The sequence below is a fragment of the Stenotrophomonas sp. 1L-E-5-B-C3 genome, from assembly GCF_057292075.1.
Window position 1 is genome coordinate 330,994 of sequence record NZ_JBXAWS010000002.1, and the last position, 165,702, is coordinate 496,695.

Here is a 165,702-nt window from a genome sequence, read left to right on the forward strand (position 1 = left end):
CGAGTCGCTGGCGGCCACGCTGGCCATCGGTCACATGACCTTCTTCAGCCGCAGCAAGCAGCGGCTGTGGACCAAGGGTGAGCAGTCCGGCAACGTGCTGGTGGTGCAGTCGATCAGTGTCGACTGTGATGCCGACACGCTGCTGGTGATGGCACGCCCGGCCGGGCCAACCTGCCACACCGGCGCCGAGAGCTGTTTCGACCAGGCGCCGAAGGACTTCCTGGGTGGGTTGGGCCAGCTGGTGGCGATGCGAGAGGCGCAGCGGCCGCCGGGCAGCTACACCACCAGTCTGTTCGAGGGCGGCATCCGCCGCATCGCGCAGAAGGTGGGCGAGGAGGGCGTGGAGACCGCCTTGGCGGCGGTGGCGCAGGATGACGAGGCGCTGCTGGGTGAGGCTTCGGACCTGCTGTACCACCTGCTGGTGCTGCTGCGCGCGCGCGGTTTGTCGCTGGATGATGCGCGGGCGGTGCTGGAAAAGCGCCATCGTTGAGGAAGGCGTGCGGACCAACGGTCCGCACCCACCTCGGCAATGCAGCCGAGCATGGCTCGGCTCTACAATAGGCGGTCTTCTTTTTCCCCGGACCGCCCATGAAACTGCCTGCCACCTGGCTGTGCTGCCTGTTGCTGACCTCGCCGGCCTGGGCCGCGGACACCGTGGTCAGCGGCAAGGTCTACCTGGAGCGCGACGGCAAACCCGGGCGCGGTGCGACCGATCCGGGCCTGGCCGGGGTGCAGGTCTCCAACGGCGAAGCCATCGTCAAGACCGCCGCCGATGGCAGCTACAGCCTGCCACTGCGCGACGGCCAGACCGTATTTGTGATCAAGCCCGATGCCTACACCTTCCCGAAGGCCACCGACGGCCTACCGTCGTTCTGGCGCCACTACCGCCCGAACGGTTCGCCGGCGCTGAAGTACGGCGGCATCGCCGCCACCAGTGACGTCACCCGCAACTGGGATTTCGCCCTGCAGTCGGATCGCCATGACAGCCGCCGTGGTTTCCAGATGCTGGTGTTCACCGATTCGCAGACCGCCAGCCTGAAGGACATCGGCTACTACCAGCAGTCGATCGTGGCACCGCTGGTCGGCCAGACCAGGGCGCGCATGGGCACCACCCTGGGTGACATCGTCAACGACGACCTGACCCTGTACCCGGCGATCAACAAGGTCACCACCGAGCTCGGCGTGCCGTGGTTCCACGTGCCGGGCAACCACGATCTCGATTTCGATGCGGCCAGCGATGAGCATTCGCTGGACAGCTGGCGCAACATCTACGGCCCGGACACCTACGCGGTGGAAGAGGGTGGCGCCAGCTTCGTGTTCCTGGACGACGTGGTCTACGACCCCAAGGCCAAGCCGAAGTACATCGGCGGCCTGCGCGAGGACCAGTTCGCCTTCCTTGCCAGTTACCTGAAGGGCCTGCACAAGGACCGCCTGCTGGTGCTGGGCATGCACATCCCGTTGTTCGATGCCGCGCCGGGGCGCGAGACCTTCCGCCACGCCGACCGCCAGCGCCTGTTCGACCTGCTGAAGGATTTCCGCAACGTGCTGGTGCTCAGCGGCCACAGCCACACCCAGCAGCACGTCTACCACGGCAAGGCCGAGGGCTGGAACGGCGACAAGCCGCTGCACGAGTACAACGTCGGTGCCAACTGCGGTGCGTTCTGGTCGGGCGTGAAGAATGCCGCCGGCGTGCCGGACAGCACCATGAGCGATGGCACGCCGAAGGGTTATGCGCTGCTCGACGTGGCTGGCAATGGCAGCTACAAGCTGCAGTACCGCGTGGCCGGCCAACCGGCCAGCGAGCAGATCGGCCTGCATGCCCCCAAGGTGCTGCGCCAGGGCGCCTACCCGGCGTGGGGTGTCTACGCCAATGTCTACATGGGTGAGGATGCCAGCGTGGTCGAGTACCGCGTGGATGGCGGCGCCTGGCAGCCGATGAAGCAGGTCAGCCAGCCCGATCCGCGCCTGATGGTGGAGAACGTGGCCGACGATCTTGCAAACAACCTGCGTGGCTACGATCGCTCGCCGGAGGCTACCGCATCGCCGCACCTGTGGCGCGGCGCGTTGCCGACCGATCTGTCGGTGGGCAGCCACAAGGTTGAAGTGCGTTCGACCCAGCCCGACGGCGCGGTGTTCACCGCCACCACCAGCTACAGCCTGCAGACTGCCCAGCCCTGATCCAGGGCGTCGCTGCCCAACGCGAAAGGACCCCGCATGGATATCCGCTTCATGGCCGGCACCACGCCGGTGACGCTGAGCCGCCACTGGTTCACCGGTGCGATGCTGCTGCAGAGCGCCACCGAGAAGGTCTGGGTGCAGCACCCGCTGCATCCGGGCACCCACTTCTCGTTCTCGCTGGTACAGTCGTGGCTGCGTCACATCGCCGGCCACGAAGTGCTGGTCGAGCGCACCCGGCCGCTGCTGTTTGCCGGCTTCCGCCCGCAGCGGCTGCGCGTGCTGGTGGATGGTGTGCAGGTGGCCGAACAGGAAGGCATGTAGGCCAACCTGAACCATCGGCGTGCTAGGCAAAGCCGCCCCGATGCCTGAGAATCGGGGCGATTCAATCGATCCAAGCAGGCCAGCGTGACCATCGCAGCAGCGTCCCCGGTTTCCACCGACTCCGCCCGCGGCGGTCTTCCGCGCAGTCTCGTTGTCGCCGATGTCGGCGGCACCTTCGCCCGTCTGGCCTTGGCTGAGACCCAACCCGGCCAGGCGCCGCTGCTGGGCAGCCATCGCACCTATGCCTGCGCCGAGCACCCCAGCCTGGCCGCGATCCTGGCCGATTTCACCGCTGGTCTCGGCCAGCCGGTGCAGACCGCAGTGGTGGCCATCGCCGGTCTGCTCGATGGCGATGTGCTGATCAATGCCAACCTGCCGTGGACGGTCTCGCTGTCGACCACGCGCGAACAGTCTGGGCTGCGCGAACTGCAGCTGATCAATGATTTCGAGGCGGTGGCGCTGGCGATCCCGTACCTGCAGCCCGAAACCCTGGTGCCGCTGAACGGCGACGCTGATCCGGCGCAGGCGTTCCCGGCACTGGTGCTGGGCGCCGGTACCGGCCTGGGCGCCGCACTGCGCTTCGCCGATGGCGAGCGGCCGGTGCTGGCCAGCGAGATCGGCCATGCCGCGCTCGGTGCCGGCAACACACTGGAACTGCAGGTGCTGGGCAAGCTGCTGCAGCGGTGGCCGCACGTGGACAACGAGCGCGTGCTGTCCGGTAGTGGCCTGATGAACCTGTACCCGTGCCTGTGCGAACTGCGCGGTGTCACCCCGGTGTGGACCAGCACCGAGGCGCTGATCGGCGCCGCGCGTAGCGGCGAGGATGCACTGGCGGTGGAAACGCTGCAGGTGTTCTGTGCCTGGCTGGGCAGTCTGGCCGGCGACGCAGCGATCGCCGTCGGAGCTCGCTCGGTGTACCTGGCCGGGGGCATTTCCGCGCATGTGCAGGATTTCCTGGCCGATGGCCGCTTCCGTGAGCGCTTCCTCAACAAGGGCGTGCTGACCGAGGTGCTGCGCCAGGTACCGGTGTGGCGGGTGGAGCACGGCCAGCTGGGTGTGCTCGGTGCAGCGGTCTGGCACGCCGCACGACAGCCCGCGCACGACTGATCGGCAGGGCCGGCATCGGGCCGGCCGTGCATTGCAGACTGGGAGAGGACGATGGTGGATCGCAGGCAGTTCCTGCAGGCCGGTGCACTGGCCGCAGGCATGGCGGCCTTGCCGGGCGTGCAGGCGCGCACGCAGGGTGGGGCCAAGGTGGTTTCCACATGGGACTTCGGCGTACCGGCCAACCAGGCCGCATGGAAGGTGCTGGCACAGGGCGGCAGTGCGCTGGATGCCGTGGAAACGGGCGCACGCTGGGCCGAGAGCGAGTTGTGCAACCCCACCGTCGGCCATTGCGGCAATCCGGATCGCGACGGCGTGCTGAGCCTGGACGCGAGCATCATGGACGGCGATGGCCGCTGTGGTGCGGTGGCGGCGCTGGTCGACATCCTGCATCCGGTGTCGGTCGCCCGCAAAGTGATGGAAAACAGCCCACATGTGTTGCTGGTGGGCGAGGGCGCGCAGCAGTTCGCGGTGCAGCAGGGCTTCGAACGCAAGCACCTGCTGACGCCGCAGGCCGAAGCCGCCTGGCGCGAGTGGCTGAAGACCGAGAAGTACCAGCCGCAGATCAATGCCGAGCGCCGCGGTATTCCCGGCAACAGCGACAACCACGACACCATCGGCATGCTGGCACTGGATGCCAAGGGCCACCTGGCCGGTGCCTGCACCACCAGCGGCATGGCCTGGAAACTGCATGGCCGCGTCGGCGACAGCCCGATCATCGGTGCCGGCCTGTACGTAGACAACGACGTGGGTGCAGCCACTGCCTCGGGCGTGGGCGAGGAGATGATCCGCAATGCCGCCTCGTTCCTGGTGGTCGAGCTGATGCGCCAGGGACGTTCTCCCGCGCAGGCCTGCCGCGAAGCGATCGACCGTGTGGTGCGCAAGCGCCCGGAAGCGAGCAAGACACTGCAGGTGTGCTTCCTGGCGATGAACAAGCAGGGTGAGGTGGGCGGTTACGCGTTGCATCGTGGTTTCGTCTATGCCGTGTGCGATGCGCAGCGCCAGGATGACCTGCGCGATTCGCCGTCGATCTATACGAGCACCCAGGCGTGAGCACGCGGCTGACCCTGGAAATCGCCAGCAACTCGCTGGCCTCGGCGCTGGCCGCCCAGGCCGGCGGCGCCGACCGCATCGAGCTGTTCGACAACCTGGCCGAGGGCGGCACCACACCGTCGTTCGCCAGCATTGCGATTGCCCGCGAACGCCTGTCGATCCCGCTGTTCGTGCTGGTGCGGCCACGCCCGGGCGACTTCCACTACGACGCGCTGGAAACCGAGCTGATGCTGCGTGACATCGCGCAGTGCCGCGCGCTCGGCTGCGATGGCGTGGTGATCGGTGCGCTGGACGTGCAGGGCGACATCGACGTGCCGCTGTGCCGCGAACTGGTGCAGGCTGCCGGGCCGTTGCAGCTGACCTTCCATCGCGCCTTCGATGCTGCCCGCGATCTGCCCGCCGCGCTGGAGCAGGTGATCGGGCTGGGTTGCCAGCGCGTGCTGACCTCGGGCGGCCAGGTCAGCGCCGAGGCCGGTGCCGATGTGCTGGCGGGTCTGGTCACACAAGCGGCGGGGCGCATCAGTGTGATGGCCGGCGCGGGGCTGGGCCCGGCCAATATTGCCGCCGTGGCACGACGGAGCGGCTGTACTGAACTGCACGCCTCGGCCAAGGGCCTGCGCCGCTCGGCAATGCAGTTCCAGAACCCGGCCTTGCGAGGGCTGGACCCGGACTGGAGCCAGACCGCCACCGCCACCGTAGCCGCGCTGCGGCAGGCGATGGACAGCTGAGGGCTGCCCGGGGTCGGATCCCTCCGTAGGAGGGCTCTGACCCCACCCGAGGCAATCGGGTCAGAGCCCCTCTGCGAGGGGATCCGACCCCGTACGCCGGCCCGCCACGGACAAAATAGTTCCGCGCACGATTGTCGCGATCGTGTCATTGACGTGTGCGCCGTCGTCTCAGCGATGTTTCGCAACCATTTGATTTTTCTGGATACCGGCAGCCGATAACGGCACTCCGCCGCACGTTGCTGCGTCGCCGCATGCCGGGCGCGGTTCAGCTGTGCTTTAGTTTGGATCGATCCACAGGGGAGGGTGTCGGGACGGTCTTGAACCGATCCAGGTGCCCGGATCAGCCGTAGTGCCGCGCCACCACCCGTCCGTGCGTCCACACTTTCGAAGAGCAACCACCCATGGCTCAGTCCGTTCGCAAGCGTCGTCACCTGCTGTCCCAGGCGTTGATCCTGGCCCTGTTGCCCTTGGCTGCCAGTGCGCAGGAGGCCACCAGTTCGTCCACCAAGGATCTTGATGCGGTCACCGTCACCGGTTCGCGCATCAAGCGCGCCAGCGTTGAAGGCCCGGCGCCGGTCAACGTGATCACCGCCGCGCAGATCCAGAAGGAAGGCTTCGTCAGCGTGTACGACGCGCTGAAGACGCTCACTGAAGCCACCGGCACCGTTGAAGCGGCCTCGCAGTGGGGATCGCATACGCCCAATGCCAGCGGCCTGAACCTGCGCGGGATGGGCCCGAACCGCTCGCTGCTGCTGGTCAACGGTCGCCGCGTGGCGGACTACCCGTTGCCCTACGGTGGCGAAACCAACTTCTCCAACTACGGGAACATTCCCGCTGCCGCGGTGGAGCGCATCGAAGTGCTGACCGGTGGTGCCTCGGCCATCTATGGTTCCGATGCGATCGCCGGTGTGGTCAACGTCATCCTGAAGACCAACTACGACGGCGACGAAGTACGCGTGCGCGGTGGCACCTCCACCGAAGGCGGCCGCGATACGTGGGATCTGTCCTGGGCCGGCGGCAGGACCGGCGACAACTGGAGCGTGACCTACGCGCTGCAGTACACCAAGCGCGATCCGCTGTTCGGGCGTGATCGCCCGCAGATGGACGATGCCGACGACGCACCGTACGCGTCCTGGAACATGGAACAACGCAAGGTCGGCTTCCGTCCCACCGCCGGTCTGGCGTTGATTGATCCGACCACCGGCCAGCGCCTGGCGCCGCCCACCGGCACCTGCGAGAAGTTCGACGGGGAGTACTACACCGCCGATCGCCTGGTCTACAACTACGCCGCCAACACCATCACCAACACCGGCCGCCTGTGCGGCATGAGCGCCGACTACGCCAACTGGCTGCTCACCGGCGGTGCCGAGAACGTGTCCGGCAACCTGTATGCCACCTTCGATTTCAGCAACGACCTGCAGGCCTGGACCAACCTGGCGGTATATCGCTCCGAAGCGATCTGGGGCACCAATCCGCCCAGCGTGTCGCTGATCGACGATGACAATGGCTACTACTGGGATGCCAACCGCAACCGCCCGATCCTCGGCGTGCGCCAGTTCACTCCAAACGAGGTGGGCGGCCTGGATACGCTGCGTAACACCAACCGCGAACTGTCCTGGGACTGGAGTGCGGGCCTGCGCGGCCGCGTCGCCGGCCGCTTCGACTGGAGCGCGACGGTGGGGCGTTCCTACTACCGCGTGGAAGAGCGGCAGAACGTGGTCGACAAGCAGAAGTCGTACGACTATTTCCTCGGCCCGAAGCTGGGTACCACCGCCGACGGCGAGGCGATCTACGCACTGAACGAATCGCGCTGGTGGAATCCGTTGACGCCGGAGCAGTACTGGCAGATGGGCACGGTGGCGAAGAACCGTGCATCCTCATGGGTCAACCAGGCTTCGGCGGACATCACCGGCGAACTGTTCCAGGGTTGGGCCGGCCCGATCTCGTTCGCGGCGGTGGCTGAAGTCGCACAGCAGGGCTATCACCTCAGTCCCGATCCACGCGCCGGCATCGACTTCGACCTGCAGAACGTCGATCGCGGTGGCGGCGAGCGCACGCGCTATTCGGCCGGCGTCGAGTTCAAGATCCCGCTGCTGGAAAGCGTGACCGCCACTGCGGCCGCGCGCTATGACCGCTATGGCAGCTACAAGGCTGACAGCAGCAGTGAAGCGCTGAACATTGGCAGCCAGAAGGAGACCACCTGGAACGTCGGCCTGGAATGGCGCCCGGTGGAGTCGCTGCTGGTGCGTGGCTCCTATGCCACCAGCTTCCATGCGCCGGACATGCACTACCTGCTCGGTCAACCGAGCAGCTCCGAAGTGCAGACCTATGACCGCCTGCGCTGCATCCAGAGCGGCGCTTACCTGGTCAACAACTGTGGCGTGGGCAATACCGATGTCTGGTACACCTTTGACGTGAACCGGCGCGGCACGCCTCTGCTGCGCTCGGAAACCGGCGATTCGTGGACGGTCGGTTTCGTCTGGGACGTGATGCCGAACCTGTCGGTCAGTGCAGATTACTGGGCAATCAAGCTGGAAGACATGATCGTCGACGTTGGCGCCGACGAGGTGCTGGCCAGCGAAGCAGGCTGCCTGACCGGCAAGAACATGGACGGTACGCCGTGGGCCAATCCGGCCGGTGGCGAATACTGTGCGGGCATCCTGGCCCGCGTGAACCGTGACAGCAACGGCCGCCTGGTATCGATCGAGCGCGGCCCGTTCAATCTGGCCAGCCGCGAAGTGCGCGGCATCGATCTGACCGCACGCTATCGCCTGGAAACCGCGCAGTGGGGCAGCTTCCAGCTCGGCCTGAACTACACCAACCAGATCTCGACCAAGGAACAGCGCTACGCCAACGATCCGAACCCGGAACGCCGCGACCGCGACCTGCGCAGCAAGCTGCGCGCGAGCCTGGCCTGGCAGCGCGGCAACTGGAATGCCAATGTCTATGCCGATCGCATCGGTTCGGTGCCGGGCGTGCGCTACCACTGGGGCACCGATCGCCTGAACAATCCTGGCGGCTGCCTGCCGTTCGCCGATGGTTATGTGCCCAGCGACAGCCCGTCGCTCAACTGCCTGGAGCCGGCCACGCGTCCGGACGGCTCGCCGAATCCGAATCCCAACGCCGGCCAGCAGACGGCGCGCTACTACGGGCGGGTCGGGCCGTTCATCACCTGGAACTTCAACGTGGGCTACCAGGTGACCGAACGCGCCAAGGTCAATGTCTACGTCAACAACGTGTTCAATTCGGCCAGTTGGAACCACAAGGATCCGTACAAGCTGGACTACGATTTCGCCCCGACCCGCCTGCTCGGCGCGGTCGGCCGCGAGTTCGCGCTGGAATACGTGTTCACCTTCTGAGGTGGACGGCGGGGGCGTCGGGCCTTGTGCTGCCGGGCATGGCCCGGCGCTACCGGGCGTTGGTAGATCCACGCCATGCGTGGATGTGAAGACCGGGATGCCCCTTCAGGCACGCGGACAGGCTGGATTTGACCTTCCCACGATGGCAAGGTTTAGCCTGTCCGCATCCAGAAGGAACCCCGGGAATCCGATCATGAGCACGCCCCGCGCCATTGCAGCCCCCGCAAGCCCGTCCACCATCAGCCTGCCCATCGAGGGCATGACCTGCGCCAGCTGCGTCGGCCGTGTCGAAGCGGCGCTGTCCAAGGTCGAGGGCGTCGGCAGCGTCTCGGTCAACCTGGCCACCGAACGTGCGGATATCCGCGCGTCCGGCCCGGTCGATCGTGCCGCGCTGATCCAGGCGGTGGAGCGGGTGGGCTACGACGTGCCGGCCGCCACCGTCGAGCTGGCGGTAGAGGGCATGACCTGTGCCTCCTGCGTCGGTCGCGTCGAGCGCGCGCTGCTGGCGGTACCGGGCGTCAACCAGGCCAGCGTCAACCTGGCCACCGAACGCGCCACGGTGCGCGGCGTGGCCGCTGTGGATGCGCTGGTGGCGGCCATCGACAAGGTCGGTTATGCCGCCCGTGCCATCGAAGCAGGCGTTCAGTCTGATGACGAAGCGGCGGAAAAGAAGGACGCCGAGCGCGCCGAACTGAAGCGCGACCTGATCGTGGCGACCGCGCTGGCGCTGCCGGTGTTCGTGCTGGAGATGGGCTCGCACCTGATTCCCGGCATGCACGAATGGGTGATGGCCAACATCGGCATGCAGACCAGCTGGTACCTGCAGTTCGTACTGACCCTGCTGGTGCTGGCCATTCCCGGCCGCCGCTTCTACCAGAAGGGTTTCCCGGCACTGCTGCGGCTTGCGCCGGACATGAATTCGCTGGTGGCGGTGGGTACCGCCGCAGCGTTCGGTTACTCGGTGGTGGCGACCTTTGCACCGCGGTTGTTGCCGCCGGGCACGGTGAACGTCTACTACGAAGCAGCGGCGGTGATCGTCGCGCTGATCCTGCTCGGCCGCTTCCTCGAGGCGCGCGCCAAGGGCCGTACCTCCGAGGCGATCAAGCGCCTGGTCAACCTGCAGGCCAAGGTCGCGCATGTGATCCGTGACGGCCGCATGATCGAGATCCCGGTCAACGAGGTGCTGAGCGGCGATGTGGTGGAAGTGCGCCCGGGCGAGCGCGTGCCGGTCGATGGCGAGGTGATCGAGGGCCGCAGCTACATCGACGAGTCGATGATCAGTGGCGAGCCGATTCCGGTCGAGAAGCAGCCGGGCAGCAGCGTGGTCGGCGGCACGGTCAATCAGAAAGGTGCACTGACCGTGCGTGCCACGGCGGTGGGCGCGCAGACCATGCTGGCGCAGATCATCCGCATGGTCGAACAGGCACAGGGCTCGAAGCTGCCGATCCAGGCGGTGGTCGACAAGGTCACGCTGTGGTTCGTGCCGGCGGTGATGCTGGCCGCACTGGCCACGTTCCTGGTCTGGTTGATCTTCGGCCCATCGCCGGCGCTGAGCTTCGCGCTGGTCAATGCGGTGGCGGTGCTGATCATTGCCTGCCCGTGCGCGATGGGCCTGGCGACGCCGACGTCGATCATGGTCGGTACCGGCCGTGGCGCCGAAATGGGCGTGCTGTTCCGCAAGGGTGAAGCGCTGCAGTTGCTGAAGGACGCGCAGGTGGTGGCGGTGGACAAGACCGGCACGCTGACCGAAGGCCGCCCGCGCCTGACCGACCTGGAGATCGCCGACGGCTTTGATCGCGCCACAGTGCTGGCCGCCGTCGCCACCGTGGAATCACGTTCGGAGCATCCGATCGCCCGCGCGATTGTCGATGCAGCCACCGAGCAGGGCCTCGCGCTGCCGTCGATGATTGATTTCGAGTCGGTCACCGGCATGGGCGTGCGCGCCAGCGTAGAGGGCGCACGGGTAGAGGTCGGCGCCGATCGCTTCATGCGCGACCTTGGCGTGGATATCACCGCGTTTGCGGCATTGGCGGCCGAACTCGGCGCGCAGGGCAAGTCGCCGTTGTACGCGGCCGTCGATGGACGCCTGGCAGCGATCATCGCAGTATCCGATCCGATCAAGCCGAGCACGCCGGCCGCGATCGCGGCGCTGCATCAGCTTGGCCTGAAGGTGGCGATGATCACCGGTGACAATGCCGGCACCGCTCAGGCGATCGCGCGCCAGTTGGGTATCGATGAAGTGGTGGCCGAGGTGCTGCCGGAAGGCAAGGTAGAAGCGGTGCGCCGCCTGAAGGCCACGCATGGCCACGTCGCCTTTGTTGGTGACGGCATCAACGATGCGCCGGCGCTGGCCGAGGCCGATGTCGGCCTGGCGATCGGGACCGGCACCGATATCGCGGTGGAGTCGGCCGATGTGGTGCTGATGTCGGGCAACCTGCAGGGCGTGCCGAATGCCATCGCGCTTTCGAAGGCAACGCTGGGCAACATCCGGCAGAACCTGTTCTGGGCCTTCGCCTACAACACCGCGTTGATTCCGGTAGCGGCCGGCGTGCTGTACCCGGTCTGGGGCGTGCTGCTGTCGCCGGTGTTCGCCGCCGGTGCGATGGCGCTGTCCAGCGTGTTCGTGCTGGGCAACGCACTGCGCCTGCGCCGCTTCCAGGCGCCGATGGCGGATGTACCTGCCGCCAGTCATTGAAGGAGAACCGCATGAACATCGGTGAAGCCGCCAAGGCGTCCAGCGTTTCGGCGAAGATGATCCGCTACTACGAACAGATCGGCCTGATTCCCGCGGCCGATCGCACCGAGTCCGGCTACCGGGCGTACTCGCAGGCGGACATTCACCGCCTGCGTTTCATTCGCCGCGCGCGCGATCTCGGCTTCCGGGTCGCCGAGATCACCGACCTGCTGGGTCTGTGGAACGACACCTCGCGGCACAGTGCCGACGTCAAGCATCTTGCCGAACAGCACATCGCCGACCTGGAACAGCGTATCGAAAGCATGCGGCAGATGGCCGACACGCTGAAGTCGTTGATCAGCTGCTGTGCGGGCGATGAGCGCCCGGAATGCCCGATTCTGCAGCGGCTGGGCGAAGACGAAGAAACCCTGGCACCGCCGGAGACCGCGAAGACCGGTGCGGTACGGCGCCGCGCGCACAAGCACTGACCCGGCGTCGCATGCATGAAGAAAACCCGCCCGGTGCAGATGCACCGGGCGGGTTTTTCGTTGCAGGCGCAGGGTAGGGGATCAGGCCGTGCGCGGCGGGAAGCCGGCATCGGTCAGTGCCGCCACGATCTGTGATTCGCTGGCCGAGGTCTGCACCTGCACGCGACGGCTGGCCGGATCTGCCTGCACGCTGGCCTGCGGATCGACCAGCTCGATCGCCTTGGTCACGCTGCGTGCGCAACCGCCGCAGGTCATGCCTTCAACGTGGAATTCCATCTGTAGCTCCTTCGGTGCTCTTGGGGGTGGAGCCAGTGTGCACCTTCCAACATTGGCAGGGTCAAGCGCAGGGCTGAACCGAAGAAAAAGCACCAATGAAAACGGCAGCCACCTGTACCAGCGCGGCTGCCGTGGAGGAACGTCCCCGCCAGGGCGGGGCGTGGGTTGCACCGGGGGGGGGCCGGGCAACCCGGTGTTGCGTTAGAACTTCCAGGTCAGGCCGACGTAGTACTGGCGGCCGGAGTAGGTGTTGGACAGCAGGCGCGCCCTGGTGTCGTTGCCCAGGTGCACGCGCTGCTCGGACTTGGTGACGTTGAGCACCGAGGCCGTCAGCGCCAGGTCTTCGCGGATGTTGTAGGCCGCGTTCAAGTCCAGCTGGTCGTACGGCTCGGAATACGAGCTGAAACCGTTGTTGAGTCCACCGACCACCACGCCACGACGGTTGTACGAGGCGCGCGCCAGGAACTTCTCGTTCTCGTAGAACATGGTGAAGTTGGCCTGGTTCTTGGCACTCCCCACCAGCGGCGAAGAACCGATCTGCTCGCCGTTGATCTCCACCGACGCCATGTTGGTGTCGTTGTAGGTGTAGTTGGCCTGGAAGCCGAGGCCAAAGTCGAGGGTGTACTGGCCGTAGATTTCCACGCCCTGTGACACGCCATCGCGGCCGTTGGCCTGGGTCTCGTACTTCTGCACGGTCACGTTCTGGCCGCCGACGTTCATCTGCTGGTCGCGGACCACCGGCACGGTGAAGTTCTTCACGTCCTTGCGGAACAGGCCGACACCGGCCACTGCGCCCGGCTTGAAGTACCACTCCAGGCTCAGGTCGTACTGGGTGGCCTTGAACGGCTCCAGTTCCTTGTTGCTGCCCGAACCGTACCAGCCCGGGTTGGTGGCGCCGCCGGCGACGCGGCGGTCGTTGCTGTACTCGTCGGAGTAGTAGCTCAGGCCGCCCGGGTAGGCGATGTTGGTGTAGCTGGGGCGGGCGATGACCTTCGACGCGGCACCACGCAGCACCAGCGAATCGGTGATGTCCCAGGCGATGTTGAAGCTCGGCAGGATGTCGGTGTAGGTCTTGTCCAGCGAGGACTGCTCGTAGGTCTTGGCGCGTGCCAGATCGTCCGGCAGGCGCACGAAGCCGCTCTCGCAGCCATAGCCGCTGTTGGAGCCGAGCAGCGCGGCCGCCGACGGATCGGTGCAGGCCAACGGCGAACCGGCGGCGTTGTCGGCGAAGTAGTCATTGAAGCGCTCGACCGAATCGCTCGAGGATGCATGCTGCTTGGTCCGTGCCACGCGCACGCCGACATTGCCGCGCAGTCGCTCGGTGCGGAAGTTGGCCTGCAGGTAACCCGAGTACACCTTCTCCTGCACGTCGTAGACGAAGTCTTCCTCGGTGCGGTTCTGCACGCCGCCGTAGCGGTTGTTCAGATAGTCGATGTACGCGGGGTAGTTGATGCCCGGGAACACATTGGCGTTGAACCCACCGGCAATGTTGTCCATCGGCTGCGACAGGAAGAAGCCCGGCTGCGCGATACCGGCGGTCGAATCACAGCCTGCCTGGTAACGCTTGCTGTAGTCGCCAGGGTCGGCACCCTGGCAGACCCAGTAGGTATTGCCGGTGTTGCGGTGGACCTTGCCGTCGCTGTACTTGGCGCCGAACTGGATCGAGTCCAGCCAGCCGGCCTCGAACATCTTGGTCACGTCGGCCTGGAAGTGGTTCTGCTTGACCTCGGTACGCTTCCACGACGAGTCGGTCGAACCGGTATCCACCTCGGCTATGCCGGCCATCAGCTGCTGCTGCAGGTCCGGCGAGAAGTTCACCGACGGGGTGCCGGTCAGGTCCCAGGACGTGGCCGTATTGCCGGCCTGCCACTGGCCATCGACCTGGCGACGCGGCTTGGCCGACATGCGGAAATTCATCGACGGGCCGCCCTCCGACCAGGTCCTGCCACCAGCGAAGCTGGCTTTCCACAGCGGGCTGATGTCCCAGTCGATGGTCAGGTCGGCCGTCTGCGACAGCGCTTTTTCCTTGCTGTAGGTGCCGGTCAGCTGCGGGGTGGGGATGGTGCAGTCATCCGGACCCCAGCCGCCCGGACGCAGGCCGGCTGCGGCCGCCTGATCCTCGCTGCAGATGTAGTTGCGGCCTGGCTGCATCTGGTACTGCGCGCCGGTCACGATGGTGCCGCTGGGGTCCATGGTGAAGCCGTTGAGCATGCGGCCGCCTTCCCAGTTGCCGTCGCCGGCCACGCGCGCCAGGTTCCATTCCGGAACCTTCAGCATGTTCTGGGTGTAGTTGCCCTGCAGCTCGAAGCGGAAGTAATTCGCCGTCATCGTGACGTTGTCGAGCGGCTTGAACTGGAACGTCAGCTGGCCACCGGTGCGCTCGCGGCGCTCGTCACGCACGGCGAAGTTGACCGAGGTCGGCATGAAGAAGCCGGAGTAATGGCCGCCATTCTGGTTGTAGATGCCCGAGCGGCCCCAGAACTGCGATGCATCCGGCAACGCGTTGCCGTACACGTCGACGGCCGGATTGCGGGTGCGGCCGGCAGCATTCCAGACATAGTCATGGATGACGCCGCCATTGGCGTCCACACGGTCGCTGTACCACTGCCAGTCTTCGGTGCTGACTTCCATGCTGCGGTTGGTACGGACCTGCCGGGTCGCACCGATCAGCAGGCCGAAGCGCTCGTCCTTGCTGTGCCAGGAGTACATCGCCGACGCCTGCGGGTCGACGCCGCTGCTGGTGTCGGAAGAGGTACCTTCGATCGAGGCGAAGCCGGAGTTGGCTTTCATGTCCAGCGGACGGCGGGTGCGCAGGATCACGGTGCCGCCGATGCCGCCTTCGTCGATGCGTGCTTCCGGCGTCTTGTACAGCTCCGCCGCCGACAGCATGTTCGAGGGCAGCAGGGTGTAGTTGAACGAACGCGATGCTTCGTCGTTGGTTTCCGAGGTGGCGACGTAGTTGCCGTTCAACTGGGTCAGGGTCAGGTCCGAGGCCAGGCCACGCACGCTGACGTTCTTACCTTCGCCACCACTGCGGGTGATGATCACGCCGGGCACGCGCTGCAGTGCGTCGGCGACGTTCTTGTCGGGGAACTTGCCGACATCTTCAGCGGTGATCACTTCGACCACGGCGTTGGCGTCGCGCTTCTGTTCGAGGCTCTTCTCGATGGCGTAGCGATAGCCGGTGACCTGGACGCTGTCCAGGGTGGTGGCGTCCTGCGCGCCGGCGGAGGCAGCCTGCTGTGCGGCGGCGCCTGCCGGCACGATGGCGGCGGCCAGGGCCAGCGCGATGGCCAGCGACAGTGCGTCGTGACCATGCGTGCGTGTTGAATGCTTCATTCCCATCTCTCCCTCTCTCCTGGATTGATCCGGTGACGTGGCACGGACAACTTGAATCGATCTAATTTGAAGTGACATTGTCGCTATTGCCATGCAGTGGCAGTAGCACCGTGCGCGTGGCCTGGTACGTCCTGTTGCTGCTCCCCCAACTCCCGGCCATCGCAATGTCGTTCTTGGATCGATCTAAGCGATGGGCGGGCGTTTTTTAGCATGGGTCGCCCGTGGGCGCATGCTGCTCCGCAATATGGTACTGGCGTGGCGAAGGGATGACGGTTTGCTGAAATCAGTGAAATCGTTTTCGTGCGCAGGGGAGGGTGGGGCGGCAGGGCTGCGCCCTGCACCTGCTGTAGTGCCGGCCGCTGGCCGGCAACAGCCAAAGCCAAAGCCAAAGCCAAAGCGGCTCTGGGTTTCTGCTGGTTTGGCGGGGCGGTGTGGGCTGGCAGGACACGCCGTAAACCCGTCCATGGGGGCTCGATGGCGCCATCCATGGCGCCAACGGTCCTGCCAGCCCACACCGCCCCACCATTGACAGTTTCCCGGTGACGGTTGGATAGGTCCTGGAATCACCGGGGTCATGGGGTCAGATCCGTTTTCCATTGGAAAACGGATCTGACTCCCGATTGATTTCGTTATCTGACAGAGATTCATCCACGCATGGCGTGGATCCACAGATCGCGGGAATCTGTCGAAGGCGGGGTGGGTCCGATTGCGGGGGCGTGAGCCGCATGGATGCGGCGACCGAGCTTACATGGACGTACTTGCAGCGGCCCCCGCAACCGGACCCACCCCGCCTACCCACGGATAGTCAGCTGTTGCTGTTGCTCCGGCTGTTGCCTTGGCTTGGAGCAGGTGCAGGGCGCAGCCCTGCCGAACACCCCCTCTCATGCTGCGCCGCAGAATGCATTCGGCTGAACCAGCATGCTCTACTTGAATCGATCTAAATCCACGGTCTGGTGGGTCGGGCGTCATTCCAGGGGGAGCTTTCAGCCAGTCATGGCGGGGCTCAGCGGAACGGTGCCGGACGGCCCCGGCCGTCTGCCTCCGCGTCATCGACTACAGGAACCCGACATGCGTCCAGTGCCGTCCGCTCCCGCCGTCCCATTGTCTTTGCGCCCGCTGGCGCGCCTGGCCTGCCTGCTCGCACTTTCGGCGTCGCCGATGCTGCTGCAGGCCGCGCCGGCCGCGCTGGAGCGCGAGGTCAATACCTTCATAGGCAGCAAGGACGACGGCAACACGTTCCCGGGCGCGTCGGCACCGTTCGGCCTGATCCAGGTCAGCCCGATCGGCAGCCACTATTCGGGTTGGCGCTACGACGACGAGAAGATCCGCGGCTTCGGTCATTCGTTCATCTCCGGAGCCGGTTGCTGGGAGCAGGGTGGGCAGGTGTCGGTGCTGCCGGTCACCGGGTCGATCGGTCCGGGTGGCGATTTCGATACCGGCAACGCGAAGGAGTTCGATCACAAGGCCTATGCCGCGTCCTACACCCACGACGGCGAGGTCGGCCAGGCCGGCTACTACAAGGTGCGGCTGACCAGCTACGGCGGCATCGATGCCGAGACCACCGCGCGTACGCGTGCCGCCGCCGAGCGCTACACCTTCAGCCAGCGCCAGGGCGATGGCCACGTGCTGGTCAATGTCGGCCAGGCCAACGAGCGCCACTCGGTGATCGGCAGCGTGGTCGATGTGGTCGGCGACCGCGTGGTGGAAGGCAAGCTGGTCACCAAGAGTTTCTGCGGCGGCCATCAGTACACCACCTGGTTCCGCATCGAGTTCGACCGCCCTTTCAAGGCGCATGGCACCTGGGGTGAGGGCGGTGGCCTGCCGGGTGCGCGCCACAGCATGGAAGGCGAGCAGAAGCCGAACGGTGCCTGGCTCAGCTTCGACCTGGCCAAGGGCCAGTCGGTGACGGCGGTCAGCGCGATCTCGCATGTGGATGCCGAAGGCGCGCGCATCAATCTGCGCGCGGACGGCATGCAGGGTGGGGCGCTGCTCGGCTTCGACCGCATGCGCGCACTGTCCCAGCAGTCCTGGCGCGAGCAGCTGGGTCGGGTGCGTGTGCAGGGCGGTACGTCTGATGACCGCACTGTGTTCTACAGTGCGGCCTACCACGCGCTGCTGCAGCCGATGACCGGCAACGATGCCGACGGCCGCTATCGCGGCTATGACGATGGTATCCACCGCGCCGATGGCTGGACCTACTACGAGTACTTCTCGTTGTGGGATACCTACCGCGCGCAGAACCAGTGGCTGGCGCTGACCCGCCCGGACGTGGCGCGTGACATCGGCCGCACCCTGCTGGCGATCGACGAGCAGGGGGGCTGGCTGCCGCGCTGGGGCTATGCCAACTTCGAGACCAACATCATGACCGGCGATCCGGTCACGCCGTTCATGGTCGACCTGTGGCGCTTCGGTGCGCTCAAGGGCCGCGAATCACAGGCCTGGGACGCGCTGCGTCGCAATGCGTTCGGCACGCCGCCGCTGAACTCGCGGATGGCCGGCCGTTCCGGCAATCCGACCTACCTGGACAAGGGCTACGTGGTCTACGACCGTGCGTTCCCATCCAAGGGCATGGACGTTGATCCGCACCACGGTGGTTCGGCCACGCTGGAGTATGCGCTGGCCGACTGTGCGCTCTCGCAGATGGCCGATGGCCTGGGCCACGCACAGGACGCGGCGACGCTGCGTGAGCGCGGCCGCAACTGGCGCAAGGTGTGGGACCCGCAGGTGCGCGATGCCGAGACCGGCTTCACCGGTTTCCCGCGCCCGCGTACTGAGGACGGCCAGTGGTACACCCCGGCCGATGGCCATTACAGCCCGCGTTCGCACCATGGTTTCCATGAAGGCACGGCTTGGCAGTACCAGTGGCTGGCGCAGCAGGACGTGCCGGGCCTGGTCGAAGCCATGGATGGCCGCGAACAGGCCGGCCGCCGCCTCGATGCGTTCTTCGCGATGGACGCGCTGCAGGCCGATCCACTCAATGCCGCCCGCAAGGAGTGGGTGGTCGGGCCGTACAGCTACTACAACCAGTTCCGCTACAACCCGAACAACGAGCCGGACCTGCACTCGCCGTGGCTGTACACGCTGATCGGCCAGCCGTGGAAGACCGCAGCGGTGGTGCGTGCCGCGCAGCAGTTGTTCACCAATGCGCCCAACGGCGTGACCGGCAATGATGACCTCGGCACGATGTCGGCCTGGTACCTGTTCAGCGCCATCGGCGTGTACCCGGCGGTGCCGGGCAGCGGCCAGTTCCTGCTGCATACGCCACGCTTCAGCAAGGTGGAAGTGGACCTGGGCAATGGCCGCACGCTGCGCATCGATGCGCCGGGCGCCGATGGCCGTCGCCTGCAGTACGTGCAGGGCGTGCAGGTCGATGGCCAGGTGCATGCACCGGTATGGCTGGACTGGAACCGCCTGCAGCAGGGACCGCGCCTGCAGTTCGCACTCGATGCGAAGGCGCCGGAGCAGGGCTGGGGCACTGCGGTGAAGGACCTGCCGGTATCCTGGTGCGCTGCACCGGGCAGCCAGCTGCGCTGAGACGGACTGTGCCGTTCGCGGTGACCCAGCGAACGGCACGGCACGACACGGCCCTGATCCATTAGGCTTGAGCCTCCAGCGGAGTCCGGGAAGACGATGAACGACAACGGCAGCAATCCCAGCAAGCGCGCCGGCAAGGCGGTGACGGTGACCGACATCGCGCGTGCCATCGGCGTGTCACGGGCAACCGTGTCGCTGGTGCTGCGCGGCAGCCCGCTGGTCAACGTCGACACCCGGGCCAAGGTCGAGGCAGAACTGCGCCGCCAGCGCTATGTCTACAACCGCGCCGCGGCCAACCTGCGCCGTCGCACCTCGTCGAGCATCGCGCTGGTAATCAACGATCTGTCCAACCCGTTCTTCGCCGAATTCGCTTCGGGCGTGGACGAGGCGCTCGGCGGGCGTGGCTACGTAACCCTGCTGGGCAGCACGGGTGAATCGCCGGAGCGCCAGCAGGCGGTGCTTTCGACACTGATGGAACACACCCCGGCCGGCCTGATCCTGTCGCCGGCCGAAGGCAGTGACACTGCGCAGCTGCGCCAGGCGCTGGGCGCCAATGCCAACGTGCTGCTGTTCAACCGCGAACTGGAAGGGGCCGACTGGGACTTCCTGACCCTGGACAACCAGCACGGCGCCTACCTGGCCACGCGCCACTTGATCGAGCGCGGCCATCGCCAGATCGCCTTCTTCGGTGGCCACGCCGCGTCCAGTTCGTGCCACCAGCGCCGTGCCGGTTTCCAGCAGGCGCTGGCCGAGGCTGGGCTGTCGTTGCCGCCGGGTTGGATGATCGAGTCGGCGCCGAACCGCCTGGAAGCTGCGGCGCGCACCGATGAGCTGTTTGCCGACGGACATCGCCCGAGTGCAGCGGTCTGCTACAACGACACCGTCGCGCTGGGCCTGATGCTGGGCTTGAATTCTCGTGGCATCCGTCCGGGCGGTGACTTTGCCGTTACCGGATTCGATGATATTTCCGAGGCATCTGTCGCGGTGCCGCCGTTGACCACGCTCACCGCCGACCCGCGCGAGCGTGGCCGGCAAGCTGCCGCGTTGCTGCTGCAACGACTGGACGAGCCGGACGCGCCGCCACGGCGCACGGTCGCACCGGTGCAGCTGCGCATCCGCGAAAGCAGTGCCGCACGACCGAACTGATTTCCTTCCTACACCCCTTCCACGCAACAACGACCTTCCGCGCATCGAGGCGCGTACCGCATGCCGATCTCCGCAACGCCCCGTCCATCGGGTTCCTCGGGCAACGCACCTGCCGTCACCAACGGCAAGGCGCTGGCTGTCGTCACCACGATCTTCTTCATGTGGGGCTTCCTGACCTGCCTCAATGACATCCTGATCCCGCACCTGAAGGCGGTGTTCGAGCTGAACTATGCCAAGGCGATGCTGGTGCAGTTCACCTTCTTCGGCACCTATTTCCTGATGTCGCTGCCAGCGGGTCGGCTGGTGGCGGCGCTGGGTTACAAGAAGGGCATCGTTGCCGGTCTGGTGATCGCTGGTATCGGCGCGCTGGGCTTCTGGCCGGCGGCCGAGCTGCGCGTGTACGGCGCCTTCCTCGGCGCGCTGTTCGTGCTGGCCACTGGCATTACCGTGCTGCAGGTCGCTGCCAACCCCTACGTTGCGCTGCTGGGTCCGGAGCAGACCAGCTCCAGCCGCCTGACCCTGGCGCAGGCGCTGAACTCGCTGGGCACGGCCATTGCGCCGATTTTCGGCGGCATGCTGATCCTGTCCAACACGGTCAAGAGCGCCGATGAACTGAACGCGCTGCCGGCCGCCGAACAGCTGGCCTACCGCGCCGCCGAGGCGCAGGCCGTGCAGGGCCCGTACGTGGGCCTGGCAGTGGCGCTGGTGCTGCTGGCGCTGTTCGTGTTCCTGTTCCGCCTGCCGGCGCTGAGCGACGCCACCGAGCAGGCCGACCAGGGCCACCACCACAGCTATCTGGATGCGCTGCGCAAGCGCCACCTGTTGCTGGGTGTGCTGGGCATCTTCTTCTACGTCGGCGCCGAAGTGTCGATCGGCAGCTTCCTGGTCAACTATCTGTCGATGCCGAGCATCGGCGGCTTCAGCGAACAGGAAGCCACGCACTACGTGTCGGCCTACTGGACGATGGCGATGATCGGCCGCTTTGCGGGCTCGGCGCTGCTGGCGCGCTTCTCGCCCAGCCGTCTGCTGGCGATCTTCGCGCTGGTCAACGTGGGCCTGCTGGCCACGACCATGCTGACCTCCGGCAACGTCGCGCTGTACTCGGTGGTGGCGATCGGCCTGTTCAATTCGATCATGTTCCCGACCATCTTCGCGCTGAGCATCGAGCGCCTGGGCCCGCTGACCAACAAGGGTTCCAGCCTGCTGATCATGGCCATCGTCGGCGGTGCCGTGGTGCCGTACCTGCAGGGCGTGCTGGCCGACCACATCGGCGTGCAGGCCAGCTTCATCCTGCCGCTGCTGTGCTACGGCTACATCATTTTCTACGGACTGGTCGGCGCGCGTACGCCGGCTTCCGCAACGCAGGGAGGCTGAGTCCGGAATGGGTGCCATTGTCTGCTTCGGCGAAATTTTGATCGATCTACTAGCGCAACCGCCGGCCTCGGCCGACACCCCGCGCGCGTTCCTGCAGTACGCCGGTGGTGCACCGGCCAACGTCGCGGTGGCGGCTGCACGGCTGGGTGCCAAGACCCAGTTCGTTGGCATGCTCGGCCGTGACATGTTCGGCGACTTCCTCGCCGACAGCCTGGTCGAGCACGGCGTGGGCACGGATTACATCGTGCGCACCGACGCCGCCAAGACCGCGCTGGCCTTCGTCGCGCTGGATGCCAGTGGTGAGCGCAGCTTCAGCTTCTACCGCCCGCCGGCGGCTGACCTGCTGTTCCGTGACAGCGACTTCCAGACAGCGTGCTTCGACGGCGCACAGTGCTTCCACGTGTGCTCCAACAGCCTGACCGAGCCGGCCATCGCCGAAGCGACCTTCGCCGGCATGGATCGTGCGCGTGCGGCCGGCGCGGTGGTCAGCCTCGATCTGAACCTGCGTCCGGCCCTGTGGCCGGCGAACGAGGATCCGACGCCACGCCTGTGGCAGGCGCTGGAACGGGCCGACCTGGTCAAGCTGTCGCGCGAGGAACTGGACTACCTGGCAGCACCGCTCGGCGACGACGGCAAGGCGCTGGTGCTGCGTCGGCTGCTGGCCGCGCAGGCGCGCTGGGTGATCGTCACCGATGGCGCGGCCACGCTGCACTGGTACACCCGTGACAACCACGGCACGGTCACCAGCTTCCGCGTAGCTACGGTCGACACCACCGCTGCCGGTGATGCCTTCGTCGGTGGCGTGCTGGTCGGCCTGCTGGAGCGCGGTGGGACGGGCGCGGGTTTCGCCGCGTTCTGCCAGGACCCGGAGGCGATCGCCGCCACGCTGCGCTTCGGCGCTGCGGTCGGCGCGCTGGCGGTTACCCGCAAGGGCGCGTTCGCCGCGATGCCCTCGCTCGATGAAGTGCAGCAGCTGCTGCAGGCACAGGACATTACCGCATGAGCACCTCGCCCGATTTCCGTTCGCCCGCGTTCCTGCGCGCGCATATCGCCGACACGATGGCGTTCTACCATCCGCGCTGCATCGATCCGAACGGTGGCTTCTTCCACTACTTCCGTGATGACGGCAGCATCTACGATGCCAGCCACCGCCACCTGGTGAGCAGCACCCGTTTCGTCTTCAACTACGCGATGGCCTACCGCGAGTTCGGCAATGCCGAGTACCGGGAGGCCGTCGAGCACGGCGTGCGCTACCTGCGCGAGGTGCACCGCAACCCGGTCACCGGCGGCTATGCCTGGACCCTGCGCGACGGCAAGGTCGAGGACGACATGAACCACTGCTACGGCGTGGCCTTCGTGCTGCTGGCCTACAGCTGCGCACTGAAGGCCGGTGTCGAGCAGGCCCGCGAGTGGATGGACGAGACCTGGCAGCTGCTGGAAGCGCGCTTCTGGGAGCCGCAGCACGGCCTGTACAAGGACGAAGCCGACGGCCAGTGGAACTTCACCGGCTACCGTGGCCAGAATGCCAACATGCACATGTGCGAGGCGATGCTGGCCGCGTTCGAGGCCAGTGGCGAGCAGCGCTATGTCGAGCGCGCGCTGCAGCTGGCCGACAACATGACACGCCGCCAGGCCGCCAAGGCCGGTGGCCTGGTCTGGGAACACTACGATGTGAACTGGGAAATCGACTGGGACTACAACCTGGACGACCCCAAGCACCTGTTCCGCCCATGGGGCTTCCAGCCTGGCCACCAGACCGAGTGGGCCAAGCTGCTGCTGATCCTCGATCGCCATGTGCAGGCCGATTGGCTGGTGCCGACCGCGCAGCACCTGTTTGACGTCGCCGTGGCGCGCAGCTGGGACGATGCCCGGGGCGGCCTGTACTACGGTTTCGCACCGGAATCGCGCCGGCAGCCGGGCATGGACGGCGCACCGATCGGTGGCGACAGCTTCGTCTGCGACGACGACAAGTACTTCTGGGTGCAGGCCGAAACGCTGGCGACCGCCGCACTGATGGCCAAGCGTACCGGCGACGACCGCTACTGGCAGTGGTATGACCGCTTCTGGGCGTACTCCTGGGAGCATTTCGTCGATCACCAGTACGGTGCCTGGTTCCGCATCCTCGATGCCGACAACCGCAAGTACAGCGACGAGAAGAGCCCGGCCGGCAAGGTGGATTACCACACCATGGGTGCGTGCTACGAAGTGTTGAACGTCGTGCGTTGAAGCGCGTAGCGCCGTACGCATGATGAATCGGAACCGGTAGCGCCGGGCCGCGCCGCGCCGCGTCTCGGTCCGGGCGCCGGGATGATGAACGCATCGCCATGCGCGCGGAGCCAGCCGCAGGCAATGGACACTCGCTTTGGCCTTCAGCAGAGAAACAGGAGCATTACGTGCATCGCATTTCCCTCGTTGTTCGTCTGCTCCTGCTGCTGATTGCAGCCATCTCCTTCCCGGTAGCCGCAGCCCCGCTGCAGGCGCAGTGGGAATTCCGCATGCTGCCCGGCGACGCCCAGGGCGCCGCGCATCCGGGCCTGCAGCAATGGCGTGCGGCGAAGGTGCCGGGCAGCGTGCACACCGACCTGCTGGCGCATGCACTGATCCGCGACCCGTATGTCGGTGCGCCTGAGGCCGAGCTGCAATGGATCGGCCTGGCTGATTGGGAGTACCGCGCCCGCTTCGACGTGGATGCGGCGACGCTGGCCAAGCCCAATGCCGAGCTGCGCTTCGATGGGCTGGACACCTACGCCGAAGTCAGTCTCAACGGCAAGCCGCTGCTGCGTGCAGACAATGCGCACCGTACCTGGACCGCGCGCGTGGAAGGGCGTCTGCGGGCGAAAGGCAATGAACTGCAGATCGTGTTCCGCTCGCCGATTCGGACCCTGCTGCCGGGCGTGCAGGCGATGCCGCACAAGATCGCCGGCAATTACCCGTCGCCGTATGGCGATGAACCGAAGGGCGCGATGGTCGGCAACTTCGCGCGCAAGCCGGCCTACCACTTCGGTTGGGACTGGGGCCCGCGCTATGTCACTGCCGGGGTCTGGCGCGGCGTCGATCTGCAGGCCTGGGATGCGCACCGGCTGACAGATCTGGCGGTGCGCACCGATGCATTGAACGCGGAGCAGGCGAAGCTGGCAGTGCTGCTGCAGGTGGAGCAGGGTGCTGCGGCGGGTTCGGCCGTGGTCAATGTGTATGTACATGATCCGGAAGGCCGCAGCGTGGCCCAGAAGCAGCGCACGGTTCTGCTGAAGCCCGGCCAGAACAGTGTTGAACTACCGATTGAACTGGCGGAACCGAAGCGTTGGTGGCCGGTCGGCCACGGTGCACAGGACCGCTACACCGTGCAGGCTCGCCTGGACGGTGGCGCAGATACAACACTGGCCCGCGAGCAGCGCATCGGCCTGCGCACGGTCGAACTGCGTCGCGAGGAAGACGGTAAGGGCGGGCAGGGCTTTGCTTTCGTCATCAACGGCGTGGAGATCTTCGCCAAGGGCGCCAACGTCATTCCGTTCGATGCCTTCCCCGCACGGGTCGATGCCGCACGCCTGCGCCAGGTGCTGACGGCCGCGCGCGATGCCAACATGAACATGCTGCGCAACTGGGGCGGTGGCTACTACGAGGATGATGCGTTCTTCGACATCGCCGATGAGCTGGGCCTGCTGGTCTGGCAGGACTTCATGTTCGGTGGTGGCATGCAGCCGGGCTACGATCCAGCGTTCCGCGCCAGCGTGGCGGCTGAGGCGCGCGACAACGTGCGCCGGCTGCGCCATCACCCCAGCATCGTGCTGTGGTGTGGCAACAACGAGGAAGAGACCGCCTGGAAGGACTGGGGCCACGGCCGCGACCTGAAGGCGGCCGACCCGGCGTTTGCAGCGAAGGTCTGGCAGGGCTACGTCGACCTGTTCGGCAATGACCTGCGCCAGGTAGTGGGCGAGGAGGGGTTGGGCGTGCCGTACTGGTCCAGCTCGCCCAGCAATGATCTGGATGAGAAGGCCAACGACTCGACCCGCGGCGACAAGCACTACTGGCAGGTCTGGGGCAATCCAGCGCTGCCGGTGCAGGCCTACCTGCGTGAGACGCCGCGCTTCATGTCCGAATACGGACTGCAGGCGTGGCCGTCGGTGACAACGGTGGACCAGATCGCCACCCGCGCCGAGCAGCGCATCGACAGCCCGGTAATCCGCGCGCACCAGAAGTTCATGGCCGGCGAGGGCAACAGCCGCCTGCTGCATTACATCGAACTGGGCTACGGCACGCCGAAGGACTTCGAGGACTTCGTCTACCTGAGCCAGGTGATGCAGGCCGATGGCATCGCACTGGCGGCACTGCATCATCGCGCCTCGCGGCCGTACACGATGGGCTCACTGTACTGGCAGCTCAACGACGTCTGGCCGGGTGCTTCATGGTCCAGCGTGGACTACTTCGGCCGCTGGAAGGCGCTGCACTTCGCCGCGCGGCGCTTCTTTGCGCCGGTGACGGTGGCGGCGTTGCGCGACGAGGGCAGTACGCGGGTGCGCCTGCTCAATGACGGTGCCGCGCTGGATGCACGCTGGCGGTTGCGGGTGATGGATGTAGACGGCAAGGTGCTGCGTCGTCGCGAGGACGCGGTGACCCTGGCCGCTGCCGGTGTCACCTCGATCGGTGACTTCAGCGATGCCGAGCTGCTGGCCGGTGCCGACCCGAAGCGCACGCTGGCGGTGTTCGAGCTGCTGCAGGGTGGGAAGGTCAGCGCGCGCCAGGTGGTCGGCTTCGTTGAGGCCAAGGACCAGGTATTGCCGCGACAGAAGCTCAAGGCCAGCCTGTCCATTGAAGGCGACCACTATCGTCTGCGATTGGAAAGCGCGGCCTACGTGCGTTCGGCGTGGATCGACTTCGGTGCATTGGACGTGCAGGTGGAAGACAACCTGCTCGACCTGCTGCCCGGCGAAACCCGCGACATTGCGGTTCGCGGCCCGGTGGACCTGGCTGCCCTGCGCGAAGCGCTGAAGGTGAAGACCCTCAACGACCGTTGAGGGGTATCCCGCTTTGGTAGGTGCCAACCTTGGTTGGCACACCCGGAACATGCCAACCAAGGTTGGCATCTACCAGAAGCGCGGCCCGGCCGCCCGGTGGGTGCGGACCGTTGGTCCGCGCACCTGTTTACAGCTGGATCTGCTGGAAATTCTCGACGCGCTCGTGGCCATTGGCGGCCTGGCCGGTGCGCGGCAGCGGGTAGTCATCCAGGCGATCGATCAGGCGGGTCTGCAACCCGGCTTCGCGGGCGGCATCCAGTTCTTCCACCACATCCGACAGGAACAGGATCTCGCCGGCCGGCACGTCGATGGCCTGCACGATGCGGCGGTAGCTGTCGGCCTCGCGCTTGCCGCCGATCTCGGTATCGAACCAGCCCGACACCAGCGGGCTGAGGTCACCGGCATCGCTGAAGCCGAAGAACAGCTTCTGCGCCGGCACCGAGCCGGAGGAATACACATACAGCGGCAGGCCGGAGGCGTGCCAGCCCTTCAGCACCGGCGCCACTTCCGGGTAGAAGTGCGCGGTGTAGTCGCCGCGGCGGTAACCTTCGTCCCAGATCAGGCCCTGCAGCGCCTTCAGTGCAGTGTGCTTGCGGTCCTGGTCGATCCAGCCCTGCAGCGTCTCGGCCACCAGGCTGTCCTGGCAGGCGCCGCCAATCTCGGTGGCCACCGCATCCAGCCAACGGCGGACTTCCGGCTGCTGGCCGTGCTCGGCGACGAACGCGGGCAGCGCCTTGCGGGCATAGGGGAACAGCACGTTCTTGACGAACGAGATGCTGCTGGTGGTGCCTTCGATGTCGGTCAGGATGACGCGGGGCTGCATGGATCAGGACGCCTGGGTAGGTACGTAACGGGGGAACTTCTGCGCGATGTCGGTGCCGGTGAAGTGGCCGACCCAGCCGTCCGGCTCGGTGAAGAAGCGGATCGCCACGAAGCTGGGCTCATCGCCCATGTCGAACCAGTGGGTGGTGCCGTCGGGCACGGCGATCAGGTCGTCCTTCACGCACTCGATCTCATAGACCTTGTCACCCACGTGCAGCGTGAACAGGCCGGAGCCTGCGACGAAGAAGCGCACCTCGTCTTCCTTGTGGAAGTGTTCGTCGAGGAACTTCCTGCGCAGCTCGGCGCGGTTCGGGTTGTCCGGGGCGATCGAGGCCACGTCCACGCTCTTGAAGCCGCGCTCGGCCACCAGGCGGTCGATGTCGGCGCGGTAAGCGGCGAACACTTCCTCCTGGCTGGCGCCCGGCGCGACCGGCGCGGTGGCCTGCCAGCGCTCGAAGGTGACGCCGATCTTCTGCAGCTCGGCAGCGATGATCGCGCCGTCCTGGGTGTCCAGCAGCGGCGATTCGGGGCGGGTGTCGTCGTAGATGCGCAGTCGGCTCATGGCGGCAGCTTGAACGTCTCGGGGGGAAGACAGGGTAGCAGGGTGGGGGCAGGGTGCAGATTCCAGATGGGAATCTGCACCCCTCGATCAGCCGCGCAGCTTGCGCAGTTCCAGCTCGCAGTGGAGCAGGAACTCGAAGGCTTCCAGGTGGCGGCGCGCGTCGGCCATGTCGCGGCCCCAGGCATACAGGCCGTGGCCATCGATCAGGTAGCCCCACAGGTTCTGACGGTCGAGCAGGTCATCGACCTGCTTCGAAAGCACGTTCATGTCCTGGGTGTTGGCGAACACCGGAATGTCGATGGCCATTTCATGGGTGCTGTTGCCGGCGAAGGCCTTCAGCAGCTCGTAGCCTTCGACCCGGATGTGGCCCTGCGGCGCGTACAGGCGCGAGGCAATGGTCTGCACCGGCGAGTGGGTGTGCAGCACGCAGCCGATCTCGGGGAAGCGACGGTACAACTGGGTGTGCAGCAGGGTCTCGGCAGACGGGCGCAGCGGGCGGCCGACGGCCTGGCCGTCGAAGTCCACCACCATGATGTCGTCCTCGATCAGCCGCCCCTTGTCCTTGCCGGACACGGTGATCGCGGCATGGCGGTCGTCCAGGCGGTGGGAGAAGTTGCTGCTGGTGGCCGGGGTCCAACCGGCCTGGGCCAGCTCGCGGACATTGTCGATCAGCAGCTGGGCCAGTTCGCTCAGGCGCGCGGTGTCGTACGGGAAGGTGGGGGCGTTCATGCGGGCGATTTTACTGGATTCGGCCAACGGCTGAGCCCCTCGTGGCTGGCGTCAGAAGCAGATTCCGTGGGTTGGCCGGTTGGGTGGGCTGCGCAGGGGACGCCGTGAACCCGTCCATGGGGGCTTGGCCGCGGCATCCATGCCGCGGACACCCCTGCGCAGCCCACCCAGCCGGCCACGGACAGGTTCCGTGCGCGCCAGCCACGGAGTGAAGAAGGAAAAGCGAAAAGCGGGTCGCGGCGCTGCGCTTGCTCGGAGCCGAGCATGGCTCGGCTCTACAGGGAATTCATCTCCCAGACGCAATTCATCCACGCATGGCGTGGATTTACCGGACGCGCAGGGAGAGTGTCAGGGGGGGGGAGGCATGGGTTCGCGGGGGTGTCCGCGGCATGGATGCCGCGGCCAAGCCTCCAGGGATGGATTCACGGCGTCCCCCGCGAACCCATGCCTCCCCGCCAAACCCTCAACCCAGCTGTTGCCGTTGCTCCGGCTCCAGCGGGTGCAGGGCCGCAGGCCCTGCAATACAAAAAAACCTACTGACCCCGCAGGCGGCTGTGTCTGAAGCCGTAGCAGAAATAGATCACGAAGCCGACGAATGTCCACACGCCCATCAGCATCCAGTTGTGCATCGTCATCGCCGACAGCAGGGCAAGGCAACTCAGCACGCCCAGGCTGCAGATCAGCCATGCCATCGGCATGCGGAACGGACGCGGCAGGTCCGGCTGGGTGCGGCGCAGGATCAGCACGCCCGCGCACACCGCCGCGAACGCGATCAGCGTGCCCATCGAGGTCAGTTCACCGAGGATGTCCAGCGGGAACAGCGCCGCCAGCAGGGCGATGCCGATGCCGGTGATCACGGTGTTGATGTGCGGGGTGCGGTACTTCGGGTGGATCTTGGTGAACACCGGCGGCAGCAGGCCGTCGCGGCCCATGATCATGAAGATGCGCGGCTGGCCGATGATCATCACCAGCACCACCGAGGACAGGCCCACCAGGGCGCCTACCTCGACCACCCAGCGCAACCAGCCCAGCTGCGGATGCGCGGCCACCGCGGTCACCACCGGTTCGTCGGTGCCGAGCAGCTGGTAAGGCACCAGGCCGGTCATCACCGCCGCCATCGCGATGTACAGCACGGTGCAGATCACCAGCGACAGCATCATGCCGAACGGCATGTCGCGCTGCGGGTTCTTCGATTCCTGCGCCGCCACCGACACCGCCTCGAAACCGATGTAGGCGAAGAACACCATCGCCGCGCCGCGCAGCACGCCTTCCATGCCGTACTTGCCGGGGCCTTCGTTGGCCGGAATGAACGGGGTCCAGTTGCTGGTGTCCACGTACTTCCAGCCCACCACGATGACCAGCACGATCAGGCCGGTCTTGAGCACGACCATTGCCATGTTCATCGCCGAGGACTTGCTGATGCCGACGTAGCACAGCCAGGTCAGCAGCAGCACCAGTGCGGCGGCGGGCAGGTTGGCGATCGCACCGGTCGGGCGCAGCTGCGCGTCGAGTGGCGCGCTGACCAGCGCCGCCGGTAGATGGATGTCGAACTGGCTGAGCAGGCTGAGGAAATAGCCGGTCCAGCTGACAGCTACCGCCGAGGCCGAGACACCATATTCGAGCACCAGCATCCAGCCGATGAACCAGGCCGAGAGCTCGCCGAAGGTGGCGTAGGTATAGGTGTAGGCGCTGCCGGAGACCGGCACCATCGAGGCAAACTCGGCATAGGCCAGCGCGCAGAAGGCGCAGCAGATCGCGGCCAGCACGAAGGACAGCATGATGGCCGGGCCGGCGTGGTTGGCGGCGGCCTGGCCGGTGATGACGAAGATGCCGCCGCCGATCACCGCGCCGATGCCGAGGGCGGTCAGGCCCCAGGGGCCGAGGTGGCGGCGCAGGCTCAGGCCGTTGGCGTCTTCATGGGCGGCATGCGGGTGCTTGGTGGCCCACAGTTGCTTGAACATGTGTGGTGGTCTTGTCGAAGCGCGCCGCAATGGGCGCGCGGGGAAAACGGACGGGCCGGCGCAAGGCCGGCCCGTAGGCGGATCAGGAGGACTTGGCCAGCTTGCTGTTGCGGATGCCGTAGCCCAGGTAGATCAGCAGGCCGAGCAGGGTCCAGCCAACGAACAGGTGCCAATGCACCACGAACGCCTGCCAGAACAGGAACAGGCAGGTGGCCGCGCCGAGCGGGCAGATGATCCACACCGCCGGCACGCGGAACGGGCGGTGCAGGTCCGGCTTGGAATAGCGCAGTACCAGCACGCCGATGCAGACCGTGGCGAAGGCCAGCAGGGTACCCATCGACACCAGTTCGCCCAGCACGTTCAGCGGCACCAGGCCGGCCAGTGCGGCGGCGATCACGCCGACCACGATGGTGGCGACGTACGGGGTGCGGAAGCGGGCATGGACCTTGCCGAAGAACTTCGGCAGCAGGCCGTCGCGGGAGATGGTGTAGGCGATGCGAGTCTGGCCCATCATCATCACCAGGACCACCGAGGACAGGCCGGCGATGGCGCCGATCTCGACCAGCGTCTTCAGCCAGGCCAGGGTCGGGTAGGGCTCCAGCGCGGTGGCTACCGGCTTGTCGGTGCCCAGCAGGTGGTACGGCATCATGCCGGTCAGCACCGCGCAGACGATGATGTAGACAATGGTGCACACCGCCAGCGAGCCGAGCAGGCCGATCGGCATGTTGCGCTGCGGGTCCTTGGTTTCGCCGGCGGCGGTGGAGACCGCGTCGAAGCCGATGTAGGCGAAGAACACGATGGTGGCCGCACGGAACACGCCGCTCCAGCCGAACTCACCCGCCACGCCGGTGTTTTCCGGGATGAACGGTTGCCAGTTGGCCGGATCGATGTGGGCCGCGCCGATGCCGATGAACAGGCAGATGACGGTGACCTTGATCGCCACGATGATCGCGTTGACGAAGGCCGACTGGGTCACGCCCACGTACAGCAGGCCGGACACCGCCGCGACGATCAGCACCGCCGGCAGGTTGAACAGCTTGCCCGAGGCGATGAACTCGCTGCCGGTCCAGGCAATGGGAGCTGCGCTGAGCGCATCCGGGAACGGCATGTGCAGGGTGGTGGTGATGAAGCTGATCAGGTACGCCGACCAGCCCACCGCGACCGAGGCCGAGGCGAACAGGTACTCCAGCACCAGGCACCAGCCGATGAACCAGGCCATGCCTTCGCCGAGGGTGGCGTAGGAATAGGAGTAGGCACTGCCGGAGACCGGCATCATCGCTGCGAACTCGGCGTAGCACAGGCCCGCCAGGGCGCACGCGAAACCGGCGATGACGAACGACAGCATCACTGCCGGGCCAGCGTGGTTGGCTGCGGCCTGGCCGGTCAGCACGAAGATGCCTGCGCCGATCACCGCACCCACGCCAAGCAGGATGAGGTGTTTAGCCGTGAGGGTCCGTTTCAACGTGGCTTCGCCGTCCAGGCTGCCTTCGATGGGTTCGCCAGCATCGACGTGCCCGGCCGGTTCAACCGGCTTGACCCTCAACAGAGCTTTCAGCATGCAGTACTTCCTAGTGATCGGATTGGGTGGGCCGCCGATACGTTGCCGGCAACCCTGGAATGGTGAAGGCCGCGCGAACGGCCCGCTGTACCTTAGCCAAAGCTGAAGCCAACGCACAAGCGCAATCGCAACAATGAACGGCGATAATGAGCAGTATTTTTCCAAACGCCGCCCATTCATGAGCCAGACCGCCGAAACCCTTGCCGTGCTTGACGATCGCCTGCGTGGCCTGCTGCAGGACTATGCCCGGCGCGAGCCCGCCCACGACGCACTGGCTGCCGAATTCGGCACATTGTTGGACGATCCAGAAGATCCGTTCCGCCGTGAGCGCCTGGCCGGCCACTTCACCGCCAGCTGCTGGCTGGTCAGTGCCGATGGCCAGCGCCTGCTGCTGACCCACCACCGCAAGCTGCAGCGCTGGCTGCAGCTGGGCGGGCACGCCGACGGCGACCGCGACCTGGCCCAGGTGGCGCTGAAGGAAGCCGAGGAGGAGTCGGGCCTGAGCGGCCTGGTGCTGGAAGACCCGGCCATCTTCGATCTGGACAAGCATTGGATTCCGGAGCGCAAAGACGTGCCGGGGCACTGGCACTACGACGTACGTTTCGTGATCCGTGCGCTGGGTGGCGAGGCCTTCGTGCTCAGCGAGGAGTCGCTGGATCTGGCCTGGCGGCCGGTGACCGAAGTCGCGGCCGATCCGGAATCGGACGAATCCATGCAGCGCATGGCGCGCCGGTGGTTGACGCGTTGAAGAAAAAGGGGACGGAGGGGATTAAGTCGTTTGCGGCACATGCGGCATAAACGACTTAATCCCCTCCGTCCCCTTTTTTTCAGTACAGAATGCGCGTGCGCAGCGTGCCCGGAATCGCGGCCAGCTCGTCGCGCACCGCAGCAGCCTGTTCCTCGCTGGCGGTGATGTCGATCACCACGTAGCCCACCTTCGGGTCGGTGCGCAGGAACTGGCCGTCGATGTTGACGTTGTGGCGCGAGAAGATCTCGTTGACCTTGGACAGCACGCCCGGCACGTTCTGGTGGATGTGCAGCAGGCGCAGGCTGTCGGCGTGCTCGGGCAGGGTCACTTCCGGGAAGTTGACCGCCGACAGGGTGCTGCCGTTGTCGCTATAGCGCACCAGCTTGGCCGCTACTTCAATGCCGATGTTGTCCTGCGCTTCCAGCGTGCTGCCGCCCACGTGCGGGGTCAGGATCACGTTGTCGTGGCGGGTCAGGGGCGATTCGAAGATATCGCCGTTGCCCTTCGGCTCGACCGGGAACACGTCCAGCGCGGCGCCGCCGAGGTGGCCGCTGGCCAGCGCTGCATCCAGTGCATCAATGTCGACCACGGTGCCGCGCGCGGCATTGATCAGGTGCGCGCCCTTGCGCATCTTCGCCAGCTCGGTGCTGCCGATCATCCACTGCGTGGACGGGGTCTCCGGCACGTGCAGGGTGACGATGTCGGCGCGCGCCAGCAGGTCGTCCAGGCTGGCCGCTGCACGGGCATTGCCCAGTGCCAGCTTGGTTTCCACATCGTGGAAGATCACCTGCATGCCCAGCGATTCGGCCAGCACGCCGACCTGGGTGCCGATGTGGCCGTAACCGATGATGCCCAGCGTCTTGCCGCGCACCTCATGGCTGCCGCTGGCCGACTTCGACCAGCCGCCGCGATGGCATTCGGCGTTCTTCTGCGGGATGCCGCGGGTCAGCATGATCGCCTCGGCGATCACCAGCTCGGCCACGCTGCGGGTATTGGAGTAGGGCGCGTTGAACACCGGGATGCCGGCCAGCTCGGCCGCGTCCAGGTCGACCTGGTTGGTGCCGATGCAGAAGCAGCCCACCGCGATCAGGCGCTTGGCCTCGGCCAGCACTTCGGCACTGAGCTGGGTGCGCGAACGGATGCCGACGATATGCGCCTCGGCGATACGCGCCTTCAGTTCATCCTCGGGCAGCGCCTTGGTGTGCGCTTCGATCTGGCTGTAGCCGGCGGCGCTGAACACCTCCACGGCGGTCTGGCTGACCCCCTCCAGCAACAGCACGCGGATATCCTGCTTCGGGAACGAGGTCTTCTTCGGCGACATGGGGCAACACGGCCAGTGGGACAGGGGCTGACCACTATGCCAGATCGTGCCGCCCATGGTGCAGTGCGCAATTGGTTGCATCCGTAGCTATCTGCGCGGCTGCGGGGCTGGACGCTGGCGCGCGCCGCTGGCACGCTTGCCCGTTCTTCACGCACCGCGCTGGACCGTCATGACCGATTCCCGCATTGCCTCGCTGCAGCAGGCCTGTCCCGGCCTGAAGCTGAAGACCGACCCGGCCGACCTGGAGCATTACGGGCGCGACTGGACCCGGCGCTGGACGCCGGCGCCGCTGGCGATCGCGCTGCCGGCCACGGTCGAGGAAGTACAGGCGGTGATGCGCTGGAGCGCAGGCGAGGGCGTGGCGGTGGTGCCGTCGGGCGGCCGCACCGGCCTCTCGGGTGGCGCGGTGGCCGCCAACGGCGAGCTGGTGCTCAGCCTGGAACGGATGAACAAGGCGCTGGCCTACGACGCGGTCGATCGCACCCTGGTGGTGCAGGCCGGCATGCCGCTGGAAGCCGTGCACAACGCCGCGCTGGACCACGGCCTGATCTACCCGGTGGATTTCGCCGCGCGCGGCTCGTGCACGATCGGGGGCAACATCGCCACCAATGCCGGTGGCATCCGCGTGATCCGCTACGGCAACACCCGCGAGTGGATCGCCGGGCTGAAAGTGGTTACTGCCATCGGCGAGCTGCTTGAACTCAACAAGGGCCTGATCAAGAACTCCAGCGGCTACGACTTCCGCCAGCTGCTGATCGGCTCGGAAGGTACGCTGGGCGTGATCGTCGAGGCGACGGTGAAACTGACCGACCCGCCGCCGGCCAGCAACGTGATGCTGTTGGCACTGCCCAGCTTCGACGTGCTGATGCAGGTATTTGCCGCGTTCCGCGCGCGCCTGCAGCTGCAGGCCTTCGAGTTCTTCACCGACCGGGCACTGGAGCACGTGCTGGCACATGGCGCACAGGCGCCGTTCGACGAAGTGCACCCGTATTACGTGGTGACCGAGTTCGCGGCCGGCGACGAGGCTCAGGAAGCGGCGGCGATGGCGGCCTTCGAGGACTGCATGGGTAATGGCTGGGTCAGCGACGGCGTGATCAGTGCCAGCGACGCCCAGGCCGCGCAGCTGTGGCGCCTGCGCGAGGGCATCACCGAATCGCTGGCGCGCTACAAACCCTACAAGAACGACGTTTCAGTGCGGATCTCGGCGATGCCGGCGTTCCTGGCCGAGACCCAGGCGCTGATCGGGCAGGCCTATCCGCATTTCGACGTGGTCTGGTTCGGCCATATCGGTGACGGCAATCTGCACATCAATGTGCTCAAACCCGACGACACCAGTGACGCTGATTTCGTGGCGCAATGCGAGCACGTAACCAAGCTGCTGGCACAGGTGCTGGCCCGCTTCGATGGCAGCATCTCGGCCGAGCACGGTATCGGTCTGGTCAAGAAGGGCTACCTGGACAGCACCCGCGGCCCGGCTGAGATCGCGCTGATGAAGGCGGTCAAACGCGCGTTCGATCCCCAAGCGCGGCTGAATCCCGGCAAGCTGTTCGACCTCTGAGTCGGGCAAATCCTTCACGTACCCGTTACGCTCCACGCATTCTCACAACCGGCTTCGAACCGATGACCCGTCCGCTTCTGCTGCTTGCCCTGCTGTCCCTGCCGCTGGCCGGCTTCGCTTCCAGCTTCGCTGGCACTTCGGCCGGCTCGGCCACCGGTGCGTCCTCCGGTTCGTCGGGCAGCAGCTCGGGCGATGACAAGGTGGTACTGGCTGCGCGCGACGATGCGGCTGCGTTCGTCGCCAGCGACGGCCAGATCCGTGGCGCCCGCCTGCAGGCGGCGCTGGTCCACCTGCGCGAGCAGAGCACCGCCGCACAGCAGCAGAGCGACCTGGAACTGGCCCGCACCCTGCTGGCGCGTTGATCCGGGCCGCATGACACCCGTGCTGAATGCCGCCGGGCATCGCCCGGCGCCACCGAAACGCGGGTGGCTTGTCGCATTGGCGTGGCTGGGCATTCCCGCGGCATATGCCGCTGACCGCCTGCAGCTGGACCCTGCCGGTCTCGACCCGGCGCAGCAGCAGCTCGCCCTCCAGACCCTGGCCGACGTGCAGTCGCTGTTGCCGCAAGGCCTGCTGCACGCCTTGCCTGCGCAGGTACGGGTGGCCTGGCGCGATGACCTGCCGGATGACGTGCACGGCCGAACCTTCGCCGGTCACATCGCGCTGCGTCGCGAGTTGCTGGATGACGGCATGCCCGGCGCCCGCCGTGCGCGCCGCAGTGCGCTGGTACACGAACTGACCCATATTGCCGACCGTAGTGGCGCGAACTGGTCGCGCACTGCGCGTTGGCGGGATCTGGCGGGGTGGCAGCGCAAGCCGTGGCACCTCGGCCGTGGCGACAACGACTTCCGTGACCGTAGTCCGGATGCCTATGAACTGAAGAGTCCGGCCGAGTATCTGGCGGTGAACGCCGAGCATTTCGTGCTCGACAGTGAGTTTGCCTGCCGGCGATCGGCACTGGCGCAGTGGTACCAGATGCATTTTGGAACGCCGCCTTCGCTGCCTCAGCCGCACTGCGCGACGAGTCTGCCGTTGCTGCAGGCAGAATCGGAAGAGGGCGCTGCATCGCTGCTGCAACTTGACCCGGCGCGCGTCTACGCGGTGGATTACCTGTTTGCCGAAGGCAGTGCCCAGCCGATGAGCCGCTGGGGCCACAGCATGCTGCGGTTGGTGATCTGCCGGCCTGGCCGTGCGCCGGGGCCAGACTGTCGACTGGACCTGGAGTACCACCGGGTGCTGTCGTTCCGTGCGTTCGTCGGTGACGTGCAGATTTCCAACTGGCGTGGGCTGACCGGTGGCTATCCGTCGCGCTTGTTCGTGCTGCCGCTGCAGCAGGTGGTGGACGAATACACCAAGGTTGAGCTGCGCGGCTTGCAGTCGTTGCCGTTGCGGCTGCAACGCGACGAGATCGCCAGCCTGCTCGAGCGCACCGCTCAGGTGCACTGGAGCTACGACGGGCGCTACTACTTCGTCAGCAACAACTGCGCGGTGGAAACCGCAAAGCTGCTGCAGGCCGGCGTGCCGAGGTTGGGCGAGGCCGGCCTGGCCCAGCTCAGCCCGCGTGGGTTGAAGCGGCGGCTGTCGCGGCTGCAGATACTGGATGGGCAGGTGCTGGCTGATCGCGATTCAGCAAAGGCGCAGGGTTACTACTTCGCCTCGGCGCGTGATCACTACCAGCAGTTGTTCGGCGTGGCGGCAGCCCAGCTGGCATTGCCCGCACGCGATGTACGCGGCTGGTTGAAGCTGCCTGCACAGCAACGGGCACCGTGGTTGCTGAAGGGCGACCTGCGCGCCAGCGCCGGCCTGCTGCTGCTGGAACAGGCCGCACAGCGGCGTGCCGAGCTGCGCGCACGTGACGTGCTCAAGCGCCGGTTGCTGGCCGCGCCCGACAGCGCAGAAACCCGCAGCCTGCGTGGGCTGCTTGAGCAGAGCGGGCAATGGCTGCGCCCGGGCACCCTGCTGCGGGACGCTGGCTACGGGCTGCCGTTGGCCGACGAACAGGCGGTGCTGACCGAGGCCGTGTCCACCGCCAGCGCACAGGCAGTACCGGCGTGGCAGGCGCTGCGCGTGCAGCTGCGTCAGCGGCTGCCGGTGAAGCAACGCGATGAGATGGATGCGATCGATGCCAATCTGGCCGCACTGGGTTCACACCTGCGCACGCAGGCAGCCAGTCCGGCTATTGACGCGGCAGTTCGATGACGAAACGGCTGCCGCCGGCACTGCCCGGCGAGCAGTAGACGCGGCCGCCGTGCGCGTCTGCGATGGCCTTGACCACCGCCAGACCCAGTCCGCTGCCGCCGCCCTGGCGTGAGCGCGAGCCATCGGCGCGCATGAACGGGGTGAAGATATCGGCGTGCAAGGCCGGGTCGATGCCCGGGCCCTCGTCCTCGATCGCCACCTGCACATGGCCGGGCGTGTCGTGCACGGCAATCCGCACCTTGCCCGGGCTGGCGTAGCGGCGGGCATTCTCCAGCAATGCCAGCAATGCCTGGCGCAACCGGGTCGGATCGCAATGGGCGGTGTGCTCTTCGCGGCTGGTTTCCAGTTCCAGCACGAAGCCGGCGGCGCGGAACTGGGGGTCGACCAGGGTCATCACCGAATGCACCTCGGCCACCACATCGGTGCGCGCACGGCGTACATCCAGCCGTGCGTTGTCGGACAGGCTCAGCACGCGCAGATCTTCGATCAAGCGCGACAGGCCTTCGACCTGGGCAAGCAGGCTGCGGAACTGGGATTCGTCCGGCTGGAAGACTCCTTCGGCCAACCCTTGCAGGCGGCCGCGAAGGATCGTCACCGGTGTGCGCAGTTCATGGGCGATGGCCGCATGCCACATCGCACGCTCGCTCTCCACGTGCTGCAGCCGCCGCGCCATGGCGTTGAAGTCCTCGACCAGGGTCGCCACTTCGCCCGGTGAGTTCTCTTCGACGCTGGCGCGCGCACCCAGATCGCCGCCGGCCAGCGCGCGCACGCTGTCCACCAGCGAATTCAACGGTGACAGGATGCGGTGGGCGAGGCGGAACGAGGCGGCGATGGCCAGTGCCAGGCCGGTCAGGATCACGCCGACCATCCATGCCAGTTCAGGGCCGGTCGGCAGCCAGCTTTCCGGCTCCTCGGTAGTGCCGGGGAAAAATTCGACCAGCACTGCATACAGCAGCCACGACGACAGGATCATCATCACGATGACGCCGATCACCATCAGCGACATCGAGACGATGATGTGGCGGCTGAGCCCGGAGCGGCGCAGGCGGGCCATCAGCGGTCGGCCATCAACCGGTAGCCGACGCCACGCACGCTGGCCGGCACATTGACCATGCCCACTTCATCCAGCTTGCGGCGCAGCTTGCTGACATGGCTGTCGACCGTGCGCTCCAGTGCCTCGCTTTCCGGCAGGCATTCATGCATCAGTTCGCTGCGGCTGAAGATGCGGGTCGGCGCCAGCGCCATGCAGTGCAGCAGCTTGAACTCGGTGAGCGTGAGCAGCACTTCGTGGCTGTAGCCTTCGCCCTCCACGTGCACGGCATGGGTGGCCGAGTCGATCAGCAGCGGGCCCGCCCGCAGCGCGGTCGGGGCGTCCACGCGCGAGGCGCGCAACGTACGCCGCAGCACGGCGCGCACGCGCGCCGCCACTTCGGCCGGATTGAATGGTTTGACCACGTAGTCATCAGCGCCCATGCGCAGTGCGGTCAGCTTGTCCAGGTCCTGGTCCAGTGCGGTCAGCATGATCACCGGCGTCTCGCCGCGCTGGCGCAGCTGGGTCAGCACGCTCCAGCCATCCAGCCGCGGCAGCTGCACGTCGAGCAGGACCAGGTCGGGGCGGGCGCTGCGATGCAGGTCCAGTGCGCTGTGGCCGTCGGCGGCGCGCAGCGTACGCAGCCCTTCGCGTTCCAGATAGGCGGTAAGAATGTCGGCGATCTCGGCCTCATCCTCGACGATCAGGACGAGGGCGGCGAGGGCAGGGGCGGCATGCATGCAGGGGCGGGGCCTTAAGGTGCTTGCCTCCATCGTATCTCCACAGTTCCTCCATCGAAACCCCATCATCGCCACGCACACTGGGTTCTTCAGAACCTATCAGCCGCCCGCGCGGCATTGTGCACAGCAATGAGAACCTTCAGGACTCCGGTCGCGTTGATCGCGGCCCTCGCCTTGGCCATGACGGCCTGCTCCACCCCCGAAGCTGCGCCCGAAGCCGCACCCCGCGTGAGCGTGGTTACCGTCGGCCCGCAGGTGGTGCAGCGTGACGACGAACTGCCTGGCCGCGTGGCCGCCGTTCGCACCGCGCAGATCCGAGCGCAGGTGGGTGGCATCGTGCAGCGCCGCCTGTTTGACCAGGGCGCGGAAGTAGACGCCGGGCAGGCCCTGTTCCAGATCGATCCGGCGGCCTTTCGTGCCGATGTCGATTCGGCACTGGCCGCGCTGCAGCGCAGTGAGGCTGCCCTGGGCCGCAGTCGCGTGCAATCGCAGCGCCTGCATGCACTGGCCGCGGCACAGGCCGTCAGCCAGCAGCACCGCGACGATGCCAGTGCCGAGTACGAACAAGCCCGTGCCGCGGTGAATGAAGCGCGCGCGATCCTGGCGCGTCGCCAGCTCGACCTGCGCTATGCCACGGTCAGCGCGCCGATTGCCGGCCGCATCGATCAGGCGCTGGTGACAGAAGGCGCGCTGGTCGGCGTGGCCGATACCGAGCCGATGGCGGTGGTACAGCAGATCGACCAGGTCTACGTCGATGTGCGCCAGCCGGCGGCCCAGCTGGAATCGCTGCAGCGCAGTGCTGCCGGTGGTGGCGAGCTGCCGGTGACGATCATCGGTGCCGCCGGCAAGCCGCTGTCCGAGCGTGGCCAGATGCTGTTCTCCGGCATCAACGTCGATGCGCGTACCGGTGATGTGATCCTCCGCATCCTGGTCGACAACCCGCAGCGCCAGCTGCTACCCGGCATGTATGTGCGCGCGAAAGTGCCGCGGGGTGCGCCGGCCAGTGCGCTGACCGTGCCGCAGCAGGCCGTGCTGCGCAGCGCCGGTGGCCAGGCCTATGCCTGGGTGATCGGTGGCGATGGCAAGGCGGTGATCCGCACGCTGGAGGTCGACGGCAGCGTTGATCGCCAGTGGCTGGTGCGCACCGGTCTGAAGGCGGGCGAAAAGGTGGTGGTCGAGGGCCAGGAACGCCTGCAGGAAGGCGTGGTGGTCGATGCGCGCGATTGGCAGATGCCGGTCGCCAGCGCCGGCGCGGTGCAGGCCGGCAGCAAGGGCTGAGCCTTTCCCGGGCCAGCCCCTCCAGGAAAATCCAACATGGCACGTTTCTTCATCGATCGCCCGGTGTTCGCCTGGGTGCTGGCGATCTTCATCATCCTGGCCGGTGTGCTGGCGATCCCGCGGCTGGCGGTGGAACGCTATCCGGCGGTTGCACCGCCCAGCGTCAGCATCTACGCCAGCTACCCGGGTGCTAGCCCGCAGACGCTGAATGACGCAGTGGTCGGCCTGATCGAGCGCGAGCTGTCCAGCGTCAAGCACCTGCTGTACTTCGAGTCATCGGTGGACACCTCCGGCGAAGCCTCGATCACTGCGACCTTCAAGCCGGGCACCAACCCGGAGCTGGCGCAGGTGGACGTGCAGAACCGGATCAAGGCGATCGAGCCGCGCCTGCCGCGCAGCGTGCGCCAGAACGGCTTGTTCGTGGAGGCTGCCGATTCCGGTTTCCTGATGCTGGTCGGCCTGCGTTCGCCGGATGCCAGCGTGAGCGAGGCGGCGCTGGGTGACTTCATGGCGCGCAACATCATCGAGGAGCTGCGCCGCATCGATGGCGTCGGCCGCGTGCAGCTGTTCGGTGCCGAGCAGGCGATGCGGGTGTGGCTGGACCCGACCCGGTTGACCGGCTACGGGCTGACCATGGGTGATGTGGCCAGTGCCATCGAGCAGCAGAACCTGGAGATCTCGCCAGGGCGCATCGGCGATTCGCCGGGCGTGCCAGGCCAGCGCATCACCGTGCCGCTGAGTGCCGATGGCCAGCTGTCCACACCGGAACAGTTCGCTGCGATCGTGCTGCGCGCCGGCGCCGATGGTTCGCGCGTGCTGCTGGGTGACGTCGCCCGCATCGAGCTGGGTGCGCAGAGCTATGCCTGGGGCACCCGCGAGGACGGCCATCCGGCGACGGCGGCTGGCGTGCAGTTGCGTCCTGGTGCGAACGCAGTGCGCACCGCGTCGGCGGTACGCGAGCGCATGGCCGAGCTGGCGCCGCTGCTGCCGCGTGGTGTGCAGTCGAGCATTCCGTTCGACACCGCACCGTTCGTCAAGATCTCGATCCAGAAGGTGGTGCAGACGCTGCTGGAAGCGATGCTGCTGGTGTTCGCGGTGATGTACCTGTTCCTGCAGAACTGGCGCTACACGCTGATTCCGGCGCTGGTCGCACCGATCGCGCTGCTCGGCACCTTCGCGGTGATGCTGGCGCTGGGCTTCTCGATCAACGTGCTGACCATGTTCGGCATGGTGCTGGCGATCGGCATCATCGTCGACGACGCGATCGTGGTGGTCGAGGGCGTGGAGCGGATCATGGCCGAGGAGGGCCTGCCGCCGCGCGAAGCGACCATCAAGGCGATGCGCGAGCTTACCGGTGCGGTGATCGGCATCACGCTGGTGCTGACCGCCGTGTTCATCCCGATGGCCTTGGCCAGTGGCTCGGTCGGCGCGATCTACCGCCAGTTCACCGTGGCAATGGCGGTGTCGATCCTGTTCTCGGCACTGCTGGCGCTGAGCCTGACCCCGGCGCTGTGCGCGACCCTGCTGCGCCCGAATACCCATGGCCACCATGGTCGGGGTGGGCTGTTCGGTGCTTTCAATCGTGGCTTCGAGAAGATGACCGGGCGCTACCAGCGTGGCGTGGCCTCGGTGCTGCAGCGTAGTGGGCGGGTGATGGGCGTGTTCGCCGCACTGGTGGTGGCACTGCTGCTGGGCCTGCACTGGTTGCCCGGTGCGTTCCTGCCGGAAGAAGACCAGGGCTATTTCATGACCTCGATCCAGCTGCCGGCCGAAGCCACCGCCGAGCGCACGCTGGCCGTGGTCGAAGCCTACGAGCAGCACGTGGCCTCGCGTCCGGGCATCGGCTCCAACCAGTCGATCCTCGGCTACAGCTTCTCCGGCTCCGGTCCGAGTGCGGCGCTGACCTACACCATGCTGAAGGACTGGGGCGAGCGCGCCGGTGCCACCGCGGCCGGAGAGGTGGAGGCCGCGCAGAAGGCCATGTCCACGCTGGCCGAGGGCGAGGTGATGAGCGTGATGCCGCCGGCGATCGACAGCCTGGGACGCTCCTCCGGTTTCTCGCTGGCCCTGCAGGCGCGTACCGGGGAGAGCCAGGCCGAGTTGCGAGCGGCACTGCAGCGGCTGCTGAAGCTTGCCGAGGCAAGCCCGCTGCTGTCGGAGGTGCATGCCGATGGCCTGCCTGCAGGCACCAGTGTGCGGCTGGACATCGACCGCGCCAAGGCCGAGGCGATGGGCGTGGGCTTCGCCGATATCAGCAGCACGCTGTCGGCAGCGATGGGTTCGCAGTACGTCAACGACTTCCCCAACAAGGGACGGCTGCAGCAGGTGATCCTGCAGGCCGACGCGCCGCACCGGATGGAACTGGAGGACGTGCTGAAGCTGTACGTTCGCAACAGCGAAGGCGGCATGGTGGCGTTGTCCGAGCTGGTGACCCCGCACTGGACCGAGGCGCCCCTGCAGCTGCAGCGCTATCTCGGTTTCCCGGCGCTGAACCTGTCCGGCGCACCGGCATCCGGTGTTTCGACCGGCCAGGCGATGGCGGAGATGGAGCGGTTGGCGGAGAAGCTGCCGTCCGGCTTCGCCCTGCAGTGGACCAGCCAGTCGCTGCAGGAGCGCGAATCCGGTGCGCAGGCGCCGTGGCTGTTGCTGCTCTCGATGCTGGTGGTGTTCCTGGTGCTGGCGGCGCTGTACGAGAGCTGGTCGATTCCGCTGGCGGTGATGCTGGTGGTGCCCTTGGGCCTGCTCGGTGCCGTCGCGGCCGTGTTGTTGCGCGGCATGCCCAACGACGTGTTCTTCAAGGTCGGCATGATCACCGTGATCGGGCTGTCGGCGAAGAACGCGATCCTCATCGTCGAGTTCGCACGCCAGCTGCAGCAGCAGGGCCGTGGCCTGGTGGAAGCGGCGCTGGAGGCGGCACGGCTGCGCCTGCGGCCGATCGTGATGACCTCGCTGGCGTTCGCGCTGGGCGTGGTGCCGCTGATGCTGGCGCAGGGCGCATCGAAGGAAACCCAGCAGGCGATCGGCACCGGCGTGTTCGGCGGCATGGTCAGCGCGACCCTGCTGGCGGTGTTCTTCGTGCCGGTCTTCTATGTAGTGGTGCAGGGCGCGCGGCAGTGGATCGCGCAGCGCCTGCGCAGACGCCGGCCGACGCCGGAAGGATCCGTGGATGGAACGGAACATCGTTGAAGATCTGCATGAACTGCAATTGAGGGCGCTGGAGCAGCGCCTGTGCGAAGCGCTGCTGGGTGATGATCACGATGCGCTGACCGCGCTGGTATCGCCGGCCTTGTTCATGATGGACGGGCAGGGTGGGCGCATGCTCGACCTGCCGTGGTTGCGCGAGTGGCTGGGCGGCCGCCTGCAGGTGCTTGGCCTGCAGTCCTGCGCGACGGAAACGCTGCTGTGTGGCCGCTTGGCGCTGCTGTCCAGCGATGTGCGCTTGTCGGTGCGCGAGCAGGGCCAGGAGCGCGAACTGAAACTGCGCCTGCTGCGGGTCTGGACCTGCAGTTCCGGCGACAGTGGTGCGCAGTTGCTGTCGATGGCGGTGCTGGCCGCATGACCGCGGTCAGGCCGCTTTCAGGCCCCGCTCACCGCCAGATGGTAGGGTCGAGCATCTCTGTAGTGTCGACAAGGAGTCGAGCCATGCGTGTAGTTCCCAGTCTGTTGGCAGCCTCCCTGGGGTTGGTCCTGGCCGCGTGCCAGCCAGCCCAACCGCCCGTCGCGGGCAGCAGCAACCCCGAACCGGCCGCCCCTCAGCCAAGCCCCAGTACCGGTGCTGGCAGCGAGACCACCTATCGCTGTGGCGATCTGGACGTGCGCGCGACCTTCAATGGTGAGGATGCGGCCACGGTGGTGATCGGCGACCGTACCTTCGCCATGACCTCCGAGCGTGCGGCTTCCGGCGCCAAGTACGGTGATGGCCAGGGCAATACCTTCTGGACCAAGGGCAGCGATGACGGCCTGCTGAGCCTGAAGGGTGAGGCCGACCGCGAGTGCCATGCGGTGGAAGCCACCGAAGGCGATGGCAGTGCCGGCAATGCAGCGTTCCGTGCCACCGGCAACGAGCCCGGCTGGCTTGCCATCGTTGACGGCGACACGCCCGGCCTGCAGGTGGAAGTCGACTACGGCGAGCGCCGCTTCGATGTGGCCAAGCCCACCGAAGGCGCTGACGGCTGGAGCGGCAAGGCGTCCGATGGCACCGACGTCAAGCTCAGCTTCCAGCGCACTACCTGCCAGGACGACATGAGTGGCGAGGCCTTCGATGCCAAGGTGAATCTGACCATCGGAACCCGCCAGTATCACGGCTGCGGCAACTTCGGCGCGAAGTAACGCGTGATTGCGCGGATCGGTGGCGCCGGGCGATGCCCGGCGTCGCTTTCTGCGGCCGCTGCGCTCGCCGGGCATGGCCCGGCGCTACCGCATGATGCATGTGATGCACGGGATTGGGCGCGGTCCCGTCCCGGTGGCGCCGGGCGATGCCCGGCGTTGATCGATCAGCCTTCGCAGGGCTTCAGGTCGAGATCGAAGTCCAGGTCATAGCGGCTGTTGATCCCGATCAGCGCTTCGCGGATCGCACAGTCACCGCGATGACGCGCGACCAGGCCGGTGAAGATCTTCTTGCGGCCCTCGCAGTACTTCGCGCTGGCCTCTTCCAGTTCGCGGCGACGCTCGTCGTCGTAGGGTTCCTCACCCGCAAAGTGCTGGCAGGTGTTTTCGCGCGCGAGGAAGGCCCGCACGTCGGTCGGCATCGCGCAGTAGATGCGCACGTCGTCGACGTCATACACATCCTCCGGAACCGGGCAGCCAGCGGCTGCACGTGCCGTGTCCAGCGCCTCATCGCCCGAGGACAGCTCGGCAGTGGGCTCCGCTTCGGCGGTAGCCTCCACGGCGGCCGGTGCCTCCACCACCGGTGCTGCCGTCACGGCCGGTTCGACAGACGCTGCGTTCGGCGCAGCATCGGCCGTGCTGTCCGTTGCCTGCGGCGAACACGCCGCAAGCAGGGACAGGCAACCGATCAGCGCAAGGCGCTTAGTCGGCACGGCCAGCGAATTCGCCGGTGGCGGTGTTCACCAGCACGCGCTCGCCGTTGACGATGTACTCCGGCACCATGATTTCGATGCCGGTGTTGAGCTTGGCCGGCTTCGGGCGCTTGGTGGCGGTGCCGCCCTTCAGTTCCGGCGGCGTCTCGATCACTTCCAGCACCACCGAGGCCGGCAGCTGGATGGCCACCGGCTGCTCGTCGATCACCTGCACGTAGATGCCGGTCAGGCCGTCGGTGATGTAGCCGGCGTCGTCGCCGATCACGTCCGCATCCAGGGTGTACGGGGTGTAGTCCTCGTCATCGAGGAACACGAAGGCGTCGCCGTCCTTGTACGAATAGGTGGACTGGCGGCGCAGCAGTTCGACTTCGACCAGGTTGTCGTCGGCATCGAAGCTGGCGTCGAGCTTGTTGCCGCCCGGCACGCTGTACATGATGAAGCGGAAGCGGACGTTGCCGCCGCGACCCTGCGGCGAGCTGCGCTCGATGTCGCGGATCTGGTACACGCCGTTGTTGAACTCGACGACGTTGCCCTTCTTGATGTCGTTGGCTTTCATGGTGATCTAGGTCGTTGGGGGAGGGCGCCGTCCCGGCGCCCGGGGGGGAATCACTTCGGAGCGAGCCGGGTGGCGCCGTCCAGGCGGATGGTCTCGCCGTTGATGTAGGTATTGCCGAGGATATGGCCGACCAGGCTGGCGAAGTCTTCCGGCTTGCCCAGGCGCGACGGGAACGGGATCGAGGCGGCCAGCGATTCCTGCACGGCTTCAGGCATGCCATCGACCATCGGGGTCCAGAACACGCCCGGCGCGATGGTGTTGACGCGGATGCCGAAGCGCGAAAGCTCGCGTGCCATCGGCAGGGTCATCGCCACCACGCCGCCCTTGGAGGCAGAGTAGGCCGCCTGGCCGATCTGGCCTTCATAGGCGGCCACGCTGGCGGTGTTGATGATTACGCCGCGCTCGCCGTCCACGCCGGCTTCGTTGTGCTGCATGCGGTTGGCCGCGGCCTTTGCAACGTTGAAGCTGCCGACCAGGTTGACCATCACCGTGCCCTGGAAGCCGGCCAGCGGCATCGGGCCCTCTTTGCCCAGCACGCGACCGGCGCCGAGGATGCCGGCGCAGTTCATCGCCACGTTCAGGCCACCCAGGAAATCGTGGGCCTGGTCGATGGCAGCCGAGACGGCCGCTTCATCGCTGACGTTGACGTTGAAATAGCGGGCCTTGTCGGCACCCAGCCCGGCAACGGCGGCAGCACCCTTGTCGTCGTTGAGGTCGAACAGGGCCACCTTGCCGCCCTGGGCGACGAGGTGCTGGGCCACGGCCAGGCCGAGGCCGGAGACGCCGCCAGTGATCACGGCACGTACGGAAGACAGCTGCATTGAACGGTCCTGCAGGTTCGAGAACCGCCGATTCTAACGGAAGCCGCGACCGTCGCCGTTGTGCACTGCGCCGCCTTTGCGGGGCGGCGCATTGCGGTGGTCAACCGGCCGCGGCCAACGCCTGCCCGGTGCGGCTGGCAGTGGCGCGGCCGAGCAGGCCGGCCAGCCAGCGACCGGTCTCGGCCAGCGCCGGCAGGTCCACGCCGCTGTCCAGGCCCAGGCCCTGCAGCAGGTAGGCCACGTCCTCGCTGGCGACGTTGCCGCTGGCCCCCTTGGCATACGGGCAGCCACCGGCGCCGGAGACGGCGCTGTCGACCACGCGCACGCCTTCTTCCAGGCAGGTGGCGATGTTGGCGATGGCCTGGCCATAGGTGTCGTGGAAGTGCACGGCCAGTGCATCCATCGGGATCTCGGCGGCAACCGCCTGCAGCATCGCCCGTGCCTTGCGCGGGGTACCGACGCCGATGGTGTCGCCCAGCGAGATTTCGTAACAGCCCATCTGGTGCAGGGCGCGTGCCACGCGCACCACGTCGGCCAGCGGTACCTCGCCCTGATAAGGGCAGCCGAGCACGGTGGAGACGTAGCCACGCACGCGCACGCCATCGGCGGCGGCGCGGCGCAGGATCGGCTCGAAGCGGGCCAGCGACTCGTCGATGCCGGCATTGGTGTTGGTGCGGTTGAACGCCTCGGAGGCGGCGGTGAACACCGCCACTTCTTCCACGCCCACCGCACGGGCGCGGTCGTAACCCTGTTCGTTCGGCACCAGCACCGGGTAGTGGATGCCGGGCCGACGCTGGATGCCGGCGTAGACCTCGGCGGCATCGGCCAGCTGCGGGATCCACTTCGGGCTGACGAAGCTGGTCGCCTCGATGCTGCGCAGGCCAGTGGCCGACAGGCGATTGATCAGTTCGATCTTGTCGGCGGTGGAGACCGACTGCTTTTCGTTCTGCAGGCCGTCACGCGGGCCGACCTCGACGATGCGGACGTAATCGCTCATGCGCTCACCCCAGCGGCAGGGCGATGGCAGACCGCCTCGATGTTGTTGCCGTCCGGGTCGAGCACGAAGGCGCCGTAGTAGTCGGGGTGGTACCACGGGCGCAGGCCCGGCGCGCCGTTGTCACGGCCACCGGCGGCGAGGGCAGCGGCATGGAAGGCGTCCACCTGGGTGCGGCTGGCGCAGGCGAAGGCCACGTGCACGCCGTGGCTGGCGGTGCCGCCATTGCCAAGCCAGAAGAACGGCTTGCCGTCGCTGCCGAAGCCGATGTGGTCGTGGGCGCCGGTCTGTTCGGCGGTGACTTCCATCACCACGCCGATCTGCAGCGGTGCCAGTGCCTGCAGGAAGAAGGTCTTGCTGCGCGCCAGATCGGCGCTGGTCAAACCAAGATGATCGAGCATGTTCAGGCTTCCGTGACCCAATGGGGGGCGCGCTTGTCGAGGAAGGCGCCCAGACCCTCCTGGCCCTCGGCGGACACCCGCAGGCGCGCGATCAGAGCGGCATTATCGCGATCCAGCGTGTCGCGGTCATGGCTGTCGCGGACCTGCCGCACCAGCTGTTTCGCTGACGACGAGGCGATCGGGCCGGCCTTGTCGAGCAGGGCCAGCTGGCGCTGCACAGCCTCGTCCAGGCGTTCCGGCTCGACCAGCTGGTGGACCAGGCCGATGCGCAGCGCGGTCTCGGCGTCGAAATGCTCGCCGGTGGCGAACCAGCGACGGGCCTGGCGCGGGCCGATGGCCTCGATCACATAGGGCGAGATCACCGCCGGCAACAGGCCGAGGCGGCTTTCAGTCAGGCCGAAGCGGGCCGAGGTGCTGGCGATGGCGATGTCGCAGCAGGCGACCAGGCCGACGCCACCGCCAAAGGCCGCGCCATGGACCCGGGCCAGGGTCGGCTTGGGCAGCTCATCCAGGGTGCGCATCAGTCGTGCCAGCGCCAGCGAGTCCTCGCGGTTGTCGGCCTCGCTGGCGGCAGCCATGCCGCGCATCCACTGCATGTCGGCACCGGCCGAGAAGGAGGCACCGTGGCCGGCCACCACCAGCGCGCGTACCGAATCATCGCGCCCGGCCGCCTCCAGGGCGGCGGTCAGCCGGGCGATCAGGCCGGCGTCAAAGGCGTTGTGCAGCTCTGGCCGGTTCAGCCAGAGGGTGAGGACGGCGCCGCTGCGCTCGATCTGCAAAGCATCGTTCATGGGATTCCAGGGTCACTCCATACCTGTATGGATCATAGCGGGCCATTGGTCATGGGCCATGACGCGACGCGGGAATGTTAGAATCGAGAACCATTTACATCCAGCAGAGAACACGCTAGATGACGCTGTCCGAACTGCCGCTGCACACCTCGGCCGTGGTCGAGTCCGTGCAGGACCTGCATGCCAACGATGCCATCGCCCGTCGCCTGCGCGAGCTGGGTTTCGTGAAGGGCGAGGAAGTGCGCCTGGTGGCCAAGGGTCCGGTGGGGGGAGAGCCGCTGCTGGTGCAGGTCGGGTTCACCCGTTTCGCGCTGCGGATCAGTGAAGCCAAGCGGGTCGTGGTCGACGCCGCCAGCCAGGAACGACGCGCATGACTGCTACTGCTACTACCGCCCCCCTGCGCGTTGCGCTGGTTGGTAACCCCAACAGCGGCAAGACCGCACTGTTCAACCAGCTGACCGGCAGCCGGCAGAAGGTTGCCAACTACACCGGCGTCACCGTCGAGCGCAAGGAAGGCCGCCTGCGCGCGCCGTCCGGCCGCGAATTCGCCGTGCTCGACCTGCCCGGTGCCTACAGCCTGCATCCAGCCAGCCTGGACGAAGCGATCACCCGTGACCTGTGCCGGGGCTTCTACCCGGGCGAGGCTGCGCCGGACGTGTTGCTGTGCGTGATCGACGCCACCAACCTGCGCCTGCACCTGCGCTTCGCGCTGGAGTTGCGCGAGCTGGGCAAGCCGATGGTGGTCGCCCTGAACATGGTCGATGCGGCCCAGCGCCGCGGCATCCAGGTGGACGTGGCTGCGCTGGAACGCGAACTGGGCGTGCCGGTGGTGGAGACCGTGGCGGTGCGCAAGCAGGGTGCCAAGGCCCTGGTCGAGCGCCTGGACACCATGGTGCCGCACCTGGATGCACCGGTGCCGGGCCCGGAAGGCGGCATCGACTACCACGCCAAGGTGCGCGAGATCCTGTCGGTGGCCGTGCGCATGCCGGCGCGTACTGCAAAGGTCGACGACGCGCTGGACCGCTGGCTGTTGCACCCGGTGTTTGGGCTGATCAGCCTGGCGGTGGTGATGTTCCTGATCTTCCAGGCGGTGTACGCCTGGGCGACACCGCTGATGGACGGCATCGAGGCCGGTTTCGCCTGGCTCGCGACCTTCGTCGGCAGTGTGTTGCCGGAAGGCCCGCTGGCCAGCCTGCTGACCGACGGCATCATCGCCGGCGTCGGTGGCGTGGTGGTGTTCCTGCCGCAGATCCTGATCCTGTTCTTCTTCATCCTGGTGCTGGAGGAATCCGGCTACCTGCCGCGTGCGGCGTTCCTGCTCGACCGCATGATGGCTGCCGCCGGCCTGTCTGGCCGCTCGTTCATCCCGCTGCTGTCCAGCTTCGCCTGTGCGGTGCCGGGCATCATGTCCACCCGCAGCATCCAGGACCCGCGTGACCGCCTGGCCACGATCCTGGTCGCGCCGCTGATGACCTGCTCGGCGCGCCTGCCGGTGTATGCGTTGCTGATCGGCGCGTTCATCCCTCAGAAGACGGTGTGGGGCGTGTTCAACCAGCAGGGCCTGGTGCTGTTCGGCCTGTATGCGGCCGGCATTCTCAGTGCACTGGCGATGTCGTGGATCATGAAGAAGTGGCGCCGCGACAAGAGCGAGCACCCGCTGATGCTGGAGCTGCCGTCGTACCGCCTGCCGCATGTGCGCGACCTGGCGGTGGGCCTGTACGAGCGCGGCATGATCTTCCTCAAGCGCGTCGGCGGCATCATCCTGGCGCTGACCATCCTGCTGTGGGTGCTGCTGTCGTTCCCGGCGGCCCCGGTCGGCGCCACCATGCCGGCCATCGATTACAGCTACGCCGGCCAGATCGGCCATGCAATGGCGGTGTTCTTTGCGCCGCTGGGCTTCAACTGGCAGATCTGCATCGCGCTGATTCCGGGCCTGGCCGCGCGCGAAGTGGCGGTGTCCTCGCTGGCCACCGTGTACGCGCTGTCGGCGGCCGATGACGATGCCGCCAGCCAGGCACTGACCCCGCTGATCAGCGACGGCTGGTCGCTGGCCACTGCGCTGTCGCTGCTGGTCTGGTACATCTACGCCCCGATGTGCATCTCGACGCTGGCCACCATCAAGCGCGAGACCAATTCGTGGAAGACGATGGCCTTCTCGGCGTTCTACCTGTTTGCTGCGGCCTACGTGGCGGCGCTGATCACCTACCAGGTGACCAAGGCGCTGGGGGGCGGCTGATGGACGGTGGACTGCTGCTGCAGTACCTGATCATTGCGGTGGCCGTGCTGGTCAGTGCCTGGGTGGTGTTGAAGAAGCAGTTCCCCGGCACCGTGCGCAAGCTGCGGGGGGCGCTGGCGCTGGCCCTGCTGAAGCCGCGCCGCGCCGCCTGGCTGCAGGCGCTGGGTAGGAAAATCGCGCCGCCGGCCACGGGCGGCGGTGGTGCCTGTGGCGGTTGCGACAGCTGCGGACCGACGCCGCCCAAACAGCACTGACTCTGCCTTGGTAGGTGCGAATCTTGGTTCGCACGCTCCCGGGGTTCAGACCTCTCTGCGGATGATCGCCCGGAAGTTCCCGTCCTGATTCAATCGCCGCACCGATTCCCGGTTTCCATGGGTTGCCGCGAAGCCCGCCACGTCGGCAAGGGCGTCGAGCAGCAGGCATTTCATCCCATCGCGATTGCCGGCCTCCAGCAGATCATCCAGATCCTGCTGGATGAAAGCCCGGCGCAGGCCGGGCGTCTCTTCGATCCGCCAGTCGACATGGGGCGTGGGAATGCTGGAGCGGTACCGGAAAGCCGTCTCAAGATCGTCAGGCGCGAGGGGATACTCGAGCAGCTCCGGAAAGTAGAGTCCAGCATTCACATAGAAGCCCCGGCATTCGCTGGCGCGCTGGTGATTCACGACAAGTAGGGCGGCATCCAGCAAGCGGTAGCGGGTCGTCGACGTGCCGGAAAAGCCGGTCTTCCTCGCGCACTTGCTGAAGACGGTCGAGGATTTCATGAGCGCTGCCTGGGCCGGAAGAAGGGCCCACAGCCTTGAGGCGCAGCGCTTTGGGGTCAATTGGCAAACGCGACACGCGCAACGAATGCCCCGGGTGGGTGCAAACGTTCCAGGTGGGTGCGAACCTTGGTTCGCACGCTTTACCCATGGCGGCGGATCTACCCGGCCCGTGAACCCAGCTCCGCTGCCAGCGCAAGCCATCGCTCCCGCTGCGCCGGGCTGCTGCTGCGCACCGCCCCCAGCCGGCTGACCCGCACCGGGCGGATGCCGCAGAATTCCAGGATGGTGGCGCGGATCTGGGTGATGCCCGGGTCGCGGTAGATCCAGCGGTAGTACCAGGGCGGCGTGTCCAGCGTGCTGATCACCCGCGCGCTGCGGCCGGCCAGCAGCCGGTCCCACCACACCGAATCACGCCGGTAGCGGAAAGCGAAGCCCGGCAGCAGCACGCGATCGAAGAAGCCCTTCAGCAGCGCCGGCATCGCGCCCCACCAGGTGGGATAGACCAGCACCAGGTGATCGCAGGCCTCGATCGCATCGGCGGCGTTCTGCAGATCGGCTTCCAGCGGCTGGATCTGGCGATAGCCGTGACGCAGCACGGGATCGAACTCAAGGTCACCCAGTGCGATCAGTCGCACCCGATGACCGGCGTTCTCGGCGGCGGTGGCGTAGCACTGGGCGAGGGCGCCGCACAGGCTGTCGCGGTCGGGATGGCCCAGCAGGATCAGGATGGAGCGGGACACGGCAACCTCGGGCAATGGAAAGTGCGCGAGGGTGCGGTCTGCCCCAGGGGCAGGGTCAAACGCCGGCGGGGCAGCCGCTGGGTTGCAGGACGCAATCAGTGCCGCCGGAGTGCAGCCATTGCTGCAGTTCATCGCGGACCTGCCGCAGGGCGAGGTCGACCTGTTCCAGCCGCGCCCGCTCACTGGCAATGCGGGTGCGCTGTTGTTCCAGCAAGGCCAGTACCGCAGGCCAGTCGAGCCGTCCATCGCGACCCTGCAGGCGGGATATCGCGGCCAGGGTGATGCCCAGCCCCAATGCCTGGCGGATCAGCTGTATCCAGGCCACGTCCTGTTCGCTGTAGTCGCGATAGCGGTTCAGTCGTGGCACGGGCGGCAGCAGGCCGCGTGCTTCATACAGGCGGATGGCCTTGGCGCTGGCACCGGTCAGGCGGCTGACTTCGGAGATGCGCATCTGTTCAGTCCCGCACCAGTCCGCCATCCACCACCAGGTTCTGCCCGGTCACCGCGCGTGACCACGGGCTGGCGAAGAACAGCGCGGCATCGGCGAATTCGGTCGGGGTGGTGACGCTGCGCAGCGGGGTGTTGGCGGCGATGTAGTCGAATACCGCTTCGGGCGTGGCGGCGCTGGCATCGGTGGTGCGCAGCAGGCCGCCGGACAGCATGTTCACGGTGATGCCGTGCGGGCCGAGGTCGCCTGCCAGGGTGCGGGTCAGCGACAGCAGCGCGGCCTTGGCGGCAGTGTAGTCGTGATAGGGCACCACCGGATTCTGGAACAGGTTGGTGCCGATGTTGATGACGCGACCGAAACGGCGCGCCTGCATCCCGGGCAGGGCGGCCTGCACGGTGTTCAGCGCACCGCGCACACTGCCTTCGAACTGTGCCTGGAAGGCCGGCCAGCCGATGTCGGCAGCGCTGTCGCGGGCGTCGCCATTGAACGAGAAGGCGGCCAGCGCGTTGTTGACCACGGTGGTGACGCCCTGGCCGAAGTGCGCCAGCGCGTGCTGCAGCATTGCATCGACCTGGGCGCGGTCGGTGACATCGGCCGGCAGCGCGATCGCCTGGCCACCCAGCTCGCTGGCCAGCGCACGTGCGGCGGCCTCGCTGCGGTGGTAGTTGATGATGACGCGGGCGCCCTGTGCGGCGAAGGCGCGGGCGATGTGCTTGCCAAGGCCGCGGCCGGCGCCGGTGACCAGCACCAGCTGTTCGCTGATCTGCATGGTGGAACTGCCATCCATTGCATGAAAGGGCATGCAGCGTAGCAGCGATGGCGCTTGCCGGAGCAGGCTTGCTGCCGCTAGCCTGCAGGCATGAACCAGACTCCCCTGCGATTGCTCATTCACGGCGCTTCCGGGCGCATGGGCCAGGCCCTGCTGCGGCTGGCCGCCGAACATCCCGAATCCCTGCAGATCGTGGCCGCGGTGACCGGCCGTGCGCCGGCCCAGCGCGTGGTCGACGGCGTCCCGTTCTTTGCTGCCAGCGAGCTGCCCGGTGCGCCGGCGTTCGACGTAGCGATCGACTTCAGCCTGCCGGAGGGCTTCGACCCGCTGCTGGCGCTGTGCGTGGAGCGGGGTGCGGGCCTGGTTTCAGGCACCACCGGCATCTCCAGCAGCCAGCGGCAGGCGCTGGAGGCCGCGGCGGCGTCCATCCCGCTGGTCTGGGCCTCGAACTTCAGCTTGGGCGTGGCGGTGCTGGACGAGCTGGTCGAGCGCGCCGCGCAGGCGCTGGCCGGCTGGGACTGCGACATCGTCGAGTCGCACCATACGCAGAAGAAGGACGCGCCGTCGGGTACTGCGCTGACCCTGGGTGCGGCCGCGCAGCGGGGCGGGGCGGAGCCGCATTACGCCAGCCTGCGCGCCGGTGACATCGTGGGCGAGCATCTGGTGCAGTTCACCGGGCTGGGCGAGCGCATCGAGCTGGTGCACCGGGCCACCAATCGCGACATCTTCGCCCGCGGCGCCCTGTTTGCCGCCCGCCAGCTGCAGGGGCGCGCCCCGGGCAGCTATCGGGTGCGGGACCTGCTGCAGTAAGGCGGTAGTGCCGGCCGCTGGCCGGCAGCTTCCGGGCGTCCGAAGGCGTGGGGATTGCCGGCCAGCGGCCGGCACTACCAGGCGCCCGATGGCATGCAGATTGCCGGCCAGCGGCCGGCACGATCTGGCGGCGGACCCCGCATACGCCGCCGGATTGAAATGAATACGCAATCGCCTGTTCATGAAGCGCGATAACCGCTGGCGCGAGCGCCCCGGCAGCGCTACAATTCGCACTCGCCGAATCACGAAAGCCGGACCGGTCCCAGACCGTACGTCCGCGCTTTTTTGCAACCGGATTTCCGTGAAGCGCAGGCGTGACTTCGGCAGCCCCCTCGGTAGCCAAAGTGAGATTCCCGTGACCCAAGCCGCAATCCTCGTCCTCGAAGACGGCACCGTATTCGAGGGCGAATCCGTAGGCGCGCCCGGCCTGTCCGTCGGTGAGGTGGTGTTCAACACCGCCATGACCGGCTACCAGGAAGTGCTGACCGACCCGTCCTACGCCCGGCAGATGGTCACGCTGACCTATCCGCACATCGGTAACACCGGCATGACCGACCAGGACGATGAAGCGTCCAAGGTGTGGTCGGCCGGCCTGATCGTGCGCGATGTTCCCCGCCGTCCCAGCAACTGGCGCAGCCAGGTGTCGCTTCAGGACTGGCTGATCCAGCGTGGCGTGGTCGCCATCGCCGGCATCGACACCCGCAAGCTGACCCGCATCCTGCGCGAGAAGGGCGCGCAGAACGGTGCGCTGATGGCCGGTGACATCGACGTGGAAAAGGCACTGGAAGCCGCCCGCAAGTTCCCGGGGCTGAAGGGCATGGATCTGGCCAAGGTCGTCACTACCGAGAAGACCTACGTCTGGACCGAGGGCCAGCTGGACCTGGATGCCAACGCCTTCGTCAGCGTGCCGGCCAAGCACAAGGTGGTGGCCTACGACTTTGGCGTGAAGACCAACATCCTGCGCATGCTGGCCGAGCGCGGCTGCGAGGTCACGGTGGTGCCGGCGCAGACCCCGGCCGCCGAAGTACTGGCGCTGAAGCCGGACGGCGTGTTCCTGTCCAACGGCCCGGGTGACCCGGAACCGTGCGACTACGCCATCGAAGCGATCAAGACCTTCATCGAACAGAAGATCCCGACCTTCGGCATCTGCCTGGGCCATCAGCTGCTGGGCCTGGCCTCGGGCGCGAAGACCATGAAGATGGGCCACGGCCACCACGGTGCCAACCACCCGGTGCAGGACCTGGACAGCGGCCGGGTGATGATCACCTCGCAGAACCACGGCTTCGCGATTGATGAAGCGACCCTGCCGCCGACCCTGCGCGTGACCCACCGCTCGCTGTTCGATGGCACCAACCAGGGTGTCGCCCGCACCGATGTGCCGGCGTTCTCGTTCCAGGGCCACCCGGAAGCCTCGCCGGGCCCGCACGATGTCGGTCCGCTGTTCGACCGTTTCGTGGTGCTGATGGAAGAAGCCAAGGCGTGATCAGTACGCCGCCGCCCCCCCGGCGGCGTCGCGATGGACCGTAAGCCCCCGCATCGCTGCTGCCCCTGGCGCGGCGCTGCGGATCAAGATTCCTGATCGACAGCGTGCGATCACCCCCCTTGTCACGCTGTACTGACTTAGAGAAGAAAATGCCCAAGCGCACTGACCTCAAGACCATCCTCATCATCGGTGCTGGCCCGATCGTCATCGGCCAGGCCTGCGAGTTCGACTACTCCGGCGCTCAGGCCTGCAAGGCCCTGCGTGACGAGGGTTACCGCGTGGTGCTGGTCAACAGCAACCCGGCCACGATCATGACCGACCCGGAGATGGCCGACGCCGTCTACATCGAGCCGATCAACTGGCAGACGGTCGAGAAGATCATCGCCAAGGAAAAGCCCGATGCGCTGCTGCCGACCATGGGTGGCCAGACCGCGCTGAACTGCGCGCTGGACCTGGCCGACAACGGCGTACTGGAGAAGTACAACGTTGAACTGATCGGCGCCAAGCGCGAAGCGATCCGGATGGCCGAAGACCGCGAGCTGTTCCGCGTCGCCATGGGTGAGATCGGCCTGGAATGCCCGACCGCCGCCGTCGCCCACACGCTGGACGAAGCGCTGGAGATCCAGACCCGCGTCGGCTACCCGACCATCATCCGCCCCAGCTTCACCCTGGGCGGCAGCGGTGGCGGCATCGCCTACAACCGCGAAGAACTGGTCGACATCGTCAGCCGTGGCCTGGAGCTGTCGCCGACCACCGAAGTGCTGGTGGAAGAGTCGGTGCTGGGCTGGAAGGAATTCGAAATGGAAGTGGTCCGCGATACGGCGGACAACTGCATCATCGTCTGCTCGATCGAGAACCTGGACCCGATGGGCGTGCACACCGGTGACTCGATCACCGTGGCCCCGGCGCAGACCTTGACCGACAAGGAATACCAGCGCCTGCGCGATGCCTCCATCGCCGTGCTGCGCAAGATCGGCGTGGATACCGGTGGCTCGAACGTGCAGTTCGGCATCAACCCGGACACCGGCCGCGTGGTGGTGATCGAGATGAACCCGCGCGTGTCGCGTTCCTCGGCGCTGGCTTCCAAGGCCACCGGCTTCCCGATCGCCAAGGTCGCTGCCAAGCTGGCCGTCGGCTACACCCTGGACGAACTGAAGAACGAGATCACCGGCGGCCTGACCCCGGCCTCTTTCGAACCGTCCATCGATTACGTCGTCACCAAGATCCCGCGCTTCGCCTTCGAGAAGTTCCCGGCCGCCGATGCGCGCTTGACCACCCAGATGAAGTCGGTGGGTGAGGTGATGGCGATGGGCCGCACCTTCCAGGAATCGATGCAGAAGGCACTGCGCGGCCTGGAGACCGGCAAGGTCGGCTTCGACCCGACCGGCCTGGACCTGACCAATGAAGACGATCTGCAGACCCTGCGCCGCGAGCTGAAGGCACCGGGCCCGGAGCGCCTGTTCTTCGTCGCCGACGCATTCCGTGCCGGCATGAGCGTGGAGGACATCTTCAAGCTGTCCTACATCGATCCGTGGTTCCTGGACCAGATCGAAGAGATCATCGCCGCTGAAGCTGCTGTCGCCGCCGACGGCATTGATGCGCTGGACGCTGCACGCCTGCGCAAGCTGAAGCGTTCCGGTTTCTCCGATGCGCGCCTGGCGCAGCTGACCGGCACCAACGAAGCGGCCATCCGCGCGCTGCGCCGTGCGCACAAGGTGCGCCCGGTCTACAAGCGCGTTGACTCCTGCGCCGGTGAATTCTCCACCGGTACCGCCTACCTGTACTCGACCTACGAGGACGAGTGCGAGGCCGCGCCGAGCAACCGCGACAAGATCATGATCCTGGGCGGTGGCCCGAACCGCATCGGCCAGGGCATCGAGTTCGACTACTGCTGCGTGCACGCGGCACTGGCGCTGCGCGAGGATGGTTATGAAACCATCATGGTCAACTGCAACCCGGAAACCGTGTCGACCGACTACGACACCTCCGACCGCCTGTACTTCGAACCGCTGACCCTGGAAGACGTGCTGGAAATCGTCGAACTGGAACAGCCCAAGGGCGTGATCGTGCAGTACGGTGGCCAGACCCCGCTGAAGCTGGCGCGGGCGCTGGAAGCCAACGGCGTGCCGGTGATCGGTACCAGCCCTGATTCCATCGACCTGGCCGAAGACCGCGAGCGCTTCCAGCAGCTGGTCGACAACCTGGGCCTGAAGCAGCCGCCGAACCGCATCGCACGCAACGACCAGGAAGCCCTGCTGCTGGCGCGCGAGATCGGCTACCCGCTGGTGGTGCGCCCGAGCTACGTGCTGGGCGGCCGCGCCATGGAAATCGTCTACGGCGAATCCGACCTGGCCCGCTACGTGCGCGACGCGGTGAAGGTGTCCAACGATTCGCCGGTGCTGCTGGACCGCTTCCTCGACAACGCCGTGGAAGTGGATGTGGACATCATTGCCGATGCACAGGGCAACGTGCTGATCGGCGGCGTGATGGAGCACATCGAAGAAGCCGGCGTGCATTCGGGCGATTCCTCCTGCTCGCTGCCGCCGTACTCGCTGTCCGCCGCCACCCAGGCCGAGCTGCGCCGCCAGGTGGTGGAGCTGGCCAAGGCCCTGAACGTGGTCGGCCTGATGAACACCCAGTTCGCGATCCAGACCAGCGACGAGGGTGATGACACCATCTACCTGCTGGAAGTGAACCCGCGTGCCTCGCGCACCGTGCCGTTCGTGTCCAAGGCCACCGGCATGCCGCTGGCCAAGATCGCTGCCCGCTGCATGGCCGGAAAGACCCTGGCCGAGCAGGGCGCGACCAAGGAAATCGTGCCGGATTACTACTCGGTGAAGGAAGCGATCTTCCCGTTCGCCAAGTTCCAGGGCGTCGATCCGATCCTCGGGCCGGAAATGCGCTCCACCGGTGAGGTGATGGGCGTAGGCCGTACCTTCAACGCCGCCTTCGCGCGTGCGCAGGAGGCGGGCGGCATCAAGGCACCGCCGGTCGGCAAGGCCTTCGTGTCGGTGCGTGATCCGGACAAGAAGCGCGTACTGCCGGTGGCCAAGGCACTGCTGGCACGTGGCTACAGCCTGGTTGCCACCCGTGGCACCGCCGCGTGGCTGCAGCAGCACGGCATGGACTGCGAGATCATCAACAAGGTGGTCGAAGGCCGTCCGCACATCGTCGACTCGATCAAGAACGGCGAGATCGTCTACATCGTCAACACGACCGAAGGTCGTTCGGCGATCAACGACTCGTTCTCGATCCGTCGCGAGGCGCTGCAGCACCGCGTCACCTACTCGACCACCATTGCCGGCGCCAAGGCGCTGGTGGATTCACTGGAATTCCGCGGCACCGGCCCTGTCTGGTCGCTGCAGGAGCTGCACAAGGAGTTGAATGCATGAGAGCCCCCATCACCATGAAGGGCGCGCAGAAGCTGCGCGACGAACTGGATCACCTGAAGTCGGTCAAGCGCCCGAAGGTGATCGCCGCGATCGCCGAAGCGCGTGAACATGGCGACCTGAAGGAGAACGCCGAGTACCACGCCGCGCGCGAGGAACAGGGCTTCATCGAAGGCCGCATCAAGCAGCTGGAAGGAGAGCTGTCGCATGCCGAGATCATCGACGTGAGCAAGCTCAATGCCGGCTCCAAGGTGGTGTTCGGTGCCAGCGTGACCCTGGCCGACGTGGAAACCGACGAAGAACGGAAGTACCAGATCGTTGGCGACCTCGAGGCGGACATCAAGCAGGGCCTGATCGCGATTTCCTCGCCGGTGGCGCGCGCGATGATCGGCAAGCTGGAAGGCGATTCGATCGTGATCGACGCCCCGGCAGGCCAGCGCGAGTACGAGATCGTCAGCGTCAGCTACCTGGACTGACCGCGTGGCGACGGCGACCCTGCTGTTGCCCGCGCGCAGCCGCTTTGCCGCGGCTGCGCTGCCCGATGATGTGGCCCGTGCCCTGGGCCGCGCCAACGCCTCGCAGCATGAGGCGGGCGAGCGTGCGCAGCTGACGCGCCATTTCACGGTCGCCGCGCCGCACTGGCCGGTGGCCGCGTTGACCCGCCAGCGTGACGTCGGCGATGCCGCCGGCGCGAGCTGGCTGCGGGCCGATCCGGCCTGCATGGTGCCGGACATGCACGGTGCGCGGATGATGGCCTATGGCGAAACGCTGCGGCCGACGCTGGCTGACTGCCTGGCACTGCTGCCGGTACTGCAGCCGTTGTTCGCCGACGCCGGGTTCGCGCTGGATGCACCGGACCCTTCGCGCTGGTACCTGCGGCTTCCGATCGACAGCGAACTGCCGGACTTCGACAGTCCGGACGAGGTGCTCGGCGATGACCTGTTCGCGCACCTGCCCGAAGGCGAGGTCGGCCGCCGCTGGCGTGCCTTGATGACCGAGGCACAGGTGCTGCTGCACAACCATTCCTGGAACCAGCAGCGCGCCGCGCAGGGACAACAGCCGATCAATTCGCTGTGGTTCTGGGGCGGCGGCGTGATGCCGGTGTCGGTCAACACACCGCACGCGCAGGTGCGCAGCCGCGATGCATTGCTGCAGGGTCTTGCGCTGGCAGCGGGTGTAGCGGCGGATGGCGATCAGTCCGTGGATGCGCTGGTCGATCTGCGCCAGCTGCGTTCTTTGCAGCAGCTCGGCAATGATGCGATCCGGCCGCTGCTGGCCGCGTTGAAGCGCGGCGAGCTGCAGCGGCTGGTACTGGATTTCGAGGATGGTCGGCAGTTCCAGCTGGATCGTGGCCAGCGCTGGCAGTTCTGGAAGAAGCCGCGCCAGCTTCACGATTGATCGGGGTCGGATCCGTTTTCCATGGGAAAACGGCTCTGACCCCCGATGTTTGCCGGGGTTGCCGGCCAGCGGCCGGCACTACCGCAGGTAACGGGCGAAGGCGGATGCCCTACCGGAATTCAGTGATATAGGTCGGCAGTCGCCAAGTGGAAGCTCCTGTGCCAGTGCAGGTGCCACCAACGTACTCCATGCTCAGCTGCATCCGCTGGCCATCCCATGCCCAGTAGCGCCCCGTTCCGCAGCGATCCCGGTCGGCCTCCACGGTCTCTTCAACGAACATCAGCTCCTCCGAGTACGGGAACAGTGCGCCCTGGGTAATGAAAACGGGATTGAACGGCGCCTGGTCGTTGATCGCCCATGTACCCCCCGGCACATTGAACCCCGGAATGTGGCAGACAACGGAGGCCAGTACGTGATGGTCGTCCAGGCGCTGGATGGCGACGTAGGGTGCGCTGGTCTGTGGTACATCCGCAGCGCACGCCCAGTCCGCCTTGTTGCCGGGCCGAAGCAGCCGGCGCAGGTCCTCGCGTTCGCCCAGGCGCGCATCCTCCTCACGCGGAGGCACCCGCTTGGATGGCATGGCCAGCACCGGCTTCGGCAGAGCGGGCGGCACGCTCGACTCCGGTCGGCTTCCGCGTTGCACCAGTGCACCGGGCGTATCCAGACGCTGCTGGATCTGATCCATCTTCAGCATCAGTGCGGCTGCGCCGGATGCAGACAGCGACCATGTCTGCCCCCTGCCATCGGTGATGCTGATGCGGGATTGCCTGATGAGGGCGGTGTTGAACGCCTGCACTTGAGCCAGGGTGAGCTTTGCATGCTCCGTGGCTGACTCAAGTGCCCCGATGCTGCCCACGCGTTTTCCGTCCAGCTGCAGGTGCAGTGCGCCAACAGGAGACTGCGCTTGTGCCTCGGGGTCGTCAGCGTCGTCGCGGGCGAGTACCAGCCGAATCTCCACCGCTTCCCCGGGTCCGCCATTGCGCTCGATCAGTGCGGCCAGTCTCAGCGGTGCGGAGGCGCCGACACCGGCGATACGGCAGGCACGCGTGTTGTCGCACACCATGAACCAGTCGCCCTCGGCGAACGATGCACCAACCGGAGCCGTGGCCCAGGCGGACGAAGACATCGCCAGCAATCCCAGCAGGAACAGCGGCAGTTGCGGCAGAGCAGGGGAGTGCATTCAACGAACCTCGCTGACCAGGGTCGGCAGCATCCAGTGACCGCCCGGCATGCCACGGCACAGCCCGGTGCTGAAAGCACTGCTTGGCTGGAATCGGCGGCCATCCCATGTCCAGTCCGAGCCGGAGACGCAGTCGCCGATGCCTCTGCCTTTGGAGCGTGCGTACAGCGTGCGCTCGAAGTGCGAAAAACCCTCCGCTTCGAGCGTAACCGTCTGCGGGGCGAACGGAGGGCGATCACGCGCGATCCAGAAACCATTGCTGTAGTTGTATGCACCCATCTGGCACAGCGCCTGCACCAGTACATGGCTGTCGTCCAGCCGCTCGATCACCATTTCCGGGGTGCCCTTGTACTCGATCAGACGCGGACAGTCGTCACCGTCGTCGAGCGTGGCAATCAGCGCGTCGCGCAGCGCTTCGCTGCTACCCAGTGTGTTGTCTCCGGGGCGAGTAGCCGCCAGCGTGGCACGCATGATCACGGGTCTGGTCTGCGCAGCCGGCACACTCGCTTCAGCACGCGTGCCACGCCGTACCAGGGCGCCGGGCGTGCCAAGGCGCCCTTGTGCTTCGTCCATCTTCAACAGCACGGCGGCGGCACCACGATCGGAGATCGGCCAGCGCGTGGCCCTGCTGTCGATCACCTCGATGCGCGCCTGGCCGGGCAGAGCGGCGAGCAGCGCACCAACCTGCGCCGGCCGCAGCGTCACGGATTCGTCGGCACCGGTGTCCTGCACGGGCCCCAGATCACGGCCGTTCACCTGCAGGCGCATCGCGCCTTCGGGCATTGCACTTTCGCCATCCTCGCCCACCCGCAGTCGCGCCTTCACGGTTGTGCCGGGGCCGCCGGCTCGTTCCAGCATCAGGCCCAGCGAGCTGTCTGCGCTCTCCGGACCATAACCGGCGGCGCGGCAGGTGCCGGTGTTGTCGCAGGCCAGGAACCAGTCGTGATGCACGAACTCGATGCCGGGTTCCAGTGGCGTGTTTCCGGCATGGCCGGCGAGCGGAAGCAACAGGCCGACAATCAGTGCGGACAGCAGGCGGTACATGGCGAATTCCGTTTCAGAAGTGGACAAGCATGGGCGATCACCACGCCTGCGCCAAGCCCGGGGGAGAGCCTGGCAAGCCGAGCGGGGTATCATGCGCGGGTCTTCCGTAACCCGGCGATGCCGATGTCCCTTGCCGCCGATGCCGTGCAGCCCTCCTCTGATACGCCGACGATCCGCCGCCGCGATGCGGTCGCGCCCGCTAACTGGCCGGAGGGCACGCTGCCACTGCTGGCGCGGCTCTACGCCAGTCGCGGTGCCGATACCCCGGAGCTGGCGCTGCCGAAGCTGGGCAGCCTGCATGCGCCTGAACTGCTGACCGGCATCGACGATGCGGTGGGCCTGTTGGTCGAGGCCATCGCCAACGACAAGCGCATCCTGGTGGTCGGCGATTTCGACTGCGATGGCGCTACCGCCTGTGCGGTCGGCGTGCGTGGCCTGCGCATGCTCGGCGCACAGCACGTCTTGCACGCGGTACCGAACCGCATGGTGCACGGCTACGGCCTGTCGCCGTCACTGGTGGAGGAGCTGGCCGAGCTGCAGCCGGACCTGCTGGTCACGGTCGACCACGGCATTGCCTGCCACGCGGGTGTGACTGCGGCCAAGGCCCGTGGTTGGCAGGTGCTGGTCACCGACCACCATCTGCCCGGCCCGCAGCTGCCACCGGCAGACGTGATCGTTGATCCGAATCTGGATGGCGATGCGTTCCCCAGCAAATCGCTGGCCGGCGTCGGCGTGATCTTCTATGTGCTGATGGCGTTGCGTCGGCAGATGCGCGAGGCCGGCGTCTTCGCCGATGGCAAGGGCCCGGACCTGACCACACTGCTTGACCTGGTGGCGGTCGGTACCGTCGCCGACCTGGTAGCGCTGGATCCGAACAACCGTGCGCTGGTCAGCGCGGGCCTGCGCCGTCTGCGCGCGGGGCAGGGCTGTGTCGGCCTGCGTGCGCTGATCGAAGCCAGCGGCCGTGATGCCGCGCGACTGACCGCCACTGACATCGGCTTCGCGCTCGGCCCGCGCCTGAACGCTGCGGGTCGGCTGGAGGACATGGCGCTGGGCATCGCGCTGCTGCTGACCGAGGACCCGCGCCAGGCGCGCGAGATCGCGCAGACGCTGGAGCAGATCAATTCGGAACGGCGCGCCGTGCAGCAGTCGATGACTGACGACGCCGAGCAGGCGTTGACCCGCGTGGTGCTGGACATGGCCGGCCAGCGACCGGTGGCGGCCTGCCTGTTTGACGCCGATTGGCACCCGGGCGTGGTCGGTCTGGTCGCGTCGAAGATGAAGGATCGCCTGCATCGCCCGGTGATCGCCTTCGCGCCTGCAGAACCCGGTGCCGACACGCTGCGCGGTTCGGCGCGCTCGATTCCCGGCCTGCACATCCGTGACGCACTGGCGCTGGTCGATGCGCGACATCCGGGTCTGATCGAACGCTTCGGTGGGCATGCCATGGCGGCTGGATTGAGCATGCGGCTGGATCACGTCGATGACTTCAAGGCCGCCTTCGTCGCCGTGGTGCTGGAAATGCTCGACCCGGCGGCACTGCAGCAGCAGGTGCTGAGCGATGGCGAACTGGCCGCAGATGAGCTGGATCATCGCCACGCCGATGCGCTGCGCCTTGCCGGACCGTGGGGCCAGGGCTTCCCCGAGCCGCTGTTCGACGGCCACTTCGAAGTGGCCAACTGGCGTGTGCTGAAGGAACGCCACCTCAAGCTGGAACTGCGCCTGCCAGGCGTACCCGGCACGATCAACGCGATCCATTTCGGCGGCTGGCACGGTAACGCACCCGGCCGTCATGTGCATCTGGCCTATCGACTGGCCTGCGATGACTATCGTGGCGGCAGCGCCATCCAGTTGATCGTCGAGCACTGCCTGCCTGCATGAAAAAAGGGGACGGAGGGGATTAAGTCGCTTGTGCCTTGTTTGCCACTTGCGACTTAATCCCCTCCGTCCCCTTTTCTGTGGCGTCAGCGGACCTCGCTGACCAGCGTCGGCAATTCCCAGGTGCCACCGGGCACGCCCCGGCATAGCCCAGGTGCCACCTCGGACGTCGCGATGAAGTTCGTCCCGTCCCACGTCCAGGCTGCGTGCGACATGCAGTCAGCGAGGCCGCGGCCCTTCTGCGCGGCAATGATCTGGCCGTCGGCGTAGTCGATCGCATCGCTGGTCACCCATTGCGCCTGGAACGGCGCCTGCGGGCGGGCGATCCAGTAGCCATCGCCGATGTTGTAGGCCCCGCGCCAACACGGGACAGTGACCAGCACATGCTGCGCGTCCAGGCGCTGGACCTGCAGCGGGGAGTTGCTGAGCGGAACGTCGGCGTCGGTTTCCTGCAGGCCTTCGCATCTATCGTCCTCCAGCGTGGCACGCAGTGCCGCGCGCAGGGCGGGTGAGGCGGCCAGCCGAGCAAACGCAGGATCATCCGGAGTCGAGTCCAGGGTAGCGGCCTTGCGTACAACCGGCACCGGAAGTGCGGTGGGAACGCCGGACTCAGGCGTGCTGCCCCTGCGCATCACGGCGCCGGGCGTGCCGAGGCGGCCCTGGTATTCATCGATCTTCAGCAGCACCGCTGCGGCACCCTTGTCCGACAGCGGCCAGCGATGGCCAGCGCCATCGGTCACGCTGATTCCACCGTCGCGCACCAATGCGGACAGCACCGCGCTGGTCTGTGCGGCATTCAAGCTGTGCGTGCCTTCGCCCTTCACGGGAACCAGTACGCCCAGGTCCTGGCGCTGGATGCGCAGATGCAGCGCGCCCTTGGGCTGGGTTTGGCCTTCTTCCGGCTGCAGCGACAGGCGGCCCTGGATGGCCTGGCCCGGGCCGCCCTTGCGGGTGAGCAGCACACTCAGGGTGCTGTCATCATCGGCGGCGTAGCCGGCGGCGCGGCAGGTCAAGGTGTTGTCACAGGCCACGACCCAGTCGTGGTGCTGGAAATACAGGCTCTTGGCCGGAGCCGCAGCAAGGGCGGTCAGGGGGCAGGCCAGTGCCAACAGAGTGGCCAGCAGGGGCAATCGCATCGGCATCCTTGCGCGTGTGGGAGCGTGGGGAATGGTGCCTGTGGGTGGGGGCAAAGAAAAGCCGCGCACGGTCCAACCCCATTCCGGCTGTCCGTGCGTTCAAATGTCCACGATCCCACTGGAGCCCTGTCATGGTCTTCGTCCGTTGCTGCGCTGTGTTGTTGCTGGCCCTCGCGGCTGGGCCTGTCGGCGCTCAGTCGCCACGTATTGCCAGGCCGCAAGCCACCACCCCGCTGTTGATTGCGCCCGCCGCCGAACAGCCGGTGCAGCTGCAGCGTGCCCGTATCGAAGGCGAGGTCCAGGCCGGCATCGCCCAGACCAGGATCACCCTCGAATTCCACAACCCGAACCGGCGCGTGCTGGAGGGTGAGCTGCAGTTCCCGCTGGCCGATGGTCAGCAGATCAGCGGCTTTGCACTGGACATCAACGGCGAGTTGCGTGACGCGGTGCCGGTGCCCAAGGACCGCGGCCGCCAGGTATTCGAGGAAATCGCCCGCCGCGGTGTCGACCCGGGCCTGCTGGAACAGACTGCCGGCAACCAGTTCCGCCTGCGTATCTATCCGCTGCCGGCCGGTGGCAGCCGACGCGTGCAGCTGGTGATTCGCGAACCGCTGGCCTTCGCCGGCCAGGGCTGGCAGTGGACGCTGCCGCTGCAGTTCGCCGCTGGCGCTGCATCGGTTGAGCTGAAGCTGCAGGCGCCGGAAGCGGCCACCGCAGGTACGGCTCCGTTCCGCATCAACGCGGGCCAGCTGCACTGGCAGGGCAGGGGCGCGCAGTTGCCGACGCAGCTGCAGTGGAGCCTGCCGGCGGCACGCCAGGCACAGGTGCAGGTGGCGCCCTGGCAGGACGGGCACTACCTGTTGGCGCAGCTGCCGGTGTCGCCCAGCAGCACGCCCCGCACGTTGCCCAGCGAAATCGGCCTGCTGTGGGACGGCTCCGGTTCGGCGGGCCAGCGCGATCGCACACGTGAGTTCGCGCTGCTGGATCGCTACTTCGCAGCGATGGGTGACGGCACCGTGGCGTTGACCGTGCTGCGTGACCGTGCCGAACCGATGCGTCGCTTCCGTGTCCGTGCAGGCAACTGGAGCGAGCTGCGCGCAGCGCTGCAGGCCGTACGCCCGGACGGTGCCAGCGCGCTGGCGCAATGGCAGCCACAGCCAAGCGTGAAGGAGTACCTGCTGGTCAGCGATGGCCTGCTGACCTATGGACCGGAAGCATTGCCAGCACTCGCACCGCAGCAGCGCCTGTTCGCGGTCAGCAGTGCTGGTGCGCGAACCGATGCAGTGCGCCTGCGCGGCTGGAGCGAAGCCCATGGCGGACGCTTCGTCGCGCTGGGCAAGGATGTTGACGCGGCTGCGCGGGAGCTGCTGTCGTCGCCGTTGGACGTACAGGTGGATGCGGGCCGTGGCGTACAGGATGTTGTGATCGATCGTCGCAGCGAGGCCGAAGGCTGGCTATGGCTGCATGCCCGCCTTGCGGCGGACGGCGTGCCGATGCGGGTGCGCGTGGGCGGCGGTGAATGGCAGGCGCTGCCGGCAACGCAGAAGAGTGACGACGGTGAGCTGCTGGCCGGCTTGTGGGCGCAGGCCCGTCTGCAGCAACTCGGCGCCGACCGCCGAGGCAATCGCGAGGCAATGCAACTGCTGTCGCAGCAGTTCGGCCTGGTCGGACCGGACACCTCGCTGATCGTGCTGGAGACCCTGGAGGACTACCTGCGCTACGCGATCCGCCCGTCCGGCAAGCTGCGTGCCGAGTACGATGCCCGCTTCGCACGGCAGGTGAGCGATCGCGCCGCTGCCGATCGCCAGCGCCTGGACCAGGTTGCCGCACGTTGGAAGGAACGCCAGCAGTGGTGGAACCGAAGCTGGCCGAAGGGAGCGCCTCCGCAGTTGAAGGGCGGGGCGCTGGAAGTTGCATCCGCGGACTACGCGATGGACTCGGCGCCGGTGGCGATGCTCGCTGCGCCGGCCCCCGCGGCACCGCTCGCGCCGGCACCGATGGCCGCCGCCGAGCAACGCATGGAAGCCAGCAGCGCGCGTGCACGTCGCTCAGCCTCCGCATCGAACAAAGCGCTGGATGTGGTCGCGCTCACCGGCAGCGTTGTCGCTGCATCCGCCGCCAACAATGGGGAGCTCGGCATCCAGCTGGCGGCGTGGCAGCCGGACTCGGCCATCGCCCGGCGACTGCGCCAGGGCCCGGCGTCGCAACTGTATGACCGCTACCTGGCCGAGCGTGACGCACATGCCGACAGCAGCGCGTTCTTCCTCGATGTGGCCGATCTGTTGCTGGAGCAGGGCCAGCGCGAACTGGCACTGCGTGTGCTGTCCAACCTGGCCGAGATGGACCTGGACAACCGCCACCTGCTGCGTGTGCTCGGCTACCGGCTGATGCAGGCCGATGCGCCGGCACTGGCGGTTCCGGTGTTCGAGCAGGTGCTGGCGATGGGCCAGGAAGAACCGCAGAGCTTCCGCGATCTTGGCCTGGCACTGGCGGCTGCGGGCAAGCCGCAGCAGGCGTTGGCGCCGCTGTATCAGGTGGTGGTGCGGCCGTGGGACAACCGCTTCGACGGCATCGCCCTGATCGCATTGGACGAGTTGACCAACCTGGTGGCAGGCAGCACGACACGGCTGGATACCCGCAGCATCGACCCGCGCCTGTTGCAGGCGATGCCGCTGGACCTGCGCGTGGTGCTGTCGTGGGATGCCGACAACAGCGACATGGACCTGTGGGTGACCGACCCGAACGGCGAGCGCGCGTACTACGGCAACCGCCTGACCTATCAGGGTGGGCAGATGTCGCAGGACTTCACTGGTGGCTATGGTCCCGAGCAGTTCTCGCTGCGCAACGCCAAGCCGGGCAAGTACAAGGTGGAGGCCAACTACTTCGGCAGCCGCCAGCAGCTGGTGACCGGTGCGACGACGCTGATGCTGCGGCTGACCACCCATTGGGGCACGCCGAAGCAGAAGGACCAGATGGTGACGATGCGGCTGAAGGATCGTGCCGAGACCGTGCTGGTAGGCGAGTTCGAGGTGAAATGATCGATTCCGGGCTTTTGTAGAGTCGAGCTTGCTCGACTGCCTCAAGGTAGAGCCGAGCCTATGCTCGGTTCACGGCAGAAGCAGCCGAGTGTGGGCTCGGCTCTACAACGGCACCGAACTCAGCGCGCCGTTGCGGCGCGTGCAATCGGCGACGCTGGCGGATCGGCACGGAGGCCGAACAGCGGGCGCAGCCAGCGCACACGTCGGATCAGCAGCTCGTGGATCAGCAGACAGGCGCTTATTGTGCCAGCCACCAGTAGTGCAGGTTCCAGCCACGGGCCCAGCTGCAGCGGGCGCAGCGCGTACAGCAGAACGATCAGCACAGTCTGATGCAGGATGTACCAACTGAACACAGCTTCGCGGCAGTAGTTCAGACCGTGCCAGGGACGGTCCAGCAGCACGCGCGCCCAGCCGAACAGGGTCAGCAGCATGCACCACGTATACAACGCGCGGCCGACGCGTTCGGTCTGGGCCCACGGCAGTGCCAGCACCCACGCATCCAGATCGCCCACATGCGGCAGGCGGGCCAGTGCGCGGATGCCCAGCTCCAGGCAGAGCCCCAACGCCGCCAGGGTCAGGGTCACGCGACGCCCGCGCACCAGCAGATCCCAGCCGCGCTGCCAGCGTGCCGCCAGGAAGCCGGCCAAGAACAGCGGCAGCGATTCGGCGTGCACGTACATGTCGTCCAGTAAGGCGTGGGTGGGTGGCCAGCGAGGCATCAGCACCAGCAGTGCCCAGGTCAGCCACGCTACCGGCAGCACCAGCAGCAGGGTCCCGAGCAGGCGATCACCGGGTTGCCAGCGCGGCAGCGCCCTGCGCAATGGTCGGAGCAGGCTGGCCAGCACGACTGCCAGTACGGTGTAGGGCAGAAGGTAGGCCAGGTACCAGAGATGATTCCAGGTGAAGCCGTAGGCGGCACCACTGAAGTGCGCGCCCGGCCACGGCCGGAACTGCCAGTAGCGCCACAGGAAATGGCCCAGCCCCGGTGCCACGTCACCCTTGTCCAAGGCCTCGCAGTAGGCCTGCAGGGACACCGCCGCGACGATACCGAAGACCAGGGGCAGCAGCAGGCGCCAGCTACGGCGGAGCGTGTGCTGCAGTCGCCCGTGGTCTGGCAGGGAAAGGCCCAAGGCGATACCACTGATGGCAAACAGCAGCGGCATACGCCAGCGGTTCAGCGCGATCATCGGCCACTGCAGCCATTCGGCGGTGTAGGCGCTCTTGAGGTGGAAGTCCCAGCCGGCCACATAGGCCATGGCGGCGTGGTAGAGGATCAGCAACGCGAAGGCGGCGATGCGCAGGGTGTCCAGATCGTGGCGACGGTGCATGGCGATGGGCGTCAGGAGGATGCTTCACCTTCCGCCGCAAGGCTCAGTGTCGCCAGCGGATAGGGTGCAATGGCAGCCTTGCAGGGTCCAATGGAGGGGTTATTGGGACCAATGGCCGATGCGGAAAGGGTCGGATGGGCAACAATGGCGGCATGGAAAATGGAGATCCGGCGGTCGATCCCGCCCTTGTTGCAGATCGTCCCAACCGCGCGGGCATGGCTGCAGTGTTCTGGTCGCTGCTGTTCCTGTGTACCGCTGCGGGCAATGTGCTGGCGCAGTGGATGCGGGCATTGCGGGACGCCCAGCCATTCCCGGGCCTTGCGGCTTCGATCGAGGAGTTCAGCAGTGCGCTTGCCAGCCTGGGCCTGCTGGCACTTCTGCATGCCGCCGCTCACCGGTGGCCGTTGCATGCAGACACCTGGCGGCGCCGGATCGGCTTCTACGTGCTGGGTGGCGTTGCCTGGTGGCTGTTGCATGTCAGTGCCATGGTGCTGATGCGCAAGCTGGCCTTCGCCCTGATTGGCCAGCACTACACCTATGGCGCCTGGCCGGCGCAGTGGTTCTACGAGTTCTTCAAGGACGTGCAGACCTACAGCCTGCTGGTGATTGCCGTGCACGCCGTGGCCTGGTTCGGCCGCCAGCGGCAGGGTGAAGCGCACCTGCTGACCGAGCCCGACGTCGGCCCGCCGGTGGAGCCGGTCGAGCGCCCCCAGCATTTCCTGGTTCGCAAGCTGGGCAAGGAATTCCTGGTGGCCACCGCGGACGTGGAGTACGCCCAGGCGGCGGGGAACTACGTGAACCTGCGGGTACGCGGCCACGACTACCCGCTGCGGATCACCATGGCGGTACTGGAACAGCGGCTGGACCCGGGCGAGTTCCTGCGTCCGCACCGCAGCTGGCTGATCCACCGTAGCCAGTTGCGCTCGATTGAGCCGCTGGACGGCGGCGAGGCCCTGCTGCATATGGCCGATGGGGCCAAAGTGCCCTGCAGCCGGCGCCAGCTGCCAGTGCTGCGGCAGGCGCTGGGCGGGGGGTAGAGTCGACTGTCAGTCGACCTGCGCGCGCAGCGCGGGCTTCACCACAACCTGAACGGAGAGCAGTCGACTGGCAGTCGACTCTACCGGCCGGCCCCCCCTCATGCCGGTTTCGCCGGCCTGCGGTATCATTACCAGTCATCTTTTGAATGCATAACCGCCGACATGATCGAACTGAATCCTGTCCGCCAGCGCATCACCGATCTGACCGATCGCGTGCTGTCGCTTCGGGGGTATCTTTGACTACGACGCCAAGAAAGAGCGTCTTGAAGAAGTAACGCGGGAGCTGGAAAGCCCCGACGTCTGGAACAACGCCGAATACGCCCAGAACCTGGGCCGCGAGCGCTCCAGCCTGGAAAAGACCGTGGGCGGCATCGCCTCGGTGCTGGACGGCCTGGCTGATGCCACCGAACTGCTTGAGCTGGCCGAGTCCGAGCAGGACGAGGACACCGCACTGGCCGTGGTGGCCGACCTGGACAAGCATCAGGCGCATGTGGAGAAGCTGGAGTTCCAGCGCATGTTCTCCGGCGAGATGGACAACGCTGCTGCCTTTGTCGACATCCAGGCCGGTGCCGGTGGCACCGAAGCCCAGGACTGGGCCGAGATCCTGCTGCGCATGTACCTGCGCTGGTGTGAATCGCGCGGCTGGAAGACCGAGCTGATGGAAGTCTCCGGTGGCGACGTCGCCGGCATCAAGTCGGCCACGCTGCGCGTGGAAGGCGACTATGCCTATGGCTGGCTGAAGACCGAGACCGGCGTGCACCGCCTGGTGCGCAAGTCGCCGTTCGACTCGGACAACCGCCGCCACACCAGCTTCACCTCGGTGTTCGTGTCGCCGGAAATCGACGACAACATCGACATCACCATCAACCCGGCCGACCTGCGTACCGACGTGTACCGTTCGTCCGGTGCCGGTGGCCAGCACGTGAACAAGACCGAGTCGGCGGTGCGTATCACCCACATCCCGACCAACATCGTCGTGGCCTGCCAGACCGGCCGCAGCCAGCACCAGAACCGCGACAACGCGATGAAGATGCTGGCCGCCAAGCTGTACGAGCTGGAGATCCAGAAGCGCAACGCCGAAAAGGACGCCGTGGAAGCCACCAAGTCCGACATCGGCTGGGGCAGCCAGATCCGCAATTACGTGCTCGACCAGAGCCGTATCAAGGACCTGCGCACGGGCATCGAGCGTTCGGATACGCAGAAGGTGCTCGACGGCGACCTGGACGAGTTCGTCGAAGCCAGCCTGAAGGCCGGCCTGGCCGTGGGCTCCAAGCGCGTCGATGCCTGATCGACGTGCCTGCGCGGATATCATCGCCCTCCGTGATGGAGGGCGATGATGCGCAGCGAAAGTGAACGCAAGGAACTTGGCGGCTTCCTCAAGGCCTGCCGTGCCCGTGTCGACCCCGCCACGCTCGGCCTCCCGGCCGGGCGCCGGCGCACCCCGGGCCTGAAGCGGGAGGAAGTCGCGCTGGCGATCGGGGTCAGCGTCAGCTGGTACACCTGGATCGAGCAGGGGCGCGAAGTGCGCGCTTCGCCGGAGGTGCTGGAGCGCTTGGCGCAGGTACTGCGCATGAGTGATGACGAACGCGCCTATGCGTTCGCGCTGTCCGGCTACGGCGTGCCACTGGAGTCTCCCGACGAGACGGTCACCGATGGCCTGCGCCAGCTGGTCGAAGCGATGCAGCCGATCCCGGCTTACGTGCGCAATACCCGTTACGACATCCTGGCCTGGAACCCGGCCATCGCCGACCTGTTCGTGGACTACAGCCAGCTGGCGCCACATGAGCGCAACACGCTGCGGCTGATGTTCCTGTACCCGCCGTACCGCACGTTGATCCTCAACTGGGAAGAAATGACCCGCGGCCTGCTGGCAGGCTTCCGCGCGGCGATGGCGCAGGCGCCGGACAAGGCCCCGTTCCTCGCGCTGGCCGAGGACATCGCCGCGCATAGCGAGGAGTTCCGCCAGTGGTGGCCGGAGCACGATGTGCGCCGGTTCGACGAAGGTGCGAAGAAGCTGAACCATCCCACGCGCGGGTTGCTGGACCTGCAGTACGTGGCGCTGGTGCCGGAGAGCCGGCACGATCTGTCCTTGGTGACCTACCTGCCGCGAAGGTAGGGGGTTGTTCGGCAGGGCTTGCAGCCCTGCACCTGCTTCAAGCCGAAGCAACGGCAACAGCAACAGCGAGCTATCCGTAGGTTGGCGGGGCGGTGTCGGAGTGCGGGGACGCCGCAAGTACGTCCGTGTAGGCTTGGCAGCCGCATCCATGCGGCTGACACCCCGCACTCCGACACCGCCCCGCCTCTGACAGATTCCGGCGGCTGTTGGTAGGTGTCGACCTTGGTCGACACATCTGTCAGATATCGAAATTCATCTGAAGTTGGATCCGTTCCGACAGATCGCGGGAAATTGTCGAAGGCGGGGTGGGTCCGGTTGCGGGGGCGTGAGCCGCATGGATGCGGCGACCGAGCTTACATGGACGTACTTGCAGCGGCCCCCGCAACCGGACCCACCCCGCCATCCCGCAGGAAACCAGCTTGTGCTGTTGCTTCGGCTGTTGTTGTTGCTTCGGCGGGTGCAGGGCGCAGCCCTGCCAAGAGCTCCCCATTCAGGCAGGTAAGTGCAGGTCACAGGATAAGTAGACGCCTTGTTGTGCCCGTCCATCGGGTCCACATTCCTGTGCAGGAGACGGGCCACCGCCCGTTGTCGAGACACCAGGAGACCTGCATGTCCGCTGCCCCCACCACCGCCATTTCCCGCGATCCCGCCACCGGCCAACAGATCGCCAGTCATCCCTTCGCCACCGACGCCGAACTGGAAGCGATCCTTGACCGCGGCCAGGCCGGCTTCGCGGCCTGGAGCGCCAGGAGCCTCGAACAGCGGGCGGAGGTGCTGCGCGCGATGGCTGCCGTACTGCGCCGTGACCGCGAGAAGCTGGCTGCGCTGGCCACCGCCGAAATGGGCAAGGTCCAGGCCGAGTCGCTGGCCGAGATCGAGAAGTGCGCCGTGCTGTGCGACTGGTACGCCGACAACGGTGCGCAGTTCCTGCGCGACGAACCGACCCAGGTGCCCGACGACAAGGCTTACGTGTCCTACCTGCCGCTGGGCGTGGTGCTGGGCATCATGCCGTGGAACTTCCCATACTGGCAGGTGATGCGCGCGGCGGTGCCGATCCTGATGGGCGGCAACGGCTTCCTGCTGAAGCCGGCCGAGAACATCGTCGGTACCGCGCAGCTGCTCGACGCGGCGTGGCGTGATGCCGGTCTGCCGGACGGTACCTTCATTGCCGCCAACATCAGCCGCGAAGGCACCAGTCGTGCCATTGCCGATGACCGCATCGCGGCGGTGACCCTGACTGGCAGCGTGGCCGCCGGCCGCAGCATCGCCGCCCAGGCCGGGCAGGCGCTGAAAAAGGTGGTGCTGGAACTGGGCGGCTCGGACCCGTTCATCGTGCTGGCCGACGCCGATCTGGACGCTGCCGTCGAAGCGGCGGTGGCCTCACGCTTCCAGAACACCGGGCAGGTCTGCATCGCCGGCAAGCGCATCATCGTCGAAGACGCGGTGTACGACCGTTTCGTGGCGCAGTTCTGCCAGAAGGTGCAGGCGCTGGCCATCGGTGATGGCCGTGAAGCGGGTAATCGCATTGGTCCGATGGCACGCCAGGATCTGCTGGAGCAGCTGGACGCGCAGGTGCGGGCCTCGGTGGACGCCGGCGCGAAGCTGCTGGTCGGTGGCCATCAACTGGATCGCCCGGGCGCGTTCTACGCCCCCACCGTGCTGGCCGACGTGGAGCCGGGCATGCAGGCTTTCGATACCGAAACCTTCGGGCCGGTGGCCTCGATCAGCCGCGCCCGCGATGCCGACCATGCGGTGGAACTGGCCAACCAGAGCGAGTTCGGCCTCAGTGGCAACCTGTGGAGCGGCGACCGCGCGCGGGCCATGCAGCTGGCACGCCGGCTGCAGACCGGCGGCGTGTTCGTCAACGGCTTCTCCGCTTCGGACCCGCGCGTGCCGATCGGCGGCGTGAAGAAGAGCGGCTTCGGCCGCGAGCTCTCGCACTTCGGCATCCGCGAATTCGTCAACGCGCAGACGGTGTGGTTCGACAAGCGTTGACGCGCAGCTTTCATCCTTCCTGCAACGATCCATCATCAGTCCAGCGAAAAGGACGGCATTCCAATGTCCAAGGGTTCAGATCTGCTTGTCGCCGCGCTTGAGAACGAAGGCGTCGAGCGTATTTTCGGCATCCCCGGCGAGGAGAACCTCGACGTGGTCGAATCACTCCGCCATTCCAGCATCGAGCTGGTCATCACCCGCCACGAACAGGCGGCGGTGTTCATGGCAGCCACCTACGGCCGCCTGACCGGGAAGCCGGGTGTGTGCCTGGCCACGCTCGGCCCGGGCGCGCTCAACTTCACCACCGGCGCCGCGTACGCGCTGCTGGGTGCGTGGCCGGTGATCATGATCACTGGCCAGAAGGGCATCGTCGCCAGCAAGCAGGCGCGTTTCCAGATTGTCGATATCGTCAGCACGATGAAGCCGCTGACCAAGCAGGCGCGGCAGATCGTCTCGGCGCGCACCATTCCGACCATCGTCCGCGAGGCATTCCGTACCGCGCTGGAAGAGCGCCCGGGCCCGGTGCTGCTGGAGCTGCCCGAAGACATCGCGGCCGATGAGGTCGGGGACGTAGCGCTGATTCCGCCGCACGCGGTGGATCGTCCCATTGCCAGTCCGGAAGCACTGGACCGCGCAGCGGAGATCATCCGCAATGCCAAGCGCCCGCTGCTGATGATCGCCTCGGCGGCGTCGCGGCCGCAGTCCAGCGAAGCGTTGTCGGCCTTCGTGTTGCGCGCGGGTATTCCGTTCTTCACCACGCAGATGGGCAAGGGGGCGGTGGCCGGTGGCTCGGGCCTGTACATGGGCACCGCCGCGTTGACCGAGCGTGACTACGTGCATATGGCCATCGACCAGGCCGACGTGATCGTGACCATCGGCCATGAGGTCACCGAGAAACCGCCGTTCGTGATGCGCCCGGGTGGGCCGACCGTGATCCATATCGGCTATTCGCAGGCGGCGGTGGAGCAGGTGTACTTCCCGCAGGTGGAAGTGATCGGTGACATCGGCCGTTCGCTGACCCAGCTGGCCGACCGTATCGAAGGTGCAGTGCCGAACGCCGACGCGCTGCTGCCACTGCGCGCGACCATTCTAGAACACCTGGCTGACCGTGCCGAGGAAGCTGGATTCACCCCGCAGCGGCTGGTGCACGACGTGCGCCAGGTGATGCCGCCGGACGGCATCGTGGCGCTGGACAACGGCATGTACAAGATCTGGTTTGCGCGCAACTACCGCACCCAGGTGGCCAATACGCTGCTGCTGGACAACGCGCTGGCGACGATGGGCGCGGGCCTGCCGTCGGCGATCATGGCCTCGATCCTGTACCCGCAGCGGCGGGTGCTGGCGGTGTGCGGCGATGGCGGTTTCATGATGAACAGCCAGGAGCTGGAGACCGCGCGGCGGCTGGGCCTGAACCTGGTGGTGCTGATTCTCAACGACGGCGCATACGGGATGATCCGCTGGAAGCAGGCGGTGGATGGCTTCACCGACTACGGCATGACGTTCAGTAACCCGGATTTCGTGAAGTATGCGGAAGCCTATGGCTGCAAGGGGCATGAGGTGACGGCCATCGAGCAGTTCATCCCGACGCTGGAGGCGGCGTTCAACGAGGGTGGGGTGCACCTGGTATCGGTGCCGATCGACTACTCGGAGAACCAGCGGGTGCTGGTGGACGAGCTGCGTCAGGCGTTCCCGGGGAACGGGTAGAAACAGGTGGTTGGTAGCGTCGGGCCATGCCCGGCGGATTTCTGCGACCTGTCCGCCGGGCATGGCCCGGCGCTACCGCGTTGGCGGACGGTAGATCCACGCCATGCGTGGATGGCGGACCGCATACATAGGCCACGGAAAAGCGCCAACCAAGGTTGGCGACCACCAGGGCAGGGCGCCGGCCCAGGGCCGGGGCTGGGCGGTTTTGGTATGCTGGGCAACCGGCTGTGCCGGGCGCAACATCCCCCCTCACTACACGATTCCCGCAGATCCATGAGCGAAGCTACCGATACCCCCCCCGTTGACGAAAACAAGTTGATCGCCGAGCGCCGCGAGAAACTCAAAACGCTGCGTGGGCAGGGCATCGCGTACCCGAACGACTTCCGTCGCGAGGACTTCGCCGGCCGCCTGCAGGAAGAATTCGCCGACGCCGATACTTGGACCGCCGAGGCCCTGGAAGGCAACGGCCGCCAGGTGAAGATGGCGGGCCGCCTGATGGCCAAGCGCATCATGGGCAAGGCCAGTTTCGCGCAGATCCAGGACGAGTCCGGCCGCATCCAGCTGTTCCTGCAGGGCACGGTGCTGGGCGATGCCTACACCGCCTTCAAGGGCTGGGACGTGGGCGACATCATCGCCGTCGAAGGCGGCCTGACCCGTACCAAGACCGGCGAGCTGTCGGTCAAGGCCGAATCGATCCGGCTGCTGACCAAGTCGCTGCGCCCGCTGCCGGACAAGTGGCATGGCCTGGCCGACGTCGAGCAGCGCTATCGCCAGCGCTATGTGGACCTGATCGTGACCCCGGAGTCGCGCGCGGTGTTCATCAAGCGCTCGAAGATCATCCGCGCCATGCGCGCGTGGCTGGACAACCGCGACTTCCTGGAAGTCGAAACGCCGATGATGCATTACATCCCCGGCGGCGCGGCGGCCAAGCCGTTCACCACCCACCACAACGCGTTGGACCTGGACCTGTACCTGCGCGTGGCGCCGGAGCTGTACCTCAAGCGCCTGACCGTGGGTGGCCTGGAGCGCGTCTACGAGATCAACCGCAACTTCCGCAACGAAGGCGTCAGCACCCGCCACAACCCGGAATTCACCATGATGGAGCTGTACGAGGCCTACGCCACGTACAACGAGATCATGGACCTGACCGAAGGCGTGATCCGTGACGTGGCCACGACCGTCAACGGTGGCACCGAAGTCGAGTGGGATGGCGCGAAGATCGACCTGGGTCCGGCCTTCCGCCGCTGGCGCATGGACGAGGCGGTGCGCCACCACAACCCGGAAATCTCCGCTGCCGACTGCACCGACCGCGAGGCGCTCCTGCGCCATTGCGAGCGCTTGAAGATCCGCGTCAAGCCGTCTTACGGCTGGGGCAAGCTGCTGCTGGAGATCTTCGAAGCCACCGTCGAGCACACCCTGATCCAGCCGACCTTCATCACCGACCATCCGGTGGAGGTCTCGCCGCTGGCCCGTGCCAACGACAACGATCCGGGCTACACCGACCGCTTCGAGCTGTTCGTCAACGGCAAGGAGCTGGCCAATGGCTTCTCCGAGCTGAACGACCCGGAAGACCAGGCCCAGCGTTTCCAGGCCCAGGTGGCCGCGAAGGAAGGCGGCGACGACGAGGCGATGCACTACGACGCCGACTACATCCGTGCGCTGGAGTACGGGATGGCCCCGACCGGCGGCCTCGGCATCGGCGTCGATCGCCTGGTGATGCTGCTGACCGGCAGCAGCTCGATCCGCGACGTGCTGCTGTTCCCGTACATGCGTCCGGAGCAGTAAGTCGTCTTTTTGACTCCTGTTTGTGCGCGCCGTCGCGAAATGAGACGGCGCGATTGACGCCTCCCGCACTCGGCGTATCGTTAATGCACTACCTTGACGTCTGTTGTGGCTTGATCGGCGCCAGGGGGAGTGCGCACTGTGGAGAGTCCGCTTCACAATGTGATGACGATCATGAACCGGGACGCATGACACGGGAGTCAGGCCGATGCAGGGTGCGAGCGTTCGCAGCGGCAGGGTATCCTCGCCTGCTGATGATCCAGCATGGTCGAGAAACCAGGCAGAGTACGCGTTGAACATCGTCATTGTTGACGACCAGACGTCCGCGCGGACGATGCTGCGTCACGTCATCGAAGATATCGCGCCGGAACTGAGCGTGTATGACTTCGGTGATCCGTTGACCGCATTGGCCTGGTGCGAGGCGCATCCGGTCGACCTGCTGCTGCTCGATTACCGCATGCCGGAGATGGACGGGCTGGAATTCGCCCGCCGTTTCCGTCGCCTGCCCAAGCACCGCGACATTCCCGTGATCCTGATCACCGTCGTCGGCGACGAGCCGATCCGGCAGGCCGCGCTGGAAGCGGGCGTCATCGACTTCCTGGTCAAGCCGATCCGCCCGCGCGAACTGCGTGCGCGCTGCTACAACCTGCTGCAGCTGCGCCAGCAGACCGAGAACGTGAAGCAACGCGCCTTGTCGCTGGAGCAGCGGTTGCTGGCCAGCATGCACGAGGTCGAAGAGCGTGAGCGCGAGACCCTGTCGCGATTGGCTCGGGCGATCGAGTTCCGTGATGCCGGCACCAGTGCCTACCTGGAGCGCATGGCGCGCGTGGCCGGGCTGATTGCCGAGCAGCTGGGCCTGCCCGAAGACGACGTGCGCCTGATCGAGATGGCCGCGCCCCTGCATGACATGGGCAAGATCGCTATTCCCGATGCGGTACTGCTCAAGCAGGGCAAGCTCAACGACGAAGAACTGGCGATCATGCGGCGGCACCCGCGCATCGGCCATGAGCTGCTCAGCGGTAGCCAGAATCGCTTCATCCAGGTTGGTGCGCTGATCGCGCTGCGTCACCACGAGCGGTATGACGGCAGCGGCTATCCTGATGGCCTGGTCGGCGAGGCGATTCCGCTGGAAGCGCGCATCGTCGCCGTTGCCGACGTTTTTGATGCCCTGATTTCGCCCCGTCCGTACAAGGAAGCATGGACCATGGAAGCCACACTGGCCTATCTGTACGCCCAGCGTGGCCGACTGTTCGACCCGCGCTGCGTGGATGCGCTGATGCGCGGTCACCAGCAGTTGATGGACATCTGCGCCCAGCACTCGACGGCATCGACGCGACCGGGTGGGTGACATGCAGGACCTGTTCGCACGCGTGAAGCGCCGGTTGGCGCAGCGTCCGGATTCGGAGCATGGCCAGGCGATCGTGCGGGTGGTACTGATCTCGCTGATCCTGGTCTATGTGCTGCTGTCCGGAGCACGCCTCCACCGTCTGGAGCAGTACCAGGGCGTGCTGGCGACGGTGCTGACCGGACTGGGGCTTTCGCTGCTGCTGTTCGGTTGGCTGCTGTGGAAGCCGGAGCGCTCCGATCCGCGCCGGGTCGCCGGGATGCTGGCCGACTACGGCTTGATCGCCATCGGCATGATCCAGATGGGCGAGCCGCTGGCCTGGGTGTATGCGGTGGTGATGTGGGTGACGGTCGGCAATGGCTTGCGGTTCGGCTCGCGCTACCTGGCTGCGGCCATCGTGCTGGCGATGGCCAGTTTCGGTACGACCGTATTGATGACCCCTTACTGGCAGGCCAACCTGGGCCTGGCCTTTTCCCTGTGGCTGGGACTGCTGGCGGTGCCGTTGTGCTGCTCGTCCCTGCTGCGCCGAAGGATGCGACATCCGACCATGGATACGACCCCCGCCGCTGCCTCCCCCAACCGCTCGTTGCTGGCCCGCTTCAAGCAGCGCCTGTCCGGGCGCGAGGACAGCGAGCACGCGCAGAACCTGATCCGCATCGTCATCACCGCGCTGTTCATCAGCTACCTGGGCTGGCGTTCGCTGAGCGGCGGTGGCGAAGCGCTGACCACGACCTGGTTGATCCTGGCCTTCGAGCTGACCATTTCCGCCGGCCTGCTGGCGGCGATCCTGGTCAATCCCGGCGCGTCGCATGTGCGCCGGGTGATCGGCATGCTGACCGATTACACCTGCATGGCCTGGATCATGACCATCCAGGGTGAGCCGGCGGCACCGCTGTATGCGGTGATGCTGTGGGTCACGATCGGCAACGGCATGCGCTACGGCAGCACCTACCTGCGCGTGGCCACGGCCATGGGCTGCCTGGCCTTCCTGTGCACGGTGATGCTGTCGCCGTACTGGCGCGGCCACGACTATCTGGGCTGGGGCCTGCTGCTGGGCCTGGGCGCGATTCCGCTGTACTTCGATTCGCTGCTGCATGCCTTGACCCGGGCGGTGGCAGAGGCGCGCCAGGCCAACGAAGCCAAGAGCCGTTTCCTGGCCAACATGAGCCATGAGTTCCGCACGCCGTTGAACGGGCTGGCCGGCATGACCGAAGTGCTGGCCACCACCCGCCTGGACGACGAGCAGCGCGAGTGCCTGAACACCATCCAGGCCTCGACCCGCAGCCTGCTGGCGCTGGTGGAGGAGGTGCTGGATATCTCCGCGATCGAGGCGGGCAAGGTGCGCGTGGAGTGGCACGAGTTCGCGCTGGCCGACGTGCTGCAGGCGATCAACCTGATCCTGACCCCGCAGACCCGCTCCAAATCGCTGGACTATCGCGTGCAGGTGGATGACAACGTGCCGCCGCGCCTGCTGGGTGATGCCGGTCATCTGCAGCAGATCCTGCTCAATCTGATGGGTAACGCGGTCAAGTTCACCGACAGCGGCTACGTGCATCTGCGCGTGTCCAGCCCCGATGTGCTGGGTAGCGAGCGGATGCGCCTGCGATTCGAGATCGTCGACAGCGGCATCGGCGTACCGGTGGCGCTGCGCGGCCGGCTGTTCAATGCCTTCGAGCAGGGCGATGTCGGCCTGGCCCGCCGCCATGAAGGCACCGGTCTGGGCACCGCAATTGCCAAGGGCCTGGTCGAGTCGATGGGCGGGCAGGTCGGTTATGCGCCGAACAGCCCGCGCGGCAGCGTGTTCTGGGTCGAGATCACGCTGGACGTGGCAGAGACCTCATCAGCCCCGGCGGTTCCGTCCGAGGTGGCTGAAGCCGGCAATGTCATCGCATTTTCCAATCCCTTCCTGCGTCATCGTGCCCGGGTGCGCAGCCTGCGCGTGCTGGTGGCCGACGACCACGAAGCCAACCGCATGGTGCTGCAGCGGTTGCTGGAGAAGGCCGGCCACAAGGTCACCTGCGTCAATGGCGGCGCCGAAGTGCTCGATGCGTTGGAGCAGGCCGGTTACGACGCAGCGATCGTCGATCTGCACATGCCCGGCATGAGCGGACTGGACCTGCTCAAGCAGTTGCGGGTGATGCAGGCCAGTGGCATGCCTTACGTTCCGGTCATGGTGCTGAGCGCGGACGTCACCCCCGAGTCCATCCTGCGTTGCGAGCAGGCCGGTGCCCGCGCCTTCCTTGCCAAGCCCGTGGTGGCCACCCGTCTGCTGGAAGTGCTGGCCGATGTCGCCGCCAACACCCGCGCCGAGTCCGGCATCCAGTCGGTGCCGGCATTGCCGGTTGGCGATGGCGTGCTCGATACCGCGGTGCTGGACGAGCTGGCGTCGCTGGGTATGGGCGATGGCTTCGAACGCAAGTTCATCGACCAGTGCCTGGTGGATGTCGACGCGAGCATGGGCCAGCTGCAGGCCTGCGGTGAAGGCCAGGCCTGGGAGGACTTCCGCGAGCACGCCCACGCCCTGCGCGGGGTGGCGAGCAACCTGGGGCTGGTCCAGGTTGCCGCCTCCAGTGGCGAGATCATGCGCATGGCGGACTGGCAGTTGAAGGGCGAGTGGGTGACCCGCCTCGGCAGTCTTGCCACCGCCCTGCGCCTCGGCAGGAATGCACTGGCCGCCCGCAGCGCGGACATCGCGCGCCGTGACGACAGCGAGCGCAGCCCGTCCTGAACCGCCGCGCTGTCAGGCCGGGTCGCCATTGCGCCGGGCCTGTGCCCGCACCAGCCGGTCCATGGTACGCAGGGACTTCTCGCCGAGCTGCATGGCGGTATCCACCCAGATCTCGGTGATCCGCATCATTTCGTGCAACGGCACCATGCTGGCGATCTCGTTGACCTCGCGCATCGCGGCCCAGGCATGCGGGATCCGCCGGCTGTCCTTGATCACCTGTTCGACCGCGGCAACGCCTTGGCCGACCGGCACCACGATGTCGACCAGCCCCATCTCCTTGAGCTGGCTGGCGGTGTAGAGGTTGCCTTCCAGCATGATCTTCTCGGCCAGGCGCGGGCTGATGCGCTGGCACAGGAAGGAGTAGGCGCCCATGCCGGGGAACAGGTCGAACAGCACCTCCGGCAGGCCCATCAGCACGCCTTCCTCGGCGACGATGGTGTGGCAGCTCAGCGCAGCTTCGAAGCCGCCGCCCAGTGCATTGCCCTGGACCAGGGCGATGCTGTGCGCACGTGCACCGAGCCCGGCATGGAAGGCGTGCACGCCGCGTACGCAGCGCTGGGCATAGTCGAGCAGGCGGGCGCGGTCGCCTTCGCGGATCAGCCGGCAGAACAGCTCGAGGTCACCACCCAGGTTGAACACGTCACTGTCCGAGGCCAAGACGACATGGGGTGACAGGACGTGCGAGGCGCTGAGGCGTTCGCCCAGTTCGCGCTGGTAGTCGACGATGTCATCGACCAGGCGCGAGGCGAAGCAGGGCCGGCCCGGCTGGTTGACCAGGTTGGCATGCATGTGGATCCAGTAGACATCCCGCTCGGGCTCTTCGGTAATGCGCAGGGTAGGGTGCAGCGAGGGGCGGGTGATGATGGGGCGTACTGCAGACATGGGAGTTCTCCGTGTGACCGTCCGGCCAACCGCAGAGCGGACGGAGAGGAGTGAGGGGAGGCGAGCTGAACGTGCGGCGGCGACTGATTCTATGCACCCGTCGTGAACCGCCCGCAAGCGCTGTGCCGGCCATGTTCCGGTAATAAAAAGACCCCGCCGTTGCCGGCGGGGTCCCTGTTCTGCTCGCTTGCCCGGAAACCCTTACGGGGCGGGCGTATCACGCAGCTCGCGACGGAGAATCTTGCCGACGTTGGTCTTCGGCAGCTCTTTTCGGAATTCTACGATTCTGGGGTGCTTGTAACCGGTCAGGTTTGCCCGCGCATGTTCCTTGACCATTTCCGCGGTCAGGTTCGGGTCCTTCTTCACGATCACGACCTTCACCACCTCGCCGGATTTTTCATCCGGGACGCCGACCGCGGCCACTTCCAGCACGCCCGGCATCATCGCGATGACGTCCTCGACCTCGTTCGGGTACACGTTGAAGCCGGACACCAGGATCATGTCCTTCTTGCGGTCGACGATGTAGAAGAAGCCCTGCTCATCCATCCTGGCCATGTCGCCGGTGTGCAGCCAGCCGTCGGCATCGATGGCGGTGGCGGTTTCTTCCGGGCGCTGCCAGTAACCCTTCATCACCTGCGGGCCCTTGATGCACAGTTCGCCCACTTCACCCAGCGGCAGGATGTTGCCGTTGTCGTCCTTGATGCAGGCATCGGTTGACGGGATCGGCAGGCCGATCGAGCCATTGTATTCGGGCAGGGTGAGCGGGTTGATGCAGGCCGCCGGCGAGGTTTCGGTCAGGCCATAGGCCTCGACCAGGGTCACCCCGGTGGTCTTCTTCCAGCGTTCGGCCACGGCGCGCTGCACCGCCATGCCGCCACCCAGGGTGAACTTGACCGAGGAGAAGTCGATCTCGTCGAAGCCCGGGGTGTTGAGCAGGCCGTTGAACAGCGTGTTGACGCCGGTGATGGCGGTGAAGCGGGTGCCCTTGAGCTCCTTGACGAAGCCCTTCATGTCGCGCGGGTTGGTGATCAGGTGGTTGCAGCCACCGAACTTCATGAAGACCAGGCCGTTCGCGGTCAACGCGAAGATGTGGTACAGCGGCAGAGCGGTGATGATCACTTCCTTGCCCGGCTCGATGCCCGAGGTGGACAGCCACGCAGACGCCTGCTGCATGTTGGCGATCAGGTTGCGGTTGGTCAGCATCGCGCCCTTGGCCACGCCGGTGGTGCCACCGGTGTACTGCAGGAAGGCGATGTCGTCATGGTCGATCTCGACCGCCGGAAGCGTGTGCCGGCTGCCCAGCTTGAGCGCCTGCTTGAAGCGGATCGCGCCCTTGATGTGGTAGTTGGGCACCATCTTCTTGACGTACTTCAGCACGAAGTTGACGATCGCGCCCTTGGCGCCGAGCAGGTCGCCCAGGCCGGTGGTAATGACGTGCTTGACCGGCGTATCGGCGATGACCTGCTCGACGGTGTCGCCGAAGTTGTCGACCACCACCAGGGCACTGACGCCGGCATCAACCAGCTGGTGCTTGAGTTCGCGCGCGGTGTACAGCGGGTTGACGTTGACCACGGTCAGGCCGGCGCGCAGCACGCCGAAGGTGGCCACCGGGTACTGCAGGCAGTTGGGCATCATCAGGGCGACGCGGTCACCCTTCTTGAGCTTGAGCTCACCCAGCAGGTAGGCCGCGAACTGGTTGACCAGCGTATCGGTCTCGCCGTAGGTGATGACCTTGCCGAAGCTGGAGTAGGCGGGACGGTCGCGGAATTTCGCGACGGAGGCGTCGAAGACCGAAGCTACCGAATGGAATTCGTTGACGTCGATTTCGGCGGGAACGCCTTTCGGATAGCTCTGCAGCCAGGGACGATCCAGACTCATATTCCCCCTCCAGGAATCGTGATGATTTAGGTTACGGCCCTGAGCGTATCGACAATGGCCGTTCATTGCAGCATACCCCGCCGTAGGGAAAACGCGAAGAGGCCCCGAGGGGCCTCTTTGCTTGGTAGTGCCGGCCGCTGGCCGGCATCTGCGCTCGATCTGGATTCCGGTGGATGCCGGCCAGCAGCCGGCACTACCGTGGCCCCAAGCGGGGCGCTTGCGTCAGCCCTGCTTACGTACCGGTGCGCCGTTGGCCTTGTAGTACGGCGCGGTGCTGCGGGCCAGCGGGGTACGGCCGCGGATCACGTCGGCCAGCTTCTCGGCGATCATGATGGTCGGCGCGTTGAGATTGCCGGTCACCACCTGCGGCATGATCGAGGCATCGACAATGCGCAGGCCTTCCAGGCCGTGCACGCGGCCCTGGCCGTCAACCACCGCCATCGGATCATCGGCGTGGCCCATCTTGTTCGAGCACGACGGGTGGTAGGCGGTCTCGGCATGCTCGCGCACGAATGCATCGATCTGCGCATCGGTCTGCAGTGCGCTGCCCGGCGAGATCTCGCGGCCGCTGTACGGCGCCAGCGCCGGCTGCGCGAAGATCTCGCGGGTGATCCGGATCGCGGCACGGAACTCGCGCCAGTCCTGGTCGTGCGACATGTAGTTGAACAGGATGCTCGGGTGTTCGCGCGGGTCCTTCGAACGCACGTGGATGCGGCCGCGGCTGGGCGAGCGCATCGAGCCGACGTGCATCTGGAAGCTGTGCGCCTTGATCGGGTTCGAGCCGTTGTAATTGATCGCCACCGGCAGGAAGTGGTACTGCAGGTTCGGCCAGTCGAATTCGGCATCGCTGCGGATGAAGCCGCCGGCCTCGAACTGGTTGCTGGCGCCGATGCCGGTGCCCAGGAACAGCCACTCGGCGCCGATCGCCGGCTGGTTGTACAGCTTCAGCGCAGGGGCCAGCGACACCGGCTTCTTGCACTCGTACTGCAGGTACATCTCCAGGTGATCCTGCAGGTTGGCGCCGACGCCCGGCAGGTGGTGCACCAGGTCGATGTCGAGGCTGCGCAGCAGATCGGCCGGGCCGACGCCCGAGCGCTGCAGGATCTGCGGCGAGGCGATGGCGCCGCCACACAGCAGCACTTCGCGGCGCGCGGTGGCACGCTGCGGCTGGTCGTTGTGCAGCCACTGCACGCCCACCGCACGCTTGCCCGAGAACAGGATGCGGTCGGTCAGCGCGTGGGTGACGATGGTCAGGTTCGGGCGCGGCTTGGCCAGGTCCAGGTAGCCGCGGGCAGTGCTGGAACGACGACCCTTCGGGGTCACCGTGCGGTCCATCGGGCCGAAGCCTTCCTGCTGGTAGCCGTTGAGGTCGTCGGTGCGCGGGTAGCCGGCCTGCACGCCGGCCTCGACCATCGCAGCGAACAGCTCGTTGTTGCCGGCCTTGGGCGTGGTCACCCGCAGCGGGCCTTCGCCACCGTGGTAGTCATTGGCGCCGATGTCGCGGGTTTCGGCCTTGCGGAAGTACGGCAGGCAGTCCAGGTAGGTCCAGTCGTCCAGGCCCGGCATGCCGGCCCAGTTGTCGTAGTCCATCGCGTTGCCGCGGATGTAGCACATGCCGTTGATCAGCGACGAACCGCCCAGGCCCTTGCCGCGGCCGCAGTCCATGCGGCGGTTGTTCATGAAGGGCTCGGGATCGGTCTTGTACGCCCAGTTGTAGCGCTTGCCCTGCAGCGGGAAGGCCAGTGCGGCCGGCATCTGGGTACGGAAGTCGAGCCGGTAGTCCGGGCCACCGGCTTCCAGCAGCAGCACGCTGACATCGGCATCTTCGGTGAGGCGGGTGGCCAGCACGTTGCCGGCCGAACCGGCGCCGATGATGATGTAGTCGTACTCGTTATGGGTGCTCATGGTTGCTCTCCTGCAGGCCGGGGCGCGCTGCATGCAGGCGTCCCGGCGGAATGTCGGATCGGCACGATGGCCGGACGTGGGGCGCGCCCGGAGGCGCGCCGGTCAGAACACGCTGGCGTAGTCGCCCAGTTCCACCTGCACCGACTTGATGCGGGTGTAGTGGCCGAGGGTGGAGAGGCCGTTCTCACGGCCGACGCCGGATTCCTTGTAACCGCCAACCGGCATTTCGGCCGGCGATTCGCCCCAGGTGTTGATCCAGCAGATGCCGGCTTCCAGGCGGTGGATGATGCGGTGGGCGCGGCTGACGTCCTTGCTGACCACGCCGGCGGCGAGGCCGAAGGTGGTGTCGTTGGCACGACGCACCACTTCGTCTTCGTCGTCGTAGGCAAGGATGCTCATCACCGGCCCGAAGATCTCTTCCTTGACGATGGTCATGTCATCGCGGCAGTCGGAGAACACGGTCGGCAGCACGTAGGCGCCATTGGCCAGCGCGCCTTCGGTAGCACGGCCGCCGCCGGTCAGCAGGCGGGCGCCTTCGGCCTTGCCGCTCTCGATGTAGCGCAGCACGTTTTCCATGTGCGGGAAGCTGGTGAGCGGGCCGAAGTTGGTCTCGGCGGCCATCGGGTCGCCGATGCGGATGCGCTTGACGCGCTCGACCACGGCGGCTTCGAACGCGGCCAGCATGCTGCGCGGCACGAATACACGGGTGCCGTTGGTGCAGACCTGGCCGGAGCTGAAGAAGTTGGCCATCACCGCGATGTCGGCGGCGCGGTCCAGATCGGCGTCATCGCAGATCACCAGCGGCGACTTGCCGCCCAGCTCCATGGTCACTTCCTTCAGCGACGAGGAGGCAGCGCTGGCCATCACCTTCTTGCCGGTGGCGACGCCGCCGGTGAAGGAGATCTTCTCGATCAACGGGTGCTCGGTCAGCCACTGGCCGATCTCGCGGCCCGGACCCTGCACGACGTTGAACACGCCGGCCGGCACACCGGCTTCGGTGTAGATCTCGGCCAGGCGGATCGCGGTCAGTGGGGTCACTTCGGACGGCTTGAACACCATCGCGTTGCCGGCGGCCAGCGCCGGGGCCGACTTCCACATGGCGATCTGGATCGGGTAGTTCCAGGCGCCGATGCCGGCGACCACGCCCAGCGGCTCGCGGCGGGTGTAGAAGAAGCTCGATTCGCGCAGCGGCAGCTGGATGCCTTCGATGGCGGTGGCCAGGCCGGCGTAGTACTCGACCACGTCGGCGCCGGTGACGATGTCCACGGTGGTGGTTTCGGCCAGCGCCTTGCCGGTGTCCAGGGTTTCCAGGTGGGCCAGTTCGTCGTTGCGCTGGCGCAGGATCTCGACGGCGCGGCGCAGGATGCGCGAACGCTCCATGGCAGTCATCGCCGCCCACACCTTCTGGCCTTCAGCCGCGCTCTGCACGGCGCGCTCGACGTCGGCCTGGCTGGCAACCTGCACTTCAGCGATCACGTCACCGGTGGCCGGGTTCACGGTCTTGAAGGTCTTGCCGCTGGTGGCATCGACGCGCTGGCCGTGGATGTAGAGCTGTTGGACGGGCAGGGTGGTCATGGGGCGTACTCCTTGGAAGGGGGCGGGTGCTGCAACGCTTATAGCGCGACAGCCTGCAACTGGAAGTCGATGTAGCCGTAAGCGATGCGCCGGGACTTCTCGGCATTGAACTGGCCGCCGACCAGGCTGCCGCGCAGCCACAGGCCGTCGATCATCGCGGCCAGGCCACGGGCGGCCAGGCGGGCCTGCGGGTGGGGCAGCAGGCGGTTGAACTGGTGGCACAGGTTGGAGAACAGGCGCTGGTCGTTGGCGCGCTGCAGCCGGGCCAGTTCCGGCTGGTGCATGCTGGCGGCCCAGAAGGTCAGCCAGACGCGCATCGCGGTGCCGTTGATCTGGCTGTCGTCGAAGTTGCCGTCGACGATGGCGCGCAGCTGGTCGCGCGGGTCGTCGCCGACGTCGGCGCGGTAGCGGGCGACCGCCTCCTTCAGTTCGCGCAGGATCTGCCGCATTGCAGCATTGAGCAGGCCGTCCTTGTCGCCGAAGTAATGGGCGACGATGCCGCTGGACAGCCCGGCCTTCTTCGCGATGGTGGCGACGGTCGCATCGGCCATGCCGATCTCGTCGATGGTCTGGAAAGTGGCCCGGATCAGCTGCTCGCGCCGTACCGGTTCCACGCCTTTCTTCGGCATTGTCTCTCCACGGATTGCGACCCGAAGGATCGGGCTGCCGACCATTATGAGGGTCGGCAGGGATTCGTGTAAAAACGGGCCGAAAGTGAGCTAACTGCCTGTCGCAGCTGGCTTTATTGGCCGCTCCAGAAAATCGAGGGTTGGGCAGCACTCTCCCGCCGGCACTTGGGCGCACCGCGCTATTTTCTGTTCGAGATCCCTCTCCAGCTGTCGCAGCTCGCGGATTCGTAGACGGACATCGACGAGCTTTCGCTCGGTCAGCTGACGGGTCTGCTCGCAAGAACCTTCGCCTGTGATCTCTAGCAGGCCAGCGATCTCGTCGAGGCTGAATCCCATCATCTGAGCGCGCCGGATGAACTGAAGCCGATTGACATCGTTTTCGTCGTAACGACGCACGCCTCCTATGGGTCGCTCGGGTTGACGCAGCAGCCTACGCCGCTGGTAGTAGCGCACGGTTTCGACGTGCACATCGGCCGCCGCCGCCAGCCGGCTGATCGTAAACGTGTTCGGACGCACGGCTTGACTCCGTACCTAGGTACAGAGGCTAGTATGCTCTGATGCAAACAACCCCGGCCAAATCGTCTGTTCCAGCCATCGTTGGCGCGAGCATCGCCGCCATTGGCGCATCGGTCTGCTGCGTCGTGCCGCTGGTGCTGGTCCTGCTGGGCATCAGTGGCGCCTGGATCGGCACCCTGACAGCTCTCGATCCCTTGAGGCCCTGGTTCAGCGCCGCCGCCGTACTGTCCTTGGCCGTGGCGTTTTGGATGCTGTATCGACCGGCGGCACGGTGCGGTGTGGATGGCAGTTGCATCGCCCCGGACGCTCTGCGACGCAGGCGACGTTGGCTCTGGTTGGCGACAGCCCTCATCGTCCTGTTGCTGCTGTTTCCCTATTACATCGTCTGGATTCTGTAGGAGGCGCGATGCACAAGTGGATACTGGCCCTGGTGGCTGCTCTGTCGGTCGGTGCCGCTCTTGCGACGCCCGCAACCGTAGTGATGCTCGATGCTGAGAACATGACCTGTCCCGCCTGCGGCATCACCATCAGGAAGGCGCTGGAGAAGGTGCCGGGCGTGGCCGATGTGAAGGTGGACACCCGGGCTGAAACAGTCACGGTGACGTTCGAATCGAGCCAGACGGATGCAGCCGGAATCGCGCGTGCAGTCACGGAAGCAGGCTTCCCGGCCAAGGTGCGGACTGGCGGTGAGTGACGTCAAGCTGGAAAGCATCTTGACCTGCCCGGAGTGCGGCCATCGGGCGACCGAGACAATGCCCATCACAGCGTGTCAATTCTTCTATGAGTGCACGGGCTGTGGAGCGGTTTTGCGTCCGCATCAAGGCGACTGCTGTGTGTTCTGCTCGTTCGGAACAGTGCCATGTCCACCGATCCAACAGAACAATCCCTGTTGTGGTTGAACCGCGGACTCCGATAATAGTTGGACAGACAGGCTGCGAGATCGACTGTGCCACCCTGGAAAGCGCGCCGCTCAACCAGCGGTGTGCATGCGAAGTGGTCGACATCCTCCGTCTGCACGAGTCGATCCGGGGTGCCTTTCCGGAGTTCACGACTGATCCCGCCGTACACGCGCACTTATTTTCACCCTATGCCTTGTTCGTTGATCGGCCCGCGTTGGAGGCCATGGGACGAGTCGCGGCGGCGGTCTTCGACGTCGCAGGAAACCCGGGATATAGCCAACGGGTCCTGCAATGGGCCCCTGACATTGCAACCCATGATCCGGGTTCGGCGGGGGGCGTCCTGGGTCTGGACTTTCACCTGACGGTCGATGGCCCGCGGCTGATCGAGGTCAACACCAATCCAGGCGGTCTGCTCCTCAATGCCTTGTTGCTCGATGCCGTGCGGTCTTGCGCGCCGCCAGCATGGGCCACCTGGACCAACGCGGCCCAAGCGCGTGATGCGGCCGTCACGGCCTGGATGGAGGATGCTCGGCAGCAATCCGGGCGCACGCCGTCGCGCCTGGCCATCGTGGACAGCACTCCGCGAGCGCAGTTCCTTTACCCCGAGTTTGTGCTGTACGCGAACGCGTTTCGGGACCATGGCGTGGACTGCGTGATCAGCGCTCCCGAGGATTTGTCGTTTGGTTCGGACGGGCTTGAGGATGCCCACGGTCGAATCGACACTGTCTACAACCGGTTGACCGATTTCGCGCTCGAGGATGCCTCGCATGCAGACATTCGTGAGGCTTACCTGGCAGGGGACGTCGCGCTGATGCCGCATCCCCGAGCACACGCGCTGTTTGCCGACAAGCGCAACCTTGCGGTGCTCGGGGACCCGGCTCTGCTCGGCGGGTTCGGGGTCGATGCGGGTTCGACGGCACTGCTGGGCCAGGTGATCCCGCCCACGGTCGAACTCGTGCCCGCGAACCGGGATGCGTTGTGGGCAGTGCGCAACGGATATTTCTTCAAGCCTGCAGCAGGGTTTGGCAGCCGTGGGAGTTATCGGGGCGACAAGTTGACCCGGCGGACTTGGGCGTCTATGGCGTCGGCGACCTACATCGCACAGGCCTTCGCGCCACCGAGCATGCGGATCGTGCATGGGGGCCAGTCCCTCAAGGCGGATGTGCGCTGCTTCGCGTCCGAGGCGGGTGTCCTGTTGTTCGCGGCCAGGCTGTACCAGGGCCAGACCACGAACATGCGCACCCCCGGTGGTGGATTCGCAGCGGTGCTCACGTCGTCACGGATCGAGGAGTGATTCCCCACCGGAGCCGACCCTTGGGGCGTGTCGTGGCTACAGCCAGGCGAGTGCCGATTCAGCCAGTTCGCGCTCCTCATCGATCGCGACGTTCCATATGCTCGGCCCGCCCCCGCGGTCGATCCGCGTGGCTCCAGCATCGTTGACGTCAGGTGCCAGCGCCAGGCCGAGCCAGGCCAGTCGCGCGACGATGCGAGCCCGCAAAACCGGCGCGCGATGGCCGATGCCGCCGGAAAAGACGACATGGTCGAGACCGCCAATTGCCGTGGCCATGGCCGCGATGGACTGCGCAATCCGGACTGCAAAGAGCTCCACGGCAAGCTGGGCCTGCGGGCCGGGATCCGTCAGCAACACGCGCATGTCGCCATGGCCGGCGATTCCGGCAAGGCCTGCACTGCGGTACAGGCCGTTTTCAAGCGCCTGCGCATCCAGGCGTTCATGCCTCAGCAGATACAGCAACGCGCCGGGATCGAGATCTCCGGAGCGGGTAGGGCTCGGGATTCCACCCAGCGGAGTGAGCGCCATGGTGGTGTCGCGGCTGCGGCCGCCCTCGACGGCGCAGACGCTGCAGCCACCCCCCAGATGCGCGAAGACAGCGCGGCCCTTCAGGATTCCAGCGTCGTGGCTGGCCACTATGCGGAGCGCGGAGGCAAAGGCGAGTCCATGGAAACCGTAGCGGCGGATGCCCAGCGCATCCCATGCTTCAGGGACAGGCAAGCGCCGGCTCCAGGGCGCGAGCGACGCGTGGAAGTCGGTGTCGAAGGCCACGCCTTGGCGCGCGTGCGGCCAACGCATGCGCGCGGCACGCGCGAAAGCGAGGGCTACCGGCTGGTGCAAGGGTGCGAACGGCACCAATGCATCCAGTTTCGCGAGCACGGTTTCGTCGAGCTCGCGGGCGTCGTGAAGGTCACCGCCATGTACGATTCGGTGCACCACCACGTCGGGGCTGGGCCACGGCTCCGACAATGCCTCGAGCAGGGTGGCAAGGCGCTCCTGCGCATCCACGCCGACTGGAATTTCGGCCCGGGAGCGCTCGAGCAGACGAGACTGCGCGCCGTGTCCCTCAGTGTTGAACAGATAGGACGCGCCCTTGAGGGTGGACGAGCCAACGTTGAGTGCAAGAAGCCGGCGCGTGGTCACAGGTGTCCCCGAATCATGTTCATGGGGACCGCACCGCCCGGCGCAACAACTGCGCATTGATTGCCACAACGACGGTGCTCAGCGACATGAGCACTGCCCCAAGCGCAGGTTGCAGCAGGATCCCCCATGCGGCGAGAACGCCAGCGGCGAGAGGGATGGCGACGATGTTGTAGCCGGCGGCCCACCACAGGTTCTGGATCATCTTGCGATAGGTGGCCTTGCTCAATTCGATGATCGCTGGCACGTCGCGCGGGTCGCTGCGCACGAGTACGACGTCGCCGGCCTCGACCGCGACGTCCGTCCCTGTGCCGATGGCGATGCCGACGTCGGACGTGAGCAGCGCCGGAGCGTCATTGACACCGTCACCCACCATCGCGACGCGCTTGCCCTGGGCCTGCAGCTCCTCGATCTTTGCCACCTTGTCCTCGGGCAATACCTCGGCGAAGACGGTGTCGATGTTGAGTTCCTTCGCGACCGCGTTTGCGACCGCCGTGGAATCACCCGTCAGCAGGACAACCTCCAGTCCTTCGTCGTGCAGCCGCTTGACCGCGTCGAACGATTCGGGACGGATGGCATCCGCGATCGCAAATACGGCGAGCACCCGGTCGCCTTCCACCAGGTAGGTTGCAGATTGACCATCGGCTGCCGCTGATTCGGCAGCCCGCCGAAGCGTCTCCGGCGGTTCGACCGCGAGCATTCTCAACAGACCCGGCCCGCCAACGTGAAGCGAGCGCTCCTCGACGACTGCGCGCACGCCGCGTCCCGGCATGGACTCGAAGTCCTGCGACATCGGAACGTCGATGCCATGTTCCTTGGCGCTGGTCATCAGCGCCTGCGCGATCGGATGTTCAGCGTCGCGCTGGACCGACGCGGCCACGCGAAGCACCTCGTCGTCGGTGAGTCCATCGGCGGCAGTGGTCTTCACGACGCGGTGCGAACCGAGCGTGAGCGTGCCTGTCTTGTCGAACACGACCGTGTTCAGCAAACGGGCCTCTTCCAGGCCGCGTCGATCGCGCACGAGCAGGCCGTTCCGTGCGCCAATCGTGGTCGAGATGGCGGTCACCAGCGGGATGGCCAAACCCAGCGCATGGGGACAGGCGATCACGAGCACGGTCACTACGCGCTCGATCGTGAAGCTCCACGGTCGACCGAGGAGTGGCCAGACAATGGCGGTAACCGCGGCGGAGACGATGGCGATGATCGTGAGGTAGAACGCCGCCCGGTCCGCCAGGGCCTGGGCGCGCGAGCGCGACGTCTGGGCCTGCTCGACGAGCCGCATGATACCCGCGAGCGCGGTCTCGTCGCCGGTTCCCGTCACCTCGACACGCAACGAGCCCTGTCCGTTGACGGTGCCGGCGATCACCCGGTCGCCCGTCGACTTGTCCATCGGCTTGGACTCGCCGGTGATCATCGCTTCGTTGACGGCGCTGGTCCCTTCCTTCACGACGCCGTCGGCGGGAATGCTCGCGCCGGGCCTGATGAGCAGCAGGTCGCCGCGCTTCAGTTCCGCGACAGGGACTTCCTTCGCGGTACCGGCCTCATCCAACCGCACCGCCATATCAGGCAGCAGCTTCGCGAGTTCCTTGAGAGCGCCCTGTGCCTGGTTGATCGAACGCATCTCGATCCAGTGGCCGAGCAACATGATCGCCACCAGCGTCGCCAGCTCCCACCACAGGTCCAAGCCCTCGACAACGCCGAGCGTGACCAACGCGCTGTAAAGGAAGGCGACGGTGATCGCAAGCGAGATCAGCGTCATCATGCCCGGCAGGCGATTTCTCAGCTCGTGGTATCCGCCGCGGAGGAACGGCGAGCCGCCGTAGAAGTACACGATCGTGCCGAACACCGCCGGGATGTACGCCGACCCCGGGAACTGTGGTGCGGTGTAGTCGAACCAATGCTGGATCATCCCGCTCCAGATCAGAGTGGGGATGGTCAGCAGCAGCGTGAGCCAGAACTTGTCGCGGAAGCTCGCCACGCTGTGGCCGGCATGCTTGTCGTGCCCGGCATGGACGTCACCTTCAGCACCCGTGCGGGGATGCGGCGGTTGCTCGCCGTGCGCCTGATGATCTTGATGATGATGATTGTGTTGCGTCATGGGTCTGCCTTCCTGGATGCACTGATGCGCCGGGCACCAGCGGGGAGATAGATCAGTGTTCTGTTACAAGTGTCCCGATCTGGCGATGGCCATCACCAGCCGCAGTGAGAGCAATCCCGCAGCAGCGAAAGCCACCATAGCCAGGAAAGGCATGTGACCGAACACTTGCGGGCCGTCGGAATGCAGGCTCAACAGCGCACCGCTTACGTACAGGCCCAAGGTGACCAGGGCCAACGCCAGCCGGTTGCCCGTGCGCGCGATTGCCTCCTGCGTGGAACTCAGGCCATGGTGGTGTACGGAGAAGGCGGGTCGTCCGTCGCTCAGTTGCGCCTGCCGCAACAGGTCGGTGGCGATCTGTGGCAGTTGGCGCGCAGTGCGGGCCAGCCGCATGGCAAGCGGCCTGTTGCCGCTGGGGCGGCTGGCTTCGGCAATGTCGGCGATCGCGGCCGCCTGCGCGGACAGCGTCCCCAGCAGGTCCAGATTCGGATCCAGCGCCCGCAGCGTGTTCTCGACCAGGAACAGCGTCCGGATCAGGGACAGCAGGTGGGCCGGAAGCCGGAAGCCAGCGCCCTGCCCAATGCGTGCCACGCGCCAGATTGCCTCGGCAATGGACCACTGCGCCAGCGGACGGCTGGCCATCTCGGCCAGGATCAGGTGGATCTCGCGCACATGCGAGCGGCGGTCGACCTGCGACGGGAAGAAGCCCATGGCGATCGCTGCATCCAGCACGCCCTCGGCGTCGTCGGCCGCAATGGCCTCGACCATGCCGCCGAGCGCGAGCCGGGATGCAGGGTCGAGCACGCCGATCGATCCAAAGTCATGCAGGCACAGGCGACCGTCGTCAAAGAAGAACAGATTCCCCGGGTGCGGGTCGGCATGGAAGACGCCGGCGCCGAAGAGCTGATGCACGTAGGCACCGAGCAGCGCCCTTGCCAGTGCGGGAGCGGCCGCTGTGCCGTACGCGGCCTCCAGACGGGTCCCGTGGCTTCGATCCTGCACAAGCACGTTGCGGGTGGCATACGGCTCGACGACGTGCGGCTGGGTGATGCCGGGCAGGGCATCCAGCACCTTGGCCATGCGCCGCATGTTCTGCGCCTCGTGACGCATGTCGATCTCGTCACGCAGGAATGCGCCTAGTTCGTCCACCAGTTCGAGCGGCCGGTGGCGTTTCAGTGGCGGCCAGATCCACTGGGCGACGCGCATCGTGCGCCGCAGGAGCAGCAGATCCGCCTGCACCTGGGCATGGATCCCGGGGCGGGTGATCTTGACGACCACATCGCGACCATCATGCATGCGCGCTGGATGGATCTGGGCCACTGAAGCCGCGGCCAGGGGCTTGTCATCGAAGCTGGCGAAAAGTTCGCCGACCGGCGCGCCAAACGCCTGTTCGACGATACGCATGGCCTCCTCCGCCGGGAAGGGGGGCACATCGCTGTGCAATCGCGACAGCGCCTCGCGATAGGGCGCCGGCAGCAGGTCCCAGCGCAGGCTCAAGCCCTGGCCCAGCTTGACGAAGGTGGTGCCCAACCCCACCAGTGTGGTGCTGACGTATGCCGGAAGCAGGTCGGGTGCACGTCGGCGCAGGCGCAGCACGGCGACGCCGAGCTTGAGTCCCGCCCAGGCAATCTGGCCTCCGCGCCGCACCGTGCCCGCCATCAACGCGCGCTCCCGGTTGGACAACTCATGGCGTCGACCCACTTGCAGGACGCAGGATCGTGGCCGGATCGCCCCGACCATCCACTGCCGCCAGCTCCGCTTCCGACAACAGGCCGCCCCGGGACTGGCCGAGGACGCCCGCGGCCGCATCGACCACGTGCGCCCAGGTGCTGCGGTTGGCGAACAGCAGTCCCGGCACGTCCAGCGTGCCGCCGCGGTTGACGAAGCCGAGCGCCGCGGTCGTGGCCGGGCCAGTGTCGAGCCGGCGCAGCGCGCCCAGGAAGGGCTCGGGCCGCGTATGCGTGACGAATATGCGCGGCCGTTCCGCCGGGAACAGTGCATGGACCTCGCTGTCGGAGTGCACGTACCGCGCCTCGTCCGGATCGCGCGGCGTGCGGAACCGGCCGGGCTCGCCGAGATAGACGATCGCGGCCGACACGCCACGTTCAACGAGGCGCACCTGCGCGTGGCGCACTTCCTGCAATTGGTAAGCACCGGTGGCGACCAGCAGGATCGCCGCTGTCGCCGGGTTGCCGGCCAGGCACAGCGCACCTTGGGTGGCCAGCGCCTGCGCCTGCGTCGGTGTCAGCTCGTGCGGCACCGGTCGCTTGGGGACGACCAGGGTGGTGACCGTGCCGCGTTGCGCGTAGGCGTGGGCGAGGGCCGCGGCGGCGCCGTTGGCGTCCGGGGGAAACACCACGCGCGATATGTCGGCCATTTCGCCCAGGAGCGCCTCGGCCATGGTCGGATCCTGATGGGACTGCTCGTTCTTCGCGTTCTCCCACGTGTGCGAGGTCAGCACGAGAGGCACGCCCAGCCAGCCGGGCGGTCGCCCCGCCTGTGCCTGGTGACGCGCGAAGATCAATTCCTGGCGCACGGCGCCAAGCATCTTCGGTGCGAACGCCTCGTAGGTGACCACCAGGTTCAGCCCGCCCTTGTTGCCGAGCGCGGCGCATACCACGGCTTCCTCATTAAGCGCGGTGATGACCGCGCCAGTGGTCGATTCCGCGACACCGGGCTCGGGCTCGTGCACCCGGTGCTTCATTGCGTCCAGGGTGCGATCGAGCTTGTTGCTGCGCAGCTCGTCAGGATTGCCCACGCGCACGCGCAGCCCCGGGTTCGCTTCGGCGATGGCGACGAACTGCTCGTCGAGCGCGGTCATCGGCGAGCTCTCGCCGCCGGCGCCGCGGTCGGCGATCGCCGGGACGCGGGGCGGTTCCACCTGGCGATCGGCCAGCGCATGGTCGCGCTCGCGCACGCGCTGCTGGAGGTCGTGGCTGTTGAGTGCGGCAACAGCCTCCTCGAGCTCGGACGCGGCCACGAACAGCGCCGCGGCGCCTTGATTGAAGAGCGCGCGTGCCTCGGCCTCCTTCGACGGATTCCCGGGCAGGGGCAGGTTGTGCGAGGCGTTGGTCCCGGCGCCGGGGAATCCGAAGCCCTTCACGGTTTCGGCAATGCCATAGGGCAGCCGCACGTCGGCATCGGGAACGGCGGCGCCCGCTTGCAGGCGCGACTCCATCACATGGATACCCCACGCGATGCTGGCCGGATCGCGCCCGTCCAGCGCGATCGGATCAAAGCCGTTCAATCGCAGGTGCCGGTCCAGCCACCGCTCGCCGCCCTGCTGGGCGATCTGGCTGCGCTGTTCGATGCGCCGCCCGTTGAGGATGATGATCGGGCTGACCAGCCCGCTGTCCTCGGCACGCCACCAGCGCGGCGCCCAGTCGCTGCCGCGCTGTTCCTCGAACGCACCGTCGCTGAGGAACGCCACCAGGCGTTCGTCCTTGAGCGGTGCATGCACGTACTGCAGTTCGGCAAAGCCGAGATAGCCGCCTTCCATCACGCCCCCGGCGGTGTGCGCATTGACGTGGGAGCCCAGGGGCGACGCCGGTGTTCCGTCCGGATTGAGGGTGTAGGCATAGAAGTCGCCGACGAACCGGCTCAGCCCCGCGTCGGAGCGGTCGTAACGTTCGGCGTGCCGGGCGGTCATGTTGCCAACCAGCACGTTCAGCGCGTCGATGGCGGCCACGCAGTGCCCCTGGCCCATCATCCATGCGCGGGTGACGCCATCCAGGGCGTCCATCAGCAGGTAGCCGGCGTAGGCCGGCACCATGTTGAGGGACCCGCCAGTGTGGCCTTCGGGCGTGGCCTTGAAGTCATCGGCCTCGAGGGCCGCGCCGTCGGTGCGGACCCGCTGGCTGTAGGTCATGTGGGCCACCAGCCACATGCCGGCGCTGGTGACGCGATCGGCCGCGGCGAGCCGCTGCCAGGCGGTGCCGGCATCGGGCGTGCGGCCCAGGGCCACCAGCTCGTGCACCATCTGGCGGACCCGGAGCTGGGTGAGCGGGTCATGTCGGATCACGCCGTAGCCGGCCGCCCAATGGTCAAACGCGGGATCGGCCCGCCGGTGGGCGTCGGCGAGTTCAAGGGTCCGCTGGCGCTCGGCGGCCGACAGCTGGTCGGCGGTGCAGCAGTTGAGATGCAGGTTCATGGGTCCTCCGGGGAGTCGGCCGAAGCGGACATCAGGGTCGATGCCGCGTCAGCGAGGTCCGCGCCGAGCGCGATCGCGTTCGACGGGTGGGCAATGGTGTCGGTACTGACGATGCGGGCCAGACCTGCTTCCTGCAGGCGGGCATAGGCATCGCCGGCGAACACCGGATGGATGGCGACCAGCAGTGGCGGCGGCAACGACAACCGGCGCAGGTGTGCGAGGGTCTCCAGGATGGTGTGGCCGGACGACACGATGTCGTCGATCAGGACCGGGGTCCGGCCCGCCACGGCCTGCGGGTCGGGCAGGCTGACGCGCACGTCGTAGTCGCCGTGCCGCTCCTTGGCCAGCACCTGGTAGGGCATGCCGGACAGGGCGGCGATGTCCGCTACCCACTGCTCGCTCTCGCTGTCAGGGCCGATCAGCACAGCGTCGGGGACGGTCTCAGCGATCCAGCGGGCCACGGCCGGCGTCGCCGATACGTGGACCGTCGGAATGCGGTAGAGCGACTGCAGGCGCTCGACGCGGTGCAGGTGCGGGTCCACGGTCACCAGCCAGTCGAAAGCCTCTTCGAGGAATTGCGCAAACAGCGGTGTACTGACCGCCTCGCCGCGATGGAAGCGGGTGTCCTGGCGCATATACCCCAGGTAGGGTGCGATGAGGCCGACCGAACGAGCCCCGAACTCGCGCGCGGTCCGGGCGGCGAAGCGCAGCGGGAGGGCCAGGGCATCGGCGTTGCGCAGGCTGGCCAGGATCGCCACATCGGCGCCGTCCAGTGCGTCGTCCAGGGTGACCAGCGACTCGCCATCGGGGAAGTGCCGCCAGGCCACGGGTGCAATGCGCGCCTGCAGGGGCTGGTTGATGGTGCCGGCCAACACTGCATCGGCCGGGAAGGGCATCAGCACACGGGTCATGGAACCTCTCCAAGCACAAAGGGTTGCAGCGTCGCGGCGTGCTCCAGGGCGTAGGCCAGTTCTCCCGGCGACTCCGCATGCAGGGTCATCATGGGCTGTCCGCGCTCGACCGTATCGCCGATCCGCAGACCGGTTTCGAGGCCGGCGGTGGGGGATGTCGGGGCGCCGGCCAGCTTGGCCAGTTTGGCCAGCCTGCGGTTGTCGATCGCCGCGATGCGGCCCGATGCAGGCGCCGGGACGTCGGCGGTGAACGCCGCCCGTGGCGGTTCGCGGAAGCCTCCCTGGGCCTCGCAGATCGCCAGGAACTTGGCCAGCGCCGCCCCGGAATCCAGCACGCCGCGCGCGCGCTCCAGTCCGGTGCCGGCGTTGCTGCCCGCTGCCATGTCCAGCAGCGCCGCGGACAGCGCAAGTGCGCGTTCGCGAAGGTCGGCGGGTGCATCGGCCGCGTTGCGCAGCACCTTGAGCACGTCGTGCGCCTCGAGCGCCGGGCCGATTCCCCGACCCACCGGCTGGGTGCCGTCGGAGCGATGGATGCCCAACTGCAATCCCAGCGCGCCCGCGGTGTGGGCAAGCCGCGTGCCGAGGCTGTGGGCCGCGGCCTCACCTCGCACCTTGGCCGTCGGACCCACCGGCATGTCGATCAGGACGTGGGTGGAGCCCGCGGCTATCTTCTTCGACAGCACGCTGGCGACCAGTTGGCCGTCGCTGTCGAAATCCAGCGGGCGCTGGACCCGGATCAGGATGTCGTCGGCCGGGCTCAGGCGCACGTTGCCACCCCACACGATGCAGCCGCCCTCGCGCTCCACCACCCGGCGCATCGCCGCCAGGTCGAGCGCCACCGGCGCCATCACTTCCATGGTGTCGGCGGTGCCCGCGGGCGACGTGATCGCGCGCGACGAGGTCTTCGGGATGCGGTAGCCCAGCGCAGCCACGATGGCCACCACGATCGGGGTGGTGCGATTGCCCGGCAGGCCACCTACGCAGTGTTTGTCCAGCACCGGCCCTTCGCCCCAGTCCAGGCGCTGGCCCACGGAGATCATGGCTCGCGTCAGCGCGGTCGTCTCCGCATGGTCCAGGCGGTCACCCGCGCTGGCAGTGACGAAAGCTGCAAGCTCCAGGTCCGACAACCTGCTTTCCATCACGTCCTGCACCAGGGCGAAGTACTGCGCGTCGTCCAACCGGGCGCCGAACACCTTGGCACGGAGCGCGCCCGCCGACGCCGCGGGTTCCGCGTGCCTGACGCCGGCGAGGGCGTCGGGCGCGGGATCGAGGAGCGTCCACGCGGCCTCCGACAACGCCACCTCGTCCAGGCCGAGCCGATCGTCGATGACCACGTTCAGCGTCGCCACCAGCGTGCGGGCGTCCACGTCCAGCCTGACGCGCGTCATCGCGGCAAAGCCTTCCGAGCGACAGACCTCGCAGTCGCGGTGCATATAGACCACCGGCTGCTGGTAGGTGTCGATGCCGGCACGGGTGACGCGCAGGCGGGTGTGGCCCGGGGCCTGCGTGGTCATCTCGCATCCTCCAATCCGACTTGCTCCAGGTGCCCCGGCACGCGCGCACGCCAGCCCAGTTCACGCTGCACGCGCCCGCGCAGCGTGTCTGCAGCGTCGGGCTCGCCGTGGGTGAGGTAGACCATGCGCGGCGCGGACGGCGCGGTGCGCATCCAGTCCAGCAGCTCCCCGGCGTCGGCGTGGCCGGAGAAGCCCTCCAGCTGCACCACCTCGGCGCGGATGGGGACCTCGCGGCCGAACATGCGCAACGTGCGCTTGCCTGCCGCCAGCGCGGCACCGCGTGTTCCTCCGGCCTGGTAGCCCGCGAGCAGGATCGCGTTGCGGTCATCGGGGCCGAACGCCTCGATGTGGTGCAGCACGCGCCCGCCGGTGATCATGCCGCTGGCCGAGATGATGATCATCGGCCCGCGCTGGCGGTTGAGTGCCTTCGACTCTTCTACAGTGTTGACGAAGGTGGCCACGTCGAACATCCGCTGGCAGTCCTCGTCGGACACGTGGTGCTCGGAGTGGTGGTCGTGGTAGTGCCGGGTCGCGTTGATCGCCATCGGGCTGTTGAGGTAGACCGGCACGCGAGGGATGTCCTTGCGCTCACGCAGCCGGGCGATATGCAGCATGAGCGCCTGGGCGCGGCCGATGGCAAAGGCGGGAATGACGATCACGCCCCCGCGGGCGGCAACGCGGCGGATGATCGGTGCCAGCTCGGCTTCTTGGTCGATCGGAATGTGTTCCCGATTGCCATATGTGGATTCGCAGACCAGGACGTCACAGGCGGGCAGGGGCGTCGGCGGATTCATCAGCGACTCCTGCTGCCGTCCCAGGTCGCCACTGAAGTGCAGGCGCTGGCCCTGGACGTCAAGGCTGACATGGGCAGCGCCCAGGATGTGGCCGGCAGGATGGAAGCGGATCGTGACGCCTGATGCGACCTCGATGTCGCGACCATAGTCATGCCCCTTGAGCTGCTTCAGGCTGCGGCGGGCGTCATCCTCGGTATAAAGCGGCCGTGGTTCCTTGTGCTTGGAGTACCCCTTGCGGGCCGCGTACTTGGCCTCCTCTTCGAGCAGGTGTCCGCTGTCGGGAAGCAGCAGGCCGCACAGGGCCACGCTGCCATGGGTGCAGTGGATCCGGCCGCGGAACCCTTGTTTGACCAGTGCGGGCAAGTAGCCCGAATGGTCCAGGTGGGCGTGGGTCAGGACCACCGCGTCGATTGATGACGCCTCGACGGGAAACGGAGCCCAGTTGCGCTCGCGCAATTGCTTGTAGCCCTGGAACAGGCCGCAGTCCACGAGCACGCGCTGACCGTTGGCCTCGACCAGGTAGCGCGAGCCGGTCACGGTGCCCGCGGCACCGAGGAATTGCAGGGTGGGGTTGGAAGACGCTGTCATGGTGTGGCTCCTGTCCTGGAAGGGAAGTGATTGCGGAGGGCATGGCGAGGGCCGAGGCGCATCTGCATCGCCCGCGCGCCTGTCAGGGGCGGATCAGCTCCACTGTGTCGTTGACCTTGGGGCTCCCGGAGATCACTTCAGCCTCCGCGTAGTGGCTGTCGAACAGTTCGACGATGCGCACTTGGCCAACGTTCTCGCGGCGGTAGCGTGGACCGCCGGCCCGCGAATGCCGGATACGGCGCTTGTGCCGGATCACGTCCAGCACCTGCCCGACCTGGGCACCGTCGGCCTGCCCGACACAGACCACAAGCGTTCCGTCCTGCTTTTCCAGCACCTGGCCGCGCATCAACACGTTGTGGCGGAACCCACCCTCGTTCGCGGAGACGACCCCCGGCAATGCGAACGCGAGCGCGAGGGCCAGTGCGGCGACCCAATGGCTGCGATTGGTACCTCGGGGTCTGGAATGGGCGACGTGTGTGACCGTATTCATGGTGTGGACTCCTTAGATGGGCTGCGAGGGGTGGCGGCATCCGCCAGTGGAAGGCGTTTGAGCAGCAACGCGTTGAGGGCGACGATCACCGAACTGCCCGACATCGACAGCGCGGCGATTTCTGGCGACAGCACGAACGGATAGAGCACACCGGCCGCCAGCGGAAAGGCCAGCACGTTGTAGCCCACGGCCCAGCCCAGATTCTGATGCATCTTGCGCAGAGTGGCGTGGGCGATGGTGGTCGCGCGAACGACGTCATAAGGGTCGCTGTGCATGAGCACGATGTCGGCACTCTCGATGGCGACGTCGGTGCCGGCGCCGATCGCGAACCCAACGTCGGCTTGGGTGAGCGCCGGTGCGTCGTTGATGCCGTCGCCCACCATGCCGACCTTGAGGCCCTGCGACTGCAGCTTGATGACCTCATCGGCCTTGCCGCCCGGCAGCACGTCGGCCAGCACGATGTCGATTCCCAGGTCCTGTGCCACGCGCTCGGCCGTGGGGCGGTTGTCGCCGGTGATCATCGCCACCTTGATGTTGCGCCGGTGCAATTCGTCGATGGCCGCGCGCGAGGTCTCCCGGATCGCGTCGGCAATCGCGAAGAAGCCTGCGAGCCGGTCACCCACCCCGGCATAGATCACCGTGCGACCGGCACCGGTGAGGCGCGCAGCCTCCGCTTCCAATACCGAGAGGTCGATGCCGTGCTCGACCATCAGGATCCGGTTGCCCAGCACCACCTGCACCCCGTCAACCACGCCGGTAGCGCCCTGGCCATCGATGTTGGTGAACGCGGTAGCGCGCTCGGCTACCGGACCGGCACGCTTCAGGATGGCCTGCGCCAGCGGGTGCTCGGAGTGCGCCTCGACCGCGGCGGCCGCGGCCAGCAACCGCTCCTGCGTCCAGCCCGGCGCGACCGCCATGTCGACCACCTCGGGGGCGCCGACCGTCAGGGTGCCGGTCTTGTCGAAGATCACCACGTCCAGGCGTGCGCTCTTCTCAATCGATTCGGCATGCTTGAAGAGGATGCCGTGTCGTGCCCCCAGGCCAGTGCCGATCATGATCGCCATCGGCGTGGCCAAACCGAGTGCATCGGGGCAGGCGATGACGAAGACGGTGATCGTCAGCGTGAGCGCGAACAGCAGCGGCTGTCCCAGCCACCAGAACCAGACCGCGAAGGTCAGCAGCCCGATCACGATCGCAGCCAGCACCAGCCATTGCGAGGCGCGGTCGGCGAGCAGCTGCGCGGGCGCCTTGGAGTTCTGCGCGGTCTGGACCAGCTTGATGATCTGCGCCAGTGCCGTGTCGCTGCCGATCTTGGTGGCGGTGTAGGCGAATGCGCCGCTCTTGTTGATCGATCCGCCGACGACGGACTCTCCGGGATCCTTGCGCACCGGCATCGACTCGCCGGTCAGCATGGATTCGTCGACCTGAGAGCTGCCTTCCGTCACGATGCCATCGACCGGGATCTTCGCCCCGGGCCGCACGATCACGGTCTCGCCGACCAGCACTTCAGCGGTGGGAATGTCGAGCTCCTGCCCCTCGCGCCGGACGACCGCGCGGGGTGGGGACAGCTTCAGCAGCGCTTTCATGGCGTCCGAGGCGCCGGCGCGAGCCCGCATCTCGAGCCAGTGGCCAAGCAGGACGAAGGTCAGCAGGACGGCCGAGGCCTCGTAGAAGTTCGGCCCGTCGAAGAAGAACGTCGACGCGATGCTGAAACCGTAACCTGTGCCCACGCTCAGGAGCACCAGGACCGCCATGTCCAGCACACCCCGTCGCAGGGACCGGATCGCGGCGCTGAAGAATGGCCAGCCCGGATACAGCACGGCGCCGGTCGCCAGCAGGAACAACCAGACGTTCTCGCGCAGTCCGAACGGCACCGGCGGCGGCTCTATCAGCCCGCCCATGGGCGACCACACGAATACCGGGATCGCGAAGGCGAGGGCGACCAGGAAGCGGCGGCCCATGTCGCGCGCCGCGGCGTGCAGATCGCTGCCGTGGTTCATGCCCGCATGGGCGTCGTGGCCCCCGGCATCCGTGGCGTCATCGCCGTGGCCGGCGTGGGCGTCAGCGGGGCGCTCTGCGGCCAATTCCTGTCCGTGCCCGGCATGCGCAGCATGGGCGTGCGCGCCTGCGGCGGGGTCGGCATCGGGCATCGGCGCGTTGCATTGGAAGCCGCAGTCGCGGATCGCGGTGGCGACCGCGCCCGCCGACAGGCGGGCCGGGTCGTAGGACACCTGCAGGGTCGCGGTAGCGAAATTCGCGCTGGTGGCGTTGACTCCAGGCAGCGCGGCCACGGCCTTCTCCAGCGTGCGCGCGCAGCCGGCACTCACCATGTCGCCGATGGGCCAGGTGCGCGTGCGCACAGTGGGTTTGTGGACGTGCGTCATCGGGTTTCTCCTTGGGATGGAGCGGGGCCGCGCCGGCGTCGCGGGATGAAGGCCGGCACTTCCTGCATGTAGCGGACGTAGTCGTCGCCGAAGCGGCTCAAGCAGTCTTTTTCCTCACGACGCGCCAGGCGGGCATAGGCCCACACGAGCACTGGATAGCTGGCGAGCGTGAGCAGCGTGGGCCACTGCAGCAGGAAACCGGTCAGCACGAGCAGGAAGGCGACGTACTGCGGGTGACGCATGCGCGCATACACGCCCTCGCGGGCGAGCCGGCCTTCACGCTGTGCCCGATACAGCACCGGCCAGGCGGCCGACAGCAGCCAGAAGCCGCCGCCGATCAGGACGAAGCTTGCGATGTGGAATGGGCCGAAATGCGGGTTGGCGCGCCAGCCGAACCACATCTCGAGCAGATGGCCCGCGTCATGGCTCAGCCAGTCCACCTGCGGATAGTTGGCGCTGAGCCAGCCGCCCAGGACGTACAGCGTCAGCGGGAAGCCATACATTTCCGCGAACAGGGCCACGACGAAGGCGGAGAACATACCGAACCCACGCCAGTCCCAACGGGTCAGCGGTTTGTAGAAGCTCCAGGCGAAGAAGATGAAGAACGCGGCGTTGATGGCGGCGAGGAGCCAAAGACCGTAGCCGGAGTCGGGTGCCTGCATGTCAGTGCCCTCCGTTCGAGGTGTCGGACGTTTCGTCGTTCAGTGCCCGCTTGCTACGGCTCTCATGCTGGCCATGGGGTGTGTCGTCGGCATTGCCGTCGCGCCCATGACTTCCGGAACCTCCATGACCGCCATGCCCCTTGTGCATGAACACATGCATCAAGGGACATAGCAGCAGGATGGCCAGGGGCAACCAGCGAAGCGTCCCCCCAAGGTGGGCGCGGTGCTCGACGGCGAGATAGAACACGGCCAGCGCCAGGAAGATCCAGAAGACCCAGCGTCGGGAGCCTGAGGGGGCAGGACTGGAGGCTGTCATGGCAAATTCTCCTCTGTGGGGCGGCGTCCAAGAAGTCGCCGGGGGGTGGACTTGACGAACCCGCCGCCTTCAGCAGCGGCAACAGATTCGATCAATGCGCAGACGTCATCGCCAGTCGGAATGGAGTCCGGAAGCTCCGCCCAGGCGTGGATGGCACGCTCCATTCGTCCGTGCATGGCGAGCAGCCTGTCCAGTTGTTGGCGGGTGTCGTCGAGCCTGCGCCGAATGATGTCCCGCACAAGCGGACAGGGACTATGTCGCAGCAGGCTGTGGTGGATGATTTCCTCGATTTCCCCCAGCGTGAAGCCAAGGTGTTGCGCCGTGCGAATGAAGTGCAGGCGAAGGAGCTCCGAGGTGGAGAACAACTGGTAGCCGCCCTCGGTATGCGTGGCCGCTTGCAACAGACCGCGCCGCAGGTAGTTGCGCACCATATGCACCGTGACATCGCCCTGCCGTGCCAGCTGGCGGACCGTCATCAGCGGCAGCGTCACTTCTTCCTTGGTCGTCATCGGCTTGCTCCCGGCGAGGTGTTGATCAGGCTAGACCTGTGTCTCGCACACAGGTCAACCGGCCTTGCGGTGGGCGAAGCCAGTAACGCGCGAATTGGCCGTGGACGGACGGATGTTCGCGGCCACAGTTGCATGAGCCGTCGGTCCCTGCCTGCGTTGAACGGCCCCATCACTACTTCTCCTTGGGTAGTGCGGAGGAGGGGTGCGGCTTCCTGGCCAGCTGCCGCTGCTTGATCAGCGAGTACAGCGCCGGGATCACGACCAGGGTGAGGATGGTCGAAGACACCATGCCACCTACCATCGGCGCAGCGATTCGGCGCATGACTTCCGAGCCAGTACCGCTGCTCCACATGATGGGCAGCAGGCCCGCCATGATCGCGACCACGGTCATCATCTTCGGGCGCACGCGGTCGACCGCGCCTTCGATGATGGCCTCGCGCAGGTCCCGTGAATCCAGTGCCCGGCCTTCGGCCTGCCTCTGCGCGGCACGCGCTTCAAGTGCGTGGTCGAGGTAGATCAGCATCACCACGCCGGTTTCCGCGGCGACGCCGGCCAGCGCGATGAAGCCCACGATCACCGCGACGCTGGTGTTGTAGTCGAGCATCCACATCAGCCAGATGCCACCGACCAGTGCGAAGGGCACCGACAGCATCACGATCAGCGACTCGGTGACACGGCGGAAGTTGAGGTACAGCAGCAGGAAAATCAGCGCCAGCGTCACCGGAACGACGACACGCATCTTCTCCGCGGCACGTTGCATGTATTCGTACTGTCCACTCCAGGTCACGTAGTAGCCAGGCGGGAACTGCACCTGCTCGGTGACCGCTTCCTGCGCAGCCTTCACGTAGCGGCCGAGATCGCTCTCTCGGGTGTCGACGTAGATGTACGCCGCCAGCATCGCGTTCTCGGTGCGGATGCTCGGCGCACCCTTCCTGACCTCAATCCGCGCCAGTTCGCCCAGCGGCACCTGGGCGCCGCCGGGCACCGGCACAAGGACTTGGCTGCCTATCCGGTGCGGATCGTCGCGGAGTTCGCGGGGATAGCGCACGATCGCGCTGAAGCGTTCGCGGCCCTGGAGGATGGTGGTGACGATCTCGCCGCCCAGCGCGGCGGCCACCACGTTCTGCACCTCGCCCAGGGTGACGCCGTACTGGGCCAGGCTGCCAAGGTCGGGGGTGATGTCGAGGTAGTAGGCGCCGGTCAGGCGTTCGGCGAACGCGCTGGTCGTGCCCGGCACTTCGCGCACCACGGCTTCGATCTCGGTGGCCAGCGCGTCGAGTTGCTCAAGGTCCGTGCCGAAGAGTTTGATGCCCACGGGCGTGCGGATGCCGGTGGCCAGCATGTCGGTGCGCGCCTTGATCGGCATCGTCCAGGAGTTGGCGACGCCCGGGAACTTCAGCGCCGCGTCCATCTCGGCGATGAGCTTGTCGGTGGTCATGCCGTCCCGCCATTCGTCCTCGGGCTTGAGGTTGATGACGGTCTCGAACATCTCCAGCGGTGCGGGATCGGTGGCCGTCAGGGCACGGCCCGCCTTGCCGAACACCGACTCCACTTCCGGGAAGCCCTTGATGATCCGGTCCTGCTGCTGCAGCAGCTCCGAGGCCTTGGTCACCGACATGCCCGGAAGCGACGCGGGCATGTACAGCAGCGTGCCTTCGTTGAGGGTTGGCATGAACTCGCTGCCCAGCCGCGATGCAGGCCACAGGCTTGCAAACAGGGCGGCCAACGCAAACATGATTGTGGCCATGCGATGCCGCAGAACGACGTTGATCACCGGCCGATAGGCCGCAACCAGGAACCGGTTCACCGGATTCTTGTGCTCGGGCACGATCTTGCCGCGCACGAACAGCAGCATGAGTACCGGTACCAGCGTGATCGACAACAGCGCGCCACCGGCCATCGCGAAGGTCTTGGTGAAGGCCAGCGGCTTGAACAGGCGACCTTCCTGAGCCTCCAGGGCGAACACGGGCAGGAACGAGACGGTGATGATCATCAGGCTGAAGAACAGCGCCGGCCCGACCTCGCGACAGGCATCGATGATCAGCTGGGTCCGGCTGCGGGAGCCGTCGGAGCGCTCGATGTGCTTGTGCGCGTTCTCGATCATCACGATCGCCGCGTCGACCATCACGCCAATCGAGATCGCGATGCCGCCCAGGCTCATGATGTTGGAGTTCATGCCCAGCATGCGCATCGCGATCACCGCGATCAGCACGCCGACGGGCAGCATGACGATCGCGACCAGCGCGCTGCGCGCATGGAACAGGAATACCAGGCACACCAGTGCGACGATCAGGCTCTCCTCGAGCAGCGTCGTGCGTAGCGTCTTGATCGCGCGCACGATGAGATCGGAGCGGTCGTAGACCGCCTGGACGCTGACGCCCTCGGGGAGTCCACTCGCAAGCTGGGCGATCTTGTCCTTCACCCCCCCGATCACGGCCAGGGCGTTTTCGCCGAAGCGCGCAATGACGATCCCGCCCACAACGTCGCCTTCGCCGTCCAGGTCGACGATGCCACGGCGCTCATCGGGTACCAGTTCGACCCGGGCGACGTCGCCGATCAGCACCGGTGCGCCCCCTTCGGCGCGCAGAACCAGGCTCTCGATATCCTCGATACCGCGCAGGTAGCCGCGGCCCCGCACCATGTACTCGGTCTCGGCCATCTCGATCACGCGGCCGCCGACGTCGCGGTTGCTCTCGGCGATCACCTCGGACACGCGTGAAATCGGGATGTCGAACTCGCGCAGCCGGACCGGATCGACGGTGATCGAGTACTGGCGCACGAAGCCGCCGACGCTGGCGACCTCGGCCACGCCGGGCGCGGTGGTGAGCTGGTAACGCAGGTACCAGTCCTGCATCGCGCGCAGCTCGTCCAGCGAGTGGCGGTCGCTCTGCAGCACGTACTGGTAGACCCAGCCCACGCCGGACGCGTCGGGTCCCAGTGCCGGTGCCACGCCAGCCGGCAGGTTTTTCGACGCGACGTTGAGGTTCTCGAGCACGCGCGAGCGCGCCCAGTACAGGTCCGTGCCTTCTTCGAAGATGACGTAGATGAAGGAGGCGCCGAAGAACGAGAAGCCGCGGACGTCCTTCGACTTCGGCGTCGCGAGCAGGGCGCTGGTCAGCGGATAGGTGACCTGGTCCTCGACCACCTGGGGCGCCTGCCCCGGGTACTCCGTGAACACGATCACCTGCACGTCCGACAGATCCGGTTGTGCGTCCAGCGGCGTGTTCATCAGTGCGTAGATGCCACCGGCGACAATCGCCAGCGCCATCAGCAGCACCAGGAAGACGTTGCGCACCGACCATTCAACGAGACGGCCAAGCATGTCAGTGCCCCTCGTGGCCGGTGGGGGCGGGCGGAGTCTCTTCCGGGGTAGCCGGCATGGAATGACCGGCGTGCGGATCAGAGGCCTCGTCACCATGACCTGCGTGCGGGTCGGCGGCGTCCTCGCCGTGCCCGGCGTGTGGATCCTCAGCGGTGCCCGAAGGCGCGCCGTGTCCTGTGTGACCCTCAAGACCCTGGAGTGCCGACTGCAGGTTGCTTTCGGCGTCGATCAGGAAGTTGGCGGAGACCACGACCTGCTCGCCCTCGGTCAGGCCGTCGAGGATCTCGATGCGATCGCCGCCGCGCCGCCCCAGGCTGACATCGCGCGGTGCGAAGCGGCCAGGGCCGGTCTCGACCAGCACCACCTGGCGCGTGCCGCTGTCGAGCACGGCCGAGCGCGGAACGGTCAGGACCGGTCCAGCCCCCGGCTCCTCCAGCACCACCGTCCCATACAGCCCGGGCCGCAGGTCGCCAGCGGGGTTGGGCAGGGCGATGCGCACATCCACGGTGCGCGTCATCGCATCGATGACGGGCTGCACGAAGGTGACCTCGCCCTCGGCCACCTGGCCCGGCAGGGCCACGGTTTCAAAGCGGGCCGTTTGGCCGGGCTGGATACCCGCGGCCTGCGCCGCCGGCACCTTGGCGATCACCCACACCTTCGACAGGTCCGCCAGGCGCAGGATGGTTTCGCCGGGCTCGAAACGCGCGCCCTGGACCACCGGCTTCTCGATCACGACCGCGTCCGCGGGCGCGGTGAGCACCAGGCCCGTCTTGCCCATCTGCGCGTCACTGATTTCCCAGTTGCGCAGGCGGGTGCGGGCGGCATCGCGCAGGCGGACCATCGACGCCGCGCTCGCGGGATCGGACCCGGCCAGCCTGCGGGCGGTCTCGTCGGCCAGCCGGTATTCCTGCTGCGCCGCGGCCAGCTGCGGGCTGTAGACGGAGAGCAGCGGCTGCCCGGCGCTGACCCGCATGCCGGTCTGGTTCGCGTACAGCCGCTCCACCCAGCCTTCGAAGCGCGGGGCGATCGCGTACTGCCGGGTCTCGTCGACCTCGACCGTGCCGCTGGTGCGCACGGTAGCGGACAGGGCTCCGCGCTTGACCGCTTCGGTGCGCACGCCCAGCGCCTGCACCTTGTCCGGCGGCAGCACCACCGTGCCCGGTGCCGCCGGCGGTGCGTCGTCGGCATAGACCGGGACGTAGTCCATACCCATCGAATCCTTCTTCGGCACCGGCGACGTGTCCGCCAAGCCCATGGGATTGCGGTAATAGAGCACCTTGCGTTCTGCGGCCGGGCCGTCGATCGACGTGCCCGCGGTCGGGGAGTCGTTCGTGGCGCGGCCGGCAATCCAGCCGACGGCGAGGGCGGCGAGTGCAACGCCGATGGCGAGCGACAGGGTCTGGACACGGGTCATCGGATCTCTCCTTCGATGGCGCGCACGGCGGCGGCGCCCAACAGTTCGTCACGCAGTGCATCGACCCGTGCGAGGTCGGCGCCCTGCCATTCATTGAGTGCTTCCAGCAGCGTCCCGAAGTCGACTTCACCGACCTGGTAGCTGGCCAGGGCGGACTGCCAGGTGGCGTCGGCCTGCGGCAGCAGCGTGTTCTCGATCAGTCCGCGACGCTCGCGCGCGTTGGTCCACTGCGACCAGGCGGAAGCGCCGCGTTCCTCGACGGCCCGCAGCGTGGCGTCCCTGCGGGCAAGCGCTGCGTCTTCGAGCAGGCGCGATTCGCGCTCGCGCTCGCGGCGGGCACGCTGCTGGAACGGGATCTCGACCTCGAACATCAGCTCGGTGCTCTCGATGCCGTTGCCGAACTGCATCGCACCCACGCCCAGGGTGATGTCGGGAAAGCGGTTGCGACGCTGCAGTACCACGTTCGTGCGCGCCGCCTCGGCGCGAGCCTGCTGCGAGCGCACCGCGGGATGCGCATCGGCGTCATCCAGTGCCTCGGCAAGCGAGGCGCTGTGGACGGCGAGGCGCGGCGCCTCGTCGGGAGTCGCCAGCGGTGCATCGGACCGGCGCCCCAGCACCGCGTTCAAGGTGGCGGCCGCCTCCTGCTTGGTCGCGAGGCGTTCGATCCGCTCGCGCTGGAGGCTGGTCTGCTCGACCTGGGCGCGGATGGCATCCTGCTGCGCCGCGCGACCCAGGGCGTAGCGCACGCCGGCCATCTCTTCCACCTGGCGGAGCAGGGCGATGCGGCGATCAAGCACGGCCACGGCCTGGTCGGCATGCCAGTAGCGTGCGTAGGCCGCCTCGGCGTCGGCCAGCAAGTCGCGCGCAGTGGTGAGGCGATCGAGTCCGACCGCGACCGCGTCCTGGCTGGCCGCGGTCCGCGCCAGGGCGCGCTTGCCCCAAAGCGGGAGGCGCTGGCGCAGCGCGTAGTTGACCTCGCGCTCGGCACCGGCGGAGCGCCAGGGCTTGTCCGGATCGAGGCCGCGGAATCCAAGGGAAGCCGTCGGGTCGGGTAGGGCGCCCGCTGGCTGGATCCGTGCTTCGGCGGCCTGGGCCTCGAAGTCCATGGCCCGCAATTCCGGGTTGTGTTCCAGAACCCAGGCGCGGATCGACTCGAGGCTGTGCCCCGGGACGGGTTCGGTGGCGGTCACCGGCAGCGCCAGGGCCCACAAGGCGCCGGCAAGCACGCCGGCAAGAAGGTGCCGGAGCGGTGGCAGACGGCGGGACAGAGGGCGAGGGTGCAGGCGCCTGGCCGGCAGTCGGTCGAACGGGGATGCCATATCAGTGTCCTTGGGCCGACGCGACGCAGGTCGCTCGGACGAGGGCAGGAACACATGCCGTGACGCAGCCACGGCGCGAACGCACAGGACTGCGCCGCACAGACGTGCGGAGCAGTCAGCGTCCAGGCATCAGATCAGCAGGAGTGCCGCTGGATGGGCGGTAGGTCGGTGCCAGGCGGGTCTGGGCGGCGAATCCACCCATGTAGCCGTGACACCTGGCGCAGCATCCGCAATCGCGGCGATCGCAAGCCAGGAGAACCAGGCTTCGGCCAGCAGCGGCGGAATCGAAGGGATGCGCCCACTGTCCGCCGAGATGTCACCCCCGGTGCAGTGCGCGTCGCACACTGCCTTGCTCGCTGAGGGGAGCTCGGCATCGCAGCCGTGGCCATGGTCGTGTCGGGTGTCGGTGGCGGCAGCGACAAACGCCGCCGGCGTGACTGGGAGATCCAGGCAATCGCCATGGCCTGCGAGCGCGAACTGGGACCAGAGCAGGGCCACCATCGCGAGGAGGGCGGTGCGCTGGAACAAGTTCCGATGGCGGATGCGGACCATGGCGTGAGCTTACCTCTTACTGGAACCGATGCAATTGATCCAAGTCAATCCTTGGCCAGGCCCAGGGGCTGGCGCGGCACAGATGTGGTCGGCGAGGACGGTACGGCGGCCGACTTGGCAAGGCGAAGGGCGTTGGCCACCACCGACACCGAGCTCAAGCTCATCGCAAGCGCCGCGACCATCGGGCTCAGCAAGATCCCGAATGCGGGGTAGAGCACCCCGGCCGCGACCGGCACCCCCAGCGCGTTGTAGAGGAACGCGAAGGTGAGGTTCTGCTTCATGTTGGCCACGGTGGCCTGGGAGATCTTCCGGGCGCGCAGGATGCCCCGCAGGTCGCCCTTGACCAGGGTGATCTGGGCACTGGACATCGCGACGTCGGTGCCCGTGCCCATGGCGATGCCGACGTCGGCCGCGGCGAGCGCCGGGGCGTCGTTGATGCCGTCGCCCGCCATCGCCACCCGCCGGCCTTCGCGCTTGAGGCGCTGCACCAGCTCGGCCTTGTCCTCGGGGCGGACTTCGCCATGCACCTCGTCCAGGCCCAGCTCGGTGGCCACGGCCCGTGCGGTGGTGAGCCCGTCGCCGGTGGCCATGATGATGCGCAGCCCGGCGGCGTGGAGCTCGTTGATGGCCGCCGCGGCCGACGCCTTGATCGGGTCGGCAACCGCGACCAGCCCCGCCAGGCGCCCGTCCACGGCCAGGAACATGGCGCTCGCGCCCTCGCGGCGCATCCGCTCGGCCACGTCGACGTGCGCAGCGGGATTGGCGCCCAGGTCGTCCATGAGCGCGGTATTGCCCAGCGCAAGCGCATGGCCGGCCACGGACCCGCGCACACCCATGCCGGTCACCGAGTCGAAGTCCTCCACGCGGTCGAACTCGAAGTTCCGGCGTCGAGCCTCGGCGACGATGGCGTCGGCCAGCGGGTGCTCGCTGCCCTGGTCCAGGCTGGCGGCCAGGTGCAAGACCCGGTCGGCGTCGAAGCCCTCGAAGGCCACGACTTCCTTGAAGGCGGGGCGCCCCTCGGTGAGGGTGCCGGTCTTGTCGACGATCAGGGTGTCGATGCGGCGCATGTGCTCGATGGCCTCGGCGTCGCGGAACAGCACGCCCACCTGCGCCGCCTTGCCCGTGGCGACCATGATCGACATCGGCGTCGCCAGGCCCAGCGCGCAGGGGCAGGCGATGATCAGTACCGAGACCGCGTTGAGCACCGCAAAGGTCCAGGCCGGCTCCGGACCGAAGGAGCCCCAGATAAAGAAGGTGGCCACCGCGATCGCCAGCACCGCGAGCACGAACCAGTAGGCCGCGATATCGGCCATCCGCTGCATCGGCGCGCGGGAGCGCTGCGCCTGCGCGACCAGCTGCACGATCTGCGACAGCACGGTGTCGGAGCCCACCTTGGCGGCGCGGATCACCAGCGCGCCGGTGCCGTTCTGGGTCGCGCCGATGACCTGGTCGCCTGCGGTCTTCTCGACCGGAATCGGTTCACCCGTGAGCATCGACTCGTCGACGCTGGAGCGGCCTTCCACCACTTCGCCATCCACCGGCACCTTCTCGCCGGGACGCACGCGCAGGTGGTCGCCGACGTGGACGTGGGTCAGCGGGATGTCTTCCTCGGTGCCGTCGGCGTTGACCCGCCGGGCTTCCTTCGGCGCCAGGCCAAGCAGGCCCTTGATCGCCGCGGACGTTTTCGAGCGCGCCCGCAGTTCCAGCATCTGGCCGAGCAGGGTCAGCGAAACGATCACCGCCGCCGCCTCGTAGTACACCCCGACGCGCCCATGTTCGGTAAACGACGGTGGGAACAAGCCGGGTGCCAGCGTGGCGACCAGGCTGTAGCCAAAGGCGGCCGCAACGCCAATCCCGATGAGGGTGAACATGTTCGGGCTGCGGTTGCGGATCGACTGCACGCAGCGCTCGAAGAACGGCCAGCCGGCCCACAGCACGACTGGTGTGGTCAAGACCAGCTCGACCCAGGTCTGCACGTCGATCGACAACGGCAGGATCTGCACGTCGCCCAGCACGACACGCGGGAGGTACTGGCCGAACATGGCCAGCACGAGCGTCACCACAGTCAGCGGAAGCGTCCACCAGAACCGGCGCGAGAAGTCGCGAAGTTCCGGATTGTCATCGTCCTCCAGGCTCGGCATTTCCGGCTCCAGCGCCATGCCGCAGAAGGGACAGTTGCCTGGACCTTGTTGCCGGACTTCCGGGTGCATCGGGCAGGTGTAGATGGCGCCGGGCTGTGCCACCTCGGGTTCGTCCTGGGGCGTCAGATAGCGCTCCGGATCGGCCACGAACTTCGCGCGGCATCGCTCCGAGCAGAAGTGGAAAGGTGTGTCGGCGTGGGTCGCATGATGCTGCGTCGTGGCGGGATCGACCTGCATGCCACAGACCGGATCGGTGACCCGTCCATCCGCAGCCTCGACAGGGGCTGCGCCTGCAGAATGGTGATGGTCATGGGACGACGGTGAGTTCATGCCGATGCTCGCTTTAGTGGGGATGGACTGCCAAGGCAGTGTGCCATTGCGGGTTACACAGCTATTCGGGGCTGAGCGTCCCGAGCACTGAAACAACAATCAGGATCAAGATGGCCAGCGCGGCCTCAGCCGTAACACTCTGCCGCAAAGCCCGCACCTCCTGCGCGGGATCTCCGCTGGTCAGCGCTCGTTCCAAGCGCGGCACCAGCGTCCATCGGTGCAGCGCTCCCAAACCCAGCATTCCAGCGAACAGGGCCAGTTTGAACAGCAGCAACTTCCCGTAGGTGCTCTGGAACAGGGCCGAAAACGACCACGCGGTGAGATCCCCGTAGTGCGCGATGCCGGACACGATGAGCGCACCAACGAAGATCGTTCCCAGCGTCGAAAAACCATGCAGAAAGTCATGCGTTGATCGCAGACGCCCGCTGCCGTTCGTCTCTTTGCCGCGCAGCAGCATGGCAAGGAACATCAGGACCGCTGCGATCCAGCCGCCTGCCGCGAGAAGATGGACGATGCCTGCAGCAAGCCGGACCGCGCCTGCCAAGCCCTCGCCAGCGGCGGCGTGGCCGTTCCATGCCAGCGAAGCGAGTGCGCCGCCCGCCAGCATCGCCCCCAGCGGGAAGGCGGTCTCCACCTTCCCGCGGCGACGATGCCATCCGAGCACGAACATCAGGGCGACCAGCAGCGCGCCTCTCGCCATGGCTGCCCGGCCCGCGGACGTCTCGAGCAGATACCAGCCAAGCGATGCGCGATCAACCTCGGCAAGCGGCATTCCCATGATGCCCGCGGTCTTGAAGACGACATCGAGCCCGGTGAGCACGAGACCGGCTACGGCACCCGCCAATAGAACGCCCATGAGTGACCACCCGGCCAAGGCGTCGGCGAGTGCCGATCGACGCGACCCGTACCAACCGAAGAGTGGAACCCCGAAAAGAACCATGATGACAAGGTATTCCAGGAATCTCAGTGCATAAGCCGACAGGTCGAACATTCGCGACTCCTCAGCGCACCGTGAAGCTGAAGCTGCCCGGCATGGGGTGGTTGTCACCACCGACGGCGCGGTATTCCACGGTATAGACGCCCGGAGTCAGCGGCTGGGGCAACTTGGCACGCAGGGTCTTACCGTTGTTGACGATCTCGGTCGTGAAATTCTCGATCGGCATGGTGGAACTGCCGTGCTTCATGAGCAACTTGAGACGCGACGCCCGCGGAGTCAATGTTTCGTTGAACACGAGATCGATCTGGCCCGGCGAAGCCACCACCGCATTTGCCGCCGGTGTGGACTGCTGCAGCGCGGCGTGGGCGTGCGCGATCTGCAGGGAGAACTGCCCAGCCGCAATCGCGAGGACGAGCGCGAAGGAGCGAAGGACGTTTGATGATTTCATAGGGATAAATCCTCATTGCGAATGTGATGCAAAGCCCCGTTCGGCGCCGTGCTGTGTTGGATCCGACAAGCGTTAGGTGTCGGGCTGTCACCGAAACCACGGTTGGTCGGCTTTTGATATTTGAGATGAGGATCCCGCCGCTCAGGCGGGATCCTCGACGCGTCAAGCCGCCATGGCGCTGCAGCTTTCCGCGCAACGGCGACAAACTTCGGCGCAGCGCGCCATCTCCGGGTCGTTCATGGCGTCGCATGCTTCGGCGCACTGGCGGCAGATCTCCGCGCAGGCACTGCAAACCACCGAGTGAGCGCTGGCGCCACGCAACATGGCGTCGGCGCTGGTGGCGCAGATATCGGCACACGTCGCCAGCAGGGCGATGTGCTCCGGGGCTGCGTGGGCACCTCCTTTGCTCAGGCAATAGTTGATGGTCTCAAGGCAAATCGCGTGGCATTGCGTGCAGTTGTCGATGCACTCGTTCATGGCCTGAGACCGGTGGTCTTCGGAATGGTGAGTCATGTGGATCTCCTGCTTCATCGCGGACGAGAATCGGCGCGCCCGCAACACCGCCCCCTGTTGCTCTTGCGGATCAATGCTGTGCGAAGGGTTCGGTGGTTCCGTCGTGATGGACCAGCTCGACCGTATACGGCTGCTGGCGTCCTTCCGGGACCTCCATGCCCGGCGAACCGAGCGGCATTCCGGGCAGGACCAGGCCGCGTGCGTCCGGCTTTTCTTCGAGGAGGCGCTTGATGTCCTCGGCCGGGACATGGCCTTCGATGACGTATCCGTCGACCTCGGCCGTGTGGCAGGAGCCCTTTGCATAGGGGACACCCAGGCGCTCCTTGACCGGACCCAGGTCATCCATGTCATGCACATCCACGGTGAACCCCGCCTTCTTCACGTGGTCGATCCAGCTACCGCAGCACCCGCAGGTCGGGGTCTTGTGGACGGTCATGCGTGGCAGGGCGGCTGGAGTCGCGTCGGCTGTTTCCGGGACGACCTGTGCAGTGGGCGCGATGGTGGATTGCGCGGGTGTAGCCGCTTGGGTGCAGGCACCCAGGCCGGCGACCGCAAAAGCCGCCCACGCCAGTCGGTTCAATCTGCAGGTTTTCATTTCTGGTTCTCCGCTTAGCGCTTGGTCCGCGAAGACCAGTGGATGTGGGCGATCCGCCAACCGTCGGTGGTCTGCTTCAGCACCATGGTCTCGGTGCTCTGGACGGTCAGTGGCTTACCGTCTTTCTGGGCGTGCAGCTCGCTTTCGGTTCCGACCCATGCGAACTCACCAGCGGTGCGTGCACGCTGACGGAGCAGCTGGCGATGGGCGCCCTTGAGGAATGCCGCATCGCTGACTGCGTGATGACCCAGATATTCCTCGCGGCTGCGCTCGGCACCCCCGGACTCGAGGATGAGGACGTCGGCAGCGAGCAGGGCTTCGACCGTGGCCAGATCGCCGCTAGACAGGGCCCTGTTGAAACGCTCCGCTACGGCGACCGCGGCCTCTGCAGTGACTGGGACGTCGACGTCCGCAGATGCCGCGGCAGCGGGGTGATGTGCGTGCGGCTGTGTCGCCTGCGCCATTGCGGGGGACACGACGGCCAGTGCCAGTGCGAGGGTGAACGAGATTGCTGTTGCGTTCATTGCGTGGGCTCCAAGGAGATCAATGGGTGTGCGCATGGCCGTCATCGGCCACGGGCGTGTGTGGTGCAGGGTGCGACTCCACCTTGCCGTCGGGATGGCCGTGGCTCACCAACCCGACTTCCGTGTCGCTGGGTGTCGGGCCGTGGTGATCGTCGTCCACGCCCGGCGGGTGCGCATGCGGCATGGAGTTGTTGCCCGGCTCGAATAGGGCAGGGTGATCCTCGGCCTTTTCGTCGTCATGGTGGCCTTGCGTCTCGCCGCCGCCATGCGAATGACCATCACTGCTGGCCACCAACGCCTGGTAACCGGCCTTGTCCAGCGTGGGCAGCTTCTGCAGGAAGGCCGACATGTTCCAGATGAACTCATCGTCCATGCTGCCGCCCCACGCGGGCATGCCGCTGGCCTTGATGCCGTGCTTGATCACCCAGAACGCCTCAGCTGGAGCGACCGACTGTTTGCTTAGGTTCGGTGGCGCGGGGTACAGGCCCTTGCTCATCTCGGTGGCCGCCGCCTCTGGCGAAAGATGGCAGGTCACGCACATGGCGTTGTAGTTGCCCGCACCCTGGCGGATACGCTCAGGATCATCCAGGTTCGTGGGCACCTGAAGCTTGGCGGCGCGCACCTCAATGGAACGCTCGCGCGCCGTTTCAAGTAGCGCATACACCGGGCGACTATGCGGATCGTCGGCGGCCACGTTGTACACGCCCAGAGAGACCGTGGCAGTTGCCGCGACCGCAACCAATCCCACGCCGGCACCGAGCCATACCCACATCCTTTTGTTGGATTTCATTGTCAGTTCCCCTTAGAACCAGGTACGAAGGCCGATGACCAAGCGCGTGTCTTCAAAGGACTCGCCATGCTCGCGTCGCATGTCTGCGGTATTGCCAAACGCGCGCTCGTACACCACGCCGATGTAGGGAGCGAACTTTCGGGTGAACTCATAACGAAGTCGTAGCCCCGCCTCAGCGGTACTCAGACCCGAACCTATCCCGCGCAATGGATCGTTCTTGCCATAGGCGGTGACTTCCACCAGCGGCTGCAAGATCAGCCGGTTGGTTAGCAGCAATTCGTACTCGGCCTCGACATTGGCGGCAGTCTGGCCCCCTTCGCCGAGATAGGCTGTGGCGGACACTTCGAACTTCATCGGCGCCAAGCCCTGTACACCGATAGCGGCGAAGTTTTGAGATGCCCCAGGCTTGAAGTCATGACGCACACCGGCCACCACATCCCACCACGTGGAGATACTGCGGCCGTAGAGCACTTCCAGATCAGCCGACTCGGTCTGACCATCCGTGCGTTCGCCTTCACTGCGGAGCCAGACGCGATTGAGGTCCGTACCGATCCAAGCCTGGCCCTCCCAGCCCAGCCCGGTGCCCGGATCGGCATCCCAGGCTTCCAGGCGATTGAGCAGCACGTAGCTCTTGATCGAGTTGTCATGCACCGGATGCGCGTGTTCCGGCGCGATGGCCGCCTTGCGATCCGCGTCCGTCACCGCGGGTATCGGGGTGCGCGGCTGCGTTGGCACTGCAGGCCCGTGTCCCATCTGACTGTGGTCCATGCCCTGCATCGACTGTGTCTGCGCTTTGGGCGTTGCGGGCGTGCTCGGAGGCGCGCCGTGCCCCATCTTGGAATGGTCCATCCCCTGCATCGCAGGCGTGGCCGTACTAGAGGTGTCGGCTGCAGCGGGCTGTGCCATCTGACTGTGATCCATGCCCTGCATCGACTGCGCCTGTGCTGTGGGCGCCGCAGGTGTGCTCGCGGGCGAGACGTGCCCCATTTGCGAATGGTCCATGCCCTGCATGGCAGGCTCGGCTGCTTTAGCCTGCGGCGCGGCGTGGCCCATCGTCGCATGATCGATCGTCGCTTCGCTCGGCTTGGCCGGTGTTGCAGGCTTTTGGGCTGGCGCAGGTTTTGATGTCGGCGCCTGTTGTGCAGAGTGATCCTGAGTCTGGGTCTGCGCGCCCTGCTCCATCGGCATGGAGCCGTGCTGCATGGATTGGGCGCTGGCCGCATTGGCCAGGGCCAGCGAGATAGCCAGCGTCAGCGCAGTCAGGGTGGTATCGCGTCTATTGATGTTCATTCGTCGACCCTCACCGTGCGCATCATTCCGGCTTCCATGTGATAAAGCAGGTGGCAATGGAACGCCCAGCTGCCCAACGCATCGGCACGCACGCGATACGTGCGTCGGCTACCCGGCGGCATATCCACCGTGTGCTTGCGCACCATGAAGTTGCCGTTGTCGTCCTCCACGTCACTCCACATGCCGTGCAAATGGATGGGATGGGTCATCATCGTGTCGTTAACCAATACGATGCGCATACGCTCGCCGTAGTTCAGCCGCAGCGGCTTGACATCGGAGAACTTCTGACCGTTGAAGCCCCAGGAGAATTTCTCCATATGTCCGGTCAGATGCAGCTCGATCTCGCGACCGGGGTCGCGTCCGTCAGGGTCTTCAAAGGTGCTCTTGAGCATGGAATACGTCAGTACATGACGGCCGTTATCGCGCAGGCCATTACCCGGATCATCCAAGCGCGAACTCACGCTCATGGCCTGGTTGTCCAACAGGGGATTGTTGGTCTCGCTGGCAGGGTGTGATTGCATGCCCCCGTGCTGCATGCCTGCCATGGCACCATCGCCGGCGGCGGGCATCGCATGGCCTGCATGGGCCGAGGTCGCGTTACCGCTGGCAGGTGGGGTCATGCCAGGCATGCCCATGGCCGCACCACAGCCGCCTTCCATGCCCTTGCTGCCGCCAGACATATCCATCGATCCATGATCCATGCCCATGTCTGCCATCGTCAGCAGCGGCCGGGGATCCACAGACGGAACGGGCGCGCGTAATCCTTCGCGCACGGCGAGCGTGCCGCTGACGTAGCCGGTGCGACCGGAGTCTTGGGCAAAGATGGTGAATGCGTCCTGCCCGGAGGGCTCCACGATCACATCGAAGGTTTCTGCTACCGCGATGCGGAACTCGTCGACGGAAACCGGATGGACATACAAGCCATCTGCTGCCACCACGGTCATCTTTAGCCCCGGAATACGCACATCGAAGTACGTCATGGCAGAGCCATTGATGAAACGCAGGCGCACCTTCTCGCCACTGCGGAACAAACCGGTCCAGTTGCCCAGCGAGGTCGTGCCGTTCATCAGGTAGGTGTAGGTGTTGGCGTTGACGTCGGACAGATCCGTGGGCGTCATCCGCATCACGCCCCACATCTTGCGATCTTCCAACGTGGCCGACAGGCCGTTGCGCTTCACATCGCGCGCAAAATCGCCGACCGTGCGCTTGTAGTAATTGTCATGGCCCGGCATCTTCTTCAAACGATCGAACAGGGCCGTCGGGTCCAGGTCTGTCCAATCGCTCAGCATCACGACGTAGTCGCGATCGAAGCTGAAGGGCTCCGGCTCCAATGGGTCGATGATGATCGGGCCATAGAGCCCGGCTTGTTCCTGGAACCCCGAGTGGCTGTGGTACCAGTAGGTGCCGCCCTGATGCAGGGTGAACCGGTAGTGGTAGGTCTCACCACGTCCGATACCGTCAAAGCTCAGGCCCGGCACGCCGTCCATGTTGGCCGGCAAAATGATGCCGTGCCAATGGATGGAGGTGTCCGCGCCATGGAGGGAGTTAGCGGGCAATGCATTGGAGACACGCAGGTTGACCGTGGTGCCTTCCCGCCAACGCAGCAACGGCGCCGGAACGGACCCATTGACGGTGATCGCGGTGCGGGTCTTGCCGGTGAAGTTCATCGGCGTCTCGCCGATGGTTAGGTCAAACTCGGTGCCCGATAGTACGTTGGGTTGTCCCGGGCCCTTGAGCGCCCAACTGGCTTTGGGCCAGAAACCTAATCCTGCGACTGCGCCTCCCAAGGCCAAGCCCTGGACAAATCGCCGCCGCGAAGGTAGCAGCGGCGGTCCACCGTGTGGACCACGAAAATCATCATGCGACATGAAAATGCTCCAAGCGTCGTGTTGCCACCGGCGGGCGGTGGTACAGAGCGGGCGGCTGGCCTATAAATAGGCATGCAAGCCACACCAACGGCGCCATTGCGGCGCTTAGGGACGCTTAGCCGATCGGTGGTCGGATCAGATGAGGCAAGGCAGGTGCCGCATGCCCTAGGGGCAGCGGCATGACATCCAGGCCCAAGGCCAGTTGCACCGAAACATGCAGGCGCGCCGGAAGTGCGCTCGCGCACGCGTGTACGCAGGCGCACCGGCACGCAGAAGACTTGCAACAGTCGGGACCGGCATGGTCGCCATGCCCAGTGCCAGCCCTTTCAATCGAGGTGGCATCGGGATGATTCTCAGCACTGTGATGGGCGACGCAGTCTTCGTCGCCTTGCACCGCGGCAGCCACTTCGCTGGCCTGCGCTTCCATGGCCGGGTTCATACTGATCGACGCAAATGCCGACCACGCGCCGTTAAGCACGAGCATGACGATCAGGAGCAGTCGCAGTAGAAGTGAGGAGGCTGACACGGGCGACATTGTAAATCACTTTAGACAAGGCGCGTGTGTATCGGTCGTGAACAAAATCTCAAGTAGGCCTGAGATGCCGCCACTTGTCAGTCGCACTAGTCACGGCCACTGCAGCTCCCTCCAGGAGCGCCCAATGGGCGGGTTGAGGCGAAGGGTTGCCCATAGGGCTAGCGCTTGTTCGGTTTACTTCTCGGGTGTGGCCTCGATCAGCTTCACCAACTCCCGCTTCTGCTGCTTGCTTAGCGAGCCCCAGCGCAGGAGCAACTTGGCCAGCAGATCATCGTCGGTGTAAAGGAAGGCGGCGGGGATCCCCAACGCTTGGGCCAACCGCTCAGCAGTCTCCAGCTTGGGCTCGTGCTTGCCACGTTCGTACTGGTTGACTCGGGGGCTGGCCACGTAAGGATCCAGACCGGCCCGGATGCCCAACTCCTTCTGCGACAAACCCGTGTGCAGGCGGGCTTGTTGGAGGCGTCGAGCGAAGGTCGGTGTTGAGTCGACGGACAAAGTCACGCGCACCCCCCATGGAAACCCCATAAGGATGGCGGATGTGGGGTTAAGCCGAGATACGTGCAAAAATGCCCCCCAGAATTTTTTTTTCTTCCGTGAAATCATTTGGTTGCCGGATTTTTGTTGGTACCTGAACTGTCGGCGCGATCGGGCCGCAACTGCGCCAGCAACTGCTCCAAGGTGTCCTGGCGCACACCGGCACGCAACGCTTCGGCCTCGGCTTGTTCACGCCGTTCTCGCTCCTTGGCCAAGTCGGCGTGAGCATTGGCCAGCTTGACCCGTGCGCTCTCCAACGCTTGGGCGTCCTGGGTCCAGCGTGCCAGCAAGGCCTGGTACTCCGCAGCCGTAAGCCGCAGCGCGTCCAGCTCCTTCCGCTGGTCGTCCGCAGCTTGCCGCACCTGCGCCAGTTCCCTCTCTAGGCGGCTGTGGCGTTCCAGCCACTGCCCGTTGTCGCGGTTGAGCTGAACCAGTTCGTGGTTCTTGGCGGTCAGCGCCTCGTTGGCCTGGCGCAGCGCGACCTGCAGTTCCTGCACCTGGTGCTCGTGGCGGCGCTGTTCCTGTTCGCGTTGGTCCTTGACCGAGGTGCGGTAGTGCTCCAACGCCTCGCGAGCATGCTGGTGCTTCTGCTCCAGCGACTGGGCATGCGCCTCGTGCTCCGCCAGCCGCGCGGTCAGTCCCGCGATCCGTTCGCCGAGCTGCGCGACCTCGGTGACCCGTTCGGCCAAGGCCTGCTGGGCTGCGGCGTGGGTCGTCTTTTCTTCGCGTAAGGCAGTTTCAATGCGCTGAAGCTGCGCGCTCAGCGTGGACGCCTCCTGCTGGGTGCGTTCCAGCGCCTCGCTACGCTCCTGCAAGTGCGCTTCGAAGCGCTGCCGGGCCTCGGCGATTACAGCCTCGGCCTCCTCGTGTAGGCGACCGGCAAGCCGACCGACCAGGTCCTGTAGCGCGTCGCTGACCGCGACCTTGGCGCCAAGGCCTTGCCCTTCATCTTCTTCCAGCTCCTTCAGGTAGCGGTGAATGGTTGTCTTGGAGCCGGTGTTGCCCAGCGCCACCCGCACCGCGTCCACCGACGGGTGTTTGCCCTGTGCCCGCAGCGCATCGCGGGCCTTCTGGATGTCGCTCTTGTACAAGCCGCCGCGTGCCATCGCACTCTCCGACTATTTCGTAATGTATTACATACCACGTAATTACATACCAATCAAGTTACACTACTCGCCGAGTACGGGTCGTATCTAAAGGCGGGATAATATTGAATTATCCCGCGTAACCAGCGTTTCGGCCATTTCAAGTCGTCAAAACAGTACGAAACCGCCCAAGGCTGGCGATCCCTGGGTAGTATGGCCCAGAGCGGAAAGGAGGCCAGCCGGGGTGCAAGCAGGCGCCGCCACCGAACTCGTTGGCCATCAAAGGACTGTGCATGCCGATCGAACGTATCGTCATCGACAATTTCAAGTCGTTTCGCCATCTGGACCTGCCCCTCAACGCCCACATGAACCTGGTGGTGGGCGACAACGAGGTCGGTAAGTCCACCCTGCTGGAGGCCATCCACGTGGTGGTCACCGGGCAACTGCATGGGCGCAATCTCGCCTACGAGCTCACGCCCTACCTGTTCCACCAGCCCGCGGTGCAGGAATATCTGGCGACCCTTGCTGCAGGCACGCCGGCTTCGCCGCCACGGATCTCCATCGAAGCCTATCTGGGCGCAGATGTCGCGCTGGCGTCGTTGCGCGGCACCAACAACTCCCTGCGCTTGGATACCGCCGGCATCCGGCTGCTGGTCGAGCTCAACGACGACTACCGCGAGGAGTTCAACGCCTACCTGCAGCAGCACCAGGGTGCGGTCAGCCTGCCGGTGGAGTACTACACGGTGCGCTGGTATTCCTTCGCCAACAATGGCGTCACCGCTCGCAGCATTCCGTTCGATTCGACCATCATCGACACTCACGGCATCAAGACCTTGTCCGGTGCCGATCGCTATATCGCCGGCATCATCGATCAGGCACTGACGCCTGCGCAGCGCGTCTCGCTGTCGTTGAGCTTCCGCCGCATGCGGCAGAGTTTTTCCGAAGAGGCGGACGTGGCGGCCATCAATGCGTACCTGACCGAGCACACCGGGGACATCAGCCACCGGGCGCTGACGGTGGGTGTGGACACATCGCCGCGCTCAACATGGGAAACCAGCTTGTCACCTTACCTGGATGAGCTCCCGTTCACCCAGGCCGGCAAGGGTGAGCAAAGCGCGGTGAAGATGAAGCTGGCGATGCACGCGGCCGGCGCTGCCCACGTGCTGCTGATCGAGGAGCCGGAGAACCATCTGTCCTATTCCAGCATGACCCAGCTGATCGACAAGATTGCGGCCCTCTCCACCGCCCAGCAGGTGATCATCGCCACCCACAGCAGCTTCGTGTTGAATAAGCTGGGCGTGGACAACGTGATCCTGTTCAGCGCGCAGGGCCAGATGAAGCTGGACCAGCTGCCGAGCGATACCCATGACTATTTCATGAAGCTGCCGGGCCACGACACGCTGCGATTGATCCTGGCCAAGCAGGCGATCCTGGTGGAAGGCCCTTCCGACGAGCTGATCGTGCAGCGCGCCTACAGCGACCACCATGGCGTGGCGCCGATGGCTCGCGGCGTAGACATCATTTCGGTCAAGTCGCTGGCATTCAAGCGCTTCTTGCAGATTGCAGATCGGCTGAAAATCCAGGCCAAGGTGATCACCGACAATGATGGCGATATCGCCGTTGTGCAGGAGCGCTATGCCGAACACATCAACGCGATCTATTACGATTCCGACGAAAGCGCCCCATCGCTGGAAGAGCAGCTGATCAAAGCCAACTCGCTGGCCGAACTCAATACCGTGCTGGGCAAGACGTTTGCCGATGAGGTGGCGCTGCTCAAGTACATGAAGGGCCATAAGACCGATACGGCCCTGGCGATCTTCAACAGCCCGCACTCGATCAGGTTCCCGGACTATGTCCAGCGCGCCATCACCTAACCGGGTCCTGCTTTCGGCGGCCGGCTCGGGCAAGACCACCTTGCTGGTCCGGCAGGCCCTGGAGCGGCCTGGGCGTCGCATCGCGATTGTCACCTACACGCTGGAGAATCTAGAAGAGATCCGGCGCTCGTTTGAGGTCCACGCCGGTGCGGTCCCCGTGCATGTCACTTTGCACAGCTGGTATGGCTTCCTGCTGTGCCAGTGCATCCGCCCGTACCAGGCAGCGCTTTGCCCTGAGCCTCGCATCGAGACCATCCTGTTCGTAGAAGGTGTCACCAATAACAGGGCCCCACGCACCCAGGTGGCGCGCCACTACTTGGCAGGCAACCGGATGTATTCGGACCGGGCGGCCGATTTCGCTGTGCGCTGCGATGAGCTCACCCAAGGTCAGGTCATGGCACGCCTGGCGGCCATGTACGACGAGCTCTACATCGACGAAGTTCAGGACCTCGCCGGCTTTGATCTGGATCTGGTCGAGCGGCTGTTGAAGAGCGGCATTGCCATCACGTTGGTGGGTGATACGCGGCAGGCGACGTATGCCACCAACTATGCTCAAAGGCACAGCCAGTATCGTGGACCCAATCTGGCAGCGCTGTTTCAGATTTGGGAGGCGGACGGCTTATGCCAGCTGGATCACCGCCTCATCAGCCTTCGCTGCGTCCAGGCCCTGTGCGATATGGCGGACACGCTCTATCCGCAGATGCCGCGAACCCAATCAGGCAATGGCGAGGTCACCGGGCACGATGGCATCTACCTCGTCGCTCCAGCGGATGTTGAAGCGTACATGCAGGAGTTTGCGCCCACCGTGCTCCGGCATGACCGGCGGCAAGCGTGCGACGGACTACCGGCCGTGAACTTTGGGCAGTGCAAGGGCCGCACCTACAGCCGGGTCCTCATCTTTCCGAACGGCCCGCTGACACAGTACCTGCGCACGGCAGATGCAGCGCGTATCACCGCCCCACCAAAGTACTACGTGGCCTTCACCCGGGCGCGGCAAAGCGTGGCCTTTGTGTATGCCGGCGCGTGCGCGTTGCCGGGTTATCAGCTCTATGCGCCCGCCAACGCAGACGCATAGAGCCACGGGCGATCACATTTTCTTCAAGGGCGCCGCGGTGGGCTGTGGTGGCACCGGACCCGGGTCGTTGAAGCACAGCATGACCTGATCGATGTCAAATTGATCGGCCAGCACGCGGGCGATCACCGCATGCACCAGGTCCAGGTCGACCGAGGGCGCAGCGACGGTGATGGTGGCCGCGATCGCACGACCGCGCTCTTTGGCGGGGACTAGGCGCAGGTCATCCACCGCTTTCACGCCGGGGTCGGTAAACATCGCCGTACGCACTTGTTCCAGCTCGGCTTCATTCATGTTGGCGGTGACTCCAGGGAATGTGATTGTCAGGCGGGATAGGTCTGAATCTTGCAATCAAAAAACACCGGCCTTGCCAGCAAGGTTGGTAGGCGGGGGACAGGCTCCGGCCGATGACGACTGTCGCCAGCGACCGCTGCAACCCTGAGCGCGCATCTTTGAGGCTCCGGTGGGCTTCGGGCGCATTGAAACCAGAAGTCGCCACCACGGACCTACCTCGGGGTATTGCTTCCGGCCGGTAGAAGACCTCCACAAACGTGATCTCGATGCGCCACCTCTCACAGAGCGAGACTGACGACGGGTGGTCCCATCCGCCCTTGCGTCATATTTGTCGCGCTCGCAGTTGTCAAGAATTAGCCTCCATGATTTGGATTGGTTGATCGGATCCTATTTCCTGCGAGGCTTGGACCGAAGCCCCGGTGGTCTGCGTTGCTTAATAGGTTGCTTCAATCTCCACCGGCTCCATTCACTAGTAGATCCTTCAGCTATGAAGGTGACCAGAACCCACTTCAGTAAGGGAGAGAACCCCACCTCAGCATCACGAAGCAGGTTGGCCCAATACCTTCCGACTAGGAAGGAGAATAGACTCATGGCAGTGACAGACGATGCGAACCACGGCCAACTGATGTCACTGACGTTCGCTTGGATGCCTTTCTTGTACATGTAAACTGCAAACACCAGAGCAGCGCACTGCATCGAGATCACAACCGCGGTCGGCGTCGCCCGGGCTCTGTGGAGGGCGGCGGCGAAGAGAGTCTCCGCAAACGAGAAGCCGATCAGCAATAGAGCTGCACTCAGCATCGCTGGACCGAACTCCGCAATTCCGGCGAGTGACAGCACGATTGGAAGGAATGCAAAGGGGAGTGGCTCCAAGCAGAGGGTTGGATAGAATTTCACGAACAGTGGCCATCTCTTTACCGCGACCAGAATGATGTCTTGCATCATCGCAACTACCAATGCAGCAGCCGCACTCGTTAGCGCAATCGACACCGGTATCCAAAACATCATCTCTTCTGATGCCGGCGCGAAGGGCACCATGGCCGCTGCGCCCCAAATCGCTGCGGCCAAGAACGCGCCAATTGGGAGTGCGGCTGGCTTCCACATGGTCATACTCTGATCAGAATACGTGGCCAAATAGTCAGGCGCTCAAGGTCTGCACTGACGGCTCTGCAGCCATGTCTACGCCTCACCGTCATAGGGCCTCCCTTCCCCGGGGGGGCATAGGCCTTGATGGCGGTATCAGTCGATACCCAACCCGCGGCAGCGTCTGGATCATCTTTTCCTCAAACGGACCATCAATGCTTCGCCGCAGGCTGGACATCTGTGATCGCAGAAGATCCCCGTCGGGCAGGTCGTCACCCCAGAGAGTGTGCTCAAGCTGCCGCCTGGTCACAGCGGCAGGACTTGCCCGCATCAGCGCTTCAAGGAGCTTCCTGCAAGCTGGGTACAGATGCAGTCGTTTTCCAGCCCGTGTGGCCTCCAACGTACTCAGGTCCAACGTGAGCTCTCCGATCAGCAGCCGCCTCCTTGTTACGCGTCCCTCCGTACGGGAAACCAACGCCTCTAGGCGAACTTCGAGCTCCGGGAGCTCAAAAGGCTTGGTCACATAGTCATCTGCACCGGAGCGGAAAGCGATGATTTTGTCCGAGAGCGCAACCTTTGCAGCCAACATCACAACGGGAACTGAAACACCGTGATTCAACCGCAGCCTTCTCAGAACCTCCGGGCCTTCCATGCGAGGAAGCATCCAATCAAGAATGACTGCGTCGTAACCATTGGACGCCGCAAAGTGAAGGCCGGCGATGCCGTCCCCGATGGTATCAAGCTGATGCCCTCGGGCCTCGAAGTAGGCCAGAATCTTCAAAGCGACTTCTCGATCGCGCTCAATCACTAGAATTCGCATGTCACGACTGACGGAAGCCAAGGAGCCTCAGCGCATTGAATACAACCAACAAGGTTGAACCTTCATGCACTGCCACAGCCGGTCCAATGCCAAGACCTAGGATGGTCGCAGGAACCAACAACGCTACGACGCCCAGGCTCACATACACGTTCTGACGGATCACCCGTTTCGTGCGTCGACTAAGCGCTACAGAGAATGCAACCTGTCTCAAATCCTCAGACATAAGCGCGACGTCGGCAGTCTCCAGCGCTACGTCCGAAGAGGCGGCACCCATTGCAATTCCGACGCTGGCACTAGCCATTGCGGGTGCGTCATTCACACCGTCGCCGACCATTGCCACTCGCTCCGTCTCCTTCAACTGACGTATTGCCTTCACCTTGTCGTCAGGCATGAGATTTCCCCATGCCTCGTTTAGACCCACGTCCGTTGCCACGGCTTGAGCTACAGTCTGGTGGTCGCCAGAGATCATGATCATTCGTTGGATGCCCAAGCGCCTTAGCTTGTCCAGGGCTTCACGCGCCTCTGGCCGGGGCGTATCCATAAGGCCGATGACACCTAGGTCGCGATCACCTAGGCGAACGGCCATCGTGGTTCTGCCGGCGTTACGGAGCTCCTCAATGGCAGACTCCGCACCCGCGGATAGAGCGCCAATGCCGTCGTTACCGAACATTTCTGCCTTTCCTATCCACACGTCAATGCCGTTCACCTTCGCCTGAACGCCTCTTCCAGCGAAGTTAGCGAGGTCTGTCGCTACCATGACCGGTCCATCGCCCAGGCGAGTATTACCATCTCGAACGATAGCTGCGGCCAAAGGGTGGTCACTTAAAGCCTCGACGGCGACGGCAACGTGAAGCAGTTCCTGCTCTGTCGTTCCCTGCATCACTTTGATGTCGGTAATTCGCGGCTTGCCTTCAGTGAGCGTTCCAGTCTTGTCGAACGCGATGGCACGGACCATGCCCAGCTCCTCCAGTGGTGCGCCACCCTTGATGAGTACGCCACCTCGCGCAGCTCGCGCAATTCCCGCTAGAACCGCGCTTGGAGTCGCGATTGCCAGTGCGCAAGGGCTTGCCGCTACAAGTACCGCCATCGCTCGATAGAAGCTGTCGCGGAATGGCTCATCGATCACGATCCATGAGAAAAGTAACAGCACGGCCAAGATCAGAACAGCGGGAACGAATACCCTCTCAAACTTGTCTGTGAAGCGCTGCGTTGGCGATTTCCTGGTTTCGGCTTCGCTCACCATCTTGACTACGCGGGCCAGTGCCGATTCGCCTGATCGACGCGTGACTTCGACCTCTAGGACGCCGGAGCCATTGATAGTGCCGGCGAAGACGCGGGACTCCATTCCCACCGAATCAGGCCGACCCCGTGCCTGAGCAGGGTCAGTGACTTGCAACTTATCTACCGGAATGCTTTCCCCGGTGACAGGGGCTTGGTCAACGCTGCTAGTGCCTTTGACGACGAATCCGTCTGCCGGCATCCGATCATTGGGACGAACAACCACCACATCTCCAGGTATCAACGATTCAACCTTGACTTCCACGACCTGCCCATCCCTCAGCACCCTGGCGGTTTCTGGGGCAAGCTTTGCAAGAGCTTCAATCGCGCGCTTAGCCCGGCCCATCGCGTAGTGTTCAAGGGCATGACCTAGACTGAAGAGGAACAGAAGCAAGGCGCCTTCGGCCCATGCGCCCAGCGCTGCCGCACCTACCGCTGCAACCAGCATCAGAGTATCGATTTCAAAACGCTTCAGCTTGACGTTCTCAATCGCTTCGCCAAGCGTGAACCAGCCGCCAAAGAGGTAGGCAGCTACGTAAAATGCGGTAGGAATCCATGGCGTTTGGAGCAAGCCGAGCTTTTCAATCGCAAATCCCAAGATCAGGAGCAGGCCACAGGCAAGTGAGAAGATCAGCTCGCTATTGCCACCCAATACGCCTCCGTGGGAATGACCATGGTCTTGTCCGTCCTTGTGTTCGTGACCTTCGTGCTGATCTTTCAAGTCTTCCTTCGGACCGGATGCGCCTTGCCCTACACCCAGCGCGTGGAGCTCTGCTCTCAGCTCCGTCTCGCTTGTCTTGGTTTGATCGTATTCGAGGCTCACGCCGCCAGTCGGGCTGGTGGTGGCTTCAATGACCCCCGGCAAAGCCTGTAGTTGGCCTGCAATTGTTCGTGCTTTCCGGGCGTGAACTGCTGAACCCAGTTCCAAGGAGAGGTGACCATACCGCTCACCCAGCTTGACACCCATGGACGACGCCACCTCTCGCACTCGTTGAAGCGAGATGAGCTCGGGCGCGTAATGAATGCAAAGTGTTCCGCAAGCCCCATCGCTACCACCGCGCACGTGCACGCGTGATATTCCGTCCATTTCCTGAAGCCCGTCCACCAGCCTTTGGACGCAGTTATCGTCGCGAGAAACGCCTGGGAGTACGACCGGCAATTCGACTTCTGTGGTCAGGTTCATGTGTTCCCTCCAACGTCATAAGAATGGATCGGGAAGTCCGGCAGGCAGATACGCTGCCGGACACAAACACTCCATCAATCAGGGAACATTTCCCGGTTGCCCTTTGGGATCTGGCTTGGCCAGGCGCCCCGCAAATGTCGGCAGCACAAGAAGTGTCAGTACTGTTGCGGTCAACAGGCCGCCAATGACCACCGTGGCGAGAGGCTTCTGCACCTCAGCACCAGATCCACTCGCAATAGCCATCGGAATGAAGCCGACGATCGCCACCAGCGCCGTGGTCACCACAGCTCGAATTCGGCTGCCGGCACCGTTCATTGCAGCGATCAATGGACTGTCACCGGCATCAAGCCTCTCTCTGATGGCTTGCATGAGCACCAATCCGTTCAGCGTCGCAACACCCGATACCGCGATGAATCCGACAGCGGCAGATACCGAGAACGGCATACCACGCACCAGCAATGCGAGAATTCCGCCAACCAGGGCAAGCGGGACGCAGGTGAACACCAGACCCGCCTCCTTCGCACTGCCCAATGCCATGAACAGAAGACTTCCGATTAGCAGGAAGACAATCGGCACAACTGTCATGAGTCGCCTTTCCGCCCGCTGCAAGTTCTCGAACTGACCGCCCCACGTCATGTGGGCGCCTGGTGGAAGCTTCACGTCCTTCACCGCAGCTTGGGCCTCTCCGACAAACCCGCCCAAGTCACGACCGCGAACATTAGCCTGCACCACGACACGACGGCTCCCGTTGTTTCGACTGATCTGGTTCGGCCCCTCGCTGATCTCAATGCGTGCGACAGAGGAGAGCGGCACGATGCCCCCAGTTGGGGTTGCAATCGGCAGCGATGCGAGCTGATCGGGGTCATTGCGTGCATCGTCGCCGAGGCGCACCACAACATCGAACCGGCGGTCGCCCTCGAAGATCTTGCCTGCCGCAGCGCCGCCAATACCGGTTGAAAGTGCGTCGCTCACGTCCGCCGCCGTGAGGCCATACTGCGCAGCTGCAAGATGATCGATTGCCACATTGAGCGTGGGCAGGCCGGAAATCTGTTCAACACGGACATCCGCTGCGCCCTGAGTATTTCTCAGCTTCAGCGCGACCTGGTCAGCAACAGCTTGCAGTTGCTCGAAGTTATCGCCGTAAATCATGACGGCTAGGTCCGTACGTACACCTGAGATCAGCTCATTGAAGCGCAGCTCGATGGGCTGGCTGAATTCAAAGCTGTTGCCTATCTGCGAGGCGGCGATCGTCTCAAACCTTGCAATCAGATCCTCCTTGCTCAGGGAAGAGTCTGGCCACTCCTTTCTCGGCTTAAGTACGATCACACTGTCGGAGATGTTGGTCGGCATGGGGTCGATAGCTGCTTCAGCAGTACCGGTCCTCGAGAAGACCGTCACAACCTCTGGTTCAGCAGCAATGGCCTTCTCCAGCGCCAACTGCATAGCCAACGATTGCTCAAGCGACGTAGATGGCACACGCAACGCCTGCATAGCGAGGTTTCCCTCATCAAGCGTTGGCATGAATTCTCGACCCAGCATCGTAAAGCCGACCACGCCCATTGCGAGCATCACGAGGGCGCCAGCGAACACTGCCTTGGGCCTACGAATCGCCGCTTGGATCACCGGTTCGATGCGGCCGCGCAGGACGCGGATGATGGCTGTCTCATGTTCTTCGTCCTGGTCGCCCTCGTGTCCTTCCTTCTTCGCGTGGAGCTTGGGCTCCCTGACCAGCAGGGCAGCCATCGCCGGTACGAAGGTAAAGGAGAAGATGAATGCGCCAACGAGGGCGAGCATGAAGGTGGCGGCCATCGGGTGGAACGTCTTGCCTTCCACACCTTCCAAGGTAAGGATCGGTGCGAACACCAACAGGATGATCACCTGACCGAAGGCTGCAGGACGCGCCATCTTCCTCGCCGAGTCGGCGGCTACACGCAGTCGCTCCATGGCATTGAGGGGTCGGCCAAGTTCGGCACGCCGCTTGCCAAGCATCAGCAGGGTGGACTCGATCACAATTACCGCGCCATCTACAAGGATTCCGAAGTCCAGCGCACCCAAGCTCATCAGGTTGCCGCTGATACCGAACTTGTTCATGCCGATAACAGCGAACAGGAACGACAGCGGAATGACCAATGCGGTGATGGCTGCCGCACGCAGGTTGCCCAGGAGCAGGAACAGCACAACTACGACCAGCAGGGCACCTTCGGTCAGGTTCTTGGCGACAGTCTTGACAGTGGAGTTAACCAGCACACTACGGTCCAGCACTGGCTCTGCGAAGATATCGGCGGGCAGAGATTCATTGACCTGTGCCAGGCGCTCAGCTGCAGCTTGAGCGACGGTGCGGCTGTTGCCGCCGGCGATCATCAGTGCCGTGCCCAGTACCGCCTCATGACCATTTCGGCTAGCTGCACCAAGCCGTGGGGCGCGCCCCATACCGACCTCGGCAACATCGGCCACCCGGATGACCACACCGTCCTTGGTGGCCACCGGCGACTGAGCCAAGTCGTCGGTCGTCAGGGCAAGGCCGTCTGCCCTAACGACCAGGCCTTCGCCCGCACGCTGGACGAAACCCGCGCCAGCCTGGACGTTGGAGCGTTCCAGTGCTTGGACCAGATCGGCCAGACCCAAGTTGTATGCCGCCAGTCGAGCGCTGTCGGGGTAGATGCCGTATTCCTTGACGTACCCACCCACCGTATCAACACCGGCCAGGCCGGGGCTGGAGCGCATCTGTGGTGCGATGATCCAGTCCTGGACAGTACGCAGGTACGTTGCGCGCTCCTGGGCGGTTCCAAGACGATCGCCCTCTGGTGTCAGGTAGACCTCACCCTCTTGCCAGCCAGCCTGGCCGGGCTTGGCCAGCTTCTTGGGGTCGAATGGCTTGAAGTCCACCGTCCACATGAGAACCTCGCCCAGCCCGGTTGTAACCGGGGAGAGCATGGGGGACACGCCCTCGGGCAGATCTCCGGCAGCCTCCCGCATCCGCTCTGCCACCTGCTGGCGGGCGAAATAGATGTCGGTCTGATCAGTGAAGATCGCGGTGACCTGAGAGAAGCCATTGCGTGATAGGGAGCGAGTGGTGTTCAGACCTGGGATGCCGGCCAAGGCCGTCTCCAGAGGATAGGTGACCTGGCGTTCAATCTGCTCCGGAGTAAGGGCAGGTGCGATGGTATTGATCTGAACCTGGCGGTTGGTGATATCTGGTACAGCATCGACTGGCAGCTTGCTCAGTTGGAACAAGCCAAAGCAGGCAATCGAAGCAGCCAGAAACACCACGAGCCAACGGAACTTGACCGCTGCTTCAATGATGATCTTGAACATGGTGTATGAGTTCCCTTAGTGGCCGTGCTCGGCTTCGCCCTTGGCCAGTTCGGCTTTGAGCAGGAAGGCATTGGCGCCTACGAGGCGCTCACTACCTGTCAGGCCGTTAAGGATTTCGATTCGATTACCTGCACGACGACCAGCGAGTACCGGCGTAGCCTGGAAACCACCCTGGACGGCAACGAAGACAACACTTCTGCCATCAACGCTTTGGACCGCATCCGCCGGCACACTCATACCTTCAGCGGCACTATCGGCGATGATGACGGCCGAAACGGGGGAGCCGGCCGGTGGCAACTTCTCCGAAATTGGTTTGGCGCGAATGGTCGCGGTGCCTCCCTGCTGCATCACATTCGCAGCGGCGGCAATCACCTCAGCTTCGAAGCTTCCGCCCGGGCCAGTCACTTCCAGCTTCATTCCGGGCACCGCGAGAGTGGCCAGTGCTGGCGGTGCAGTGAATACGAGTTCATTCATGTCCGGATTGGAAACCTCCGCAACAAGCGTTCCAGCTGAGACGACACCACCGGGCGTCACTTGGACGTTGCCAACCACGCCAGCGACAGGACTGGAGATTGTCACCCGGCCGGAACTGTCCGGAGATCCACTGGCCGCTACCTGTGCACGTGCAGCACTAGCGGCGGCATCAGCGGCCAAAGAGCGCGCGCGCGAGGCCTCCAGCTCCTGGCGAGCCACTACGCCCTGCTCGACAAGAGACTTGTCGCGGCCGTAGGCCAGGCGAATGGCTTCGGCCTCCGCCGCAGCGGCAGTGGCGGCGGCTTTGAAGGTCGCAGCTTCTCCACTGACAATGATCACCAGGGGCTGGTTGCTCTTGACGGCTGTACCCGGCGCAACAAGCACGCGCTCAACGCGGCCGGTGACCGTTGAGGCGATGGCAGCACGCCCCCCGATGGCCGGCTCGACGCGACCTGCAAGGCGGGTCGATGCGCCACCGCCGCGGCCGACAGCCACCACGCCGATGCCAGATGCCTTGATCTGGTCAGGCGTCAGCTTGACTACACCTTCCTCGGACTCCTCTTCGCCATGTTCGCCATCACCATCACCTTCACTGTGCGCCTCGGCGGAGCCCGGCTTTGCGTCAGCTGCGTGATCGTCGTGACCATCATCCTTTCCAGCCGGCTTTTCTGCCTCCGTACCGGTGGATTTGGCATCCTCCTGCGCCCCGCCACTGCATGAGGTCAGCGCGCCGGTCATCATCAAGGTAGCCAGCAGCGTCGCTCCGATGAGCGTCTTGTTTCCGTACTTGTTCATTTTGCCTCCACAAACGGTGCGCGCCCTTCAAGGCGGGCGAGGTCGATTTCTGCTGCCACCCGGCTAAGACGGGCATCCACAGCACTGCCACGCGCAGCGATCAGGGTTGATCGCGTGCTGCGCAGCTCCAATTGCGATATACGACCTGCCTCAAATCCGATGCGGGCCAGCCGATAGGCTTCATCTGCGGCCTGTACGCTTTCATCCGCTGCTCGTGCGCGGCTGTTGGATGCCTTGAGACTCGCTACCGCTCCCAAACGGGCCGCCTCACTGTCACGCCTCTGAGCCTCCAGAACCGCTTCGGCAGCACGTTGTTCCGCATAGGCCGCCTGGATCGCACCGCGGTTACGATCGAATAGGGGGATCGAAAGGCTGATGCCCACGTTGTAAGCTTGGTCGCCCGCTTGGCGGAAGCGCGTCTGAGCCACGGATGCACTCAGTTGTGGCAACGCACGCTTGCGCTCAACATCGATAAGGCGGCCGGAGGCGTCCGCTTCGGCTTGGGCGATACGAACGGCAAGCGGGGCGGCCTCATTGTCAATTGGGTGAGAGGGCACTCGGTCAAGCAGGCTTTCGCCGATGTCGGTCAGCGGGCTGTCCACTAAGGACACCCCGGCTAGGCGAGCAAGCGCCGCATCCCGGTAGGCCTCGGCCTCATCTAGGCTGGCCTTTGCATTGGCGACCTCGCTCCGTGCCTGCACACCGCGCAGGTTGGGCTCACGTCCCTCGCTGACCATCGCAGCTACCGCCTTGGCGTCCTGTTCAATCAAGGCCAATGCCTCGCTGGCCAACTCATATCGGCGCAGCGCAGCCTCTGCTTCGGCGTATGTCGCAGCCAGGCGACCCGCTGCGTCACTGCGCATCAGATCACCCCGCAAGCCTGCAGCCCCAGCCTCCGCACGCGCGGCGCGCACTCGGGCCCCTCGTTGACCCCAAATCTCCAGCGGCTGGGAGAGGGTGACAATGCTGTCAGCGTTTGAGAAACCTTTGTAGGGACCAGTGCCGTAGGCGTTCTCCGCTTCGATGGAGACCGTCGGATTGGGCAGTGCCCGAGCCTGTTGTACCCGCGCCTCGGCTGCCTCAGCCAGCGCGACGCCTTGGACCGTCGCAGGCATCTGGTTCAAGCGAGAAAGCAACGATTCGTAAGATGGTGCAGTTTGAGCAGCTACATGCCCGGTTGGCACCAACGCCAGCAGAACAGCGACAGCCAACCCGGTCGCTGAAAGCGACCGACCCGTCAAAATCGACATAAAAACTCCCGTAAATTATCTGAGCGAACTACCCGCAAATGCGGGGCAGAGCCAGATCAGATACGGGGGGGGCGCATGGGTCCGTCGAGTCGGAGGGCGTAGACGTCCCCGTGCTCGGTACTGTGCAGCGAAATCCGGCCATCGGCGAACAGATCGTCGTGACCGGCAGCTGGGAGGCTTGCCGTTGAATGGTGGCAATGCCCATGGCCACAGGCATCGGCACTGGACGAATCCTTGCTCTTGCTCGACTCGGAGTCTGAATCACTTTGCAAGGCGTGCACATCGCCCACGCTGACCGTCGCTTCTTGCGCGCACGCCAATGCCTCGGCCACAGGCACGACCACGAACGCCGCCAAAAGCAGCAGCATCAGGTATATACGAATAGCAGGCAGAGAGCGACGCATTGGGAAAGGTTAGCAACCTCTTTTGGACGGATACAATTACATAAAAACACTACGGTGGCTGTGCTTGAACGCACCCTAGCCCCGTTCAGGTCGGGACCCAGGGAATCAACCCACAAGGATAACGGCCCATGTGAGGGCGACATTGCAAAGAGCCACGAACACCGCAGCCGACCCCATGTCCTTCGCACGACCAGCCAGCTCATGGATTTCTGGGCCATACCGTTCGATCACTGCCTCGATAGCGGAGTTCAGCAGCTCGAATGCCAAAACGAACAGTACGCTCCCCATGAGAAGCACTCGCTCTACCCCTGAGTTGCCGAAAAAGATAGCTGTAGGTAATGCCACCGCGGCCATAACAACTTCCAACCGAAACGACGATTCATGCAGCCAAGCTGATCTCAGTCCCTGGAGAGACCAGCGAAGCGCCTCAAAGACGCGCGCAATGCTCCGCGGACGATGACCGTACATATCTGCCACTTCGATGTTTCCTTCTTTTGGGCCCAAGAGACGCTCACGGGTCTTCCAACAGCGATACTCGCCGTGGTCGGCTATAGGCTGTGACCGGCGTTGCTGGTACAGCCTGAGAACAGATTTAGGCTCTCGTCTAGCACCGTCGTCCTAACCTGCATCAGGCCAAGCACAGAATGGAAGAGGTTGTCGTGGCTGGACGGCTGCTTTGATCGGTCCCGGACACATTGAAGGTCCAGGTTGTTGCTGCTCTTCATACCATCAGACATCCACATCACCATCGGCACCTTGATCTGAGTATCAGGGGCGATAGCGTAGGGGAGCCCGTGAAGATAGACGTTCGCCTCCCCTAATGACTCGCCGTGGTCGGAGACATAGATCAGCCCGGTATCGTGACTCTTGTCCTGTTCAAGCATGCGAATTGTCTTTGCAAGGAAGTCATCTGTCGCAAGGACCGCGTTGTCATACGCATTGACGATTTCACCGCGTGTGCACTTGCCCAAGTCTGCGTTTCGGCAGTCGGGAGTAAATTTCGTCAGATCTTCCGGGTATCGCTTGAAGTAGCTGGGTCCGTGGTTCCCCAGCTGATGTAGAACGACAACGACATCACCAGGGTTGTCCTCGATCGAGTCATGCAGACCTTGCAGCATAATCTCGTCACGGCATGCTTGGTCGTCGCACAGAACATCCTTGACCGGCACGCGATAGGATTCAAATGCCAGATCAGAGCAGACGCCCTTGCATCCAGTCTGGTTGTCACGCCATAGGGTCCTGACCCCGGCACGCTCCAAAACATGCAGAAGCGACTCCGAACCTTTGATCTTGTCTCGATCGTAGTCTCGCCTCCCGTACGCAGAGAACATACAGGGCACCGACACTTCGGTGTTTGACCCGCAGGCGGTCACGTCTGAGAAATTGACGACGTCCAACGCTGCCAACTGTGGCGTTGTCTGTCTGCCGTATCCATTCAAACCCCAGTTCTGCGCACGAACCGTCTCACCTACAACGATGACCAAGAAGTGGGGCTTCGCGCCTGGCGGATGAGGCGTCATCATGGCATCGGGGCCAACCACTTGGATCGGACCGCGCTCCGCACGGGTGTCTTCTCGCACAACCTTCGCAATGGAAGCGATGTAGTTTCCAGGGTTTGCAAGGTATCTGACTTGCTTGTGATTGCGTATGAGTGATGAGAGGTCGTCGAATGACGCAATTGCCGCGCCAACGATTACAACAACCGCCATGCCAAGTAGAAGCACTCTTGCAAGTATCGCCCGCGTCACATTGGAAGAACGTTGGAGCCTTACCATGCATACCGCGATAGCTGGCACGACGCCTTTAATTAGTACCGCAAGAAAGAAGCCCCAGGTCAGCAACTCTCCGGCTTCAGCGCCGTCGGTCTTCAGCACATTTCGTACCATGCTGGCGTCGAAGTAGACGCTGTAATTGTCTGAATAGTAGGCAGCAGTAGCGGACACGACGAGAAGCAATGCAAGAACCGGCTTCACCGTCCATCGAACGCATAGCAATCCGAGAATGAGCACATTCAAGGCAGTGAGGATCGCTCCCGTAGAGATAACAAGTAGCGCACGAGCTGCTCCGTCCGCACCACTCTTCGCAATTACTTCTGCGAAGAACGCGCTGTTGAGAAAGAACGTGAAGTACATCGCCACGATGATAATCAACGTGTTGACGCCCAGCTGCGGGCCGCAGATGGGCTTGCCAAGACGGCCCAGTGGATCTGAGCCTAGGCCCCCGCGCGAACTGCCTCGGTTGAATTCTGTTTTCACGTAATGCATTGGTGATTCCTTTTTATTGACCACCGCGCGCGCCCCTAGCGCACACGGCCGCCATTGCGCGTTCCTAGATGGAAAGCCATCCACACATATGCAACGCCTGACACCAGCGAAGGGGCCAGGACCGCGGTCCGCAGGTTTTGGGTCAGTGACAGCAGTGCAGCCGAGATCCACATGAAGAGACGCTTGTCTGGGTGCAGCTCCGCTCCCCGACGCGGGAACAGCGAGCTTCCGGTTGCCACCATTTGGGTGGCAACCAAGGCAAATCTCGGTTCGTCGACAGGCCCAAAATCGCGCACACCAAGAGATGCGCCGATGGCAAGCACGGAGGTTGCCATCAGTAGTGCCGCTCGATCGCGTGCAGTTCGGAGATTGGTAGATGTTGAGAAGGGCATTCAGGTCGCCTTCTTCAAGGCGGCGCAGTACTGGCCGGCGACTGCACGTGCAGCCACGCGTCGGCCGAGCGCACGGAGCGCCCAGCAACAAGATGTGTTCATGGAAAGACCTACACAAAGGTGATCGCAGAAGGACTGACAGGCGCGTTGCGCCTGTTATGCGATCAAAGCCTGGGAGGTCTAATCAGCGTGTCCGGGATGTGGGACGTCATGGGCTGTTCGTAGAACGTGTGCCCGCCTTCATTTCTTGCGGCTTCGGCACTGGTGAAACCGTTGGACGCCACAAAAGTGCTGCTGTGGTGGCAGTGACCGTGACCACAAGCGGCATGCGCCTTATCGGGGTGGCCATCGCCTGGCCCTGCCACTTCCTGGTGTGACTGCTCCTCAGAGAAGCAGACCGAAGCATCAACGACAGGCACGATGATCATCACTGCGAGCAGCAGTGCCAGAGCGTAGCGCTTGGCATGGATGACAATGGAAGGCACGTGTGGCTAGGACTGATACATTTGAGGCCGGAAAGATACCTTGGGTCCCGCTCATCAGCAAGCTGACGCTTATTCATCAATCTCGCGGGCTCGAGTGGCCTCTGCGAGTCAGGTGGCCAGGCAAAAGCTGGCGCGGGAAATTGACGGAATCCGGCATCCGAAGAACAGAAAGTTAACGTTTTGCCTGAGCTTCCGCACGGTCACGCAGATTGAGCTGCGACGGATTAGGTCGGGGGCCAGCTGCGCCACGTGACAGTGCCGGGTTCAAGCGCAGCCGCCAGAGTCCGAGCTCAGTCGGCCAAGCCTGGTCATGCAGCCGTCTTGCGCGCGTCGGCACCTGCCCGGCGGGCATCACCTAAAATCTCGAAGGCTTCCTTGATCACATACAGGCCGATCAGGGCGCCGATCACGAAATCCGGGTACGGGCTGGCCAGCCACCACACCAACAGACCGGCCAGGATCACCCCAACATTGGCGACCACATCGGCCCGCGTGAACAGCCACGTCGCTCGCAGATGCACTTCGCCGGACTTTAGCGGTGCCAGCATGCGCAGCACCGCCATATTGACCGCCAGCGACAGCAGGGCGGTGCCAATCATCCAGCCGCTGACCGGCTCGGCGCCGTACATCACCCGGCGGCCCACCTCAACCAACACGCCCACACCCAGCACAAGCAGCACGCTGCCGCTGACCCAAGCGGCATTGGCCTTGAAGCGCGCCGTGCGCCCGATAGCGACCAGGCCAATGGCATAGGCGGTGGCATCGGACAGCATGTCCAGAGCGTCGGCCAGCAGGCCAGTGGAATGGGCAATCCAGCCGGCGATGCCGCCGATCACGGCCATCGCCGCGTTCAACGCTAGGGCGATCCAGAGGACGCGCCGCTCCTGCGCATTCTTGGCCTCGTGGTGGCAGCCGCAATCACTCATCGGAACATCTCCAGTCGCAGGGAAGCCGGGCCCGGGCGGGTCGCTGGCATGACACAGCAGGTGAGTGTAAAGTCCGTAGCTACTACGGAGTCAAGCGTACTACGAATGAAAATCAGTGAGGCTGCCGACGCCAGTGGATGCCACCTGGAGACGATCCGCTATTACGAGCGGATCGGCCTGTTGCCGCGCCCGGGGCGCTCGGGCAATGGCTACCGGGTCTATGGCCCGGCCGACATCGAGCGGCTGCGCTTCATTGCGCGCGGCCGGGACCTAGGCTTCAGCCTGGAGGAGGTCCGCAGCCTGCTGCAGCTGGCCGGCGATGAGGAGCTTTCGTGCGGGGACGTGGACCGGCTGGCACGCAGCCATCTGACCGACGTGCGGGCGCGCATGGCCGACCTGGAGCGCATGGCCACCGAGTTGGAACGGGTGATTGCCAGTTGCCACGGTGGGCAGCGGGCTGAATGCACCATCCTGTCGACCCTGCGGCAGCCGGTCGCTGTGGAGGCCACGCGCCAGTGACCGAACTGGACCGCTACCTCGATGCAGCCACGCGCCAGAACACGGTGCGCAGCTATGCGTCGGCGCTGCGGCACTTCGAGGTTGAATGGCAAGGCCACCTCCCAGCGACACCGGACAGCGTGGCGCGGTACCTGGCCGCGTATGCGCAGACCCTAGCCGCCAGCACGCTTCGCCACCGGCTGGCCGCCATTGCCTCTTGGCACCGCGACCACGGCTTTGTCGACCCGACCCGGTCGCCGCTGGTGCGCAAGGTGCTCAAAGGCATCCAGACCCTGCACCCGGGCCAGGTCAAGCAAGCCGCGCCGCTGCAGATTCGGCGGCTGGTCGAGCTCGATGACTGGTTGGCTGCCGCGATCGCGGCGGCGCATGCCCGGGGCGACGGAGCGGCGGCGCTGCGCCATCAACGCGACCGAGCGTTGGTGCTGCTCGGATTCTGGCGGGGCTTCCGTGGCGATGAACTGCTGCGTCTGGACGTGGCCCATCTCACGCTGGTGCCGGGACAGGGGATGACCTGTTTCCTGCCGCGCAGCAAGGGCGACCGCCAGGCCGCCGGCGTCACCTACAAGGTGCCGGCGTTGTCGCGGTTGTGCCCGGTGGAGGCGACCCAGGTGTGGCTGCAGGCGGCCGACCTGCACGAAGGGCCGGTGTTTCGGGCGGTTAACCAATGGGGCCAGGTGAGCGCCGAGGGCCTGCATCCCAACAGCTTGGTGCGCCTGCTACGCGAGTTGCTGACCAGTGCCGGCTTTGCCGATGCGGGGCTCCACAGCAGCCATTCGTTGCGCCGCGGCTTTGCCAGCTGGGCCAACGACCAAGGCTGGGACATGAAGGCGCTGATGGAGTACGTGGGCTGGCGCGATGTGCAGTCGGCCATGCGCTATCTGGACGGGCGTGACCCCTTTGCCCGTGACCGCATTGAAGCAAGCCTGCCCAGTCCAACCGCGCCGGTACCGGCGATGGCACTGCCGGCGCCCGAGGGCAAACCGGCCTTGCAGCTGCGCCTGCGCATGGTGCTGACCCCGTTTGCCCGCACGGGCCGCGGCGCGGCCAAGGCCCGAGGCCGGATCGAAGAGATCTGCTTGGCCCCGTTCCAGGCTGTGCGCCTGAACACTGCCAGCAGCGAGTACCAGTTGACTGTTCCCACCGATCCCGACCGGGATCTGGATGAAATCCTGGCCACGTTGCTCGATGACATGCACCGCATGGCCGATACGCACCAGTGTTTCCTGGAAGCGTCTCTCAATACAGACGACGGCCGGCACTGGGATTGATCCCCTCATAACCTCCGGATCCAATGGCTACCCTTCACGAGACCGCCTACCCGCGACTGAAGCCTGATCCCACCGCCAAGGAACTGGAGGAGATCTATACCCCCACCGCCGCTGAGATTGCATTCGCCAAGCAGCTGACCACCCAGCCGGGACCGCAGCTGGCGGTACTGATTCATCTCAAGCTCTTCCAGCGCCTGGGTTACTTCACGGTGTTAGCCGAAGTGCCCGAGCGGATCCGGAAGCACATCGCCAAGGCCGCCCGACTCGGGCGCGTATTGGACACCGACCAGCTCGAACGTTACGACGCTTCCGGTAGCCAGCGCCGCCATATGCCGCAGCTTCGGCAGTTCATCGGGGTACATCCCCTGGACAAATCAGGCTTGGCCTGGCTGGACACGGTGGCCACCGGAGCAGCCCAGACCAAGCACACCATCCCGGACATCGTGAACGTCCTGCTCGAAGAGCTGGTGCACCACCGCTACGAACTGCCAGGCTTCCGCACCCTGGAGCTGGCCGCCATCGGCGCACGTGAGCGGGTCAATCTGGGCTACTACCGCAGCATCAGTCACGCGCTGACGCCTGCCACGCGCACGCTCATTGACGAATTGCTGCGCGCACCGGAAGGCTCCAGATTTACTGGCTGGCAATCGCTCAAGCGCGAGCCTGGCCGACCGACCAACAAGGAGGTCCGGTTCTATCTGCAGCACATCCGCATGCTGCAGCAGTTGGCCGAGCAGCTGCCTCCCATCGATGTGCCGGTGCCCAAGCTCAAGCAATTCCGTGCAATGGCTCGCGCCTATGACGCCAGCGAGTTAGCCGAACTGGCTCCGGACAAGCGCTATGCGTTGGCCACCATCTTCATTCGCGCCCAGCATGCCAAGACGCTGGATGACGCAGCCGAGCTGTTCATCAAGCAGGTGCGCGGGCTGGAGAACACGGCCCAGCAAAAGCTGCTGGCCTACCAGCTCGAACATGCCAAGCGGGCCGACTTCCTGATCGGCCAGCTCAAGGAAATCCTGCAGGCCTATCAGCTCGACGGCAGCGATAGTCAGCGCGTGGATGCCATCGATAACAGTCTGGAAGCGGAAGTGTCGACCTTGTTGGCCGAATGCGAAGAACATATGGCATACGCAGGAAAGAACTATCTGCCTTTCATGCTGCAACCCTACGGCGCGGTCAGGCCGCTGCTGTTCAATGGGCTGGAGCTGATGAACTTGCGGGCAACCAGCCACGATGCCGGCATGGAGCCGTTGATTGCAGCGGTGCTGTCGCTGCGCAACCAACGCCGTGAGCTGATCGAGGTCGCATCCCTCGGCCTGGACCCGGAAAAGGACTTCGATTGGATGTCCAAGCTCTGGCGTCAGCACGTGTTTGGCAAGCGGGCCAGCGCGGCAGGCGCCGGCTGGATGCACCGTAAGTACTTCGAGCTGGCCGTGCTGGTGCAGGTCAAGGACGAACTGAAGTCGGGAGATCTCTTCATCCCGAGCAGCGAACGATTTGACGACTACCGCGAGCAGCTGGTCGATGAAGCCACCTTGGCCCAGGAACTGGAAGCCTATGGCCAGGTGTCAGGCTTGCCCACCGACGCTGCGACTTTCGTGGCCGGGTTGCGCGCACAACTGACCGACTTGGCCGACGAAGTTGACGAGCGTTTCCCCGAGAATGTTCATGCGGACATTCTGGAAGGACGCCTGGTACTGCGGAAGGGGCAACGCGCCGAGGTCTCAAGCGCCATTGCCACCGTGGACCGCCTCATCGCCGAACGGCTCCCGGAGTCCAGCATCGTCGATGTCCTGATCGACGCCAGCCAATGGCTGGATCTGCACCGATTCTTCCGTCCGATCGCCGGCACCGAGAGCCAGGTTGAAGATCTCCCTCGACGGGTGATCACCACGCTGTTTTGCTATGGCTGCAACTTGGGTCCGACGCAGACGGCGCGGTCGATCAAGGGCTTCAGCCGTCGCCAGGTCGCTTGGCTCAACCTCAAATACGTGACCGAAGATGTCCTTGAGAAGGCCATCGTGGAGGTCATCAATACCTACAACAAATTTGACCTGCCGGGCTATTGGGGCAGCGGCAAGAGCGCGTCAGCAGATGGCACCAAGTGGAGCGTGTACGAGGACAACCTGCTGTCGGAGTACCACATCCGCTACGGCGGCTACGGCGGCATCGGCTACTACCATGTGTCCGACAAATACGTGGCGCTGTTCAGCCACTTCATTCCCTGTGGCGTGCACGAGGGCATCTACATCCTCGATGGCCTGCTGGCCAACACGTCCGACATCCAGCCCGAGATCGTCCATGGCGACACGCAGGCCCAAAGCTATCCGGTCTTCGGTTTGGCCCACATGCTGGGCATCCAGCTGATGCCCAGGATACGAAACATCAAGGATCTCACATTCTTCCGGCCTGAACCTGGCAGGACCTATAAGAACATCCAGGCACTGTTCGGAGACAGCATCGACTGGCAACTGATCGCCACCCATCTCCACGACATGCTGCGGGTAGTGATCTCGATCCGATTGGGGAAGATCACCGCGTCCTCGATCCTGCGCCGGCTGGGCACCTACAGCCGGAAGAACAAGCTGTACTTCGCCTTCCGGGAACTTGGCAAGGCCGTCCGAACGCTGTTCTTGCTGCGCTACATCGATGACAACGAGATTCGGAAAACGATCCATGCTGCGACCAACAAGAGCGAGGAGTACAACGGCTTCGTAAAATGGGTGTTCTTTGGCAGCCAGGGGATCATTGCTGAGAACGTCCAACACGAGCAGCGCAAGATCATCAAGTACAGCCAGCTGGTCGCTAACATGATCATCCTCCACAACGTAGAAGGCATGAGCCGGACCTTGGCTGAGATGCGGAAGGAGGGAGTTGAACTGACGCCCGAGATCCTGGCCGGACTGTCGCCGTTTCGGACCAGCCACATCAACCGCTTCGGCGACTACCATCTCGACCTTGATAGGGAAGTGGCGCCGCTGAGCTATACAGCGAAAGTCCTTGAACAGGCCCCATAGACGGGGAGATGCGCTATCGGGACAAGGCAATTATCATTGCGTTTCAATCGCTTAGGTGGTTTTTGGCCCTGTACGTAACGATTCCCTGCCGACCCTCATTATGCTTTTTATTGATTGAACGTTCAATCAATAAACCCTAGGATGCGCTCGCGCCCCACGCCATGGGCCCGGTTTACCGGTCCGGCCCCGCCCATGTGCTCCCTCGGACTTGATGAGACGACCCCATGTCTTCCCTGGCTCATCCCAAGCGTTCGCCCCTGCGCTTGAACCGTTTTGTCTTCTTCAGTTCCTCGGTGTCGATCGGCATCCTCGGGCTGCTCACCGTTCTCTATCCCGAAGGCAGCGAGCACTGGCTGCAATGGGCGCAGGCCGAGGTGTCGGCGGCGTTCGGCTGGTGGTACATGCTGCTGATCGTGCTGTGCCTGGGCTTCGTGCTGTGGCTGGCGTTCTCGCCATACGGCCGTATCCGCCTGGGCCACAACGAGGAATCACCGGCCTTCGGCTACGTCGCTTGGGTATCAATGCTGTTCTCGGCTGGCATCGGCATCGCGCTGCTGTACTACGGCGCCTACGAGCCGCTGGACCACTTCCTCAATCCGCCCGGGCAGCCCGGCGGAACGGTGGCAGCGGGCCGCGAGGCAATGGTGCTGACCTTCCTGCATTGGGGCCTGCACGGCTGGGCGCTGTACGCCCTGGTCGGCGTGGCCCTGGGCTACTTCGCCTACCGCCGGAACCTGCCGCTGGCGCTGCGCTCGGCGCTGTACCCGATCTTCGGTGAGCGCATCCATGGCCGCATCGGCGACATGGTCGATGGCTTCGGCATCCTTGCCACGCTGATCTCGATGGTGACCAACCTCGGCATCGGCGCGCTGGTGGTGCAGTCCGGCCTGGTCTACCTGTTCCACATCCCGGATACGCCGCAGGTGCTGGTGGCGATCGTGCTGGTGATGATGGTGGTGGCCACCATCGGCGTGGTGGCCGGCGTGGAGAAGGGCATTGCCTGGCTCTCCAACCTCAACGTGCGCCTGCTGTGTGGCCTGCTGCTGTTCGTGCTGGTCACTGGCCCGACCCTGCACCTGTTCGACGGCCTGATCCAGAACACCGGCGATTACCTCGGCGCATTCGTGCGCAAGAGCTTCGACATGTACCTCAACGACCCCAAGGGCCGCGAGTGGATGGGCTCGTGGACGCTGTTCTACTGGGCCTGGTGGATCGCCTGGGCGCCGTTCGTCGGTCTGTTCGTGGCGCGTATCTCGCGTGGCCGCACCATCCGCGAAGTGATCATGGGCGTGCTGCTGATTCCGCTCGGCTTCACCCTGGCGTGGCTGTCGATCTTCGGCAACACCGCCATCGACCTGGTGCTCAATCACGGCCAGGCGATCCTGGGTGACGTGGCCCAGCACGATGCGGCAATGACCCTGTTCAAGCTGCTGGAATACCTGCCCGGCGCGCCGTACGTGGCCGGTGCCGCGGTGGTGATCGGCTTCGTGCTGTTCCTGACCCCGGTCGATTCGGGCACGCTGATGATCGCCAACCTGTGCACCCGTCGCGTTGACGATGGCGTGGAAGACGGCCATGACGCGCCGATCTGGCTGCGCGTGTTCTGGGCGGCCGGCATCACCGTGGCCAGCGTCGGCCTGCTGCTGGCCGGCAACTTCAGTGCGATGCAGACGGCGGTGGTGCTGTGCGGCCTGCCGTTCTCGTTCACTCTGGCGTTCTACATGTGGGGCCTGCTGAAGGCGCTGCGCACCGACCCGGACGCACCGCGGCGGTAGATAGCGCCGGGCCCTGCCCGGCAAACGCGAAAGCAAAGGGCCGGATCTGTGAGGATCCGGCCCTTTGCGTTTGCTTCCGGGATCCGCCGGGCATGGCCCGGCGCTACCGGTTACTTGGCTGCCAGCTGGCGCAGCACGTACTGCAGCAGGCCACCATGACGGAAGTACTCGACTTCCTTCGGGGTCAGCAGCATCACCGAGACTTCGAAGGTCTTCCTGGTGCCGTCGGCCTTGGTCGCGGTGACGGTGGCGCGCTTGCTGGCACCATCTACCAGGCCGGTGATGTCGATCACTTCCGAACCGTCCAGGCCCAGGCTCTGTGCGTTTTCACCGTTGCGGAACTGCAGCGGCAGCACGCCCATGCCGACCAGGTTGGAGCGGTGGATGCGCTCGAAGCTTTCGGCGATGACCGCCTTCACCCCCAGCAGCAGGGTGCCCTTGGCCGCCCAGTCACGCGACGAGCCGGTGCCGTACTCCTTGCCGGCCAGCACCACCAGCGGCACCTTGTCGGCCTTGTACTTCATGGCTGCATCGTAGATCGCCAGCTTTTCCGGCTGGCCGCCGCCGGCCGGGTAGTACAGGGTGTTGCCGCCTTCCTCGCCACCGAACATCAGGTTCTTGATGCGGATGTTGGCGAACGTGCCGCGGACCATCACGTCATCGTTGCCGCGGCGGCTGCCGTAGCTGTTGAAGTCGGCCGGCTGCACGCCGCGTTCCTGCAGGAAACGGCCGGCAGGTGAATCCTTCTTGATGTTGCCGGCCGGGGAGATGTGGTCGGTGGTGATCGAATCGCCGAACAGGCCCATCACGCGCGCGCCGTGCACGTCGTCGATGCTGCCGGTCTGCATGGTCATGCCATCGAAGTACGGCGGATTCTTGATGTAGGTGGAGGCATCGCTCCACTCGTACAGGTTGCCGTCCGGAGAAGCGATGGTGTTCCAGCGGGTGTCACCCTTGAACACATCGGCGTAGTTCTGCTTGAACATCTCCGGGCCGATGGTGGCAGCGATGACGTCGCCGATTTCCTTGTTGCTCGGCCAGATGTCACGCAGGAACACCGGCTGGCCATCGCTGCCGGTACCGAGCGGCTGGGTGGTCAGGTCGATGTCGGTGGTGCCGGCGATGGCGTAGGCGACCACCAGCGGTGGGCTGGCCAGGTAGTTCATCTTCACTTCGGGGTGCACGCGGCCCTCGAAGTTGCGGTTGCCCGACAGTACCGAGGTGACCACCAGGTCGCCGGTGGCGATGCCGGCGCTGACTTCGGTCGGCAGCGGGCCGGAGTTGCCGATGCAGGTGGTGCAGCCGTAGCCGACCACGTAGAAGCCGATTTTCTCCAGCTCCTTCAGTACGCCGGCCTTTTCCAGGTAGTCGGTGACCACGCGCGAGCCTGGGCCGAGCGAGGTCTTGACCCATGGCTGGCGGTTCAGGCCCTTGGCGGCCGCGTTGCGGGCCAGCAGGCCAGCACCGATCATCACCGCCGGGTTGGAGGTGTTGGTGCACGAGGTGATGGCAGCGATGACCACTGCACCATCCTTCAGGCGGACCTTGCGGCCTTCGGTTTCGATGTCGGCGTACCCCTTGGCCAGCTGTTCGTTGCCGACCGCGGCGCCACCACCTTCGTTGACGAACGAGGAGACATCGTCGCTGCGCTTGTCGCGGTTGGCGGTCATGCCGACCAGCGCTTCGCGGTAGTTCTTCTGCACGTCTTCCAGCAGCACGCGGTCCTGCGGGCGCTTGGGGCCTGCCAGCGACGGCTTCACCGTGCCCATGTCCAGTTCCAGCGTGGTGCTGTACTGCGCATGCGGGCTGCTGGCGTCGTGCCACAGGCCCTGTGCCTTGGCGTAGGCTTCGACCAGGTCGATCTGCTCTTCGCTGCGGCCGGACAGGCGCAGGTAGTTCAGCGATTCGTGATCGATCGGGAAGATGCCGCAGGTGGCGCCGTATTCGGGGGCCATGTTGCCGATGGTGGCACGGTCGGCCAGCGGCAGGTGCTGCAGGCCCTCGCCGAAGAACTCGACGAACTTGCCGACCACGCCCAGCTTGCGCAGCATCTGGGTAACGGTCAGCACCAGGTCGGTGGCGGTGGCACCCTCGGGCAGCTTGCCGGTCAGCTTGAAGCCCACCACCTGCGGGATCAGCATCGACGACGGCTGGCCGAGCATGGCGGCTTCGGCCTCGATGCCGCCCACGCCCCAGCCCAGTACGCCGATGCCGTTGATCATGGTGGTATGGCTGTCGGTACCGAACACGGTATCCGGGTAGGCGACGGCCTTGCCATCCTTGTCCGCGGTCATCACCACGCGGGCCAGGTTTTCAAGGTTCACCTGATGGACGATGCCGGTGTTCGGCGGTACGACCTTGAAGTTGTCGAAGGCCTTCTGGCCCCAGCGCAGGAAGCCGTAACGCTCCTGGTTGCGCTGGAATTCGATCCTGCCGTTGATGTCGAGCGCATCGGGCTTGCCGAATACATCCACCTGCACCGAGTGGTCGATGACCAGTTCGGAGGGAATCTGCGGGTTGATCTGCTCAGGCGAGCCGCCGAGCTTGACCACCGCGTCGCGCATCGCGGCCAGGTCGACCACGCAGGGCACGCCGGTGAAGTCCTGCAGGACCACGCGCGCCGGCATGAAGGCGATCTCGGTGTCCGGCTCGGCCGCCGGGTTCCAGCGGGCCACCGCTTCGATGTGGTCCTTGCCGACGGTGATGCCGCCATCCTCGTGCCGGAGCAGATTCTCCAGCAGGATCTTCATCGAGTAGGGCAGGTGGGAGATATCGAAGCGCTGGCCCAGCGTGGGCAGGCTGAAGTAGTCGTAGGTCTTGCCGCCGACGTTCAGCTGGCTGCGGGTGGAGAACGAATCGCTCATGCGGGGTAACTCCTTCTTGCGGATGGCTTGCTCTGGCCCGTGCGTGGACGGGCCTGCTTGCGGTCGCCGCGGGCCTGGTGGCCCCGGTCCTCCCAGTATGAACCCCAAACTGAATGGATTCACCCGGGCCGGGTCCAGCCTGCGGCATCGGTTCCAGACTACAGGGGAAGGTGTATGGCGTATGTCACGTTTGTGGCCGATCCTTTGCGAGGCAAGGGCTGGCGGGGTGCCGGTCCAGTTCAGGGTGGAAGTATGCCCGGGGAAGTATGTATAATTTGTGCATACTCTGGAGGGCCTACCGATGGAAGCCACTGTTGCAGAACGCGGACAGATCACCCTGCCCAAGGCGGTACGTGATGCCCTCGGCCTGACCAAGGGCACGCTGCTGAAGGTCGAACTGGATGGCAGCCGCATCATCCTGCGCAAGAGTGTTGACGATGCCATTTCACGGGCGCGCGGCAAGTTCGCGCTGGACGGCTTCGAATCGTCCGATGCCGCCGTACGTTCGGTGCGCGACGAGGAATAAGCCGTGATGATCGCCGTTGATTCACCGGTGCTGGTCGAGCTGCTAAGTAATGGTCCGCAGGCCGATGCCGTGGAAGCCATCCTCAGGCAGAGCCTGGTTGGTGGCCGTGTGGTGGTCTGCGGCGCGACCCTGGCCGAGGTCTGCGCATCGCTGCGCGGCGGCGCCGAGGTGCTCGAAGCGCTGGAAGAAATGGGCGTGCACTTCAACCCGATGGAAGCCAAGTCGGCGCTGCGCGCCGGCGAGATGCACCGCCGTCACCGCCAGCGCAGCGGCAGCCGCCGGAGCCTGGATGAATTCATGGTCGGCGCCCACGCACTGCTGCAGTGCGATGGCCTGATCACCTGGAACGATACGTTTTACCGCGACTACTTCAAGGGCCTGAAGCTGATCGTGCCGCAAGCCTGAGCCCACTTTTTTCAACCTACGCATTACCCGGGAGTTGTCATGTTGGAAGCCTACCGCCACCACGTCGCCGAGCGCGCTGCGCTTGGCATCCCGCCGCTGCCGCTGAGCGCGCAGCAGACGGCCGATGTCATCGAACTGCTGAAGAACCCGCCGCAGGGCGAGGCCGAGTTCCTGCTCGACCTGCTGACCCACCGCGTGCCGGCCGGCGTCGATGACGCGGCCAAGGTCAAGGCCTCGTACCTGGCGGCAATCGCCCTGGGCAGCGAGCAGAACCCGCTGATCAGCCGTGAGCGCGCCACCGAACTGCTGGGCACCATGCTCGGCGGTTACAACGTTGCCCCGCTGGTACAGCTGCTGGACGACGCCAGCGTCGGCACCATCGCCGCCAACGGTCTGAAGAAGACCCTGCTGGTGTTCGATGCCTTCCATGACGTGCAGGAAAAGGCCAAGGCCGGCAATGCCAACGCCCAGGCCGTGCTGCAGAGCTGGGCCGATGCCGAGTGGTTCACCGGCAACCCGGAAGTGCCGCAGAGCCTGACCGTCACCGTGTTCAAGGTGCCGGGCGAAACCAACACCGACGACCTGTCGCCGGCACCGGACGCGACCACCCGCCCGGACATCCCGATGCACGCCCTGGCGATGCTGAAGAACAAGCGCGACGATGCGCCGTTCACCCCGGAAGAGGACGGCAAGCGCGGCCCGATCCAGCAGATCCTCGACCTGAAGGACAAGGGCCACCTGGTCGCCTACGTTGGGGACGTGGTCGGCACCGGTTCCTCGCGCAAGTCGGCCACCAACAGCGTGCTGTGGTGGACCGGCGATGACATTCCGTTCATTCCGAACAAGCGCGCCGGTGGCGTCTGCCTGGGTTCGAAGATCGCCCCGATCTTCTACAACACCATGGAAGATGCCGGTGCACTGCCGATCGAGCTGGACGTGTCGAAGATGGAGCACGGCGATGTCGTCGAGCTGCGTCCGTACGAAGGCAAGGCGCTGAAGAACGGTGAAGTGATCGCCGAGTTCCAGGTCAAGTCCGAAGTGCTGTTCGACGAAGTGCGCGCCGGTGGCCGCATTCCGCTGATCATCGGCCGTGGCCTGACCGGCAAGGCGCGTGAAGCGCTGGGCCTGGCCCCGACCGATCTGTTCCGCCTGCCGGTGCAGCCGGTCGATACCGGCAAGGGCTTCTCGCTGGCGCAGAAGATGGTCGGCCGCGCCTGTGGCCTGCCGGAAGGCCAGGGCATGCGCCCGGGCACCTACTGCGAACCGAAGATGACCTCGGTCGGCTCGCAGGACACCACCGGCCCGATGACCCGTGACGAGCTGAAGGACCTGGCCTGCCTGGGCTTCTCGGCCGACCTGGTGATGCAGTCGTTCTGCCATACCGCCGCTTACCCGAAGCCGGTGGACGTGAAGACCCACCACACCCTGCCAGAGTTCATCTCCACCCGTGGCGGCGTCTCGCTGCGTCCGGGCGACGGCGTGATCCACAGCTGGCTCAACCGCATGCTGCTGCCGGACACCGTTGGTACCGGTGGTGACTCGCACACCCGTTTCCCGGTGGGCATTTCGTTCCCGGCCGGTTCGGGCCTGGTCGCCTTCGCCGCTGCCACCGGCGTGATGCCGCTGGACATGCCGGAATCGGTGCTGGTGCGCTTCAAGGGCAAGATGCAGCCGGGCGTGACCCTGCGTGACCTGGTCAACGCGATCCCGCTGTACGCGATCAAGTCGGGCCTGCTGACCGTGGCCAAGGCTGGCAAGAAGAACATCTTCTCCGGCCGCATCCTGGAAATCGAAGGCCTGCCGGAACTGAAGGTCGAGCAGGCGTTCGAACTGTCCGACGCCTCGGCCGAGCGTTCGGCGGCCGGTTGCTCGGTGCGCCTGAACAAGGAACCGATCATCGAGTACCTGACCAGCAACATCACCCTGCTGAAGTGGATGATTGCCGAGGGTTACCAGGATCCGCGTTCGTTGCAGCGCCGTATCGAGAAGATGGAAGCGTGGCTGGCCAACCCGGAGCTGCTGGAGCCGGATGCCGACGCCGAGTACACCGCGGTCATCGAGATCGACCTGGCCGACATCCACGAGCCGATCGTGGCCTGCCCGAACGACCCGGACGACGTGAAGACCCTGTCCGAAGTGGCCGGCGCCAAGATCGACGAAGTGTTCATCGGTTCGTGCATGACCAACATCGGTCATTTCCGTGCAGCTGCGAAGCTGCTGGAAGGCAAGCGTGACTTGCCGACCCGCCTGTGGGTGGCCCCGCCGACCAAGATGGATGCTTCGGAGCTGACCAAGGAAGGCGTGTACGGCACCTTCGGCGCCACCGGTGCACGCATGGAAATGCCGGGCTGCTCGCTGTGCATGGGCAACCAGGCGCAGATCCGTGAAGGCTCCACCGCGATGTCGACCTCGACCCGCAACTTCCCCAACCGTCTGGGCCGCAACACCAACGTGTACCTGGGTTCGGCCGAACTGGCCGCGATCTGCTCGCGTCTGGGCCGCATTCCGACCAAGGAAGAGTACATGGCCGATGTGGGCGTGATCGCCGCCAGCGGCGCGGAGATCTACCGCTACATGAACTTCGACCAGATCGAGGAATACCAGGACGTGGCCAAGACCGTCGCTGCCTGAGGGTAGTGCCGGTCGCTGGCCGGCACCCCGTTGAAACGAAGAACCCCCGGTGAAAGCCGGGGGTTTTTTGTTTGCGCCGCGCTAGACTTGCTGCTGGACTTGTTGGAGTACACGGATGTTGCAGAATCGATCGAAGGGGAGTCGCACGCGCTGCTGGCGCTGGTTCGGGCGTGCGGTCGTGTTGGCCACATTGATGCTGGCGCACGGCGCGATGGCGCAGAAGGCGGTTGTCGAAAGGGCTCGCCCCGCGCACGTACCGGCTTCGATCGTGATTGAGAGCAAGCACAACAATCCGCCGCGTTATCCATCGCAGGCCTTCCGCGATGAGAAGCAAGGTGAAACGATTTTGATGGTGCAGGTCACTGCCGAGGGGCAATGGGCCGGCGCCACCGTGCTGCAGAGCAGCGGCTGGCCGGAGCTGGACGAGGCCGCGCAGGCGGCGACACGCAAGTGGCGGTACCTGCCGGCCAGCGAAGATGGTGTACCGGTACCCGGAGAGATCCGCGTGCCGGTGTCGTTCAAGCTGTGGTGATGCTGCGGGCAGGCGTGGGCCTGGGCCGCTTGGTGATGCTGCTGGCAGCTTCGGTGCCGGTTTGGGCCGGTGAACCCGCGCCGCCGGCAACCCAGGCGAGCGACGAGGGCGAGGCGAATACCAGGATGAGCGCCGCCGAACGCCGCGTATATCTGCTGCAGGAGCAGGCCTACGCCATTGCCCTTGCAACGGCGGGACAGTCTCCCGACGCCCGGCTGGCGGAGACCTATGCGTCGGTCGATGCGGCGTCGCAGCGCCTGTATCCGGTTCAGCTGGATGATCGGCGCAGGCCGGAGCGCGGCGATGGCAGGGCCATCATCTTCGTACGCGTGGACGAACACGGAAACCATGACGGCGCGGAGCTGGCGCGTGGCAGTGGCTCGGCGGCGCTGGACGAGGCTGCGGTGCAGGCAACCACGCGATGGCGTTACACCGCGGCCAGCCGCGATGGCGTGCCGGTCCCTGGCATCGTGCGGATAGTGGTGTCGCTGGACGAGCTGTAGTGCCGGGTGGCATCCGCCAGGGATGCCACCCGACATTCACATTCAACAAGTTGCTAGCAGGCGGTGTGCAGCGATTGCTGCAACCATGCATCCAGCTGCACGCTGGTGAAGGCGGGATTCTCCAGTGTCGAGATATGCCCCGCGCCCGGTATCGACTGCAGGCGGCAACCGATCACCCTGGCCATCTGCTGCGCTTCGCTCAGGGGGCGTGGCAGATCCTGTTCGCCGCTCAGGATCAGCGTTGTTTCCGGGTCCAGATCCTTCAACGCCGACAAACGATCCGGGCGGCCGAAAATCAGGCGGCCCAGCGGCACCACCGCATTCAGCAGGCGCTTGCGGGGCCAGGACAGCAGTCGTTGCCGGAACATCACCCGGATCGGATCGTCGGTGGCGATGCCCGGGCGGAAGAACAGCGGCACGATCTGTTCCGCCATGGCTTCGGGGATGCAGCCCAGCTGTTCGATCATGTCGAGCATGCCGAAGTAGCGTTGCCGCGACGCTTCCGGTTCCGCACCGAGATAGGTGTCCATCAGGATCAGCGAACCGACCTGATCGGGACGTTGCAGCGCCAGTTCCGCCGCCCACATGCCGCCCACCGAGAGCCCGGCCACCGCGTACTGCCCGATGCCCAGCGCATCCAGCAGGCGGCCTACTTCATGCGCGAGGCACGCCGGGGTAGTGAAGGCGGCTGACAGTGGCAGATCGTTGTCGTGTCCGGGCAGCTCTGGAACGATCAGGCGGTAGCGCCGCGACAGCAGCTGGATCTGCGGCGCCCACATATCGCGGCCCCAGAGATAGCTGCCGCCGAGGACAAGCGGAAAGCCAGTGCCGATATCGTGATGGGTGAGAAGAGGCAATGAGAGGCTCCGTGGAAGGGAGCCTTACGCTGCAGGGGCAGGGGTAGCACGTCCAATGTGGCGGATCGACCAGGATCCGCCCGCGGGCGCAAACGAGGTGATTGCGTCACACATGTGCGTAAGCAGCACTAGTGAAATGCCAGTGTCCGACGGTATCGCCAGATCGAACGGGTTGAATGCGACGTCTGGCTGGTGTGTTTGGCCGGATGCGGAGCCGAGCGTGGGCTATGCCGGGCGTCCTTGCCCGGCCCCCTGCGGGCCGTCGCAAGCGACGTTGGCAACGGCTCCTGCCGTTGCCTTCGGCTCTACAGCCATTCCATCAGCCGCGGGCAAGCGAGAGCAATCGCTCGGCAATCCGCTCCAAGGGCACCTGCTCTTCGGCAGCGCCGAGCTTGAAGGCCGCACCGGGCATGCCCCACACCACGCTGGTGGCCTCGTCCTGCACCAGGGTGGGGGCGCCGGCTTGGCGCATTTCCAGCAGGCCGCGTGCGCCATCATCGCCCATGCCGGTGAGGATAGCGCCGATGGCGTTGCCGCCGGCGTTCTGCGCGACCGAGCGGAACAGCACATCCACCGCAGGCTTGTGCCGGTTCACTGCCGGGCCGTCGTCGACCCGGCAACGCCAGCGCGCACCATCGCGGATGATGCGCAGGTGCTTGCCACCCGGCGGCAGGTAGGCGTGGCCCGGCAGCACGGCCTCGCCGTCGCTGGCCTCGCGCACGGCCATCGCCGAGTGCCGGTCCAGGCGTTCGGCGAAGGCGCTGCTGAAGCTGGCCGGCAGGTGCTGGGTCATCACCACGGCCGGGCCGTCGGCGGGCATGCCTTCCAGCACCACACGCAGCGCTTCGGTGCCACCGGCCGATGAGCCGATCGCGATCAGCCGGTCGGTGGTGCGGAACTGCGGTGCGGCGGGACGCATCGCAGGGGCTGCTTCCAGCAGGAGCTTCGGTGCGGCAGCGCGCACCAGCGGGCGAACGCGCGAACGCGCCGCCATCTTCACTTTGGCGATGATCTCGTCGGCGTAGCCCTGCAGGCCGCGCGCCACGTCCAGTTTCGGCTTGGAGACGAAGTCCACCGCGCCCAGCGCCAGCGCCTGCAGGGTGGTGTCGGCGCCACGTTCGGTCAACGAGGAGATCATCACCACCGGCAGCGGGTGCAGGCGCATCAGGTTTTCCAGGAACGCCAGGCCGTCCATGCGCGGCATTTCCACGTCCAGGGTGATCACGTCGGGGGCCAGGCGCTTGATCTTCTCGCGTGCCAGCAGCGGGTCGGCGGCGGTGCCGACCACGTCGATGGACGGATCGCTGGAAAGGATCTCGGTGAGCATCTGGCGCACCACGGCGGAGTCGTCGACGATCAGGACCCGGCAGGAGGCGTTGCCGGTCAGGGTCATTCGAACAGCTCCACGCCGCCGGTGACCGGGGCCTTGGACAGGCGTGCACGCACCGCCGATTCGGTCGCGGCCACTTCGGCCTCATGGGCATGCGGCAGGCGCTGCACGACCACGCGGCCGGTATCGGCGAAGAACCAGATCTTGCGCGGATGGATGCCGCACAGGTCCTCGGCGATGATCGGAATGTGCTCGGCCTGCAGGTACTGGCGCACGAACTCGGCGTTGCGGGTGCCGACCGGATTGCTGGTGAACCCCTTGAGCACGTTGGCGCCGCCGAACACCTTGGCCTCGATGCGCTTGCGGTGCGCGCCGCGCTTGAGCATGTCGTTGATCAGCAGTTCCATCGCGTAGCTGCCGTAGCGCGCGGGTGCGCCATCGCCGGCGTTGCCTTCGGGCAGCAGGAAGTGGTTCATGCCGCCGATCTTCAGCACCGGGTCGCGCAGGCAGGCGGCCACGCAGGAACCCAGCGTGGTGGTCAGCGCGGTGGTGTCATCGACCACCAGGTACTGGGTCGGCAGTAGTTTGGCCGCAATGGTCTTGAAGCGCGCGTCCTGGTAACGCATCACATCATCGGTACGCAGCGATGCGTTCATGCGCCTGCCTTTGCCGCGCGGCGGTACAGGGTGCGTCCGCAGGGCTGGATCAGGTCGGCGGCGTGCAGGTAGTTCTCCGAGTGGCCGGTGTAGAGCAGGCCATCGTCGGACAGGTGCTGCACCAGCCGGCCCAGGATCGCGCGCTGGGTCGGCTTGTCGAAGTAGATCATCACGTTGCGGCAGAACAGCGCATCGAACGGGCCACCGACGTCGTAGCGCGGCGCGAGCAGGTTCAGCGGACGGAACTCGATCAGCTCGCGCAGTGCGGGCAGCACGCGGCATTGGCCCTCGTTGGGGCCGCTGCCGCGCTGGAAGTAGCGGCGGCGCAGGTCCGGGTCGAGGCTCGCAACGCGGTCGATGTTGTAGACACCACGGCCGGCGGTGGCCAGCACCTGGGTGTCGACATCGGTGGCGACGATGCGCACCGGCGGCTTCAGCGTGCCGAAGGCCTCGCAGGCGGTGATCGCCATCGAATAGGGTTCTTCGCCGGTGGAGGCGGCGCACGACCACAGCAGCAGCGGCGCACGACTGGCGCGCTGCTGCAGTTCTTCGCGCAGCTTGTCGAAGTGGTGCGGTTCGCGGAAGAACGAGGTCAGGTTGGTGGTCAGTGCGTTGGTGAACGCCTGCCACTCGTCACCGTCTTCCTGCTCCAGATGGTCCAGATACTGCTGGAAGCTGCGCATGCCCAGCGTGCGCAGGCGGCGCGACAGGCGGCCATAGACCATGTCGCGCTTTGCCGGGGCAAGGGCAATGCCCACGCGCTGGTAGATCAGGTCGCAGACGCGGCGGAAATCACGGTCGGCGAACTCGAATTCGCGCGGGCCGGTGACGATGGGAGTAGGACTTTGCACGGGGGACGTGTCCATCGGCAGAGGCGGCGGCCGAAGCCGCCGCGGGTGGGTCTCAGAATTCCTGCCAGTCGCTGTCGCTGGCGACGAAGGTGCTGGCGTTGCTGCTGCGACGCAGGGGTGCCGGCGTGGCCTGCGGACGCGGCGCAACCGCTGCGGTGGTGGCTGGCTCGACACGCGCGGCCACTGCCTTCATCGCGGCGGAGACCTGGTTGTCCAGGCGGAAGATCGCCACGGCGTCGGCCAGCTGGCCAGCTTGTTCTTCCATCGCACGTGCGGCAGCGGTGGCTTCTTCCACCAGCGCGGCGTTCTGCTGGGTGGTCTCGTCCATCTGCACCACGGTCTGGTTGACCTGCTCGATGCCGGCCGACTGCTCCTGCGAGGCCGCGGAGATCTCGGCCATGATGTCGGTCACGCGCTGCACCGAGGCGACGATCTCGCCCATGGTGCTGCCGGCCTGGTGCACCAGGCTGGAGCCTTCGGCGACCTTGCCGACGGAGTCGTCGATCAGGCCTTTGATTTCCTTGGCGGCGGCGGCCGAGCGCTGGGCGAGGGTACGCACTTCGCTGGCGACCACGGCAAAGCCACGGCCCTGTTCGCCGGCACGTGCGGCTTCCACTGCGGCGTTCAGCGCCAGGATATTGGTCTGGAAGGCGATGCCATCGATGACGCTGATGATCTCGGCGATCTTCTTCGACGAGGCTTCGATGGCCGACATGGTGTTGACCACCTGGCCGACCACGCTGCCACCCTGCGAGGCCACACCCTGCGCGCCGATGGCGAGCTGGTTGGCCTGGCGGGCATGCTCGGCGTTCTGGCGCACGGTGGAGGTCAGCTCCTCCATCGAGGCCGCGGTTTCTTCCAGATTGGCGGCCTGCTGCTCGGTACGGCGCGACAGGTCGCTGTTGCCCGACGCGATCTCACCAGCGGCGAGGGTGATGCTGGACGTGCTGGCCTGGATCTGGCCGACGATCTGGGTCAGCTGGGTGACGGTGGTGTTGGCATCGTCACGCATGCGCGCGAACACGCCCTGGTAATCACCATGCATGCGTGCGGTCAGGTCGCCTTCGGCGATGGCCGACAGCAGCTGCGAGAGCTTGCCGAGGTTGTCATCGCTGACCGCCATCATCGCGTTGAGGTTTTCAAGCATCAGGCGGAAATCGTGGTCGAAGCGCTGCGCGTCGCCACGACGGCTGAAGTCGCCGGCGGCGGCGGAACTGGCCAACTGCTTGATCTCGGCGTTGATGCGGCCAAGGTTGGCCTTGACCGTATCGACGGTGGTGGTCATCACCGCCTTCTCGCCCGGGTAGCGTGCGATGTCACGGCTGAGGTCGCCGACCGCGTACTGCTGCACCACCTCCAGTACATCGTGCAGGGTCTGCACATGGCCGCCGACCAGGGCGTTGGTTTCCTGCACCATCAGCCCGTACTCGCCGGGGAAGGCGCTGGCATCGATGCGGTAGCTCAGCTCGCCACCGTCGTGGCGGCGGGCCATTTCGCGCTGGCCGCCGATCACCGCGTGCAGCTGCTGCTGCATGCCGGCCATCGCCTCCAGCAGGCGGCCGGTTTCATCATGCGGCTGCGGGCCGATATGGCTGTCGAGCTTGCCGGCGGCGATGCCTTCGGCGACGGCGGTGGCCTGTTTCAGCGGCACGGCGATGCGATTGCCGATGACCCAGCTCAGGGCCAGTACGATCAGCACAAGCACGCCGCCGGAGAGGGCCATGATGGCGGTGAACACCAGCGCCTGCTTCTGAACGTCATCCATGTAGACGCCGCTGCTGATCACCCAGTTCCAGGGTGCGAACAGGCTGGCGTAGGCCACCTTCTCGACGTCGCCCTTGCTGCCCGGCTTGGCCCAGCGGTAGTTGACGAAGCCGCCGCCTGCCTTGGCCGCCTCGACCTGGTCGTAGTAGATCCGTACGCCGTCGTCGGTGCGGAAGTCCTTCATGTCCTTGCCGACCAGGTCCTTGCGGAACGGGTGCATCAACAGGCGATAGCCGGTGTCGTAGACGTTGTAGTAATAGGTGTCGTTCTCGGCGCGCATCACTTCCAGCGCCTGCAGGGCAGCGGTCTTGGCAGCCTCCTCGCTGAGCTCGCCGGTGCCGGCCAGGCGATGGTAGTGCTGGAGGATGCCATCGCTCAGTTCGACCTGGGTCTTCAGCGCGGTCTTGCGGGTCTCGGTCAGGTCCAGGTACTGCATGCGGGCGGCGATCACCGACAGCGCGATCACGCCGAGCGCGATGAGCAGCGTCAGCAGGTTGAGCTTGCGCCGGACGGAGAGGTTGCTGAAGTAGTGTTGCCAGCGATGCAGAAGATTCATCGAGCAGGACCAGGTTGAAGCAGGCGGGCGGCGCCGAGCCGGTCGCGGCGTGATACGCCGTGACAACCCCGTTATCGGCCGCGGGGGCGGGGGATTGAGGCGCAGTGTCCGAACGTATTCAGGTTTCCTTGCAGCGGCGGCTGCGGCGCTGCCTGCGGCAGGCTGGTTTTGAAGCAACGGCAACGGCAACGGCAACGGCAACGGCAGTTGGTCGGCGGTCACGGATTGCGAAAAGGACCAGGCCAGGGTGGGTTGTCGGGGGACGCCGTAAACCCGTCCCTGAAGTGACCCCCGAGACTTGGACGGGGTCAGGCGGCCGATTGGGCCTGCTCCCGGTACTTTATCGGGCTGAGACCTTTCAGTTTCAGTTTGATG

The 165,702-nt window shown here is 65.6% G+C and carries 132 protein-coding genes and 1 pseudogene (1 of these 133 only partly in view); 56 read left to right on the top strand and 77 right to left on the bottom strand.

The genetic code is table 11. The features are described from left to right. From hisIE to cueR, 9 genes are all read left to right on the top strand, one after another. A protein-coding gene (gene hisIE, locus AC0Z6F_RS04295; RefSeq protein WP_485616617.1) for a bifunctional phosphoribosyl-AMP cyclohydrolase/phosphoribosyl-ATP diphosphatase HisIE crosses the window boundary here: on the top strand, window positions 1-490 show its 3' portion. 131 nt of this gene lie to the left of the window's left edge; only the last 490 of its 621 coding nucleotides appear in the window; the start codon falls outside the window, past its left edge; it ends in the stop codon at window positions 488-490. 98 nt (window positions 491-588) lie between these two features. Continuing rightward, the gene (locus AC0Z6F_RS04300; RefSeq protein ID WP_485616616.1) at window positions 589-2,178 is read left to right on the top strand and encodes a calcineurin-like phosphoesterase C-terminal domain-containing protein; all 1,590 of its coding nucleotides are present in this window, start codon (window positions 589-591) and stop codon (window positions 2,176-2,178) included. A gap of 36 nt (window positions 2,179-2,214) precedes the next feature. Beyond that, the gene (locus AC0Z6F_RS04305; RefSeq protein ID WP_005409434.1) at window positions 2,215-2,499 is read left to right on the top strand and encodes a hypothetical protein; all 285 of its coding nucleotides are present in this window, start codon (window positions 2,215-2,217) and stop codon (window positions 2,497-2,499) included. A gap of 84 nt (window positions 2,500-2,583) precedes the next feature. After that, the gene (locus AC0Z6F_RS04310; protein WP_485616613.1) at window positions 2,584-3,606 is read left to right on the top strand and encodes a glucokinase; all 1,023 of its coding nucleotides are present in this window, start codon (window positions 2,584-2,586) and stop codon (window positions 3,604-3,606) included. 51 nt (window positions 3,607-3,657) lie between these two features. Continuing rightward, the gene (locus AC0Z6F_RS04315; RefSeq protein ID WP_485616612.1) at window positions 3,658-4,656 is read left to right on the top strand and encodes a glycosylasparaginase; all 999 of its coding nucleotides are present in this window, start codon (window positions 3,658-3,660) and stop codon (window positions 4,654-4,656) included. Continuing rightward, the gene (locus AC0Z6F_RS04320) at window positions 4,653-5,384 is read left to right on the top strand and encodes a copper homeostasis protein CutC (protein WP_485616611.1); all 732 of its coding nucleotides are present in this window, start codon (window positions 4,653-4,655) and stop codon (window positions 5,382-5,384) included. Before AC0Z6F_RS04315 ends, AC0Z6F_RS04320 begins: the two co-directional genes overlap by 4 nt. A gap of 401 nt (window positions 5,385-5,785) precedes the next feature. Next, the gene (locus AC0Z6F_RS04325; RefSeq protein WP_485616610.1) at window positions 5,786-8,743 is read left to right on the top strand and encodes a TonB-dependent receptor plug domain-containing protein; all 2,958 of its coding nucleotides are present in this window, start codon (window positions 5,786-5,788) and stop codon (window positions 8,741-8,743) included. 193 nt (window positions 8,744-8,936) lie between these two features. Further along, a complete protein-coding gene (locus tag AC0Z6F_RS04330; protein WP_485616608.1) occupies window positions 8,937-11,438 on the top strand; it encodes a heavy metal translocating P-type ATPase in 2,502 nt (833 codons plus the stop codon). A gap of 11 nt (window positions 11,439-11,449) precedes the next feature. Next, window positions 11,450-11,905 (top strand): Cu(I)-responsive transcriptional regulator, encoded by a 456-nt coding sequence (gene cueR / locus AC0Z6F_RS04335; protein ID WP_485616607.1) that lies wholly within the window; start codon window positions 11,450-11,452, stop codon window positions 11,903-11,905. Window positions 11,906-11,986: 81 nt separating this feature from the next. On the opposite strand, the gene AC0Z6F_RS04340 is transcribed toward cueR, so the two are convergent. Next, entirely contained in the window at window positions 11,987-12,181 is a 195-nt protein-coding gene (locus AC0Z6F_RS04340) for a heavy-metal-associated domain-containing protein (protein WP_012510895.1), read from the bottom strand. A 201-nt stretch (window positions 12,182-12,382) separates the two neighbouring features. Next, complete coding sequence (locus AC0Z6F_RS04345) at window positions 12,383-15,526, bottom strand: TonB-dependent receptor (protein WP_065723096.1); 3,144 nt, start codon at window positions 15,524-15,526, stop codon at window positions 12,383-12,385. Between the two features lie 1,062 nt (window positions 15,527-16,588). Between AC0Z6F_RS04345 and AC0Z6F_RS04350 the strand changes: the two genes are divergently transcribed. The 6 genes from AC0Z6F_RS04350 (at window position 16,589) to AC0Z6F_RS04375 (ending at window position 26,586) form a co-directional block, all read left to right on the top strand. Continuing rightward, the gene (locus tag AC0Z6F_RS04350; protein ID WP_065723191.1) at window positions 16,589-19,054 is read left to right on the top strand and encodes a GH92 family glycosyl hydrolase; all 2,466 of its coding nucleotides are present in this window, start codon (window positions 16,589-16,591) and stop codon (window positions 19,052-19,054) included. A 96-nt stretch (window positions 19,055-19,150) separates the two neighbouring features. Beyond that, window positions 19,151-20,200: a LacI family DNA-binding transcriptional regulator gene (locus tag AC0Z6F_RS04355; protein ID WP_006363437.1), complete on the top strand. Its 1,050-nt coding sequence runs from the start codon at window positions 19,151-19,153 to the stop codon at window positions 20,198-20,200. A 60-nt stretch (window positions 20,201-20,260) separates the two neighbouring features. Next, window positions 20,261-21,574: an L-fucose:H+ symporter permease gene (fucP, locus tag AC0Z6F_RS04360; RefSeq protein ID WP_012510899.1), complete on the top strand. Its 1,314-nt coding sequence runs from the start codon at window positions 20,261-20,263 to the stop codon at window positions 21,572-21,574. A gap of 7 nt (window positions 21,575-21,581) precedes the next feature. Then, on the top strand, window positions 21,582-22,577 hold the full coding sequence (locus tag AC0Z6F_RS04365) for a carbohydrate kinase family protein (RefSeq protein WP_485616604.1): 996 nt from the start codon (window positions 21,582-21,584) through the stop codon (window positions 22,575-22,577). After that, window positions 22,574-23,800, top strand: coding sequence for an AGE family epimerase/isomerase (locus AC0Z6F_RS04370; protein WP_485616603.1), 1,227 nt, complete (start codon window positions 22,574-22,576; stop codon window positions 23,798-23,800). The genes AC0Z6F_RS04365 and AC0Z6F_RS04370 overlap by 4 nt, the downstream gene beginning before the upstream one ends. 167 nt (window positions 23,801-23,967) lie before the next feature. After that, a complete protein-coding gene (locus AC0Z6F_RS04375) occupies window positions 23,968-26,586 on the top strand; it encodes a beta-mannosidase (protein ID WP_485616602.1) in 2,619 nt (872 codons plus the stop codon). Window positions 26,587-26,713: 127 nt separating this feature from the next. Here AC0Z6F_RS04375 and mtnC read toward each other — a convergent pair whose 3' ends face one another. The 5 genes from mtnC to AC0Z6F_RS04400 all read right to left on the bottom strand — a co-directional run bounded on the left by mtnC (window position 26,714) and on the right by AC0Z6F_RS04400 (window position 32,218). Further along, complete coding sequence (mtnC, locus tag AC0Z6F_RS04380) at window positions 26,714-27,409, bottom strand: acireductone synthase (RefSeq protein ID WP_012510902.1); 696 nt, start codon at window positions 27,407-27,409, stop codon at window positions 26,714-26,716. 3 nt (window positions 27,410-27,412) lie between these two features. Continuing rightward, the gene (locus tag AC0Z6F_RS04385; protein WP_012510903.1) at window positions 27,413-27,970 is read right to left on the bottom strand and encodes a 1,2-dihydroxy-3-keto-5-methylthiopentene dioxygenase; all 558 of its coding nucleotides are present in this window, start codon (window positions 27,968-27,970) and stop codon (window positions 27,413-27,415) included. A gap of 87 nt (window positions 27,971-28,057) precedes the next feature. Next, a complete protein-coding gene (locus AC0Z6F_RS04390; RefSeq protein ID WP_012510904.1) occupies window positions 28,058-28,699 on the bottom strand; it encodes a methylthioribulose 1-phosphate dehydratase in 642 nt (213 codons plus the stop codon). A gap of 533 nt (window positions 28,700-29,232) precedes the next feature. Next, window positions 29,233-30,660 (bottom strand): amino acid permease, encoded by a 1,428-nt coding sequence (locus tag AC0Z6F_RS04395; RefSeq protein WP_100434551.1) that lies wholly within the window; start codon window positions 30,658-30,660, stop codon window positions 29,233-29,235. Between the two features lie 82 nt (window positions 30,661-30,742). Next, on the bottom strand, window positions 30,743-32,218 hold the full coding sequence (locus tag AC0Z6F_RS04400) for an amino acid permease (RefSeq protein WP_006363814.1): 1,476 nt from the start codon (window positions 32,216-32,218) through the stop codon (window positions 30,743-30,745). 133 nt (window positions 32,219-32,351) lie between these two features. On the opposite strand from AC0Z6F_RS04400, the gene AC0Z6F_RS04405 reads away from it, so the two are divergent. Continuing rightward, entirely contained in the window at window positions 32,352-32,966 is a 615-nt protein-coding gene (locus AC0Z6F_RS04405; RefSeq protein ID WP_485616600.1) for an NUDIX hydrolase, read from the top strand. Between the two features lie 79 nt (window positions 32,967-33,045). On the opposite strand, the gene serA is transcribed toward AC0Z6F_RS04405, so the two are convergent. Then, entirely contained in the window at window positions 33,046-34,287 is a 1,242-nt protein-coding gene (gene serA, locus AC0Z6F_RS04410; RefSeq protein ID WP_065723184.1) for a phosphoglycerate dehydrogenase, read from the bottom strand. Window positions 34,288-34,456: 169 nt separating this feature from the next. Here serA and AC0Z6F_RS04415 point away from each other — a divergent pair, with 169 nt between their 5' ends. From AC0Z6F_RS04415 to AC0Z6F_RS04425, 3 genes are all read left to right on the top strand, one after another. Then, the gene (locus AC0Z6F_RS04415; protein ID WP_485616599.1) at window positions 34,457-35,845 is read left to right on the top strand and encodes an FAD-binding oxidoreductase; all 1,389 of its coding nucleotides are present in this window, start codon (window positions 34,457-34,459) and stop codon (window positions 35,843-35,845) included. A 62-nt stretch (window positions 35,846-35,907) separates the two neighbouring features. Next, complete coding sequence (locus AC0Z6F_RS04420; RefSeq protein ID WP_046983720.1) at window positions 35,908-36,207, top strand: DUF2388 domain-containing protein; 300 nt, start codon at window positions 35,908-35,910, stop codon at window positions 36,205-36,207. 10 nt (window positions 36,208-36,217) lie between these two features. Next, window positions 36,218-38,044 (top strand): DUF7844 domain-containing protein, encoded by a 1,827-nt coding sequence (locus tag AC0Z6F_RS04425; protein WP_485616598.1) that lies wholly within the window; start codon window positions 36,218-36,220, stop codon window positions 38,042-38,044. On the opposite strand, the gene AC0Z6F_RS04430 is transcribed toward AC0Z6F_RS04425, so the two are convergent. Both AC0Z6F_RS04430 and AC0Z6F_RS04435 read right to left on the bottom strand, forming a co-directional pair. After that, the gene (locus AC0Z6F_RS04430) at window positions 38,022-39,098 is read right to left on the bottom strand and encodes an ATP-binding protein (protein ID WP_006363825.1); all 1,077 of its coding nucleotides are present in this window, start codon (window positions 39,096-39,098) and stop codon (window positions 38,022-38,024) included. The genes AC0Z6F_RS04425 and AC0Z6F_RS04430 overlap by 23 nt on opposite strands. Then, the gene (locus tag AC0Z6F_RS04435; RefSeq protein WP_020424480.1) at window positions 39,098-39,814 is read right to left on the bottom strand and encodes a response regulator; all 717 of its coding nucleotides are present in this window, start codon (window positions 39,812-39,814) and stop codon (window positions 39,098-39,100) included. Before AC0Z6F_RS04435 ends, AC0Z6F_RS04430 begins: the two co-directional genes overlap by 1 nt. Before the next feature lie 129 nt (window positions 39,815-39,943). Between AC0Z6F_RS04435 and AC0Z6F_RS04440 the strand changes: the two genes are divergently transcribed. The 4 genes from AC0Z6F_RS04440 (at window position 39,944) to AC0Z6F_RS04455 (ending at window position 45,421) form a co-directional block, all read left to right on the top strand. Beyond that, a complete protein-coding gene (locus AC0Z6F_RS04440; protein WP_485616597.1) occupies window positions 39,944-41,092 on the top strand; it encodes an efflux RND transporter periplasmic adaptor subunit in 1,149 nt (382 codons plus the stop codon). A 36-nt stretch (window positions 41,093-41,128) separates the two neighbouring features. Further along, window positions 41,129-44,278, top strand: coding sequence for a multidrug efflux RND transporter permease subunit (locus AC0Z6F_RS04445; RefSeq protein WP_485616596.1), 3,150 nt, complete (start codon window positions 41,129-41,131; stop codon window positions 44,276-44,278). Next, window positions 44,259-44,651: a nuclear transport factor 2 family protein gene (locus AC0Z6F_RS04450; RefSeq protein WP_006363896.1), complete on the top strand. Its 393-nt coding sequence runs from the start codon at window positions 44,259-44,261 to the stop codon at window positions 44,649-44,651. The genes AC0Z6F_RS04445 and AC0Z6F_RS04450 overlap by 20 nt, the downstream gene beginning before the upstream one ends. 83 nt (window positions 44,652-44,734) lie before the next feature. Then, window positions 44,735-45,421: a COG3650 family protein gene (locus AC0Z6F_RS04455; RefSeq protein WP_006363899.1), complete on the top strand. Its 687-nt coding sequence runs from the start codon at window positions 44,735-44,737 to the stop codon at window positions 45,419-45,421. A gap of 164 nt (window positions 45,422-45,585) precedes the next feature. Here AC0Z6F_RS04455 and AC0Z6F_RS04460 read toward each other — a convergent pair whose 3' ends face one another. The 6 genes from AC0Z6F_RS04460 to AC0Z6F_RS04485 all read right to left on the bottom strand — a co-directional run bounded on the left by AC0Z6F_RS04460 (window position 45,586) and on the right by AC0Z6F_RS04485 (window position 49,694). Next, a complete protein-coding gene (locus AC0Z6F_RS04460) occupies window positions 45,586-46,014 on the bottom strand; it encodes a hypothetical protein (protein WP_485619515.1) in 429 nt (142 codons plus the stop codon). 106 nt (window positions 46,015-46,120) lie between these two features. Beyond that, window positions 46,121-46,687, bottom strand: coding sequence for an elongation factor P-like protein YeiP (gene yeiP, locus AC0Z6F_RS04465; protein WP_006363947.1), 567 nt, complete (start codon window positions 46,685-46,687; stop codon window positions 46,121-46,123). Window positions 46,688-46,737: 50 nt separating this feature from the next. Further along, complete coding sequence (locus AC0Z6F_RS04470; protein WP_012510917.1) at window positions 46,738-47,508, bottom strand: SDR family NAD(P)-dependent oxidoreductase; 771 nt, start codon at window positions 47,506-47,508, stop codon at window positions 46,738-46,740. A gap of 100 nt (window positions 47,509-47,608) precedes the next feature. Next, window positions 47,609-48,505 carry a hydroxymethylglutaryl-CoA lyase gene (locus AC0Z6F_RS04475; RefSeq protein ID WP_153675501.1) on the bottom strand — a complete coding sequence of 299 codons (897 nt, stop codon included), beginning with the start codon at window positions 48,503-48,505 and terminating at the stop codon, window positions 47,609-47,611. Next, the gene (locus AC0Z6F_RS04480; RefSeq protein ID WP_012510919.1) at window positions 48,502-48,903 is read right to left on the bottom strand and encodes a VOC family protein; all 402 of its coding nucleotides are present in this window, start codon (window positions 48,901-48,903) and stop codon (window positions 48,502-48,504) included. Before AC0Z6F_RS04480 ends, AC0Z6F_RS04475 begins: the two co-directional genes overlap by 4 nt. A gap of 2 nt (window positions 48,904-48,905) precedes the next feature. Continuing rightward, a complete protein-coding gene (locus AC0Z6F_RS04485; RefSeq protein ID WP_012510920.1) occupies window positions 48,906-49,694 on the bottom strand; it encodes an enoyl-CoA hydratase/isomerase family protein in 789 nt (262 codons plus the stop codon). A 119-nt stretch (window positions 49,695-49,813) separates the two neighbouring features. Between AC0Z6F_RS04485 and AC0Z6F_RS04490 the strand changes: the two genes are divergently transcribed. The 3 genes from AC0Z6F_RS04490 to AC0Z6F_RS04500 are packed head-to-tail and all read left to right on the top strand — an operon-like array spanning window position 49,814 to window position 52,184. Beyond that, complete coding sequence (locus tag AC0Z6F_RS04490) at window positions 49,814-50,068, top strand: FeoA family protein (protein ID WP_005409473.1); 255 nt, start codon at window positions 49,814-49,816, stop codon at window positions 50,066-50,068. Next, window positions 50,065-51,930 (top strand): ferrous iron transport protein B, encoded by a 1,866-nt coding sequence (gene feoB / locus AC0Z6F_RS04495; RefSeq protein ID WP_485616594.1) that lies wholly within the window; start codon window positions 50,065-50,067, stop codon window positions 51,928-51,930. Before AC0Z6F_RS04490 ends, feoB begins: the two co-directional genes overlap by 4 nt. Further along, window positions 51,930-52,184, top strand: coding sequence for a DUF6587 family protein (locus tag AC0Z6F_RS04500; RefSeq protein ID WP_006364070.1), 255 nt, complete (start codon window positions 51,930-51,932; stop codon window positions 52,182-52,184). Before feoB ends, AC0Z6F_RS04500 begins: the two co-directional genes overlap by 1 nt. Before the next feature lie 45 nt (window positions 52,185-52,229). Here the strand turns inward: AC0Z6F_RS04500 and AC0Z6F_RS04505 are convergent, their stop codons facing one another. From AC0Z6F_RS04505 to AC0Z6F_RS04520, 4 genes are all read right to left on the bottom strand, one after another. Then, window positions 52,230-52,691 (bottom strand): DUF4304 domain-containing protein, encoded by a 462-nt coding sequence (locus tag AC0Z6F_RS04505; RefSeq protein ID WP_012510922.1) that lies wholly within the window; start codon window positions 52,689-52,691, stop codon window positions 52,230-52,232. Window positions 52,692-52,849: 158 nt separating this feature from the next. Then, window positions 52,850-53,431: an NAD(P)H-dependent oxidoreductase gene (locus tag AC0Z6F_RS04510; RefSeq protein WP_012510923.1), complete on the bottom strand. Its 582-nt coding sequence runs from the start codon at window positions 53,429-53,431 to the stop codon at window positions 52,850-52,852. Window positions 53,432-53,486: 55 nt separating this feature from the next. Beyond that, complete coding sequence (locus tag AC0Z6F_RS04515) at window positions 53,487-53,882, bottom strand: MerR family transcriptional regulator (RefSeq protein WP_012510924.1); 396 nt, start codon at window positions 53,880-53,882, stop codon at window positions 53,487-53,489. A 4-nt stretch (window positions 53,883-53,886) separates the two neighbouring features. Further along, window positions 53,887-54,648: a 3-oxoacyl-ACP reductase gene (locus AC0Z6F_RS04520; RefSeq protein WP_428993157.1), complete on the bottom strand. Its 762-nt coding sequence runs from the start codon at window positions 54,646-54,648 to the stop codon at window positions 53,887-53,889. Between the two features lie 90 nt (window positions 54,649-54,738). Here AC0Z6F_RS04520 and dapB point away from each other — a divergent pair, with 90 nt between their 5' ends. The 5 genes from dapB to AC0Z6F_RS04545 all read left to right on the top strand — a co-directional run bounded on the left by dapB (window position 54,739) and on the right by AC0Z6F_RS04545 (window position 61,728). Continuing rightward, window positions 54,739-55,458, top strand: coding sequence for a 4-hydroxy-tetrahydrodipicolinate reductase (gene dapB / locus AC0Z6F_RS04525; protein ID WP_012510926.1), 720 nt, complete (start codon window positions 54,739-54,741; stop codon window positions 55,456-55,458). Window positions 55,459-55,813: 355 nt separating this feature from the next. After that, window positions 55,814-56,941: a glutamine-hydrolyzing carbamoyl-phosphate synthase small subunit gene (gene carA / locus AC0Z6F_RS04530; protein WP_032969998.1), complete on the top strand. Its 1,128-nt coding sequence runs from the start codon at window positions 55,814-55,816 to the stop codon at window positions 56,939-56,941. 149 nt (window positions 56,942-57,090) lie between these two features. Next, complete coding sequence (gene carB / locus AC0Z6F_RS04535) at window positions 57,091-60,333, top strand: carbamoyl-phosphate synthase large subunit (RefSeq protein ID WP_012510928.1); 3,243 nt, start codon at window positions 57,091-57,093, stop codon at window positions 60,331-60,333. A gap of 8 nt (window positions 60,334-60,341) precedes the next feature. Then, window positions 60,342-60,806 carry a transcription elongation factor GreA gene (gene greA / locus AC0Z6F_RS04540; protein ID WP_174238326.1) on the top strand — a complete coding sequence of 155 codons (465 nt, stop codon included), beginning with the start codon at window positions 60,342-60,344 and terminating at the stop codon, window positions 60,804-60,806. A 4-nt stretch (window positions 60,807-60,810) separates the two neighbouring features. Beyond that, on the top strand, window positions 60,811-61,728 hold the full coding sequence (locus AC0Z6F_RS04545; protein WP_485616593.1) for a phosphoglycerate mutase: 918 nt from the start codon (window positions 60,811-60,813) through the stop codon (window positions 61,726-61,728). A 109-nt stretch (window positions 61,729-61,837) separates the two neighbouring features. Here AC0Z6F_RS04545 and AC0Z6F_RS04550 read toward each other — a convergent pair whose 3' ends face one another. Then, the gene (locus tag AC0Z6F_RS04550; protein ID WP_485616809.1) at window positions 61,838-62,854 is read right to left on the bottom strand and encodes a DUF1176 domain-containing protein; all 1,017 of its coding nucleotides are present in this window, start codon (window positions 62,852-62,854) and stop codon (window positions 61,838-61,840) included. A gap of 54 nt (window positions 62,855-62,908) precedes the next feature. Further along, on the bottom strand, window positions 62,909-63,952 hold the full coding sequence (locus AC0Z6F_RS04555) for a DUF1176 domain-containing protein (protein WP_485616592.1): 1,044 nt from the start codon (window positions 63,950-63,952) through the stop codon (window positions 62,909-62,911). A gap of 123 nt (window positions 63,953-64,075) precedes the next feature. On the opposite strand from AC0Z6F_RS04555, the gene recJ reads away from it, so the two are divergent. After that, a complete protein-coding gene (gene recJ / locus AC0Z6F_RS04560; RefSeq protein WP_485616591.1) occupies window positions 64,076-65,833 on the top strand; it encodes a single-stranded-DNA-specific exonuclease RecJ in 1,758 nt (585 codons plus the stop codon). An 83-nt stretch (window positions 65,834-65,916) separates the two neighbouring features. On the opposite strand, the gene AC0Z6F_RS04565 is transcribed toward recJ, so the two are convergent. Beyond that, entirely contained in the window at window positions 65,917-66,966 is a 1,050-nt protein-coding gene (locus tag AC0Z6F_RS04565) for a DUF1176 domain-containing protein (RefSeq protein ID WP_485616590.1), read from the bottom strand. 131 nt (window positions 66,967-67,097) lie between these two features. On the opposite strand from AC0Z6F_RS04565, the gene AC0Z6F_RS04570 reads away from it, so the two are divergent. Next, a complete protein-coding gene (locus AC0Z6F_RS04570) occupies window positions 67,098-70,004 on the top strand; it encodes a VIT domain-containing protein (protein WP_485616588.1) in 2,907 nt (968 codons plus the stop codon). A gap of 119 nt (window positions 70,005-70,123) precedes the next feature. On the opposite strand, the gene AC0Z6F_RS04575 is transcribed toward AC0Z6F_RS04570, so the two are convergent. Beyond that, the gene (locus AC0Z6F_RS04575) at window positions 70,124-71,332 is read right to left on the bottom strand and encodes an acyltransferase family protein (protein WP_485616587.1); all 1,209 of its coding nucleotides are present in this window, start codon (window positions 71,330-71,332) and stop codon (window positions 70,124-70,126) included. A 134-nt stretch (window positions 71,333-71,466) separates the two neighbouring features. Between AC0Z6F_RS04575 and AC0Z6F_RS04580 the strand changes: the two genes are divergently transcribed. From AC0Z6F_RS04580 to AC0Z6F_RS04615, 8 genes are all read left to right on the top strand, one after another. After that, window positions 71,467-72,369, top strand: a complete 903-nt coding sequence (locus AC0Z6F_RS04580) for a LytTR family DNA-binding domain-containing protein (protein WP_485616586.1) — start codon at window positions 71,467-71,469, stop codon at window positions 72,367-72,369. Between the two features lie 162 nt (window positions 72,370-72,531). Beyond that, a protein-coding gene (gene prfB, locus AC0Z6F_RS04585; RefSeq protein ID WP_012510936.1) for a peptide chain release factor 2 occupies window positions 72,532-73,657 on the top strand; the annotation gives its coding sequence in 2 pieces (ribosomal slippage) (window positions 72,532-72,606 and window positions 72,608-73,657; 1,125 coding nt in all). 45 nt (window positions 73,658-73,702) lie between these two features. Then, a complete protein-coding gene (locus tag AC0Z6F_RS04590; RefSeq protein ID WP_046985666.1) occupies window positions 73,703-74,485 on the top strand; it encodes a helix-turn-helix transcriptional regulator in 783 nt (260 codons plus the stop codon). A gap of 609 nt (window positions 74,486-75,094) precedes the next feature. Next, the gene (locus AC0Z6F_RS04595) at window positions 75,095-76,480 is read left to right on the top strand and encodes an NAD-dependent succinate-semialdehyde dehydrogenase (RefSeq protein WP_006364475.1); all 1,386 of its coding nucleotides are present in this window, start codon (window positions 75,095-75,097) and stop codon (window positions 76,478-76,480) included. 63 nt (window positions 76,481-76,543) lie between these two features. Next, window positions 76,544-78,184, top strand: coding sequence for an acetolactate synthase large subunit (locus tag AC0Z6F_RS04600; protein ID WP_012510938.1), 1,641 nt, complete (start codon window positions 76,544-76,546; stop codon window positions 78,182-78,184). 273 nt (window positions 78,185-78,457) lie between these two features. Continuing rightward, window positions 78,458-79,969: a lysine--tRNA ligase gene (gene lysS, locus AC0Z6F_RS04605; RefSeq protein ID WP_065723196.1), complete on the top strand. Its 1,512-nt coding sequence runs from the start codon at window positions 78,458-78,460 to the stop codon at window positions 79,967-79,969. A 205-nt stretch (window positions 79,970-80,174) separates the two neighbouring features. Beyond that, complete coding sequence (rpfG, locus tag AC0Z6F_RS04610) at window positions 80,175-81,314, top strand: cyclic di-GMP phosphodiesterase response regulator RpfG (protein ID WP_006364528.1); 1,140 nt, start codon at window positions 80,175-80,177, stop codon at window positions 81,312-81,314. A 1-nt stretch (window position 81,315) separates the two neighbouring features. Then, window positions 81,316-84,039: a response regulator gene (locus tag AC0Z6F_RS04615; protein WP_485616584.1), complete on the top strand. Its 2,724-nt coding sequence runs from the start codon at window positions 81,316-81,318 to the stop codon at window positions 84,037-84,039. Window positions 84,040-84,051: 12 nt separating this feature from the next. Here the strand turns inward: AC0Z6F_RS04615 and rpfF are convergent, their stop codons facing one another. The 6 genes from rpfF to AC0Z6F_RS04645 all read right to left on the bottom strand — a co-directional run bounded on the left by rpfF (window position 84,052) and on the right by AC0Z6F_RS04645 (window position 91,424). Beyond that, window positions 84,052-84,921 carry a diffusible signal factor synthase RpfF gene (rpfF, locus tag AC0Z6F_RS04620; RefSeq protein WP_485616583.1) on the bottom strand — a complete coding sequence of 290 codons (870 nt, stop codon included), beginning with the start codon at window positions 84,919-84,921 and terminating at the stop codon, window positions 84,052-84,054. Between the two features lie 201 nt (window positions 84,922-85,122). Next, window positions 85,123-86,799 carry a fatty acyl-CoA ligase RpfB gene (gene rpfB / locus AC0Z6F_RS04625; protein WP_065723198.1) on the bottom strand — a complete coding sequence of 559 codons (1,677 nt, stop codon included), beginning with the start codon at window positions 86,797-86,799 and terminating at the stop codon, window positions 85,123-85,125. A 222-nt stretch (window positions 86,800-87,021) separates the two neighbouring features. After that, window positions 87,022-88,704 (bottom strand): choline dehydrogenase, encoded by a 1,683-nt coding sequence (betA, locus tag AC0Z6F_RS04630; protein WP_485616582.1) that lies wholly within the window; start codon window positions 88,702-88,704, stop codon window positions 87,022-87,024. A gap of 102 nt (window positions 88,705-88,806) precedes the next feature. Then, entirely contained in the window at window positions 88,807-90,279 is a 1,473-nt protein-coding gene (gene betB / locus AC0Z6F_RS04635; RefSeq protein ID WP_485616581.1) for a betaine-aldehyde dehydrogenase, read from the bottom strand. A gap of 38 nt (window positions 90,280-90,317) precedes the next feature. Then, window positions 90,318-90,908: a transcriptional regulator BetI gene (gene betI / locus AC0Z6F_RS04640; RefSeq protein ID WP_006364695.1), complete on the bottom strand. Its 591-nt coding sequence runs from the start codon at window positions 90,906-90,908 to the stop codon at window positions 90,318-90,320. 90 nt (window positions 90,909-90,998) lie between these two features. Next, window positions 90,999-91,424, bottom strand: coding sequence for a MerR family transcriptional regulator (locus AC0Z6F_RS04645; RefSeq protein ID WP_017355167.1), 426 nt, complete (start codon window positions 91,422-91,424; stop codon window positions 90,999-91,001). 41 nt (window positions 91,425-91,465) lie between these two features. On the opposite strand from AC0Z6F_RS04645, the gene AC0Z6F_RS04650 reads away from it, so the two are divergent. The 4 genes from AC0Z6F_RS04650 (at window position 91,466) to AC0Z6F_RS04665 (ending at window position 93,617) form a co-directional block, all read left to right on the top strand. Continuing rightward, on the top strand, window positions 91,466-91,822 hold the full coding sequence (locus AC0Z6F_RS04650) for a mercuric transporter MerT family protein (RefSeq protein ID WP_017355168.1): 357 nt from the start codon (window positions 91,466-91,468) through the stop codon (window positions 91,820-91,822). Window positions 91,823-91,830: 8 nt separating this feature from the next. Next, the gene (locus AC0Z6F_RS04655) at window positions 91,831-92,118 is read left to right on the top strand and encodes a heavy-metal-associated domain-containing protein (RefSeq protein WP_017355169.1); all 288 of its coding nucleotides are present in this window, start codon (window positions 91,831-91,833) and stop codon (window positions 92,116-92,118) included. Beyond that, window positions 92,048-92,323 carry a GDCCVxC domain-containing (seleno)protein gene (locus AC0Z6F_RS04660; protein WP_465251337.1) on the top strand — a complete coding sequence of 92 codons (276 nt, stop codon included), beginning with the start codon at window positions 92,048-92,050 and terminating at the stop codon, window positions 92,321-92,323. The genes AC0Z6F_RS04655 and AC0Z6F_RS04660 overlap by 71 nt, the downstream gene beginning before the upstream one ends. 94 nt (window positions 92,324-92,417) lie before the next feature. After that, window positions 92,418-93,617, top strand: a complete 1,200-nt coding sequence (locus AC0Z6F_RS04665; RefSeq protein WP_017355170.1) for a hypothetical protein — start codon at window positions 92,418-92,420, stop codon at window positions 93,615-93,617. 36 nt (window positions 93,618-93,653) lie between these two features. On the opposite strand, the gene AC0Z6F_RS04670 is transcribed toward AC0Z6F_RS04665, so the two are convergent. The 28 genes from AC0Z6F_RS04670 to AC0Z6F_RS04805 form a co-directional block, all read right to left on the bottom strand. Next, window positions 93,654-94,757, bottom strand: coding sequence for an acetate/propionate family kinase (locus AC0Z6F_RS04670; protein ID WP_036196077.1), 1,104 nt, complete (start codon window positions 94,755-94,757; stop codon window positions 93,654-93,656). A 19-nt stretch (window positions 94,758-94,776) separates the two neighbouring features. Then, complete coding sequence (locus AC0Z6F_RS04675; protein ID WP_082316348.1) at window positions 94,777-96,852, bottom strand: heavy metal translocating P-type ATPase; 2,076 nt, start codon at window positions 96,850-96,852, stop codon at window positions 94,777-94,779. Between the two features lie 63 nt (window positions 96,853-96,915). Beyond that, a complete protein-coding gene (locus AC0Z6F_RS04680; protein ID WP_017355174.1) occupies window positions 96,916-98,508 on the bottom strand; it encodes an ABC1 kinase family protein in 1,593 nt (530 codons plus the stop codon). A 25-nt stretch (window positions 98,509-98,533) separates the two neighbouring features. Then, a complete protein-coding gene (locus tag AC0Z6F_RS04685; protein WP_017355175.1) occupies window positions 98,534-100,999 on the bottom strand; it encodes a phosphoketolase family protein in 2,466 nt (821 codons plus the stop codon). After that, on the bottom strand, window positions 100,996-101,910 hold the full coding sequence (locus AC0Z6F_RS04690) for a ribose-phosphate diphosphokinase (protein ID WP_017355176.1): 915 nt from the start codon (window positions 101,908-101,910) through the stop codon (window positions 100,996-100,998). Before AC0Z6F_RS04690 ends, AC0Z6F_RS04685 begins: the two co-directional genes overlap by 4 nt. Further along, window positions 101,907-103,424 (bottom strand): thymidine phosphorylase family protein, encoded by a 1,518-nt coding sequence (locus AC0Z6F_RS04695; protein WP_049404647.1) that lies wholly within the window; start codon window positions 103,422-103,424, stop codon window positions 101,907-101,909. Before AC0Z6F_RS04695 ends, AC0Z6F_RS04690 begins: the two co-directional genes overlap by 4 nt. Beyond that, on the bottom strand, window positions 103,421-104,755 hold the full coding sequence (locus tag AC0Z6F_RS04700) for an MBL fold metallo-hydrolase RNA specificity domain-containing protein (protein ID WP_229301209.1): 1,335 nt from the start codon (window positions 104,753-104,755) through the stop codon (window positions 103,421-103,423). Before AC0Z6F_RS04700 ends, AC0Z6F_RS04695 begins: the two co-directional genes overlap by 4 nt. A gap of 133 nt (window positions 104,756-104,888) precedes the next feature. Beyond that, a complete protein-coding gene (locus tag AC0Z6F_RS04705) occupies window positions 104,889-105,296 on the bottom strand; it encodes a hypothetical protein (protein ID WP_049436410.1) in 408 nt (135 codons plus the stop codon). Further along, on the bottom strand, window positions 105,293-107,680 hold the full coding sequence (locus tag AC0Z6F_RS04710; protein ID WP_049404642.1) for a heavy metal translocating P-type ATPase: 2,388 nt from the start codon (window positions 107,678-107,680) through the stop codon (window positions 105,293-105,295). Before AC0Z6F_RS04710 ends, AC0Z6F_RS04705 begins: the two co-directional genes overlap by 4 nt. Continuing rightward, window positions 107,677-108,342 carry a methyltransferase family protein gene (locus tag AC0Z6F_RS04715; RefSeq protein ID WP_017357195.1) on the bottom strand — a complete coding sequence of 222 codons (666 nt, stop codon included), beginning with the start codon at window positions 108,340-108,342 and terminating at the stop codon, window positions 107,677-107,679. The genes AC0Z6F_RS04710 and AC0Z6F_RS04715 overlap by 4 nt, the downstream gene beginning before the upstream one ends. Window position 108,343: 1 nt before the next feature. Continuing rightward, window positions 108,344-108,658, bottom strand: coding sequence for a DUF2933 domain-containing protein (locus AC0Z6F_RS04720; protein ID WP_065427866.1), 315 nt, complete (start codon window positions 108,656-108,658; stop codon window positions 108,344-108,346). Continuing rightward, entirely contained in the window at window positions 108,655-109,167 is a 513-nt protein-coding gene (locus tag AC0Z6F_RS04725) for a MerR family DNA-binding protein (protein ID WP_485616579.1), read from the bottom strand. The genes AC0Z6F_RS04720 and AC0Z6F_RS04725 overlap by 4 nt, the downstream gene beginning before the upstream one ends. Window positions 109,168-109,339: 172 nt before the next feature. Continuing rightward, window positions 109,340-112,489 carry an efflux RND transporter permease subunit gene (locus tag AC0Z6F_RS04730; protein ID WP_049404640.1) on the bottom strand — a complete coding sequence of 1,050 codons (3,150 nt, stop codon included), beginning with the start codon at window positions 112,487-112,489 and terminating at the stop codon, window positions 109,340-109,342. Window position 112,490: 1 nt separating this feature from the next. Next, window positions 112,491-113,903: an efflux RND transporter periplasmic adaptor subunit gene (locus tag AC0Z6F_RS04735; protein WP_017357198.1), complete on the bottom strand. Its 1,413-nt coding sequence runs from the start codon at window positions 113,901-113,903 to the stop codon at window positions 112,491-112,493. After that, window positions 113,900-115,009, bottom strand: a complete 1,110-nt coding sequence (locus AC0Z6F_RS04740; RefSeq protein ID WP_234413151.1) for a TolC family protein — start codon at window positions 115,007-115,009, stop codon at window positions 113,900-113,902. The genes AC0Z6F_RS04735 and AC0Z6F_RS04740 overlap by 4 nt, the downstream gene beginning before the upstream one ends. A gap of 342 nt (window positions 115,010-115,351) precedes the next feature. Beyond that, window positions 115,352-115,774, bottom strand: a complete 423-nt coding sequence (locus AC0Z6F_RS04745; protein ID WP_485616577.1) for a hypothetical protein — start codon at window positions 115,772-115,774, stop codon at window positions 115,352-115,354. Between the two features lie 44 nt (window positions 115,775-115,818). Continuing rightward, window positions 115,819-118,245: a heavy metal translocating P-type ATPase gene (locus AC0Z6F_RS04750; RefSeq protein ID WP_080354477.1), complete on the bottom strand. Its 2,427-nt coding sequence runs from the start codon at window positions 118,243-118,245 to the stop codon at window positions 115,819-115,821. Between the two features lie 61 nt (window positions 118,246-118,306). Then, window positions 118,307-119,236, bottom strand: a complete 930-nt coding sequence (gene copD, locus AC0Z6F_RS04755; RefSeq protein ID WP_017354978.1) for a copper homeostasis membrane protein CopD — start codon at window positions 119,234-119,236, stop codon at window positions 118,307-118,309. Window positions 119,237-119,246: 10 nt separating this feature from the next. Next, window positions 119,247-119,630, bottom strand: coding sequence for a copper homeostasis periplasmic binding protein CopC (gene copC / locus AC0Z6F_RS04760; RefSeq protein WP_485616575.1), 384 nt, complete (start codon window positions 119,628-119,630; stop codon window positions 119,247-119,249). A 162-nt stretch (window positions 119,631-119,792) separates the two neighbouring features. Continuing rightward, window positions 119,793-120,143: a four-helix bundle copper-binding protein gene (locus AC0Z6F_RS04765; RefSeq protein WP_026070601.1), complete on the bottom strand. Its 351-nt coding sequence runs from the start codon at window positions 120,141-120,143 to the stop codon at window positions 119,793-119,795. A 70-nt stretch (window positions 120,144-120,213) separates the two neighbouring features. After that, on the bottom strand, window positions 120,214-120,738 hold the full coding sequence (locus AC0Z6F_RS04770) for a DUF411 domain-containing protein (protein ID WP_229301210.1): 525 nt from the start codon (window positions 120,736-120,738) through the stop codon (window positions 120,214-120,216). A 14-nt stretch (window positions 120,739-120,752) separates the two neighbouring features. Next, window positions 120,753-121,262, bottom strand: coding sequence for a nuclear transport factor 2 family protein (locus AC0Z6F_RS04775; protein ID WP_026070602.1), 510 nt, complete (start codon window positions 121,260-121,262; stop codon window positions 120,753-120,755). Window positions 121,263-121,281: 19 nt separating this feature from the next. Continuing rightward, complete coding sequence (locus AC0Z6F_RS04780) at window positions 121,282-121,956, bottom strand: c-type cytochrome (RefSeq protein ID WP_239522785.1); 675 nt, start codon at window positions 121,954-121,956, stop codon at window positions 121,282-121,284. 108 nt (window positions 121,957-122,064) lie between these two features. Next, complete coding sequence (locus AC0Z6F_RS04785) at window positions 122,065-123,342, bottom strand: copper resistance protein B (RefSeq protein WP_017354984.1); 1,278 nt, start codon at window positions 123,340-123,342, stop codon at window positions 122,065-122,067. Further along, the gene (locus AC0Z6F_RS04790; RefSeq protein ID WP_017354985.1) at window positions 123,339-125,210 is read right to left on the bottom strand and encodes a copper resistance system multicopper oxidase; all 1,872 of its coding nucleotides are present in this window, start codon (window positions 125,208-125,210) and stop codon (window positions 123,339-123,341) included. Before AC0Z6F_RS04790 ends, AC0Z6F_RS04785 begins: the two co-directional genes overlap by 4 nt. Before the next feature lie 115 nt (window positions 125,211-125,325). Continuing rightward, on the bottom strand, window positions 125,326-125,745 hold the full coding sequence (locus AC0Z6F_RS04795; RefSeq protein WP_080354476.1) for a CopL family metal-binding regulatory protein: 420 nt from the start codon (window positions 125,743-125,745) through the stop codon (window positions 125,326-125,328). 174 nt (window positions 125,746-125,919) lie between these two features. Then, on the bottom strand, window positions 125,920-126,348 hold the full coding sequence (locus AC0Z6F_RS04800; RefSeq protein WP_425477767.1) for a helix-turn-helix domain-containing protein: 429 nt from the start codon (window positions 126,346-126,348) through the stop codon (window positions 125,920-125,922). Further along, a complete protein-coding gene (locus AC0Z6F_RS04805) occupies window positions 126,345-127,385 on the bottom strand; it encodes a DNA-binding protein (protein WP_017354988.1) in 1,041 nt (346 codons plus the stop codon). The genes AC0Z6F_RS04800 and AC0Z6F_RS04805 overlap by 4 nt, the downstream gene beginning before the upstream one ends. A gap of 272 nt (window positions 127,386-127,657) precedes the next feature. Here AC0Z6F_RS04805 and AC0Z6F_RS04810 point away from each other — a divergent pair, with 272 nt between their 5' ends. Continuing rightward, the gene (locus tag AC0Z6F_RS04810; protein ID WP_017354989.1) at window positions 127,658-129,238 is read left to right on the top strand and encodes an ATP-dependent nuclease; all 1,581 of its coding nucleotides are present in this window, start codon (window positions 127,658-127,660) and stop codon (window positions 129,236-129,238) included. Continuing rightward, complete coding sequence (locus AC0Z6F_RS04815) at window positions 129,216-130,313, top strand: UvrD-helicase domain-containing protein (protein WP_017354990.1); 1,098 nt, start codon at window positions 129,216-129,218, stop codon at window positions 130,311-130,313. Before AC0Z6F_RS04810 ends, AC0Z6F_RS04815 begins: the two co-directional genes overlap by 23 nt. 12 nt (window positions 130,314-130,325) lie before the next feature. Here AC0Z6F_RS04815 and AC0Z6F_RS04820 read toward each other — a convergent pair whose 3' ends face one another. From AC0Z6F_RS04820 to AC0Z6F_RS04880, 13 genes and pseudogenes are all read right to left on the bottom strand, one after another. Then, window positions 130,326-130,604 carry a hypothetical protein gene (locus AC0Z6F_RS04820; protein WP_027080079.1) on the bottom strand — a complete coding sequence of 93 codons (279 nt, stop codon included), beginning with the start codon at window positions 130,602-130,604 and terminating at the stop codon, window positions 130,326-130,328. A gap of 387 nt (window positions 130,605-130,991) precedes the next feature. After that, window positions 130,992-131,714: a hypothetical protein gene (locus AC0Z6F_RS04825; protein ID WP_017354992.1), complete on the bottom strand. Its 723-nt coding sequence runs from the start codon at window positions 131,712-131,714 to the stop codon at window positions 130,992-130,994. Window positions 131,715-131,796: 82 nt separating this feature from the next. Next, a complete protein-coding gene (locus AC0Z6F_RS04830) occupies window positions 131,797-132,507 on the bottom strand; it encodes a response regulator transcription factor (protein WP_399622550.1) in 711 nt (236 codons plus the stop codon). A 1-nt stretch (window position 132,508) separates the two neighbouring features. Continuing rightward, a complete protein-coding gene (locus tag AC0Z6F_RS04835; protein ID WP_126941533.1) occupies window positions 132,509-134,968 on the bottom strand; it encodes a heavy metal translocating P-type ATPase in 2,460 nt (819 codons plus the stop codon). 78 nt (window positions 134,969-135,046) lie between these two features. Further along, a complete protein-coding gene (locus AC0Z6F_RS04840) occupies window positions 135,047-138,283 on the bottom strand; it encodes an efflux RND transporter permease subunit (RefSeq protein ID WP_485616573.1) in 3,237 nt (1,078 codons plus the stop codon). A 15-nt stretch (window positions 138,284-138,298) separates the two neighbouring features. Continuing rightward, window positions 138,299-139,552, bottom strand: coding sequence for an efflux RND transporter periplasmic adaptor subunit (locus tag AC0Z6F_RS04845; protein ID WP_062171269.1), 1,254 nt, complete (start codon window positions 139,550-139,552; stop codon window positions 138,299-138,301). Continuing rightward, complete coding sequence (locus tag AC0Z6F_RS04850; protein WP_062167469.1) at window positions 139,549-140,802, bottom strand: TolC family protein; 1,254 nt, start codon at window positions 140,800-140,802, stop codon at window positions 139,549-139,551. The genes AC0Z6F_RS04845 and AC0Z6F_RS04850 overlap by 4 nt, the downstream gene beginning before the upstream one ends. Window positions 140,803-140,858: 56 nt before the next feature. Next, the gene (locus tag AC0Z6F_RS04855) at window positions 140,859-141,170 is read right to left on the bottom strand and encodes a hypothetical protein (RefSeq protein ID WP_126941536.1); all 312 of its coding nucleotides are present in this window, start codon (window positions 141,168-141,170) and stop codon (window positions 140,859-140,861) included. A gap of 141 nt (window positions 141,171-141,311) precedes the next feature. Further along, the gene (locus tag AC0Z6F_RS04860; RefSeq protein ID WP_027080084.1) at window positions 141,312-141,683 is read right to left on the bottom strand and encodes a diacylglycerol kinase; all 372 of its coding nucleotides are present in this window, start codon (window positions 141,681-141,683) and stop codon (window positions 141,312-141,314) included. Between the two features lie 71 nt (window positions 141,684-141,754). Beyond that, window positions 141,755-143,470, bottom strand: coding sequence for a phosphoethanolamine transferase (locus tag AC0Z6F_RS04865; protein WP_055765228.1), 1,716 nt, complete (start codon window positions 143,468-143,470; stop codon window positions 141,755-141,757). A gap of 158 nt (window positions 143,471-143,628) precedes the next feature. Continuing rightward, window positions 143,629-143,862: pseudogene (locus AC0Z6F_RS04870) on the bottom strand (dolichyl-phosphate-mannose--protein mannosyltransferase); the annotation flags it as partial. A 164-nt stretch (window positions 143,863-144,026) separates the two neighbouring features. Continuing rightward, the gene (locus tag AC0Z6F_RS04875) at window positions 144,027-144,347 is read right to left on the bottom strand and encodes a hypothetical protein (protein WP_062167471.1); all 321 of its coding nucleotides are present in this window, start codon (window positions 144,345-144,347) and stop codon (window positions 144,027-144,029) included. A gap of 308 nt (window positions 144,348-144,655) precedes the next feature. Continuing rightward, window positions 144,656-145,273: a cation efflux transmembrane domain-containing protein gene (locus AC0Z6F_RS04880; RefSeq protein ID WP_014159605.1), complete on the bottom strand. Its 618-nt coding sequence runs from the start codon at window positions 145,271-145,273 to the stop codon at window positions 144,656-144,658. A gap of 105 nt (window positions 145,274-145,378) precedes the next feature. On the opposite strand from AC0Z6F_RS04880, the gene AC0Z6F_RS04885 reads away from it, so the two are divergent. The 4 genes from AC0Z6F_RS04885 (at window position 145,379) to AC0Z6F_RS04900 (ending at window position 151,852) form a co-directional block, all read left to right on the top strand. Continuing rightward, window positions 145,379-145,792 (top strand): MerR family transcriptional regulator, encoded by a 414-nt coding sequence (locus AC0Z6F_RS04885; RefSeq protein WP_014159604.1) that lies wholly within the window; start codon window positions 145,379-145,381, stop codon window positions 145,790-145,792. Further along, entirely contained in the window at window positions 145,789-147,060 is a 1,272-nt protein-coding gene (locus AC0Z6F_RS04890; RefSeq protein ID WP_017355000.1) for a site-specific integrase, read from the top strand. The genes AC0Z6F_RS04885 and AC0Z6F_RS04890 overlap by 4 nt, the downstream gene beginning before the upstream one ends. Window positions 147,061-147,083: 23 nt before the next feature. Beyond that, the gene (locus AC0Z6F_RS04895; protein WP_099539826.1) at window positions 147,084-150,077 is read left to right on the top strand and encodes a Tn3 family transposase; all 2,994 of its coding nucleotides are present in this window, start codon (window positions 147,084-147,086) and stop codon (window positions 150,075-150,077) included. A gap of 224 nt (window positions 150,078-150,301) precedes the next feature. Then, window positions 150,302-151,852 (top strand): BCCT family transporter, encoded by a 1,551-nt coding sequence (locus AC0Z6F_RS04900; protein WP_065723202.1) that lies wholly within the window; start codon window positions 150,302-150,304, stop codon window positions 151,850-151,852. A gap of 110 nt (window positions 151,853-151,962) precedes the next feature. Here AC0Z6F_RS04900 and acnA read toward each other — a convergent pair whose 3' ends face one another. Beyond that, window positions 151,963-154,716: an aconitate hydratase AcnA gene (gene acnA / locus AC0Z6F_RS04905; RefSeq protein ID WP_485616571.1), complete on the bottom strand. Its 2,754-nt coding sequence runs from the start codon at window positions 154,714-154,716 to the stop codon at window positions 151,963-151,965. Between the two features lie 301 nt (window positions 154,717-155,017). On the opposite strand from acnA, the gene AC0Z6F_RS04910 reads away from it, so the two are divergent. The 5 genes from AC0Z6F_RS04910 to AC0Z6F_RS04930 all read left to right on the top strand — a co-directional run bounded on the left by AC0Z6F_RS04910 (window position 155,018) and on the right by AC0Z6F_RS04930 (window position 159,313). Beyond that, on the top strand, window positions 155,018-155,242 hold the full coding sequence (locus AC0Z6F_RS04910) for an AbrB/MazE/SpoVT family DNA-binding domain-containing protein (RefSeq protein WP_006364928.1): 225 nt from the start codon (window positions 155,018-155,020) through the stop codon (window positions 155,240-155,242). 6 nt (window positions 155,243-155,248) lie between these two features. Further along, complete coding sequence (locus AC0Z6F_RS04915) at window positions 155,249-155,647, top strand: type II toxin-antitoxin system VapC family toxin (protein ID WP_008267153.1); 399 nt, start codon at window positions 155,249-155,251, stop codon at window positions 155,645-155,647. 39 nt (window positions 155,648-155,686) lie between these two features. Next, a complete protein-coding gene (gene acnB / locus AC0Z6F_RS04920; protein ID WP_485616569.1) occupies window positions 155,687-158,278 on the top strand; it encodes a bifunctional aconitate hydratase 2/2-methylisocitrate dehydratase in 2,592 nt (863 codons plus the stop codon). Between the two features lie 193 nt (window positions 158,279-158,471). Further along, window positions 158,472-158,810 carry an energy transducer TonB gene (locus tag AC0Z6F_RS04925; RefSeq protein WP_232274017.1) on the top strand — a complete coding sequence of 113 codons (339 nt, stop codon included), beginning with the start codon at window positions 158,472-158,474 and terminating at the stop codon, window positions 158,808-158,810. Between the two features lie 125 nt (window positions 158,811-158,935). Further along, entirely contained in the window at window positions 158,936-159,313 is a 378-nt protein-coding gene (locus tag AC0Z6F_RS04930) for a TonB family protein (protein WP_175392812.1), read from the top strand. 53 nt (window positions 159,314-159,366) lie between these two features. On the opposite strand, the gene AC0Z6F_RS04935 is transcribed toward AC0Z6F_RS04930, so the two are convergent. The 5 genes from AC0Z6F_RS04935 to AC0Z6F_RS04955 form a co-directional block, all read right to left on the bottom strand. After that, window positions 159,367-160,170 (bottom strand): alpha/beta fold hydrolase, encoded by an 804-nt coding sequence (locus AC0Z6F_RS04935; protein WP_012510950.1) that lies wholly within the window; start codon window positions 160,168-160,170, stop codon window positions 159,367-159,369. Window positions 160,171-160,489: 319 nt separating this feature from the next. Then, window positions 160,490-161,563, bottom strand: coding sequence for a protein-glutamate methylesterase/protein-glutamine glutaminase (locus AC0Z6F_RS04940; protein WP_485616568.1), 1,074 nt, complete (start codon window positions 161,561-161,563; stop codon window positions 160,490-160,492). Next, window positions 161,560-162,156, bottom strand: a complete 597-nt coding sequence (gene cheD / locus AC0Z6F_RS04945) for a chemoreceptor glutamine deamidase CheD (RefSeq protein ID WP_008264676.1) — start codon at window positions 162,154-162,156, stop codon at window positions 161,560-161,562. Before cheD ends, AC0Z6F_RS04940 begins: the two co-directional genes overlap by 4 nt. After that, window positions 162,153-163,022, bottom strand: coding sequence for a CheR family methyltransferase (locus AC0Z6F_RS04950; protein WP_485616567.1), 870 nt, complete (start codon window positions 163,020-163,022; stop codon window positions 162,153-162,155). Before AC0Z6F_RS04950 ends, cheD begins: the two co-directional genes overlap by 4 nt. 37 nt (window positions 163,023-163,059) lie before the next feature. Further along, window positions 163,060-165,327, bottom strand: a complete 2,268-nt coding sequence (locus AC0Z6F_RS04955) for a methyl-accepting chemotaxis protein (protein WP_485616566.1) — start codon at window positions 165,325-165,327, stop codon at window positions 163,060-163,062. Window positions 165,328-165,702: the final 375 nt, after the last annotated feature.

What these genes read in the sequence shown, in the direction of transcription:
- AC0Z6F_RS04865 (WP_055765228.1), bottom strand. Translation starts at nt 143,470, where the DNA reads ATGCATTACGTGAAAACAGAATTCAACCGAGGCAGTTCGCGCGGGGGC.
- AC0Z6F_RS04695 (WP_049404647.1), bottom strand. Translation starts at nt 103,424, where the DNA reads ATGACCACGCAGGCCCCGGGCCACACCCGCCTGCGCGTCACCCGTGCC.
- AC0Z6F_RS04445 (WP_485616596.1), top strand. Translation starts at nt 41,129, where the DNA reads ATGGCACGTTTCTTCATCGATCGCCCGGTGTTCGCCTGGGTGCTGGCG.
- AC0Z6F_RS04345 (WP_065723096.1), bottom strand. Translation starts at nt 15,526, where the DNA reads ATGGGAATGAAGCATTCAACACGCACGCATGGTCACGACGCACTGTCG.
- AC0Z6F_RS04950 (WP_485616567.1), bottom strand. Translation starts at nt 163,022, where the DNA reads ATGGACACGTCCCCCGTGCAAAGTCCTACTCCCATCGTCACCGGCCCG.
- AC0Z6F_RS04830 (WP_399622550.1), bottom strand. Translation starts at nt 132,507, where the DNA reads ATGCGAATTCTAGTGATTGAGCGCGATCGAGAAGTCGCTTTGAAGATT.
- AC0Z6F_RS04370 (WP_485616603.1), top strand. Translation starts at nt 22,574, where the DNA reads ATGAGCACCTCGCCCGATTTCCGTTCGCCCGCGTTCCTGCGCGCGCAT.
- yeiP (WP_006363947.1), bottom strand. Translation starts at nt 46,687, where the DNA reads ATGAAAGCCAACGACATCAAGAAGGGCAACGTCGTCGAGTTCAACAAC.
- AC0Z6F_RS04435 (WP_020424480.1), bottom strand. Translation starts at nt 39,814, where the DNA reads ATGCATGCCGCCCCTGCCCTCGCCGCCCTCGTCCTGATCGTCGAGGAT.
- AC0Z6F_RS04855 (WP_126941536.1), bottom strand. Translation starts at nt 141,170, where the DNA reads ATGCTGCTGCTTTTGGCGGCGTTCGTGGTCGTGCCTGTGGCCGAGGCA.
- betA (WP_485616582.1), bottom strand. Translation starts at nt 88,704, where the DNA reads ATGAGCACCCATAACGAGTACGACTACATCATCATCGGCGCCGGTTCG.
- AC0Z6F_RS04810 (WP_017354989.1), top strand. Translation starts at nt 127,658, where the DNA reads ATGCCGATCGAACGTATCGTCATCGACAATTTCAAGTCGTTTCGCCAT.
- AC0Z6F_RS04400 (WP_006363814.1), bottom strand. Translation starts at nt 32,218, where the DNA reads ATGCTGAAAGCTCTGTTGAGGGTCAAGCCGGTTGAACCGGCCGGGCAC.
- betI (WP_006364695.1), bottom strand. Translation starts at nt 90,908, where the DNA reads ATGCCGAAGAAAGGCGTGGAACCGGTACGGCGCGAGCAGCTGATCCGG.
- AC0Z6F_RS04405 (WP_485616600.1), top strand. Translation starts at nt 32,352, where the DNA reads ATGAACGGCGATAATGAGCAGTATTTTTCCAAACGCCGCCCATTCATG.
- AC0Z6F_RS04840 (WP_485616573.1), bottom strand. Translation starts at nt 138,283, where the DNA reads ATGTTCAAGATCATCATTGAAGCAGCGGTCAAGTTCCGTTGGCTCGTG.
- rpfG (WP_006364528.1), top strand. Translation starts at nt 80,175, where the DNA reads ATGCAGGGTGCGAGCGTTCGCAGCGGCAGGGTATCCTCGCCTGCTGAT.
- AC0Z6F_RS04820 (WP_027080079.1), bottom strand. Translation starts at nt 130,604, where the DNA reads ATGAATGAAGCCGAGCTGGAACAAGTGCGTACGGCGATGTTTACCGAC.
- AC0Z6F_RS04450 (WP_006363896.1), top strand. Translation starts at nt 44,259, where the DNA reads ATGGAACGGAACATCGTTGAAGATCTGCATGAACTGCAATTGAGGGCG.
- AC0Z6F_RS04475 (WP_153675501.1), bottom strand. Translation starts at nt 48,505, where the DNA reads ATGAGCGATTACGTCCGCATCGTCGAGGTCGGCCCGCGTGACGGCCTG.
- AC0Z6F_RS04600 (WP_012510938.1), top strand. Translation starts at nt 76,544, where the DNA reads ATGTCCAAGGGTTCAGATCTGCTTGTCGCCGCGCTTGAGAACGAAGGC.
- AC0Z6F_RS04365 (WP_485616604.1), top strand. Translation starts at nt 21,582, where the DNA reads ATGGGTGCCATTGTCTGCTTCGGCGAAATTTTGATCGATCTACTAGCG.
- AC0Z6F_RS04350 (WP_065723191.1), top strand. Translation starts at nt 16,589, where the DNA reads ATGCGTCCAGTGCCGTCCGCTCCCGCCGTCCCATTGTCTTTGCGCCCG.
- AC0Z6F_RS04505 (WP_012510922.1), bottom strand. Translation starts at nt 52,691, where the DNA reads ATGAAATCCTCGACCGTCTTCAGCAAGTGCGCGAGGAAGACCGGCTTT.
- AC0Z6F_RS04770 (WP_229301210.1), bottom strand. Translation starts at nt 120,738, where the DNA reads ATGAAAACCTGCAGATTGAACCGACTGGCGTGGGCGGCTTTTGCGGTC.
- AC0Z6F_RS04785 (WP_017354984.1), bottom strand. Translation starts at nt 123,342, where the DNA reads ATGAACATCAATAGACGCGATACCACCCTGACTGCGCTGACGCTGGCT.
- rpfB (WP_065723198.1), bottom strand. Translation starts at nt 86,799, where the DNA reads ATGAGTCTGGATCGTCCCTGGCTGCAGAGCTATCCGAAAGGCGTTCCC.
- AC0Z6F_RS04340 (WP_012510895.1), bottom strand. Translation starts at nt 12,181, where the DNA reads ATGGAATTCCACGTTGAAGGCATGACCTGCGGCGGTTGCGCACGCAGC.
- AC0Z6F_RS04815 (WP_017354990.1), top strand. Translation starts at nt 129,216, where the DNA reads ATGTCCAGCGCGCCATCACCTAACCGGGTCCTGCTTTCGGCGGCCGGC.
- AC0Z6F_RS04805 (WP_017354988.1), bottom strand. Translation starts at nt 127,385, where the DNA reads ATGGCACGCGGCGGCTTGTACAAGAGCGACATCCAGAAGGCCCGCGAT.
- AC0Z6F_RS04300 (WP_485616616.1), top strand. Translation starts at nt 589, where the DNA reads ATGAAACTGCCTGCCACCTGGCTGTGCTGCCTGTTGCTGACCTCGCCG.
- AC0Z6F_RS04850 (WP_062167469.1), bottom strand. Translation starts at nt 140,802, where the DNA reads ATGTCGATTTTGACGGGTCGGTCGCTTTCAGCGACCGGGTTGGCTGTC.
- AC0Z6F_RS04710 (WP_049404642.1), bottom strand. Translation starts at nt 107,680, where the DNA reads ATGACGCACGTCCACAAACCCACTGTGCGCACGCGCACCTGGCCCATC.
- AC0Z6F_RS04580 (WP_485616586.1), top strand. Translation starts at nt 71,467, where the DNA reads ATGGGCAACAATGGCGGCATGGAAAATGGAGATCCGGCGGTCGATCCC.
- AC0Z6F_RS04800 (WP_425477767.1), bottom strand. Translation starts at nt 126,348, where the DNA reads ATGATTTCACGGAAGAAAAAAAAATTCTGGGGGGCATTTTTGCACGTA.
- AC0Z6F_RS04455 (WP_006363899.1), top strand. Translation starts at nt 44,735, where the DNA reads ATGCGTGTAGTTCCCAGTCTGTTGGCAGCCTCCCTGGGGTTGGTCCTG.
- AC0Z6F_RS04355 (WP_006363437.1), top strand. Translation starts at nt 19,151, where the DNA reads ATGAACGACAACGGCAGCAATCCCAGCAAGCGCGCCGGCAAGGCGGTG.
- AC0Z6F_RS04825 (WP_017354992.1), bottom strand. Translation starts at nt 131,714, where the DNA reads ATGACCATGTGGAAGCCAGCCGCACTCCCAATTGGCGCGTTCTTGGCC.
- AC0Z6F_RS04490 (WP_005409473.1), top strand. Translation starts at nt 49,814, where the DNA reads ATGACGCTGTCCGAACTGCCGCTGCACACCTCGGCCGTGGTCGAGTCC.
- rpfF (WP_485616583.1), bottom strand. Translation starts at nt 84,921, where the DNA reads ATGTCTGCAGTACGCCCCATCATCACCCGCCCCTCGCTGCACCCTACC.
- AC0Z6F_RS04565 (WP_485616590.1), bottom strand. Translation starts at nt 66,966, where the DNA reads ATGCGATTGCCCCTGCTGGCCACTCTGTTGGCACTGGCCTGCCCCCTG.
- AC0Z6F_RS04595 (WP_006364475.1), top strand. Translation starts at nt 75,095, where the DNA reads ATGTCCGCTGCCCCCACCACCGCCATTTCCCGCGATCCCGCCACCGGC.
- lysS (WP_065723196.1), top strand. Translation starts at nt 78,458, where the DNA reads ATGAGCGAAGCTACCGATACCCCCCCCGTTGACGAAAACAAGTTGATC.
- AC0Z6F_RS04655 (WP_017355169.1), top strand. Translation starts at nt 91,831, where the DNA reads ATGCACAAGTGGATACTGGCCCTGGTGGCTGCTCTGTCGGTCGGTGCC.
- carB (WP_012510928.1), top strand. Translation starts at nt 57,091, where the DNA reads ATGCCCAAGCGCACTGACCTCAAGACCATCCTCATCATCGGTGCTGGC.
- AC0Z6F_RS04895 (WP_099539826.1), top strand. Translation starts at nt 147,084, where the DNA reads ATGGCTACCCTTCACGAGACCGCCTACCCGCGACTGAAGCCTGATCCC.
- copC (WP_485616575.1), bottom strand. Translation starts at nt 119,630, where the DNA reads ATGAAATCATCAAACGTCCTTCGCTCCTTCGCGCTCGTCCTCGCGATT.
- AC0Z6F_RS04775 (WP_026070602.1), bottom strand. Translation starts at nt 121,262, where the DNA reads ATGAACGCAACAGCAATCTCGTTCACCCTCGCACTGGCACTGGCCGTC.
- AC0Z6F_RS04835 (WP_126941533.1), bottom strand. Translation starts at nt 134,968, where the DNA reads ATGAACCTGACCACAGAAGTCGAATTGCCGGTCGTACTCCCAGGCGTT.
- cueR (WP_485616607.1), top strand. Translation starts at nt 11,450, where the DNA reads ATGAACATCGGTGAAGCCGCCAAGGCGTCCAGCGTTTCGGCGAAGATG.
- AC0Z6F_RS04660 (WP_465251337.1), top strand. Translation starts at nt 92,048, where the DNA reads ATGCAGCCGGAATCGCGCGTGCAGTCACGGAAGCAGGCTTCCCGGCCA.
- cheD (WP_008264676.1), bottom strand. Translation starts at nt 162,156, where the DNA reads ATGAACGCATCGCTGCGTACCGATGATGTGATGCGTTACCAGGACGCG.
- AC0Z6F_RS04955 (WP_485616566.1), bottom strand. Translation starts at nt 165,327, where the DNA reads ATGAATCTTCTGCATCGCTGGCAACACTACTTCAGCAACCTCTCCGTC.
- acnB (WP_485616569.1), top strand. Translation starts at nt 155,687, where the DNA reads ATGTTGGAAGCCTACCGCCACCACGTCGCCGAGCGCGCTGCGCTTGGC.
- AC0Z6F_RS04795 (WP_080354476.1), bottom strand. Translation starts at nt 125,745, where the DNA reads ATGTCGCCCGTGTCAGCCTCCTCACTTCTACTGCGACTGCTCCTGATC.
- AC0Z6F_RS04725 (WP_485616579.1), bottom strand. Translation starts at nt 109,167, where the DNA reads ATGACGACCAAGGAAGAAGTGACGCTGCCGCTGATGACGGTCCGCCAG.
- AC0Z6F_RS04520 (WP_428993157.1), bottom strand. Translation starts at nt 54,648, where the DNA reads ATGCAGATCAGCGAACAGCTGGTGCTGGTCACCGGCGCCGGCCGCGGC.
- fucP (WP_012510899.1), top strand. Translation starts at nt 20,261, where the DNA reads ATGCCGATCTCCGCAACGCCCCGTCCATCGGGTTCCTCGGGCAACGCA.
- AC0Z6F_RS04720 (WP_065427866.1), bottom strand. Translation starts at nt 108,658, where the DNA reads ATGACAGCCTCCAGTCCTGCCCCCTCAGGCTCCCGACGCTGGGTCTTC.
- AC0Z6F_RS04910 (WP_006364928.1), top strand. Translation starts at nt 155,018, where the DNA reads ATGGAAGCCACTGTTGCAGAACGCGGACAGATCACCCTGCCCAAGGCG.
- AC0Z6F_RS04305 (WP_005409434.1), top strand. Translation starts at nt 2,215, where the DNA reads ATGGATATCCGCTTCATGGCCGGCACCACGCCGGTGACGCTGAGCCGC.
- AC0Z6F_RS04715 (WP_017357195.1), bottom strand. Translation starts at nt 108,342, where the DNA reads ATGCAGGCACCCGACTCCGGCTACGGTCTTTGGCTCCTCGCCGCCATC.
- AC0Z6F_RS04550 (WP_485616809.1), bottom strand. Translation starts at nt 62,854, where the DNA reads ATGTCTTCGTCCGCCTGGGCCACGGCTCCGGTTGGTGCATCGTTCGCC.
- dapB (WP_012510926.1), top strand. Translation starts at nt 54,739, where the DNA reads ATGAACCAGACTCCCCTGCGATTGCTCATTCACGGCGCTTCCGGGCGC.
- AC0Z6F_RS04880 (WP_014159605.1), bottom strand. Translation starts at nt 145,273, where the DNA reads ATGAGTGATTGCGGCTGCCACCACGAGGCCAAGAATGCGCAGGAGCGG.
- AC0Z6F_RS04315 (WP_485616612.1), top strand. Translation starts at nt 3,658, where the DNA reads ATGGTGGATCGCAGGCAGTTCCTGCAGGCCGGTGCACTGGCCGCAGGC.
- AC0Z6F_RS04685 (WP_017355175.1), bottom strand. Translation starts at nt 100,999, where the DNA reads ATGAACCTGCATCTCAACTGCTGCACCGCCGACCAGCTGTCGGCCGCC.
- AC0Z6F_RS04845 (WP_062171269.1), bottom strand. Translation starts at nt 139,552, where the DNA reads ATGAACAAGTACGGAAACAAGACGCTCATCGGAGCGACGCTGCTGGCT.
- AC0Z6F_RS04885 (WP_014159604.1), top strand. Translation starts at nt 145,379, where the DNA reads ATGAAAATCAGTGAGGCTGCCGACGCCAGTGGATGCCACCTGGAGACG.
- AC0Z6F_RS04515 (WP_012510924.1), bottom strand. Translation starts at nt 53,882, where the DNA reads ATGCGCATCTCCGAAGTCAGCCGCCTGACCGGTGCCAGCGCCAAGGCC.
- AC0Z6F_RS04440 (WP_485616597.1), top strand. Translation starts at nt 39,944, where the DNA reads ATGAGAACCTTCAGGACTCCGGTCGCGTTGATCGCGGCCCTCGCCTTG.
- AC0Z6F_RS04430 (WP_006363825.1), bottom strand. Translation starts at nt 39,098, where the DNA reads ATGGCCCGCCTGCGCCGCTCCGGGCTCAGCCGCCACATCATCGTCTCG.
- AC0Z6F_RS04925 (WP_232274017.1), top strand. Translation starts at nt 158,472, where the DNA reads ATGCTGGCGCACGGCGCGATGGCGCAGAAGGCGGTTGTCGAAAGGGCT.
- AC0Z6F_RS04590 (WP_046985666.1), top strand. Translation starts at nt 73,703, where the DNA reads ATGATGCGCAGCGAAAGTGAACGCAAGGAACTTGGCGGCTTCCTCAAG.
- AC0Z6F_RS04675 (WP_082316348.1), bottom strand. Translation starts at nt 96,852, where the DNA reads ATGACGCAACACAATCATCATCATCAAGATCATCAGGCGCACGGCGAG.
- copD (WP_017354978.1), bottom strand. Translation starts at nt 119,236, where the DNA reads ATGTTCGACCTGTCGGCTTATGCACTGAGATTCCTGGAATACCTTGTC.
- AC0Z6F_RS04415 (WP_485616599.1), top strand. Translation starts at nt 34,457, where the DNA reads ATGACCGATTCCCGCATTGCCTCGCTGCAGCAGGCCTGTCCCGGCCTG.
- AC0Z6F_RS04575 (WP_485616587.1), bottom strand. Translation starts at nt 71,332, where the DNA reads ATGCACCGTCGCCACGATCTGGACACCCTGCGCATCGCCGCCTTCGCG.
- AC0Z6F_RS04395 (WP_100434551.1), bottom strand. Translation starts at nt 30,660, where the DNA reads ATGTTCAAGCAACTGTGGGCCACCAAGCACCCGCATGCCGCCCATGAA.
- AC0Z6F_RS04555 (WP_485616592.1), bottom strand. Translation starts at nt 63,952, where the DNA reads ATGTACCGCCTGCTGTCCGCACTGATTGTCGGCCTGTTGCTTCCGCTC.
- recJ (WP_485616591.1), top strand. Translation starts at nt 64,076, where the DNA reads ATGTCCCTTGCCGCCGATGCCGTGCAGCCCTCCTCTGATACGCCGACG.
- AC0Z6F_RS04930 (WP_175392812.1), top strand. Translation starts at nt 158,936, where the DNA reads ATGAGCGCCGCCGAACGCCGCGTATATCTGCTGCAGGAGCAGGCCTAC.
- AC0Z6F_RS04900 (WP_065723202.1), top strand. Translation starts at nt 150,302, where the DNA reads ATGTCTTCCCTGGCTCATCCCAAGCGTTCGCCCCTGCGCTTGAACCGT.
- AC0Z6F_RS04425 (WP_485616598.1), top strand. Translation starts at nt 36,218, where the DNA reads ATGACACCCGTGCTGAATGCCGCCGGGCATCGCCCGGCGCCACCGAAA.
- AC0Z6F_RS04480 (WP_012510919.1), bottom strand. Translation starts at nt 48,903, where the DNA reads ATGCTCGATCATCTTGGTTTGACCAGCGCCGATCTGGCGCGCAGCAAG.
- AC0Z6F_RS04790 (WP_017354985.1), bottom strand. Translation starts at nt 125,210, where the DNA reads ATGTCGCATGATGATTTTCGTGGTCCACACGGTGGACCGCCGCTGCTA.
- AC0Z6F_RS04385 (WP_012510903.1), bottom strand. Translation starts at nt 27,970, where the DNA reads ATGAGCCGACTGCGCATCTACGACGACACCCGCCCCGAATCGCCGCTG.
- AC0Z6F_RS04745 (WP_485616577.1), bottom strand. Translation starts at nt 115,774, where the DNA reads ATGGTCCGCATCCGCCATCGGAACTTGTTCCAGCGCACCGCCCTCCTC.
- feoB (WP_485616594.1), top strand. Translation starts at nt 50,065, where the DNA reads ATGACTGCTACTGCTACTACCGCCCCCCTGCGCGTTGCGCTGGTTGGT.
- AC0Z6F_RS04730 (WP_049404640.1), bottom strand. Translation starts at nt 112,489, where the DNA reads ATGCTTGGCCGTCTCGTTGAATGGTCGGTGCGCAACGTCTTCCTGGTG.
- AC0Z6F_RS04330 (WP_485616608.1), top strand. Translation starts at nt 8,937, where the DNA reads ATGAGCACGCCCCGCGCCATTGCAGCCCCCGCAAGCCCGTCCACCATC.
- betB (WP_485616581.1), bottom strand. Translation starts at nt 90,279, where the DNA reads ATGACCACCCTGCCCGTCCAACAGCTCTACATCCACGGCCAGCGCGTC.
- AC0Z6F_RS04740 (WP_234413151.1), bottom strand. Translation starts at nt 115,009, where the DNA reads ATGGACTTCGAGGCCCAGGCCGCCGAAGCACGGATCCAGCCAGCGGGC.
- AC0Z6F_RS04485 (WP_012510920.1), bottom strand. Translation starts at nt 49,694, where the DNA reads ATGAACGATGCTTTGCAGATCGAGCGCAGCGGCGCCGTCCTCACCCTC.
- AC0Z6F_RS04765 (WP_026070601.1), bottom strand. Translation starts at nt 120,143, where the DNA reads ATGACTCACCATTCCGAAGACCACCGGTCTCAGGCCATGAACGAGTGC.
- AC0Z6F_RS04750 (WP_080354477.1), bottom strand. Translation starts at nt 118,245, where the DNA reads ATGAACTCACCGTCGTCCCATGACCATCACCATTCTGCAGGCGCAGCC.
- AC0Z6F_RS04940 (WP_485616568.1), bottom strand. Translation starts at nt 161,563, where the DNA reads ATGACCCTGACCGGCAACGCCTCCTGCCGGGTCCTGATCGTCGACGAC.
- acnA (WP_485616571.1), bottom strand. Translation starts at nt 154,716, where the DNA reads ATGAGCGATTCGTTCTCCACCCGCAGCCAGCTGAACGTCGGCGGCAAG.
- AC0Z6F_RS04915 (WP_008267153.1), top strand. Translation starts at nt 155,249, where the DNA reads ATGATCGCCGTTGATTCACCGGTGCTGGTCGAGCTGCTAAGTAATGGT.
- AC0Z6F_RS04390 (WP_012510904.1), bottom strand. Translation starts at nt 28,699, where the DNA reads ATGAACGCCCCCACCTTCCCGTACGACACCGCGCGCCTGAGCGAACTG.
- mtnC (WP_012510902.1), bottom strand. Translation starts at nt 27,409, where the DNA reads ATGCAGCCCCGCGTCATCCTGACCGACATCGAAGGCACCACCAGCAGC.
- AC0Z6F_RS04470 (WP_012510917.1), bottom strand. Translation starts at nt 47,508, where the DNA reads ATGCAGCTGTCTTCCGTACGTGCCGTGATCACTGGCGGCGTCTCCGGC.
- AC0Z6F_RS04420 (WP_046983720.1), top strand. Translation starts at nt 35,908, where the DNA reads ATGACCCGTCCGCTTCTGCTGCTTGCCCTGCTGTCCCTGCCGCTGGCC.
- AC0Z6F_RS04705 (WP_049436410.1), bottom strand. Translation starts at nt 105,296, where the DNA reads ATGAATACGGTCACACACGTCGCCCATTCCAGACCCCGAGGTACCAAT.
- AC0Z6F_RS04500 (WP_006364070.1), top strand. Translation starts at nt 51,930, where the DNA reads ATGGACGGTGGACTGCTGCTGCAGTACCTGATCATTGCGGTGGCCGTG.
- AC0Z6F_RS04615 (WP_485616584.1), top strand. Translation starts at nt 81,316, where the DNA reads ATGCAGGACCTGTTCGCACGCGTGAAGCGCCGGTTGGCGCAGCGTCCG.
- serA (WP_065723184.1), bottom strand. Translation starts at nt 34,287, where the DNA reads ATGTCGCCGAAGAAGACCTCGTTCCCGAAGCAGGATATCCGCGTGCTG.
- AC0Z6F_RS04325 (WP_485616610.1), top strand. Translation starts at nt 5,786, where the DNA reads ATGGCTCAGTCCGTTCGCAAGCGTCGTCACCTGCTGTCCCAGGCGTTG.
- AC0Z6F_RS04570 (WP_485616588.1), top strand. Translation starts at nt 67,098, where the DNA reads ATGGTCTTCGTCCGTTGCTGCGCTGTGTTGTTGCTGGCCCTCGCGGCT.
- AC0Z6F_RS04735 (WP_017357198.1), bottom strand. Translation starts at nt 113,903, where the DNA reads ATGACCCGTGTCCAGACCCTGTCGCTCGCCATCGGCGTTGCACTCGCC.
- AC0Z6F_RS04650 (WP_017355168.1), top strand. Translation starts at nt 91,466, where the DNA reads ATGCAAACAACCCCGGCCAAATCGTCTGTTCCAGCCATCGTTGGCGCG.
- AC0Z6F_RS04680 (WP_017355174.1), bottom strand. Translation starts at nt 98,508, where the DNA reads ATGGCGGGCACGGTGCGGCGCGGAGGCCAGATTGCCTGGGCGGGACTC.
- AC0Z6F_RS04690 (WP_017355176.1), bottom strand. Translation starts at nt 101,910, where the DNA reads ATGACCCGTGTGCTGATGCCCTTCCCGGCCGATGCAGTGTTGGCCGGC.